Source organism: Dyadobacter jejuensis (assembly GCF_003149085.1).
Classification (GTDB): domain Bacteria; phylum Bacteroidota; class Bacteroidia; order Cytophagales; family Spirosomataceae; genus Dyadobacter; species Dyadobacter jejuensis.
Genome location: NZ_QGDT01000002.1, coordinates 230,686 through 441,298 on the forward strand (window position 1 = coordinate 230,686; position 210,613 = coordinate 441,298).

Consider the following 210,613-nt stretch of genomic DNA (forward strand, 5'->3'; position numbering starts at 1 on the left):
TGGAGCCCAGGACCAATCGGTATTAGAAATCCCTGAAAGCTGGCCTATTTCGGAGAATATAGGCGTTTTCATTTTGTTATTTCCCTCAGGTAGCAATCCGTCGTTGAGCTGAAGCATGTTCCGCATATACTGATGTCGGAAGCCAATTTTTACATTAAAATCGAAGAGCTCATAGTTATCGAGTCCCGAAAGTAATTTTTGCCTTTTATTATCCTCTGGCAACATGTCTAGGGTAAAAATATCTAATAAACCGTCGTTATTAATATCGGCTACCTCGTTGCCCATAGAGGAATGGGAAGTATGTCCCATGGCCGCATCGGTAACGTCGGTAAAGGTTCCGTTTTTGTTGTTGATATATAAAAAGTCGGGAACGGCATAGTCGTTGGAAATGTACATATCCTGCCACCCGTCTTGATTGATATCGGCAATACCGATCCCCAAGCCATAAGTAAGCGAAGAGCTGCTAATACCCGCTTGTTGAGTAACGTCTACAAACTTAGGACTACCATTTACAACTTCTTGACGCAGGAGGCGAATGCCCGCCGTAGGGTCTTGGTTCTTAAGGAAGTCGGCGGTACTGGCCTCATCCAATATAGGCAAAGACTTACGGTTATGATTTAGTAACAGAAGGTCCAAATCCCCATCCCGATCGTAATCGAAGAAAGCGGCTTGGGTGGTCGTAGACGGGCTATCGAGGCCATAGTCGGCCGCCATATCTACGAAAGTGGGAACCCCTTCAGGAGAATTCCCCTGGTTAATAAAGAGCTGATTTTTTAGACTTTCGGGTGCCACAGTACCAGAATAACACACGAAAATATCGAGTTTTCCATCGCCATTGACGTCGGCCATAGACACCCCCGTTTTCCAGGGCCGAGGCCTCCCCTCTGCCCCCGATGCTTGGGTGATATCCTCAAACTTTAAGTCGCCCTTATTCAAGTACAATTTGTTGGCGACCATATTGGCCGTAAAATATATATCGTCGAGCCCGTCGCCATTCAGATCCCCAATGGCTACCCCTCCTCCGTTATAAAAATACTCATACATGAGCACATTGGTGTTAATGCCTTCGGTAAGGGTATTTTCAAAGGTTATATTGGTTTCTTCGGGGCTCAGAAGGTGAAATACCGGGGGGCCACCTGGGCCAGAGGTAGCCTCATCCGACGACTCTTTCTGACAACTATAAAACCAAGGAATGCAAAGGAGGAGGAAAAAACGTAGGTATTGTGTTTTCATATCGAATCCATAAAAAAGAAAAAGGAACTATGCTTCCTAGCGAAAGCATAGTTCCTACAAACTTAATCAATATGCCATTAAGATTTATTGATCGTAGCCTGGGTTTTGTATCAAACTAGCATTCCTGTTAATTTCATCCCGGCTAAAGGGACGGTAATACATTTTATTGACCCAGGTGCGGTTTTCATGGGCATTATCCGTTACTGGTACATAAGTATAATCGTACACAGTGGTATCGTAATGATAAGGCTCTTTCATGGACATTCCAGCCTTAAATTTACCAGTTACCGAAATATAAGTCAGGCTTCGGCCCAAGGTAGTAGGGGCAATCAGCCACCGACGTGCATCATGGTAGCGCTGCTCTTCATAAGCCATTTCGATACGTTTTTCGTGACGATAAGCCTCCTTAAGCTCCTCTCCTGCTACATTCAGGGCAGGCATACCCGCTCTGAAACGTATCTTGTTAAGCCACTCAAGAGCCTCAGCTTCTTGTCCTAGTTCGATATAGGCCTCTATGGCGTTAAATACGACTTCGGTATAGCGAATAAATGGCCAAGGAATATTTTGACGATCCTTATTTTCAACAATATCTGGATTTGGATCGATAAACTTACGTTGGTAGTAGCCAGTCCGGCTTCCGTTCCAGTCCTCGATTGAGCTCTGACGAGTATCCAACCCTTTGCGGTTGATTAGCTTACCGTCTCCATCCAGGAGGTCATAGGCTCCAGTTTGAATTTGGTCGGCAGGATCGACATTTCCAGATATTTTATCTCTGGGTTTCCAGTCGGCTGCGTCGAACAAAATGGAGGCGTAGAAGCGAGGATCACGATTTACATAAGGCGAAGCGGCATGCACCGGGTTAGCCCAGTTGAATGGGGTACCATCCATCATTTCATAATCGTCGACCAACAAGCCAAGAGGCGTATTTCCAGCCCAGTTATGGTATCCATTGGGCCCGTTGTCCAAACCCTGGCGACGACCGTTGTCACTGGTGAGGTTGGGCGAGAAGAATTTACCGAAGATAATTTCACTCGCTGCAGAAGCATCTACCGACTTGTCGGCACTACCCCCTCCCATAGAGATGGCAATATAGTTTTGCTTACCTTCCTCCGCAGAGACCGGAGCCGTCAAATTCAATTTGTATCCTCCATTACCGGCTGACAATGCCGCTTTGGAGGCATCTAAAGCCGCTTGCCAACGGGCAGTACGATCTCCAGAAAGATACCCAAGGTATTCGGGGTTCCCAAAATCGGCAAACAATGGCACTTTTGACTTTGCAGTAGGGATATCATGAAGGTCACTAGCGGCATATAATAACACCCGAGATTTCAACGCCAAAGCGGCCACTTTGCTCGTACGTCCTTTTACAGAAGTTTTACCGTCTAAAAGCGTTGCGGCCTCATCTAAGTCCTTTACGATAAAATTAATACAATCCTCATAGCTATCGCGGGTTACCGAATAGTCTTCATTGAGTTCATATACCTTCGAGATCAGCGGAACACCACCGTAATAGCGTACCAGTTGCTGATAGTAATAGGCCCGAAGAAACAAGGCCTCTCCCATTAAACGATCTTTAAGGGTCTGATCCTCAAAGGTCGCCGTAGCTAAGTTGGTAATGGCAATATTTGCCGCACGAATGTACTGATACATTTGGCTCCATCCATAGGTGGCATCTACCCATCCTAGGTTTGAGGGGCTCAAGCTTCCTTCATTCACCGTGTTGATATTACGCCCTGTATGGGTAAATACGGCTTCGTCGGACAGGGACGCGAGCATCTGCTCACTAAAACCGCCCTGTTGGAGACCGGCATAGATACCCGTCACGAAACCTTCGGACAATGCCCCGTCACCCCATACGGCAGAACTTGGAATCTCGGTGGGCGGAGTCACTTCCAAAAAGTCGGTATTACAGGCTGTAATACCCACACTGGCCACCACCGCTGCAGCCAGCAATTTACTTATATTTTTATAGTTCAATTTCATATGCTAATTCGTTAAAATGCTATACGTACACCCGCATTGATCACCCTCGACTGAGGATAGAACACCCCATTATTGGTGGTGGATTCTGGATCCCAAACCTTGATTTTATCGAAGGTTAACAGATTCAACCCGTTGACATATATTCTAAAATTGCTCATCCCAATTTTGCTTCCAATGTCTGAAGGCAGGTTGTATCCCAGTTCAATATTTTTCAAACGAAGATAGTTGTTGCTCTTCAGCCAATAGCTGTTAATACCCGCTTGACCGGTGTTGGTATAGTAGGCGTTGCTACGGTTGGTAAGGCGTGGATCTACACTGCTTGGGTTATCGATGGTCCAACGGTTATCGTAGGCATATTTCAAATAGTTACCAATGTCGCCCGATTCCGTCAAACCGATAATTTGCAAGCCACCCGCAGCTCCTTGGAACAACATCGATAGATCGAAGTTTTTGTAAGACATATAAGCGTTGATCCCGTAGGTAAACCATGGGCGCTGTACCTTATCGGTACGAATCCGGTCGTCGGCAGTGATTTTACCGTCAGGACTATTATTTCCATTAGCATCCTTAGGGCCACCTACATCCTTGAATTTCATATCGCCAGGACGCAAAGTTTTCGTGATGCCACTGTAATCTAAAGTATTGGCGTCGATCTCTGCTTGATCTTTAAACACCCCGTCGTATTGGTAAACCAGGTAAGATTGGTACGGCATACCGGTGGTTCTTTGGTAAGATGGTGCACCAGGTGTTTCATCCCAGAATTTGATCTGGTTTTTGGCATAGCCTCCATTTACCCCAATAGAATAGGTAAAATCGTCGAAATTAGAGTCATAACTCAACTTAAATTCCCAACCTTTATTCTGCAATTTACCCAAGTTTTGAGGGGGTAATTTCCCATCGATACCCGCTGTAGAGGGAGTAGAACCCACTTTAGGAATAAGGATTTTGGAACGGTTATTGATGAAATAATCGAACTCAAAAGCCAATTTTTCTTTCAACAATGTACCTTCAATACCAAAGTTAACATTATTGGCGACCTCCCAAGTGAAGCTGTTATTGGCCACACGAGATTCCAATAACGTCTTAGCCACCTGATCGTTGATTACGTAAGACCCAAAGCCCATTGTAGACAGGTATTGGTATTCAGCCAAAGTTTCGGTACCCAGGAAATAGGGCTCCGCACCCATTTGGCCCCACGATCCTCTTAACTTGACATTCTTAACAACATCGATATTGTTTTTCCAGAAATCCTCTTCCGATATGCGCCATCCGGCCGACACCCCAGGGAAGAATCCGAAACGTCCTTCTTTAGGGAATACATAGGATCCATCGACCCTCCACAAGAATTCTGCCAGATATTTTTCCTTAAAGTTATAGCCAGCCCGTCCGAAGTAGCTCAAACGAGCCCGGTTATAAAGTAGGTTAGTTGTTCCATTGGTATTTCCAAGATTTTGCTCGGCATTACCACCGGCAAACAGTTGATCGACCACCGGCGAGATAAAGTACCTTCTATAAGCGAAGAATCCGTCGGCATCCACTTTTTCACGTTGAATACCCGCCATCACATTGAAGTTATGAGCTCCAACTGATTTTTCATAAGATACCTGTCCCGTTAGCTGAATAGACAGTTCTTGGGAAAAAGTTTCGGTAAGGCGTGGATCGCTAAAAGTAGAACGAACCGACCCTGTAAGTAATGGAGAAATCCCATCGGCTTCGTAGCTTTTCTTATCCCAGTAGTAGAGCGTCCAAGGTGTTTCCCAGTTTTTTTGCTTCCGCAACTGTTTGTCAATTGCCGCCATGGCATTTACTTTCAAACCAGGAACGCCAGGGATCAGGATCTCTAATCCACCGTTGGTTTGAATATAGTCTCTCTTATCATCATTAAAACCAGTCGAATTGGTCGTTGTTAGTACCGGATTTTGTCCATTCTCGATATCGGGTCCAGGACGTCCGTCGGGCCATTGGGCAATTTCGTTGGGTTTACCACGCATCAGCATCCTGAAGATACTCCCTGAGGTGTTTCCACCACTAGGGAAATACCGGTTCTCCTCCCTTAATACCAGACCAAGATTAGCTTTTACATACTTATTGATTTTGGTATCCAAGTTCAAACGCATATCGTACTGATTGTAGCCAGTAGCACTGTTCTTATAGATACCGTCCTGTTTGAGATACCCCAAGGAAGCTAAAAATTGGGTATTTTCGCTACCACCGGTCACTTGCACATTATGACGCTGTTGGGGAGCCCATTTGCGCAATACCGTATCGTACCAGTCGGTATTAGGATGAGTGAGTGGGCTACTGCCATCCTGGTATTTCTGCAAGTCATCCTGCTTATAGTTCGCTACCAATTCGGCATCCTTGTCGGTACGCTGGTACACCCCAGTCGTCTGAAAAGCATCATAAGCGCCCTGCCACTGATCGACCGGAAGGTTATCATAAATTTGCAGTTCGTTTCTGATGGTAGAGTATTCATAAGCATTGGCCATAGTAGGCGTCCTAGTAGGCTGGGATAGCCCAAAGTTCATATCATAGGAGATCTGTGGTTTTCCTGTCTTCCCTCTTTTGGTGGTGATCAGGATAACTCCATTACCCGCACGCGAACCATAAATGGCCGCAGCAGCATCTTTAAGGACGGATACACTTTCGATATCCGCTGGGTTGATGCGGTCCAAACCTCCAGAACGGTTAGGAACTCCATCGACCACGATAAGGGCATCGCTGTTTCCTAGGGAGTTGGTACCCCGGATACGGATGGCCGAGCCATCCTGCCCAGGCTCTCCACTGGCCTGCACGGCCGATACGCCAGGAAGGCGTCCTCCTAGGGAGTTGGAAAGGTTGGTGGCTGGTGCTTTGGCCAAATCTGCTCCTTTAACGGCCGTTACCGAACCGGTTAAAGTGGCCTTTTTAGCGGTACCATACCCCACCACCACTACTTCTTCCAAGGCCTTGGTGTCGTCCATCAGGACTACATCGATCTTGGATCTGCTTCCTACTTGAACTTCTTGTGAAAGATAGCCAATAAAAGAATAGATTAAGGTGTTACTCCCATCGGGAAGCGATACGGAATACTTCCCATCAATATCGGAAACAGTACCCGCCGTTGTTCCTTTGACTACCACACTCACTCCAGGGAGTGCCTGTCCTTTGTTATCCTGCACTACCCCTTCGACGGTTTTTTGGGCCATAGCGCCAAACGCCGTCATGAAGGCGAGTAACAGTGAAAATACGAATCGGGAATGATCCCGGCTCGCCCATCGAGTAGTAATTCTCATAGATTGTTGGTTAAAATATGATTAGAAATGGTAAAATTTTGGCAAAATCAACTCACCATCGGTAACCTCCATAGGCAGGCCCTTCAAACGATCTTGATGCTTAGAAAAGGTACCCATCAACCCCTTTAGAAGTACTTTATGATAGGTTAATTATGCGCATACAAATTAATAATTCGAATTAGAATTTCAAGTGTAATTTTAACACAAACTATTAATTGACTCCACAAAGTTATAAAGAATGTAATATTATAGAGAAGAATCTATTCCTTTATTTTTAATTAATATTAAATAACCGCCAAAAATTATTAAAAAGGAATTAAAATTACTTTGTAACTCAACTGATGTTTTTCTAATACATACGACTTCTATAAAACATTTATCCACTGTATTTTACAGAAAAATAAAATTGTATTTTTCAAACTCCAAACAGGGAGGTACCATATCTAATAGCAAGTAAATACCCTTAAATTTATATATCAAAATTGCCAAAATAATATCATAATAATCGCTTATCTTCACATCCTAATCACATGTGATAACCCGGATGAAAAATAAGTACATACCTTTCCTGTTAAGCCTGCTATTGTGGGGCTGTGATCAGGGCTCCTCCCCCGAGGAGTATAATGCGAAAGCCAGCAACCCACAGTATTTACACGAAACCGTTACGCATTTAACGGACGTCATTATACACGATATATTTAAACCGCCTGTAGCCAGCCGCATTTATGCCTATGCCAGCCTTGCGGCCTACGAAGCCTTAGAACCTGGAAGTGACGACTTTCAATCCTTAGGAGGGAAACTAATCGGTTATCAAAAACCGGCTCCTCCACAAGCTCAAGAAGAATACTGCTACCCCCTTGCCAGCATCCAGGCGTTGATGGTAGTAGGAAAAGCCCTTACATTTTCCGAAGATATGTGGGTAGATTATCAAAGAGACCTGTTAGATAAGTACAAAAGTATGGGGATACCTTCGGCTGTTTATAAGCGTTCGGTTGCTTATGGTGATTCCGTGGCCGCGCATGTGCTTGCCTATGCCAATAAAGATAATTATAAGGAGATACGCGGTTATCGTTATACGGTTACTAACGAGCCAGGAACCTGGGTCCCTACTCCCCCTTCATATGCCGATGCCTGCGAGCCCAAATGGAATACGGTAAGGACCTTTACACTCGACTCGGCTTCCTTGTACCGGTGCCCTCCCCCCATACCTTACGACTTAAATAAAAACAGTGCCTTTATGAAGCTATGCATGGAGGTATATGATATCAGCAAGGAATTAACGGAGGAGCAACGTGCCACCGCTTACTTTTGGGACGACAACGCCTTCGTGACCAATGTAGTTGGCCACGCCATGTTTGCCAACAAAAAAATGACCCCTCCGGGCCATTGGCTCGCCATAGCGCGCACGGTAGCTACCGACAAACAGCTTGATCTTATGCACGCCACCGAGACTTACACCTTGGCTTCTTTGGCCTTATACGATGGCTTTATCTCCTGTTGGGATGAAAAATACCGTTCCGTTCGCATCCGTCCAGAGACGGTCATCAATAATGGCTGGGACCCCGCATGGCGCCCTTACCTAGAGACGCCGGCTTTCCCGGAGTATGTGAGTGGCCATAGTGCCATTTCAGCGGCCTGCGGTGTGGTACTTACGGAGCTTCTAGGCGATAATATCGCCTTTACCGACACCACAGAAAGGCAATATGGGCATGGTGTAAAGTCCTTTAAATCCTTTAAAGACGCCTACTGGGACGCCTCTATCAGTCGTGTTTACGGGGGCATCCACTTCCGCGATGGCGTGGAAGAAGGCACTTACCTAGGCGAAAAAATAGGCCATCACGTGTTAAAAACGGCTAGGACTAGGAAGGGGGAATAGGGGTTAGGGGTTAGGGGTTAGGGGTTAAAAGTTAAAGGTTAAAGGCGGCCGCTTTTAACCGCGCGGCGGCCGCCTTCGACTTTTAACAAAACACTAAATCTTCAGGAAATAACACCTAATAACCTAACTCCTATCCCCTACATGATCGCTGTTAAAATGTAGGCCTATGTTTTCACGGCGGGCCATGGCCATTTTGAGCACTAGATAGGCTACGTTGATCATATTCCTAAGTTCACAAATCGGCACCGAAACTTTGGACTCCTTGTACAGTTCTTCATGTTCTTTATGAAGGAGTTCGAGGCGGTCGTAAGCCCTTTTCATCCTACGATTGGTACGGACGATTCCGACATAGTTGGACATGATACTGTTGAGCTCTCGGGTCATTTCGGTCACTAATACATGCTCTTCGGGGTGAGTGGTCCCCGAATCATCCCATTCGGGGATCCCGTCGGGAATGACAGCTCCTGCGAAGCCCGCCACGGCACTTTCGTAGGCCTTATGCCCAAAAACCGCCGCTTCAAGCAGGGAGTTGGAGGCCAGGCGATTCGCCCCATGTAGGCCCGTACAGGCACATTCGCCTACTGCATATAAGAAATTAATATTCGTCTTTCCATGGGCATCTACCCGAATTCCCCCACACATATAATGTTGGGCCGGTACGACGGGGATCATGTCTTTACGTATGTCTATACCAGTATCCAGGCAGTACTGGGTGATATTGGGGAAATGCTCTAAGAATTTGTCATAATCGCAATGACGAACATCCAAATAGACGTGATCGACCCCATTTTTCTTCATTTCAGAGTCGATGGCTCTGGCCACGATATCCCTGGGAGCCAGGGAAAGCCGCTCATCGTAATGCTCCATAAAGGTACTCCCGTCCTCATGTTTCAGGATGCCACCAAACCCCCTTACCGCTTCCGAGATAAGGAATGAAGGCTTTTTTCCTTGTTGATAGAGGCTAGTAGGGTGGAACTGTATAAATTCCATATTATCGCAGATCCCCTTGGACCGGTAGGCCATGGCGATGCCGTCGCCCGTGGCGATGGTGGGATTGGTGGTGCTCTGGTAGATATTGCCGATTCCACCCGTAGCCAACAGGGTGGTTTTGGCCAAAAATTTCTCTACCTGTCCCGTTTTCCTGTTCAAGACGTAGGCCCCAAAACACTTGATATCGTCGTGATACCTATAGATTGTCGCCCCTAATTGATGCTGTGTAATGAGCTCAACAGCATAATAATGGGTGAATATTTGAATGCTTTTATGGCGGCTCACCTCTGCTAGCAGCGCTCTTTCGATCTCTGCTCCTGTAATATCTTTAAAGTGCAGAATACGGTGATCGGAATGTCCCCCTTCTTTGGCCAGGTCATAAGCCCCACCATGCTCCTTATCGAACCGGGTGCCATAGTCAATCAACTCCATAATCCTTTCGGGAGCCTCCTTTACCACAATTTCAACAATTTCTCTATTATTGATACCATCCCCCGCATCCATCGTGTCGTGGATATGTTTTTCGAAGCTATCAGACTCCGCCCATACCACGGCAATACCCCCTTGAGCATATTTGGTATTGGTTTCATCGGCCTGTACCTTGGTAATGACGGCGATGGAAACATCTTGTTGGGTTTGCTCAAAATAGCGGGCTACTTTGGCAGCATAGCTAAGTCCGGCAATGCCCGAGCCTATCACAAGAAAATCGAATTGAGGCATGTAAAAAATAAAAATTACTTATAATTGAATGTATGGAAGGCTCCCCTTCCTCCCTATGCGAGAGGCCATGAGCCAGATGCTTTAAAACAGACTAGCACGCTAATACTTAAATTCCCTTACTGAGCTCCAGCATCCGTTCTAGGGAACCATAAGCCTTCAGGCGAATGTCTTCAGGAACATGTATTTCAGGCTGTTCGTAACGCAGGGCATTGTACACCTTTTCGAGGGTATTCATTTTCATATAGGGGCATTCGGAGCAGGCACAGGTATTATTATCGGAGCCAGGAGCTGGTATCAGCTTTTTGCCGGGAACCGATTCTTTCATTTTATGCAAGATTCCGGCTTCGGTAGCTACAATAAACTTTTGATGATTCGACGCCTTTACAAATTTGAGAAGGCCGGTAGTAGAGCTTACAAAATCGGATTGGAGCAGAATATCTTCCTTGCATTCTGGATGGGCGATCAGCAAGGCATCGGGATGCTCTACGCGCAATTGTGCCAATTTCTCCCTGGAGATGTCAATATGGACGATACAGGCTCCATCCCACAACACCATGTCGCGTCCTGTTTTCTGAGCCACATACCTACCTAAGTTGGCATCGGGTGCGAATATAATTTTCTGATCCTTTGGCAAACTCTCCACGATTTGCAAAGCATTGGAAGAGGTGCAAACGATATCGGTAAGGGCTTTTATTTCGGCCGAGCAATTGATATAGCTAATAACGATATGGTCGGGATGCTGGGCCTTGAATGCCGCAAACTTATCGGCTGGGGCAGAGTCAGCCAGTGAACAACCGGCATTCATATCGGGAATAACGACTTTCTTATTGGGGCTCAATATCTTGGCAGTCTCCCCCATGAAGTGTACACCACAGAATACGATCATTTCGGCTTCGGTAGCCGCTGCCTGTTGCGACAACCCAAGGCTATCACCAATATAGTCGGCAAGATCCTGAATGGCACCATCCACATAATAATGGGCTAATATGACCGCATTTTTTTCAATTTTCAATCTATTAATTTCCGCTATCAGATCAATATGCTCCGAAACTTTCTCTGTCACATAGCCATAGCGGCTTACCTGTTCTTGGATGGTTGTCATTCTAAAAGGAATAAATGGCTTTAAATTAAGAATTAAAAATCCGTTTCTAATTACGATAATAACAAGATTAAAAACAAAAATGGACGATCACCAGACCATAATTGGCTTAAATTCTCAACAAAAATACGGATAAAACCGCCTAAAGTCTCGTATTAGCCTAAAATAGAGTAACGGAGTGCCTTTATTCCAGTTTTAAAAAACAGCCTCTGCACGGCCCCATCAAAAAATAAGGTTAACAAACCATGCACCTAGGGCTGGTTTGTTAACCTTATATATATACTACTGTTATTTTTCTTACACTAAAGAACCCAGCGAAAGAATGCATATAAAGAGCCAGACAAAAACATGGTCACTGGCAAGGTAAGCACCCAAGCAATCACAATGTTCCGGATGGTCCCACCCTGAAGGTTTTTCACCCCCTTGCTGGCGACCATAGACCCAGCGATACCCGAAGACAAAACATGGGTGGTGCTCACTGGCAGACCCAGATAAGAGGATACCCCTATGGTACTCGCAGCCACCAGCTCAGCAGAAGCTCCTTGAGCATAGGTAAGATGCTGCTTCCCAATTTTTTCTCCAATGGTCACTACAATTCTCTTCCAACCCACCATAGTTCCTAAGCCTAGGGAAAGGGAAATCATCAGGATTACCCATCCTGGAGCGTAATCGGTAAAGCGGCGTACACCAGCCTCTCCAACGGCCTGATTCTTGAGGTAGGCTTTATCCGCAGCACTCAAATTTACGTTACTATCTTCGAGCAAGGTTTTAGACCCGCGGCTGATCAGCAATAGGGCGCGGCGCGCCTCCATACGGTCGCCCTCGGCCATCTGATGGTCCACCATCGGCTTCTCTATGAGTTGCTCAAGATTGACAAACTCCCCTTTCATGGTGCGTATCATTTGGCGGTTGGTCAAAGATAGCGCTGTGGTGTCGATACGTCCGATGACCTGCTCAATCTGCAAAATTTCATTTTTCATGGTAGCCGGATCCTTGCTACTATCGAGAGCAAACTGGGCCGGTACGATCCCTATCAATATCAGCATCACCAGACCTACCCCTTTTTGTCCGTCGTTGGAGCCATGGAAGAAACTCACCAAGGTACAGGTAACGATCAAAATCCCCCGAATCCATATCGGTGGGGGCTGGTTCTTTTTGGGCTCACTAAATATTACATCCCGAATGGTCTTGCTTAGCAATCGACGCAACATAAACATGAGGATAATGGCCAATGCAAATCCAAAAATAGGAGAAGTCAATAAGGACATAAACAATTCCTTGGCCTTGGACCAGTTAACACCTACCCCCTGGTTATTCTCTGGCATAAAAGTGAAGGCGAGTCCTACCCCTAAAATAGACCCGATCAGGGTATGGGAGCTAGAGCTGGGTAGTCCAAAATACCAGGTTCCCAAGTTCCAGATAATCGCACTAAAAAGGAGCGAGAAGATCATGGCTACGCTATGGTAGACATTTTGATCGATCAGCAATTCCACAGGCAAAAGATTGACAATCCCCATAGCCACGGCGATACCACCAAAAAATACGCCTAAAAAGTTCATAAAACCCGACCAAACGACGGCAATGTTCGGTTTTAGGGAATTCGTATAAATGACCGTGGCCACGGCATTGGCCGTATCATGAAAACCATTAACAAATTCGAAGGCACAAGCAGCGAGAATACTGAAGGCTAGAAGGAAAAAAATGTCGGTTTCCAGACCAAACATAAAATTGAGGATATAAAGTGGTAAATGAAGATATGAGTAATTTTATAAAGTCATTGCCCGTCCTAATGGCTAGACTTATTCAAGAGGTAATGGTATTATTTATTTTGATCACTTTTATAAAATGTAATAGGGACAAAATTACTTAGAGTTTGTCGAAAGAAGATTAAGAATTTGTTAAACCTCTTTCCAGTACGCTAAAAGTCCTCGTTTTGTGGTAAAAATTTTATCAGGCCGCCTTTTCTTTATTTGCCAATTGGCCACAGGCGGCGTCAATATCTTTGCCCCTACTTCTGCGCACATGAACAGAAACGCCACGTTTTTCTAAAAATGCTGCAAACTGATCCAGTTTATCGGCCTCCGTATTTTTAAAGTCAGCTTCGGCGATAGGGTTATATTCGATGATATTTACCCGTGCTGGGACCCGCTTGGTAAATTCCCAAAGTTCCTGCGCATCCTGAAGGGTATCGTTAAAATTATTGAAAACAATATATTCGAAGGTGATCCTGTTTCCTGTTTTTTTATAAAAATAGTTGAGCGCCTCGGCCAAATTGTCCAGGGAGTTCGACTCATTAATAGGCATAATCTGATTGCGCTTCACGTCGTTGGCGGCATGTAGCGACAGTGCTAGCCTGAAACGTACCTGATCATCTCCTAATTTAGTGATCATTTTGGCGATTCCAGCAGTAGAAACCGTGATCCTTTTAGGCGACATATTGAGGCCTTCAGGAGAAGTTATCATTTCGATGGACTTGAGTACATTGGTATAATTGAGCAAAGGCTCCCCCATTCCCATGTACACGATGTTGGTTAGTGGGTTGGCAAAGCTACCTTCCGCCTGTCGGGCTATAGCTACTACCTGGTCGTATATTTCGGCAGCATCTAGATTCCGCTTTCGATCCATATAACCTGTTGCACAGAACTTGCAGGTAAGCGAGCACCCCACCTGGCTACTCACACAGGCGGTCATGCGGTCGGTGGCTGGAATAAGGACTCCTTCTACCAAATGGCTATCATGCAAGCGAAACGCCGACTTGATGGTTCCGTCATTGCTCTGTTGGCTCTTAGCCGTAGAAATTCCGTTGATTACGAAATGATTTTGTAGTAAGGCCCTAGTAGCCAGGGACAAATTGGTCATCTCGTCGAAAGAAAGAGCAGATTTTTTCCATAACCACTCGTAGATTTGTTTCGCTCGAAACGCCTTCTCTCCATTTTCCACCATCCAACTCTTTAGCTGATCGAGTGTAAGCTTCCTAATATCCGTTTTCGCCTGGTCGCTGCTCATTATATTGTCTTTCCTATATACTTAAATTAAAGCACAAAGGTATCTAAAAAGGAGGTAAAAAATGCTACTTCAAGGCTCGGGGTTCTACAACTTCTCCTCCTGAGGCTCTACTTCTTCGAGGTATTCCGATTTCCACTCTTGTATGAGCTCCGTTCCTTTAGGCATCCATAGCATGGCCTTATTGATCAGCTTGGGGGCAATGGGCACTACCACTGGGTATAGGTAGGTGTCGTCGGTACGGTGAGCCGGTAGGTCGATGCCGATCAAATTGACCAACCAAAAAAATATACTAATTCCAAACACCCAGGTAACAATCCCTACCAATGCCCCGGCAAATCGATCGAACATGCCTAATATTGAATAGCGAATAGACTTGCGTATGGCATAGCCAAACTGATTCAACAAGAATATAGTAGGGAAGAAAATAAGGGAAAAGCCAATGTATGGCAATATTCGGCGGGCTATGGAGTCGCCCAAATAGGGAGAAAGGACCTCCATCCCCAAGCCTAAAAATTTAAACCCCAAGACCATCGCCACCACCAAACCGGCGATGCCAATGATCTCGATAAGCAATCCTTTGCGATACCCATGCATAGCACCCCAAAGTAATGGTAAAAGGATGATGACATCCACTAACTTCATGCCAGCAATCGCTTTACGGTCGCCGATACCACTCTTCCTTCGGCGACACCAGCCAATTCTTTGGTGGCCACGCCCATTACCTTACCCATGTCGCTGGGCGCACTAGCTCCCACTTGGGCGATAATCACCTTTAAGCGTTCCTCGATTTCGGCCTCTGTAAGCTGTTTGGGAAGGAACTGCTCAATAATGGCTAGCTCTGCTTCCTCTTTTTCCAACAAATCGGCCCGCCCTTGATCCTTGTATATCTCCGCAGATTCGCGTCTTTGCTTAGCCGCTTTGGTAAGCAACTTCAACTCCTCCTCGGCCGACAAGTCGCCTGTGGCAGCACCCTTCGTTTCTTCTAGTAAAATAAGGGATTTGATGGCACGCAGGGCCCTTAGTGTATCTTGGTTCTTGGCACGCATGGCATCCTTAATGCCTGCTTCTACCTGACTTTTTAAAGACATGATCTATAATTAATGTTAATAAATACGTAAATTTAGATTACCTGAATGCTAAATTTGTAAATAGAGCGACAAAGTTACACGAATCGTTTCAAAACCTGAGCTTTCCAAAGCTATTTGGCAGTCAAATACCAGATTAATATACTCCAATTATATTTCCATATGACCCGGCTTAGCGTCAATATTAACAAAATTGCCACCCTTCGAAACTCTCGCGGAGGCGACAATCCTAATGTAATAAAGGTGGCACTAGATTGCGAACGATTTGGTGCCCAAGGCATTACCGTACATCCTCGTCCCGATGAGCGCCACATTCGCTATCAAGACGTGTATGACCTTAAAGAGGTACTACGAACTGAATTCAATATAGAGGGCAACCCTTTGGAGAAAAAGTTTGTGGAATTGGTGCTAGCCAACAAGCCCGACCAGGTAACCTTGGTCCCCGACACCTTACAGGCTATCACGTCTAATTCTGGATGGGACACCATCCGTCACCGGGCACAACTCACAGACCTGATCGGTCAATTTAAGGCCGCCAAAATACGGGTATCTGTCTTTGTGGATGCCGACCCACATATGGTAGAAGGAGCAAAACTCTGTGGGGCCGATCGGGTGGAGCTCTATACGGAACCCTATGCGGCCGATTATTTCGAAAATCGTCAACGGGCCATTCTACCCTTTATTCAGGCTGCAGAAATCGCCAGAGAAGTTGGATTGGGCCTCAATGCCGGTCATGACCTCAGCTTAGACAACCTGAAATTCATATGTCAATCGATTCCTTGGCTCGACGAGGTATCTATAGGACACGCCCTGATAGCCGATGCGCTTTATTTTGGCTTGGAAAACACCATCCAAATGTACCTAAGAGAAACCGTACTATAACAATACGATGGCGCATAGAGTCCATTAGGCTCCATGCGCCATCGCGATTACTTTCCACCAAACTGCTGGGCTACCTGCATGGCCACCGCCATATCCCCGTCAATCTTCAGTTTCCCACTCATCAACGCCATCATTGGGTTCAGGTCCCCGTCCAATAATTTCAAAGCATTTTTTACAGAAACTTCCAAGGTACAATCCGCCGCTGCATTCTCGTTGGAGATGACATGAGGTTGTGCCTTTCCGTCTACGAAAACCATACCCTCATCCGTTTTAAATTTTAGCGTGGCATCCAAATCATCTCTTTCACCCAGAATACCCTTGATACGATCCGTTAATAGCTGTAGACTCATAAAGGTTTATTGTATAAATAAATTTTGTAGAAGTAATATATTCTTCCGCAAATGTAGGCGCCAGGTTAAGAATATTCAAATCGACTTGGTGTTTTCCATTAAATAGACAATTTTTGCGGCCTTTAAACCTTTAGACGAATGACTGAACCTAAAAAGAGGCCCTTATTTCTTACCGTACTCTGCTATATCACCTTTATGACCGCCGTTACAGGCCTATGGACGCAGTCCGAACGCCTTTGGAGTCCCGGGATCGTAGCGGATACTAACCGAGAAGTTTTCGAAACCGTTCGTGAAAAATTCGAATCCCAAGCCGAAGGGGAACAATTGACGATGATGGAAGCGATGTTCGACGCCGTGATTAGCCAGACTACGGCCAAAAATATTCAAACAGGAGCCATTATTCTGATTATTTTTGAATCGATATCCCTTTACGCGGCCTATCTGATGTGGAACTTTAAAAAGAAAGGATATTATTTGTACCTGGGTGGTATAGCGGTAGCCTTCTTGGGACCTATACTGCTTATAGGTAGCTGGATGGGTATCATTTCCGCTATTTCAGGTATTCTGATGAGCGTTTTAATGGCGGTCTTATATGCCTTTAATCTCAAACACTTAACCGATTAACAACACCCTATAACCTCAATCTTGTGGCAAAATCGATATACTCCTTGGATTCCACACAGAAAAGATTTTATTTTGCGGGTCTAATTTGAAAACAAGAAATGGCATTAATTAACAAAATTCGAGAAAAGTCCGGCGTTGCGGTAACCGTAATTGCCATCAGTTTAATACTTTTCATGGTTGGCGGGGACCTTATGGGGCCCAACTCTTTCCTGACAGGCGGCAATAACCAGTCTGTAGGAGAAATAGCCGGAAAAGAAATTGACATTAAGGATTTCCAAAATCGCGTCGATGGCTATCGTCAAAACTACGAAGCCCAGTCGGGTCGTAGCTTAGGGGAAAATGAGTTAGCCTCCCTGCGCGACCAAGCTTGGAACCAATTTATTGTCGATATCGCCTACAAAAAAGAATTTGATGACTTAGGGCTTACCGTTACCGATCAGGAGCTAGTCGATATGGTGCAGGGCAATCACTTGAGCCCATCCATACAGCAGGCTTTTTCAGATCCTACCACGGGCCAATTCGATAAGAGTGCCGTTATTAATTACCTCAAAAACCTTAAAACTTTGCCCATAGAACAGCAAAGATCATGGGCTAATTTTGAGAATAACCTAAAAGAAGAGCGAATCCGCGCCAAATATGAGAACCTTTTGAGGCTCTCGACCTATACCCCAAAAGCTCAAGCAGAACGGGAATATATGGCTCAAAACACCAAGGCTACCATCAACTATTTGTACGTACCTTACTTTTCGGTAGTCGATACCACCATTAAGGTTACAGACGCTCAGTTAGAAAGCTATTTGAGTGAACACCGGGATGAATATAAGGGCTCAGATACGCGTTCAATAGAATATGTAACTTTCCCTGTGCAGCCCGCTAAGGATGACAGCGCCTCTCTATACCAAGAAATTAAGGACTTGGCACGCGGCTTAGCTACTGCTGAAAACGATTCGGCATTCGCCACAATGAACTCCGATATCAACCTTCCCATCAACATGTCGATGGCCAATATGTCGGATCAACTGAAGGAAGCCGTTAAGACTTTCGTTCCTGGTGGTGTATATGGCCCCTACCGCGAGGACAATACCTATTACATCTATAAGTACGACGGTATCCGCAAAGACTCCGTTTCTACTGCCCGTGCAAGCCATATCCTGATCAGGGCTGAAAACCAATCGGACTCGGCCAAAGCCGCTGCTAAAACGAAGGCCGAAGGAATCTTGGCGCAAATCAGAGCGGGAGCCAATTTTGAAGCCCTAGCGGCTACCTCTAGTGCCGATCCTGGCTCAGCTCAAAGAGGTGGAGACCTTGGATACTTCCAAAACAACGGCGCCATGGTTAAGCCATTTGAAGAAGCCGTTTTCTCTATGTCATCTCCTGGGTTGGTCAACAAATTGGTAGAAAGCCAGTTTGGTTACCATATTATTAAGGTAACCGATCCTCGTTCCAATACCTTATATCGATTGGCGACGATCGGAAAAACCATCGCTCCTAGTCAAAGTACTCGTGACGAGGCATACAGTAAAGCCGATCAGTTCGTCAACTCAGTGAGTAATAAAGAAGAGTTTCTGGAGGCAGTGAACAAAAATAAGGAACTTGTATTGGCTACTGCCAACCGAATTCCTGAAACGGCTACCAATGTAAACGCCATTCAGAATGGCCGTGAAATTGTTCGCTGGGCATTCAACGACCGTACCAGCCTGAACTCGGTATCTCAGGTATTCGAAACTGAAGACGAATATATCGTGGCCGTATTAACAGGTAAGTCAGACGCCGATAAGGTGAAAATAGATGACTTCAGAGACGAGTTGACTACTAAGGTACGTAATCAGATCAAATCGGAACAGATTACCGCCAAACTAAAAGGAGCTACCGGCGATTTGGAAAGCATTGCCAAAAAATACGGTGCTGGAGCCTTGGTAGAGTCTGCTACGGATATCACTTTAGCAACAGGCTTCTTGACCAGCGCAGGGTTCGATCCTATCGCTTTGGGTAAGGCGTTTGGTCTGAAACCAGGTAGCAAATCGGATGTGTTCTCTGGCGAAAATGGCGTGTTTATCGTAGAATTGATCAACAAAACAGAAGCCCCTAAAATTGCGGACTTCACCCAATATAAAACGCAACTGACCCAATCTTTGGAAGGTAGAACATCTTACCTAGCCAATGAGGCCATTCGTGAAAAAGCAGAAATTAAAGATAAAAGAGCTAAGTTCTTTTAAGAAAAAAGCACTTTAAAAAAGAGGGATGATCCATTCATCCCTCTTTTTTTTGTTTTAACTCATTTTTTTCCTTGAAAAACATTCAAATTTCACAATTAATTTATAGTATTGCAGTATAAAATGTCAACGGTACACTTATTATAGTAAAATGGATCCAGATTCATTTATTGAATTCAAGTATTTTCGAGAATAAACTTTATTAAACGAACACAGAATGAGCATATTAATAGGAGATCAGGAGTATTTTAAAGGGATAGGCAAGGTGGCCTATGAAGGCCCAGAGTCCGACAACCCCTTAGCCTATCGTTGGTACGATGAGAATAGGATCATCGCAGGCAAGACCATGAAAGAACATCTTCGCTTTGCGGTAGCCTACTGGCATAGTTTCTGTGGCACCGGGGTAGATCCCTTCGGCGGCCCTACACTATTCTTCCCTTGGGACAAAAAAGCCGATGCAGTAGCACGCGCCAAAGATAAGGCAGATGCTGCATTTGAATTCATCACCAAGCTAGGCCTTCCTTATTATTGCTTTCACGACGTAGATGTGGTAGACTATACCAACGATGTAAATGCCAATGAAGGACGCTTACAAGAACTTACTGCCTACTTATCCGAAAAACAAAAGGCTTCTGGGACTAAGCTACTCTGGGGAACTGCCAACTTGTTTAGCCACCACCGCTATATGAATGGTGCAGCCACCAATCCCGACTTTAACGTGGTAGCGCATGCCGGTGCGCAAATCAAAATGGCCATGGATGCGACCATAGCCCTCGGAGGGGAGAATTATGTATTCTGGGGGGGTAGAGAAGGCTATATGTCCTTACTGAACACCAATATGAAGCGGGAGCAGGAGCATTTGGCTCAGATGCTTAAAATGGCCGTGTCCTATGGCCGCGCAAATGGTTTCAAAGGTAAATTCTTTATAGAACCCAAGCCTTGTGAGCCTACCAAACACCAATATGATTTTGACGCAGCCACCGTTTCTGGATTCCTCCGTCAGCACGATCTACTCGACGATTTCTCTTTGAACCTCGAAGTAAACCATGCCACGCTAGCCGGACATACCTTCGAGCATGAGCTACAAGTAGCAGCCGACGCCGGTATATTGGGATCTATCGATGCCAACCGAGGAGATTATCAAAATGGCTGGGATACCGACCAGTTCCCTATAGACCTGACCGAGTGGACCAAATCGATGCTCATAATTCTAGAGGCCGGTGGACTGCAAGGAGGAATTAATTTTGATGCGAAAGTGAGGAGAAACTCCACCGATACCGAAGACCTCTTCCATGCCCATATTGGTGGAGTGGATACCGTAGCACGTGCCCTTGTTATTGCCGATGCAATACGTACTCATGGAGAATACGATAAGATTCGCACCGACCGTTACGCCAGCTTTGACAGTGGCAAAGGTTCTGAATTTGAAAAAGGAGCCCTAAGCCTAGAGAATTTGTTTGAGCTAGCCGCTGCCAATGGGGAACCCGCCACTTTGTCGGGCCGTCAGGAATACCTCGAAAATATGATCAATCGCTTCATCTGAGCGAAATAGCATATAATTTTTTTTTACAAAAAAGGTCGTCTTTAATTGACGGCCTTTTTTGCTGTACGACCCTGTAGAAACGAGTAAGGAGCCCCTAACGGCTTCTCAATATTTTAAAATTTCTAAAAACCAAAACTCAAACTATTTTGATATTCTAATCGGAAATATTCATTTTTAGTATAGGCTACTTTACGATGAACAATAAACTTTAAACCGTTCACTAAGTTTCTAAATGTTTACTAATACCCCCCACCTATTCTTTCACTTCCTTTTTCTACTTTCATAGCAAGAAAGTCTTGGTGTTCTATAATAGGAAGGAAAAGAATTTGAATTAAAGAATCCTTTTATCAGCTACTATTTAGCACTCCTTTGCTTACTTTCTCCCCTCAACGTTTCTTCAATTAGACCGCCCTCTTAAGCGGGACCTATGGTTCCAAGGGTTATTGTTTTCGATACTCAACGTAAGGTAAATTATGAAGGTTATAAACCACCTTGACTTCATAGCAAGGAAAAATTCGCCCTTATGCACAAAGTTGTACCGAACATTGAGGAAAATGAAAAATTCGCCTCGTACAAGGCTCCTTCAGTACGGCCCTGTTTTCGTTTGCTATTCAAACGGCTATTACTCACACTAAGGCATAGGGAGCTAATCCCTATGCTGTTAGGCCCCCCAATTACGAACGGCAAAGGAGTCAATACGGTTATGCTCCTTACCGTTCGGAAAGGCCTCCTACCCGGAGTACCTTGAGCGCCCCTTTAAAGGAGAAAACTGCGTACCCTAATAATCATATCCAAACAATTAAGTCTTACTAAATTTTCCTAACCCATGAAAAGGAACCATTTCCCTTTCATCAGGATTCTTATGCTCCTGATGCTGGGCACAGCTACGTCCTATGCCCAAAAAATTATTTATCTGAACGACGCCGCTACCACCGACGATCGCTTTACAACGGCCATCGGCGACGATGCTGCGATGGGGGCCACCCCATCCACACCCGTTGCTACGTTGACCCGTGCCATGTCGCTGGCCAGCGCTGGCGATCGGATTATGGTAGATGCTGGTAGCTATATGGCCACATCGCTCAGTATAAAAGCAGGTGTGTCTTTGATAGGCCTCCCGGATGATAAAAGCATCCTTAACGCCCATACCGGGGCTATCATTTTGAATTCCAATACGCAACTGTGGAATCTCAAAATACAAAGGACCCTGCCCCCCAACCCGGGCCATCCCAGCATTTCAGTGGCCACGGCGAGTGGAAGCTCCAATATTTTGATCGAAAACTGTACCTTCTACAAGAATCGTACGGCCATATACCTTGAACCGGGCTCTACCGATATCACCGTCAAAAGGTGCCGTTTCGATGACAATAGAACCGGGGTAATATTCCCTGGATCTGCCTCGGCTACTACCCTATCCAAAATATACCTCATCGACAACGACTTGTCCAATAACAGGAGTTATGGACTCATACTGACCGACAATACCAATTCGCCAGTCGAGATGTACTTATCGGGAAATAATATCACCGGAAACCTAGCCAGCGGAATAGAAATCGATAATACCCATGCCAACACCAAGCTGATCATGCGCAATAATTGGCTGGGGAAAGACACCCCTGACCGCCTAGAGATCAACACCAATGGGGGCTTCAGTGTACCCGACCATGACACAGAGCCTGGAACGGCGGTCTTAACCAATTCCGGCACCATCCCAGGAGCTACTTACCCCAACGACCTCTCAGGATCGGCCACTTCTGCCATAGTCGCACTTACAGAGCTGTACGCCGCTTCAGCCAATCCGCGCCCTGCCACCAACCATTTTATACATTCCAATAATACCAACCTCGCTGGCCATGCCGATTTCGCTTTTTTCCCTTCGATTGCCGACGCCATCAGTGCTTCTAACACCGATGCCACCATTACGCTTCCCGATGGCCTGTACAGCGATAATGTCGTAATCAATAAAAAAGTAAACCTGGTAGGAACGAGCCAAAACAATACGATTGTCCGGGGCACCTACGATAAGGGTATCCAGGGGGCCGTCATGACCATATCGGCTGCCGGGGCTAAAGTGTCCCAGCTCACCGTGACCCGCGATTATGGACAGAGCGAAGCGACCTGGAAAGCCGATAAGATGGACAGTGGCATCAGTATAGGGGCCAACGACGTGATACTGGATGGACTTACCGTAAAAGACCAACGAAGTGGAATATATGTATATAATCGACAGAACTTTCAGATCATCAACAGTCTGATTGAACAGAATAGAACGGGCCTTTCCTTTGGTGTCAATATCAGTGGAGGGCAGGTTCTCAATAACCTCATACGCGACAATTTCACCCATGGACTCATTTTTAACCATGCCTTTGGGTCAGGAATTACGGCCAACAATTTCACCCTACGTCATAACCGATTTAGTGGCAACTGGCTTACGGATGTTTATGCCCATGGAACGGGCGCCACTAGTGAATATGCTACTGCCGATCTCTCCTGCAACGCTTTCACGACTAATTCTCCTCTTACCACCATATCGCCTGCAGGAGAGCCCGGGTATGACGCCCAAACAACGAGTCAGTTTGGAGGAAGCTCCCCAGGCTTCGTAGCGTCATTTGCTGGAGACAAAATCGGCAATATCAAAGTAGCCCCATGGCTAGTCAACGTAGCGGCTCCAGCTCCGTCGGCCACTTCTTTTGTGCTTTCTGGAGCTCCCCTAAATGTGGCTCCGGTCACTCCCCCCCTATCGGCCTCCAATAACGACTATCGTATATTGGCCAATGCCATAGGTTGTGTACTGGACAATCAGACGATCGACTTGGCAGGCACCTTCGACTGGACTACCACGGAAGCCCAGGAAGCTTGGGCAAAGGGTACCGATGCCATCCTTACCAATGGGAGTGCTGCTTTAAGCGGAACTGGCGATGACTACAGCATCACCCCTACAGCGGCAGTTAACGGAGTCACCTTAACCTCCAGTACTTCGGCTACCATCCAGGGCCCTGGCGACTTGACAACTACTTCCCTGGAAAGCTTTTTATTCCTTAATAGTAAGCCAGGGAGTAGCTATCAAAACTGGACGATTAGTAACTTGACCATTAAAGATTTTGATGTGGCTATATTAGCCGATCATAACGGTGGGCCCACTACCGTGCTCAATGATCTTAAAATACTCAACAATCAATTTTATATTCCTGCCGATCCTAATTCCATTGCTGCTCCCAACGACGGATACCAAAATATAGGGGTTCATTACACTTTTGGAAAAAATATTGAGATATCTGGAAACGAATTCGTAATGGACGGTACGGGTGAGAGTGCCGATAGCGAAAGCAAATATTCCACTTCCATAGGCCTTCAATCGACCACCAGTGGAGGGACCGTCTATGATGGTCTGCAGATCCGCAATAATACCTTTAGCGTGACGGGTCTACCGAGTGCCCAACCGGCCATTATTAGAGGGATATGGGAAAATGGAAGCAATGAAAACGCTGCAATGGATATTTCAGGCAATAAATTTACGAACGTAGAGGCAGGCAACACGGCCAACCTCAACCGCCAAACGGCCTTTTGGGTAACCTCCCGATCGGGTTCAGCCAAAAAATTGGTTTACCAAAACAACGAGGTAAGTGGCTTTATGGAAGGTATTGCCTGGATAGGGGGATCCTTTACAAGCTATAACCCGCCCGTTTATAATACAGGAGCGGAACCTGTATTGGTCACCAACAATAAGTTTAACGATGTACAGTCTGCCCTAGTGGTTCGTAAGAGCAACAGCAGTACCAATACAGGCTCACCAGCCGAAGTGCATCAAAACAGCTTTACAGGAAGTGTGCTCTTCGACATCGTCAATGAGGCCAGTGGTGAAACCAATGCCTCTTGTAATTGGTTTGGCGAGGCACCCAAGCTATCTAATACCGGTGGAGGGACGATCAACACCTCCCCAAAACTACTCTCTGGTACCGACGACGACCCCGGCCTAACGGGTTTCCAAACCGCTAGTGCCTGCGAGTACCCGGTAAAAAATCTCCGTACCCTACAGACCTTTGCAACGATACAAGCCGCTATAGACGATATAGACACCCAAGATGGTGACGAGTTATTGATCGCCAATGGTATATACACCGAAAGGGTTGCCCTCAACAAAAAGTTGAAACTTACCGGTGAGTCTGAAGCGGGTACCATCCTCGATGGAAGTACCTTGGCGGGAACAGGATCGGCTATTTACATTGGTGCTGACCAGACCGACGTAATGGTACAAAAGCTAACCATCCAGAACTACGCGGGTATCAATGGAAACCAGAGCGCTGGTATTTATGCCTTAAGAAACAATAATAACCTAACAATCAAAGAAGTAACGATAAAAAACAACAGTTCGGCTTCCGGAATTTATGCCAACGGGCCTATCGATGGAGTGTTGATCGATGATGCTACGCTACAAAATAATGGGGCTGGAGCCAGGGGAATAGTCCTATGGAATGGTTTAAAAACGAATATCACCGTCCAAAATTCCTTAGTAGAAAATAATGATTGCTGTGGTATTGAACTTCAGGACGGCTCCGCCTCGGGGGTGCTCATCAAAGGAAATACCATTGTGGGAAAAGACAACGCGATCGGTATGGTGGGCCTAACTTCCGGTGCTGGACCTAATATTATCGAGGACAATATTATCACTGTCAATGGTCGTTTTGGAATTGAGCTCAAAAACCCCAACGGTACGGGTAACGACAACGACACCGAAGATGGAGCCATCATCGTGCGGAATAACACCGTTACCTTTGGAGCCACTACCGACCTGCGCGACCTAGCCGGTATCGCCGTATACCGACGTGGCGTCGCCTCAGCATTTAATGTAGATATTCCAACGGGAGTAGTCGTAAAGAGTAACACCGTTACGGGTTTCGTTCAAGGAAATGCAGGCAGCAATAGCGAAGGATTCGGAATAGTGGTGGAGGGTACCAACCACAAGGTGCTCAATAATACCCTCTCCGGAAATACGGTGGACATTCAACGACAGGCCGGACATACCCCTTATACGGCTGGGACCACCACCGACGGTGACCAAGGTAACCTCTCGGATATGTACTTCGGACGTGGGAATGCACCCTATTCTTGTGATATCCTGGTAGATGGCAATACGGGCAACCCTGTGCGGGACGTAACCTACCAATCGGGGCCTGGCGTGGTAGTCAATACCAATACGGGCAAAACCTTCTGCTCTTTACAAAGGGCCATTAACGACGCCGCTACGGTCGACGGACATGAGTTAAAGGTAGCCGATGGTACCTTCACTGAAAACGTAACGGTTACCAAGTCCTTATCTATAGTGGGTAAAAATGGCGGCGCTTCCGTAGTCCAGTTACAGGCTCCTTCCAGTGGCACAGGCAATGGAATTACGGTCAGCGTTCCGAATGTTAGCCTCCGTTACCTAAAGGTCACCGATTACAACTACGGGGTCGTCCTAAATTCCAATGCCAACCATCTCCTTATAGAAGACGCTGACATTAGTAATAACAAAGCGGTAGGTATTCGTACGGGTACGTCCACCGCTAATATTTCGAACCTGACGGTACGCAACAGCCTTGTAAAGCATAACGGGCAAGGAATGACCATCTATGGATCTACCGCTACAGGAGCCAATGTTTTTGATGCTGTGAACATCATCAGTTCCGATTTTAGCGATAATGCTACAAAAGGAATTTACATCGAACGCGCCAGCAACCTTTTGATCGATGACGTTTTGGTCCATAACAGCGGTACCAGCCCCAGTAATAGTTCCAATAATGGGATCGATATCAACCTGAAGTACGGAGCCTTTGAAAATATCAGGATTCAAAACTCAACCATTACCAACAGCGGCCTAACGGGTACGGCTACCGACCCTGAGGCTCCAGCCGCAGTGACCATTAAGGCACGGCGCGATGGCTCTTATTCCGTATCTCCCGCCTCCCTTTCTGGAGTTGTATTGTACAAAAACACCATTGGAGGCCCACAAAATGGCGTACGGATTGGAGAGCCTGGAAAGATCGATGATGGTACGTCGGGTGTAAGCCTCGAGCAAAACGACCTTTCCTTATCCTATAGTGGGAAGGCCCTCATCAACCGGACGGCCAGCGACATAAGCCTGACCTGCAACTGGTTTGGCCTTACCGATCTAGTAGGCATTAACGCCAAAATCATGACTGCCAGCACGGGCCTCAATACGATCCTGAGTACCTCCGACGATGCCGCCTTTAGCAACTGTGTGGATCCAGTAGCCCCAACCGAATTCTGGGTCAATGACATATCGCTAGTAGGTGACGTACTGACGAGTGCCATTGGCGACGATGCCAATCCAGGAACGGCGGCCCTGCCCTTCCTCACCATCAATCACGCTATTTCAGTGGCGGCCTCTGGTAATACCATTCATATTGATGCGGGAACCTATGTTGAAGATGTAGTGATCGATAAGGCGCTTAAGTTATTTGGTGCTAATAAGGACATCAACCCTATTTCGGGGGTTAGGCTGGCTGAAACTATCTTAATGCCCGCTACCAACGACCCTGTAGACGGATCTATCCTGTCGATACAAGGAGCCCTGGATGGCGTACGCATAGAAGGTCTCACCCTCAATGGTGACAATACCGCTCTAGCCGGTGGGGAGTCTATCAATGGGATCGACGTCAATGTAGGACAGAGTATTACGGCCTATGATGGGGTCAGCAATACCCTCATCCGCCATAATAGGATCAAGAACCTTAATTACGCTGGTATATCTATCTACAATTACACGAATGCAGGAGCAGCTACTTCCGGTAATGTCATTGAACAAAACAGCTTCGACAATATAGTACCTAGCCAGTTTGGTATAGGGATTCTGCTCTATAATAATGCCTATTGCGATATTGTAGACAATAGCATGACCCGGGTACGGATTGGGGTGCAAACGGGTAATTTCTCAAAAGCCGACCCAGGGGATTCACATAGTATCACGGGTAACACCATCAGTAGTGTACGAAGGGGTATCTGGCATAACCTGGCCTATCAGAATGCGGCCAATTTTAGTATCACTGGAAATACCATCTCCGCAGTACCAGGCAGCAGCCGTCATGACGGTATCATGCTCAGTTCCCTTCAAAATACCGTAGGGGCCACGGTAGAAGACAACCTTATTACGGGAATCGCTGGAGTGAGTCATGGCTATATGCTTTGGAACAACCCATCTAACCTCGTCACCATCAAAGGAGGAACGGTTTCTGATGTTTATAGTGGTATTTATGCCAATAATTACGAAGGTTATCCCGACTCTGGTGGGTCTAACGCCAAGGCCAGCACCTATACCGTCGACCAAGTCCAAATCAGCGGTGCCCAGGTAGGGATCAAAGTAAACGACAACCCCGACAACAGCCTCGATGCTTCTGTAAAAGTGATTGTCAAGGGGACTACCAGCATACTGCTCCCACTCGGCAAAGGCATAGAAGTTTCTGGAAATAATGCACAAATAGAGCTGGAAGACGTACAGATTCAAATGAGCCCTAGCACTACTGAGGCTATCTCGCTCGCGTTAACGCCTGCTGCCACTCTACCCAACCTGACCCTGCACGCTGGTCTGACCGTGGACCGTAACGCCAATCTTACGGCTCCTATTCTAAAGACTAGTGCCGAATCGATCGTGGAGATGGGTAGTAACTGGACTATCCCCACTGGCGGCCCCTCCAACGCTTTTCAGATTCAGGGGCAGTTGAAGTTTACCAATGGAATTCTAAATGCTGAAAACACCCCAGTAACCTTTGGCCCCACCGCCACGGATGTCTTGGAAAAGTCGAGCAGTCATATCCTTGGTACGGCCATCATGGAACAAAGAGCTGTAGGTACGGCTGCTATCCAATTTCTTGGGGTCCATCTGCCTTCCGGGGCCGACCTGGGCCAGGTAGAGATTATTAGAACTACTTCTACCACCCCCATCACGCCTATCTTCGGAGCCGGAGCTGTGAAGACTCTTTGGACGATCAACCCTACCAATGCTGGAGTGGGGCGTGATGATGTTACCTTTAGCGTACTACAGGATTATATGAATAGCCAAAGCCCTAGTGAACTTTATGGCTACCGCTACAATGGCAGCATTTGGGAGAAAAAGAGTGGTGCCCTAACGACCGTCGTATCGGGTGACCAGTACACGACTAGTGCATTTGCAATTAGCGAATTTTCCCCTTGGACTTTGAGTAGTGCTCCTGACCCACTACCAGTGGTATTGGTGTCTTTCCAGGCGAGTCTGGTAGAGCATGCAACCGTCCTGAATTGGAGTACGGTGGCAGAAACGAACAGCTCCGAATTCGTCATAGAGCATAGCATGGATGGAAAGAACTGGCAATCGTTAGGCCTGGTGAAGGCTCAGGGAGAAAGCATGGGCCTACAGCCCTACCAGTTCACCCACGCCAATCCGTCGGTTGGGAATAACCTTTATAGACTCAAAATGGTGGACCTGGACGATAGCTTTGCTTATAGTAGACTAGTGAACGTAGAAATAAAAAATACCTTTAGCACCAACATCTATCCTAATCCAGCCGCCGAACAGCTGAACGTTAAGGTGGAAGATTGGACGAAGGTAAAACAGATAAGGATCATCGACATGCTTGGAAAGGTTCATTATCAGTCGGGTGATACCCCTACACCGTCCATTATGATCGACAAGATGGGTTCCGGCGTGTATCTGATAGAAATCACCAAGAATGATCAGTCCAGGATTACCTCTAAGGTTGTTATAGCCCGATAAAGGCAAATCACCTCTTTTTACTTTCCCCCGACAACTAGCACCGCTGTGTTGTCGGGGGATTTTTATTGCTAAATATTACGACTAAAATAATATATCAAATATTAATTAAATAGCGGCTGGACCATAGAATCATTTCTACCAATAGCAAACCATATGGTTACATTCTTTCCATAAGTATCCCCTTAATTTTGAGCCTTGAAACAATGGCACTTTGAGCCCGAGATGGCCTTGATCCAGCTTAACGCCAGGCAAGCCATCTAACTATTTTAGAACCCTCCAGCCTATATCCACTCAACAATTTTGTATCATTCAACCACAAAAAATGATGAAAAAACATTTTACTAATGTTCAACCCACCCGACGGAGTAAGGCACGGAAATGGGTGGTTCGATTTGGGGCTAATCCAATCCCTAACTTACTGGTGTCATTAGCTCTTTTTGCGAGTTTGCCATCCCAGGCCCAGTCACCTGGCGGAGTGTCTGGATCGACCGTGTGGCTGAAAGCCGACCAAGGGCTAACCTTATCGGGCAGCAACGCCACCGCCTGGACGAACCAGAGCGACGTGGCCAACGGTTTTTCGGCTACTGGAACCGTCACCATCAATGAAGGGGCAGTTAACTACAATCCTGGATTGATATTTGGCTCCTCGTTTTTTAAAAGCACAACGCCCGTCCCAGCCGTAAGCGGCTCTGACTATACCAAGTTTGTGGTATACCAGCCCAATGCCACTCCAGCGGCTTCGGTCAGAAACAATATCATCGGCAGTTCTAGTGACGCAGGGCATACCTTTTGGGGTAGTGGTACCACTACCAGACTAGCCTTATGGCATAATAAGGTAACACTTGTCCAGGCCAATGACGTGGTTTCGTCCGAAAGACCATACCTTGCCGTGGGTAAGTACCAGAATGGCGTCATCGACGGAACGGAAATTCGGGTCGATGGACAAACCAAAATTACGGGTACAAGCAGCCAGTCTTATACTTCAACAGCACTCCAAATAGGGGCCCATGGTTCAGGAAGTTATATGGATGGAAGAATCGCAGAAGTGATCCTGTTCCCATCGGGCCTTAACAAGCTAAACACCAGAAAAGTAGAGTCCTATCTCGCTTTAAAATATGGCCAAACCCTATCCAACGATGATAATAATAATAATATATTAGGGGAGAATATCGCTGGCTCCGTTAATGAAGGGGATTATGTCCTCTCCGATGGAACGGTGATATGGAACTATGCTAGCAACAGTACTTACCACCATCATATTGCCGGTATTGGCAAGGATAATGGTTCCGCACTTCATCAAAAACAGAGTAGCAGTATCGTGTCGTCGGACCCACAGGTAACCATGGCCCTAGGAGCACTAGCCCTCACCAACACGGACAACCTACAGTCAGTCGCTACGGACAAGCAATTTTTGGTTTGGGGGGATAATGGCAGCGATATGTCATCAAAACTTACCGTTACAGGCTCAGCCCAGGTAAATAACCGTTTGGCTCGTACCTGGAAGCTACAGAACAATAATAATTTTAACCAAACGGTATCGGTATATTTACCCACTCAAGGAGCGGCTACGCCATATTTGCTTTACAGCCCTAGCCTGGCAGGACTCAGTGACGGAACCGCTACTGAGGTAGTCGCCAGTGGTACCCTGGACATCGACGGAGTCACCAATGATGTCTTTGAATTGAACTTCCCCACAGGAGCAGACTTGTATTTTAGTTTTGGTTCTTATTGCCCTGCGGCAGAACTAACCGGACCTTCGTCCATTACAGGCGCTACAACCATCCAGCTGGCGAGCACCGACCCACCGGCCGCTACCAACCCATGGGTTACCTCTAATGCTTCGGTGGCCATAGTGAACTATAATGGTGTAGTAACAGGCAAGTCTCCCGGCTTTGCCAACATTACCTACACCAATGCCGACGGTTGTATCAAGCAGGTGAGCATCACCGTCATTGGCACGGCCGAAATATGTGGAAATGGTATTGACGACGATTTTGATGGATATATCGACCAAGCCGACTCCGACTGTAACGCTACACCGGCCTGTATCGCTCCAACTGCCGATATCAGCAGCTTCAACATCGATAAGAAGTGGTCGAGCTCTACAGGAAATGTCTTTGGTTGTGCCGCCTCTGCAGCCATAGCCGACCTGAATGGGGATGGGATCTCCGAAATTCTGGCCATCAGAGCTGGAGGAGCCGGTCTCACTTATTTTAGTGGAGATGGTTCGGATGCTGGCAAAACGACCACCGACTACGATATTCAATTGAATGTAGAAGTAGGCCAGTCCACCAATCAAACAGCCGTGGCCGATATAGACCTGGATGGCACACCGGAAGTAATCACCATAGATGAAGATGGCTATATATATGTTTTCAATCATATATCGGGTAATGCAACCACCTACGAATTCAAATCGGATATGCCCATCAATACCGTCTTTAAGGGTGGGTCTCCCCGGGTGGTAGATATCGATGAAAATGGAGTACCCGAAATTATTGTAGGTACCGACGTCTTTCAGTTCGATTTATCCAATGGCACCCTTTCCAAAATTGCCGCAGGCAATACCGCTCCTAGTGGGAGAGATAACCGTGGCTGGGGACAGGATATCGTCGTGGTCGACATTATGCCCGGTAATCCTGGAAAAGAAATCGTGGCAGGCTCCAAGGTATTTGGCGTCAATCTGACTACCGGCGACTTCACCACCCTTGCCGACCTCAGTACTATTGCTGGATCGGATATCCTGGCGAATGACGATGGCCCCACTGCCGTAGCCGACCTAGACCTCGATGGCAATTTGGACATCGCCTATACCAACGGAACTGCAATCGTGGTTTGGGATCCAGTAGCATCCGTTCTTAAAATGAAGACCACCTATCGCTTAGGTTCAAATATCTATAAGGCTATGCCAACCATCGCCAACGTCTACGATGACGTTACCTTGGATGGGAAAGCCAAGAATTTCCCCGAAATTATCTTTACCAACTCCGTTACTTTGTCGGCTTATAACCTAAACTATCCAAGCGGATCAATTTGGGACATTCCCGTGGTGGATGTATCCGGTCAAACCGGTGTTACGGCCTTTGACTTAAATGGAAATGGAAACCAAGAGCTTATCTATAACGACGAAAGATATATCCAAGTTATCAATGGTAACTCAGCAACTCCTACGGATCTATTTAAAATCGCATCAGGAACCGCTACCTGGATGGAGAACCCCGTCGTTGCCGATGTAGACAATGATGGGCAAGCCGAATTTGTCGTGGTGGCCGGCGGCAACACCGCCTTCATAGGCGCTCTCACGGTCTTTGGTGCTAAAGCGGGCACCTCTGCCTGGGCTCCAGCCAGAAAAGTATGGAACGGAAGGGGTTACCGCAGCACCAACATCAACGATGACTTGAGTATCCCACGCGTAGAGCAGGACATGCGAAAAGAGTATCCGATTGGCTCAGGACTTTATCCTTTCAATAACTTTAACGTGCAGAACTACCTGTCGGCCGTACCCAATGGTATGGTGGCGGCTCCAGATGCCGGGCTATCGGAACTAGCCGTCGGAACGGATTGCTCCTACCCCATGAATGCGGTGTCGGTAAGCTACAAAATCACCAACAGCGGGTCGGCAGTAGCTCCAGCGAAAACCCCCATCCGTTTTTACGTAGGAGATCCTACCAAGCCAGGATCGACCCGGTTGGCTACCACCGATTCCCTGTATGCTACCCTGGCCATGGGCGCCAGTACTACCCAAACCGCCTTGGTGGATCTATCGGGCTTTACGGCACCTTTGGACTTATATGTAGTGCTCAACGATGATGGTACGGCTAGCTTGCCTCTCTCATTCCCCGTTAGCACCAGTACCATTGGCGAATGTAGCTACGACAATAATATGGCCTATACCAGCATAGCGACCAGCATGCTGCAGCCTCTACCCCAACTCGTAGCCTCAAGTGCGTCCGAATTAGCACTTTTAAGACCTTGTACCGACGAAAATGGCTTCCTGACCTTTGTAGACGACATCGCCAATCCGACCATAAAGTACCTGGCCGTACACCCCAATGCGGTAACGGGCTATAACTTCAGTACGGCGGCCATTGCCCTAAACGACCAGAGCCTAACAGCCAGCGATATTGCCAATCAACGCAAAACCGACGCTACCAGCAACACCACCGCCCTATCCAATAGGATGTATACCGTTATCAACACCGGTAGCCTACTGTTAAATGGAAGTAGCTTTACGGTAAGGTTGTATTTCGACCCGGCCGATATACAAGCCGCCGAAGACAACCTCGACCCGGCAGTAGGGGGTACTGTGGAAGGAAAATGGTTTAAGATGGAAGGGATCTCGGCCAATGTTCTCACCGACCAAACCCCTACAGGCTTCAGCGGAGCCCATGCTTATGAGTTTTTGGAGAATTCCGTATATGGTACCGAAAATGGTATTAACTATGTAGAGTTTACAGGCATCACCAGCTTTAGCACTTTTGGATATATGGCCAACAAAACGACCAATCCCTTACCCGTAAAGTTAGTTTCATTCACGGCTACTGCTAGCGAAACCGGTGCAGCGCTCCTCAACTGGAAAACCACTTCCGAAGAACAAAGCAGCCATTATGAAGTCCAATACAGTAGCAATGGCAAGCAGTTCTATAGCATTGGAAGGGTAGAAAGCCAGAATTCCACCCATGGAGCCAGCTATAGCCTCGCTTACGACCAGGCACCTCAGGGGCTTAGCTATTTTAGACTTAAGTCGGTAGATGTTGATGGTAGCTTTAGCTATTCCACAATGGTGAGTTTAAAACTCGAAGGATCGGGAATCGTGCTCGCCCCTAACCCAGTAAGCACCACCGTTACGATCCAAGGACTCGTTGGTAACAACCAATTGACCATTTCCAATATACTAGGACAGTCCCTAATAACCGAAACCACGAAGGCCTCCAGCCATACCTTACACGTAGGCCTGCTTCCTAGCGGTATCTATCTCGTAAAAGTCCAGGATGGAAATGGCGTCATTTCCTATCATAAGTTCTTAAAGGACTAAGTTTCACCGTACACATACTCGTTGCAAAAACCAGCCCATGACGGGCTGGTTTTTTTGTTTAAAGTAAGACAATTTCCAAGTTATTTATAGAATTTATACTATCAATAAAAAACAATTTATTCGTAACCACATTGAATCCTCATCATCCTTTAATATTCAAATCTCCAATATCTATTTTCCTTCAAACTGCTACCCAATCGTTCTCCCTTTGAAAACAGTATTATCAAAACATTCTATTACAGAACCTTAAATAGAATCATTAAGATCTATCTAGCCTTGAATTATAATAAAGCCTTTGAAAAACGGGGCGACAACGATGTAGAAGTTATTTTTATCCATAAAAGTCATCCACTGCAATTCCGATTTCTATCACTACTATGCGCATTTCAGTTGTAGTATAACTGGACACATACAATCAAAATAATCATTATATTACAGCTAAAATCGTCTGGATTTATGTTAAAATTGATTCTATTACTATTTGACTAAATTAGAAATAAGACAATCATAGAAAGCCATATTAATACTATATACCGATCCCAAACCCTAGCACAACATATAAATCATATCCGTGACCATCACTTTAAACTTACCTAAACTGATAACATCATGCTTGCAATTAATTCTATTTATCGGCGTTCCAACGGCTTCTATTCAGGCCCAAGCTCCGCATCCTGCTGACTTAGAGTATCATATTCAGCATTATACCGATGAAAATGGTTTGCCTCAGAATAGCGTCAAAAAAATAGCCCAGGACGATGCGGGTTTTATATGGCTTGGCACCGACGCGGGCCTATCTAGGTTCGATGGACAGAACTTTAAAAATTTTGACGAGTTCAATTTTATCAGAGGAATTCATTCTTTTGAACCTGACCTCTCACCTTCCCCTAGCCATATCTATGCCGTGACAGACCGATATGATCGTGTCCGAATTAACGGCGGTAAAGCGGAGAGAATACGGGATGGTGAAGAATTGAATGAAGCACTGATTAAAAATTCCTTATTACCCAAGCCCAAAAATTATCTTACCCGAGGCCTCCCCGAACCCGTGGCGGGGAGCGTATACCCCGAACAGTTATTGATCCCTTTCTCAGGACCAAGAACCTATATTTGCTCTACCGACCAGGTACAATACATGGATGGTCATCAGGTGGTGGCCAGCTATAATTTCCAGAGTGATGATCTCTGGCATTTTTTTAGGATCAACGACAAATTATATCACATTTCAGATAGTGGTCAGTTGTCCATAATGGACCCTGAAAAAAGCAGATCCCTGGTCCAAAGCTCCCATATTGAAAACCTACCAAATTTCAAGACTGCCAATACCATTATCTATTGGTCCAATGCAACCAACCAGGCCTTTATTTGGGTAGATAAAACCTTATTTGGGTTAATACAAGATAATAATGGCAGCCTCAAGGCTAAAAAATTATTTACTGGTTTCGATTTCCGATCTCGACAAATTCAATCCATTTTTTACGATCAAAACCACCAAACTCTGTTCTTGGGAAGTCTGACTGAAGGTTTATTTGTAATTAAGAAGAAAGGCTTTACCACCCTTACAAATCCTAATTTACATGCCGATAATGTTTATTATGCCCAAGCGCTATTAAACCCAAGCACCATCATTACCCCCCAAGGGTACCTTTTCGATTTAAAGCCAGACCAAACATATCATATTCAGGAAAACAAGGAATTAGGTGATCATTATAACACAGACAAATACAGTATGGTCCGGGATTCACTTGGGAATTTCTGGGTAAAAAGCTTTACAAAACTTTACAAATATGACAGTACCGCCACCAAGATCATCGCACAAAGGAAGTTTGTAGATGGCATGACCTGGCTGTATCCTGGTAAAAACAATCGGCTGTGGATCGGATTTCGGTTGTCTGGACTTTACTATATGGACATCCACAGCCAGGACTTAAAGCCTAAAAAACTGATAGGTGCCCCCTTTACGAATATCACCTGGATACAGGAAACCGAGGGAGAGGCCCTGTGGGTTGGAACCGATAAAGGACTTTATAAGGTTGATTTGAGAAATAAAAATACGGTAAGAATAAAACAACTCAGTGCATTTTTTATCCGAAGCATTTACAGTCCCCAGCCCAATGAAATGTGGATTACCACCTATCAAAATGGAATCTACTTGATTAAGGATAATAAAATCACCAAACTTCCCATAGACCAAAACCGCTTCCTAGCCCGCTCGCATTGTATGGTGGAGGACAGCAGCGGCTTTATGTGGGTAAACACCAATAATGGCCTTTTTCAATTTAAAAAGCAGGCATTACTCGATTATGCAGCTAATAAAACCATCCCTTACTATCGACATTATAACAAATCGAACGGATTTAATATCAACGAGTTCAATGGGGGTTGCCAGCCCTGTGCTCTTCAATGGTCCAATGGCCAAATTTCCTTTCCTTCCATGAACGGTTTGGTAATCTTTAATCCCAACCAGTTCCAAAGTATACAGAAACCAACGCCTATAGTCATCGATGAACTGCTTGTGGGTAAACGAGTAGTAAAACCTACCGGGGACACCTTAACGCTCGACCATGACCATGAGCAAATTAAGTTGTATACCAGCAATGCCTATCTTGGGGACCCGAACAATTTTAAACTTTATTATTCCCTGCGGTCGGCTGGTACCACACCCGAATGGTATCGGCTAGAGTCTGCCGACTATTCCATTACACTATCTCAGTTAAATCCGGGCAATTACACCTTAATCATCAGGGCCATTGGAGGCTTCGATAAGGAAAGTGTGGTGACCAAACATTTAACAATTCAAATTAAAAAACCTTGGTTTCAATCTTGGTGGGCTATTGGTATGCTCCTACTCTCCACCCTAGGCCTCATAATACTATTTTTTAACCTAAGGCTTAGGTATGCGTTAAAGCAAAATGAACTGTTGGAGGGGAAAATCAGGGAAAGAACTCTGACCCTCCAAAAAACGGTTTTGGACCTCAAAGACTCCCAATCGGAATTACTGAAACAAAACAAGCTGCATACTTATATCATCGCTTCGATATCCCACGATTTTCGTTCTCCCCTAAAGTTCATACAAGCCTGGATGACCCAGATACCCAAAACGCTAGACAATGGGCAAACCGACTCCCTTCGTTCTTCAAGCCTTATCGCAGAAAAGACGTTGCGCAATATGATGCGCTTCACCGAGGACATGACGCATTACTTGAAAGCCATCACCTCTGAAGCCCACAGTGGTTGGAGCCCAGTACTGCTTAAACCATTGATTGAAAACAAGACGACCCTATTCAAAAGCATCACTTGGAGCAATAAGGGAACCATAGAAATAGATATAGATCCGACCATTCAAATCCAGACCAATGCTAATCTGCTGGGTATCGTAATTCATAACCTGATCGATAATGCCTTTAAGGCCAAGCCAAATGGCTTGGTACATATCTACGCGAACTGGTCAACAAAGTTTTCCAAGCCTATCCTTGAGCTCACCGTCCAAGACAATGGCCCTGGAATGCCAGAAGATCTCCTACTATGGCTCAATAGCCCGACCAAAGACAATATCTCGCCCCCAAAGAACTACCAAGGGCTTGGATTGGCCATGGTCAAAAGTGCCTGTGAGACCTTGGGAGTTTCATTACGATATCATAATCATCATGGTACGGAGGTTACTTTGACCTTCGATTAGGGTCTCAACCAAGTAATTAAACGGAATCGACTAAACCCTTAACTGAGTAATGGCCATGTTCTTAAACCTACCCTATCGTTATAAAAGTTTGGTTAGTAATATTTTCACCATATTAATATGGTTGGTATGTATTGGTTATCCTCCTATCCAAGCCCAACCCACTGTAATCGCTAACAAATCCTATCATATACAACACTATACAGACGAAAATGGACTTCCACAAAATAGCGTAAAAAAAATTGCTCAGGATGACGCAGGTTTTATTTGGCTGGGTACCGAAGCAGGACTGTCTAGATATGACGGTCAAAAATTTATAAATTATAGTGAATTTGAATATATCCGTGGAATCCACTCCTTCGAACCTGACCTATCCGCTCCCCCCCAATATATCTATGCCGTTACTGATCAATATGAACGACTAAGACTCCATCAAGGCAAATTTGAAAGAGTAATGGATCATTCACAATTAAGCAAATCGCTTATTAAAAATTCTTTTTCCAACAAACCGAAGCACTTCTTAACAAGAGGACTACCAGAAGACGCAGAAGGTTTATTCTTTCCTGAAAGCGTTCAAATCCCCTATTCAGATTATCGTCTCTTTAATTGTTCACACGATAAAATTGACTTCCTAAGAGGCCATACTTTAGTGGCACGATACCCCATAAAAAGCGATAATCTATGGCATTTCTTTAGACTAAATAACCGTTTATACCGTTTGGCGGACAAGGATAGCCTCATCGTTTTCGACCCAGAAGTCAGTACCTCTTCCTACCGCATAGCCAGGATTATCAACCTACCTAAAAGTAACAACCAGAAAAGCCAAATTTTTTGGAATAATGCAAACAATCAATCGTTCTTGTATGTCAACAAGAAACTTTATCGGTTAAATGAAGGAAAGAATGGGAATCTAATCGCAACAGAGTTGCTATCTAATTTCGATTTCACTTCAAGGCAGATTCGGTCGGTCTTTTTTGACATAGAAACACAAAAACTGTACTTAGGTAGTCTCATAGAGGGTTTATATATTATCAAAAGAAAACAATTTACCACAATCAACAATCCATTTTCGAATTCCGACGATGTATATTATGCCCAGGAACTTTTAAACAAACACAGCATCATTAGCCCTCAGGGAGATATTTTTAATTTCTCGGAGTATCCAAATATTAAATATGAATTTAATAATCTCTTATCCCAAAACCATAGATTTAAAGATAAATATGGCCTTATACACGACCTTAATGGAAACTTTTGGGCTAAAGGGTTCTCTTATTTATACAAATATGATCATCAAGCCAAAGGAATTTTATCCAAAAATAAATATTCTGATGAAATATCATGGATCTATCAAGGTAAGAACAATCGACTTTGGGTTGCGTTTAGACAATTGGGACTGTATTATCTGGACATCAACAGCCAGGACCTTAAGCCAAAAAAGTTTATTGGAGCTCCACTTAGAAGAATTACATGGATACACGAAGCCCTTGATAATGTCCTCTGGGTGGGAACCAGAGATGGTCTTTATCGAATCGAATTAAAAACCAAGAAAACCTCCAGAATTAATCAACTGAATGGACTCTTTATTCGAAGCATATACAACCCTCAACTCGATGAAATGTGGATCACGACCTATCAAAATGGAATTTTTCTGATCAAGGATAACAAAATAACTAAATTCCCTTTAGACAATAACCGATTCCTTGCACGATCGCACTGCATGGTAGAAGACAGCTCCGGTTTTATGTGGATTAATACCAATAATGGTCTTTTTCAGTTTAAAAAGCAGGCTTTATTGAATTATGCTACCAATAAAACAATCCCCTATTTTCGCTACTATAATAAATCGAATGGGTTTAATCACAATGAATTCAATGGAGGCTGCCAACCCTGCGCCTTAAAATTACCCAATGGACTTATTTCCTTCCCATCGATGGACGGTTTAGTGGTCTTTAATCCAAAGCAGATTAAGCATAAACAAAAATTAGCTCCCATAGTGATCGACCAAGTACTGGTGGGTAAGCAAGAGATGAAACCAATTGAAGATACGTTAGCTTTAGTTCATGACCAAGGGCAAATCAAGATTGCATTCAGCAATGCCTATCTGGGAGATCCCACCAATTTAAAGATATACTATTCATTAGTCCCGATTGGTACTACACCCGAATGGTACCCCATAGAACCAGGTGACCATTCCATTCCCCTACCACCATTAAAACCAGGCACCTATACCTTGGTCATCAAGGGAGTTGGGGGCTTCGACAAGGATAGTATTATTACTAAACGCTTGACCATACAGATCCTAAAACCATGGTACCTAACTTGGTGGGCAATCGGTTTTTTTATACTCGCCATCGTGGGTTTCATTTTATTGATTATAGACCTCCAGCTAAGACGCGCCTTAAAACAAAACGAATTATTGGAAGGTAAAATCAAAGAACGAACCCTCGCCTTACAACAAACTGTACTAGACCTAAAGAACTCTCAATCCGAATTACTTAAACAAAACAAGTTACATACTTATATCCTTGCTTCCATCACCCATGATTTCCGTTCTCCACTAAAATTTATGCACGCATGGCTCACCGAAGTACCCAAAGAAATCGCCAATGGAGAGGCGAGTGAAGTCTCCTCCTCTAGTCAACTTATCGAGAAAACCATGCGCCATATGATGCGCCTCACCGACGACATGACCCATTATTTAAGAGCCATTACTACGGAGTCACAAGGTAGCTGGAACCTGGTATCTCTCAAACCTTTGGTCGAAGACAAAACAACCTTATTTAAAAGTCTCTCCTGGATCAATAAGGGCACCATCAAAATAACCATAGACCCAGAGTTAAAAATCAAAACCAATGCCAACTTGCTAGGTATCGTAATTCATAACCTGATCGACAATGCCTTTAAGTCCAAGCCGAATGCGATGGTAGCAATCCATGCCAGCTGGTCCACGAAGTTTTCACAGTCGACCCTCGAACTCACCGTCCGAGACAATGGCCCAGGGATACCCGATGAACTGCTGTTATGGCTCAACAGTCCGCCAAAGGACCATATAGCCCCCCCCCAGAGCTACCACGGGCTAGGTCTGGCTATGATTAAAAGTACCTGCGAAACGCTTGGCGTGACCCTGTTTTATCAAAACCTAAATGGAACCGTGGTGACATTAACTTTCCCCCCGGAAGGAGTGCCTAAACTTTAATCCTTTCCGGTGCCACACGATGCCCGAACGAAGGGTGCTAAATTAGTGGCTAGTGACATCCAGCAGGTCACTTTGCTGATAAGGAATGGCCAGGTTCCAAGTCTTACCATTTAGGGATACTTCTATTCGAACCTGCTGCGCATCCACCGACAACACCCCTGTCTTAATCTCAGGAAGTGTGCTCTCATAGGGCAGCAGCAGCCAAACCAGGGTAGTAGATTCAGGAACTTCTGTTTCGTAAATACTGGCCACATTGGGTTCATATTGGTTGTATTCGGGACTGTACCAACCCTGAAGATCCGGTTTCTCCTGACCTTTGACAAGGCTAATGGCATAGGCAGGAGCACCCATAGGGATTACCGCCAAGTTTCCCTTGGGATGATTCGTTTTCACGAGGGGCCCCTCTGCCTCCACCACCGTACTGGGGTGCCAATGCCAAAGGGCCTCCACCTTACGGGGCCTGTCGGTCGTTACCCGATCCACCACCACCCAAAACTGGCCTCTTACATAAGTTACAGCCCTGGTATGCTCCAACTTCCCATTTAAGTCTTGAAAATCCGCCATGCTATTGGCGGCATAGTCGTAGTCTGGGGTGATTTTATAATGCCGCATATCTAGAGGTTTATCGGCCAACCGAGGGCCAGGACTCTGTCCCTTTCCATCGAATAACAGCACATTATGCCCAGCGCTTCCTTTGGCATAGGGGCGGAACTTATCGGCCACTTCTCCGGTATAAGCGAAACGTCCGGCATCTACCAGAAAGTCGCGCCCATAGGCGGCAACGGACAGATGCAGCATATCGTTATGTTGGTGTCCACTGCCCCAAGGCCCTATATCGAAAAACGACCAATGGGCCTGATGGTCATAGCCGCTGCGCGACACCAGCTGTCCTGCCCAGGGATGAACGTAAGAGGGCCCCTCCTTAGGGCGGGCTCCAGACTCCCCATTGCTCGCCAGATAGGCCCATTCGGGGCGCTGGTATTTTTGGGCAGCGGCCAATAGCAATTTTCTATCGCTTCCCCGGTCTCCATCGTTATTGAGCGCCCGAAACCCATCGGGACGGATATTTCTGGAGATATAGCCATACATATCCAAGATGGTCTGGTTATAGAAATCGGGCAGGGGCTTATTGGCCCGGTCACAGATATCTTTAAAGAGTTCAAAATTGGCTAAAGATACATTATGGTAATGGGAGGTCAGCTCCGTTTGTACCCCATCGGGATATACCTGCCCCTTCATACTCTCTACCATCGCCCCTATGGAATAATCGAGCCAGGCCGCCGACTCCTTGTATTCAGGAAAATTGGTAGCCACCGTAGCCAATGCCGATATCTCCATGGTCAACCAGTTGTTACCGGCATGGAAATGGCGGTTATAATGGGCATGATCGGGCAAGCTGCTGAGCATCAGCAAACGGGTGGCATCGCTCAAGTACTCGCTATGGAGTAACCCATAAAAAATCTTAGACCATACCTTGGCCCGGGCCGCTACTTCCAGCCCCCTCCATACCGAGGTACCACTTTTTTTTGCGGGATAGGGGGCGCTCTTTAGGATAAAATCCCGAAGGAAAAGGTCTATATATTGAGGATACACCGGGTTGCCAGTAGCAAAATAACTGTCTAACACCTGGCTGATCTGCGTATGGCGGTTCGACAACCAGGCCCATTCCCGGTCGTTATGAGGCCCCTTATAATACCAGTCCCTATGGCCATCGGCCCCATATGGGACCTGCCCCCGTACATTTTGAATTACAAAAACATTATTTAAAATGGTATCGGCCAAGGCTACCCGATTTCCCGAGACCTTCGGCAAGGTCCTCCTTAAATGAGCAGCATGAGTACCCTGGCGATAAAATTGCAATAACAGGCTACACGCCTGCTCCAGATCCCCATTTTTATAAGCCGACCGTACTCCCTCCAGACCAGGAGTGTCCAGGTTATACTGCTTTAGCATTTTATGCATCGTTTCTGGAGCCAGTTTACAGATATCCTCGACGGTGGTAGCCTGTTGCCAAGCTACTTGGGCCTGTAAATAAAAGGGAATAACGATAAAGGCCAATAGCAGCCCAACTCGGTGGATTAGATTCATGGGTTCGTATTTAAATTCTGGGTTTAGGGAGTAACAACCAGGCTCCACCCACCCAATTGTGCCAGCAGCGCCTATCCACTAAACCCCAAATTCCTAATTTTTTACTGTCCAAATTCAATATTCCTTGTTTTCCACCTCCAATATTTAGAAAAACTAATAACACCCTTAATTCTTTAAACCACTCATTTACAAGGAAGAATTCCTTTCAAAAACCAAAATAACATCGACAAATCATCATACAAAAGAGCCAATACAACCCACAATTAGATCTTTTTATTTGGTCACTCAAAACCCCTCCTATCATTCCAATAAACACCTAGAAATGTTTCTATAACACCAAGGCTATGCGGCTAAAACATACGAGTTTATGACAAATTAAATTTGATGCAGATTTAAAACAACATTCATACTATACACACAAAAACTTAATTATCCTTCATTTTTTTTTAAGCCCTTGGGGCCAATCACACACTTATTTCTTTACTAAAATTTTACCAATCCCTATTTTTTTTAAAACTATATCACAATCAAACTATGAAAATGAACAAAATCTTTACGACCGCATTGTTTTTCGCCTTCACCGCCAGCACCACACTTTTCGCTCAAGTAAAAATTGGGACCAATCCTACCTCGATAGATCCAACCAATAACCTTGAAGTTGAAGCTTCCACCCCCGACCGAGTGATAGCAATCGATAAAACTACTGGAAAGGTCACCATTAAAGATGGGACAGAGGGAGATGGAAAGATTTTGACAAGCGATATAAATGGTACTGCTAGCTGGAAGACGCCGTTAAGCCAAAATACCGAATTGTGGATTTATGCAAAGTCAACCGTTGACCAAGCGATTCCTACCGGATATACTAAAATTCTTTTTGATACAGAACTTGAAGATAGAGGAAATAATTTTTCTCCTGGAACGAGCCAAGTTATAGTTCCAAGTAGCGGTATTTATCAAGTAAATGCAGGCTTAAAAAAAGTAACTAATACTTCCTCAACCTTCAATATAGGATTAACCATATATGTTAATGGTACTAGTGCTTTTGCGGGTTACGACGACTCGTGGACAGAGAACGCAAAACCAAATGTAAATATTTCAAATTCAATATTTTTAAATGCAGGAGACGTAGTAGATGTACGGATTAAAAGCTCCTTTGCAAAATACTCTATAGCAGAAGGTCATTTCACAATGATAAAATTATCCAACTAACTATTTACATACTCCTGTCGCCTTATATTGGCGAATGGAAACAGGTAATAATATGCTTAATACTCTTTGTATTCATAAATAACTAGTAAATCGTTTAAATTGGTTTATAAATAACCGACTTAAAATCAAAAAAAATATGAAGGAATTAAATCAAAACTCCATACCCATTCCCTTTAAATGGAAAGGGGTACGAAGTTACAATATCGTCATAAGGATAGTCTTCATGGCATTTGTGATTGATGTACATGCACAAGAGGGTACCCAAGGCAACACCACCATTTTTAGTGGTGCGCAGATGACCTTCTTTGGCGATCATAACTTCACTACCGGTGGAGGGGGGACTATGCCTGGAATTATCAATACGGAAAGAACGGTACAGTACGGCGTACTTAACTACAGCTCTGCAAGCCTAACAGTTACGGGGGCAGATGACGCCAACCATGTAGATGGCTATGTGCGTAACTTAGGAGCTGGGTACTTCCTTTATCCTGTAGGAGATAATGGATCCTATCGTCCTTTCGGCGCCGATGGAGCGGGTACAACAGGTGCTTATTTTGGCGTAGATCCCAATTCGGCCGTAACCAGTAACCTCGGAGGGGGCAATTACCCAATACTTCCTACTTCAGGGCCCTTTCCAACGGCCGATAAACAAGCGGACATCCATGCCGTCAGCACGGCTGAATATTGGGACATAGATGGCAGTAATCCCTCTGCCATCACCTTGTCCTGGAATAGCGGCAGTGCAGTAGATGCACTTACTAATAATAAATTGGAACTACTCACGATCGTTGGCTGGAATCCGTCCACTTCCCAATGGGAAGAAATTCCCTCTTCAAAGGACGATGTAAGTGTTTTGGGAGGTAGCAGTGATCTTACGGCTGGGTCCATCAGCACCACAGCCAATATTACTCCCGATACCTATACCATATATACCCTGGCAGGAAAAGTGGACCCCCTCCCCGTAACCTTAGTAACCTTTGAGGCCACCAAAGAACACGAGGCGGCCCAGCTTACCTGGTCTACCACCTCGGAATCCAACAGCTCGCATTTCGATATAGAGCGCAGCCAAAACGGCATAGACTGGAGCCTAATAGGCCAAATGGATGCTTATGGAGAGAGCACAGCACTTCGTAACTATGCGTTTACAGATCCAAGTCCATTCTCTGGAGAGAATCTCTATAGACTAAAAATGGTAGACTTGGACGATACCTTCGCTTATAGCCGTATACGTAGTCTTTATTTTGAAGGGAGGACGAACGAACTGGCAGTATATCCGAACCCTGCTCAGGAGTACGTCACCCTTCAAAACCCAGAGCAGGTACTGTCCTATCGCTTAATAGGGCCGAATGGACAAGCCTTACTCTCCGACCCAAAAATGTTGGATACCCAGGGGAAACTACTGCTAGGTAAAATAACCCCCGGTATGTATGTACTAAAAATACAACGCAAGGGCGGGCTAACTGAGCACCACAAGCTAGTTATCGATAAATAGAATTGCACTTTTTATATTAAGTTAAGAGGCTGTCTCAAAAGGGCAGCCTCTTTTAATATATCCACGCTCTAAAAAGAAAAATCGACTCGATATTCCTATTTCGTATTCGTCTCCAATACCCCTAACGGCACTTCCCTCCGCGCGCTCTATGCCCTGTCTCAAGTTTAAAACTTCTTCCCTGCCGAGGATCCTTACCCAATTTCATCCCCAGATTTCCATATTAAAAGCGCTACCGCTACAGTATTCACAAAACTCTTACGACTATAAACAACAATAGAAACCAATCGAAAGATCGAAACATTACTAAAAACAGCAAATCATATGGTGATAATACGAGATCATATATCGAACTATCTTTGAGAGATCATTTATAAATACTAAGCTTGGACAAACACGCTTAATTCAATTTCACCCAGATCATTCTAGTTCACCCAGATCATTCTAGCTCACTGTAGTCTTATTATATCTACCTATTACACTTTTAATTATCAACTTATTTTTTATAACTATAACACAACTAAACTATGAAAATGAACGGATTATTTAAAATGGTCATAAACTTTTCCATCAACCCCAGACCCCTCACCCTTATATCGATCAACAATTGGGTTTCTAGCCCTTCAAACAGAGTTTATAAATCACCATTTGCATTGGAATAAGATGATTGAAGTAATAAAATAGAATCAACACGATACTTAAACCTAAATATTATGAGGCATTATAATTCTACAATTTGCTACTCGTTTCGAAGAACGATGCTGGCTCTGCTTTTAACCATTTCTTTTGTAATAGCAACCCTGGCCAGTACTTATGCTGCCACAGTTACCATTAAGGTATGGAACGATGACAATGGAAATGCTCAAAAAAGTTCGGAGTCTTTTATTAATGGAAGTACCACTCCTTTATGGATTAACCTGATCGATATCAGCACCAATCAGATCATCGGACAGGGTAGCGTAAATAGTAGTGGGGTGGCTACCATTACTGGTGCCACCAACGGCGCCGTCTATAAGTTGATCATTACGGCGACTCAACCCGCTTTAGGCTCGTTACTAACGAGTCCTTCATTACCCAATAATTATGTCAATACGGGCATCAATCTCACTTCTAACGCCAGCGGTACAGGCGATAATGCAAACCAAACAGGGATCATCGAAATCACCATGCCGGGGAGTGGAAACCTAACCAATATCAATTTTGGTATTGAGCAGCTTCCAGAGTCTCTATCCATAACGGCCGCCAGCCAACAGAACCCCAATGGTAATTATAAAGTATCCATTGTGGCCCCCAATGCCTTGGATACAGAGGATGGAAATATATGGACCACCGGAACCGGCACGGTGGTTATAGAGACCCTGCCTGCCGATGGCACCCTCTATTATAACGGCTCACCCGTTACCGCTGGCCAGTCCATAGCCAATTTTAACGATGCCCTGCTTTTGGTTGATCCCAACGATGGGGACCTTACCCTAAGTTTTGAGTATTCCATAATTGACCAAGCCGGACAAGCTAGTCCTAATCATGGTACCGTAACCATGCCATTTACGGCCCCAATTCCATTTAATTGTGACTCCTATTTGTATCAAGTTATCTCTACAAGCGCTTCAACTAATAGTACCTTATACCGTTACAATCCTTTTACAGGAAACAGGACGAGCGTGAAGGCGCTTAGTGCTACTTATAACGGCATTGGTTATAACGTAAAAGATAATATGATATGGGGTTCAGATAATCATTTCAACAGAATTGTCAGAATTGATTCGGAGGCGAATGAAACGTATTTTACTATACCCAACCTACCCAGTGATTCCTATAACGTAGGAGATGTCACTGAAGATGGATATTTGTATTTATATACAACCTTAGAAACTAAATTTTATATCATTGACTTAAATGCAGATAGCCCTAACTATTTGCAACTTGTAGACCCGGTTCAAGGTTACGTTCTCGATACCGCACCTTATGGCACAACGATAATTGGCTACGCGATTTATGATTTTTCCTACAACCCCAAAGACAAGAAATTTTATAGCATCATAAACCCTGGCCGAGCCAATGCTTTTAAAATCCTAATCATAGAACCTAGTGACCTATCCTTTTCAGTAGGCGCAGCCGCCGTATCAGGAGGGGGAATACAAGCCGAAACCACCGGCTTTGGTGCTACGTTCTTTGACCAAGAAGGTTTCTTGTATGGGTTCAGTAATAGTCTAGGGAAATATTATCGAATCAATGTGGAAACAAACTCTGCCACCCTACTCTCCACGCAATCACCGAATGGCTCTAACGATGGCGCCTCTTGTCCTTCGGCTCTCGCCTTTCAAACCGACTTGGGTGATGCACCAGACAGCTATATTACCTTATTAAACACTGGCGGTCCTTCTCATATTCTTAGCCAAGACCTACTCCTTGGTCAAAATGTGGATGCGGAAGATGATGGCCAACCTACCTCCACCGCCAACGGGGATGACACCACCGATTCCCCAGACGATGAGGACGGCTTAACGGCTATTCCTCCGCTAGGGACCAGCTATACTGCCTATAGCTTAAACGTAGCCGTGACCAATACCACCGGCGCCGATGCCACCTTATCTGGATGGGTCGATTTTAACAGGAATGGGGTATTTAACAGCGGAGAAAGAGCACAAGCAACCGTTCCCAACGGGGCTAACTCAGCCACCCTCAACTGGACTGGGTTAAGCGGACTTTCGGCCGGACAGACCTACATACGCTTAAGGTTAGCTTCTGATGCGGCGGAGGTCGCCAATCCTAGCGGTGACTCCGGGTCGGCAAGTAATGGGGAGGTAGAGGATTATCCCCTTACCATCTTCTTAGTACCACCGCCAACGGCAGTACCCGATGAATTCTCCACTTCTTGCTCGGCGGGAACCATGAATATCGTGGAAAATGATTTGGCAGGAGCTGCCCCCATTACCATGGCCGAAACCAGACTAATCGACCCTTCTAATAGCAGCAAAGTACTCTCCGTAACCATTCTCGATGAAGGTAGCTTTGTGTTAGATCCCAATACAGGTATCGTAACTTTTACTCCAGTATCTAGTTTCCAAGGCGCCTCTTCAGTAGGCTATGCCATTCAGGATGGAAATGGATTAGAATCCTTGTCGACCATCACAGTAAATGTAGATTGCCCCCTCCCCGTAACCTTAGTCTCCTTTGAGGCCACCAAAGAACACGCAGCGGCACAGCTTACCTGGTCTACCACCTCGGAGTCCAACAGCTCCCATTTCGAGATAGAGCGCAGCCAAAACGGAAAAGACTGGCGCCCATTGGGCCAAATGGATGCTTATGGAGAGAGCACAGCACTTCGTAACTATGCGTTTACGGATCCAAGTCCATTCTCTAGAGAGAACCTCTATAGACTAAAGATGGTAGATCTGGATGACACCTATACCTATAGCCGTATACGCAGCCTTCACTTTGAAGGAACTACGAACGAACTAGCAGTTTACCCCAACCCTGCTCAAGAGTACGTTACCCTCCAGAATCCAGAGCAGGTACTGTCCTATCGCTTAATAGGGGCGAATGGACAGACCTTACTTTCCGACCCAGGAATGCTCGATGCACAGGGTAAGCTTCAGTTAGGAAAGTTAAAGCCTGGTGTGTATGTACTAAAAATACAACGCAAGGGCAGCGTAACTGATACACATAAGCTTGTTATCTATAAATAAAACGCCAACATTTACATAAACCAAGAGGCCGTATTCGCTGGAATACGGCCTCTTGGTATTAAATAGGTATTGCAAATATAGGAAGCTCGGAGCCTCTTTAACCGGCCCTATTAATGCGCCAGTTCACTTTGCAGGAGTTCTACCTTTTTGGCTAGCTCAATGATATTATTAACCTTCAATTTTTCTAATATTCGAACTTTATGAGTGCTTACCGTAGAAATTTTTACGGAGAGCGAGGCCGCAATAGCCTTTACCGTATGTCCTTCCACAAGCAGTTGCATCATCTCCCTTTCCCGGGCGGTAAGGCTATGTAAAGGATTAAATTGAAACTCATTTTGATCAAGAATGGATTCAAAAATCAATTGTTTGATCTCTTTTCGAAGGTATATTCCCCCATTCAAAACGGTCTGAATCGCCAAAGCCACCTCACTTTCTTCCGCTACTTTGGCCACAAAACCATTGGCTCCCTGATTTACATAATATGGGGCATGGGACTTCTCCTCCCGGCCGCTAAAAATCAAAATAGGGACCTTCGCCTGAATTTTCCTTAAACTTCCTAACATTAGCACATCCTTCCCTCCAGGGATGCTTAAATCGAGGATTACTAAATCCATAGGTTTAGTCTTGAGGGCATTTTCGGCTTCCTCGAAACTTTTGGATTCCGTTATCAATGCATTCGAATCAATCCGTCCAAGTATTTTCTTTAGAATCAATCGAACCACCGGGTGATCATCGACTATCAATATATTCTTCATAATCATCATGCATGTTTAGTGTTATTAGTCAACAAATCTAGTATTATACCTAAACATTATCAATAGAAATGTTTCTATATACGACAGGCTATGGCACTAGTAGTCAAATTAAACTTCATCCTTATATTTGAAAAACTTCGGCTGAATAGGCGTAAAAACAGTTACTTTTCCTCGACAAAAAAATAGTAAATCCCTCATCTACAAAAAAAACCTTTCCGCTCTTAGGAAAGGTTTTTTTTGTGTTTCACTTTAATACGTTCTTAGTGTTCGACCCCATAAAGTTCTACTTTTTTCGATAGTTCCAGGATATTATCTACCTGCATTTTATCGAAAATTCTGGTCTTATGCGTACTGACTGTGGAGAATTTTATTCCGAGTATGTCCGAAATTTCCTTGGTCCATTTACCCGCTAACAAGAGGTCCAGTATTTCCCTTTCCCTTGGCGATAACGTTTCTATAGGGTTAGATGGGTAAGCTACCCCATCTACGAAGCGATCCAAAATATTGCGTTGTACCTCAGCACTTACATAACGCTTATCGGCAAGCACCATACGGACCGCCTCTTCAATTTGCTCGTTAGGTGCCGTCTTATTGACGAATCCATTGGCTCCTTTATGGATGTATACGGGTGCATTGGTGATCTCATCCCGCCCCGAACAGATTAATATCCGAACATCTTTCTGTATGCTCCTTAATTTTCCTATCATCTCAACACCCAAACCTCCCGGTAACGACAAATCTAACAAGATCAAGTCATAGGCACTTTGTTCACAATATTCCACTGCCTCGTCGAAAGTCGAAGCAAAGTTGAATTGGGCCTCCTTAATCACGTTTCCAACTATAGATTCCATCCCTAACCAGGTAATGGGCTGGTCATCAACAATAAGTACGTTTGTCATCATTTTTCAATAGGTTATATCGTATGAGCGTTTAGCTCTTCAAATTTAATACTATTTACTTAAATGCAACGATAGAATTGTTACTATAAGAAATACCCTTTTTTATTTAAAAACAAATAAGAAAAATGAAAAATCAAATTCTTTATCCATCTTTTTTATCAATATCGGCTCCAAATAGGGAAATTACGATTCATTCTAAAATATTAAATACTTCGACAAATGGTTTTGTGGAATATTTTCGATTGAGGCCAAGTGTAATAAGCTCCCTCCTCCACACTTTCCGATACTAAGGAGTTGGGTCGGAAAGCTAAAAACACAAATGCCGTAGCCCACTCCAGCAGGTGCTGAGAGGCTACGGCATATTTGGCTTTTATTGTTGATCGGTCTAGTAACCTACATTTTGATCCAATAGCTTATTATTGCGTATTTCGGAGGTAGGAATGGGGAACAACAACTCCCTTTCCTTCAGCACCGGCCCATAGGAGAACTGGTGACCCACATAATCTTCGAAAGTTTTGGAGGTCACGTTAAAGGCCTTCCTCCACCGAACCATATCGTACCAAGTCCGGTTTTCGAAACTTAATTCATAGATCCGCTCTTTCATGATGGCAGTACCTAAAGTCTCCTTGGTCAAGCCAGATAATGGTGCCAGTTCCGCCCGTTTCCGTACCAAGTTAACGGCCTCGTAAGCGGCATCATTCGGCCCTTGAGCTTGGTTAGACGCTTCGGCAAAAATCAGCAAAACATCGGCATAGCGGATTAGGCACCAATTGAGATCCGAACTCGTCGTAGTCAGGTGTGCAGCGGTATCGAAGTGCTTATAGATATAATAACCACCTAGGTCTACCGTCTTACTACGGTCGCTACTTAGGGTATAAGAGCGATAATAGAACTCCTTTTCATTGGCTCTTTTATCTCCTGGCTCATAGGACTCTACAAATTCCTTATTGGCGAATATGGCGCCCGTTTCATCGGAATAGGCCGATATCCCCTGGTTATAAGGAATAATGGACGATTGCCAGCCTGAGGGCTGTAGAAAAGCGGCAAACTGTACCATAAAGATATTCTCCTGAATATTCTTTTTGGAAGGGTCATGCAAGTCATTATAGCTCGTAAAGAGGCTAAACTGTTTCGAGTCGATCACTTCCTTCGCTTTGTCGGCGGCATTTTTATAGTATTCAGCTCCTTTTTGAAGGGGATACCCCGCCATGGTGAGGTATACATCCGCCAAGACGGACTTCACCGCCCCCATATTCACCCGACCCGTTTTGTCGGTCCAGGGCAGACCCGACGCCTCGGCCGCTTTCAGGTCGGCGACGATCTGGTCGTAAATGGCCGACACTTCTGCCGCTTCCGGGTACAGCTGCTCTGAGCCCAGTTCGATAGACGTGGTGATCAGTGGCACTTTACCAAAGATCCGCACCAGGTTGTAATAATACCAGGCGCGCAGAAAATGAGCCTGACCGAGATACTTGTTTTTAGCGGCCTCATCCATATTGATCCCTGGAATCTTTTCAATGGCCAGGTTGGCATTACCAATACCACGGTACGAGCTCTGCCAATACGTCACTCCATAGCCATTATCGGAGTTATTGACCAGGTTACGCACAAATATACTGTTTTGAGCCTGTCCGAGCTCGGTATTGGCTAGGCCGGTAGCAAATTCCAACATCATCCACGGCGCCCCACCGAAGCCCCCTCCAGTGGTGGATTTGAGGGCATCGTATATGGCATTCACCGCACTCTCCGCATGAGCGGGCTTGGTAAAGTAATTTTCCTTCGTAAAGTTCGATGGATCCGTTTCATCCAAGAAATCACTACATCCACTGCCCCAAAGCATCATGACGCTGCAAAGTGCGATACGGGCGGTTGTTTTTATATATTTCATCTTTAATAAAAGGCTAAAAGGTTACAGACCAATATTGATACCAAACATAAACACCCTTGGCTTAGGATAATCGTACAAGGCCACCCCCTGATCGAACGCACTACCCGAAGTGGATACCTCAGGATCGTAGCCTTCATATTTGGTAGAAACGAAGAAGTTCTGAACCGAAGCATACATTCTTAATCTGTTCAGCTTCAGACGTTCTACGATATCGGGAGAGAAAGTATAGGCCAACAGCAAGTTACGACCTCTTAAGAAGGATGCTTCACGCACCCGGTCGGTATCGTTATTGGTATTATACCCGGCCGACACTGGTCGTAGCTGCGCAATATTAGTATTCTGATTCTCGGGAGTCCAAGCATTTAACACCGACCTAAAACTATTGGCAATCCCCTGACGGTCTTCGGCGGAGTGCTTACTGCGGTACAGCACATCGTTGCCATACATAAATTGAAGATCGACGGTAAAATCAAAATTGCGATACTTAAAGGTGTTCAGGAAGGTTCCAAATCCGTCGGGAATCCCTTTGCCGATCACTACCCGGTCGTTATCATTAATAACCCCATCTTCGTTAACATCCTTGTATTTGATGTCCCCTGGCTTTTTCAGATACTGAGCCGCCACTGACTCCTCGTCGGTCCCCCAGGTACCCTCATGAACGAAGCCAAAAAACGAACCTACTGGCTCCCCTTCTCTTACGACCGTGGACCCTATAAAGATATCGGCTCCACCGGTTAGGGCTTTCACTTTGTTTTTGTTGATCGACAAATTGAAGGTAGTATTCCAAGCGAAGTCCCCTTGATTAATATTGACGGTATTCAGGCCAATTTCCACCCCTTTGTTTTCCATGCTACCGACATTCTGCGATACCTGGGTAAACCCGCTACTCATAGGCACGGGAGCACTCAAGAGCATATCGGTGGTCAACTTACGGTATACATCAAACTCAACAGACAGGCGGTTTTGGAATAGCCCCAGTTCGAAGCCCGCATCGATTTGGTGCGTTTTCTCCCAGCGCAAATCAGGGTTCGCCAGGCGGTCTATACCTATCCCAATGGCTCTGCTGCCGTTGAAGATCACCGAATAGTTGCCCATACCGGCCAAGGCTTGATAGGCCGTAATCTCCGAGTTTCCGGTCACCCCGTAGCTAGTACGTAGCTTTAGGTTAGAGATAGCCGGGATTTCTTTAATAAAATCCTCCTCCGAGAGCTTCCACGCCAATGCGGCAGAGGGGAAGAAGGCGAAGCGGTTGGCCGATCCAAACTTTGAGGAGCCGTCGGCCCTACCCGTAAAGGTGATGAGGTATTTGTCCTTCAAGCTATAATTGAACCTACCAAAATACGAGTTCAAACCATAAGCGCTGGCACCGGAAGTCGGGGCCACGGCGGTAGCTCCCGCTCCGAGGTTATTATAACCAAAGTAGTCGTCCTGAAAGTTCTGAGAGCGGGCCTGTGCATAAAACTGATCGACATGCTGCCAAGAAAACCCTAGTAAAGCATTAATCGAATGGTCGGTGCCGAGTTTTTTGTTATAGGTCAAATAATTCTCAAACTGCCAGCTGTTATACCGATCGTTGCGCACGTAAGCATCCCCTCCTTGGTTTCTCGAAATATAATTCAAGGTTCGCCCTCCGTAATAGTCGTTGCGTTGATTGATGATATTGGTCCCTACAGAAGTCCGAAGTTGCAAATCTTTTCCGAAAGAAATATTAGAGTAAATGTTCCCCAACAAGGTTTGGGTCTTTAGATAAAACAAACGCTCATTGACGATATTGACGGGATTACCCCCACCTTCCATGCCTGGATAATCCTCATTTCCACCCCAGCGTCCATCGGGATATTTGACGGGAATAATAGGCAATGCCTCCAGCACTTGGCGCATGGCTATAATACCTCCGCCTCCTAATGGGTCGATTTGGCTTTCATTCTGATCGTTATAGCCCATACTTCCCCCAACTTTCAACCATTTCTTGATCTGGCTGTCGAAGACAAACCGACCCGAATACCGCTTAAGCCAGGACTCCCGGATAATCCCATTTTCATTCCTATAACCCAGATATACCCCGTAGCTATCCTTTTCATTTCCTCCTGAAAACGACAGTTGATGATTTTGCGTAATGGCCTTTTGAGTGGCTTCTTTTTGCCAGTCGGTATCATAAAGGGGCTGACCGTTGGCATCGAACAGTAGTGGATTGGTACGTTTGGTTTTAGGATCCGTGTACTTACCACCGGCCCAGCCTACTGGGTCATATTTGGCGGCATTGGAATAGGCAATCTCCTCTACCTCCAAAAACTCCTTAGAATTCAGCAATTCCAATTTTTTTGCCAGAACTCCTACACTGACGTCCGCATCGTAGTTGATCTGCCCACCTCGGCTCGAGCCCCTCTTGGTGGTAACCAGTATTACCCCGTTGGCACCCCTTGCACCATAAATAGCCGTCGCCGACGCATCTTTTAGCACTTCAATAGAGGCGATGTCATTGGGGTTGATATAGTCGATAGGCGTACTCCCGTTGGACAGTCCGGTTGCGTTCAAAATCACCCCATCGATAACATACAAGGGGTTGTTAGCCACACTTACCGAGGTATTTCCCCGGATGCGGATATTGGCACGTCCCCCAGGCCTACCGGAGTTCACCGATACGTTGACGCCCGTCATTCTACCGGCTAGCGCTTGATTCAGAGAGGCAGCGGGGCGTTCCTGTAGGGTTTCGCCTTTCACGGTACTCACGGCCCCAGTCAGGTCCGATTTCCGCGCCGTTCCATACCCTACCACCACGATCTCATCCAATGCATTGGTGTCTTGTTCCAAATTAAGCTCAAGGCTCGTCCTGCTTCCTACCGTTACTTCCTTGGACTTATAGCCAACAAAACTAAGTACCAAAACCGCATTATTGCCAAGTGACTCCGGTATATCGAGTTGAAAGGAGCCATCGGCTCCAGTGGATGTTCCACGCTGGGTGCCTTTTATAACCACACTTACGCCGGGTAACCCCATACCACTCTCGTCCTTTACCAGGCCTTGAATACTCCGATCGACGATAAGGGGTACTGAACTGACAGGCTGCAATACCGATTGTGTAGAAGTGCTGGATCGTGGACGCTCGCCTTCCTGATTCTTTTTATCGGTAATCACGAAGGTATTGGCTCTGGTTTTCTTAAAAAACAAACCGTGTTTCTTCAGCAGCAAGTCTAGGTTTTTCTCGATGGTCCAGGTATAATTCAGCTGCTTGGAGGTAACGTCTACGGAACCTACCAGTCGGTCCTCAAATATGATTTCGACCCCATAATGCCGTTGTAAGTCCAACAGCACATTCTTCAGTTTCAAATCCTGTTCCTCCGACCGTATATGGGAGGTAACGCGGGAGGCAAATGCCATATCCTGAGCCGTAATAGGGGGTGCTTGTTGCATCAGAAGCACCATCCCAATCAGCGCAGATTGCCTTGCGGAAAGTTTTATGTTCATATTAAAAAGGTTAAGGTGATTTAAAAGTTAGAAATTTGAATGGTATCATCTTTTACAGGCTCCACCCGCAGGTTGAGCACTTCAGAAATAGTCTTTAAGAGTTCGTCAACATCTTTGGTTTTAAAATTGCCGGTAATTTTCCTATCGAGAATATCCTTACGCGCCACTACGGTAAGGCCATAATTATCACGGATCATTTGACTCACCTCTCTAACAGAGGTCGCGTTAAACACATAACGCTGCTCTTTCCAAGCCCCAAAGGCATCAGGGTCTGGCTGCTTGAGTATCTGAACACCACCGTGGGGATTGAGCTTAGCCAAGTCGCCGGGCTTCATGGTGACGCCTTTGTTTTTGGCCTTTTCGGTATAGGCAATACGTACACTGCCTGACTTCAATGCTACCTCGGTGGCTCTAGGCCTGGCCAGCACCGAAAACTCGGTTCCGAGGACCTGCACCTGGAAGGTATCGGAAGTTTGGACCACAAACTGTTGATGGTCTAGGGTATGACTTACCGCAAACTCGGCCTCCCCTTCTAAGAGAACCTTTCTAACCTTCCCATAAAAACCAATTCGAGGGACCTTTAAGCTAGAATTGGCATTCAGGGATACCCGGCTTCCATCTTCCAGATATATATTGGTGGTTTGCCCGTAGCCAGTTCTATAATCTTTATACCACAAACTATCGCCAAACCATACGCCTATGCCTAGCACTAATACCAAGGCCACGGCCACTCCCAAAAACGGATGATAGAGAAAGGGCCATTGCCAGAAATTACTGCTCTCCTCAGGCTCCTCTTCTTCCAATGGCACCGCGTCCATTTCATGCGTTACCCGATACTGTAGGCGTTCCAGAGCCTGCTGCTGGTCGGGAATAAACTGTGGATAACGGGTTTCCCACTCCATAAGCCAGCCATAATAGCATTCCAGGTTTTCGGAGTTCCGAATCCATTCCTCTACTAGTTTTCGCTCCAGAGGGTTGGAGCGTCCGGATAAATAATCGAAAAATATATATTTAGAGATTGTCGTTTTCATTATGCTGCGTTTGGCTAGGTGATGAAGGGCGGGGGGCGCGGGAGGATGCGGAAGGAATCTTATTAGATACCGCTATTGATAAAGAAAAGGGCCAAAATCAGCCATTCTCCACTTAAAGATGCACGTAGAAATTTTAAGGCTTTCGACACATGTACCTCCACCGTTTTAGGCGAAATATCGAGTTCCTTGGCGATTTCGTGGTATTTCTTATTCTCGAAACGACTCATCAGAAAAACCTTCTGGCATTGCTTGGGCAACTGATCGATTACTTCGTTGATTTTAATACTCAGATTATTGAAATGGATTTCGGCATCGGGCTCCGGCTGATTACTCGACAAATTAATATCACCCGATACGGCCAGGGAGTCGACCTTATATTTGCACTCCCTTTTCATATAACTATAGCATTCGTTGCGTACGGACCGGAAGAGGTAACTCGTATAGGAAGTGGTGATATTCTCGTAGGAGCGGGTCCTGTAAAATTGAAAGAACACCTCACTAACTAAGTCCTCGGCGATCTGCCTAGAATATACAAATCGAACGGCGTGGCTGCATAGGGGACCATAAAAGCGACGAAACAAGAGTTCGAGCCCCTTGCTGGGGCAAGAATCGAAGGTGGTTTGGATAAAAAAGTTGGTATCCATTTCGTGAGCGGCATCTTCCTTATGTGCTTGCTCGGTCACGAATGGTCGCTTACTAGGTCGTTCTTCCTTGGCATATAGTCCGTTCATACAATCCTACGTTTTGTAATAATTACAAGACTTTTTTGTACCCGAATTCCCTTACTAAACTAATAAAAAAACTTACTTTATTTTTATTTATAAAATTCATCAGGCCGAAACATGCTCATTTTAATCTAAAACAAGAAGCAAAAACTTAGCTATTAACACAAAAAAGGCTATCCATACAGCGGATAGCCTCTTAGGGGTTTTATTAAAATTACTTTTATTTGCTTAGAGATTTTTAGCTTTAATCTCCTTGATCGCATGGTCTACAGCCCTTGCCGAAAATGCCATATAGGTAAGCGAGGGATTTTGGGTGGAAGTAGACGTCATAGCGGCTCCATCCGTAACGAATACGTTTTTGACGGAATGAAGCTGATTCCATTTGTTGAGTAAGGAGGTCTTGGGATCCTTACCCATCCTAACCCCACCCATTTCGTGGATGTCGTTTCCAGGGACCCGGTGGTTGTCGTGGGTGCGGATATTGGTAAAGCCTGCCTTCGTATACATCTCCGTCATCTGCTCCATATAGTCCTTCACCATCTTCTCGTCGTTATCGTCATAGCCGATGTTGATACGCAACATAGGCATGCCAAAGGGATCTTTTTTGTTAGGATCGAGCGCCACATAACTACTTTCTTTGGGGATGGTTTCACCCATCATATGCGAACCTACGTGCCAACCCCCATATTTGGTTTTAGACAAACTCTCTTTAAGTTCCTCACCCATTCCATTCTTATCGTTATAAGTGCTTCTATTGGCACCAAATCCGGCGGCGTAGCCCCTCAAGAAATCGGTCTCCTGTTTGTAGACGTTTCTAAAACGGGGAATATACCCACTGTTGGGTCTGCGGCCATCGGTGGTAGAGTCTAAGAAGCCGTCGTAGTCGGCCGATACGGTGGCCCGATAATTATGAAAGGCCACATATTTTCCCATTAGGCCATTATCGTTGCCTAGGCCATTGGGGAAGCGGGAAGAGGTAGAGTTTAGTAAGATCAGATTGGTATTCAATGCCGAGGCATTAACAAAAATAATCTTGGCATAAAACTCGATCATTTCTTGCGTATTGCTATCCAACACCCGAACGCCCGTCGCTTTGCCTAGCTTTTCGTCGTAGATCAACGAATGCACCACCGAGTCGGGACGTAGGGTAAGATTGCCCGTTTTTAAGGCCCAAGGGATCGTCGATGCGTTGCTACTAAAATAGCCTCCAAAGGGACAGCCTCTTTCGCACATGGTACGATGCTGGCAGGTAGCGCGTCCTTGGTCGAGGTGTATTTGCTTGGCATCGGTGATATGAGCGGCCCGGCCGATGATGATATGCCTATCTTGATAGGTCTGAGCTACTTTTTCCTTAAAATATTTTTCTACACAATTCAAATCATGGGGCTTAAGGAACTCCCCGTCTGGAAGTGCATCAATCCCATCTTTATTTCCTGTGATACCGGCAAATTTCTCAACATGGCTATACCAAGGCGCCAAGTCCTGATAGCCAATGGGCCACTCTACCGCGAACTGGTCGCGGGCCGGGCCGTCAAAGTCAAACTGGCTCCACCGTTGCGTCTGTCGAGCCCATAGGAGCGACTTTCCTCCTACCTGGTAGCCGCGTATCCACTGAAAGGGCTGCTCCTGAATATATGGATGCTCGTCGTCCTTGGCAAAAAAATGCGCCGACGACTCTTTGAAGTTATAACAACTGGCCGCTATGGGATTGGCATCCACCACCGCCTTAGGCATACGTTCCCGATGGGCAAACTCCCACGGCATCATGTTGGTGGTAGGGTAATCCTTGATATGCTCTACGTTTCTTCCTCTTTCGAGAAGCAAGGTTTTCATCCCTTTTTCGGTCAATTCCTTGGCCGACCATCCACCACTGATCCCCGAACCAATCACGATTGCATCGTATGTCCGGGCATTTTTACTGTCAATATTAAAATTCGCCATATTCTGTTAGTAGTTATTAGGAACTACACTACTTTAATCGTTTTAGCTAAAGGGTAATTTTAAGTCCGTGATTAGCCCTTTACAGGAACACAACCGTGGTACCTTGCCGGAACCATCTCATAATGAGTCAGGTTGGTCATCACATATTCCGAATTCATATATCCTTGTATCGTCAGATTCTTTAATAGCCCAATAAAGGATTTCTGGTCCTTATCCGATCCCTTTTCAAAGGACTTTAAAACCTGCAACTTATCGCTCTGCTGTAGAGCTGAGAAGGATTTATTGAAGCGGCTCTTACTCGATGCCTCAATCTCGGCTAGGCCTTTACTAAAGTTATTTTGAACGGCAGTGTCATAACAATCCTTAACCATCAGCGCCACGAACGCTCCTACCCCTATTTCACCGGCACCCGGAGTGTCCGTTTCAGGAATGATGGCTTCAACGGCCACCTCCAAAACCTGGTAGAGCTCAGTGTTCAGAAAACTGGTGGTATGAAGGTCGGCCTTTTTCCAGCCTTTGGCCCAGGTGGGCAAACTCACTATCGTACCCGCTGCAAGGGCCATTTGGCGTATCGCCGTACGTCTTTCCATATTTTTTTAAAAAATTTATAATACGCTCTAGGTATACAACTCTGCAATTATATCATTATTTGACAGATATAATAAAAATTAACAGCTAATTAACAAAATTCAATACTATAATGCTTAAATCCTAATAAAACAGGACGAACATCCGGCCCTTTTTGGAGCCTAAACCTCTAGGAAATCCAAATCCCGGTCGTGGGTCTCGGGGATGGTGAGAATAGAATAAAACCCAATGGCAAAGCAAAGCATCCCTACCAATGCCCCCGACTCAATAATTGAAAACGATCCCTTGAAACCCCCATAAAGGGTGGTCATCGCAATGACCGTCCCCCGCACCATATTGGGGACTGTAGTGGCGGCCGTAGCACGTAAATTGGTACCAAACTGCTCGGCTCCTATGGTGACAAACATGGCCCAATAGCCAATCCCCAAGCCCAATATTGCGGCAATCGAATACAGATGTTTAGCCTGGTGGATGCCTCCATACAGGAAAACCACCGTCGCCATTAAGGTAAGTGACATCATGATAAAAACGGCTTTCTTGCGCGACTTCAACCAATGGCTGATAAATCCGCTAGCAAAGTCTCCTACCGACAGCCCAACATAGCACCACATAATCGTGAGTCCGGGCTTAATAGGTTCGGCTATGCCCAGTGCGAGCCCAAATTCGTTGCTAAAAGTGGCCAAAATTCCAATTACAAACCAGGTAGGAAGCCCCATACCAATACATTTCAGATAACGGGTCAATCGATCTTTATTGGTGAGCAGCATCAAAAAATTGCCCTTTTTAACGTGGGTTTGATGCTTCATATCTGCAAAAATCCCCGACTCAAAAACGCCTATTCGTAATAACAAAAGACTGATTCCCATGCCTCCACCAATAAAATAAGCCATGCGCCACTCGAAAAATTCTACGGTAAAGTATCCTACAATAGCTCCTAGGAGACCTACCCCAGCCACCAGCGAAGTGCCGATGGCCCGAAGGTGCTTGGGCAATATCTCTGAAACCAAAGTGATGCCCGCCCCGAGTTCTCCGGCCAAACCTACTCCAGCAATAAATCGAAGCACCTTGTACATCTGTGGATCCTGGACGAAGCCACAGGCAATATTGGCCAGGGAATAAGTGATAATGGAGCCGAACAAGACAGAAAGTCTCCCCTTTTTGTCTCCCAATACCCCCCATAATATGCCCCCTATGAGCAGACCACCCATTTGCCAGTTGAGTATGCTGGCGCCGACTTCAGAGATTTCCTTTTCGGAAAGTCCCAGTGATATCAAACTAGGAATACGAACGATTCCAAATAATAATAGGTCGTAGATATCGACAAAATAACCAAGGGCCGCCACAATGACCGGCGCACTAAATAAGTGGGAAAAATTGGAACGAGGCTGTACGGGGGTTTTCATTCAATAAATAGGGTTTTCGAAACGAAGCACAATATTATAGAAATAGCCGGATAAAATTCCGGCTATTTCCAGTAATTAATCAATAAAGTAGCAGGATTAGGGCGGAGGTGCCAAATATTTCACGCATCCTTCACCCTTTCACTTACTCTTTGGCGTATACCAAGCGCTGCTGTCCTTTTAGGAGTTTTTCTTCTAATTTGGCATAAGGCAGATCTTGAACGACCACTTGGTCGTCTATGGCCAATACGGCCGCTGCTGCTGCACTTTGCCCCAGAATCATAAATACCGGTTCCATACGGATAGATCCGAATGCAATATGTGAACTAGAAAGGCATACGGGCACCAAAAGGTTTTGACATTCGGCCCTTTTAGGAATGATAGACTGATACGAAATGCTGTAAGGTTGCTTGGGATGTACGCCAATATCTCCTTCATTCTGCACATACCCATCCTCCTTGATATAGCGTTGGGCATTATGTGAATCCAAAGAGTAGGAACCCATTCCAACAGAGTTTTCAACCGGAATGCTCCCTAGGGTATGGCCTTCGGTCATCACCTCTTCACCAATCATACGCCGCGCTTCGCGAACATATATCTGATGTGGCCAGCCACCGTTATCTTTAAACTCATCCTTAGGCAATCCCCATTTCTGCATCTCTTCGTGAACATCGGCGGGTACCCGCGAATCGTTAGCCAAAAAATACATCAAGCCTTTTTGATATTGCTCATGCTCCTGGATGATCTCCTTTCTGCGCTCATAACTTGCCTCGGGATAATCGTAATTTTGTCCGATAAAGTCGGTACTGAAAGGGCCGTGGTTGTTGGTATCGGTCTTTTTGTTGGGAATGGGATCGTATTTTTGGAAGGTCTCATCCCAACCAGCGGCATAGATTCTCGCCAATAGCTCATATTTTGTCGAGTCATAGCCTTCAGGTTTGGCAAAGAGTATACGGTTGTCGGGGTTAGCCGACAAACACATTCTAAAGCAGTAGGCCTGAATTTTGGCATCCCCAGCACCTTTCTCAGCGATTTTTTCGTCAGAGACATAGGCCAATAAACCACTGGCAGGATCGCCGGGTGTAACGTAAGGGCTTATATTTTTCTTGAAATGATGCCCATGTTGGAAAACCTCCGGCTGTACACCATTCCAGGTTTCACCGTACACGCTGTTGGCCTCCCTACCTACATGATAAGAGACCCCAGCTGCCGCCATCAAATCGCCCTCATAGGTGGCATCAATAAACATTTTACCTTCAAATTTCTTACCCGACAAGGTGGTGATAGAAACAATTTTACCATCTTTCATTTCAACGCCTTTCTCCCTATCGAGCCATTCGTCGCGTAGAACTTCAATTTTATTTTCTTGAATAAAATCTTCGAAAACTTTTTCGGCTACATGGGGCTCGAAAATCCACATGGTACGCTCCGTTCCATCCATAGCCGGAGTTCCCTGGCCTCTGTTGCCATAATCCTCGCGCTTCTGCCACTGCCAGGCACCTTCATCCTGATAGTGCATATATACCCGATGGTAAAATTCACGGGCAAGGCCTCCAATCACCGATTTGTTGCCGGTATCGGTGTAGCCAAGCCCACCCGACGACAGCCCGCCCAAATGAACGTCTGGTGAAACTACCAATACCGATTTCCCAGCTTGGGCCACCTCAACGGCGGCTGTCACCGCTGCGGAAGTACCTCCGTAAATGATTACATCGGCACTTTGGGTATCCTGACTCCCCTCATTTGAGGAGCAGGCCGAAACCGCAAGCACCCCCACGGTCAACAAAATACTTCTAAAGATTTGTCTCAAAACAGTAAAATTTAAAGGTTTATATTAATTAGGAATAAAAAGCATCGCATCGGCCGATACAACTCCGCCCGCATCGCCGCCTGGAGCCAATATCGTAACACTGAAATCAGCATCATCGGATAAGTTGTAGTCGCCCAGATGATACCACTCTCCTGAGGTTTGCCCTACTACCACCATATCTGCCTTACGGATTTTTAACTTCGAAATCTTCTTCCGCTGCTGAACCGACACGTTAATTTCCGGGGCCATTTGTTGCACGTGGGGAAGGTAAAGATAGGCGCTATAACGCCCCTTTTGGGCAATGGCCGGCGTATACCTGACCGAACCGGCAGCTTTGTCATTTGGGTCCTTCTCCAAAAAATCGGTTCCATATCCTCCACGGCTTCGCTTCACCCAGGCACCCTGTATTTCTACCCGTTGGTCATCGTTATTGTCTACCAATATCTCGGCTACGCTTCCGTTGGCAAGCGGGTTCTGTTTAAGTGATCGCTGCAATGCTTCCACGTCCACATCCTGCACGGCCGACTTACCGTCGATGACCATAGCGGCTGCCGTTGCCGCCGACTGAGCGAGCACCATAAATACTGGCTCCATGCGTATAGAACCAAAGGCAATATGGGTTGCAGAAAGGCATACGGGCACGAGCAGATTGTCGCACTCCGATCGTTTCGGAACCAATGACCGGTAAGATATAGGATAGGGCCCAAAGCCCCCTACCTCTACGTTGCCCTCGTTTTTAACCATGCCGTTTACAACAATACGCTGGGTATTATGAGAATCCATGGTATAAGCGGCCATTCCTACACCGTCAGGCACTACCGACTCCCCCACACAGTTGGCCTGGGTCATCACATAGGCTCCATGCATGCGGCGCGCCTCCCGGATATACAATTGTGGCGACCAGTTACCCGTATCGGTATACTCGTCCTTGGGATATCCCCATTGCCGCATTTCTGCCCGCAAGGATTCGGGTACCCTTTCGTCGTGGCCGAAGAAATATAGCAAACCTTTGGTATAATTTACATGGTCCTGGACGATCCGCTCACGCTCCTTCCAGTTGGCGTTGGGATAGTCATAATTCATCCCGATCATATCGGTAGAAAACCCATTTCGATTGTTGATATCCGTTTTCTGATTAGGCATTGCACTCCAGATAAAGTAATCGGTCAGCTTGGTTTTATGAGGTTGCTTGGCCATTAGCCTTACGAGTAACTCAAACTGCTGAGGATCGTAACCTTCGGGCCGGGTGATCTCCACCCTATTGTCTGGATTGTTGGTCAGGCATATTCTAAAATTATAAGCCTGTACCAGCTTGTCCCCGCTACCTTGGGCGGCCAGTGTACCCGGCTGAATCCCCCATATCAATCCCGAAGAAGGCTTGCCAGGCACCACATACGGATCTATACCGTCTGGCAGCTGGTGCCCGTCGAGCAGTTGCACGCCATTGATCGTTTCATTAAACTCGGCATTCGCTTCCCGACCCACCCGATAAGAAACATCAGCCAGGGCCATCAAGTCGCCCTCATAGGTACAATCGATAAATACCTTAGCGGCTACCTCTACCGTTTCAAAAGGACTTTTTCTTCCTTTCAACATCACCGAGGCTATAGTGGTATTGGGCTTGGTCACGCCCACCAGCTCCATGCCATACATCACCGACACATCGGCTTGGTCGAGATACTCCTGCAAATACTGTTTAGCGACTTTGGGCTCGAAGGTCCACTGCTCTAGCTTACCGTAGTGGCTGCCGATGCGCCGATAGAAATCCCTGGACAAACCCGTTATGGCATATTTATTACCAATATCGGTATAGCCCAAGCCTCCTGTTGTCAACCCTCCCAAATGCATCCCAGGATCCACCAACAGTACCGACTTCCCATGCATCTTGGCCGTATAGGCCGCTATTACTCCGGCCGAAGTGGCACCATACACGACGATATCGTACTGTTTCTGGACTGGTGGGGCGGCTAAGACGGGTCTCAGCACGATGGCAAGTAATAACAGGAGCATGGAGAGCGGCCCTGCCAAACGATTTTGATCCTTCATACTTTTATTTGTTTAATATCCTGGATTTTGATTTTCTGCATTAATGGCAGTGTTATAAAGCAGTTCTGAATTGGGGATGGGCCAGAGCATATGCTTTTCGGCAACATCAATGTCCTTAACCTCCTTGATTCGCTGCTTGGCAATTCCGAGTCGCTTCAGGTCGAGCCAGCGCTTCCCTTCGTACATCGTTTCATAGCCACGCTCCCGTACCACTAGATCAATAAATTCATCCAGATTATAATCGCTCATTTTAAAATCAACTGAAGAAGGTACCTGCGCAGGGAAGCCGTAGGCGCGACGATGCACTTTGTTAATACTTTCCAAAGCCTCAGCCGTAACGGCCCCGTTGGCACGAGCATCTGCCTCGGCATGGAACAGTAGCAAATCGGCATAGCGATACCACGGATAGTCATTGCCCGCCCCGGAGGTAGCATCGGGATCTCTGAATTTCCTAAACAGACAGGAATTAGGCCCTAGACCAATGTCCACATTATACAATATATGGGCTTTACGAAGGTCCATAGCATCCCATTCTTTTATAAAGGAATTCGAAACGGAATCGGTATATTGGGCATACACCCCACCCGGACCGTAATAATTGTATTCACTGGTCTTCCTATGCGCGTAGCTTACCAAGCCAAATCCCTGCTGCCGGTTATATTTGAAATAGAATATCTCTTCAGGGGTGTTCACCACCTCGGGACCAAATATTTTCTGCAGGTCTTCTGACACCGTTGTAGCTACCAAATCAAACTTTCCGGAAGCAATGACTTCTCCGGCCTTAGCACTCGCCTGCGCCCAGTCTTCTTGGTAAAGATATACCTCTGAGAGCAGGGTTTTAGCGGCCCATTTTGTGGGGCGACCTATGGCTGCGGGGGTATCGGGCAGCCCATTCTCAGCCTCTAGAGCATCGGCCACAATCTGCTGATAGACCTCAGCTACAGTGGCTCTGGGCAGATTTGCCTCAGACATATTGGCCTCTGTACGCAAAGGCACCCCATCCCAGTTACGTACGAGGGCAAAGTACAAAAGAGACCTCAAGAACTTGGCCTCAGCCACATATTTCAGCTTATTAGCTTCCGTAATATCGGTTCCTGTCGGAACATTCTGAATCACTAGGTTCGCATTCCGGATAGACTGGTAGAAGTTGTCCCAGATAACCCCCACCCTATTGGCATTGGTATTGTCCAGGCCTTGGTACAGACTTACCGGAGTTTGGCTACCGCGCGAATTACCATAATCGGCCATCCCCTCCAGCTGAGCGGGATAGTTGATTCCTAAACCATTATTGGTCCGCATAGGGCCATAAATGGCATTTACAGCGGCTTCGGCCTCGGCGTCGGTATTATAAAAATTTTCAGAAGCCAACGACTTGGGCTTTTCTATCAGCTGTTCACTGCAAGAAGCCCCCATCAGGCAGATAAGGATATATAAGCAATACTTTTTCATCATCAATAGCTATTTAAAAATGAATTATAAACCGACACGTATCCCGAATGTGGTGGTCTTGGCCACAGGATATACGTAATGATCAATTCCTTGTAGAATCGAGTTGGATCCTCCATAGGAATTTATTTCAGGATCATACCACGAATACTTGGTAAAAGTGATCAGGTTTTGAGCACTCACGTAAACCTGCGCATTACGCAGCCATTTAAGATTAAGGGACGACACGGGCAAGTTATAGCTCAACTGAATATTCTTGACACGGAGATAGGACCCATCCTCTATAAAACGATCGGATACCTGAGGCTGGGAGTTCGTTTTGATCACAGGGTATTTTGCATCGGTATTGGTAGGTGTCCAATGATCGTTAAATACATCGACAGGCATATTAAGGGCCTGACCATAGTCATTGGTTTGGTTCACCGCACTAAGGTTAAATATATCGTTGCCCTGGCTACCTTGTACAAATAGGGTAAGCTCAAAGTTTTTATACTCCATATTCGAGTTGATACCGTAGATATACTTAGGATTTGGGTTTCCTATTATTCTCTTATCCTCTGCATCGCGGGTTCCACTTTCGTTATAGTCCATATATTTCGGATAGCCGTTTTCATCATAGCCATCGGATACATAGCCATAAAACGCTCCTAATGCCTCCCCTTCCCGTAGGATATTGATATTATCGTTGACCACCGAAATATTGATGGCACTGCCTAGGATGTCGTTACCACCATACAACTTAACGACTTTGTTTTTGTTGAAGGAGATATTTCCAGACAGATCCCATTTGAAGGGACCTTCTAGCACTTTTCCAGAAGCTGAAAATTCGAAACCTTTATTCTGAATTTTACCGATATTCTGGATGGTATAGGTAAAGCCCAGCGACGAGGGTAAAGCCACATTATTCAGTAGGTCTCTGGTATTCTTCACGTAGTAGTCGGCTGTAAAACTAAACCGGTTGTTGAGAAAACTGATATCGATCCCGGCGTCGGTTTGAGCCGTCGTTTCCCAGCGAAGGGGTCCTGCCAGCCGTGTCCCTGGTGCGTAATAGGTCGTCAATGCATCGCCAAAAACGACTTGATCCGACGATAGCTGATTCAAAGTTTGATAGGGGCTGATGGCCGTGTTTCCTGTTTCTCCATATCCTACCCGTAACTTCATATCGGAAATAACCGGTATGTTCTTGATCCAGTCCTCCTCCGAAAGCCTCCAAGCCACTGCAGCCGAAGGGAAATAGCCATATTTCTGGCCTTCACTGTATCGGGAAGAACCATCGGCGCGTATGCTAGCCGTCACCAATACTCTGTTGTTAAAGGAATAGTTAGCCCGAGCTAAATACGACAACAGGCTCCATTTAGAATAATAGGAAGAGGGTACGCCCTGAGTGGCTGCCGCTCCTATGTCGTAAGACTCTTGGTTATTGCTAATAAAACCACTTCCTGAAGCGGACAGTCCCGTACTCGTATAGTCTTGGTAAGTAAACCCGGCCACAGCCGACAGGTTGTGCTTACCCATTTCCTTATTATAGCTAATTGTATTTTCGCTCAACAAACTGCTAATACGGGCAGAACTAATGCTTGCGCTCCCCTTAGAATTGACAAATTTGTTGGTGGTATAGACGTTCGTAACGTCATCGGTACTTTCTATACCAGCCATAGATTTTATGGTCAGCCCCGGCAAGGGGCTATAAGATAGGGCCATATTGGCCAATACCTTGTTGGACTTCAACCGGTCCGTCTGCTGATACAAGAAGTTCAATGGATTAACGATCGCATTAGACCCCCAAGCATAGGCTTCACCTAAATTCGAATAACTTCCGTCGGCATTGGTGGAGGGAATAGTAGGATAGCCCGACAGGAGGGCCGAAATTAAGGAGCTTCCGCGGTTACCCTTGCTGGAGTTCTTCCGATCGGTGTCAAACCGGCTTAATACCGAGTTGAGATCCAACTTAAAGTTCTTTCCTAGATCTGAGTTCAAATTGAATCTTAAAGAGTTTCTCTTATAATTACTCCCAATGATGATCCCATCTTGGCTAAAATTACTCCCTGCTACCGAAAAGCGGGTACGTTCGTTGCCCCCACTTACCGAAATAGAATGGTTTTGAATCGGAGCTTTTTGAAATACCAAATCCTGCCAGTCGGTCCCTTTCCCGAAGCCTGCAATTTGCTCTTGAGTAAAATGAGGACTCAGGCCATCATTAATGGCTTGCTCATTATAAAACTGGGCGTATTGAGTAGCATCCATCAAGTCTAGCTTCTTACGAATACTTTGAACGCCAAAATAACCCTCATAATCGACATTCACTCTTCCCGATTTACCTCTTTTGGTGGTAATCAGCACCACCCCATTGGCCCCACGTGATCCATAAATGGCCGTGGCAGAAGCATCTTTCAGGACCTCCATGGACTCTATATCGGCATTATTGAGCAAGGTAGGATTACCGGAATATGGGAATCCATCGACCACGTATAAGGGCTCATTACTTCCTTGAATCGAGTTGGTTCCTCTTACTCGTACGCTAATAGCCCCACCAGGGGCCCCATTATTTTGGGACACATACACCCCGGCAGCCCGGCCAGCCATAGATTGAACCAGGTTGGTGGCCGGATAAGCATTGATTTCCGCCGACTTGATGGAGGCTACCGATCCTGTCAAATCGCTTTTCTTTACTTGACCATATCCGATCACCACAATCTCTTGTAAGGATCGATCCTCCAGTTCCATATTGATACTTAGGTTGGTTTTCTCTCCCAAAACGACTTCCTGGGTCTTGTAGCCTACAAAACTAAATACAAGCACCGCCCTGTCTAATACAGCCTCCGCCATCGACAATTGAAAAGCCCCTGAAGCATCGGTTTGGGTACCCGTCTGGGTTCCTTTCAAAACCACACTGACCCCTGGTAGCCCTGTACCGCTTTCATCCAATACGACACCATTGAGCGTCCTATCTTGCGCCTTGGCGGGAGGTTCGGCATTGGAGCCCCCCGCTACCCTTTTGATGATAATTATCTTTCCTGAAACCTCATAGGACAAGTCTAGTGGGGTAAGTACCATATCCAAGACCTCGTATAATGGTTTGTTTACCGCCACCGCGTCCACTTTTCGCTTGGACTGTATGATGCGGGAGCTAAAAACAAACTTTACGTCGACCTGCTCCTCCAGCAGGTTGAGTACTTTCTTAATTTCAACCCCTTTTGCTTGAATAGTCAGTTTCTGACTAAGCACAGATTGTGCCCGCGTCGTATGGGCATGGGTGGTGCCCAGGAATACAAGGGCAAGTAGTAGCTGAGTGGCGGTTATTCGCATAGTCCAAAGTAATAGCCGATGGAAATGTACCGGTTTTTTCATAGATTTGAATGTTTTGTTAATTGAACAGTTTGGCAAAATGATCCCGTGCTCCTTTACAGGAGCTTTTGGCGACTACCAATTGGGGATCTGGTGTTAGAGCCGGCAATGCGGGAACATTGCCGGCTCATTTCTTTAATATGGTTTTCTTACAAATTGATATGTTTTAGGGTTTTATATGATGTAAATTATTATTGAACTAATGGCATCCTTTGCTATAAATCACGACTTGGCCATTGATAATTTCATATCGTGCCTCTACGGCTTTACAGACTATATTGAGCTTTTCATGAAGATTCAACGAACCCAAAGACGCTGTCAAAGGACATTCTTTAAGGAGCCCTTCGTCGTATTGAATCTCTATCCCATATGCCGCTGCTAGGTTTGCGAATACCACACTAGCCGGCGTCTCTTCGAACTCGAAGGAAACCGCCCTATTGGCAGGCAATACAAGGGTGGGTTCCGACACCAACGACTTTTCCATTTGTAAACTCGCTCGACTAAAGGTGATCTGTTGATTGGGCGTCAGCACTTCACCGCTAATGTTTAACTCCGAAAGCTTTTGCTCTAACAGTGGATCCGATTTTTCCAGGACCATTACCTTTCCCGTTTTGACGGAAATTCGTACACTTTGTGAACCTTCATTCGCTTCCACTGTAAAGCTCGTTCCCAATACCTTGGCCACCAATTCGGTGGTATGGACAATAAACGGTTTTAAGGTATCACGTTCTACCTCAAAAAACGCCGTACCGACCAGATAAACCTTACGTTGCTGGTCTTTACTAGCGAAGTCATAGCTCAGCTTCCCATCTGGCTCCAGACTTACCCGACTACCATCCGACAGGGTGTAGGACTCGGTATGTCCCGATTGATTATAAAACACCTCCAAACCCTCCTGAGTCGTCACCTGTGTAGAATCGCTAGTAGCCACCACCGACGGATCTTGCCACCACTGCCGACCTACCCACAATAAGGCCACAAACAGAAAAACGGCTGCCGCTAGTCGTCTCCATATTAGCCAGGAAGTACCTACTTCGGCAATCGGTTCTACTTCCTGAATATCTTGCACGCGAAGCTGCTCTAGCATATCTTCCACTTTACTGGCAATATGCTCTTCCGATAGCTCCGGTTCACTTATTTGCAAGGACATTACGATTTGCCGGGCTTGCTCCACATGCCCCTTACGATCGGGATGCAACTCGATCCATTTATTCCAAAATTTTTGATTTTCCGGAGATGGTTTTAATACCCATTCTCGGAACGAGCTATCCCACACAAAGTCTTCGGCTCGAAAATGATCATATCTTTTCATGAATTTGTCAAATACTATCCTTCGATAGCCTCATAAAGGAATTACATACCATACATTTTTAATATTTTTTTCTAAAAAAATACTATTAATCAGATAAGTCATTCATTTACAATAAAATATGCAAAATAGCCTGAAAATTTGTGAATAAACGAGGCTGAATGCCATACATTTGGCAGAGAAGAATAAAATAAGGCCTTATCTTTTCCGCTCGAAGAGGCCCTAAACTAAAAGAATCAGACTAGAAAATGCAGGAGAAACAAGGTAAGAAATTCAACCTTGATGTGTTTTTTAAGTTGCCCCAAAGCCATTTGAAGCAGGTTAGAGACCGTCTGAGGGGAGATCCCCATGACCTCCGATATTTGAGAACGATCCATGCTCTGGAAGTATTTAAGATAAATCACCTCCTTTTGTCGGGCGGGAAGGCCCTCTACCGATTGTCGGATTTGGAGAAGGCTATGCTGAGCAGACTCTTGTTCTATATAGCTTTGCTCCACCGAAAAGCTTAACTCAAATCCTGCATCCACCGACTCAATGGACGCCGGCATAAAACGATGTTGCGCCTTAGTTGCACGGTGCATCGACCTCCTCAAACAAGCCATCAAATAGGCTTTCGCCGGAATAGTTCCATTAATAGAGTTTCGCTTTTCCCAAATTCCCAGAAACAAATCCTGAATAGCGTCTTCGACAAAGTCGCCATCTTTTGAGAATTTAGACCCATAATAAAATAAATCCCTATAATACAGCGACATTATCTTGCCTAAGGCCTGCATGTCCCCCTCCAAAAATTGCTGCCAGAGTAGATCAATGTCCTGCATAAGTCTGAGCCACTACATGTAGATTCTACGAAAAACGAAAATTGAAATTGAATTAACACAAAAAATAAGGAGAATCAAAGGAAAGCCATAGAATTCGGCTATCATGGGCCCACATTCCCACCTAGAACCAGTGGTGACATTTTTCAACTTATCATGCAGCCTAGGGCACAGCTACTCGCAAAGACCGATTCTTCCCTCTATAATGCAAACCTAGCAAATAAATACCAGCTGGAAGGGGGCGGATCGGATCGATCAACAGCTCACCACCCACACCTCGCCACGAAGTAAATGGAATTTCAATGCCAGAAACGTTGCGCAACCTAAAATCCTGCCCCATGCCGCCATCGTACACCTGCAGGACGCCAGCCTTTACAGGATTGTCATAAACAAAAATAAGGTCTTCTGCAGGATCTAAGAACAGGGTACGCCTTAAAGTGGTTTCAATCACCCGACCCTGAATGTCCAAGGCCATAATTCTATAGAAAAACCGCCCTCCCACTCGGATGCTATCGATATATTGATAGCCAATGCTACCCTGGCCGGGCACAGTACCTATAGTGGTAAAATCATACCCATCGACGCTCCGCTGGACCAAATAAGTATCTGGCATATTTTCTTGTAAAGGGACCGTCCATTCCAACCTTACTTGCTCCTGAAACTGAGTCGCCTCGAAACTGGATATATATATCGGCAAAACGCCATCTATATCTCGAATCAAGAGGTAATCAATGCCGATCGTACCAAAGCCATCTCGATAACGTATTTCAAAATTGGATAAGCGTGTAGGAGAATAACTATTGGGAACTACCGACCCAGGAGGCGGATAAGCACTGGCCTCGTCGACCAATAATAGCCCATTGACCCAGAGGTCGTATCGATAAGGCATCACCTTGTAGTTGGCAACTGGGGCCGTTTCTGGGAACTTGTATACCTGGCCCCAGGCCGAATTATTGAGCACCCAGGTAAGGGTAAAACTCGTATTGGGCCCTATGGGAGCACTGTTCACATTGGTCTGAAGATCCCGAACCACCACACCGATCCCATCAAAGTTAAGGCTGATCCTAGAAAACAGCAGTAAGTTGCTGGGAATGGAATTGTTGTCGGGATTGAAATTCTCCCCCACATAAAAATATACCGCATTGGAAGTCACCGTGCTAATGTCGCGGGCAGAAAGGGTCATTTGGATATAAAGGGTCTCTGGATTGGGGGAAAAAGCCGTACTGCGCACCGCCCTCACCAGCCCCGAGGTATTTTGCGGTACCGGATTCTGCGCGCGGGTGAGCTCTAAAGCCCCATTGAACGCTGCGTAGCTAGAAGTGTTTGTCTGTACGAGCTTGTCAAATTGCCCTATGTTTGGAGGTGTATTGGCATAGGGCCCTGCCCCATCGAACCCCTGTTCGAAATAGGTGATTTGCCCCAAAGCCATGGTCACAGGCCCAAAGATGCAAATTATTATGAGCAATAGATATCCTCTCCCTTCCATAAGTCATTCGCTTAAACGCCGACTCCACACAATCCTTCTCTAAAGATAACCATATTTTGGTAAATATTAATGTGGTCGTATTTTATAGATAAAACATACATCACTCCGGCCCTACTCCGATGGCTAAGACCGAAAGTCCGCGTCCGGAGGACATCTCCTTTTTCCTTCCTGACGAAGGTCATTGGTAGTTTGGCCTAATTGAATACCTTGCCGACTGATTGCTCAAACCAATACTTGAAGTAAACCCATTGCCGAAATTGACCAGAATACGTCGGGGAAAAACGACCATAGAAACGGACAACTACATGTCATTTTGACACTTAAGGTTACATCATGCTAACATTTAATGACAAAATTTCCGAAATCTTCTAAAGGAATGAGTTTTTGGGAAACCAGTATTATTCAACGAACCCAACAGATCCAATGAATTTTAATCAATATACCATAAAGGCTCAGGAGGTGATTCAACACGCCGCCGAGATGGCCCAGTCCAACCAACAGCAGGTGATAGAGACGGGCCATGTACTGAAGTCCATACTAGAGGAGGACCCCAACACTTCGACCTATTTATTAAAAAAGCTTAACATTAGTGAATCGGTATTGAACGACCGACTGGGGCAAATTATAGCGCAATATCCCAAGGTATCTGGGGGCCAACCCTACCTTGGCAACGACTTAGCGGCGGCCACGGCTAACGCTCAAAAATCGCTCAAAGAATTCGGTGATGAATTCATCAGTATTGAGCTAATATTACTCGGTCTGGTAAAAGGCAAGGACAAAACGGCCAGCTTATTAAAAGAAGTTGGCTTTAAAGAAAAGGAATTAATAGAGGCTATTAAGGAACTTAGAGGTAAAAACAATCCCGTGAAAGATCAAAACGCAGAAGCAAAATATCAATCTTTAGAGAGATTCAGTAAGAATCTTAACGAACAGTCTAAAGCCGGCAAGATAGATCCGGTAATAGGGCGCGACGAGGAAATTAGGCGGGTATTGCAAATTCTGAGTCGGCGGACCAAAAACAACCCCATTCTGATAGGGGAACCCGGGGTCGGCAAAACGGCCATTGTAGAGGGACTAGCCCAACGAATTGTACAGGGTGATGTACCCGAAAACCTAAAATCAAAGATCATCGTATCCCTAGATATGGGCTTACTGATAGCAGGAGCCAAATACAAGGGAGAATTTGAAGAAAGACTGAAGGCTGTCATCAAGGAAGTTACCGATTCGGATGGGGAAATCATCCTCTTTATCGACGAGATACACACCCTGATAGGGGCTGGTGGAGGTGGTGAAGGCGCCATGGACGCCGCCAATCTCTTAAAGCCCGCTTTAGCCCGGGGAGAGCTGCATGCCATTGGCGCGACTACTTTAAAGGAATACCAAAAATATGTAGAAAAGGACAAGGCACTCGAGCGTCGCTTTCAGACGGTGGTGGTGGACGAACCCAATATTCTGGATGCCATCAGTATTCTGAGGGGTATTAAGGAGAAGTATGAGCTACACCATGGAGTAAGAATACAGGACGACGCCGTAATAGCGGCCGTAGAACTCTCGAATCGGTATATCAGCGATCGCTTCCTGCCCGACAAGGCCATAGACCTCATGGACGAGGCCGCTTCGAAGTTAAGGCTCGAAATGGACAGTGTCCCCGAAGAACTCGATGAGCTCAACAGGCGTATTATGCAGCTTGAGATCGAGAGAGAGGCCATAAGAAGGGAAAATAATACTGAAAAAGAGACGGTCCTTAAAAAGGAAATCGAGGAGTTGAGCTCAGTGAGGAACACCCTGAAAGCCCAGTGGGAGAATGAGAAAGGGAAAGTGAACGAGATAAGGGCCTTAAAGGAACAAACAGAACAGCTGCGCCTGGAAGCCGAACAAGCCGAGCGCTCCAGCGACCTAGCGAAGGTAGCCGAAATTCGATATGGCCGACTTCCAGAAGTACAGGCCAAACTGGCCGAACTGGAGGCTCAAGAAATAGAAGGAAGCCTGGTTCAGGAGGAGATTACCCCCGAAGACATTGCCGAAGTGGTAGCCAAATGGACCGGTATACCAGTTAGTAAGATGCTTCAAAGCGACCGGGAAAAGCTGTTACAGCTGGAAGCACATTTGCACCAACGGGTAGCCGGACAAGATGAGGCCATAGAAGTGGTGTCGGATGCCGTAAGACGCAGCCGGGCTGGCTTACAAGACGCCAAGAAACCCATAGGGAGCTTCCTGTTCCTGGGCCCCACTGGAGTAGGTAAGACCGAGCTCGCCAAGACCCTGGCAGAGTACTTGTTTAACGACGAAAATGCCATGGTACGCATCGATATGAGCGAATACCAGGAACGACACGCCGTAAGCCGCTTGGTAGGAGCGCCTCCGGGATATGTAGGCTACGACGAAGGGGGCCAACTTACCGAAGCCGTGCGTCGTAAGCCTTATAGCGTAATACTGCTCGATGAGATAGAAAAAGCGCACCCCGACGTGTGGAATATTCTGCTACAGGTGTTGGATGAAGGACGACTTACCGACAATAAAGGGCGGATAGCCAACTTCAAAAATACGATTATCATAATGACCTCCAATATGGGCAGTCATATAATACAAGAGAAGTTTGCAGAAGATGAAGGCTGGAACCATAGCCTCGTCATAGAGGAAACCAAAAAGGCCGTTCTCGACCTGTTAAAAGCTTCGGTTCGACCCGAATTCTTGAATAGAATCGATGAAATCGTTTTGTTCGAACCTTTGAGTATGAAAAACATCCGCAAGATTGTGGATATCCAGTTCAAGGGCATTCAGCAGTTGCTGTCCGAACAAGGGATCACGCTCGATGCCTCTGAAGAGGCCTTAACCAAACTTGGAGAAGAGGGTTTCGACCCCAACTTTGGCGCACGACCTCTCAAGAGAGTTCTTCAGAGGAAAATCCTCAACGAACTGTCCAAGGGCATCCTTCGAGGAACAGTAGCTAAGGATACGGTCATTATGATGGAACTGGACAATAATGGGGAATTGGCCTTCGAAAATGTAGAGATTTAGTTACAATTTGTCCCTGTAAAATTATAAAAACGACTAGGTATAAAAACCTAGTCGTTTTTATTTTACCCTTCCAATACGCCCAAAGCCCTAAAATTATCAAAGACTAAGATTTCATAGAAAGGATCGTATGATTTTTGAATGCGCATCAGCTACTTGAATAAGGTTCTCATTCAGATCAACGTACCTATGGAAAACACAACAAATTTATTTCATGTAGCCATTTTAGTGGCCGATGGCTTTGAGCAGCTAGAGCTTAGCTGTCCTCTGGATAGCCTGACTAAAGCGGGCGCTCAGGTAAAAGTAATATCACCTAATAAAGACTGGGTAAGAAGCTGGCACCAGGTCGACTGGGGTAAGGACCAGGCCGTGGATGTCCCTTTACCCATGGCACGTCCCGAATTTTACCAAGCCTTGCTGGTCCCTGGGGGGATGATGAGCATTGCTAGTCTAAGGACCAATGCCACGGCCATCGATTTTGTCCGACATTTCTTAACTGCTGGCAAACCCGTGGGGGTCATAGGCTGTGGAGCACAGCTGCTGATCAACGCCGGAGTAACCCCAGGCCGAAGACTTACCTCCTGTAAGGAAGTAAGGGTAGACTTAGAAAATGCGGGTGCACAGTGGATCGACCAATCCATAGTTACCGATAAGGGCCTTGTCTCCTGCGGAACGACCGACCACCTTTCCGGATTCATTAAAAAGATGATTCTGGAATTCAATTTAGCAGTACCCGTTGAAGTGAACTAATATGAGGTCTGAATGATAGTCCCTTAGCCTTTAGTTGTTAATCAAAAGGGGGCATAGCCCCCCAACTTCAATATAAAACATCCAAAAAACTATTTCAAATATACTCCGGCATTTTCAGGGTTGCTAAGTACTACTTTAACATGCTCACTAATGGTAGTGCTCAGGGAGTAGCCTACGTAGTCGGCATGCACCGGAAATAGGTGATGGCTCCGATCTACAATCACAGCCACCTGCACCTTTTTCATTCTTACCCTTAAGAAAGGCTCCAATGCAAAGGCGAGGGTGCGTCCTGTGTTAAGAACGTCGTCCACCAACACGGCCACCTTATCCTTGACGACGAAATCCTCTTCGTCGAATAAGATAGGACTTTGCTCATGGACCCTTTTGTCGAATAGGAGTTGGACCAACTTCACTTGAAGGGGCGATATATCCTGAAGCTCTTTTTGGAGCAGTTTGGCAAATTCATAGCCTTCGCCAGCAATACCAGCCAATACCACCTCTTGTTCCTGAAAATTTTGCTCGTATATCTCAAAAGCTATTCGTCTTATCTTTTGGCTCGTCTCCAGAGCAGTCAATATTTGTCGGTGCCCCACACCTTCTATCGCGGTCATAATCTATTTTGTCTATTGATCAGAAACCGAAATTTAAGGAATACCTACCATTTCTGGAAGTGAAATATCAACTAGCTCTTCAAACAAGGGTTCACCACGCCTAATGAGGGCCCTGGAGTATCCCCTAAAAAGACTAACGCTTTGCTTCCATAAAGTTTTTGACCCAGAGGGCAAAAAGGAGTTCGTCGGTATTCAGCTCCAAACTTTTCTGGCCATCTTCCACCCGTTGTGCCCCTATTCGCGCTACCCGATCGGCTAGTAACGCTTGGGTATAGGGTTTAGTAAATTCGGGGTGCCCTTGAATCCCTAATCCATGATCCTTGTATTGGAACATCGCATGCGGACATTGTTCCGACGCTGCCAGCAAATGAGCACCTGGTGGCAGCTGCAATATCTGGTCCTGGCACATCATCAGCAAGTTAAACTGTTTGGTAGCCTGTTCCATCCATGGTTGAGGGGCCAGTAGGTCAAAGGCATGCACTCCTACACACCAACCCACTTCCGACTTCTCCACCACCCCACCCAGGACCTCTCCTAAGAGCTGGTGACCGAAACAGACCCCCACAAACTTCCGCCCTTGGGCCATCACGGCTAGGGCGAAGATCTTGAGCCTATAGATCCACCCCTGCTCCTCATACACTGAGTAGCTAGACCCCGTGCATATATATGCATCGCATTCGTTGGGTTGATGTGGAAATTGGTCGTTGACCACATCGTAAAATACAAACTCCCAATCTGGAGCGACTTTCAAGAACAATTCGGGAAACATGGTAGAGTAGTCTCCCGATATATCTCTAAAATCCTCTCGTACATGGTCACATTCCAACAATCCAATTCTCATAGCTATTGCACGTTCTTCTTTAAATGATACGACTTCGGGCGGGTGAGCGACTCATACCCTAAGCTCGACAGCGTGCAGCCACGGCCCGAGTTTTTCACTCCCGTCCAGGCCAATGCCGGGTCCAGATAGTCGCAGCGGTTCATAAACCATGTACCGGTATCTACCCTGGCTCCTATGGTGAGGGCCGCCTCTAGGTCGGAGGTCCATATGGATGCCGTCAAGCCATATTCACTATCATTCATCAAGGCAATGGCTTGTTCGTCATCTTTCACCGACATAATCCCCACAACAGGGCCGAAAGTTTCCTCTTTCATAATAGCCATGGAATGGTCCACATCTACCAGAATTTGAGGGCCCATATAGGGAGTTCCTTCCTGATCGGCAGGGAAGGTTTCCGAATCGAACAGGGCCTGAGCTCCTTTACTTAGCGCATCGGCAATTTGCTGACGCACAAAGTCGGCTGCCGAAGTGCGTACCATGGGGCCTAAGGTCGTAGTGGACTCCAGTGGATTGCCCAGGCGATAGGTGCTGGTCAGTTCGGCGAATCCTCGAACAAAGGGCTCATATACCGACTCATGTACATAGATACGCTCCACGCCACAACAGGACTGACCCGAATTAAAGAAGGAGCCATCCACCAAGTTCTCAATGGCGTCTTCTAGGTTGGCATCGGCCCTCACATAAGCCGGGTCTTTCCCTCCAAGCTCCAGACCGGCTACCACAAAACGTTCGCCGATGGCCTTCTGCACCGCTTTGCCCCCGGCAACAGAGCCAGTAAAGGCGACATAGTCGATTCGGGAATCTTGAATGACCGAGGCCACCTGCTCATGGCTTAGGTGTAGATATTGGAATACGCCGGCCGGCAGACCAGCATATTCGAAAGCGGCGGCATAGCGTTCCGCACATAAGGGGGTCTGTTGTGCATGCTTTAGCACTACGGCATTCCCTGCCATGATAGCCGGAATCACCGTGTTTACAGAAGTGAGATAGGGGTAATTCCAAGGCGCTACCACAAAAACAGTCCCCAAAGGCACTCTTTTGATGTAACATTGAAAGCCAGGGACCTCTTCTACTTCTACATCGGCTAGAGACTCTTCGGCAATACCAATCATATACTCTGCCCTTTCCTTAAACCCTTTTAGGATTTCGTTAGCGGTATATCGGATAGGTCTGCCCATTTGCCAGGTCAACTCCTCCCCTATAGCCTCAGCGTGGTCCATAAAATAGCTCACGGCCTTCCTACATATCTCCGCCCGATGGGCCATACTGGTATTTTTCCAGGCTTGTTGTGCCTTGACGGCCTCTTCCAGAGTACCTGCAATGGCCTCCGAATCGGCCAATGTTCTTTCTACGTATACCGACCCATCGATCGGGCTGATTGATTTTTGAATTGCCATCCTGCTCTTTTATATCCATGTGGCCGCACCTTAACGGCGGGTGCCGGCCTTAGTTTTAGTATCTTTCCCAACAAGATAATCATTCGTTGGGCCGTTATCAAATGCTACCTCTCATATGGGCGTAACATAGGCAGAAGTAAGCCCCCCATCTACCAAGAAATCGGTTCCGGTAACGAAGGAGGCATCGTCAGAAGCTAAGAATAAGGCAGCTTTAGCCATTTCTTTGGCCTCACCAAATCGGCCCATTGGTACATGTACCAATCGTCGTTGTTTTTTCTCCTCCGTATCCAAAAACTTCATTAGCAACTCAGTGCGGAGCGGGCCAGGACACAGGGCATTAACCCGGATGTTTTCGCGAGCATGGATTACGGAGAGTTCGCGAGTGAGCGCTAAAACAGCTCCTTTACTAGCCGTATAGGCGATCTGAGGCGTTGCGGCTCCCATAATAGCCACAAAAGACGCCGTGTTAATAATAGATCCCCCTCCTGCTCTTTGCAAGGCGGGTATCCCATACTTACAGCCTAAGAATACCCCTTTGGCATTGATATTCATCGTCAGATCCCAGACCGACTCTTCGGTAGCCATCGCATTGTCGTCGTCGCTGTGCATAATTCCGGCATTATTGAACAGGATATCCAGCTTGCCAAATTTCTCTTCGGCAAAGAGAATCATCGCTTCGCAATCTGCCGCCTTAGAGACGTCGGCTCTGAAGAAAAAAGATTCACCTCCCTGGGCGACAATCTGGTCAACTATCTCCTGACCCAATTTCTCGTTAACATCTGTAACGACGATCTTCGCTCCTTCTTGGGCAAATAAAAGGGCTGATTCCCGGCCTATGCCACCACAGCCTCCTGTAATGAGGGCAACTTTATTCTTTAAACGCATTTTAAGATGGGGTTAACATTCAGATCTCTATTGTGGATACCATCACAAATGTAATAAGGGCTATTGTGATAGTAAGATATTTGCCCAAATCAATTTTATTAACTCATATACCTCGAACAAATCCAGAATCACCATTAATATTAAGGGTCATAGCGCCAATTTGCAAGAAAAAATTTTATCAAACCTCTATTTTTCAGAAAAAATGCAGCCTTTTTTCTATTCTAACCAGGAACTGGCCTTTTATGAGCCCCCAAAATTTACCAGCAAAAAGGGCGAAAAAGGGCTTTTTACACCGTAGATCTTTTAATTAATCATTAGGCCGTAAGGGAGTCGGCCGCCTCCCTTACGGAACTTATGTAAGACTCGACGCTGTTAGCTTTTTATACCGTTAACAGGTTGTATATGTATATATACTAAACTTTTTATGCCCATATTTATAAGATAATAACCAATCTAGTCGTATATTATTACATACCTTTCCCGTATTAAATGGAACGTTAGTCCATATTGAAGCACTATTTTACAACAAACTTATGAACATCAAATGGCCTTGTTTTATCCTACTGTTTTGGTGCGTCTGTAAAAATAATGCTTACTGCCAAAAGTTAGAACCGGGACTGACCGGCAGGGCTCCTTCGAAATGGATCACTTTCCGCCACACCATGTCCACTGGTACCCAATACCGGACAGTAGGCACTGCAGCCAAAAGTTTTACACGAGAAGAATGGTATATACGAGCATGGATCCCCATCGTGCATCGCCCCAATTTTTCGGTAGTACTAGGCCCCCACTTTCGAACGGAACAACTCGAGCTTAAGTCGACGGGAGAGAATCCTGTAGCACAGTTTTCGGATTGGAAGCTGCGCACCAAGGGATTGGACATGAAGTCCATTGCCCGACTGAGTGACGACAGCTGGATAATTACAGCGGGCAATATTAACAAAAGTGGAAACCTAAGTGAGTTACCAGCCAGCAGTGTCCCTTTCAACTACGCCTTTACGGGAGTATTTCTCAAAAAACTATCTGAAACCAAGGAGATCGGGGGAGGTATATTGATTAGCAAGAGCAACAACCTGAATATTCTACCAGTCTTTATATTCAACTATAACTTCAGTCCGGTGAGCGGTTTGGAGATTGCCCTTCCTCGAAAAATAGCCCTTAGGCAAAACCTTTCACCAAAGGATATCATCTATGTAAAATCGGAGGCGGTCACCCGTTCCTACTATACCTATGGCAATAACAAACAGGCAGGGATATTCCGCCGCATCGATGTGGACTTTAGTGTACTCTACAATCGACAATTCAATAAGCTAATCGGCATGGAACTGTCGGCCGGCTATCGCAAAAATATTAGCAACAAGGTCCCAATGGACATCATCCCCATTCGTTCCTCAGGTTTGGTAGGGACCTTAGAGTTTTTCATCAAGTCGCCCTTTGGCCCAAAAAAAGAAACCCACTCCGATACTGAGTAGGTTTCCGTTAAAAGTGAGTGCTAAAACGGCTTATTTTACTAGTTTATAAATTGCCCCCTTACCCTCGCCCAATAGGCGTACCAGCACATAGAGTTCGCCGGAAAGGTCTTCGCCAAAGCTGTAGACATGCCAATAGCCGGCATCCTGCGAAATGGCCATTTTTTCGTTGGTCCACTTTCCATCATCACCTTGAGACAGTTTCCAGATAGGCCCCGTCATATCGCCATAAATATAATTTCCGGTAAGCTCAGGTATTTCTTTCCCCCGATACACGTATCCACCGGTTATACTAATCCCATCGGAATGAGGATATTCGAATATGGGGTCAATAGGGTTTTGAGGCTTAGGATCCTTTTCATTAAAGGCATGAAAACCTTCCCTAACGCGCCAGCCATAATTACCCCCTTTCTCCACGACATCGATCTCCTCGTATTTATTTTGCCCTACATCCGCCACAAAAAGCACTTGGGTCTCCTTATCGAAGCTAATCCTCCAGGGATTCCTTAGGCCATAGGCATATATTTCGGGCCTGGCATTGGGCTGATTCACAAATGGATTGTCGGCAGGAATACCATAAGGTGGCTGATTCACATCAATCCGCAAAATTTTCCCCAGCAAATTCTCCAGGTTCTGGGCATTCCCATGCGCCCCATGTTTGTCGCCAGCACCACCACCATCACCCACAGCAATATAAAGAAGACCATCGGCACCAAACTTCAAGTCCCCACCATTATGGTTTCCTTCGGGCTGGTCGAAGACCAACACCTTACGCATCTGTCCTTTATTGGCCAATAAAGGGTTACCTTGTTGCACGGTATACTCTCTGATTTCACTTCGATTATTTACTCCAGAGGCGCCGTCATTCGCTGCCACACTGCAATAGAGGTAAAATTTTCCGTTGGTCCCATAGTCGGGGTGAAAGGCCAATCCCAAAAGGCCTCTTTCATCATACCCTTCCTTTTTGAGGACCTCATCGGTAATATCTAGAAAGGGCTCCTCCAGGAGCTGCCCATCCTTTAACACCCTAACACGCCCCTCTTGCTCGGTAACGAACATCAAATCGGGAGCGCCCTCTGTAACGGCAAAGGCTGTAGGTAGAGTAAGCGCATCGGAGATAAGCCTGATATCAACTTCTCCTTGAGGCACTTCCTTACGTTCCGTTTCGGAATGGCAGGAAGCACAAAGAAATAGCAGGAGTATAAAGGTAAAAGATCCTATTCTGGTCATCATAAAGCTATTGTTTTGGTTGTTTGTCAAGTCATGGCGCCTTAGCGTAGCGATCCACCGTCCTAATATTCCAAAAGATCGTTCCAACCCAAGGCATCGTAAATCTATAATGCAAGATACCCAATAAATGAATAGGAGTACTTATCAATAAAGAAGCACTCCTATTTCTATTTTCCAGGAAAGATATTCCTTAGGGATCGATATTAAATACGCTCAAAATATCTTTTCGTTTCCCAGTCCGTAACCGATTGGTTATAGTCCTGTTGTTCCTTCTTGAAAAAATGGGCATAATGCTCAACGACCTCTTCGCCAAATGCCTCTTTAGCAAAGGGACTGTTTTCGAATAATGGAATGGCTTCCGCTAGCGTATACGGCACTCTTGGTAAATGCGCCGCCGCATAGATATCCCCTTCAAAGATTGCTGGCGGCTCTACCTGCTCCCGAATACCGGCTAGTCCGGAGGCCAGGGATGCGGCAAAAGCCAGATAAGGGTTACAGTCGGCGCCAGGAATTCGGCATTCGATGCGTAGGCTAGGCCCATTGCCCACTACACGAAAGCCTGCCGTACGGTTGTCATAGCTCCAGGCCAGCCTGGTGGGCGCCCAGGAGCCATCTACAAAGCGCTTATAGGAGTTGATGGTAGGGGCATAAAACGGCATTACATCGGGGACATATTTGATCCAGCCGCCCAGAAACCACCGAAAAATATCGGATCCTTTCACGGGGCCAAACTCCTGATCGCCTATAAATGCATTTTTCCCTTCCTTCCAAAGGCTCATATGGATATGGCTGCTCGACCCCGCCTGATCGGTGGCAAACTTGGCCATAAAGGTTACCGAAATCCCCATGGCGTCGGCCACTTCTTTTAGGCATTGCTTGTATACGATATGGTTGTCGGCCATAGGCAGCACTTCGGCATAGCGCACATTGAGCTCGTGCTGGCCCAAGCCCCATTCGCCCTTGGAGGTTTCTACCGGCACCCCCGATTTTTTTAGATGCCTCCGCACCTTGGCCGTATAACCTTCGTTGCGCGTGCCCTGCATGATATGGTAATCTTCCAGATAATATCCGGCGGGTTTCAGCCCCTGATAGTTTTTTTCGAAGGCTTGGCGGTAATTATCTTCTAACAGATAGTATTCCAGTTCCGATGCGGCAAAGCAGGACAAATCGTCCTGCTTTAGCACTTCTAATTGTTTCTTTAGGATAGACCTCGGCGCCACTGCATCGAGGGTATGTTTTTTCTCATCGACTAGGTCACAGAGCACCATGGCAGTTTTGTCGAGCCAGTCGGCCAGCCGAAGCGTGCTCAGATCGGGCACCATATGAAAATCGCCGTAGCCCAGCTCCCAATTCGCATAGGTATAGCCAGGAACCGGGTTCATTTCCATATCGGAAGTTAATAGATAGTTACAGCCATGTGTACCGTCATGCACCACGCTATCCATAAAATAATCGGCATCCACACGTTTGCCCAGTAACCGTCCATAATGATCGGTAAAGGCCACCACAATGGTTTCAACACGTTCTTCTTTTACTAATACAGCGAGGTTTTCAAGGGTAATCATGAATAGTAAGGTTTTAGGATTATCTTAATTTATCTACTTGAGCATGCAAGGGGAACTTGAGTACTACCTTTCGACCCGAGGCCTTTTCCAACATAGGGATCAAAATTTTACGGGCGTTTTCCCGGGTCTGATCCAGAATCCCCATGTCTAAGGCCGAGGTTTGGATTTGCTTTTCGGCTTGTCTGTAGGCCCCATCGATCAGCTTGGACTCCTCCATAAAGGCATACTCCAAATTATATATTTTTGATTTGCTATGGTCAATTTTAAAGACACATAATTCTGGATCGGGCATATTCACCACCAATACCTCATCTTGGGAGCTGATATCGGCAATTTGTACCTGAGTAAGGTCAATACAGCCTATGGCTTCCCCTTGAACGATGAGGATGGCTTTGGCATTGGGTAGCCAAGTCTTTACGATTTGCTGTTCTACCACATCTTTAAAATTATACTTGACCAATTCCAGCTTTCCCATGGCCGTAATCTCTTGTAACAGCACATGATGAGCCGTTTCCTCCTTGTCCTCCCCAGCCCACCAGCTTGGTATTCCGCCCCCATGGCTCACCAGGTTATAGGCACTCTTGACCCCTAATATGAGGAAGGCAAACACGATCAATCTAACGATCCAATTTATAATACGCATAAGGTCCACTAGTCTAACTAAATATTAAGTCTATGCTTTTGGGCCATTCGTTGAGCCAAAGCACTCGCCATAATTAGCTGCAAAGCATGATAAATCATAATGGGAAGCAACATCAATCCAGCTTGCGGGCCAGCAAATAATACCTTGGCCATCACAGCCCCTTGAACCAACGATTTTTTCGACCCACAGAACAAGGTAGCAATTTTATCTTCCCTGTTAAAGCCCAATAGATTCGTAAGACCCAATAAAAGCAAATAAACGAACCAAAATAAGGACATCATTCCTAAGCCTAGCAGCAACAATTCGGCTAAGCCTAGACCACTAAATAATCGTTCCCCAAAGGAGGCACAAAAGGAAGTGTAGACAATGAGTAATATGGAGGACTGATCCAGCAATTTTATTCTGTCTCTATTTTTTTCGGCCCATCGCCCCCAACGGCGGTTCAATACCACCCCCAAGGCCACAGGTAAGAGTACTTGGAAAGCTAACTTTCCGACTACTGGCCATAAGTCAAAATGTGCGTTGGTGCTTCCCAGAACCAGACCCATCCAAATAGGAGTCAGAAATACCCCTAGCAAACTGGATATGCTCGCATTGAAAATAGCCGCGGGAATGTTCCCCTGGGCTATAGACACCATCACCACCGAAGAGGACACCGTGGAAGGCAGTACGGCGAGGAAAAACACCCCCGTCCACATGGTATCCTCCCCCAGCCTATGAAATAACGGATGCAGGGCGAGGGCTATTAATGGAAAAAGCACGAAAGTGGACAGATGGACCATCATATGTAACTTCCAATTGCCAATGCCGGTTCTCAGCTTCCCTGGATGCAGCTTGAGGCCGTAAAAAAAGAAAACCACCGAGACCCCATACATGGAGACAGTCGATAAATGGAGCGGACTTTGGGCCGTACCGGGATAGGGCCATAGGTAGGCCAAGCCAATGGCCGACAGTAAGGCCAACATAAAACCATCCAACCCCATATTGCGAATGGCACCTAGTATCGTAGAGATATTTTTTCGCTGTTGTAACATACGCACAAAGTAAGGTTTTATAGGCTAAATAGAATGCCCGAAGGCATAAAACTTCGGGGGGCACATATGGTTTAACGCTTCGTAAGACCATTTTGAGCGACCATCCGGGTCCAGATATTCGGGTGGTCGCCGTATTAATTGAACCCGTTTCCAAGTCAATCCAATTCCTAGGAACGCTTTCACCGAAAAAATCTGTAATTTTGCGGACTTAAATAGAAACGAGCCAACTACCAAATTTGTTTAAAGCCAGTCAGCAAGTGCTGCTAGCAAACGATAGATTATGAAATACAATGCCTATAAGAATCTGAGTTACTCACAAGTGGGTGATGAGGTGCTAAAGTTTTGGAAAGATCAGCGCATATTCGAAGCATCGGTAGACCTACGGGAAGGCGCCCCCGGATTTACATTTTTCGAAGGCCCTCCGTCTGCCAATGGCACGCCAGGGATTCACCATGTTATGGCCCGCACCATCAAAGATATTTTTTGCCGGTACAAGACCCTTCAAGGTTTTCAGGTAAAACGTAAAGGAGGCTGGGACACCCACGGTTTACCCGTTGAGCTGCAAGTTGAAAAAGAGCTGGGCATTACCAAAGAAGATATAGGCAAGACCATCTCCGTTGCGGAATATAACGATCGCTGCCGACAGACGGTCATGAAGTTCACCGACCAGTGGAATGACCTTACCGAAAAAATGGGCTATTGGGTAGACTTGGATGACCCCTATATCACCTACAAAAACGAGTATATCGAGAGCTTGTGGAGCCTATTAAAGCGACTTTACGACAAGGGACTGCTCTATAAGGGTTATACCATACAGCCCTATTCTCCTGCAGCTGGAACCGGACTTTCGTCTCACGAACTAAACATGCCCGGTACGTATCAAGACGTGAAGGACACCACCATCGTGGCCATGTTCAAGGTAGAAGACAGCGCCAGCCATGCTATTTTTGCTCCTTTTGCCTCGGAAGACATCCGTATCCTGGCTTGGACGACTACCCCATGGACGCTCCCCGCTAACTCCGCCCTTACCGTAGGTGCAGGGATCAGCTATGTGTTGGTACGGACCTTCAACCCCTACACTTTCGAACCCGTTGCCGTAGTATTGGCCAAGGATTTGGTAGGAAAGTATTTTTCGGAAAAAGGCCGGGATGGAGACTTTGAGGCCTATGCCGATAGCAACAAAAAAATCCTTCCCTGGACCATCCTTACCGAATTCAAAGGTATAGAATTGGAAGGAATCACTTATGAACAGCTGATGCCGCTGGTAAAACCCGAGAAAGGACCTACCGGAAAGTCGGCTTTCCAGGTAATATTGGGCGACTTCGTCACCACCGAAGATGGTACCGGGGTCGTACATACCTCTCCTACCTTCGGGGCCGATGACTTCCGGGTAGCACAGGCCAATGGCATACCGGCTATTATGGTCCGTGACGAGAATGGAAAAGAGGTACCCATCGTGGACCGCCAGGGTAAGTTCGTAAAGGAAATGGGCATATATGCGGGGAAATACGTAAAGCCGGAGTACTATTCGGCCGAGGTTCAGGCAGACCCGGACTTTAAGCCCACCGATGTGCTTATCGCCATTCAGCTCAAAGAAGAAGGCAAGGCTTTTAAAGTAGAAAAATACGAGCACCCGTACCCCCACTGTTGGCGTACCGACAAGCCCGTGTTGTACTATCCTTTGGACAGCTGGTTCATCAAAACTACCGCCATGAAAGATCGGCTGGTGGAGCTCAATAAAACCATTAACTGGAAGCCTGAAAGCACCGGAACGGGTCGTTTTGGCAACTGGCTGGAAAACCTGGTGGACTGGAACTTGTCTCGTTCACGGTATTGGGGTACTCCCCTGCCCATTTGGCGCAACGACCGTGGCGAGGAAATCTGTGTCGGCTCCATTGACGAGCTAAAACTACTCCTCGAACGATCCATAACCTCCGAACACCTTACCAGGGAGCAGGCCCTACATAATTCGGAGTATTTGCAGAAATTGCAGAGTGGAGATTTCGACCTTCACCGCCCCTATGTGGACACCATCTGCTTGGTATCCAAATCGGGCCATTTGCTCTTCCGGGAGCCCGACCTGATAGACGTTTGGTTCGACTCCGGTGCCATGCCTTATGCCCAATGGCACTACCCATTCGAGAACCAGGAGATATTCAACGAAAGCTATCCCGCCGACTTTATTTCGGAAGGGGTGGATCAGACCCGTGGGTGGTTCTTTACCCTCCATGCCATTGCCGGTATGCTTTTCGACTCGGTAGCCTTCAAAAATGTCGTTTCTACCGGATTGGTGCTAGACAAAAATGGCAACAAGATGTCCAAACGCCTCGGCAACGCCGTCGACCCTTTCGAAACCATCGGCAAATATGGCCCCGATGCCACCCGTTGGTATATGATCACCAATGCCGAACCTTGGGACAACCTTAAGTTCAACATAGATGGTATTGGAGAGGTACAACGAAAATTCTTCGGCACCCTTTTCAACACCTATAACTTCTTCGCCTTATACGCCAACCTGGACGGTTACGTATTCGATGAAAGCAAGTCTATCTCCATAGAAAAACGTACCGAGCTTGATCGCTGGATCCTATCCAAGCTGAACACGCTGATCGACCAGGTAACGACCCAATATGAAGATTATAACCCCACCAAAGCGGGTCGACTCATCCAGGACTTCGTCACCGACCAATTGTCTAACTGGTATATCCGGCTCAACCGGCGTCGGTTCTGGAACCCTTCGCAACAGCAGGGCACCCAGCTGACCGACGACAAAGTAGCGGCTTACGAAACCCTGCAACATTGCTTGGTGACGGTGGCGCAGCTGATGTCGCCCATCGCTCCTTTCTTCGGTGATTGGCTCTATAAAAACCTGACCGATGGATTGAGAGAATCGGCCAAGACGGCGAAAAGTCCTTTCCGTTTCGACTCGGTGCACCTCACCTTGTTCAGCGAAATAAAAAGGGATGAAATCGATCAGGATTTGGAAACCTCCATGCAGCTGGCACAGTCTATCAGCTCCTTGGTGCACTCCATCCGTAAAGGGAACAAACTGAAGGTACGCCAGCCCCTTTCAAAAATATTGATCCCGGTATTGAACCCTGAAATCGAAAGGCAAATCGAACAGGTAAAATCCATCATTCTGAATGAAGTAAATGTCAAAAACATCGAATTCGTACAGGATGACAGCGGGGTGATCAAAAAGAAAATCAAACCAAACTTCAAGACCTTAGGCCCTAAGTTTGGCCCTAAGATGAAAGAAGTAGCGGCCGCCATTAACGGTATGGGCGAAGCAGACATCAAGACCATAGAAACCCAAGGTCTTATTGCGCTAAGCTGTCCTTCGGGCCCCATAGAGGTGAGCATTGCCGATGTGGAGATCGTTGCCGAGGATGTACCAGGATGGTTGGTAGCCAGCGAAGACGGCCTTACCGTAGCTTTGGACATCAGCGTCTCCGACGACCTTCGCAAGGAGGGTATCGCCAGGGACTTTGTAAACCGGGTACAGAACTTACGTAAGGATTCGGGCTTCGATGTCGTAGACAAGATCAAGATCTATCTCCAGGATTCGGACAGCCTACTTTCGGAAGCCGTGTCGACCCATGCCAGCTACATCCAACAGGAGGTACAGGCCCAGGAGCTACATATCGTGACCGACCTTAACGGGGAGGCTACTTCTATTGAGATGGACGAGTTCGTTCTACTCCTAAAGCTGGAAGTGATTCGATAGAAAAACCTTATTTTACCTATTTAAACGTGCTGATTCGGTGAGTCAGCACGTTTTTTTGTGGCTTCAAAACGCCAATCACCACAGCTACTGCAACCCAACGGATCGACCCGTGGAGCTAATCGAAGCTTAGCTATAATTTTTACTACTACAATTTATTGAAAAATTCCTGTTTTTATCTATATTTAAAAAACCAGACTTAAACTGTTTCCCGCTATGCATCTTAGAAATTCGAATGTATTGATTACTGGAGGAGCCTCAGGATTGGGAGAGGCCACTGCCCGCCTGGCTTTACACCATGGAGCCAGGGTATGCATCGTCGACCTAGACGAACTTGGCAAAAAAACTATAGAACATAAGTACCATGACCGGTTCCTATCCATCATTGCGGACGTAACCAGCGAAACGGACATCAAGTTGGCCATGGAGGAAATGGTGGCCAAGTTTGGCTCTATCGATGTAGTGGTCAACTGTGCGGGCATAGCACCTGTAGGAAAGACCGTCGGCAAACAGGATGGAATATATGGCCCACACGATTTGGCGCTATTCGAAAAAACCGTAAAAATTAATCTATTCGGAAGTTTTAATGTAGCCCGCCTTACGGCCTTTGCCATGGAGCAAAACCCCACCAACGAATGCGGCGAACGGGGAGTCATCATTCATACCTCCTCCATTGCCGCTTATGACGGGCAAATGGGCCAGATAGCCTATGCTGCCAGCAAGGGGGCCATTGCGAGCATGACCCTGCCCATGGCCCGCGACCTTTCCCGAGCGGGCATTCGGGTGATGACCATCGCTCCCGGTCTTTTTGAGACCCCACTCCTAGCCAGCCTCCCCCGCGAGGCCCGCCAGTCGCTGGGGCAGCAAGTTCCTTTCCCTGCACGCCTCGGCAAACCCGCCGAATATGCCCTGCTCGTAAAGGCCATCGTGGAAAACCCCATGCTCAATGGAGAGGTGATACGCCTCGATGGAGCCCTTAGGATGGGGCCTCGGTAAGAAGAGCCGAATGGATTTTTCCCCGTATATATTTACCATTTTTAGCATCAATATTACCTTTACTTAAAGCACTGATTTCTATTACCTTGCATAGGTAATTAATCATTCCTAAAGTAATATGGCTAAAGGAGACCTTGGTCGATAGATGGTATGAATTTCGGATGTTAAATTGGCCAAACTATGAAAAAAAGACCCGAATAAGTAATTTTCGGCCCAAGTTTAAGCAGCAATCGGTGCAAACTGAACCATAATCAGTTTGCACCGATTGCTGCTTTATAGCCTATCCGAAAAAGAATACCTACACAAATAAACCTCTAGAACACGCCTTTCCCCCCCCGACAACCTGCCAAGTGACCCAAGCCAAGGGAAGCAGGCACCGTCTCCACCATGCCTGCTCCGTCCCTATAGGATTCCATAAAATCTCTAAAATAGACTACTCTGACGGACTCAGCACGATATTTTAAAAAAATACATACCAATAGTGCAACACTAGGAAGTTAAGGAGAGTATTATCTATTCAAACAGATCGTATTTGTTTGATAGAAGCTCCCCTAACATGACCAATATCGTTATACGTGTAACTGGCCTTCGGAAAGAATTCCTTGGATGAAGTGCCCAACCCCGTTTTAACGTCTAAACGCCTTTGATTTAAAAGCGGATCTCTTTTAAAACAAAGGCCGTAGCAGTCCATATACCTTATAAATTCATTACAAATGATATCTCGAAGAGATCATACCTGTCGCTCGCCATGAGCGTGACGAATCGTCGTGTCCAGTATAGACCATTCCGTTAGCCCTATTCGGCTAGGAATTGGGTTGAGACGGACTTAAACCATCGAAGAATATACCTGCAAGCCGTCTCTATTCAGCAATTTGTAAATAATAATAGCACAAACCTTATGAGAAAGTACTTCCTTCCACCCTTATTTTTATTTTTCTACCTGGCTCTATTTATTCCTTTTACAGTATTTGGAAACCCCGATTTCGGAAGAGCCACAAGTCCATTTACCCCTGCCCGGCCCAGCCTGATCGATGTAAGTGGTACAGTCCTTTCGGCTGAAGACCGAAGTCCCATTCCCGGTGTTTCGATCATGCTAAAGGGCTCCACAATCGGAACCACCACTGATGTGTCGGGCCACTTCAATATTCAAGTGCCAGGATCGGAAGCGGTGTTGATATTCTCGTCGGTAGGATTCGTAAACCAAGAGCTGGTCGTTGGCACGCGTACCCACTTGGAGATTACCCTGGAAACCGACCAGAAGGCCCTGTCGGAGGTAGTGGTTGTGGGCTATGGTACCCAGAAAAAGAGTCAACTGACGGGTGCGATATCATCCGTTGGGGCCAAGGAAATTGGCGAGTTACCAGTCACCAATGCACGCCAAGCCTTGCAAGGACGCGTTGCGGGGGTAGATGTGGTTCAAAACGGGAGTAACCCAGGAGCGGGGGTATCGGTTCGGATCCGTGGCCGACGCTCTATTAATGCTTCTAATGACCCCCTATATGTAGTGGATGGAATTCCGATGGCCGGTAGTATTGACGATATCAATCCCAATGATATCGCCTCCATGGAGGTACTTAAGGATGCATCGGCCACGGCCATTTACGGCTCAAGGGGGGCCAATGGGGTAGTTATCGTAACTACCAAACGGGGTACTACCGGCAAGATGAGCGTTACCTACGACGGGTATTACGGAGTATCGAAAGAGCTCAGCAGGATCGATGTCATGAATGGAGCGGAATTTGCCGAATACAAAAGGGAATCGCGCCGGGCAGTGGGAACCTATGACGACTCCGATCCTACGGCTGCCGATTTAAAACTGTTTTCCGCCGTAGAGCTCGAAGGTATTGCCGAGGGGCGCAGTACCGACTACCAGGACGAAATATTGCGTACTGGAAGCATTCAAAGCCACCAAATCGGTATTCAAGGCGGTTCAGAAAAAACACAATTCGCCGTATCCTCAAACTATTTCAAAGATGTGGGAATCATCAAAACGATGGACTTTACACGCTATTCTTTGCGAATAAACTTGGATCACCATATCAGCAAAAACATTAGAATTGGTATTTCTTCACTGGGCGTTTACAGTGTAAACCATGGGGCCAGCAGTTTCTTAACGTCAAGCAATGGTTTTACCCCTTTAGCGCTCACCTTGCGCGAAAACCCCCTGGGTAAGGCCTATAACGATGACGGCACACTCATTTTTCTTCCCACCGCCGATGGGCTACAGTCCAACCCGGCTTCGGAGGTAGTCAAGGGGAATAATATCGCAGAAACTGAAACGATCCGGCTATTTAACAGCATCTATGCCGAATGGAAGATCCTGCCTAACCTAAAATACCGATTCAACTTTGGGCCTGACTTTACCGTTCAAAGCTTTGGACGCTTTTGGGGCACCTATACCAATGACCGCAGAGGGGGCGATCCTCGTGCCTTATTGGATAAAGGACGAAGGTTCAATTATACCCTAGAAAACGTGCTAACCTATGCCAAAGTCTTCAATCAAAAACATGACCTTAATATTACCGCCCTGCATTCGGTGCAGCAGGACAATTACCAGACTTCGGGCATCAGTGTTACCGGCTTGCCCGTGGAGAGTATGTCCTACCACAATCTAGGTGCCGCCTCGTCCATTTCCAGCGTTTCGAGTGCACTCACAGAATGGGCCTTGCAATCGTTTATGGCCAGAGTCAATTATAGCTATCAAGACAAGTATCTGTTGACAGTAACCGGCCGATATGACGGGTCATCGCGATTTGGTGTCAACACCAAATATGGTTTTTTCCCCTCTGCAGCGGTCGGCTGGAATCTCAGCGACGAGGATTTCTTAAAAACTGCAAGGTGGATATCCCAGCTCAAGCTTAGGGCTAGCTGGGGAAAAACAGGGAATACGGCCATTGATCCTTATCAAACCCAAACCTTATTGAGCCGAAGTGCGTATGCCTATCTAGCTACGGCTGCCTATGGATATGCCCCTAGCACGATTGGAAATGCCGACTTACGATGGGAATCGACGGCTTCCACCAATTTCGGGATAGACTATGCCTTTTAAAACAACCGGTTTTCAGGATCTATTGAGTATTATATTTCTCAAACCAGCGACCTGTTATTACAGGACAACCTTCCCGGAACCTCGGGCTACAGTTATGTTTTCCGAAATGTGGGAAAAACTCAAAATAAGGGAATCGAGGTCTCAATTTCTATGATCAATATCGATAAAGGGGATTTTAGGTGGAGCACGGATATTCAATGGACCAAAAACAAGGAGAAGATTGTAGAACTTGCCAATGGCAAGGTAGACGATGTAGGCAATTCCCGCTTTATTGGTCAGCCGATTACGGCCATATATGATTACCAAAAAATAGGGATTTGGCAAGCCGATGAAGCCGACGAAGCCGCATCCTATTCCAGGAATGTAGGCGAGATAAAAGTGGCCGATCTGAATAATGACGGTAAAATTGACGCCGATAACGACCGAACGATTATTGGCTCCCAAATACCCGATTTTACGGCAGGGATTACCAATCGCTTTAACTACAAAAACTTCGACTTCTCTTTCTTTATTTTCACCCGCGTGGGTAGTACTATTATCAGTAGTTTTCATTCCGATTTCAATTCTCTAGCGGGTCGATACAATAACCTCGATATCGATTACTGGACGCCAACGAATCCGACTAACGAATTTCCACGCCCCAATGTTAATCAGGAATCACCCCTCAACTCCAGCACCTTACGGTACTTCAGCGGTACGTTTGTCAAAGTGAGGAATATCAACCTGGGATACAACGTTCCCGACGACCTGACCCAAAAAATGAAAATTAGCAGCCTACGACTTTACCTGGCCGCTCAGCAGCCTTTCAACTTTTCCAAATACCGGTCCAAATACAAAGGCATTGATAACGAGACCTTTGATTCTATAGGATCCGCTCAAAGCTATGCTACGCGTCAGTTTATAATAGGTGCCAACGTAAAATTTTAATTGATCAAACTTATGAAAGCGAAATTTAAGCTGTTTTTATACCTAACCCTTCTATGGGGTGTTGCCGGATGTAGTCAAATCCTAGACGAAGTCCCCGTATCACAAGTTGGTAGCCAATACTACAATTCACTGGCGGGCTTTGAGGGAGGCGTCAATGCTGTGTATACTTCCATGCGAAGTTATTATGGAGCGGAGGTCAGTACGAACCTATCCGTCTTTGGAACCGATACCTACACCAATGGATCCGACGGCAGTTACAAATATATGAATCAATACACGGCCTCGTTCGGGTCCAATGTATCTATCTTAACCAATTTATGGAATAGTTTGTATTCAGGAATCAATACCGCTAATATCCTGATTGACCTGGCCAATACCGATGGTGTAACGGGATTGAGTGAGGCAGCAAAAAACCAACGGATTGCAGAACTAAAGTTCCTAAGGGCCCATGCGTATTTTTTATTGACCCAAAACTGGGGAAATATAGCCATCAGCGTCAACGGAATAACGAATCCGACCAAGGACTTCACCAAAGCGACAGTAGCGGAGGTTTATGCCGTTATTTTGGCCGATTTGATAGCCGCACTTCCCTACCTGCCCACCACAGTAGGTAATGCAGATTATGGACGTGCTACCCAAGGCGCCTGTGAGCATATGCTAGCGAAAGTATACCTCACCAAAGCCACCTCGGAGGCAGCCGAAAGCACCGACTTCGAAAATGCCGCCACTTATTCCTCCCATGTGATTAACAACTATTCCTATGCCTTACAAAGCGACTATGCGCTGGTTCATGATCAGTCCAACCAGCAAAATAGTGAGATCATTTGGGCGGTACAGTATTCTAATGATGTACTCACCAATGGGTCAGGTAATATGACGCATTTATTTTTCTTAATGGAATATGACGTGCAGGCGGGGATGATACGCGATATCGCCAACGGTAGACCCTGGAAGCGATACCGGCCCACCGACTATTTGCTCAATGTAATCTTTAACCCCGCCGATCGCAGTAAGGATTCCAGGTTTAAGAAGTCCTTTAAAGATACCTGGCTGTCAAACAGTCCAGGGACCTTTACTTCAGGACTATTCGACAACACCAAGACCAGCGTAACGTTTGCATCAGGCGACACGGCCATTTATATCCCGGGAATAGAATGGACCGTAGAGCAGCGTGCAGCTAAAAAATTCCAGGTGTTGGTTCCGAGCCTCTACCAAGCTAACTTATATCCGACCCTGAGTAAGTATTTGGATCCACTAAGGCCTGAAATAGGTACCAGTGCAGGAAGTCGGGATGTATTTGTGGCCCGACTCGCAGATACCTATCTGATACTGGCCGAAGCAAATATTAAGCTCGGCAGAAGTCAACAGGCAGCAGATGCCATCAATATGATACGCCGCCGGGCGGCATGGAGCGGCATGGAAAGTGAGATGGAAATTACAGCATCCGATGCGACCATGGAATTTTTGATGCAGGAACGCGAACGTGAACTATCTGGTGAGCTTTCACGCTGGTACGATCTGAAACGTTGGGGCGTACTGGTTAGCCAAGTGCAGGCTTACAACCCCGACGGTGCGGCAGGCATCCAATCTTACCATAACCTTCGCCCCATTCCTCAAACTCAAATAGACCGTACCGAGGGCACATCTACCAATTTCCCTCAAAATCCTGGATACTAATCGATGCGTATCCCTAAGGGATATATCATTTGGCAATTAATACGGGACGCCGGCTAAACGTTTATTCGATTAAGTTTTCTTACTGGCTTGCACTTTTTAAGGCAAGCCAGTTTTGTTTTTTCGGTATCCTCGATTTGCCCTACTTTCCTCTTCTTAAAGCTATTTTTATCGTTTTATAGCGCATCTACCCCCTATTTTCTCTTGGTTTTATTCAAAAATAAACTATCATTGTATTATAACCGATCACCCCATTCACATTTATCCGATTTTTTTGACGCTTCCCTTGGCAAGCCCTTTAAACAGTATCGTCCCAAAATGAAACTCATTCTTGCTTTTTTGATCAGCCTTTCAATATTAACTTCCGGATATAGTCAATCCTTGCCTTTGCTGAAGGTTGGTAAGGACCAGCATTATATAGTCACAGAAAATGACCACCCGTTTTTTTGGTTAGGAGATACGGCATGGGAGCTTATACATCGGTCGAGTCGGGAAGAAGTGGACCTCTACCTGAGCGACAGAGCCAATAAAGGATTTACGGTCATACAAACCGTGATACTGGCGGAGTTCAATGGCTTAAAAACTCCTAATGCGTATGGGGATACCCCTTTGCTCAATAATGACCCTTCAAAGCTCAATGAAGCGTATTTTACACATGTGGATTATGTCATAGAAAAGGCCCATGAATTAGGTCTCTATATCGCCTTACTTCCCACTTGGGGAGATAAATTCAACAAAAAATGGGGAACAGGTCCGGAAATCTTTAGCCCTGAGAATGCCCATACTTACGGGCAACTGTTAGCCCAAAGATATCTTAAGCATCCTAACCTCGTGTGGGTACTGGGAGGTGACCGACCCCTTGAAAACGAAACACATCTTGCCATCGTAAGGGCTATGGCCCAGGGCATTGGTGAAGTAGATCGTCAACACCTGATGACCTTCCATCCTGTAGGCGAGAAGAAAGCTACCGACTACGTAGATGACCCTTGGCTGGATATAGATATGTTTCAAAGTGGGCATAGTAGCATGGCCCAAGAATATCGCTACGTGTGGGAGAGTAGAAAGTCCTCCAAGCCCCGACCGATTATTAACGGTGAAGCCCGATACGAGAACATACCCGACCGGTTTTGGTTGCATAAAGACTATGGTTGGCTTGACGATGCCGATGTAAGAGTTTCGGCCTATTGGAGCATGCTCGCCGGCAGTGCCGGATACACCTATGGGTGTAACGATATATGGCAAATGTATGATGGAGTCCGTGAGCCAGTCATTCAGGCGCGTACCGGATGGCAAACGGCCTTACAGCTACCTGGGGCATTACAAATGAGCTATATGAAGCGGATATTCGAGCGACTACCCTGGCAAAAAATGATTCCTGCTCAAGAAATGCTGTTAAATAAAGGAGTAGAGGATGCCTCCTATACCCTATGCTCTATGGGCTCCGACAGGCGCTTCGTACTGGCTTATACGCCTTTAGGGCTTCCCATCGACGTGGATTTAACAAAAATGGATTCGAAACGATTCAACGCCTATTGGTTCAATCCCCGCAATGGCCAAACCAGTCGCATCGGTCAGTTTGATTCCAGCTCATCCCATGCGTTTAAGCCTTGGGCGAGTGGAAGAGGAAGTGATTTCCTTTTAATTTTAACTGCAGAAAATCATCCGTTCGATCCTAGTAATGAGCGGAATTAAAACTAGCATTTACTCCTCGTTTCGATACTGCTTAAATTACGTACTTATTAGATAGTATACACCAGCGTAATGACTCTTTGAAGGTTTAGCCCGATTGATTTTCTTGAAAATTTAGATCTTATTGTGAGGAAACCTTCTAACTAATACGAAATCGACACAACTAGTGCCGTACATAACAGTAGAGGCTGTAATATTGACTGAACGGATGTGGTTTGAACAATTAACAGGATTCAAAGAAGAATCACCCGAAAATGTAAAGAAGAATATAGGGATTAATGGCAGTGAACTTGTTTCACTGATAATTTTCAAAGATTTTCATTCGGAAAGTTAGAAGTCCCCACTTTATCTGAACTAAAAAACAGAACAAAAATATTATAGGATATAATGGGGAAATTCAAGTAACCGAATTACCAATTTGATGCTGCAAATTACTTTATTTCAATTGTTAAGTTACCATCTTCTGCTGTATAAGGAGAATATTTGATTCGGGGTGTACCTCCATAAAAATCAATAAAAAAGGTCGTATCCGTTTGGCCAGTAAAGCCAGTAAGTATTGGGCTATATGGTATATTATTATCATCAACCAAATTTAAATTCGCAATACCCTTAAAGCTGGCCTGCACTTTTACTTTTAAAAATTGACCACCATCTCGATAATTTTCACTTATAAAGTAATATTCTTTTGATGCATCCTCAACGTAAAATTTTTCATAGCCCAAATATTTTTTATGGACGCTTAAATATATAACCAGCAATAGGAACAATTTACCGTAATTGGTTTTTATAAAGCCGAATGCTGTTTTTATCATATTCTGGGCAATATTGACCCCTCTGTAAATAGTTTCGGAAAGTAGACTCCAATGCTCTGACAATTTTACAGTTTTTTTCTTAGACTTTCGACACGCGTGGCCGCCACGCGGCGGAATCGCTTAGAAAAGGAATCCTCAAACAATAATAATTACTTTTTCATATCCTAGTATGATCCTTAAAAGTGGCACAGTTTGACCGAAATCACTGGTATGGTCACTCGGAAATAAGCATTACCGCGCGACTCAACTATCCGGAAAATCCGGATAGTTCAAAAAGATGGGAATCGTGAGGTAACTCGTGATGTGGAATTTTATAATCTTCATGCCATCATCGCAGTCGGTTAATGTCTGGAACTATGATTTGTAATGATTAAATGATGACAATGATTTTGGCTATTGGCGAAGTAAGTTGTGAGTTTTAATGATTATAAGACCACTATGACTAATAACACACACGATACAGATGAAGAAGGTTTAACATCAATACCAGAAAAGAAATCCATTATTCAGGATAAATATCCCCTTTCAGAACTTACGGGTAAGATTATTGGCTGTGCCATGGAAGTTCATCGCATTTTAGGGAATGGATTTCAAGAGGTCATTTATCAAAGAGCAATAGCGAAATAAATGGAGTACCAAGGACTTGAATATTCAAGGGAATATGAGATGTTAATATTTTATATAGGTGATCATATTGGAACGAGACGTGTGGATTTTTTCGTAGAAGAAAAGGTAATGGTTGAGTTAAAGGCCGTCGTCCAGTTGGAAGATATACCTATAGCACAGGCAATCAATTACTTAGAAGCCTACGGACTGGATATCGGTTTGCTCATCAATTTCGGAACCACCAGCCTGGAATTTAAAAGAGTAAGCAAACCAAAAACCATTAAATTGAAAAGCAGAAGACATTTTACGATAATCGCTATTAGTATCATACTAAAAATAATAGTTTAAGACAAAAGAAATCCTAATATAATAACACCATGCTCGAATCCAATGTGTTTTTTGCTTCATTAGTCCAATTTCAGCTAAAGGACCGTCTATATTCCACGGGTGATAGATTTGTCTTCGTTTTAAATAGTTGACTGAATGACTGTGAATGTGCAAAACCCAAGTCATAAGCAATTTGGCTTACCGATAAGTTGGTGATTGATAATTTTTCTTTGGCTTTCTCAATCAATTTTTCGTGAATATGCTGTTGGGTGCTTTGCCCTGTTATAGTCTTCAATAGATCACTCAAATAATTTGGGGTTACGTTGAGTTCATTGGCAACACTTTGAACTGTAGGTATCCCTTTTTCTATTAGAGATTCCTGACTAAAATAATCCTCTAATATTTCTTCCAATCGAGTTAATATTGAGTGATTGATGATCTTTCTGGTAATAAATTGACGGTGATAAAAGCGGCTTGCATAATTCAACAACACTTCCAATTGGGACACGATAAGTGGCTGACTAAACTTATCAATATTGGCCTTATATTCCTGCTGAATGCTTTGAAAAATATTTATGATCTGGGTTTCTTCTTTATCCGAAAGGTGTAAGGCTTCATTGGCCGAATAACTAAAAAAGTCGTATTGCTTGATGCTCTTTCTCAATGCGCTTTGACACAAAAAATCGGGATGAATGAGCAACATCCATCCCGTAAGTTTATACTCTCCTTCTGCTTCTACAGAAAAGACTTGCTTAGGAGCAATGAAAAACATAACACCTTCATCAAAATCGTATTCTTGCTGACCATATTTATATTTTATACCGGCACCAAGGTTTCTTTTTAGCGCAATTGAGTAAAAATCAAAAACCCAACTCGTTTGCTTATCCGTTATAAAATTATCTATCTCATCAAAATTAATAACGCTCATCAACGGATGTTCAGGTTTGGGTAAGCCTCGAAAGCGATGATATTCGCTAATGGTCTTGATATGATGGGGTGGTCTGTTATTCATCATTCTATTTCTATAGTTGTTGATATGCTTTGGCAAAATCTTCAGAAAAATCTTTTATTTTGACTTTACCCATCGTTTCAGGCTTCTGCAGTTTATAATGTTCATATAGTAACCCACTGTTTATAGACGCATACATTTCCGCCATACCCGCTGCAATAGCTGGTTGCATACCCGCAGATACCAAACCATCTTTCATTTGTTCATCCGTTATGGTTACCCATTTCAAGTCTGGCTTTCCTATCGCTTCACCTAAAATTGAGACCAATTCATTGTAAGTAAGTTCTTCACTAGCTACATAACGTACTTTGCGACCAGATGATGGTATTGTAATTTCTTCAGCAATAACGCTTGCAATATCCTTCGGCGAAACCCACGAATTAGTCACTTCAGCCTCAATATTTGACACTAAAAATCCATTAGCCTTAGCGGATTGGGTTTGAGGCAGCAAATTGTAGTAGAATTCGGTAGGACGAATGTGGGTTATGGCAACATCCGAAGGCAGTTCATTAAGGATGTGTTCTACATGATAGGTGCCTTGCAGTATACCATTGCCTTCCTTCATGTGAGCTCCGATGCTACTTAAATTGACCACTTTTTTGACCCCTGTTTGTAAAATGGCCTTTGCATAGTTATTTCCTGATGTTATGTAATAATCAAGTAAGTTAAGGTATTGATTAAAATAGTTTGCCGGTGGCACCATACAAAAAACTGCATCTGCACCAGAAAATGCCGAGGCGATAAAATCAGTATCTTTTATAGTACCAATAGCTGATCTAGCACCGATGGCTTCAATCTCCCTTTGTCTATCAGCATTACTGCTTATAACCGTTACGGTATGACCTTTACTTACTAACGCCTGCGCTAAGGGTTTTCCTATGTGGCCTAATGAGCCTGAAAGTGTAATTTTCATCTGTTTTGTTTTTACGTTCATTGCAAAATTGCTAAGCAAAACTCTGCAAAAACAGACTGGTACTTGTAAGCGAATATACCTTTGTTGTAGGCTGATATAAGGTCCGTAGTTTTTTTTCATGGTGATGCTCAAATGATGCCTTGAACGCATGTCCACAAGTTGGTCATAATGAAAGTAACGAATGCTGGGTGTTAAAAGCAACATGACTTTATGAAAGCAGCGATTTAATCCAAAGTAGGGTCTGGGAATTCGTGAAATGACAAGCAGGCCCTAGCGCCGAAACTCAGTACCGCCACGGGGTTAGATGGGTTAGGTCCAACTCCCAATTTTAGCTCAGTAAAACCTTTAGGGTCTTTTCTAGGTTGCTCCAATTTTCGAACCCTATATCTAAATATGGCATATTTGACCGATTGCTGTTCGCAAAAAAACCTTTGACTCCAAGACTACTATCCTTCCACTGGCCGTAAAGCTGCCGGTAGTAATTCTTGTTTTTTATTTGTATATCTTCAATGCGACAAAGCTCCGAAGAAAAGCGTTGGGTGGAAAGATGGGGATGGGTGGTTGCTTACTTTAAAACCATCGTTTCCAGTTCTTTGATACAATGCAATAGTCTATATTCGGGGCATTAATTTTTCTCATAAAAAACCACCCCTCTTCGATTGAGGTGTTCGATAAGCTCTTTGTTTTCTATTAGATGCAACAGAGCCAAATCTATTTTATACGGGAGCATGAGGTCATCCAGTTCCAGTTCAATTTTATATAATTGAGACAAGTCCAGTGCATCGCCCACAAGTACCAGGTCTATGTCTGAGCCATTGCGGTAACTTCCCTTGGCACGTGAACCGTACAAAAACACCTTTTCGATAAGTGGATGTTTGACGAACACACCTTGGATGGCGGCTATGGTTTTATCAGCTAGTCCGCACATTATTCCTCTTTGGCTATAATACCATCCATTGTTTCTTTAAATGTCACAAAAAGTGGATAGAATAAGGTGACTATATTTTTGTAAATTTCTTCGGAAATGGCCTCGTTATAAGTATGGATGGTCAGGTTTCTGTTCTTGATCATTTCCATCCAATTATCGCCATCAAAAATTAAGTCAGCGCTAAAAGCCTGTCGTGTTGCATCCCTTGAACCACGTAATTCCGTATTCCCTTGATAAACAAAAAAATCCTGCATGACCTTCCAGGCCAACTCATGGGTATATTCAAACGCCTGTATAATTCCCTGCCTTTCGAGTTCACTCAAAGATCTCTCCGCATCCAATTTTACAGCCTCACCTAGTTTCGCAAGTGCTTTCTTGTAATTACTAAAACGCTGTTGCCAGCGAATATCCTGCTCTTCCATATCCTTGGTTATTTATTTCATTCGCTTATATACTAGCTAGAAATCTCATTTTTAAACACTTCCAAACAGGAAACGCTCTGTCTCAGTATTACTCCATGCTCCCAGTATCAAATTTTAATTTTAGCGAGATTATCCGCAATCGCCCTATTCAACCGGATTTCTTCTTTGAGTTGCTCTTCCAATTCGGCTTTTAAAGCAGTAAAGCGTTCGACAAAATTAAAATCGTCGTCTTCGTCTGGCAAGCCTACATAACGCCTAGGCGTAAGTACATAGTCGAGCTCTGCCACCCTACTAATTGGCACAGCAGCACAAAAACTGGGAACATCTTCATACTCGCCTCCGATATTGCGCCAACTGTGGTAGATAGCTGCTAATTTGCCCATTTCATTATCAGCAGGATCAACGGAACCATTAGAAAGTTCTTTGGTTCTACGATTAATCAAATGACCCAAATTTCAAGTATCTATAAAAAGTATTTCCTTACTACGTTCCCTGAACTTGCGATGAGTTGGGGTAAGTGTACTAGGGAAAGAACCACCCCGGCCTTCGGCCACCCCTCCAAAGGAGGGAAAGAACCACCCCGGCCTTCGGCCACCCCTCCGAAGGAGGGGAAGGAACCCGAACGGTTACGACTCATAAACCAAAGAGCGGCTGGAATCTGAGTATTTAAGAAAAGGTTGGCTGGCAAGTTCACGATACAGTCAATTAAGCCCGCTTCTATCAATGCTTTTCTGATATCCCCTTCACCAGAAGTTTTGGAGGTGGATATTCTGGAGCATATTGGGTTCTTCGTCAATTTTTGGGGTAACAATATCAATAAAATACACATTATTTTGATAGGGTTACCCCACTTCCCTTTTTGAATACCAGCCCCATTCTGTCAATTAATTTATAGGACTGACTGGGTTTGTAATCCACCCCAAACTGTTCTTTTATTACCTTAAGAATGCCAGGGCCTGACCACCCTTAGGCATTAATCCCGTTAGCTCCCGGTGAGTTTTCCAAGACTATTCTTCTGACTTTATCCATCTGCTCATCCGGAAGGTAGGACTTCCTTCCTCTGCCTGAACGGCTTTCTAGTTCATCTACGGTTTTGAGGACTCTCGAAGGAATCAGGATTTCTCCCACAACATTGACTTCCGGCATCATTGGTGTAGACGACTGGGCCTATAAAAAAGGGTGGAATTTGAATTTTTGAGAAAAAAAGTATTGTCCAATTCTAGCTTAATCCTTCACCAAAATTGACGAAGAGCCCATCATAGAACAGAATATGCACTCAGGTTAAATGTATTCTAATTGAGGATTTGTATAGTCAATAGGAGAATGAAAGCAATAAGATTTAGATAAGTTCTAGATTTTGCGCATTCCAGCTTACAGATGGTCTATGGTGCTTATCCCGAAGGATATGCCCTTCACACTTTAATAGGTTTAGAACCCCTTTAAAAAATCCACAATTACCGATAACAATTCAATCAATTTCGTTCTCTATATTGAATTTACAAATTGCGATTTGCCTTTTAACAGCTTTTAATTCTTTCATTTTCTCTTCTATTTGCAACAATTTTTTATTTAAAACATCAATTTTTGCTGTTTTACTCAATTGCTTCTTATACCAAGCATCAACCACCTCCTTTATTTCAGCTAGAGTAAATCCAACTGCTTTCGCCATTTGGATAAATCTAAGTTTTTCAACGGTTTCTTCATCATTCACCGCCCTCCTTATGATCCATTTCATTCATAAAACAACCGAACATCATGAAGTATTTTACAGCTCTGGCCATGACCTTCATCATATGGACCACACAGGCTCAATCTTTTAGAGGCAGCACTTCTTATGGGGATTCGACTTTACCCTATCAAATTAAGATTGTCAAGGCCGAAGACGCAATAAGCACCTACTTTTCGAGTGTCCCGATGAATGCCTTTGAAATACCCTGTCAGAACCTTACACGGACAGATGATACTCTGAAGTTTTATGTGATGAGCCATTATTATACCTATGAATATAAGTACTTACAGGACAGTATGAATTATAAAGGATGGCTAAAGGTATATTCTAATGAAACGGAACAATTGTTAAATACCTTCGAAACCTCCTTGACTCGAGAAACAGAAGTCGCATCGGATGGCATGGAACGACGAGAAATCACCTTTACATCAAACAACCTGCAGCTCCATGGGACCCTATGGCAACCCATAAACCCTATCCAAAAAGGGTTATTTTTTGTCACTTCCTCTCAGGGACATGATCGGAGTGCGACCAATGCCGAAGCCTATTACTTTGCCAGATTAGGCTATACCGTCTTCAATTACGACAAACGCGGAACAGGAAAGTCGGAAGGAGACTGGCAGTCGGCCACCATAGAACAATTATGTTCCGACGACATGAATGCCTTGGAGATATTCTCCAAAATTTCCTCGTTGCCAATGGGGGCTATAGGTATCAAAGGTAGCAGCCAAGGAGGCATTAAGATACCTTATATTCTATCCAAAATGCCTGATTTGGGTTTCGGGATATCGGTAAGCTGTCCGGGAGGAACCCTGCTGGAGAGTGATTTGAACCATTGGAAAAACATCCATTACGAGCAGATCGGCAAGGACCAAATAGACCAGGCCCTTAAAGTCCAAAAAGCCGGCTACGGGTATTTGGCAGGGAGCATTTCCTTTGACTCCCTCATGAAGATAAAAAACAGCTATGGCCACCAAAAATGGCTCGAATATGTATGGATTCCTGAGCAGGATGTTAACAAGGATTATAAGTTAAACTTTAGTGGACTCCCCTATTTCGAGAAAATAACCCAACCTATTTTGGTTCTACAAGGGTTATCGGACCGAGTGATCCCCGAAAACAGCCACCTCAAGATCCAGAAAGCCCTTAAATTGGCTCCTACCACCCAGTATGACATAGTACTTTTGAAAAACACCTCCCATTCCATGATGTCTCGAAATGACGAAATCCCCTATTTTCAATTATTAGCGAACGACTATTTACCACAAATGACGCATTGGATTAAGAAAATCACCTTTAAATAATGGGGGTGCTTTAGTAGAGCGCCAAGAGGACTTAAGCCATGATGCCAGACGGTTGCCCCCCGGCTTGCTCCTCTCGAGGTGGCTTCGGAGTCAAGGAATAGACTGACTCAATCACAGAAGGACAGAAAACCTATTTATCTTAAAAAGTACTTATGCGATTAATGGGCGTTTGGGTGGTGGCTTGCAACTCCACAAAAACGGAGGTATGAAATAAGCGAGCCAACCAGCCGAATTAGAAAGCCTGGAAGCCATTGGGCGGATATAGCCTTCTACCGATCAACAGAAAAGGTACGATGCTCCCTACCCGAGCCGTGAAGGCCAACAGAAACCCCAGCATTACGGAGCCTGAAATGGAGGCCGAGTATAGCAAGCTGTTGGGAGTAAAAGTAGCCGCTCAGATTCTCCAATCCGTTTTCCCGAAAAGAAAAATAGTCCTCATTGACACATTGGCCGTAAACTTAGGGAAGGGGAGAACCGGCCTCAGCGTGTAACATGTCTTACGCTCCACCGTCCAAGATACTCACCAAAACGTTGTAGTTTTGTATTCTGTTGACAGTACTAAACTAAAACTCCGATATTACATCATTTTGCTACATACCCGTTTCTTTTGACCATACCTATGAAAAAAACCATCGCCATCGACATGGACAACGTCCTGGTCGACATTGAAATAAACTGGATTGATAAATATGAAGAGGCCTATGGTATCCGCATCAGCAAGGAAGCCATGCGAGGAATACCGGAAGATGCCGCCTTTCCCGACCCAGTTGCGGCTAGGGAGCTGGTTTACCAACCTGGCTTTTTCCTTAACGCTCCCATAATGGATGGTGCCTACGAGGCACTGATCGCCCTGCAAGAGCGCTACGACATTTATATCGTTTCGGCCGCCATGGAATTCCCCAACTCTCTAAAAGAGAAACACGACTGGCTCGCCAAACATTTGCCCTTTATTTCCTGGAGAAATATTGTATTATGTGGCGACAAAAGTATCATTGGCACCGACCTGCTGATCGACGACCATGTCAAGAATCTAGATCCCTTTAAAGGAGAAAGCATTCTTTTCACAGCGGGACATAATATTCATATCGACCGGCACACCCGGGTAAACAATTGGGCGGAAGTACTGGACCTATTGCTTCCGGAATCGGTAATAAAATAAGAGCCGCCCCAAAATGGAATGGCCCTAAGGATCTATTTTTCTGCTATGCGCTCCTTCAATTGGATGAGCTCGTCACGAAGACGGGCCGCCTCTAAGAAATCCAGATCTTTGGCTGCCAGTTCCATTTTGCGTTGGGTTTCGGCCAGTAGTTTTTTGAGCTCCTCCTTACCCATAAATTGCACTACGGGGTCGGCCACTACTTTTACTTCCTGAGGCTCTACATAAATCTTCCGCACCTTGGAGTCGGCCACCGAAGTCTGTTCCATAATGGCCTCTTTAGATTTTAAAATCGTTTTGGGGGTAATTCCATTGGCGTCGTTATAGGCCATTTGGGCACTCCGTCTCCGGTTGGTTTCGTCGATAGCCTGGCGCATAGAACCCGTCATAACGTCGGCATACATCAGCACCTTACCATTTTGGTTCCGAGCCGCACGGCCAATCGTTTGGATCATGGACCGGACATCCCTCAAAAAACCCTCCTTGTCTGCATCCATAATGGCCACAAGGGATACCTCTGGTAAATCGAGACCTTCTCTCAGCAGGTTGACCCCCACGAGTACATCAAATACCCCGAGGCGCAGTTCCCGAAGGATTTCTACCCGATCCAAAGTCTTTACTTCCGAATGGATATACCGGCATTTAATGCCTACTTTGTCGAGGTATTTGCTGAGCTCCTCCGCCATACGCTTGGTAAGCGTGGTGATGAGCACACGCTCATTTTGCTGGATCCTTTCCGAAATCTCTTCCAACAAATCGTCGATCTGGTTCAGGCTGGGCCTGACCTCTATGATCGGATCGAGCAGGCCAGTAGGCCGTATGATCTGCTCTACGACTACGCCTTCGGAACGACGCAATTCATAATCGGCCGGAGTGGCACTCACAAATATACTTTGGGAGGTAAGCTCTTCAAACTCTTGGAAGGTAAGGGGCCTGTTGTCCATAGCCGAGGGGAGCCTAAAGCCATAATCGACCAAGGACTCCTTACGCGAACGGTCCCCACCCCACATGGCCTTGATCTGCGGCATGGTGACGTGGCTTTCATCTACCACCATCAGGAAATCATCTGGAAAATAGTCCATCAGGCAAAATGGACGCTGGCCAGGATCCCTTCTGTCGAAATACCTTGAGTAATTTTCAATTCCCGAACAATAACCCAACTCTCGCATCATTTCGATATCGAATTCGGTACGTTCCTTAATCCGTTCGGCTTCGGCAAGTCGCCCCTGAGAGGTAAAGAAGGCGATCTGTTGGACCAAATCGTCTTGTATTTCTTTTATCGACTGTTGCAGCACGTCTCGTCCCGTCACAAAGAGATTGGCAGGGAAAATAGCCACAGCCTTTTCCGAAGAAATCCGCTTCCCTGACTCGGGCTCTATGCGTTGTATTTCTTCAATTTCGTCTCCAAAAAATATGACTCTATAAGCGAAATCGGCATATCCCGGGTAAATATCAACGGTATCTCCTTTTACCCTAAAAGTCCCCCTCGAAAACTCAAGCTCGGTACGGCTATAAAGGATTTCGACGAGGCGAAATAGAAACTGATTCCGGCTGACGATGTCGCCAAGCTTCACACTCACAATACTCTTTTTGTATTCGTGTGGGTTCCCTGCTCCATAAATACACGATACCGACGCCACGACCAGCACATCCCTACGTCCACTCATCAATGACGAAACAGAAGCCAGCCTTAGCTTATCGATCTCTTCGTTGATCATCAAGTCCTTTTCTATATAAGTATTGGAGCTTGCAATAAACGCCTCAGGTTGATAGTAGTCGTAATAACTGATAAAATACTCAACGGCATTATGAGGAAAAAACTGCTTAAACTCGCCATAAAGCTGGGCGGCCAGGGTTTTGTTATGGCTCAGCACCAGGGTGGGGCGATTTACCTGGGCCACCACGTTGGCCACCGTAAAAGTCTTCCCTGACCCAGTAACCCCTAACAAAGTTTGAGCCGGCTCCCCGGCTCTTAATCCATGTACCAATTGCTTGATGGCTTCCGGTTGATCGCCAGTTGGCACATATTCCGAAACGAGTTCAAAATCCATAGATCGTATTTTTATTAAACAAAAAAGGGGGTGCATCTGGACTTCAGGTGCACCCCCTTGGATTACCCAAAAGTAGAATTAACCAACCAAGGTCGATTTGGCATTTTCAATGGCTTTACGTTCTTTCCAATGCTGCCATTTGATTCCTAACAAGGAAGTCATCCCTCTGTCCACAAAAGTATGACGAACCAGGTTCATCCCCCCTTGAAGGGCCGTAAATACGGAGTTGTTGGCCCGAAGTGCCAGGCTAAATCCACCGTCTACGTATTTGATATGGTGCCACCAAAGTGATGGAATAAAGATCGTCTCTCCATGACCCAGTATCGTCTCATGTCCCACGGCCTCTTTGAGGGCAGGGAATCGATCGTAATCAGGATTCAAAGGATCCACCTTACTCATCACCGTAAACGGATGGTGGTATAACTTTTTGCTTTCCTCTGGCGAGAACAATACGATATGCTTACGGGTTTGAAACTGCGTTAGGAATACATTGGAGCAGTCCATATCGTAATGAAGACTGGTAATAGAACCTTCCCCACCGAAGAATACGAACTTATACGATTTCAGGAAACCATCCATGATGGTTGGAAAACGTATATCATTGGCCAGTTCGGGGGCTTTTTTAAAAATATCGAATAAGAAGATTCTTAGATCGGTAGGACCCTTTTCGATAAGAGAAAGGTATTCACCAAATTTCATTGTTTTGGCTATCTGAAAATACTTATCGGCATCGTGCATATGGTTATCGACCAAAGGCACATCCAAATTCCCATGCGTATCCCTTAACCAATCGAACGTCCATTTTTGCACCGCAGGCCAATCCTTTGCCAAATCGGTAAACACAACCGGCTTACTGGGTTTAAGATAATTCTCAATAAACTCCTCACGAGTAAGGCCACTCCGTTTTTCTATTTGTAATAACTCCATAAAAGAATCCAAAAAATTTAATACGATATTTTCCGCGTCAGAATCTCTGTGCTCCAGCCAAATGCTGGCTCTTCATTAAATAAACTCCAACAGAGCCGTCTGCTACAACAATATTTTAAAGCTAATAAGTTCTAACAGAATCGGTAAATTCCCCTTTATCCTGTAAAAGTATTAAAGAGATTTCAAAACTGATAAACTAATGACTGATATTACGAATAGTTACCCCCTCCACTACGGAGGTATCAGCTTGTCGTTTAGGAAAGTAGCGCTGGAAGCCGCATCTGCTAGCCGGGGTAACCCTCAACACGAAAAACAAACTTAAATATCTGACATTCTGATCATTAACAACCAAGTGAATCAACAAACAGCAAAATTATAATTCTCCTACCTGTTTTTGCTACCCGTTCCTAGGTCCAGGCAATAGGCCATTTCTGATGCCTAAAGATTTCTCCAAAACTGATTAAAATCATAGAGACACCCAGGATCATTTTCTTGGTATTTCCATCTTGGTATTTTATTAAATCTGAATTTTCAATCCCAAAATAATCATTAACTTTCCTTCAATTTCAAATAGACCAAGCATGTCCACTGACGAATACGACCAGGATGCCGATGAGCTCCGAAATGCGCAAACCATCCAAATGCAAAAATTGCATGATTTAGTCCTCCTCTCTATCAAAGAACAGGACTCTATCTTTAACAATCTGGCGCATCCCCCCATCGAAACCCTCTCTCCGGGCCAACGCGTTTCCGACAAGGTAGCTCAGTTTGGTGGTAGCTGGGTCTTTATCATTTTATTTTTGTCCCTATTAATCGCTTGGATCCTTTTCAACGAACTCGTGCCTAATGGCGAGCGATTCGACCCTTACCCTTTTATCCTGATGAATCTGGTTTTGTCCTGTGTTGCGGCTCTGCAAGCCCCCATTATTATGATGAGCCAAAATCGCCAAGCCGAGAAAGACCGTGCCCGTGCTGAAAATGACTATATGGTCAATCTTAAGGCGGAACTTGAGGTCCGTAGCTTAAACCAAAAAATAGACCTGCTGCAAGAAGAGCAGCTGAAAACAATATTTAGCGTGCAGGCCCGACAAATGGAAATCTTAAAAAGAATGGAGAATAATATTCAAGTATTAATGGCCAAGAATAAATGATCAACTATCACAACAAAAGGTTTTATCCCTTAAGCAATTCCACCAATGGGGAGGTAGACCTCGACATGGTGTTCGTCTACCAACAGCAGGGCAACGTGGTAAGCTGCCAATATGCGGGTAAAAACATAAAATTTGGCCAGCTAATGGCATTGGTCTTACCCGATGGCTCTCTGGACATGCGCTATCAGCAGATCAACCTGCAAGGGGAAATAAGAACGGGCATATGCCATTCTACCCCCGAAGTCCTTGCCGACGGCCGAATACGACTCTATGAAAGCTGGCAATGGACCAGCGGAGACCGCTCTTCCGGGAGATCCATATTGGAAGAGCGGTAGACCTAGCGCCCTAGTTATTGTTCGAGGATATCCTTTAAGTTATTAAGCCCTTGGTCAAAATCCTTTCCGATGGCATTTTGAATGTCCATAAAGGGCATGATTACATTCATAGGAATGGGCATGGAACCATTGAAGCCCCAAACAACCTTGGTGTGTGTGGAATCGATCCCCTCTGTCAGCAGGTAGGCTTGGGAAGTGGACTCGAAGGGTCTATGAAAGCGCAGCTCAAAGTCGATGCGTTCCCCTTCTTGTACTTTTTTTATTTCCTGCTCCCCAGCTCCAACCTCTTTTTCCTTACTATCCCAATGATAGGTGGAGCCTACGGTGCCAGGCATGCCCACATATCCTTTCTCCATTTTGGGGTCCATTTTGGACCATACACTCCATTGTTCTTGATTTTCTAAGGTTCGCAAATAATCAAAGACCTGACTTTTAGGCCGATTGACAATTACGCTCCGCTCCACAGAATAGTCTTTTGGCATTATAATAGCAGCGATCACCACTGCTCCAATCAATCCAAAAATGATAAAAAGAAACGTTTTCATAGTCCATATTGATTTAGGTTGATACATGTATTTCAAACGTAATTCATCTGGATATTCATAGGCTTCTATTTGCTGCATTCCTACTTTCTGCAGCACCCGTATCGAAGCCAGGTTTTCACTATTTACGAAGGCGATCACGGGTCTTCCCTTGGTTTTCTTCCTAGCATATTCAAGGAGGGTATGGGCCAGTTTTGTAGCCAAACCTCTACCCCAAAACTGCTGCTGGAGTCTATAGCCGATTTCTGTGGCCCCATCAAATTCCTCTAGCTTGGCGCTGCCTATCAATTCGCCAGTCTCTTTTAGCATTACAAAATAACGACCAAAAGGAGGAGGCATCGCGTTTTCCTCCATAAAGCTTTGAAACATCGCCTCCGACTCTTGACGATTCAAAGCTTTGCCCGTCACATACCTCATCACGTCCTCATCGGTGCAAAGAGAATGATATAAGTCGCCATCCTGAGGCCGCATTTTGGATAGGACAAAGTCAGTAGACTCAAATGTATCATTTTGAGTTGAGTCAAATTCAATCATATTTCTAGTCAGGTTGTTAAAGCGGCAAAGCTGAACGGCTATAGAAAGTTAAAAAAATATACGACAGTAGCATATTAGAACCAATAAAATATTGTTAACACTCATTAACAACCCATGAAATTTGGCATTCTACGGCTTATTATTATATTTGTTAGTACGCCCGAGAGTATTGCTATTCCAATATAATAGTATCGTTTGATCTTGATATGATTATATAAATATGAATTTTTTAATGCCTTGGCTATTCCTAACCTCATGACAAAAAGATCCTTTATACTATTTGTATCTCTGATTTCTTTTATGATCTCAGTGACCTTTTCCCTTAGCTTACAAGGGATAGGGGCAGATAATAAAGGATTACATTCCAAGCAATCGGCCATAGCCTCGTCCCAATTCGGGACGAGCTATGACGATCAAGAGGCCATTTTACAAGCCGATGAATCGGAATGGAGGGAAAACCTGAACGATCTACTCAGGCACCGCGGGCCATCTTATCGATTCTCTGGTATTGACGAATTCTCCATTACGATCTTCTGTTTTGGTCTTATCAGTGCAGGGAATTATCGCCCTACTCTTTCTTGGGTATTCTGCCTAAGAGAACTAGTGCTGCCCGATTATTATTACTTTCTCCACAGGCTTTGCCCTTTCTGAGTGAACCTCGTTCACTAGGCCCTGTCGGTTTTGTCGGGTTCTAACTTTTTACAAATTACCATAGTCCAAATAAGGTACCCCCAACGGGAAAGGCCTTCCTGTGTACCTCAGGGAGACTTTCAAGGAAGGAGTACATTGCACCCATTTTTTTATCCAACCTCTAGTATGAACAAATTTCTTTGGCCGACATTTTTAATGGCGTTTACCGCCCTTTTCTCGGCCTGTACCACCCAAAGTGAAAATGTTTCGGAAAGCCAAGACACGGTGCTCACCATCCCAGTTGCCCGTCTTTATCCTCAACAAACCCAACTCCATAGAGAGTATGTAGGCTCCATCCATGCCCAAAAAAATGTAGAAATTTACGCCCGGGTAAAGGGGTATTTGGAAGAAGTGTATGTGGATGAAGGTAAACCTGTGCGCAAGGGCCAGGTACTATTCCGAATCAATAACGAGGAATATTCCGCCGAGCTAGCCAAGGCCAAAGCCAACCAACAAAGTGCCATGGCCCAGGCCAAAGCAGCCGAATTGGAGGTCAATCGGGTGAAAGTTTTGGTTGAAAAGGACATTATCTCCAAAACGGAGCTAGAGGTTGCTCAAGCTAATTTTTCGGCTGTGAAAGCGAAAATTGAAGAAGCGAACTCAGCCGTGACCAATGCGAGCATACAGCTGGCACATACCCAAGTACGCGCCCCTTTCAATGGGATCGTCAACCGAATTCCGTTAAAAATTGGTAGTTTGATCAACGAAGGGACCTTGCTAACTTCCATTTCCGACAACAATAATGTATTTGTATATTTCAATGTTTCTGAAAATGAATATTTGGAATATGTAAAAGCCAGAAGGGAATCGGATACCAACGAAAACTTGGTAGACTTAGAACTAGCCGATGGAACGTATTTTCCTGAAAAAGGTAAAATTGAAACCATGGAAGGACAGTTCGATGCCAGCACCGGATCCATTGCCTTCAGGGCACGCTTTGCCAACCCACAAGGAATCTTGAAACATGGCTCTACGGGCACCATCCGCCTTACCAACTCGGCCGATGAAGTGTTATTAGTTCCTCAGAAGGCTGTATTCGATATTCAGGATAAGAGCTTTGTTTTTCTGGTTGACAAAGACAATCGGGTGAAGACCAAGATCTTCGTTCCCAAGTTAAGAATTGGCGATTATTATATCGTAAAATCAGGATTGGAAACCGGCGACCGTATCGTTTATGAAGGCATACAGGTTTTGAAAGAGGGGATGTCGATCAAACCCAAATTGGTATCTCTAGACGGAGATCAGATCAAGCAAAACCAACAAAAAGCTGTAAGCGCTCTATAAAGCGTCCCAATCGATCCTAATACTTACCGAATCACAACCATGTTTCAAAAATTTATAGAGCGACCAGTGCTCTCCCTGGTCATCTCCATCTTTATAACCTTACTGGGTATCTTGGCCTTTTTGGGGCTTCCAGTATCCCAATTTCCCGATATCGTTCCACCGTCGGTAGTAGTAACGGCCACCTATACGGGTGCCAATGCCGAGGTATGTGTCGATGCCGTGGCCGTACCACTCGAGCGAGCCATTAACGGAGTACCGGGAATGACCTATATGTCCACCGTGTCGGGTAACGATGGGGTGACGACCATCACGGTCTCATTCAACGTAGGAATAGATCCCGACTTAGCCGCCGTTAACGTACAAAATAGGGTTCAAACCGTTATTGATGAACTTCCTGAAGAAGTAATCAAGGCGGGGGTAACCACCGAAAAAGAAGTAAATAGTATGCTGATGTATCTGGACATTATGAGTTCGGATACGGCAGTGGCCGAAGATTTTGTTTACAACTTTGCGGATATTAATATTCTTAAAGAACTGAAGCGTATCGACGGAGTAGGCCGGGCGGTCATTATGGGGAGTCGCGATTACTCCATGCGTATTTGGCTCAAGCCCGACCGTATGAGTAGCTATAATGTGTCGGCCGACGATGTCGTGCAGGCCATTCGGACCCAAAGTGTAGTTGCCGCTCCAGGTAAAACCGGTATTAGCTCTGGTAAGCAGGTACAAATGCTACAATATGTGCTTAAATACACGGGTAAACTTTTTGAACCGGAGCAATATGAAAACATTGTACTAAGAGCCAACCCCGATGGGTCCATGCTCAAGCTCAAGGACGTGGCCGAGGTAGAATTCGGCTCCTTGGAGTACGACATGACGTCCTTATCTAACGGCAAGCCTTCCGCTTCCATCATGCTCAAACAGCGTCCTGGCTCCAATGCCCAGGAAGTAATTGCCAATGTAAAAAAGCGTGTGGCCGAATTGAAAGAAACCACCTTCCCTGCCGGAATGGACTATTCGGTATCTTATGACGTTTCCCGCTTCCTCGATGCCTCCATCCATGAAGTAGTACGTACCCTAATAGAAGCCTTTATACTGGTTATCATCATTGTATTTTTGTTCTTACAAGATTTCCGGTCGACCCTTATCCCCGCATTAGCGGTTCCAGTGGCACTGATAGGGACCTTTGCCTTTATGCAACTTTTTGGGTTCTCCATCAACTTGCTCACCCTCTTTGCCTTGGTACTGGCTATAGGTATCGTCGTCGACAACGCCATTGTGGTGGTGGAGGCCGTGCATGCGAAGATGGCCGAAAAACATTTGGATGCCCGAGAGGCGACCATAGAGTCAATGAAGGAAATGAGTGGAGCCATTATCGCCATTACCTTGGTAATGTCCGCGGTATTCGTACCGGTGGCCTTTATGTCGGGACCCGTCGGTATTTTCTACCGTCAGTTTTCCATTACCTTGGCCATTTCCATTGTGATATCGGGTATCAACGCCCTCACCCTTACACCGGCCCTCTGTGCGCTAATGTTGAAAAACACCCATGGGCAACCTTCCAAAAACACCCCATTGGATCGATTCTTTAAGGGCTTCAATAATGGCTATGAGGCCATATCGGGCAAGTATAGGAAGCTACTTTCGATGATAATTAACCGACGTGTCATTACTGTAGGCCTATTAGTAGCCTTCTGTATTGGCACCTATGGCGTCAATTCTATTCTTCCTACGGGCTTTATCCCTACAGAAGACCAAGGGGTGCTCAACGTAAACGTAACGACTCCTCCTGGAGCCACGGTAGAAAGGACCGAGAAGGTCTTGGTTGAAATCCAAAAAGTAGCCGAGACCTTGGGTGCTGTAGAATCGGTATCCACCCTTTCGGGATATAGCCTCATGACCGAGTCGGCGGGGGCCTCTTATGGTATGGCCATGATCAACCTGAAGCCATGGCACGAACGTACCGAATCGGTTAAGGACATTATATCGGAAATGGAACGTAGAACCCGCCATATTACCGATGCCGAAATACAGTACTTCCCTCCCCCAACCGTACCGGGCTTCGGTAACTCCAGTGGTTTCGAGCTCAGGGTACAAGATAGAACTGGTAGTGATGACCTTCAAAAGACGGCCGAAATCACCAACCAATTCGTCAAAGAACTGGCTCAAGCTCCCGAAATTTCCACCGCTTTTAGTAGTTTCGATGCCAGCTTCCCGCAATACCTCATCCATGTGGATCCGGATATTGCCGCTAAAAAAGGGGTGTCTGTCGACGATGCCATGAGCACCCTGCAAACGCTGGTGGGTAGTCTTTATGCTAGTAACTTTATCCGCTTCGGGCAGATGTACAAAGTGATGGTACAGGCAGACCCTGAGTATCGTAAAAACCCAGAGGATATTTTGAAGCTCTACGTGAAGAATAACCGCGGTGATATGGTTCCCTTCTCTACCTTCATCACCATGGAGCGGGTGTATGGTCCCGAACTCCTTACCCGTTATAATATGTACACCTCCGCGATGATCAACGGAGATGCCGCCCCCGGATATAGTAGTGGAGATGCCATTAAGGCGGTAGAACGTATTGCGGCTACCAGCTTGCCAAAAGGCTTTACCTACGATTGGTCGGGAATGACCCGTGAGGAGATCCTGTCGGGCAACCAGGCGATATTTATATTCGCCATCTGTTTGCTCTTCGTATACCTGCTATTAGCGGCACAATATGAAAGCTTCTTACTCCCTCTTCCGGTGATCCTTTCGTTACCAACGGGTATTTTTGGTGCATTCCTTTCCCTGAAATTACTAGGGCTCGAAAACAACATTTACGCCCAGGTATCGCTAGTCATGCTCATAGGGCTCCTTGGTAAGAATGCCATTTTGATTGTAGAATACGCCATTATAAGACAGAGCGAAGGCCGATCGGTTATTGAGGCAGCCTTGGAAGGAGCCACCGAAAGGCTCCGACCTATCCTGATGACCTCCTTCGCTTTCATAGCCGGACTCATTCCGCTGGTAATGGCCTCAGGTGCCGGTGCCATAGGTAACAGATCCATTGGTACGGCCGCCGCGGGTGGTATGCTCATTGGTACGCTCTTCGGGGTCGTTATCATTCCCGGACTTTATGTGCTATTTGCCAGCTTTGGCACCAAGGAAAAGCCGCAACCCGTGGTAGCAGAAGAGGTGCTTGCCGACCAACAAGAAAACTAAGCTATTGTAAGTCTACTGGCAGTTGCCCTGCAGCTGCCGGTAGACCAAATCTGTCTGATTCAATAAAATGACTATAAAACATAAAATCGCCCCATATCTGCTTACTGTAGGTTTGCTGGGAGGACTTTCAGGCTGTAAACTCACGCAGCCCATTCAACAAAAGCAGGCCATAGAAACGCCCGAGGCATTCCAGGGCTTTTCGGACTCCACCGGTATTGCCGAACTAAAATGGGACAAAGTATTCAAGGACAAAAAACTCCTTGCCCTTATCGATACCGCCTTAGCCAATAATCTGGATCTAAAAATGGCCATGCAACGCATCGAGATGGCCCGTACGAGCGTTAGAATGCGCAAAGCGGCTATCCTTCCCTCGGTACAGGCCGAGGTGTCGGGAGGTGCTCGTAAATTTGGTGACTATACCATGGACGGAGTGGGTAACTACGACACCAATTTTTCTACTAACCTCGATGACGACCGTTTGCTGCCAGCTCCTATCTTACCCGACTATTTCGTTGGACTTAAGAGCAGCTGGGAAGTGGATATCTGGGGTAAATTAAAAAATCGCCGGAAAGGGGCCTTATACCGTCTATTAGCCACTGAAAAAGCACGCCAAGCCATCACCACCGGTTTGGTCGCCGAAGTGGCTCAGCTTTATTATGACTTGGTATTCCTGGACACCGAATTGGACATTATCCGTAAGAATATCATCTTGCAAGAAACGGCGGTAGAAACCATTACGATCCAAAAAGAAGGGGGCCGTGCAAATGAGCTGGGAGTGCGCCAATTTGCCGCCCAATTATTGAATACCAAGAGTTTGGAAGTTCAGTTTTTACAAAAAATTAACGATACTGAAAATAGGCTTAATGTACTTCTGGGAAGATTTCCCGAAAAAATAGACCGTAGCACGAGTCTGGAACAAACTATCGCTTTAAATGCCGAGGCCGGAATCCCTGCCAGCATGCTTAGCCGTAGGCCCGATGTACAACAATCCCTGTTTATGTTATCGTCCTACTATGCCGACCAGCAGGCGGCACAGCTGGCTTTACTCCCTTCTCTAAACATTACCGCCCTTTTAGGTTTTAATGCCTTCAAAAGCAATCTATTATTTTCGCCCGGATCATTGGCCTATAATGCCTTAGGAGGACTTACGGCCCCGGTCATTAACCGAATAGCTCTTAAGTCGGAGCTAAAACGTGCTGAAGCCCAAAGCCAAGAGGCGTTGTTGGCCTATAACAAAGTGGTATTAACCAGCTTTCAGGAGGTGAGTACGAGTCTCAAAAGGATTCAATACACCAAGCGTATTAGTGATTTTAAAAAGCAGGAGGTACAAGTTTTGCAACAGGCTGTAGCCACTTCGCAAGACTTATTTTTGGGAGGATATGCCACTTATTTGGAGATTATCATGGCTCAAAAAAGCGTGATAGAGGCAGAGCTAACCCTTGCTGAAGTTCAGAAAGAACAATATTTTGCATTAATCGAACTTTATCGTTCATTAGGTGGAGGTTGGGAATAACCAACACCTGCGCCCTAGCCATAAAAAGGCCCCATATCCTAGCGGAATATGGGGCCTTTTTTGAGTACTAGCGATTACTTCTTTTTCTTCGTAACTGCGTAGCTGAATTCTTTATCCAACTGAATATAATCTACCAACATTCTTCCAGTTTCTGTCAAGTAGATATCCTTTTTCTTTTTGGTCTCCTTGGCCTTCTCTGGCGCATCTTCCGAGAACTCGTCTTCGTCCTCTCCTTCACCAATTTGCTTCATAGCTAAGCGCTTTTTCTCCGCTTCTTCCCGTTCTACCTTACGCTTTGATTCCATGAGCGACACGACCTTTTCTTCACGTGCCTTCTTAAATTCCGCTAAGGTCTTCACCAAGGTCTTTAGTTCGGGGTCGGTCGTCAAGCGCGATTCATACTTGGCCCGTATCTTAGCCAATAGCTGATCGTTTACCATATTCACGGCTTTGTAGTCGGAAGAAGCGATGCGATCCCATGGAAGGGCGCTGGTTTGAGAACCTTCGCCAAACTCATGCAACTTAAAGGCTGACGGAAGCTCCAAGTCAGGAGTAACGCCTTTGAGCTGGGTACTGCTGCCATTCACCCTATAAAATTTGGCGACGGTAAGCTTTAGGTCACCCAACTGGTCCGATTCCTTTGGAACCCATTGATTAAGTCCTATCAAGGTTTGTACGGTTCCTTTACCATAGGTTTGTTCTCCTACGATAAGGCCTCTTTTGTAATCTTGAATGGCTCCCGCAAAAATCTCGGAGGCCGACGCACTAAACCTATTTACCATCACGGCTAAAGGTCCGTCGTAGGCAATACCTGCGTCGTTATCGGACTGCACTTCTACTTCACCTTGACTCTCTTTGACCTGAACCACGGGACCTTTATCGATAAAAAGACCAGTGAGAGAAACAGCCTCTGTCAAAGAGCCTCCTCCATTATTACGTAAATCGATCACGATTCCATCCACAGATTCTTTTTTCAGTTCTGCAATCAACTTCTGCACATCGCGTGTGGTACTTGAGAACTCCTTTTCTTTGTGCTGAGCTCCTTCAAAATCCCTGTAAAACAAAGGAATATCAATCACCCCTATTTTATAATCCTTACCAGCCGACTGCAGGGAAACGATCTCTTTAGAGGCTCTTTGCTCTTCCAGCTTGATTTTTTCGCGAACGATGCGGTATTCCTTGGGAGGAGTACCCGGCAGGGCATCTGCCGACTCTACTTGCAAGCGCACTACAGTCCCCTTAGGACCTTTAATAAGCTTAACGGCATCGTCAACAAACCAGCCCACGATGTCGACTATTTTACCGTCATCGCCTTGGGCAACGCCTATGATCTTGTCCTCCTTTTTGAGTTGCTTGCCTTTGAAGGCAGGCCCTCCAGGGATTACATCCACAATTTTTATGTAATTGTCTTCTTCCCGTAATATGGCCCCTATCCCTTCCAGAGATTGGCTCATATCCTGCTTAAACCGATCGGCCGAAGTAGGTGCTAAATAATTAGTATGGGGGTCTAAAGACTCGGCATAGGCGTTCATAAACATCTGGAACACTTGTTCCGTACGGATGCGCGCCAAAGCACGGTCCCGGTTCTTATACCGATCGCTTAAGGTAGCAATATAGGCAGTATCGGCTTTCCCCGACAACTTCAAATCCAGGGCTTCACTCTTCAAATATTTACGCCAGGTATCGTCTAGCTCCTTGGTATTTTTGGCCCATTGCGCCTTTTCCCGATCCGTATCGATCGATTCATTCTCGTTAAAATCGAAGGGATTCTTTGACTCTAGCAGCGTATGAATATAGTCGCTCCGCTCTTGATAGCGCTTCCTGAATACATTATATATTTTAAAAGGAACGGCTAGTTCCCTCCTCTGCAGATAATCGTCGAAGGAATTACGATATTGCTCAAAAGCAGCTAGGTCAGATGCCTGATAATATAATTTGTTGGGGTCAATCCCCTCTATAAATCGGTCGAACATGGCCGACGACAGGGAGTCGTTCAGTTGAATTTTCCGATAATGATAGTTTGCTAAAATCCTGGTGGTAAGCTCCTCGGCCTTAAACTGCGCCTCTATAGGCTTGATATCCTCCGAAAGGGACGTTTCGGTAGGGAGTACCAGTCCGTGGTCTTCTTCTGGCCCGCGCTGCACCCCTAGCATCACGACAGGAATCAGTGTAATAAGATATTTTTTCATTATATAACTTAAAAAAATGATAACAGAAGTAAGCTTCTGTCAATAAATTAGAGGGCCCACCCACTCGGCAAACCGACATGCTTTCCACCAGGCTTCTTTACCCTTTCACGGCGTCAATATAAAAATAACAAACTTTTGTCATAAAATATCCCTGTCATGCGCAAAAGGGTTTCAATTCAACTTATTTAACTTCTTTTAACGTTTCTTTTTCGGCTGGTTTTTCCTGCTCAATGATGCTTAAAAGCTCCACGTCAAAAACCAAAGCGGAATAAGCAGGGATTTGAGGACCCGCTTGTCTTTCGCCATAAGCGAGGTCATAGGGAATGTAAAGTTGCCACTTTGAGCCTACTGGCATCAATTGCAAGGCTTCGGTCCACCCTTTAATCACCCCACTCACCGGTATTTCTATAGGTTCTCCTCTTTCAACAGAGCTATCAAAAACCGTTCCATCGATCAAAGTACCATGATAATGCGCCTTCACTTTGTCGGTGACCACAGGCTTAGGGCCGGTCCCAGCTTTCAACACTTTATATTGTAAGCCGCTTTCAGTAGTATGCACACTATCTTTTTTAGCATTCTGGGCAAGGAATTCCTCCCCAGCAATTTTTACGGCCGCCCCTTTCTTTTCCATTAGATTTTGAAAATATTGGCCAATAAATGCATTAGCGGACTCGGAGGTAAAGATAGTAGAGTCGCCTTTAAGCGACTTTCTGATCTCTTGTACGAGTACGTCTACATTCAGATCGTCGATCCCTTGGGAGGAAACGGAGTTAGAAAAGCTAACTCCAATGGCTGCCGACAAGGAATCCGTAGTATTTTTTAGTACATTCGTTGCAACTGGGGCTTTGGTAGCGTGTGTACTTTTGCTGGCTGCCGAAGGAGCCGCCTTCTTAGTTCCTTGTGCAAAGGAAGGAGTGACTGCCAAGGCACTAAAAAGTGCAGCGGCCAAGAGCGATTTTTCTAATTTGTACATTCGGATTTTAAAAGTTCTGATAAGTAGTTTTGTAATCTGCTAAAGTACTAAACGAACGGCACTCCAGCAAAACACATATGGTAACAAAAATAGTTTTAAAAAAATAATAATGATTTTGTAAAACGCCCAATTGGTAAAATAATTATTTAAAAAGCCCACAACCTTGGAAAAGTATAATTTTATATCCAATGTTTTGGCTCAATACTGATTATAATATAAAATAAAATCCTACCTTTGCGGCTGATTTCAAAATCTTACTACTATACTCTAAATTAGTCAATTATACTATGGTATCTGTTAGACCGGACGAAGTGTCGGCAATCCTGCGCGAACAACTTGCAGGCGCTAAATCGGAAGCCGAACTTGAAGAAGTAGGAACAGTTCTTCAGATCGGTGATGGCGTAGCGCGTATTTACGGCCTTTCACAAGTACAAGCGGGTGAGCTTCTTGTATTCGAAAATGGCCTGAAAGCACTTGCCCTTAACCTCGAAGAAGACAATGTTGGAGCCGTATTGCTAGGTGATGCCAGCGATATAAAAGAAGGTGCAACGGTGAAGCGTACGAAGGAAATTGCTTCTGTAAAGGTAGGTGAAGGCATCGTAGGCCGCGTAGTGAATACACTCGCCGAGCCCATCGACGGCCATGGCCCTATCGTAGGAGAGCTTTTCGAGATGCCCTTGGAACGTAAAGCCCCGGGTGTTATCTATCGTCAGCCCGTTACAGAGCCCCTTCAAACGGGAATCAAGGCCATTGATGCCATGATCCCCATTGGACGTGGACAACGTGAATTGATTATTGGTGACCGCCAGACGGGTAAGACTGCTGTGGCCATCGATACCATCATAAATCAAAGAGAATACTTTGAAAAGGGCGAGCCTGTTTTCTGTATTTACGTAGCATGTGGTCAAAAAGCCTCTACTATTAAAGGAATAGAAGCGACGCTACGTCGTTATGGAGCGATGGACTACACCGTAATCGTAGCTGCTGGAGCATCCGATCCTTCTCCTATGCAATTTTATGCGCCATTTACGGGTGCAGCCATCGGTGAGTACTTCCGTGATACAGGCCGTCCTGCTTTGGTTGTTTATGATGACCTTTCTAAGCAAGCCGTTTCTTATCGTGAAGTATCCTTGCTTTTGCGTCGTCCTCCAGGCCGCGAAGCCTATCCAGGAGACGTGTTCTACCTTCACAGCCGCCTATTGGAACGTGCTGCAAAGGTAATTGCCGATGACGATATCGCTGCAACCATGAACGACCTCCCTCCTTCCCTAATAGGAAAAGTGAAAGGTGGCGGTTCATTGACGGCACTTCCTATCATCGAAACCCAAGCAGGGGACGTTTCTGCTTATATCCCTACCAACGTAATTTCGATTACTGATGGTCAGATATTCCTAGAATCTAACTTGTTCAACGCCGGTATTCGTCCTGCCATCAACGTGGGTATCTCGGTATCGCGTGTGGGGGGTAATGCCCAGATCAAGTCTATGAAGAAGGTTTCTGGTACTCTCAAACTGGACCAGGCTCAGTTCCGTGAATTGGAAGCTTTTGCCAAGTTCGGTTCTGACCTCGATGCCGCAACCAAATTGGCCATCGACAGGGGACGCCGCAACCAAGAGGTTCTTAAACAACCTCAATATGCTCCAGTACCTGTGGCTCAGCAAGTCGCTACGGTATACGCCTCTACTAAAGGCCTACTGGATAAGGTAGACGAAAACAGAGTGAAGGAGTTCGAAGCAGATTTCCTTAACGTACTGAGCACCCAATACAGTGATACGCTCGCAGCACTTGGAGCTGGAAAACTGGACAATAGCGTGACCGACGTGGTAGAAAAAGTCGCCAAAGAAGTCGCCAATAAATACAAAGCAATCTAATAGCATTATGAGCAGTCACGTGCCTACCCCTGTGGTAGGCATTGGTGACTGCCTATAATTTTTAACTTACCTAAAATGGCAAGCTTAAAAGAAGTACGTAACCGCATCGTCTCGGTCAACTCGACCCAACAGATCACAAAAGCCATGAAAATGGTGGCGGCAGCGAAGCTGAGAAGGGCTCAGGACAACATCATACAGATGCGCCCCTACGCTCAAAAACTCAACGAAATGTTGCTGACGGTATCTGCAGGTTCCGAAAGCTCGGTCGATAGCCCATTGAAAGCGGTACGCCCTGTAGAACGTGTGTTGATCGTAGTGGTAACCTCCGATAGAGGACTTTGCGGCGCCTTCAACACCAATATCATTAAGGCTACTCTTCAACTGATCGAAAATAAATATGCAGCCCAAGCCAAAAAAGGGCAGGTAGAGATATTTACGATTGGTAAAAAAGGGGCAGAATCCTTTGCCCGCCGTGGCTTTAAGGTTCATGGCCAGTTTACCGACACCTATAGCCGGTTGAGCTTTGTTACCGTAAAGGAAGCGGCTGAGGAAATCATGAAAGGATATACCAATGGGACTTTTGACGCCGTTGAACTCGTTTTTAACGAATTCAAAAACGTAGCGACGCAAATTATCCATACAGATCCTTATTTGCCTATCGTAGCGGAGGATACCGCTAGCTCGGCTAAAAAGCCCGAAGTTAACTACTCCTTCGAACCTACTGAAGAAGAAATATTGACGGAGCTTATTCCGAAGTCATTGAAAATACAATTGTACAGGGCCGTATTGGAATCCAACGCATCGGAACAAGGTGCAAGGATGACGGCCATGGACAAGGCAACGGAAAATGCCCAAGAATTACTAAAAGAACTGAAGTTAATTTACAACAGAACACGCCAAGCTGCCATTACTACAGAAATCCTCGAGATTGTGGGTGGTGCAGAGGCATTGAAGAATTAAGTTTCGGACACCAATTTTTAAAGGCGAATCGATATCGATTCGCCTTTTTTTATGCCTGCCTATGGAGCCAGTATGGCTCCAGAAGTTATCATAGCCCAGCAGGTTCCATGCCAAATTCTTCTTTTAAGACGTTCTGAGCGACTTCCTCCTCCCGCCAATAAAGCTCCTCCTTCAACAAGGCACCATGACCCGACCCTAGCTCACTAGCCCAGCCGTGTGTTACCCAAGGGTCGAAATCCAAATGCTTAGGATAATACCCCCGACTCAACATATCTCTAAACCACTCTACTGACAATTCGAAGTTGTACAATCCGAATGGTGTGGAGGGCCCCTTGGGCCATACCAAAGGCTTGGCCATCTTGAGGTTGATTAGCGTCATAAACTCATTTAACCGACACTCTGGAAGCGGCCAGGCCGGGCCTTCGGGCTTACAAAATGCCTGATGTACTAGAATCCGCTCTTCCATAGGAGGAGTATTACGGAACAACTCGTCACGCTCTGCTATAGTGGGGCGATAGCTCAAATACTTCTCCCCCGAGCATACTCCCGCCTTAAGTCCAGAGCAGTTCCAACACTGCCCCACTTTGCCTATGCCAATATGCCCGCCAATTTCTTCTAAATATTGCCCGACAATATCGCCTTTGACATATACATCGTTGTGCATAATCAAAATGTAGTCCTTATCACTCTTCTCCCAACCATACTGATAACGAATGGAATGCCTGAACATGGGTAAGCGAAATAGCTGACGCCACTCCATCTGGTTGCGTACATACCACCAAAACTTCGGCTTGAAATATACCAACCTATCCCCAAGCATCTCTTTAATAAAGTCAAAATTGGCTCCGTGAGGCTGCTTTTTCTCCTCAATAAAATAAATCTTGTCTATCCATTGCCCCGAATGCTTCAGTAAGGAAAGAATCGAAACCGCAGTTTGATACGGTTTTCCGTACACGTTCATAACGACGTCTACCTTTGTAATGCCTTGCATATACCCATTTAATGATGATGTAAGATCCCATACGCTTCCCTGAACCCTGTACTAGCAAGGCTCTGAAATCGGTCGCAGGCCCTAAATAAAACCCTATCAAACAAATATCAAAAAGATACTTGATAGTTACAAGCTTGCCATTTTTTTCCTATCCATCCAGCCGGTCTCTCCTGGGCTTTTCATGCTAATTCTATTTTTTTTCGAACAGTTGGAACAAAACGTAATTTTTATTTGTATATACATTAAATGTGATAACACTTAAAACAAAAATAATCATGTCTGCAACCAACACCTGGGTGATCGACCCTACTCATTCAGAAATTCAGTTTAAAGTAAAACACCTCGTCATTTCGACTGTAACGGGATCCTTCAAGGATTTTGAAGGTAGTATTCAGAGTGAAGATGGGGAATTTAACGGAGCAACGGTCCAATTCAGTGCGGAGACCGCCAGTATAGACACCAATCAAGCGCAACGGGACGAGCATTTAAAATCGGCCGATTTTTTCGATTCAGAAACCCACCCGAAGTTGGTCTTTTCAGATGGCAAGCTCATAAAAAAGGATGGAGATGATTATACTTTAGAAGGTCTACTGACCATTAAAGGGCAGAGCAACCCAGTAAAGCTAGACGTTGAATTTGGTGGCAACATGACCGACTTTTATGGCAACGCCAAATCGGGTTTTGAATTATCAGGAAAGATTAACAGAAAAGACTTCGGACTCACCTGGGGAGCCGTAACAGAGGCTGGTGGCGTGGTAGTTGGGGATGAGGTAAAGCTTGTAGCCAATATTCAGGTGGTAAAGCAGTAGGTTACCTATCCTATATGAGCCTTCTACGGTCCATTCCTTGATGGGCGTCCGATGGTTTAGACTTTCTATTTTCTTCAAAAACTGTGGTCCAATAGTCCTTCGGCCGCAGTTTTTTTTACGATTAACCCCATAGATAATCCGACAAACCCGCTTTATTATTACATTTGGAAAACAAAAAGCTGGCACATTGATAATTGAAACACGCGCCTATGCCCGGGCGGGACTATTGGGCAATCCCTCAGACGGATTTTTTGGTAAAACGATATCCATTTCGGTACGCAATTTTGGCGCCTCCATTTCCTTGTATGAATCGCCTGAGCTCCAGATCATCCCCGAGCCGCAGGACGGAAGCACCTTTAAAAGCGTCTTTCACCTGAGGGACTCGGTCAGTATGCTCGGCTATAACGGCGGCTTACCGCTGATTAAGGCGGGGATCAAAAAATTTGGCGACTATTGTGAAAACAACGGCATCCGGCTACCCAATCGAAATTTTACGGTACGTTATCGATCTTCTATTCCCCGCCAAGTGGGGATGTCGGGATCGAGTGCCATATTAGTCGCCTTGTTCAGGGCACTCATGCAATTCTATAAGGTAGAGATTCCTTTGCCTATACTCCCGCAACTGGTCATGGAGAGTGAGACCGAGGAACTGGGCATAGCGGCAGGCCTTCAGGACCGGGTGATCCAGTGTTACGAAGGCTGCGTGTATATGGACTTTGACAAGGATATGATCGCCAGCAAAGGACATGGCCGTTACGAGCGCATAGAACCTACCTCCCTCCCCAAACTATTTGTGGCCTACAACACCAACCTCAGCAAAGTCTCTGGCAAGGTGCACAGCGACGTACGGGCACGTTTCGATCGGGGTGAGCCGGAGGTCATTAAGGTACTCGGGCAAATCGCCGACAAGGCACGTCAAGGCTTTGAAGCCCTCCAGGAGGGACGTGCCCAAGACTTGCACGCACTGATGAACGAGAACTTCGATCTTCGCTGCCAGATCTACAATGTCCCGGAATCCAATAAAAAGCTCATTAATGCAGCCCGTAGTTGTGGAGCCTCCGCCAAATTTGCCGGCTCGGGCGGGACGATCATAGGCATCTATGAGAACGATGATATGTTGAATCAGTTATTTATCAAGCTCAAACAATTTAATGCAAGGGTGATTCGTCCCTTCGTCGTCTAATAAGATAAAAACCAGACAGAACGATTCAGAAAATATTCTTAATAATCTGACCAACAGGCAGCAATCCAAGCTAACTGAAATGGTCTCATGCAAACAACCTTTATGATACGCAAAGCCGTCATTCCCGCAGCGGGACTAGGGACTCGATTTTTACCCGCAACCAAGTCTATGCCCAAGGAAATGTTACCAATTATAGACATTCCTACTATTCAATATGTAGTACAAGAGGCCGTAGACTCCGGCATAGAGGACATCCTGATCATCTCTGGCAAGGGGAAAAGAGCCATAGAAGATCATTTTGATAGAAATGTAGAGTTAGAGTCTCGCTTGGAAGAGAAAGAGGATCTGATCTGGTTCAATGAAATGCGCCGACTGGCCGATATGGCCAATGTACATTTTGTAAGGCAAAAGGAAGCCAATGGACTTGGAGATGCCATTAATTATGCACGCCACCATGTGGGTAACGAACCCTTTGCTGTTCTTTTGGGCGACACGATTATGGATTCGGTAATCCCCGTTACCCAACAACTTATGGATACTTACGAGCAATATGGTGGCTCGGTAATAGCCGTTGAGCAGGTACCTGCCAACAAAGTAGACCGGTACGGAATAGTAGGTGGTAATGCCCTAAGTGATACGATCATGGAGCTTACCACCCTCATTGAGAAGCCAGCAGTGGAATTAGCCCCATCCAATTTGGCCATTGCGGGCCGCTACATCCTCAGCCCGGAGATATTCAAAGCCATAGACCAGACCCCAAAAGGAAAGAACAACGAGATCCAATTGACCGATTCATTATTATTATTATTGAAACGGGAGAATATCTATGCGCACCATATTGAAGGGCAGCGTCATGATATTGGCAATAAGCTCGACTACCTTAAAACGACCGTAGAGTTTGCTCTTAAGCGTAAAGAATTTGCCGAGCCCTTCCGTAAGTTCTTAGAGGAGATTTTGGCAAAATAAACACTGGTATCCCTCTTTTTGGATAGCGTACAATTAACTTAGGGGTTTCCAGCGCATGGGAGCCCCTTCCCCTCCCCTCCAGCATGAAGTCATAAAGAAGGACAGCACTTGTTTTAACAAGAACTCATTTCCGCTCTTAAGCCCACTGAATTGGTTACCGAACCCCATCGTTTAGTTATGCCTATAAAACCGACCCTATTCTGTTTATTCTTATTGCTTTGGATAGGACGCCCAAGCTTTGCACAAGACGCAGCCCCTCCGCTTCAAATCATTTTAATAGTAGCCGACGATTTGGGTTGGAAGGACGTGGGATATATGGGCTCACGCTATTATAAAACACCCCATTTAGACGCCCTAGCGGGTCGGTCAACCGTTTTCAGACAGGCCTATGCCAATGCTTCCAACTGTGCCCCCAGCAGAGCCTGCCTGCTGACTGGTAGCCTTACTCCACGACATGGGGTATATACAGTGGGTAGTTCGGAAAGAGGCAAAAGCGAAACACGTAAAATCATTCCTACGCCCAACCGGGACGACCTGGATACGGCCACGGTAACTTTTGGAGAAATATTTCAAAAAAATGGCTTCAAAACCGCAGTATTTGGCAAATGGCATTTGGGGGATCATCCTTCCCAGCATGGGTTCGACGTGCACAAGGGAGGCGGACCTGCAGGCCACCCAAAAACCTATTTTAGTCCTTATCACTTAAAATACCTTGCAGATGGCCCCAAGGGGGAAGAGCTCACCGATCGGCTCACGACGGAGGCTATGGATTTTATGAATCAAAATAAGGCCAACCCCTTTATGTTGTATCTGCCTTACTTTGCAATCCATACCCCCCTGGAGGGCAAGCCCAGCTTGATGGAGGCGTATCGAAATAAAAAACCTACTGACGGACAAGGAGAGAATCCGGCATATGCAGCACTGATAGAGAATCTAGACCACAATATAGGTCGCATAGTATCTCAGATCGAAAAACTAGGTTTGGAAAACGTGATGATTATTTTCTCGTCTGATAATGGAGGAATCGCCAAGCTTTCGAGACAGTGGCCGCTAAGGGCTGGAAAGGGCTCCTATTATGAGGGAGGGACCAGGGTTCCGCTCCTTATTTTCGACAGTCGGAAGGAGTTGGCAGGCCAACCAGCTATCGAAGCGCCAGTTCAGTTGGTCGACCTGCTGCCGACCATGGCTGAGCGGGCCGGTATTGCCCTCCCCCTCGGCGCTCCTTTCGATGGCCAGAGCCTTATGCCCTTCATGAACGGAGTGGTATCTCCACTCTGGGAAAGTCGCCCATTATTCTGGCATTTCCCCGTGTACCTAGAAGCGTACCAAAAAGGCGGGGACGACAGCCAAGATGCCCTCTTCCGCACCCGTCCGGGAAGTTCAATACGCGTTGGCCAATGGAAGCTGATTCAGTATTTCGAAAATAACGAACTCGAATTATACGATCTTCAAAATGACCCGGGTGAGCGAATTAATCTGGCAAAAATCAGGGTCGACGACACCGATCGGATGCTGGCCATCCTACAGCAAAAACAAAAAGAACTAAATGCCCCAATTCCTAGCCAGGCAAACCCCAAATACCTTCCAGAAGCCAAGCTCGATTAGTGGGCCCATGTTCCCTTATATTCTAAAACCAATAAGACTCCTAACCCAACTATGATGATTCGATTTATAATTTTAAGCTGTACCATCCTTACCTTAACCAGCCTCAGTGTGATGGGGCAAAAAAATAAAAAAGGCAAAGCCGCACTACCCAATATCATCTATATATACGCCGACGACCTGGGGTATGAAGAATTGGGAAGTTATGGTCAAAAGAAAATAAAAACCCCTCATCTGGATCAGATGGCTCGGGAAGGAATTCGGTTTACCGACCATTATACGGGTACGCCAGTATGCGCCCCTGCCCGTGCCATGCTCATGCTAGGCCTCCATGGGGGACATTCGCCGATTCGGGGCAATTTCGAACTGGGTGGCTTTAAAGACGAAGAGGAACGTGGCCAGAAACCACTCCCCGACGAATCTTTTACCGTGGCGGAGCTACTGAAGCAAAAGGGCTATGCCACCGCACTGACCGGCAAGTGGGGCATGGGCATGGGCGACACCGAAGGCACGCCGACCAACCAAGGGTTCGATTATTACTACGGATACCTCGACCAGAAGCAAGCGCATAACCTTTATCCGTCGCATCTTTGGGAAAATAATGTATGGGATACACTGAGTCAGCCCTGGTTCAATGTACATGTAAAACTGGATCCTAAAACCGCTACCAAAGCCGACTTCGACGCCTTTAAAGGGAAGGATTATGCCCCACAAAAAATGACTGAAAAGGCGCTTGAGTTTATCGACAAGAGCAAAGACGGTCCATTTTTCTTGTATATGCCTTATTCACTCCCCCATGTCTCCCTACAGGCTCCCGAAGCCTATATTGAGCAATATAAAGGACAGTTCGAAGAAAAACCCTACTATGGGCAGCAAGGCTACGCCCCTACCCAATACCCGTTTTCTACCTACGCAGCCATGATTACCTTTCTAGACGCCCAGGTAGGAATGGTCATGGAGAAAATCAAGAGCTTGGGACTAGACGACAATACCATCATCATGTTTTCGAGCGATAATGGGACCACTTTTAACGGTGGAGTGGACGCCAAATATTTTAATAGTGTCGGTGCGCTACGAGGCCTTAAAATGGATGTGTATGAAGGTGGAATTCGGGAACCTTTTATAGCCCGATGGCCAGGAAAAATAAAACCAAATCGGGTGACCGAACACCTCTCTGCCCAATATGACCTGATGGCCACATTGGCAGAAATAACAGGACAGCAAGCGCCGCCAACCGATGGCATATCCTTTTTGCCCGAATTGCTAGGGAAGAAAAATCAGCAAAAAAAACACGAATACCTCTATTTTGAGTATCCAGAAAAAGGCGGCCAATTGGCCATACGCTTAGGAAAATGGAAAGGGGTAAAAGTGAACCTGAAAAATAATCCTGGCAATCCCTGGCAATTATTTGATTTGGAAACCGACCGAAACGAAACCAATGATCTAGCTGTTAAGCATCCAGATATTCTCAAAAAAATGGATGCGATTGTCAAAAAAGAACATACGGAAACTCCTGTTAAGAAATGGCAGTTTGTCAGCGAGGTCATTGCCGCCAACGAGCCGTAGACTTTCCTGGGGTTATAATATTTCAATTAAAAAAGGGGTTTCCGATGGATTCGGAAGCCCCTTTTTTAGGCAGTATATCCTGCTCGAAAGGGCGGTCAAACGTCTTTATCGTGCACCCTTTTATCGTCCATAGGCCCTCTCAGGTGTATCACGAGTCCATTTAAGAAATTACGCAACAGCTGGTCCCCGCAAGGCTTGTAATGTTCATGCCCTTCCTTACGGAACAAGGCGCCGAGCTCACTGGCACTCACCTTAAAATCGACGAGGCTCAAAATATGAATAATGTCGTCGTTTCTTAAATGAAGGGCGACTCTTAGCTTCTTCAGTATATCGTTATTGGTCATAGTTTCTTTTTTTATGCAAGCTGCCAATAACTTCATAAATATCCAATTTTTTGTCCCGATCAACCCTGAATAATCCCTAAAACAAGACAGACCAGAACAACTTGAGTGTTCTGGCCTGAATGATATTTACTACTAATTTTTATTTTCTAGACTTTAACACGAATGATTTTACATGACTTATACAGACGACAATCGCTAAAAAAAAGGTTGTGACTGCAGAAAGAATGCAAAACAATAATTGCGATAGAGTCTATTGTAGCCACCAAGTTTTTTCGTTAATCAAGTCCTTTCCTTCTCCAAACTGACTTTTGATAGCCTCCGAAACATTTTCACGGTTGTTATTGTACTCCGCTTGGGGGTAGATCCACCGATAAGGCAAAGATACCCCGCTAGGCCGGCGGTAGTCCGGATAGCCGGTTCTGAGGGTGTTAAAGTAAGAATCCCATCCCGACTGAAAGAACGAGCGCAGGTACTTCTGCATGGCAATTCTTTCTATTTTGGCTTCGGTAGTGGTGGCCAAGGCCAAGTCGTTTAGTGGCTTGGTAAGATACTCCGTTGCCTTATCCTCAGACACATAAGCGGGCATAGATCCTTTGGTGTACGTCTCGTAGAATTTGAAAGAAGCCTTTACACCCTTATTATAATAGGCTGCGGCATCTCCGGTAATCCAACCACGCACTACTCCTTCGGCCAATATAAATTGCAATTCGGAGTACCCTAGTATTACCCGAGGCTCTGTAGTAGGGTCTTTATGATAGCGATCATTCACTTTGGAGGTTTTTCCCGCTGTAGCCTTAATGTTGACCTGAGCGTATGGAACAGCCGGATCTCCACCTTCATAAGCCGTAAAGTCAGTAAGGTCCTTACCCGCTTCGCTGGCCAGTTTGGTTTGGGTACAGTAGATAAACAACCTAGGGTCTTCACGATCTTGTAAGCGGCGGATAAAGGTAGAATCGATGTACATACCAGAACCAAAGCTACTGGAGTTGAACTCTGGATAACGATTGCCTTGTTGATCCAAGAACACCAACTGTCCGTCGTCAGCAGCGCTTGCAAGAAGCGGCTCGTTTTGGGCGATCTGAGCGAAAGCAGATTTAATATTCAAATCGGCGTCGGCTTCTTTTTTAGACAAGGACATCAGCACCTTCAACCTGAAACTATTGACCAGCTTCCTCCATTTGGTTACGTCGCCTTGATAGATGATATCACCGGCAATAATATTATTTTCATTTTTCAGCAAGGTATTCGCTTCTTCCAGTTCCTTAAGCACCCCTACAAACACCGCCTTTTGGTTATCGTATTGAGCTGGGGAATACTCGGCTTGCGTTTCCCCTTGTAAGGCCTGGCTATAGGGAATATCACCAAAGGTGACCGCCAAGTTATAGAAGTAGTAGGCACGGAAGAACTTGCCCAGCGCTACATAAGAATTATCGTTGATACGCACGGCTTCCTCCATCATTTTGGTAACATCCCGCAGGGAGGAATAAGGGCCAAAACTCCCTCTATCCCATTTATAATACTGCGCAGTATTTTCGCCATCGGTTTGTACCAACATTTTCTGGGCATAAAGAGGTCCCGTACCTCCAAACTGTTGGAAAGCCGTCCATTCTATGCTGGTCAGCAATAGCTGAGGGTGAGTTTCCGTAGGACGATTCGGGTCTATATTCATTTCGGTAAAATCTTTACAAGCCGAAAGTGTCAAGACCAAAGCAACAAGGTATATACTAATTTTTTTCATTGTCATATTTTTTAATTGGGTGAATAAGCTTACCCCTAGGGGTATTTCACTTACAATTTCAGATTAAGAGAAAAGCCAAGGAAACGAGAGGAAGGATCCTGCAAGTTGTCGTCGTCACCATAATCTGGATCCAGGATCGGCATTTTCTTAAGCATCATTAGATTATACCCAAAAATAGATGCTTCTAATCCTTTAACAGTAGGGCCGAAGTTGATCAACTTCGCCAAGTCATAGCTTACCGACACGCGTCTAAGTTTCACATAAGAGCGATCAAAGATATTGGCAAACTTCTTGTTCTCCGATTCCGTAACCGCCGCACGGTAAGGATACTGCTGGCTCCAAGTCTGCCAGTCTACCGCCGTGGTATTGGGTTCATAGGTACGGCTATCGTTAATGACATTACCGTCTACATCCCTGCTAAACTCACCACCAGTCACCACCACACCAGTGGGTACATACACGGGCTTTCCAGCGGCATATTCCTGATCTCTAAATTCCACTGAGTTGGGATGCTTACCACCCCACCACATTTTCTCGATGGTCAATGAACGGATAATTCCACCATATACCCCGTCGAAATCGACGCCAATATTAAAGTCATGAACTTTGAATTTGTTCTGGAAACCCATTCTAAAATTAGGCTCTTTATGTCCTACATTGACCGGATAAGGATCTCTGGTGGGAAGCCCACGCGCATCTAGAATTAGCTGGCCGTCGGCACTCTTCTGCCATACGGTAGCATAATGACTATCGGCCCTATCGCCTACCCTTAGGTTACCAAACTTAGACTGGTCGCCATAGATCTCGGTGATCTTACGTACGTACCTACTCCAGTTCACACCCATATCCCAATTAAAGTTACCTTGGCGAATCATTTTGAAATTACCCATAATTTCAAAACCATTGGTTTTATAAACGTTACCATTTACTTTACGAGAGCTAAATCCAGAAGACTCGGATACTCCCAAATCGATGATTTGGTTTTCATCCGTTACATTATAGTAGGTAAAGTCTAAGCTCACCCGATTTTTGAATAAGGCTGTAGAGATACCCAACTCAATTGAAGTCGTTTCTTCGGGCTTAATATTAGGGTTGATTATACCTGAAGGATAGTATACCGAAGGAGTGCTACCATATGTTACCCCTTTTGAGTAGGCCGAATAGATACTATATGGGGACAAATCGCTTGATACTTGTGCCCAAGACCCAAATACTTTCAGGAAATCCATGGCTTTTGGCATCTTAATATACTCGGACACCACAGTACTTAGGGAAGCCGAAGGATAGAAATACGAATTATTAGATGCTGGCAAGGTCGACGACCAGTCGTTCCGTGCGGTCAAGTTCAAGAATACGGCGTCATAAAAATCGAAGTTGGCAGATCCATACACGCTTCGAATCGCCTTTTCTTGAAAATAGTTGGTAGCCTGAACAGGCCCAGCGGTGTTGTTAAGGCTAAATACCGAGGGTACAATCAGTCCATCCGTTGACTGGTACTCCTGCTGATAGGTACGGTACAAGCTAGAGGCACCGGCATTCACACTCATTTGGATATTCGATGTGATTGGCTGGGTGTAGGAAGCCAATATATCGGTATCTACGTTGCGCTGCGACGTGTTCCAAATCTTATAATCTCCATTACGAGAGTCACCATAGTTCAGGTAAGTCTTAGGGCTCTGCATATCTTCGAAATAGCGTTTATCCCGCACATTGGCACGACCTTGCACGCTCAGATTCGGAAGGATTTGCCAGTTCAACTTTACTTGTCCATCTATTACGTTTCTTTGGTGTTTCTGATTGAGCTGATAAGCAGCAAAATATGGGTTATTATACCAGGCATAGTTGTAGTTGGCCTGGCGATAGCCTTCCTGGCCAGGAATCCACTGATGATTTTTGAGATCCTCCCCATTTACGTCGTCACTCATCCATACCAGGATCGTGTACATATGGTTTTTAGGACCATATCCATAACGTGGATAGTTAGGCGAAGTAACGGCCGTATAGGACATCGAAGCGTCTAAGGTCAAAGTCTTGGTAAGATCGAAAGAAGAATTAAAATTCATAGATCCCGTAGACAAAGCCGAATTAGGTACTTGCCCTTTCTGACGTGCGTACTTTCCAGAGGCATAAAAACGCGAACGATCTCCTTTATAGGCTATCGACAAATTGTTGGTAGTAACATATCCAGTGCTCAAGAAATTCCTAAGGTTATCATGTTGTACCCAGTCGATGGGGACACGCTCATACTTGGACCGATCGTCGTAAACGGTACCTTTCACATCACCCCACCAGTCGATTTGCTCACCGGTTTCCTTGTTTCGGATAGGGCTGTTCCATTGGGCTATTTTGACCCCTGGCTCAAACTTAGGGCCCCAGGTCATATCCCCATCGGAGATCCCTCCATCGGCACCATCCCAGAACTCATATTTTCCGTTAGATCCACTTCCATATTCCGTTTGCGTCTTTGGAAAAACGGTATATCCAGCAGTCATCATGTTATTGGTAGACAGGTTTATTTCAAGACCTTCTTTTTTGGCCAGCTTGCTGGTAATTAAGATAGCTCCATTTTTACCCCTAGAACCATATAATGCCGAAGCTGCGGTACCTTTAAGGACATTGATATTTTCGATATCTTCCGAAGCGATATCATAAAAATCTGTCTCTACAGGAATACCATCTAGGACAATTAAGGGGGTTTTACCACGTAGGGTAAAGGAAGGGGTTTGGAAAATCCCCGTAGGATTGGTAACGGTCAAGCCAGCAACCTGACCTGCCAAGGCGCTCCCCACATTCATGGTTTTGGCTTGTTCGAGCACCTGACCATTCACCTCTTGGGTGGTATAGCCCAGTTTTTTCTTTTGTTGCTTAATACCAATGGCGGTAACGACCACTTCATCCAAATTTTGAAGGTCCTCCTTCATGGTAATATTCAGTTCGGAACGACCCTCTATCTTAACCTCCTGGGCCGAGTAACCAATAAAAGAGAACACCAGTACCCCATCTGCTGGAGCTTGTAGGGAATAGTTCCCCTCGGCATCGGTAATGGTCCCCGTATTAGTAGTCTTTAACAGAATATTGACACCTGGCAATCCCATCCCCTTGGCATCCTTTACCTGTCCATTCACAGCGTTTTGGGCATAACTAAGCCCCGGCAACATCAATAAAATGCCCCATAAAAGAGTAGTGATTCTTTTCATAAATTGTTAGAGATAAGTGAGTAATATAATTGTTTTTGGAAGCGGCTTAGGACGTAACCACTAGTAACACGTCCCTATCTATACGGCGTAGAGCAAACCATTCTTATAGCAATTTGGCTTTCTTAAAAACGGCAATCTGGTGGAGGGTATTCTTGCGAGAGGCCCGAAGCGCCTCTTCAAAAGTATCACTGGGTTCGGTATACAATACTGCTAGGGCTACCCGAAGCACGTATTCATACTCGGCGATCAGGTCGGGCTTAGTGGAAGCATTTTTGATCTCCTTTTTATAATGCTTTCCGATGGACTTCACTGCTTTATATATATCTGGCTTTAACATGACCATTCTGACCGTTGGATCACCCGGTACAGCTTGCTCCTTCTCGTTATACCGATCGTCCACTAAGGCTCTTAAGCAAGCTATTTTTTCGCCAAAAACCTGATCGACCAATCCAGCACATACGGGAGAGTCCTGGTATGCTTCGGCTCCTTCATGGAATTCCCACAAAAAATCGGGTTGTCCACCAGGCCTGGTTTGATCCGCCATACCTTGAGCTAACATCTTAGACGAGCCAGCCCCCTTGATATCTTGCGCTTGACAAATAGGATTGAGAAAAAATAAGAGAACAACCAGAAACTTTAAAGTTTGATGGTACATCATTTTAGAGGTGATTGGTTTTATTGTGCAAAAGTAAAAAAATTGCCATCCTCATAATAGAGGTAAACGTACGGACCTTCCTTACTTCACTGAGCATAAGCAATTTACAAAATGTGATTTACAATTTCTTAATCTAAAGCAGATTTTGTTAAATTTCGCTTAACATTCCCGTATTATTGAAGACCTATTTGGGATGAGTACCAAAACAGGAATATCCCATAGCTTGATATTTTAAATTAAAAGACGGCGAAAAGTAGAGTAAAAACCCATACATTTGAGATTATAGGCTTATTTTTACAAAAAGTAATATTTAGACCATAAGCCAACCAATGCGAAAGAAACCGACCGTATACAGACTCCTACTCGGAACGTCTATCATGGGAATCATTGCCCTTTCCTGTGCTAAAAACAGTCCCGCTAATAAGGAGAAATTACCCTCTGACGCCGTAGTAATATATGAGGATGGGAACACTGCCAAAAGAAAAGCACAAGAAATAAGGGAAAATACGGTGATCAAACTCGCCGATGGACTGAAGCTAGACCTCTGGGCAACCGACTCCCTAGCTCCCGACCCCGTGGCGATTGACGTGGATGTTTACGGTAGAGTTTTCCTGAACCGAACCAACCGACAAAAAAATTCTGAATTCGATATACGTGGTCATAGAAACTGGATGACTGCATCCATAGCCCTACAGTCGGTGGAGGAGCGGCGCAAATTCCTTAGAGAGACTTTTGCGCCAGAAAAGAGTGATGAAAACAACTGGCTAAAAGATTTGAATGGGGATGGAAGCCACGATTGGAAGGACCTGGCCGTAGAAAAAGACGAAGTATGGCGACTCGAAGATACCAATCATGACGGCATGGCCGATGTATCGGTAAGGGTGATCAACGACTTTTTCGAAGAAGTGAGCGATGTAGCAGGGGGAATTTTGGTAAGAGCCAAAGACGCCTTCGTCACCATAGCCCCCGATGTGTGGCGATTTACCGATACCAACCGAGACGGTATTTACGACAAAAAAACATCCATTGCACATGGCTATGGCGTTCATATCGGATTTGGTGGGCATGGCATGTCCAACCCCATCGAGGGGCCCGATGGCAAAATATACTGGAACATAGGCGATATAGGGTCGCAGGTTACCACAGCCGACGGCACCCTGCACAACCGCTCCAACGAAGGCACCATAGCACGTTGTAACCCCGACGGCTCCGACTTTGAGGTATTTGCAGGCGGATTGCGCAACACGCATGAATTCGTTTTTGACGCTTATGGAAACCTCATCAGTTCGGATAACGACGGCGACCACCCTGGCGAAAGTGAGCGCTTGGTACATATCGTAGAGGGCTCCGATGCCGGCTGGCGTTCCAACTGGCAATATGGCAAATATACCGACCCTCGCAACAACGATTATAAAGTTTGGATGGACGAAAAGCTGTATGTCCCCCATTGGGAAGGTCAGGCGGCCTACATCATCCCCCCTATTCAAAATTTCCATAATGGCCCCACAGGCATGCAGTTCAATCCGGGTACGGCCCTGGGATCGGCCTGGACCAATAAATTCTTTTTAGTGGAGTTCGTCGGTAACCCGGCCCGTTCGCCTATCTGGGCCTTTGGACTTAAACCCAAAGGAGCCTCCTTCGTACTGGACGGTGAGCAAAATATTTTGAATGGTATTTTACCCACTGGTATCCGCTTCGGACCCGACGGCGCCCTCTATGTGGCCGACTGGATCAACGGATGGGATACCAAAAACTATGGTAGGGTATGGCGCCTAGACGTAACCGATGAGAAAAACGATCTCAAGGCCGTTCGTCAGGAAACCAACAGGCTGATGAAGCTAAACTATGAAAAGCAAAAGGAAGCAACTCTATTGGGCCTACTAGCCAATCAAGACATGCGCATCCGTCAAAAAGCGCAATTCGAATTGGCAAACCGAGGAGAAAAGGGCGCCATGGAGTTTAATAAGGCACTTCAATCCAGCAATCAATTTGCCCGGATTCATGCCATTTGGGGGTTAGGACAGCTTACACGTAGCAACAAGGCCTTTGCCAATAGACTATTGCCATTACTCAAAGACGCTGACCCTGAAATTATCGCTCAGGCTGCCAAGGTTCTCGGAGATGCGCGCATCGCTGAGGCCGGCCCTTTATTGATCCCCTTACTTAAAGATGCCAATCCCAGAGTTCAGTTTTTTAGCGCTCAAGCTTTAGGACGCATCAAAGACCAGTCGGCAGTGCCCCCTCTTTTGGAGCTCATAAAAACCAATCAGGATAAGGACTTGTACCTACGCCACGCCGCCGTATTAGCCCTTTCACGAATTGGCAAGGTGGAGCCTATGGTCGCCTTAGCCAAAAGCCCCGACCGATCGTTGCGCATTGCTGCGGTGTTGGTATTACGACGACTCTCTAACGAAAACATCCGTTTGTTCCTTCGGGATAACGACGAGTACATTGTCACTGAAGCGGCCCGTGCCATCAACGACGACCTATCTATAACGGCGGCCCTTCCCGCCTTGGCTGCCACCTTAAAGGAGTCGAGGTTCACCAGTGAGCCGTTGTTACGCCGGTCTATTAATGCGGCGCTTCGCATTGGCGGTGCCGAACAACTCAATGACTTAGTAGCGTTTGCCCAGAGAAAAAATGTTTCGGACGAGCTAAAAGCCGAGGCGCTAGCGACCTTAGGCACTTGGGCTAACCCCTCCGTGCTGGACCGCGTGGATGGTCGCTACCGCGGCCCCATCCGTCGTGACGCCCAGGTGGTACGTGATAGAGTACTGCCTCTAGCCAGTAACCTACTGGATAGTGGCAAACCGGCCATTCTGATCGCCACGTCCAAAATGCTCGCTGAGCTCGACATAACGGCCTATAACGCCACGTTGGCTCGACTGATGAATCAGCAAAACCCACCAGAAGTGCGGGTAGCCATACTGGAATCGCTCAAAGATTTGCAGTACCAGGACATGGAGTTACTCATGAAAAAAGGGATGGAAGACCCTAATGCCGACGTTCGCACTGCGGCCTTAGCGATGGTCAACAGCCTAGACTTGTCCGAATCGGCCTTGCAGTCTATGGCACAGTCGGTACTAAAAATAGGTTCCGTCAAAGAACAGCAACAATTGCTGAAAGTATTGGGAACACTCCCTTTAACGAAGAGCAAGCCTATCTTAGCAGACCTGATTGCTCAGTCGAAAGCAGGAAAGCTCCCCAAAAGTTTGGCTTTGGACCTGAACGAGGCGGTTGAAGCCACCAAATCCAGCGATCTTATGGCCCAACTTCCTCCACTTAAAAAAGTGGGTGACAGCGTAGCCGACTACCAAGATGTTCTTTTTGGCGGTAATGCTCAGGCAGGCCGACAATACTTTTTAAAAAGCTCCGAGGCAGAATGCGCCCGTTGCCATTCCATAGGAGGACAAGGAGGGGAAGTCGGCCCCAATCTTTCCAAGATTGGGAGTATCCTCAGCCGCGAGCAGATACTAGAGGCCCTTGTAGAACCCAGTGCCCGACTTTCCCCAGGCTTTGGGATGGTGATGCTGACGCTGAAAGACGGTAGCACGGCGGCAGGAATATTGATGGAAGAACATGCCGATGAGCTCGTGCTGAAAACTTCCGAAGCCGAGCCGCTAAAAATTCCTGTGGCGCGTATTGCCAAAAGAGACAACCTCCCTTCCAGTATGCCTCCTATGGGTCATATCATGTCTAAAAGAGATATTCGGGATGTAGTCGAATTCTTGAGTAGACTTAAATAACAGGACCTTCTTAAAACATACGTCCTAGCTATAAAACAAAAAGCGCGTCAGATCTTGTATCTGGTCCGCTTTTTGTTTTATATAGGTATCCAAATACAATGGAAAAATGCATATTCTTACCGAATGGAGTAAATTTTGACTATTTTTCCTAAAGCACGTACTTTTGAATGATCCCATGATACGATATTACGATGAAAGTTCAGAAAGAAGAAGATGAAACCATCCGAAAGGCCATCAAGCATTGGGAGGATCAGCAGCTTATCACGAAAGACCAATCGGCCCGACTTACCGAATCCTATGAAGTGGAGCCGGGTAACCTAGATGCAGTAGCCAAATATGCCTTAATAGCCGCCATTTCCTGTGGTCTTTTGGCCTTTGGTTCTTTAATAGTGGACGAGAAATGGATAGAACAGCTGCGAAAATCCTGGGGATATTCGGAATGGGCGGTAGGATTGCTATTTAGCATAGTCAGCGTAGCACTGATATATTGGGTAAAAGCCCGGCAAGCCAACCGTCCCGAGGATAGGGCCAGTATTGAAATTATTAATATTGGCATCGGACTGTCAGTCGCCATATCGATTGCCTACTGGATGCGCCATTTCGATAGCTTATCCTCACAGTACCAACTCCCGCTTTTGCTGGCTACCCTATGTTATTTTATCATTGCCGCCATGCTTCAGTCAAAAACCCTGTGGACGGTGATGATTCTGGCAGCTACGGGCTGGTGGGCGTCCCAAACGCACCAATGGGCCGACGGCGATTTTCGCTTCGCAGGGATGAACTACCCCTTACGGATGACCTTGTTTGGCCTCTTGATCTGGATCAGCTCTTTTGTGCTGGACCGTTTTCCCCGTCTCATATCCTTTAAGGCAACTACCTATACCGCGGGCTTAATACTCTTCCTTACGGCGGCATGGACCTTATCGATATTTGGCAACTACGACGACCTGGAGCGGTGGACGAGCATCAAGCAACAGGACTTTTGGTACTGGGCACTGGGATTTACCCTACTTTTGGCGCTACTATTAACCTTGGCCATTAAGACCGAACAAGCCATTCTGAGAGACATCACCCTGATATTTTTCCTATTAAATCTATACACTCGTTATTTCGAATATTTTTGGGAACGTACCAACAAAGGTATTTTCTTTGCGGTGCTGGCGCTGTCGTTTTGGTTTGTAGCAAAAAAAGCCGGTGAGTGGCGTAGCCGACGAAGGATCGACGAGCCTTCCAGTAGATAACCTTACGATACCAATATTACTGAATAATGAATTCTCCACGAAATATTAAGCCCGAAGAAATCGCTTTACTACATCTGTTGTTGGACAAATTGGCTATTGGCATCGAAAACCATCCACTTCCACAGCAAGTAGACCCTTATGAAGGGGACAAGATGGGGAGCATTGGCCTACAATTGGCACCCCAGGAATATGCAGGGGACCTGATCCAGGTGGAGTATATAGACAGCGATCAAACGCCCGTCGTCATTACCCTTACCCAGGACGTCCACGGGCAACTGTTGGATCTCGATTTCTGGAAAACCGATATGTCGAAACTATTGCAATACCCCCGTCCCGATCAAATTATATTCCGATAGCACGACAATAGGTCAGAATAAGAAAGACCTATTAATTTAAGCCGTTTCCATTTGTGCGTTCGATTTATAAGAAAAAGGACTGGAAATCAGTCAACCGTCTACTAGATACTCCAAGAAACCATTAATCTTACAAAAGAGGGCCGTAATTATGTAGAAACAGTCCAGTGATAGCCACTTACCTTTGTAACAAAGCTGATTATCATGGAAACAACACATCAACATCAAAAAATAACAGTACCCGTTTCGGGGTTGAGCTGTGCTGCCTGTGCGGTGAGCGTCGAGTCGATGCTGAACCAGACTGCCGGAGTAACCACAGCCTCGGTCAATTATGCCAACCAGTCGGTTCTAATCGATTTTGATCCGGATACGACCACTCTAGCCGCTCTCGATGAAGTATTGCAGGGCATTGGCTATGGGCTCATCATAGAAGAGGATGAAGAAGCCGGACTAGCAGAACAAGAGGCACTTCAAAAAAAGCAATACCAAGCCTTAAAAAACAAGACAATATGGGCGGGAATCTTATCGGTCCCTGTAGTGCTTATCGGCATGGTGTTTATGGATCTGCCCTTCGGCAATTATATCATGATGGGACTCTCGCTGCTGGTACTGTCGGTTTTTGGGCGTAGCTTTTTTATTCATGCCGCCCAACAAGCCCGTCATAGGAAGGCCAATATGGATACTTTGGTCGCCATCAGCACGGGCATTGCCTTTTTGTTTAGCACATTCAACACTTTTTTTCCAGAATTCTGGTATGCCAAAGGACTGGAGCCCCATGTATATTTTGAAGCCGCTGCCGTAATCATCTTCTTTATTCTATTAGGCAAACTCTTGGAAGAAAGTGCTAAGTCCAATACTTCCCAAGCTCTAAAAAAACTAATAGGACTACAACCTAAGACGGTCCGTGTCATAAAGGAGGGCGTCGAATCGGAGATTCCGATCAAAGAGATTCAAAAACACGATGAGGTAATCATCAAAGCCGGTGAACGTATCCCTGTCGATGGCATCGTTCTATCGGGCTCGTCATTTGTAGACGAAAGTCTGATGACCGGCGAACCCCTGCCAGCGGAAAAGAAGTCGGGTGACCGGGTATTTGCGGGAACCATCAACCAAAAGGGGAGCTTTAACTTTCAGGCGGAAAAAATCGGAAAACATACCGTTCTGGCCCAAATCATAAAGACCGTACAGGCTGCTCAAGGCAGCAAGGCGCCTGTGCAGCGGCTGGTCGATAAAATCGCGGGCATTTTCGTCCCCGTCGTGATGGGCATCGCCGTTCTCACTTTCGTCGCCTGGCTTATCCTTGGCGGAGAAAATGCCCTTACCCACGCCTTGCTGGCTTCCGTGTCGGTGTTGGTGATAGCCTGCCCCTGTGCCCTAGGCTTGGCCACCCCCACGGCCATCATGGTGGGTGTAGGCAAGGGAGCCGAGCACAATATCCTTATCAGGGATGCAGACAGCCTCGAAAACACCTATAAGGTAAACAGTATCGTTCTGGACAAGACCGGCACCCTTACAGAGGGCAAGCCTGTGGTTACCGACTGGATTTGGGAGGATAACGTTTCGGAAGCCGACCAATACCTTCGGGCCATCAAAGCCTTAGAAGCCCGATCGGAACACCCATTGGCCCAAGCCATTGTAGACCATATCCCCCAAACAACTCCTGTCGGGGTAGCCTCTTTCGAATCGATTACGGGGAGTGGCATACGCGGCCAGATCGACGGGGCAATCTACACCATAGGCACGGCGGCTCTGTTGGAAAAAGAAGGAATAACAATTTCCGAAAAGCTCCAACAACAAGGCCTGCTCCTTCAACAGGAGACCAAAACGGTGATCGCCATCGGCTATCAAAAACGGGCCATCGCCTTGGTGGCCATAGCAGACCAGCTAAAGGCTACTTCGACCCAGGCCGTAGCCGAGCTCAAAAAATTGGGCTTGGAGGTATATATGCTCACTGGCGACAACCCACAAACGGCCGCCGCCGTAGCACAGCAAGTAGGGATTTCACACTTTGAAGCCGAAGTGAAGCCCGACGATAAAATGCAGTTTGTAAAGAAACTTCAGAGTCAAGGGAAAATCGTAGCCATGGTGGGCGACGGCATCAACGACTCCCAGGCTCTAGCCCAGGCCGATGTTAGCATTGCCATGGGACGTGGATCGGACATTGCCATGGATGTAGCCAAACTCACGCTGATCACCTCCGACCTGATGGTCGTCCCGAAGGCTATCCAGTTGAGCAAACAAACGGTACGTACCATCCGGCAAAATCTTTTCTGGGCCTTCATTTATAACCTTATCGGCATTCCTATTGCTGCCGGGGTACTTTATCCTATCAACGGTTTCTTACTGGACCCGATGATAGCCGGTGCCGCTATGGCCCTTAGCTCCGTATCGGTCGTTACCAATAGTCTACGGCTTAAAGGCATGAAAATTTAGCTTACACCAAAAAATTACAAGCTTTAAAGAAAATTCTGTAAGTATCCTGCTGAAATAATCTCAATATTTGCATCATTAAAAATGAATACGATGGAAACCTTAAAATTCAAAACCAATATAAAATGTGGCGGCTGCATAGCTGCCGTAAAGCCAGTGCTCGACCAAGACCAGAAAATAGCCTCTTGGGAGGTGGATTTGGCCTCTCCAGAGAAAATATTGACGGTACTTACCGACCATAATGCCCTAGAAGTAAGCGATATGCTTAAAACTGCTGGGTATAACGCCGAGAAAATTCCAGCCTAATATAGTACCTTTGTACCGTCGACTATGGTAGTCGGTGGTACAAAGGATGGTTTTTGCCCCTATGAAAGATATAATATACCGATACTTCACCCTTATCATGGCCCTGCTGGTACTCATCAGCAGTACTGGCTTTGGCTTTACGGAGCATCATTGTACGATGCAGGGCAAATCGGTACGTTATTTTTCTCAGGAAAAGTCGGTAGCGACATCCAAACAAACCACGGCAAGCTGTTGCGCCAAAAGCAAGGTCATTGATTCGGACTGTAGGGAATTCCTTAAAAAGGCGGACTGTTGTAAGGTGCAACAAAAGTTTCAAAAAAATGAGTTAGCAACGCCGCAAGCCCCACCAAAGGCCTTAAAGGGTGCCGTGCAAATGCTCCCATACGCTGTTGCTACCATTCACTTCTTAAGTGCCCTAGGACATGACCCTACCCAGGTCCCCCTACGAAATCGACATGCTGAAATCCCCTACCCCTATGGGAAAAGTATGCGTATTCACGTCCAGTCATTCCTGATATGATCCACCGATAACCCACTGAATAACAATCAACTAGATAGAAAGTTGGTTGATTTTAATTTTGGTTTATCTTGTGAATCTATTTTTCATGAAAAATTATTTTATTGGCGCTTTTATTACCCTTCTTACGCACCAAGTAGTAGCCCAGGGCATTCAAGGAACGGTATATGAGCGCATCGCCGATCCATCTGAACTGGGGGTATTAACGGGCGTAAACGTCTACTGGGCGGGAACCTCTATGGCTACCACCACCGACAGCACGGGCCGCTTTGGCATCCCTCGCCGTGCCAAGTCCAATTTGCTAGTATTTAGCTTTGTAGGTTACCGGAGCGATACCATCGAAATAGGAAGCCAGGCCGAGCTGCAGGTCATACTCGACAGCGAACTCGCCCTCAGTGAGGTTACCGTAAGGGCCGACGCCTCCTTAGACAGGCAGTCATCCCAACAAACACAGATTATCAACGGAAAGGAATTGGCCAAAGCAGCCTGCTGCAACCTGTCGGAAAGCTTCGAGAACAATGCCTCCATATCGGTAAGCTACTCCGATGCGGTAACGGGTGCCAAGCAAATCCAGATGCTGGGGCTCAATGGCGTGTACATTCAAACCAACATCAATAATATTCCTTCTCTACGAGGCCTTGAAAGCACTTTTGGGATGAACTATATACCAGGCACCTGGATACATTCTATCGATATTGGGAAGGGTACAGGCTCCATTGTCAATGGCTACGAATCGATGACGGGGCAGATGAATGTTGAACTTAAAAATCCCGATACCCATGAAAAGCTCCTTTTCAATACCTATGTCAATAGTTTTGGAAGAGGAGAAATAAACCTAAACCTCTCCCACCAGCTCAACAAAAAATGGAGTACCGGACTCCTTACCCATAGCAGTATGCTTCGGAATAGGGTCGATAAAAATCATGATGGGTTTCTAGACTTACCCCTATTCAGCCAGTTCAACGGCATCAATCGATGGAAGTATCAGGGGGATAAAATGACGGCTCAGTTTGGCATCAAGGCCCTACACGAAGACCGGCTCGGTGGACAGACAGACTTTCATAAGTCCGACAAGGGAAGCGATGAGGTTTATGGCTTCGGAGCGAAAATAAATCGGTACGAGTTTTTCTCAAAAATAGGCCGGATATTCCCCAACCAACCCTATAAGGGCCTCGGCCTGATCCTCAACGCCAGCTTACATGACTCGAAAAGCTACTTCGGCACTACCTCCTACGATGGGCGCCAAAACAGCCTTTACGGAAACCTGATATTTCAGTCCATCATTGGCAGCACCAACCACAGCTATAAGGCCGGAGTAAGTTATCTGCTCGACGACTATCAGCAACAGTATGGCACTATTGCACTCAACAGACGAGAGTCGGTACCAGGGGCTTTTGTAGAGTATACCTTTCATTATCTAGACAAATTTATGATGGTGGCAGGAGGCCGTGTAGACCAGCATAATCTATTTGGAACCCAGTGGACCCCCCGCCTGCACCTGAAATATGACCTTAACGCCCAAACGATCCTTCGGGCCTCGGCCGGTAAGGGTTTCAGAGTAGCCAATCCCTTTGCCGAATATTATGGAAACTTAGTGAGTGCTCGCCATGTTGAAGTGTTGGAGCAGATAAGACCCGAAGTGACATGGAATTATGGAGCCAGCCTCACCCACGAGTGGTACATAGGAGCCGTTAAAGGCAATATCATCTTAGACTACTACCGTACCAATTTCGATAACCAGCTCGTAGCCGACATGGAAGACCCTGAATATTTGCGCTTTTATAATCTTAAAGGAAGCTCCTTTGCGAATAGTTTTCAGGCCGAAATAAATATTACTCCTATTCAGCGACTAGACTTTAAGATGGCCTATAGGCTTTTCGACGTTCAACAGACGTTGATAGATCAGCAGGGCAACCAACAACTGACCCCTCGGATGATGATCAGTCGAAATCGCCTGCTATTCAATGCGGGGTACGCCCTCCCCTATGACAAATGGAAATTTGACGCCACTTTGCAGTGGAATGGCAAAAAGCGCATCCCACAACTCGAAGTAGCGCACCATCAGGATGCTCATGGCTCTACCTGGGCACCGTCTTTTGCTAATATAAATGCCCAGATCACCCGTACCTTTCCTAACTGGGATATCTATGCTGGAGGAGAAAATTTGGGGAATTTTAGACAAAAAAGTCCTATTATTGGTGCTGATAAGCCTTTTGATCAGGGTTTTGATGCCGGTATGGCTTGGGGCCCTATTACAGGACGGATGCTGTACCTGGGGGTGCGTTACAAAATGATTCGTTAAATATTCGATAACAATAGGCTCAACGCCTCTATTTTAGGAGAAAACGAATTTTACTGAACAGAGAAATGAAATTATATATCAAAAATATGGTCTGCGACCGCTGTAAGAGGGTGGTGTCCGAAGAGTTGTCCAAAATAGGCATTACGACCTTGGACCTACAGTTGGGGGAGATCGAGGTGGATCAGGACCTATCAGCAGAACGACTCGAGATGGTGCGCCAGGCACTCAAATCGAACGGGTTCGAACTACTGGAAGAGAAACGAAAAACATTGGTAGAGCGCATAAAAACCTTGCTCATAGAAGAAATCCAATATCTAAAAGCTAAGAAGCCAGAATCTGAAAATTTCTCAGATTTCCTAGCCCGCGAAACGGGGCATGACTATACCTATTTGAGCCATTTGTTTTCGTCGGAAACGGGCCAGACGGTAGAACATTATATCATTGCCCAAAAAATAGAAAAAGCCAAGGAATGGCTTTCCTATAATGAACTGACCCTTTCGGAAATTGCCTGGAAATTGCAGTACAGCAGCCCAGCGCATCTGAGCAACCAGTTCAAAAAACTAACGGGCCTGACACCTAGCCAGTTCAAAAAAAGTAATATCCAAAATAGAAAGACCTTAGACCGAATCGGTTAATCACCATTTACCAACAACTAATCTATGAAACATCTTTTGATGATTGCCTGCTTGACCTTTCTCGCTGCCTGCTCGGGTTCCGAACAAAAAACGGATGAAGCCAGTATCGAAACCCATGAACATGAAGTCGCCAGTAAAACATATGCCTGCCCGATGAGCTGTGAAGGCGAAAAAACCTACACGGAAGCAGGAACCTGTCCCGTTTGTAAAATGGACCTCAGCGAAGTGGCCGTTGTCGACGCTGACTCTACCAATACTTTATAACTATACATTTTAAACTTCAATTGATATGAAAAAGAACATTCTCGGTATCATAGCATGCCTTTTCCTATTGTCGGGTGCGGTTATGGCCCAGTCCGAAAAAGAGGTAAAGATCAAAACTTCTGCCGTATGTAAGATGTGCAAAGAGCGTATAGAACGTAACTTAGGACTCTCCAAGGGTATCAAAGAGTCTGATTTGAACCTGAAGGACATGGTCGTAACGGTACGTTATAACCCCAAGAAAACCAACGAAGAGGCGATCAGAAACACCATCGTCAACACGGGATATGATGCAGATGAACTTCCTGCCAACGAAAAATCGCACGATAAGCTACCTGACTGTTGCCAAAGGACCGTAAAGCCTCATTAATGGCGGGCCAGCCTCCGCTGGGTATGATTATTATTACTTGTTTTTAGCCGCATCGCCTTTGGGCCTTGCGGCTATTGATTTAAGGCCCCTCCCATTTTTTCAGCTACCTTTGTAAAAATACCATTAACACTTTAAAACTTGAACCCTTGGCTTGGTACCATACCTATTTTAACGGACTTCCTCAACGCGCCTGGAAGCTCCATCAAGATGAAGATTTCGATTTGCTAGAGGCCGACTTCCTATGGGACGTCCTGGAGCTGGAAGCGGGCAATCGGGTGCTAGACGTACTTTCTGGCTATGGACGCCATGCTTTACCCCTAGCCAAAGATGGCTGCGAACTCACCTGTATCGACATATCGAAGGAATACTGTGATGAGCTGGAAAAGGCTCGTCTGACCAAAAACCTCCCTATAGAGGTGATCTGTGGGGACGTTTTAGACTGCACCCTGCCAGTCGACACCTTCGATGCTGCCTACTGCTTTGGCAATAGCTTTAGCTTTTTCCCTCGACAAGATCTTAAAAAAATGATTGGCCTCGTCAGTCGCTCTCTAAAATCGGGAGGTTGTTTTTCAATTCATACCCAAAATTTGGCCGAAAGCGTCTTTACTGACTTTCAAACCCGCAACTGGATGCCGGTGGGCAATGGCATCACGTATCTGACTGAAAACGAATACAATGCCCAGGAGGGGTGTATAGAAGCGGAACAAACGTTTTTATCTGGCGACGAGAAGGTTACCCACCGGGTACGCCAATATATATTCACCTTGGCCGAATTATGCGCCTTGTTCGAAGATAGTGGCTTTAAGATATTAGGCGCTTACTCGAGCATAGAAGCTGACCAATACCTGCTTGGCGACGAAGCGCTGTATCTCGTAGCCCGAAAGCTGTAACCTTCGTGCAGCCAGCCTCAGCTGGCTGCACGAAGGCTTATTATACCTTGGTAAGCTTCCATTTCCCTAATCGAAACCACCAAATTCCTAAGGTAGCCAAAAAGGCTTCCGATATGGGAACAGCGGCAAAAACACCCAACGGTCCTAGCTCCCAAAGTAGGGACAGGCTATAGGCCAAAGGAATCTGTATGGCCCAAAAACATATCAGGTTCAAAATGGTAGGCGTACGGGTATCTCCCGCCCCATTGAGCGACTGGCTTATCACCATCCCATAGGCATAGAATCCATAGCCTAGACATAACACCTGCAGGGCCTGCTGACCAGTAGCTATGGCCTCCACATTGGAGGTAAACCAACCAACAATAGGCTCCGCTGCCAAGAACAGAACGAGTCCTAAGCCTAACAAAAAATACAGGTTATAGCGTGCACATTGCCAGACCGACTGGACGGCACGCTGCGGCTTGCCCGCTCCGAGGTTCTGCCCTACGAGGGTTGCGGCGGCATTGGCTAGGCCCCAGGCGGGCAATATCGTAAACATAATGACCCTGATGGCGATGGTATACCCTCCAACGACGTCGCTCCCAAACTCTGCCAGGATGCGGGTGAGGAATATCCAACTGGCCGAAGCCACCAGAAACTGTCCCGTGCCACCCGCTGCAATACGGACTAGGTTGCGTAGCATGGCCCAATAAGGGATAAGGTCTTTGACCCGAAAGGCCATTTTCGAATGCCGTAAGGCATAGAGCTGGTACGCCACCCCCACCGACCGGCCTATGACCGTTGCCATAGCGGCACCCGTTACCCCCATGGCGGGTATGGGCCCAAGTCCAAATATAAGGATGGGGTCTAGCATCATATTGAGCCCATTGGCGATCACCAACGACCGCATGGCGGTAGAGGCCTGACCGGCACCCCGCAGTGCTCCACTCAACGCATACAGCAGAATAATCACCGGGCTGCTCAAATACTGGATCCTAGCGAAGGTGGTCCCTTCGCGAATGACCGTTTCATCCGCTCCCATCATGCGCAATATATCGCCAGCAAAATACCCCCCTACCAGGGCTAATAGCGTAGATATTACCAGTGAGAACAGAATCACCTGACCTACTGCTCTTTGGGCTGAGGCGATTTTCCCCTCCCCTACTCTTCGTGCAATGGTGGCGGTAGCAGCCGTACTGAGCCCTATGGCCACAGAATACACCAAGGTGATCACCGACTCGGTAAGGCCGACAGTAGCTACGGCCTCGATGCTAATTTTGGAGACAAAAAAGATATCTACAACGGCGAAGAGCGACTCCATAATCATCTCCATAATCATGGGCACAGCCAATAAAAAAATCGCCTTATTGATACTTCCACTCGTAAAAACGGCCTCAGAGCCAGCTAAAGCCTGACGAAATAGTGTTAACCACTTTTTCATGGTAAAAATGATCTAAAAATTAAGGTAAAATAAGCCTTCCAATGAACTGGAAGTGATGATTGTGATGGGCTGAAGGTTCAGCAACCGCATGGAGGGAGTCCAATGGACCCTAATGTACTAGCGACATAGGCGAAAGGAATTTCGACAAAGGTAAAGCGATAATCCTCTTAAATTCAAGAAAAAAATCCAAAAAAGTAAAACCAAACTATTAACTTCACAGCCCGAGCCTAGGCAACGGCCAGGGACTGAACTTTTGGAAGTAAAGGTTCGTTGTTGATTTACCGTAAAATAATTCGAGACTTAGACCCGCCGGGTCTTTCCTATTACGAACATGATTTAAGATCGATTGCTACACTTTTAGGTTCCTTATCATTGGGGGCCCAATTTTTTTAAGCTCTACCTATCCAGCTTGGCTACTCCAAGCCCAAGGAGCATATTTACCTACTGACATCCATATTGAATGATAGAAAAAAAACAATTATATAGCACGGCCGTTGAACGCGAAAAGGCTGTTTTAGTGGCCGTAAGCACGCAAAAACAAGGCGCAGAAAAGACCAAAGAATACCTTCAAGAACTCGCCTTTCTAGCCTCCACGCTGGGAATCGATACCGTACAGACGTTTACCCAAAATCTGGAACGTACCGATATTAAGACCTATACGGGTAAGGGCAAGTTGGAGGAGATTGTCGCTTTTATTAAGGCGGAACCGGTAGACATGGTCATCTATGACGACGATCTCTCTCCCGCTCAGGTGCGTAACCTAGAAAGGGTATTCGAAGACATCAAAGTGATAGACCGTAGCCTGCTCATCCTGGACATCTTTGCGATGCGGGCCCAAACGGCTCAGTCGAAGCTACAGGTGGAGCTGGCCCAATATCAGTATATGTACCCTCGACTTACTAGGCTGTGGACCCACCTTAGCCGCCAGTCGGGTGCTGGGGTAGGGATGCGTGGACCCGGTGAAAAGGAACTCGAGACGGATAGACGTATCGTGAAAGACCGTATATCTTTCCTAAAAGAGAAATTGGAGAAGGTAGACAAACAGAGTGTCACCCGCCGTAAGGAAAGAGACCGCTTGGTACGTGTAGCCATAGTAGGCTATACCAACGTGGGCAAGTCCACCTTGATGCGCAGCCTATCGAAGGCCGATGTGTTTGCAGAAAATAAACTTTTCGCTACCGTGGACTCCACCGTTAGGAAGGTGAATATGGAAAACATCCCCTTCCTGCTTACCGACACCGTAGGGTTTATCCGTAAACTACCTACCACATTGATCGAGTCCTTTAAATCGACACTCGACGAGGTTCGCGAAGCCGATATACTGGTGCATGTGGTGGATATATCCCATCCCGCTTTCGAAGAACATCTGGACGTTGTCAACAAAACTTTGGTAGAAATAGGCGCCGCCGACAAAGCCACCGTTTTGGTGTTCAACAAAATAGACCTCTACAAGCCCGACTTCAACAAAGACGAGGACAACCTCCCTTTCGAAGACGAGGAGGATCAAGAGGAAGAACCTGTATTGGAACAGCTTAAGAAGAGCTATATCGCCAAAAAAGCCGAACATGTAGTCTTTATTTCTGCCGAAAAAAAGGAGAATATGGAAGAACTTAGAAGCACCCTTTTTGGCATGGTGAAAGAAAAGCATTTCTCGATCTACCCCAACTGGCTCGACCTCGGCTATACGCCCGTCACTTCCGAGGAATAAAGTCTTGCTATTGTAAGAGATTTTAAGCAATTTTGCACCCTGAAAAGATATCCCCCAGCGGGATATCTTTTTTAGACTGCGTAGTTCAACGGATAGAATAGGAGTTGTCGGACGCGACCCCGGCTAAACTCTAGATATGGCAGAGGACGCTAGCGACATTAATACACTAATATTTTGAAAGAATAGATTTAATACATAATAACTGACTGCGTAGTTCAACGGATAGAATAGGAGTTGTCGGACGCGACCCCGGCTAAACTCTAGATATGGCAGAGGACGCTGGTGACATGAATTCACTAATATTTTGAAAGAATAGATTTAATACATAATAACTGACTGCGTAGTTCAACGGATAGAATAGGAGTTGTCGGACGCGACCCCGGCTAAACTCTAGATATGGCAGAGGACGCTGGTGACATGAATACACTAATATTTTGAAAGAATAGATTTAATACATAATAACTGACTGCGTAGTTCAACGGATAGAATAGGAGTTTCCTAAACTCTAGATATGGGTTCGATTCCCGTCGCGGTCACCAAGAGAGGTTGTCTTATCAAGGCAGCCTCTTTTTTTGAAACAATTTATCAATGGCAGTTCTCCGCTAAACTCTAGATATGGCCGGGGGCGCGGGCGACTTCGATTTCCGTCGGAGGCACTAATGCCAGGCTTAGGTCTGGCTTTTTTTGTGGATAGGAGGTAATTTCATTAAAAAAATATGTCACCCCTTCGGGGTTTGGAAATCATCTACCTCATGACCTTTCTATAAATATTTCACCCTTTCAGGGTTGCAATTTCTTGTTTTGAAGCCAATAAGTCGAATGCCAGCACGTCACCCTTTTGGATTTGAAGAACTTACAATATTTCTAAAGCAATCAATATTTCACCCTTTCAGGGTTATATATTTTTAGTTTAGCTACTAACTGGTGCAAGGGTCAAGCAGCTAATAATTAATCAAATCGCCGGCCTAAAGGTTCTAGTAAAACCATGTCAATCAAAAAAACCTAGTCTCCTTTTCGTTTTACCTTTCAAAATTTCCGAATCTCTAATCCTATTTCTTAAGGTTTCCAAATCAGCAGTCGATAGTTGTCCAATAATAATCTTAGGGTTATTTTTAACATGAAGTTCCAATTCTGAAGATATCAATTCCTTTAACTGCGAACAATCCACAAAACAATCCTTAGTAAGATAATCCCTTCCCTCTTTACTTAGAGGAATATGATGACTCTTTAATAAAATATTGAAATTGACTTTTAAGTTGATTTTGGAATTAATGTAAACAGAGGCTAAGGTAACTCTATCACTAGACTGTGATACAAGAACAAACCTCTTAATTTTTGGAGGATTCGTATCCTTCACTTTCATTCTAAATACTTGACCAACCTTAACTAAGGACATCTTAAGAAAGATATTATTCAAATTCCGCAAATCGGAACGACAAAAGATCTTCTATATAATCTAACATTTCTTTTGATGCCCCCCCAGCTTCAGCGATCAAGACTGGATCTATCGATCGGCCCAACTTTGCTCCTTTCCACGCTATGTCATGAGACTTTTCAGTCAACTTGCCAAAATCCATACTTTTATTTTCGTCAATAGATTCATCTAGGCAGATAACCTCTGTTTCTGATAGCCATTCCATGTCTGGCTTCACTTTATTTACAACATAATAAACAGACTCAACATCAAAATAACCTTGGTAGGTATTCTTACCGCTCCTTAAACTCTTCATAATATCATACGCCAAGGATGGGACCGGTCCATTATCCATTTTTATAAATACATCTTCCGAAATCGACGCACCATACCGCACAAGGTGTTTTTGCTCGGCAAAATATAATATTTTAAACAGTTTATGGAAATCACATTGATTATCTAAACTCTCTAAAACATAGAGCATAGAATTGATTACACCGTCAACCTTTTCGTCATTTGTGTCCATGCTAACGTGCTCTATAATTTAAAGATGGCTATTATTTATCAACAATTGGCGCTAAAAACAGCACCCAAAGGATTAAATTCAACCTTTTTAGAATTCCAATCTCGCCAACCGATTTTAGTCAGATTATTCACTTACCTTAATAGACCTTCGATGGTAAGATTTTATGTACAAAGGTACAAAAAATACATATTAGAAAAAATATGGTCTTGCATGTATCTGTAAACAACAAAAAACTTAACTAATTGACATTCATAGACATTACCTATCCACGTAGAGGTCAAAAAAATGAGACTATAAATATTTCACCCTTTCAGGGTTTTAATTTCTTGATTTGAAGCCAATAAGTCGAAAGCCAGCACGTCACCCTTTTGGATTTGAAGAACATTCAACTTCTCTATAGCAATCAATATTTCACCCTTTCAGGGTTCATGTTGTCTAAAACGGACGCGATTTATTATGGATTGGTGGGTTTAAGCATTTACAGTTTGGTAATCAATAGTATGTCGCAACATTGGGTACGAATGCATTATTTTAAGACTTATACGGCTTTGGTTCGACTGCACGGCAGTCGCAGATTCCACGGTTTATGGTTATCCTATAAACGTAAGATCCCGATGGGATCTTTTCGGCAGTGTTTTTCAACCTTATAAAGTATCAATCAAAATCCAATGCAACATTATCCCAGTGGGATAAAACGTCTATAGAAACACCCTCAATAATGCATCCTTGACGATGCCGTAGGTATCGAACAGATAAACAGCAAATCAATCAAAATGATCTCAGCCTTTCAGGGTTTATATCATTAACGGAAGCGATTTGAAATGATGAGTTATGAGGAAATCGATGAGGTGATAAATACGAGGCTATTGGAGGAATAATAAATTATGGTAAGTGACCGAATATTTAAACTTGGTAGCTCCCCATGTTTTTTTGGTGTTTTACCGACTCACAACTATTATAATATTACCGAATAATCAAAACTCCGTGCATTATCATACTCCGTTATTGATAATCATAGTATTTATGATTAGAATATGACTTTTTAACACTCTCCCTTAATCCTTTAAATATGAATCGAGTTGTAATAATTGGCAATGGTTTTGATGTAGCTCATAGGCTTCAAACTAAATATGTGGATTTTGTAAATTACCTGAAACAAGAATTCATTAATTACTTAAATGACTCAGACTTTAATCACAGGTGCTTAAATCATCCACTTTTTCAATTTGGTACTAAAGAAGCAGTTGTAGTAAACAAAAATTCCGATCCAAAGTATTTTTTAACAGAAGAACGGAGCATCGAAACCTGGCAAGATTTAACTAAAATTATACGTTATAGGTATGATACTGATATGTCTACAGGAGTCGTGGTATCGAACAAGAACTTCTTACTAAATTATTCATTTGGTCATTATGAAAAAAATTCATGGGGTGGATTCGAAAATGACTATAAAGATCTTCTTTTGAAACTAAAGGACAACGAATATCTTTTTGGCATATTCGAGTTGCCCATTGAATATACAGTAGAAAAACTGAACGAGGAAATAGGAGAAATTATGAAATTGCTCTATGATTATCTTATTGAAATGGAAAAAAAGAAAGCTGAATTTAGTTCAGAAATATTTGCCAATCTATTTACACCACCTTTGTTTTATTGGGGTTCTAATAATATTGAAAAGCAAAGACATGGTTTGTTCAACACTAACTCCATATACTTGCCCCATCATAAGGAGTACTTTAATTCCGCAAAAGAAAATAATAAACTCAATACGGTTCTCTTTCTAAATTTCAATTATACTTCCACCATAGAACAATATTTACTTACACCAGAGAATAAATTCTATCGTGAACCTTTGCTTAGCCCTGATATTAGAGATACAGTTAAAACATTGATTAGATATATTCACGGAAGTTTAAAAGATAAAGATTTAAGCACTATAATTTTTGGCTACGGGGATGAATTAGGCGAATACCAATCACAACTAGAGAATTCCTCAAATGAATTTTTGAAACATGTAAAATCTGTCCTTTACACCCGAAAGCCCTATTATAGGGAAATGATCGATTTTATAAATTCTGAACCATTTGATATAGTTATTTATGGTCATTCATGCTCTAATACCGACAGGACTTTGTTAAATACATTATTTGAACATGAAAATTGTATTTCAATTCAACCGTATATTCATGATAAAGAGGATCTGTCAATTTACACTAATATATATCGATGCTTTAAAGACAAAACTTTAATGCGATCCAGGGTTGTTGATGCAACAAATACAATATCTATTAAAAATTGATATTATAATTATAGCTCTCTCAATTATTAAATTTAAATAACTCCAATTCAGGCACTTAGACATTCCCTTCGCGGTCACAAGAGCCAGGCTTCGGTTTGACTTTTCTTGTAAATAGGGAGCTATTTCTTTAAAAATTATGTCACCCCTTCGGGGTTTGAAAATCATCTACCTCATGACCTTTCTATAAATATTTCACCCTTTCAGGGTTGCAATTTCTTGATTTGAAGCCAATAAGTCGAAAGCCAGCACGTCACCCTTTCGCAGATTTAGCGGTTTATGGTTATCCTATAAACGTAAGATGCATCTTTTCGGCAGTGTTTTCAACCTTATAAAGTATCTATCAAAATCCATTGCTACATTATCCCAGCGGGATAAAACGTCCATAGAAATACCCTCAATGATGCATCCTTAACGATGCCGTAGGTATCGAACAGATAAACAGCAGACCAACCAATTAGACCGTTGTAAGTATTTAGTCTCCTTTTTGGGACATAGTGTAAGTTGTTGGCCGAAAGCCATTTTTAACTTAGCGGGTCGCCTCGGCTTATAATTATCCCCAAAATTCTTAATTTTAAGAAATCACAAGGTTTCAGCAACTAATCTCTACCTTATCATGAGCCAACTCAGCAAAAACGACATCAAGCAAGAGGTTTTCGACCTATACGACGACTATGCCCACGACCGCATCGATAGGCGACAGTTTATGGATAAGCTTTCTTTGTATGCCGTGGGAGGAATAACGGTGGCTTCGCTGATGGGTTTTATTATGCCCAACTATAAGGAATCGGTGCTGGTGGCGGCCGACGATCCTCGCTTAACCTCCGAGTTTATCCACTACGACTCTCCTAAAGGTGGGAAAAGGATCAAGGCCTTGTTGTCGAAGCCAGCAGGAAATACGGCCAAGCTACCTGGGGTAGTGGTGGTACACGAAAACCGAGGGCTCAATCCATACATTGAGGATGTGGGCCGCAGGGCGGCGTTGGAGGGATTTGTCAGCATCGCTCCGGATGCCCTTACTCCTTTGGGAGGCTATCCGGGCAACGACGATGAGGGGCGCACCCTCCAAAGTAAAAGAGATCGGTACGAGATGCTAGAAGAATTTATGGCTGCCTTTCAGTATCTCAAAAACCATAATGACTGTAACGGTAAGGTGGGGGTGGTAGGCTTCTGCTTCGGCGGGTGGATCGCCAATATGATGGCCGTTAACTTACCTGAACTGTCGGCGGCCGTCCCTTTCTATGGCGGACAGCCCTCTGCCGAAGAAACGGCACAGATCCAAGCCCCGCTGATGCTGCAATATGCCGGCCTAGACAAACGGGTGAATGAAGGCTGGCCTGCCTATGAAGCCGCCTTAAAAGCCAATGGCATCGAACATACGGCTTATTTTTACGACAACGTGAACCATGGCTTCCATAATAATACGACACCTCGCTACGACGAAGCTGCCGCTACCTTGGCTTGGCAGCGGAGCATAGACTTCTTTAAAGAGAAGCTGAAAGGCTGATGTCGGCGACGGGGTATTGGGCGCATGGTATCCATGCGCCCAGAGCGTCATGTGATGAAATAACGGAACCTAGGTTTACTACTAAAAGTTAAATAAAGAAAAAGCTGTAAATTGCGTAGAAAACCAAACCGTCGATTTTTACCTCATACATGCAACCCGGATTAAATTTTACTGCCATCGATTTTGAAACTGCCACAGCGGCGCGTACCAGTGCCTGTTCATTAGGCCTCGTCGTCGTAAGAAATGGACAGATCGTAGAAACTAAAAGTTGGCTGATAAAACCCGAACCATTTGAGATGAACTTCTTTAATGAGCGTATCCACGGGATCAGTCTGGCGATGCTCAAAGACCAACAGAATTTCGGGACGCTTTGGCCTGAAATGGAGCCTTATCTGACCAACCAGACCTTGGTAGCACATAACGCCTCCTTCGATATTGACGTGCTGCACAAGATTACCAAACAGTTCCGGATCAACTTCCGAACCAAGGACCAGTTTTGTACCTATACCTCCTGCAGCTGGTGCTGGCCCGAGCTCGACCGCTTTAAACTCGATCATGTTTCTCGATTCCTAAATATAGACCTTAAACACCACGATGCCTTATCTGACGCCATCGCCTCGGCCCGCATAGCCATAGCCATGGCCCTTAAGATAGAAGCCAAGGACATCCGCACGCTAAAAAAAGCATTCCCCTCCAAACTGCCCAGAGTTTCCAATAGACCTCCAGGTAGCGGATCGAAAAAAACTTTTTGGCAAGCAACCAGCGCTCCTGCCGATTTGTCGGAGCTTCAGTATTCTGGAGCGGGCCTACAGCAGTTGCAATGGAAGGGGAAACGATTTTGCGTAACCGGGACTTTCAAGCAGTTTCCTGACCGTGACCACCTGGTGGAGCGACTGGTAAGCCGCGGGGCTATTCGTCAAAGTTATATTTCCCCTAAAACGCAGATCGTCTTATTGGGCGAAAATGCGGGTCCGGCCAAAGTCCGAAAAATTGTGGAGTTCCAAAAGAGTGGGATCCCTATTTTAGTCTTCCCGGAATCCCACTGCCAGGACTTATGATTTTTGCTCGCCTACTAATCAGACCTAAATCAAGGGAAGTTAGCTAGTTTATCTCGTAATTTTTTAAGTCCCTCCGATCAGGAGCAGTATCGACATTCCGAATACAAAATTCGCCTGATGACAATCAGCAAAAAGAAGCCGGAATGATCAGAGTAGGATAAGTTCTATATCGATTTCAGTATGTTTTCACCCTATTGTTTTCGCTCTGAGAGGTATCCAAAAATCCACTTTGGTGTTTGCATTTTTTAGTCGAAATGCATAGCTTTCCTGAGCGATAACCTCAATGATATGAATCTAAACCGATATTACTTATCCTTTCTACTGACGGTACTGGCATCGAGCCTTATGGCCCATCCAAAGGTCGACTCTACAACCGCTCAGAGGGTAAAACAAATCTATACTGAACTAAAAGACATATACGCTCCCGACGGACGAACGGCTTGGTTCCGACTGGAAGAAATCGGTGAGGATACTTATACTTTAGAGACTACGGAGGTCCTGGGAGGCCAAAAGATGGCCGAAAGAATTCGCACAGAGTCGCCTGGCATTAAGCTCTCGGTAAAGCCCCTCCCCGAGGCAAGCCTAGGAGATAAAACCCTGGCACTCGTCAATCTTTCGGTGGCCAACCTACGGTCTACGCCGAAGCATTCGGCGGAACTGGCCACTCAAGCCTTGATGGGCACGCCATTGGACGTACTTAAAAAGTCGGGAGGGTATTATCTGGTACGCACTCCGGAGGGTTACCTGGCCTGGCTCGATGCCGCAGGCATGACCCTAAAAACTAAGCAGGAGGCGCAAACCTGGCAAAAACAAGACAAGCTGATCATTACAGCCGATTATACCCATGGGTTTACGATGCCAGATAAGCAGTCTCAAAGAGTGTCCGACTTAGTGATGGGCGATATCCTAGTTCGAAACGGAGAGCAAGATGCGTTTTTCAGAGTCACCTATCCCGATGGACGCCAGGGATATGTGGCCAAAGAAATGGTGAAGGACTATAAAGGCTGGTTACAAGGCAACGCCCCCACCCCCGACCATATCATTGCCATTGCCAAAACCATGTTGGGGGTTCCCTATCTGTGGGGAGGCACTTCCGTAAAAGGGGTAGATTGCAGTGGATTTACCAAAACTGCCTTCTTTATGAACGGGGTGGTCATCCCCAGAGATGCTTCTCAACAGGTGTTGGTAGGCGAAGCCATTCCTATTTTAAAAGATGACGCATTGGACGAACAATTGGCTTTAAAAAACCTTAAAAGCGGAGACTTATTATTCTTTGCCGGAGGTAAGGCCCAATCGTCCAATGCGCGGGTAACGCATGTAGCCTTATATTTGGGTGAGGGACAGTTTATCCATGCAGCTGGCACCGTTCGCATTAACAGCATCATAGAGGGTTCTCCAAATTATGACGACTTCCAATCCCGAACCATTGTTGCCGCCCGACGCTATTATGGACTAATTGGCCAACCTGGCATCGGTGCCATGCGTGAGAATCCGGCTTATCAGTAAAAGTAATCCCATAAGCGCTTTTAAAGTTACCAAATGGCACCCCCAGTCTTGAAAATCTACTTGGGAATGCCGTGTTTCCTAAACCTTAAAAATTGCTCATGAAAACCACAATATGCTGGCTGTTATTTTTACTGCCCTGCCTACCCGTTTTTTCGCAAAATTATGACGAATCCCAAGTCGGCACTTTAGCCCTTCCTAAGGTCCTTAAAACCCAAGATGGCCGAGAAGTGACGACTATAAAAGATTGGGAGTCCACTCGTAGACCCGAAATTATTTCACTATTCGAAACGCATGTATATGGCCAAGTACCAAAGACATGGGATAGGGTCATCTTTAAGCTCACGAAAGAAGATAAAAAGGCCATGAAGGGGAAGGCTACCCTGAAGGAGGTAACGATCAGCACCTTCCGAAACCAAGAACAGGTGGACATCCATTTGGTACTGTTTATCCCCAAAAAGGCCAAGAAACCTTCTCCTGCCTTTTTACTCATCAACAATCGGGACCCCAGTAATACCGACCCAACGAGAAAAACCTTGAGCGGATTTTGGCCGGCAGAGCAGATCATAGAAAAGGGGTATGCCATAGCAGCGATACACGTAAGTGATGCCGCACCCGACAATAAGACCGATTATCGCAATGGGGTCTTACGGCTCTATCCGGAACAGCTAACCAAAGACGATGGCATGGCGGCGATAGGAGCCTGGGGCTGGGCCGCAAGCCGGGTAATGGATTACTTCGAAACGGATCCAGACGTAAACGCCCAACAGGTAGGGCTGGTAGGCCATTCGAGGGGAGGGAAAGCCTCTTTATGGGCTTGTGCGCAGGATGAGCGATTTGCCATCTGCTATTCTAATAATTCAGGAAACACCGGAGCGGCGCTTTCTAAAAGAAATTTTGGAGAAACCGTCTTAAAGATCAACACGAGCTTTCCGTATTGGTTTAACACCAACTATAAAAAATACAATGACCGCGAGCAGGACTTGCCTGTGGACCAACATTTGTTAATCGCCACCATAGCGCCAAGGCCTGCCTATATTACGAATGCCTCGGAGGACTTATGGGCCGATCCGAAGGGAAGTTTTATGGCTACCCAACTGGCTGAGGCATCCTATGAGCTCTATGGGTTGAAATCGTCGCTTCCCAATGAGTTGCCAGCCGTTAACACCCCCTTTACTACCCCACCTTTGGGCTATCATATTCGCGAAGGAGCTCATAACCTGACCCCCTATGACTGGGAGCAGTTTATCGCGTTTGCCGATCAACATTATGCTTCTAAAAAGCAAAAATAGATCCCATCGAGTCCTGACCTAATGGGATAATAGCAGGAATGGCCTGTGCATGTTTTCATTACATACACAGGCCATCACCACTAATGAAGCAGGACTATTATTCCAGGCTACGAATGGGTAGCCATAACGGGCGCTTCCACTTTCTTAGGAAACTTTGCTCTCCATTTATCCCCAATACGATCGACGGTGTAATATACCATAGGCACCACAAAGACGGTGAGACAGAGACTAGTAACAAGTCCCCCCACAATTACCCAAGCAAGGCCATTTTTCCACTCACTTCCAGCGGCGGTACTCATGGCGATAGGTAACATCCCTATGGCCATGGCTAGGGTCGTCATCAGAATCGGTCTTAACCGGGTGGTACCCGAGGCGATCAGGGCCGTCCAGGTGCTGTCGCCGGCTTCTTTCCGCTGATTGGCAAAATCCACGATCAGAATCGCATTTTTGGCTACCAGTCCTAGGAGCATAATCATCCCCAAAATGGTAAAGATACTCATCGACGACTTCGTTAGAGCCAAGGCCAGAAATACGCCTAAGAACGCTACCGGAATGGCGAATAGAACCACGAAGGGATAGATAAAGTTATTATAGAGCGCTACCATCACGAGGTACATTAGGATAATAGCTGCCAAAATAGCCATACCCATAGCCCCAAAGGTATCTGCCTGCCGCTCGGCATCGCCACTCCAGCGCAAATCGATACCATCGGGAAGGGGGTGATCTACCAACGACTGCTTGATACCTTCCACCAGCACTCCGGAGGTGATGCCCAAAACGCCGCTTTTGATGGTCACTGAAGTACGGCGGTCCTTACGTTCCAACACACTAGGTCCACTACCTTGTGCTACTGTAGCGAATTGTGAAAGTTTGATAGCCTTACCCTTGTCATTGATAAAGGTGATGTTTTTAACATCATCAACATCTTGTTTGTTAAAGTCATCGAATTTCACTCGGATATCGTACTCGTTATTCCCTACTCTATATTTAGCATCATCGTTGCCAGCATAGGCGTTTTGCATGGTGGCACCGACATTAAAAATGTTCAGCCCTAGTTGACCCATTTTTTCACGGTCCAGATTGACCTCTACCTCCGGATTACCGGCTTCCACACTTAAGCTTGCATTGATCGCCCCAGGCATAGCGGCTATACGGTGTTTTAACTCATCGGCGGCCTTCATCAGCAGCTCCGAATCTTCGGCGTTCAATACGATCTGGATGGGTTCACCAGCATTTACCATACTAACCAAACTAGGGCTCACTTTCACTCCTGCATATTCTTTTGAAATCTGCTGGGCCTTTTCAAGCATTAACTTTTCAGTCGACAGGGCCCTTTCGGTCTTATCGATCAGCGTAACGGTGAGCTCCGACTTATAATCGGAGCCTACTCCTGCTACCAACGAAGAGGTACTACTACCGGCTACATTGCTAAAAACGGTAATGACATCGGGTTGTTTTCGCAAATAATTCTCGATCTCTAAACTGCGCAGGTTATTTTGCTTGACGGTGGTATTTTTATCGAACTCCAATGCCAATCTAAATTGACCTTTATCACTCTGGGTAACGAACTCACTACCAATGATACCCATTTTCATGACCATTCCCACCAATACGAAGAGTGAGAGTGTAAATCCTCCCATAATTAGTTTATGCTGCAGAGTCCACTTTAAGGCGCCTTCGTACCATTTGGTCAGGCCTAGAATTAACTTTTCAAACCAAATCAGCGGTAGGTGTAAAATATTGTTTTCACGTAAAATGGTAACCTTTCCGAACCGAGAGGATAGCCAGGGGGTGAGGGTATAACAAACGAACAGACTCATCAGGGTGGCTACTACGATGGTCAGCGAGAATTGGCGAAGAATCGCCCCTACCACGTTTTGCAATAAACAGAGGGGGCCAAAAACCACTACATCGACCATAGTGATGGCCATGGCTGAAAAGCCAATTTCATTTCGACCATCGAGGGCCGCTGTCCGCTTGTCTTTGCCCATATGCAGGTGTCGGTGTATGTTTTCCAATACCACGATACTATCGTCGACCAAGATCCCAATCACCAAAGAGAGCGCCAAAAGGGTCATCAGGTTGAGCGTAAAGCCAAACAGATACATGGCGATAAACGTGGAAATAAGGGAGGTAGGAATGGCTACCAAGACGATCATGGAGTCTCTAAAGCTATGTAAAAACAGCAACATGATAGCCGAAACTAGTATGATGGCAATAAATAGGTCGTGCCCTACTCCATTGGCAGCTTCCAGTGTGTAATCGGCCGAGTCGTCGGCAATAATAAATTGCACTCCTTCACCGGCATATTTCTCCTGTATTTTACCAATTTTGTCTTTGACTTGGGCGCTGATCTCAACGGCATTCGCACTGCCTTGTTTTTTGACCAATAGACCAATGGCATTCACTCCATTGTATCGGAAGATAGATGCAGGGTCTTTGACGATATCCGCTACCGTGGCTACCTCACTCAACTTGATGGGACTCCCAGCACTCGGCAAGGCTATGGTCAAATCATTGAGCTGGTCGACCGAGGTAAACTTCCCCGACAATCGAACGGTCATCTGCCCATTGGTTTCGGACTTCACTTTCCCCGCTGGGAACTCTATATTGGCATTATTGATGGCTTGGGTAATGTTGAGGATGGATAAGCCATAATAATCCAGTTTATCCTTTTTTACATTGACTTGTATTTCCCTCTCTTCGCCTCCAATGAGGGTAATCTCACCCACTCCACCGATTTGTTGAAGCTGGGGAAGGATTTCATTCTCCATCATATCGTAGAAGTTGGGGCCACTTAGGTTGGAAGTAACGGCCAACTGCATGATGGGGGCATCGCTAGGGGTTACCTTGGAGATATTGGGGGTCTTAACATCACTAGGCAGGTCGCTCATGATGTTATTGAGCTTTCGCTGCACTTCTTGTTCCTTTTCGTTAATAACCGTCCCGCTTTGAAACTCGGCGGTAATAATGGAATTACCTTCCATAGATTGGGCGGTAATGGTCTTAATACCATCGACACCACTGAGCACATCTTCAATTTTTTTGGTAACGGTCTGCTCCACATTGACGGGAGCCGCTCCAGGGTATTGGGTAATAACGACCAGGGTCGGCTGGCTCATTTCGGGCAACAGCTCATAGCTCAGCAAGCTGTAGCAAAAGAGCCCCCCTCCAAGTAGTATCGTAAAAATCACGATAATCAAAGAGGGCCGTTTGATTGATATTTCAGTTAATGACATCCTATTCTTGTTTTATCAATTATAATAATTCTTCCAGACCTTCAGCCTATCCTTATTTTACTACCATTACTCGAACACCTTCTGATAGATTGACCAACCCACCCGAAACGACCACATCGCCCTCTTGTAACCCTTTAAGAACCTGGATGCGTGTCTCATTGCCTGTCCCTAGCTCTATGTCCCGTAATCTGGCCACACCTTGGTCTATTACATATACTTGTGGCTTCAAAGTAGTACCAAACAAGGCGGCCCGAGGGATGGTCAGGGCCTGGTTCGCCACGGCGTTATTCAAAGAAATGGTACCATACATCCCGGCTTTCAGTGCATACTTTGGGTTAGGTACAAGGATTTTTACCGTAAAATTATGCGCATTGTCCGCCTTCGAGGCTATTAAATCCACCTTGCCCTGGAAAACTTCTCCTGGAAAAACATCGGTTGTAACATTTATTCTCTGACCGTTTTTGAATTGAGATAGACTGTTCTCTGGAACGTTGACTACCAATTTCAAAGCGCTGTTGTCGGTAAGGGTGGCCATGGCCATGCCTGGAGAAACGATGGCCCCCAAATCGAAATTCCGTGTCGTAACGATCCCTCCAAAAGGAGCCGTGATTCGGTACTGGCTGATCTGCTTCTTGAGGAGATCGATTTGGCCCTTGCTGGTCAAAATATCCGTTTTAGCCCTGTCGAGCTGAAGTTGCGTAATACCCGAAACGGCTTGCTCATACCGGTTAAGGGTATTGACGGCAATATCGTAGTTGGCTTGAGCCGATCTTAATTGTACCTGTAGCAGTTCGTTGTCGAGCTGAGCGATGAGTCCCCCAGCACCAATACGACTCCCTTCTTCTACATTGACTTTGATCACCTTTCCAGCAGTTTCCGAACCTATGGCCACCTCTCTGTTGGGTTCAAATGACCCTGTAAATGCGGTAGTCTGATCGAAAAGGGCAGGAGACACCGTATCGGCCTGGACGGTCACCGCAGCATTTACCTCCGGATGATAGACCTTGGCTTCCACCTCTTCTTTATTCTTGGTCAACGTAAAGGCCACCATCGTTACCAATGCTCCAGCTACTAATAGGGCTAGAATGATTTTCGTCGCTTTATTCATTATTTTGTAAATTTAATATCCTTGGTTTATAATAGTTTCAAAGAAGATGGATCAAGGTAATAAGGTACCCTGTGCCTTTTTAAGACTCATTTCTGCCTGCTTGAAATTGATGAGAGCGGTAACAAAATTGGTCTGTGCGTTTTGGAGCTCGGCAGTGGTATTGATCACATCACTTACCCGCACGATCCCACTTTGGTATTGTTGGTTGATATCGGCCATCACTTTCTGAGCCAATGCCAGGTTGCGTTTCTGACTTTGATAGGTAATCAGATTGCTCCTCAAATCGGCATGGGCGTTGGCAACTTCCTGCTCGTTATTCTGCAAGATCTGCTTGGCCTGAACATCGATCTTCTGAAGCTCTATTTGCTTTTGCTTCGCTTGGTATTTGATATTGAAACCATCGAAAATAGGTACACTAAATTTCAACCCTATTGAAGAAGCCGGGTAAAATTTGCCATTTATATTCTTAAATGGATTGGCATCGCTCTGAAATCCAGAATAGCCGTAATTGGCATATAATGATACGATGGGCTTGTACCCTGCTTTAATATTTTGATACTCTAGGGTCATCAACTTCTTATTCTGTAACAGCTGCAAATAATTGGTCTTCTCTAGCGCATCAAATCCATTTTCTGGCATAGCTCCGACTTCGTCTTCCTGAAAGGGAACCACTCGAACGGTCTCCTCTAAAGGCATATTCATCAATACTTTGAGGAGGTTGTAGTATTTCTCCTTACTGTTCTGCAGATTCTCCAAATTGGCCTTGGTGTTGTCGCGTGTCACGGTAAGCCGATCCACATCGGTCTGAGTCGCTAGCCCAGCCTGTAATTGTTGGGTGGTTGTGGCCAATAATGCCTCCGTGTTCTCCAAGCGCTGTAGGGTTAGTTCCTCCTGCTTGTCCAATGACTGTATATTATAATAGGTAGCCCCCACATTATAAACCAGGTCTTCCTGACTGCTGCGTACCTGAAGCTGATTGCCCGCAACGAGCACTTTGGCTGCCTTTAACCCAATAACCGCCGAGGCATTGTAAATATTTTGAGTAAGACTAACCGTGGCCGTCTTCACCTGCGACACACCCAAACGCGCCGGAATATAAGTCCCTGAGGGCCCTCCAAAGGTTTCTGAAGGGATGACCGAGGTCTGAACCTGCGGGGAATATTGATAAGAGCCGCTGGCATTAAGATTGGGCAATAAGGCGCTATAGGCCTGCTGAACAGAGGCATTGGTTTTTTCCAGGTCTAAGGCATCTGCCTGAAGCTGTAGGCTCTGCTGGAGGGCCAAATTGGTGCATTCTTCCAGGCTATAGCTTCTCTGGGCGTGGAGGGTACCAAAGCCTCCGAATAGGAATCCAAAAGCCACTAAGAACGGGTATTTTTTCATTATCTTTCTGTACTTTTTTGTTAAATGTTAATGTCTGACAATTTTGTCGAAATAAGGGCAAAAAAATAGTTATGCTTTAAATGCGGTTTCTAAGAAGCTCAAAATAAAGGCTTCTCTCTGGCGTAAAAGATCCATATAGGCCTCATCGGAAAACTTGAGCATCTTCTTGATCATGGCCATACCCGTGAATGGAAACATACACACCGATAATAAGGTAATAAATATTTGATGTGGGTCTCCTTTAAGTTCTCCTTTACGCACAGCCTCCTCAATGGGGACTATAAAATGCTCATGCATATTGACCGGAATGGTTTTCAAAAGTACCTCCGCAATAAAATCAGGGTTGTTATTGAACTCATTCAGCATAAACAAATCGAACTCTGGATTTCTTAAGGCACTTTTCATATAGCTAGAGGCAAAATTTCTCATACGCTCCACTATAGGCACTTCGCAAGGGTCAAATTGTGTCACCCGTCTTTCGGTTTCCGAAAAGAAATCTTTCATGACCGTAGAAAAGAGCTTTTCCTTGCTTCTAAAATAATAGTGCAAAGCAGTTCTACCAATTCCCGATTCATCGGCAATTTCCTGTAAACGGGCCCCATCATAACCCTTTCGGAAGAACACTTTTTTAGCGGCCTCGATGATAAGTGCTTCAGTATCTGTACTTTCTTGATCCAACATAACTGTTTGACATTTTTGTCGAACACAAATATCAAACTTCTTTTTGGAAAAAGAAAGTAAAATAGGGTAATCAGGGATTATTTTTTGAGAAAGGATTGGTGTAGATTGGTGGATTCGTGGCTAGTAACCTTTCCAGCCACGAATCCCACGAATCTCACGAATGCTTCCACCCGACCCCTATCCTCATTTCGTGGCCAGAATATCATTCCTACTCTAGCGTAAATATTCACTATTTTCACAATAGAATCGACGCTGAATTAGCTTTAGGTAAAAACGACCAGCACAGTGACCAATCGCTATGATAAAAAAAACACTATTACTCTTACTATTATTATGGGCAGGGGTCATTCAGGCCCAAAAGCGCCATACGACCGTATCCATTCGCAGCGAAAACTTCTACATCAACGGTAAAATAACCCTTCAGGGAAAGTCCTACCAAGGAATGAATTTGGAAGGCTTACTACCCAACTCCAGGATGGTGCAGGGTATATTTGACGACACCAACCCCGAGACCAAGCACCAGTGGAAATATGCGGACACTGGCGAATGGGATCCCGACAGAAACACCCGGGAGTTTGTTGAAGCCATGGAGATATGGAAGAAAAAAGGACTGTTAGCCTTTACCGTCAACCTTCAGGGGGGAAGTCCTTACGGTTATTCCAAGAGCCAGCCCTGGCACAATTCGGCCATTCGGCCCGACGGGACCCTGGACGATGCTTATATGAAAAGGCTAGAGAAGATCCTCACCCGGGCCGACCAACTCGGAATGGTAGTCATATTGGGTTATTATTATTTCGGGCAAGACGGGCGTATCGTCGATGATCGAGCCATAGAGGAGGGGGTCAAAAACACAACCAATTGGGTACTAGACAAAAAATACGAAAATGTAATCGTAGAGATTGCCAACGAATGCAACATCAACTACAAGACCCATCCCATTTTACAGCCTCAGCAAACCGTTACGCTCATTGATTTAGTCAAGTCCATCCAACGAAAAGGGCGGCGGCTACTGGTATCGACCAGTTTCTCGGGCAATTTCATCCCTACCGACGAAGTATTAGCCGCCAGTGATTTCGTGCTCGTCCATGGCAATGGCGTAAAGCAACCTGAAAGAATCGAGGAGATGGTGAAGATCATTAGGGACAAGAAGACCTACAAAGGCCAGCCGATCGTATTCAACGAAGACGATCATTTCGATTTTGACAAGCCCTATAACAACTTCATTGCCGCCACCAAGGCGCATGCTTCGTGGGGGTATTTCGATTATCGCATGAAAGACGAGGCCTATCAGGACGGGTATCAAAGTGTACCCGTTGACTGGGGAATAGACAGTCCGCGAAAAAAGGCATTTTTTGATCTTTTACAAAAAATGACCCAAGGTTCTAAGCATTAAGGATACGACTCCTAGTCACCCAACTTATCTAAACCCCTATGCGTTTTCTTACCATCACTTTTCTGATCCTATTAGGCATGTCTTTGCGTACCTATGCGGAACAAAAGCGAGATCTCCTTCAAAATAAAGCCAGTTTACAGGCCGTAAAAGCGGCCTTGGTAGCCAACCAAGACTGGGTACCCTACCCAGCCTATGCCGACCGAGCGGGATGGGAACAACTATCTGGCAGCTATCGGGAGCATCAAATTCAGAATGGTGAGAAATATCTTAGTTATGAGTGGAGGGTTATCAAGGCCACCGACTATTTGGAATTCGAGAAAAGCGGCTCTCGTACCATTATGGAAAGCCCTATGTTTTCGAACAGCAATGTACTAAGCAGCCTAGTACTGGCCGAATTATGTGAAGGCAAAGGTCGGTTTATAGACCAGATCGTCAATGGAACCTGGTACTTCATGGAGTTGACCTCCTGGGCTTCCTCGGCACATTTAGTCTCGGCGCAGCGGAATAGACGTGCCCTACCCGATTTTCGCGAACATATTATTGACCTTGGAGCCGGTGACATGGGATCTTTGTTATCCTGGATACATTATTATTTCAAAGAGTCCTTCGACCGGGTCGACCCCAGTATTTCGGCTCGGCTTGAGCAGTCCATAAGAGAGAGAATATTAGATCCATATATGAACCGGGATGATTTTTGGTGGCAAGCCATTCATTTAAGGCCAGGAGGCAACGTCAACAATTGGAATCCGTGGTGTAATTTCAATGTGTTAATGAGCTTTATGCTTATAGAGAACGACCCTCAAAAACGAGCCGAAGGCGTATACCGCACCATGGTCTCTGTCGATCAGTTCATCAACCACAACCACGACGACGGCGCTTGTGAAGAAGGCCCGTCCTATTGGGGGCATGCTGCGGGCAAAATGTATGACTACTTACAGGCACTCAGCTATGCCACTGCGGGCAAAATTTCCATTTTCGACCAACCATTAATCAAGAATATGGGAGAATACATCGCCAACACCTATGTAGGCGACGGGTGGGTGGTCAATTTTGCCGATGCCTCTGCACAGGGAGGGGGCGATGCCAGCCTCATTTATCGATATGGAAAAGCCGTGGACAGCAAGGCCATGATGCATTTTGGCGCCTATTTGGATGCCAAAAACGAGGAGAAGTTCCTCACTGCGGGAAGGGATCTATTTAGACCAATGGAAGAGATGAAATACAAAAATGCCTTGATGACGACTACCCCAGCACTACCCTCCTACGAGGCGGTGTGGTATCCTGAGACCGAGTTTTTGTATATGAAAAATGAGTCCGGATTATTCTTCGCATCAAAAGGTGGTTTCAATGCTGAAAGCCACAACCATAACGACATGGGTACCTTTTCTTTATATCTTGACCATCAGCCGGTGTTCATCGACGCTGGAGTAGGGACCTATACCCGGCAGACATTCAGTAACGAGCGCTATACCATATGGACCATGCAGAGCGACTATCATAATGTACCGAAGATCAACGGAGTATCGCAGCAAGATGGGGCGCAATATCGATCCAAAAATGTCCAGTTCGATGCGCAGAAAGGGATTTTTAGTCTCGACCTAGCTGGCGCATATCCCGCCACTGCCGCCGCACAATTTTGGAACAGGACCTACCAATTAGCAAAAAAGGGAGGGCTCACCATCACCGATCAGTTCAGCCTCACGGAGGCCAAAGCACCCAATGAAATCAACTTTTTGGTATGGCAAAAGCCAGATCTATCGCAGCAGGGGAAAATAACACTCCAGGTAGGCAGTAAAACCGTTGAGATGGGCTATAACCCCAAGCACTTTACCAGCAAGACTGAAACCATTGAGCTACCCGACCCCCGACTATCGAGAGTATGGGGGGAGAGAATTTATAGAGTAAGTCTTATAGCCAATAAAGTAGCAAAAAAGGGGAGTTACAACTTCGATATTCAAATACAAGAGTAAGTAGTCAATTAGGGGGATAAGCATCTAAAAACAGATACTTATCCCCTATATTTCAGTTCAAAATCAGGGGCATATTGCTTTTCCCGCCCATGATCACGATTTTAGCATTAGGCGACTTAGCCAACTCCTTCTGAGCGTTAATCATCTCATATTGCAGCTGACGGTCGGTAAGGCTTTGGGCGATGATCGTCTGGTAGTCGGCAATCCCTTGTGCCTCTACCCGCATTCTTTCGGCCTCCTGCTTTTCCTTTTGCAGGACAAACTCCATTTTTTGGGCATCTTGCTCGGCATTAATCTTTGACTCAATGCTCTTCTTTACCGACTCTGGCAGATTAATATTTCGTATCAAAAGCTGCTCCAAGATCAGCCCTCGATCTTTAAAGTCCTTGTCTATAGACTTATAAATGCGATCTTGGAACTCGTCCCTACGTTTGGAGTACAAGGACACGGCGTCGTAATAAACGGCATTATCTCTTATTCTTGTTCTAGTGACAGGGCGGACAATCTTATCTTTATAGTCGGTACCGATATCCTTAAAAATTGACGGGGCGCTAGATGGGAGAACTTTATAGAGGACCGTCAAGTCTATAACCACCTCAAGTCCATCGGCCGAAAGCACCCTTATGGCGTCATCGCCACTTAGTTCTCCTTCATTGGTGATGGCCGCCATGGTGTAGTTCTGTGTTTTAGTATCGAAAACGGCTACCGTTACCAGTGGATTTACTAGGTTAAGTCCATTTTCGAGCACCCGGTCACTTACTTTGCCAAACAAGGACTGTACCCCAATGGTCCCTGCGTCGATCTGGCGGATACTGGCGGTAAGGCCACCGACGAGCACCAGAGCCACGCCTACTATTTTCATATAGCGGGTATATTGGGCGATATTTCGGTCAGAAGATTGTAATACATAGCCGGTGATGAGGATCAACAGGCCGATAGTTAGGAAAAACATAGGGAGTCAGTTGGTTGATTACTCCCTAATTTACGTAATATAAAGGTAAAAGACAGGCAGCAGGCCCCATTGTTTATATTAAATTAATTTTTTGTATAAAAAATTAAGGACTAAAACGAGTGGGCTGCCAGAGGCTAAGCGGGGAAGACACCTCCCCTATAGGGTCAAACAGAAGCCCTACCAATCTACCAGAATAGTGGTGAAGGGTGGGCAGGAGAAGCCCCCTGCCCTTTCGGCTATTTTTTTTCTATCCCCGCCAGTATCCGGCCAATATCATTGGCCTTGGTCATATAGTCCAAGCTTATTTCGGTTTCCCCTTGGTCGATAGCGGTTTTAAACTTTTTCAACAAGGCGATATAATCACCTAGTGCCTTAGAAACGTTCTTCTGATTTTGGGCAAAAATAGGTGCCCACATCTGAGGCGAACTTTTTGCTAACCTAACCGTCGAAGAGAAACCAGTGCTCGCCATATCAAAAATCGCTTTTTCGTCCCGCTCCTTATCCAACACCGTCAGGCCTAGAGCAAAAGAGCTAATATGACTCAAATGCGATACATAGGCCAGGTGATGGTCGTGCTCTTGGGGGTTCATATAATGGATTTTCATTCCTATATCCCTCAAGAAAGCCTCTACCAGCATTAAGCAATCCCTATCCGTTTTATCACGTCCACAGATAATTACATTTTTGTCGGTCAGCAGTTCGGCAAAAGCAGCTCCTGGCCCCGAATTTTCGGTACCGGCCATAGGATGCACCGCTACAAATTGTTTCCGATTGGGGTGGCCATCAACTATCTCGCAGACCAGTTCTTTGGTCGAGCCTAAGTCCATGATGGTACGTCCTTCTGGAATTTGATCCAGAAGGGTGGGCAATAGTTTACCGATGGTATCTACGGGGGTTGCCAGCACATTGAGCTCGGCCATTTGCAAGGCATCTTCTAAGCTGACGATTTCATCGACAATGCCCTTGGCCAGTGCTATCTTCTGGTTAACGATGGAAGTATCCACGCCAACAAATTTCACCAGCGGGTATTTTTTCTTGAGACTCAGGGCAAAAGACCCGCCTAAGAGCCCTACGCCTATTATACTGATAATCATGCGATTATTATTTTCAAATAAATCCAATAATTTTATAAATCTCTGTCTAGCTTTTCAGACGATCAACAGCCTCCCATATGCGTTCTTTGGGCATACATAAGGAGAGTCGGATGTAGCGCTGGCCTTTGGGGCCGAAAATAAAGCCAGGAGCAATAAACACATGCTTCTCTACGAGCAGTCGGTTAACCAACTCCTCTGCCGATGACACCGACTCGGGCAACTTCCCCCAGAGGAACATCCCTTCCTGGCTCTTGTCCCAGCTACAACCCAAGGAAGTCAAGAAAGCTTCCGCCGCTTCAAGTCGACCTTGGTATACTGCATTGCGTGCCTGATGCCACTCGGCATCGTTCTGAAGTGCCACAATAGCAGCTTCTTGCATGGCCCAAAACATACCAGAATCCACATTGCTTTTTATTTTGAGCACAGCATCGATATAGGATTTGTCGGCTGCCAGCCAACCCATTCTCCAACCCGCCATATTATGCGACTTACTCATAGAGTTGAGTTCGATCGCCACTTCTTTGGCCCCTTCTATAGCAAGAAGGCTAATAGGAGCCTTTTTGTTCAACACCAGGCTGTACGGATTATCATGGCAAAGTAAGATGCGGTGTTTTTTTGCAAAAGCTACTGCCCTTTCAAACAATGGTACTGTGGCCGGGGCTCCAGTAGGCATATGGGGATAGTTCATCCATATAATTTTCGTCTTGGGACTCACCAAACTTTCCATCCGTTCCCAGTCGGGCTGCCATCCTTCATGCTCCAGCAAAGGATATTCCTTCACTACCGCTCCCACCATCTGGCTTACAGCACGGTAGGCAGGGTAGCCCAGCTCGGGTACTAACACCTCGTCGCCAGGGTCCAGAAACGTCAACGACACATGGGTTATTCCCTCTTTAGAGCCGATTAGAGGCAATAGCTCAGCGGCAGGGTTCAGCGTTACTCCATAAGTACGACCATAATAAGATGCAATGGCCTCCCGATAGGAAGGAGTTCCGATATAAGATTGATAACCATGTGCCTGTGGTTTCAAGGCGGCATCGGCCAAAGCCTGGATGGTCTCTTCGGATGGCATCATGTCGGGATTCCCTATTCCTAGGTTAATCACGTCATGCCCATTTGCAATCAAATTGCGCACCTCGGCCAGCTTTACTGAAAAGTAATATTCAGTAGTCTGGCGGGTTCGTAACGCTGTTTCAATAATCATTGATTAAAATAAATTTATGGTATTTTCAACCTTCAAAAATGGGGCGCAATTTACGACTTTTATAGCCAACACATTACTACCCATCCTATTTTGAACATAAGAAAGGTCAATTAAAGCTTTGGTGTCATTTTTAAAGGCGAAAAAAGGGCCTTCAACCCAAATTCAAGTAACTTAGCAGGATGAAAATAAAGCTACTATTTCTGACCGTACTCAGCGTCATGGCTGCCTGCAGCAAGCCATCGGAGGAGCTGATGATAGCCACGGCCGCCAATGTGCAGTATGTAATGAATGATATTAAAGCCGAATTCGAGAAAGAGTCGGGCAAGAAAGTTCAGATCATCGTAGGCTCCTCCGGAAAGCTTACCGCTCAAATACGAGAAGGGGCCCCTTTCGATGTTTTCGTATCGGCCGACACCAAATACCCTGAAGAGATCTATAAACAGGGAGGCTCCGATCGGGCACCACAAGTCTATGCACGTGGAGCACTCGTGCTGTGGAGTAAGAACCTCCCTACCGAAGGCTTGGATTGGAACAGGCTGAAAGAGGATAACATCCACAAAATAGCCATTCCCAACCCCCAAACCGCCCCCTATGGTGAAGCCGCCCTACAGGCTTTAGAAAAAACGGGACTGATGCCGGCCATTAAAACCAAATTAGTATATGGAGAGAGTATCGCCCAAACGGCACAATACATCACCTCCGGATCGGTAGACGTCGGCTTCAATGCCCTCTCCATCGTCTTATCTTCCAATATGAAAGACCAGGGCCACTTCACTCCTATCGACACCGCCCTCTATGCCCCCATCCAGCAAGCGGCAATCCTACTCAGGCATAGTGAAAACTCCCTTAAAAAAGCCAGCAGCGAGGCCTTTTATGAATTCTTGTATTCGGAGCGAGCACAGCAAATTTTCAGAAAATATGGATATAGGTAAATATAAAAATACAACCATTCGTTCTTGACATCAATTTAAGCCCATTGATTATGATGGATTGGCAACCCCTCTGGCTTACCTTTAAGCTGGCTAGTATCACTTCTATAATGCTCCTTTTTCTAGCTACTCCCCTGGCCTATTGGCTGGCCTTTGGCCGATTTAAAGCCCGGGGCTTGGTAGAAGCACTTATTGGAATGCCCTTGGTACTACCTCCTTCGGTTATCGGATTCTATCTGCTACTTGCTTTTAGCCCCTCTCACTGGTTCGGTGCTTGGATAGAAAGTGTCTTCGGTATCCGATTGGTTTTTTCATTCCCTGGCTTGATAGTAGCCTCGGTCATCTATAGCCTCCCCTTCATGGTATATCCCATACGAGCCGGATTGCAGGCCGTACCACAGTCCTTAGTCGACTCTTCCTACATCTTAGGTAAGGGACCTATTGAAACATTTTTTCGGATCTTGCTACCTAATAGCAAACCTGCCCTTTTAACCGCCTTCGTGCTCACCTTTGCCCATACGGTAGGTGAGTTTGGCGTCGTACTCATGATAGGAGGAAACATCCCTGGCGTCACCAAAGTGGCTTCGGTCGCGATTTATAATGAAGTAGAGGCCTTAAATTATTCTATGGCCAACCAGTATGCCATGGTACTATTCTTCATTTCATTTATCATTCTTCTTTTTGTTTATTCCGTCAACAACCGACTACTCCGTGTGCGCAAATAAGCTTGAAATAGACCTACAACACAGCCTACAAACCTCTGTGGGCACCATGTCCATGGCCATTGCCCTTTCCATTCCTAAGGGCGAGCGACTGGCCATTACGGGTCCATCTGGAGCTGGAAAAACCACCCTGCTCCGACAAATAGCGGGGCTTTCACATCCTCAGCGAGGCACCATCATTCAGAATAGCCAGGTATGGCTCGACAGTTCCCAGGGCATCTTTATGCCCCCTCAAAAAAGAAATATTGGTTTCGTTTTTCAGGACTATGCTCTTTTTCCACATCTTACGGTAATTCAAAACCTCTCCTATGGACTTCCAAAAGGGAAACCTACCCCTATCGTCGATAGATTCCTGCGCCGTATGGAGCTGTCTGCCCTGGCTCACCGCCGCCCCAGCCAGCTCTCGGGTGGTCAGCAGCAGCGGGTGGCTCTGGCAAGGGCGCTGGTGCGAGAGCCTGAGTTACTCTTACTCGACGAACCCTTGTCGGCCTTGGATTCCGACATGCGCCATAGCCTTCAAAACTTATTATTGGAGCTACAGCATGAGCAGGGTTTCACCATGATTCTAGTAACGCATCATCTAGGTGAAATCTTTAAAATGGCCCAAAGCGTCGTACAATTAAACCATGGTCAAATTACCGCCTCAGGTAGCCCAGTGGAGGTATATCCAAAACGAGCCCTGCCTGCCGATAGTCTTACCCTTTACGGTGAAGTATTAATTATCGAAATACAGGATGATCACCTGAGGCTATTGGCATGGATCGACCATCAAGTTCGTGAACTCAAACTCCCCTTGGAGTATCGGGCTCAGCTTCAGTTAGGACAGGCTTTCACCCTGACCTACCAGCATCAGCAAGCGGTGCTCGCACCTTTATAGTCCCTGTTATGAGCTACAGGACAACATGCTACACCCTACCTTTTGCCGTGCCCATTCGGGGCGTTTGGCAAACCATCGCTCCTGATCAGGCTGTTCTGAATAAGGCGCTTGTAGCAGCTGGTACAGATCCTCAACTACCGTAAAATCCCCTCCCTCGGCGGCATCTATAGCCAGTTGTGCCATATAATTGCGGAGGACATATTTAGGGTTAACGGCATTCATAGCCAACATTCTTTCCGTGTCGGTCAGGGTTTCGTGCTTCAAGCGATCCTGATATTGAACAAACCAACTTCGCCAATCCGATCGAAGCGCCTCATCCAATTCCTGTGGCTTATAGAAAGCCTGGGCTACAGGCTCCAAAAAAGCATCTCCATCCTCTAGGACATTGTCCTTTTTCACTTTAGACAATCCCCTAAAAAACAGAGTCATGTCAGTCTCCGTTCTTTGAAGTAGCCCCTCCAGACTTTCTAACAAGTCAATATCCTCGGTCCGATCCATTTGTAAGCCTACCTTAGCCAGCATCATGGCATGGTATTGCGTGGCATAGTCCACACGATACTCCTCCAAAATAGCCTCCATGGCGGGTATATCTTCTATCAGTGGGTATATGGCATTGGCTAGTTGATATAGGTTCCATAAACCTATGTCGGCCTGTTGTCCAAAGCGATAGCGCCTGTGCTGACGATCGGTGGTATTGGGCGTCCAATGATGGTCATAGCCTTCTAGCCAACCATAGGGTCCGTAGTCGATCGTTAGCCCAAGAATCGACATATTGTCGGTATTCATGACGCCATGCACGAACCCTACCCTTTCCCAATGCACGATCATCTCCACCGTCCTTTGGCAAACAGCCTTAAAAAAAGACAAATATCCTGCCTTTCCTTCCGGCGTAATTGAGGGAAAAAACTGTTTGATAGAATAGTCGGTAAGTTTTTTTAAATTTGGAATGTCCTGTCGGGAGGCAAAAATCTCGAAATTCCCGAATCGGATAAAGGAAGGCGACACCCTACATACCACCGCACCGGGTTCATAAGCCGCATTGCCATCATACAGCATATCTCTTAAGACCCGATCGCCGGTAAGCATTACCGATAGGGAACGTGTGGTAGGGACGCCTAAAGCAGCCATGGCTTCGCTACATAGGTGTTCCCGAATAGACGACCGTAGCACCGCCAGGCCATCTGCCGAACGCGAATAGGGCGTGGCTCCCGAGCCCTTTAGCTGTACGGCCCATTGACGCTCGTGGTGGTGGACTTCGAACAGATTAATGGCTCTACCGTCCCCCAACTGCCCCGCCCAGTTTCCAAACTGGTGGCCTCCATAACACATGGCATAAGGATGAGTACCTGGCAAGACTTTGGAACCAGAAAACACCTGTAAAAAGTCTTCTGAGCCCATATCCTCTCCCGTTATTCCTAACAACTGAGCCACTTCAGCGGAGGCATGTACCAGTTGCGGTGCAGTCGGCATCCTCGGTGACACATAAGAAAAAGCCGCCATATTCACTTGTCGCCTACTGTTATTCGTATTGGTATCGGCAGGAAGCTGCCGATTATAGGTATCATTAATTTCCAGTTTCATCCTTGTATGCCCTTGTCAGGTCTTGTTTTCGGTTCACCACCGACCCATACCTGTTTGGGGGGCATGGGCTTATAAATAAATTACTTACTCCTAATAAAACCAATTCAAGCATCTTAGTTCCCTATCAGGATCGGATGTTCCTTCCGCAGCTGTCCGTAGATTTGAAAAGGTAATAATCCAAAATTAGTCCTATCCATTAGGTAATTTTCACCCCAAATAGCCTTTTATTATAAACATTCAACTTTTCAATTATTCAAATCATGTATCGAATTCTTAGGATCCTAGTGGTGGCTATCCCATTGCTAGCCATGAAACAAGACAAACCCCTTAGGGTCATCTTCTTTGGCGACTCCATCACACAAGCGGGTGTAAAACCCCAGGGTTATATTACCAAAGCAGGTGAGATGTTAGGCTCAAAAGGGTTAGGTGCACAGTATGAGTTGATGGGAGCCGGTATAGGCGGCAATAAAGTATATGACCTTTACCTCCGAATGGACGAGGATGTGTTGGATAAAAAGCCCGATGTCGTATTTATCTACGTTGGTATCAATGATGTATGGCATAAGGCTTCGTCTGGTACCGGCACCGACCCCGACAAGTACGTTAAGTTTTACGAAGCCATTATCAAAAAACTGAAGGCGCAAAACATCCGAATCATCCTTTGTACGCCTTCCGTGATTGGTGAGAGAAACGACAATTCTAACCAGCAAGACGGGGACCTCAATCAATATAGCAAGCTCATACGTGACCTTGCCGATCGGAACAACCTTCAGCTATTAGACCTGCGTAAGGAATTCCAGGATTATTTATCCGCGAACAATCCCGAAAACAAGGAAAAAGGTATTCTCACCTCCGACAGGGTGCATCTTACCGAGGCTGGAAATACTTTTGTAGCCGAAAAAATGGTAGAAGCACTTCTCAAGAAGTAGGCAAACAAACCCGGGGCCTGAAACTATAGTTTCAGGCCCCGGGTGTACTTTAATATTAGGTACTAGCTATTCCCAAAGGTTATCAGGATATTTATGGTCCGCATGAAGGGCCGATAACGCTGCCTGCACCTTAGGTTTATCCTCCGGATACGTTACTCCAAACCAATCGGAAGTAGAACGAAAGACGCGACAATCGCCCAAACCTTTCTGTATCATATGAGTCATCACAGTAGGAATATAAAACTCCGCCTTGGGTGAATCCATATTCTCTTTGGCATAAGTTTTAAACAAATCCTCTGTGATTGGGAACATAGAAGGCTTAAAGCCCCAGAAGTTCATAGAAACGGGTGTTTCTGGAGCCAATTCTGTTAACACTTCATTTTCTTCAAAGTATATTTTTCCATCTTTTGGAAAAATTTTGGTGCGTTCTGTTACAACTTCCAGATTTTGATCCTCCCGCTCCACACATATACCTCTAGAAACCGTTCCATTTTCAGATAGTGTCCGTTTTAGCTCATAGCCAATCATGGCGTGTTGCTTATCATTAGTATCGGTTGACAAAAACTCCGCCATGGTTTTAAATGCGTCATAACCATAAAAATCGTCAGCATTGATCACCGCGAATGGGGTGTCGGTCTGCTCCCAGGCGCATAATGTGGCATGACCTGTCCCCCAAGGTTTTACACGCTCTACCTTACCTAGTTCGGTAGGCATATACGACTGTACCCCTTGAATGGCGAAATCAAAATCAATTTTACCCTTCAACTTCGAAGCAAATAATTCAGCGGCTTGATCCTTGATTTCTTGTCGTACAATGAATACAACCTTTCCAAAGCCACTGCGAATAGCATCATACAAGGAATAATCGATGATTGTTTCTCCATTGGGGCCAAACTGATCCAATTGTTTGATACCACCGTAACGGCTTCCCATGCCTGCGGCAAGAATTAATAGTGTTGGTTTCATGAAATGAGAATGCTTTGATACTACCACCCCCTTGGATGGCTAAACATGGTCGAGAGACAACTAAACATTTAGTTCTACTCATGATCACGGGACAAATTAATAATTTTCTGCCCTTTAATAGAAACGCACCGTGGTCCCCACGGTGCGTTTCTATTAAATAAATATTTTTAATAAATTATACTGCGAAACTTTCTCCACATCCACAAGTCCTGGTGGCATTGGGGTTCACAAATTGAAACCCCTTACCATTAAGGCCATCCGAAAATTCCAGGTTGGTACCCGCCAGATAAAGTATACTCTTTTTATCCACTATAATCTTGATTCCTTTATCTTCAAATACCATATCTGTAGGCAATGAATCTGAGTTAAACTCCAAATTATAAGTCAACCCTGAACAGCCACCACCCAAGACGCCAACCCGTATCTGGTAATCGTCGGCGTGACCGTCGGCCTTACGTAATTCGATAATTTTATTTTTTGCGTCTTCGCTAACCGTTATCATTTCCTTGCTGTTTTAATTGCTAAAGTTTTAACGTCCATCTTAATTAAGAAAGTTCATCAATTAAGGTTTTTCCCAAAAATTCGATCTTTTTATGCCTGCTCTAATATGGTGGCTCCGGTTTTATTTATGGCCGAAACATGGCTATGGGCATCTATACCTACTTGTTTGAAACCTTCAGCCATCACCTTAGCGACCTTTTGGGCAGTATCAGCGCCTCTGCTCAGAGCAAACATGGAGGGGCCCGATCCAGAAATACTGCATCCCAAGGCTCCAGCCTCTATAGCCGCTTGTTTTACCATACCAAATTGAGGGATCAATATGGATCGTACCGGTTCGATGATAACATCGACCATCGACCGACTTATCAATTCATAATCGGACTGCATCAAACCGCTAATCATCCCGGCAACATTGCCCATTTGCGTAATAGTATCCTTTAAGCTTACCTCGTCACGTAAAATATATCGTGCATCTTTGGTATTGATCTCTATATCGGGATGTACCAAGGTAGCATACAAATCGCCAGGAAAGGGAATGGTAAAAACATCTAAAGGATCATAGCTTCTGATCACGACAAACCCTCCCAACAAGGCAGGGCCTACATTATCGGCATGCGCCGATCCTGAAGCTATTCTTTCGCCCTCCATAGCAAATCGTAATAATTCGTTTCGGGAAAGGGGCTCATCGAGTAGGGCATTTAAAGCAACAATCCCCGCTACCGAGCTAGCCGCACTAGAGCCCATGCCACTACCAAGAGGCATATTCTTATGTAATACCACCTCTGCGCCAAAGTCGGCCAGGCCCAGATGCTCCACCAGGTGTAACATCACACCAGTGACAGCATTTTTACTGGCCTCCCGAGGTAAGCGCCCCCCATCTCCAAAAATGTCCTTGATAACGATTCCAGGACGCTCCGTCCGGGTAATTTCTACAATATCCCCGGGCTCTTCGATGGCAAAACCGAAAATATCGAATCCACAAGCTACATTGGCTACAGTTGCCGGTGCATAGGCTTTTATATAGTTCACTGCAATATTCTTTGTCTAATGTTCTTCCTTTTTAGGCTGGGGTACTTCGCCTATATTACCCCAAATAACTGCTAATGCTCATAATATCGGCAAAAACACCCGATGCAGTAACTTCCGCCCCGGCCCCCGGGCCTTTAATTACCAAAGGACGATCTTTGTACCTTTCCGTTGTAAAGGATACGATATTGTCACTTCCCGATAGGTTATAAAATGGGTGATTGGCGTCCACAGCCTTCAATTCTACATGGGCTCTTCCATGATCCAGAGAGGCGATATATCGTAATTTTTTCCCCTCAGAGGCTGCCGACTCCGCTAGCTCGGCGAAATAAGCGTCCGATTTTTCCATTTCGTCGAAGAAATCGTCGACTGTCTTCGCTGCTAGGCAATTTTCGGGTAATATTTTAGCTATAGTAATATCTTCAGGTTCCAAGGGCACGCCTACTTCCCTAGCTAAGATTAGGATTTTACGGGCTACATCGGCACCGCTAAGGTCCTCACGAGGATCGGGCTCGGTAAAGCCTTTCTCCTTAGCCTCTCTTACCACATCGGCAAATCGCACCCCTTGCCCAAAACTATTGAAAAGGTAAGAAAGCGTTCCTGAAAGAATGGCTTCGATTTTCAGGAACTTGTCCCCACTCGCCATCAATCCTTGCATGGTGTTGATAATCGGCAAGCCTGCACCTACATTGGTTTCGTATAAAAACTTGACGCCCCTTTTCAGCGCAGTACGCTGTAAGGACAAATACTCCGCATAAGACCCTGAGTTAGCCACCTTATTGGGAGTAACTACGGAGATACTCGCATCGAGCAACATATGGTAATATTGTACAATATCCTTGTCGGAGGTACAATCCACAAAAACACTATTGGGAAGGTTGAGCTCTATCATACGTTGCACGAAGGCGGGAAGGCTCGTTTTTACCCCTTCCTCGTCGATACGTGCTTTCCACTCTTCAGGTTTTATACCATCGGCATCCAAGAGCATCTTCTTGGTATTGGTGAGTCCTGCCAAATTCAAGTTCAACAGTTTCTCCTCCCGCAAATATTGGGTTTGGTTTTTTATCTGTTCCAATAAAGTACCACCTATCAAGCCAACTCCTACCAAAAACAGGTTTAACGACCTGGTTTCGGATTGGAAAAACACCCCATGTATGGCATTTAAGGCCTTCGATAGATCTCCTTTTGAGATTACAACCGATATATTGAGTTCCGATGACCCTTGTGCCGTCGCCACTACATTGATTCCGTTTTTCCCTAAAACCGAAAACAACTTTCCCGACACCCCGGAACTTTGTTTCATTCCTTCGCCGACGATAGCTATGATAGACAGGTTCTTCTCTACCCCTACGCTGTCGATATGGCCAAGCTCTATTTCCGAAGAAAATTCATTTTCCAGTACCTCTATGGCCCGTGCGGCATTTTTGGGGTCTACCGAAAAACAAATAGAATGCTCTGAGGAAGCCTGTGAAATGAGTATGACGCTGATGTCATGAAAGGATAAGGCCGTAAATACACGCCCCGATATACCGGCCACTCCAATCATCCCGCTCCCTTGAATATTGACGAGGGCTATCTCATCGATAGACGAAATACCGGTAATGGCATAGTCCTTACCATTGGCCGTTTTTTGCACATACGTACCTTCAAAATCTACATTAAAGGTATTTAAAACCTTCAAAGTGATATTCTTGGCAAATGCTGGCTGTAAGCTAGGAGGGTATATGACCTTGGCGCCAAAATGCGAAAGCTCCATGGCTTCTGCATACGAAATAGACGGAATAGTAAAGGCGTTGGCGACCTTTCTAGGATCGGCCGTCATCATACCATCTACGTCGGTCCATATTTCAATACACTCGGCTTCGAGGGCCGCTGCTAGGATGGATGCCGTATAGTCCGATCCACCACGCCCCAAAGTAGTGGTAACGCCATCCGTTGTAGAGGCGATAAATCCCGTTACACATTGTAAGGCGGTGGATTTGGCAAAATGTTCTAATATCTGATGATCGGTAACGGCAAAATCTACTTCGGCCATCCCAAACTGATCGCTGGTATGGATGATATGGCGGGCATCGCAAAATTCGCTATTAACCCCCTTACCCATTAATATTTCGGAGATTACCAAGGTCGACAACCTTTCGCCAAAACTCATGATCAAATCTAAGGTCCGATCCGACAATTCCCGAATCCACGAAACTCCTTTCAGAATATCGCCTAATTCGTTAAACAGTCCTCGAACCGCCGCAAAGGTGCTACTCTGATGCTTTACCGGAATCAAAGCGCGCACCACGGCAAAATGCCTTTCTTCTACTACTTGTAAGAAAGAAACATATTCCTTGTTGCCTGAGGCCGCCATCTTACCGATCTCAATGAGCCGATTCGTGACTCCGCCCATCGCCGAAAATACGACAGCGATGCGCTCCTCTTTTGCAAGATTGTTTTCAATGATACCAATTACCGCTTTGATGCTATCGACAGAGCCCACAGACGTGCCGCCAAATTTGAGAACCTTCATTAAAATATTGAATTCGAATTACGGGTACAGAATAATAGAATACAAATATAGCAATTCGTTGTCCGCTTATGTTATAATTTGGCTAAAAGCATCGATTCAGAATACTTCTTCTGACTCCCTATACCAGAACATTACCCTCTTGCTCACATCCTCTCCCCGAGCTGTCTTTCTGGAATCATTACTATTAATTGATCCCTATTCTGAAAATTCCTCAAGCCTCCAGGTCTAAAATACATAAAACTGTTATTTTGCAATAATACAATATTTTATACTGTAATTACAAATTAGAACAATTCTTTCTTTTCTCTTTTTATACTTTACATATGTTTAATATAATCTTATCCTTCTTATTTGGATTTAACAACATTTTAAATCTTAATTTACATCAAAAAATAGATTATTATTTGGCGGCTAGTGACATTAGAAAAATTTTATTTCCTTGTTGATTGATTTACGAAAACTAATTAAAAGCATAGGTTATCCATTTTTAAAATAATGAACTACCAATTATCCTTTCTAAAACTTAAAACATTACTAAATCGAACTTAAGAAGAATTCCATCTATAATCCTATTTTATCCATAACAAACCTAATTAAATTTCAACGTAAATGAAAAGAAAGTCTACATTGAGTTACATTGTACTAATCATGTTTCTCAGCCTGAGTACCCTCGCTCAGGAGATCAGCATCAAGGGTAAGGTAAGCTCGAGCGCCGACGGTTCGGCGCTCCCAGGAGCGAGTGTCTTGCTTAAAGGCAGCAACAAAGGTAGCACCACCGATGCTGAAGGCCTCTTTACCATTCAAGCCCCTTCTGGTGCTAAACTTATCGTTTCCTTTATCGGGTTTAAATCTAAGGAGGTAAGCTTAGGCGCTTCCACCATGTTAGAAATTAGCTTGGAAGAGGATGCTACGCAGTTTTCCGAAATCGTAGTGACGGCCCTGGGAATTGCCCGGGAGAAAAAAGCCCTAGGCTATTCCGTTCAAGAAGTAAGTGGCAAGCAGCTTACCGAAGCCAGAGAAACCAACTTGGTCAACTCCCTATCGGGCCGACTGGCTGGCGTACAGGTAACCGGTTCTAATGGCGCCCCAGGGTCTTCATCTCGCATGGTGATTCGTGGTGCCAGCTCCATCGGCAGCAACAACCAACCCCTATTTGTGGTGGATGGGGTGCCCGTCGACAATAGCAATTATGGCTCTGGTACCGGAGTGGATTATGGTAATGCGGCAGCATCGATCAACCCCGACGACATTGCCAGTGTCAACGTATTGAAGGGACCTAGCGCAGCAGCACTTTATGGCTCAAGAGGAGCAAACGGCGTGGTATTGATCACCACTAAAACCGGGAAAGGAACTAAAGGAATAGGCGTTTCTGTAAACAGCAATACCACTTTCGATACTCCTTTCCGCCAGCCCGAATGGCAAAATGAATATGGCCAAGGAGCCAAAGGCCTATTCTCCTTCGTTGACGGTGCCGGTGGCGGTGTCAACGATGGAGTGGATGAAAGCTGGGGACCAAAACTAGATGGCCGGCTAATTCCTCAATTCGACTCCCCACTGGATGCCGACGGAAATCGCACAGCCACACCATGGGTAGCACAACCTGACAACGTTAACCAATTTTACCGTACCGGAAAAACTTACTCCAACAACGTATCTGTTACCGGTGCCAACGAAAACGGTGATTTCCGTCTTTCTGTAACCAACTTAAAGCAAAACGGAATCTTGCCCAATACCGACTATTCTAGAAAGACGTTTTCTTTGAATGCAGGGTATAACCTTACTAAAAAACTAAGCATCAGAGCCACTGCCAACTACATCAACGATGGGAGTGATAACCGCTCCAACTGGGGGCTTTACTTCATATGGTTTGGACGCCAGGTCAATATGGACAACTTACTACCCTACCAAGCTCCAGGGAGTATCTACCAAAACAACTGGAATAACAACTATTGGACCAACCCCTACTACGTGTTAAACCTAAGCACCAAAGCCAATAACCGTGACCGACTTTATGGTAATTTTTCGGCTACTTACAAATTTGCCGACTGGCTATCACTAACGGCTCGCACCGGAACTGACTTTTATAACGACCGCCGACAAACCCGTACTGCAGCTCGCAAGGACAACTTAAATGGCAATAAGCTCTACGACAGCTACAACGAAGAGCAAATTTTTGTAAGAGAATCCAACTCAGACTTTCTGTTAAATGCAACAAAAACATTTGGAGAATTCGATATTTCAGCAAATATCGGAGGCAACCACCGTTCTAATTTTGCCCAAAGGAACTATATGGGGGCAACTGAACTAGCCATTCCTAGGGTTTGGAACCTAGGAAACTCTCGTCAGAGACCCGTTACGCAAAACTCCATCATTGAAAAGACTGTAAATAGTTTGTATGCTTCCGCTAATCTTGGTTTTAGAAACTATTTATTCCTAGATCTTACTGCACGTAATGACTGGTCCAGTACCTTGCCGGCCAACAACCGCTCTTACTTCTACCCTTCTGCGGCGGTGAGTGCCATTATTACCGATATCTTCAATGTGAGCTCTAATGTCCTTTCCTTTGCCAAATTACGCGCCGGTATCGCCCAGGTAGGTAACGACACCGACCCATACATGCTAAGCAGCACCTACAATTATGAAAATCCATGGGGAAGTACTCCAAGCCTGTCAGAAAACAATGCGTTGTTGAATTCGAACCTAAAACCAGAAATCACCTCCTCTTATGAAATAGGTGCCGATATCCGTTTCTGGAGAAACCGTGTAGGTTTGGACATGACTTATTACTCTAAGGTTTCTTCCAATCAAATCTTAGGTGTAAACATCTCCAATGCCACCGGATACGCCTCTAAACTATTGAATGCAGGAAAAATCGAAAACAAGGGCGTCGAAATTCAGTTGACAGCCACACCAGTAAAAACCGACAATTTTTCTTGGGATATTGGCTTAAACTGGGCTAAAAACAAAAACAAGGTGGTTGAACTCGCCAACGGACTGACAACCTATCAACTCAATACCAGTTATAATGCCTTGACCCAAACCTATAGTACCAGCAGCTTTAGAGGACTGTCGGTAGAGGCTCGTGTAGGCCAGCCATTTGGAACATTCTTTGGTAAAGGCTTCCTACGCGACCCCGACAACAACATCATTTATGATAGCCAAGGCTACCCGCAAATAGATCCTGTTGGCCGTGTACTGGGAACATTTACCCCCAAGTGGATCGGTGGTTTGTCCAACACCTTTACCTACAAAAAAATATCTCTGAGCACCTTAGTCGATGCCAAGTATGGCGGTAATATCTTCTCGCAGTCCATCAACATCGGACGGTACACCGGGGTATTAAAGGAAACAACCGTCGGACGTGAAGAAGGCATCGTAGGCGAAGGCGTCGTGAATATTGGTACTGCTGACAATCCAGAATATGTACCCAACGAAAAACGCATTACTTCCGAAGAATACCACCACAAATATTACCTGCTCACCAATAACGAAAACACCATATTTGACGCCTCTTATGTCAAATTAAGAGAGGTAAAACTTACCTACTCACTATCGGGTGTGGTATTCAAGAAGCTCCCCTTCCGCGACATTACCTTCTCGGTAGTAGGACGTAACTTGGCCTTATTGTATAGCAATCTCCCCCATATCGATCCCGAAACAAGCTACTATAACGATGGCAACCTACAAGGAATAGAAAACGGACAAATCCCCACTACTCGCTCTGTAGGATTTAATATCAGCTTCAAACTTTAATAGCTTTAATGATTTTCAACATGAAAAAGATACTTCACTCCATAAACACATTCGCACTGGCCACTGGCCTTTTATGTGCGTCCGTTTCCTGTACCGACGATTTTAACGACCTTAATACCAACCCCAATAGCGCTTCTTCGGGCACCGCCGACTTGTTCCTTCCTCATGGTATCCAAAGTGCCGTAGACACCTACTGGGGAGGTACGCTAGGCCAGGATATTGGCAACCTTTATGCCCAGCATTGGGCCCGTATCCAATACACCGACATTGACCAATACACCGTATCGGCCGATGTGTACAACCTCGCCTGGCAAAACTTCTTTATTGAGGCACTTGCCGATTATCAACGGGTTTACACCATCAGTACCGAAACGGGCAACCCGAACTACCAGGCCGTATCCCTTATTATGAAAGCCTGGGTATTCTCCTTACTTACAGATATTTATGGAGACATCCCCTATGACCAGGCGCTGCAAGGGCTCGATGACACACTTCTACCTACTTATACGAGCCAAAAAGATGTGTATGCGGGCCTGATTGGAGACCTAAAAACGGCTAACGATTTGATCACCCTGACCGGCAACAGCATCTCAGGAGATATCCTCTTGAATGGAAACATGCTGAAATGGAAGAAATTCGCCAATTCATTGAGCTTGCGTATCCTCAACCGTATGCTTGATAAATCTGACGCTTCTCTGGATGTAAAAACAGAAATCGGTAGAATCTTGAGTAACCCCACGCAGTATCCCATCATTGCCAGTAATGCCGACAACATCCAGTTGAATTATTTGGATGCTACCAACAACAACAACCCCGTCAACCAGAACCGTAAAACACGTGACGACCATCGGGTGAGTGCCACCTTGGTAAACCGCTTACTAGAACTTGATGACGACCGCCTGACCGTTTATGCAAACCTTCCTGCCGACGGCGGACCATACAAAGGGGTTCCCAATGGACTAGCAGCCTCAGATGCCAACGCATTAGGCCTGTCAAAAACATCTACAGTAGGGAGCTACTTCGTGGCGGCAACCGCTCCAGGTGTGATTATCACCTATGCAGAAGTCCTATTCTTAAAGAGTGAAATGGCTTATAAGGGCATTACCTCGGCTGGCGACATGGAAGAAAATTATAAAGCAGGGATCACCGCCTCCTTCGCGCAATACAAACTAACCGTTGCACCAGCTTATCTGGAAGCCAATGCCTTAAAGTCTGGAGAGCAAGGCTACTACCAGTTGATAGAGCAAAAATGGATATCGCTCTTTGGACAAGGTATAGAAGCATGGACCGAATTTCGTAGAACAGGAATTCCTACCCTTTCGCCTCCACTACTTAACACCAATGGCAACGTAATCCCTACTCGCCTTCCATACCCCACTTCTGAGGAATCGTTAAACTATGAAAATTTCTCGAGTGCACTCTCGAATCAAGGTGGACAGAACGACATGAAGCTAAAACTATGGTTCGCTAAATAAAAAATAACCCTCCTTTACAAACAAAAATCGTGGATCCTACTAGGGTTCACGATTTTTGCTTTTACGATCAGTTAAAGTCTTTCAACATCCTAACAAAATCGTCCTCATAGTCTTTCAATGCCTTCAGCAACACCTGAAGCTCTTCATATTCTAAAGTACCTTTTTTAGCTTCAAAAATGGCATCAGCCCGCTCTGAAGCTTTTTCATATTCTCCTTCTGTGCTGATTTTCATGGGTTCCAAATAATTTTTATTTGCAAAATAAAGTAAAAAAACCGGCCAAACGGCCGGTTTTCTATATTAAGTAAACAGATTATTAGTATCCTGTATTCTGCACTAGCGTAGGCTGACCATCTCTTTGACTGTTCAAAATCTCGTCCTGAGGCAGTGGGAAGTAGTTGTTCTTAGCAGTAAAAGTCTTGCCACCCATATAGCCACGTTTATTGAAGGTACGACCAGAAGGTTCTTTACCAGCCGCCGCTTCCTCTACAGCATATTTGTTTAGCACTTTCTCAGCAATTCCCCAACGAACCAGGTCGAAGAAACGATGACCTTCCATAGCAAATTCCAATCGCTGCTCCATGCGAACAGCGTTGATGGCATACGCGGCACCATTGGCTACAAATGTGCCGGTAGGATATGGTTCTATTTGATAATTGACAGTAGGATCTTGTACGGAACCTGTTTTAGCACGGATCCGTAGCTGGTTGACATACCCTTCGGCCTTGGCAAGATTACCTAATTCTGCCTCACATTCGGCCAGCCAGAGTATAACATGTGACAACTTCAGAAGACGATAGTTATTGTTGGTGTTTCTTTTACTGGTAGAGTGCGTGGTACTGTTTTCTTCGGATACGTAATACATCCATTTTTTCCCTGTAAAAGGCCCTGCATAGGCTTGATCACGAATCCAGATAGCACCGGGCATAGGACCCCAATCCAAGAAATTCACACCACGGCGACCTACAGTCCAATCCAAACGAGGATCTACTGGAATCGTTTTATCTAAAACAAAGGTAGCGGACGCTGCAATACCTTGATCATTTGGCAAGTCTACCTGGTTATAAGTATCCAAAGTACCATCAGCGGCGGCACCAATCATGGGAACGCCATCTTTGGTTTTAAATGCATTCACTAGGTTATGAGATGGCTGGTAAAATCCACAACACCCCCGACCAGGAGCCGTTGCGGAATAGGGCCAATTCAAGTTATCACCCGCATTACCATTATTACCAGTCGTTCCATCATTGACAGAAAATTGTACTTCGAAAATCGATTCCGTGTTGTTATTTCCGGTTGTACGATAGTTGTCATGATAATTCGCTACCAATTTTTTACCAGAATTCTGAATCACCTCTTCCAATAAAGTCTTGGCGAGTTCCCACTTTTTCTGAAAGATCATCGCTTTGGCCAAGTATGACTTAGCTGCCCATCTGGTAGCACGACCCTTCTGAGCTTGAGTCGCCGGAAGATTCTCGGCAGCAAAGGCGAAATCGGCCTCAATATTGCTCCAAATATCCTCGCTGTTAGGAATCTTCGTAGAATTAGGGTTAGCCCGGTCATATATTTTTTCGTCAATAAACGGAACCTTGCCCCACATCTTCTTTGCTTCAAAATGGTAATGTCCCCTTAGAAAACGAGCTTCGGCTACTACCTGTATTTTCTCTGCATCCGTCATGTCTTTTACCTCTGGACTATTAACGATCTGAATGACCTCGTTACATCGTGCAACCCCATCATAGGAATGCCACCATTTTCCAAGAAAATAGGTATTATCAGCCAACCAGTTATACTGTTCTATAAAAGACTGCTCCGGTTGGTCTCCAGCATCGGTACCTTTTACGGCATCGTCGCTACTAATACCTCCGAAAACATAATTAGAAATCGTGGACTGACGGCCAGTATTTCCGGCTCCTACACCATCCACCAACGAATAAGCCCCAATTAGAAGTGCATTCACCCCGTTTTTGGTACTAAGCTGCTCCAGAGAAGCCCGCCCTTGCGGCTTTAGGTCGAAGAAATCGTCCGAACACGAAAAGCTTAATCCGACCAAAATGATCAATACTGCAATTTTTTTCATAATATATATAGAATATAAGATCAATTTTTTGATTAGAACCCGAAACGTACCCCTACTAGATATGATTTGGCTACCGGATAGGCACCTTCATCTACACCCATATGAGTATCTTGGTTGTTATTTCCTGAAGCACGCAGGTTGATGTCAGGATCCAAACCGGTATATTTGGTGAGTGTGAAAAGATTCTGCCCCTGAATATACACCTGTGCCGAATTGATTTTTATCTTGTTAAGGAGAGTATTAGGTACGGTATAAGTAAGCTGAATATTCTTCAATCTCAAATAAGAACCATCTTCCAAGAAATAGGATGATACCTGCTGGCTGGTCGCATCGCCTGAGTTAAGACGTGGCAATTTGGCATCGTCGCCCGGCTGCTTCCATGAATTATAAAGCATGTCTTTCGAACGGTTTCCTTGAAATACGTTGAAGTCTGTCCAGTAGCGCGTGTAGTTAAAAATCTGGTTACCATATACGCCCTGACCGAATAATGACAAGTCGAAACTCTTATAGGCCACGTTCAAATTAATACCATAATTAAAATCGGGATGAGGATTCCCAATGATAGTACGGTCGGCGGCAGTAATTATTCCGTCGCCATTTATATCCCTGAACTTGAAGGTACCTTCACGGGTATATGAGCCAAATTTAGGAGCGGCATCGGCCTCTGCCTGATCTTTTATAACGCCATCCACATAATAACCATAGTAACTCGCTATAGGTGAGCCTGCACGGGTCGCCGACATGGCTGGAAGCCGTGTACTGAAACCAAAAATGGTAGCAGAAGGATTGTCATTCAGTTTGACTACGTTATTCTTATACTTACCAAAGTTCAGACCTACACTAAAGCTAAAGTCTCCTAATTTCTCACGGTAGTTCAACCCTATGTCGAAACCTTTGTTGTTGATTTCACCGATGTTGGTGTATGGCACCGAACCACTACCTGCAGTACGAGGGATGGCAATTTGAGTCAACATGTCTGTGGTGGTTCTATCGTACAAGTCCAAAACAAATTCAATACGGTTGTTTAACAAAGCTGCATCTAAACCAATATTGGTGGATGTATTGGTCTCCCATTTACCTAACGAATTACCGAATTGTACCAGATCGAATCCACCAACGATAGAAGAACCTGTACCGTTGATATCATATCCGTTATTGGAAGGATCGGCAGCATAAAGTGTATAGGAATTGTATACGTTAGGAATCTGCTGGTTACCAGTTTTACCCCATCCAGCCCGAACTTTCAGGTCGTCGAGAAACCCTGCTTTTTTAAAGAACTCTAACTCCGATAAACGTACACCGACAGAAAAGGCTGGGAAAACCCCATAACGATTCGCTTCAGAGAAACGAGATGAGCCATCGCGACGTAAAGTAAAGTCGGCCAAAAGCAAATCTTTATAACCATAATTCACCTTACCAAACTGCGAGAATAAAGCACTTTCTACTGCACCCGCACCTGAATTACTGAGTCCTGAGGCCGATCCTGCATCCAAGTACCGATAGTCTAGATCGTCGAATGCGAATGCACTTCTACTCGCTCTAAATCCAAATCCATATGTTTTTACCGATTCTGTACCTAGCAAAACATTGAAAGTATGTACGCCCAACTTTTTGGAGTAGTTTAAAGTATTAAACCAAGTGAGCGACCGATCTAAATCGTTGATCACATTTAGACTGTTGGCATTTCTGGCCTCTGCTGCCTCAATATCACGGTGAAAATATTCAGAACGATTGTACTGATTATATTCCAGTCCTAAACTTGTTTTGGCAGTAAGACCTTCCAATATTTCCACACTAGCAAACACATTACCAAAGATGTGTGAACCCTTGGTGATATTGTCTTTTTCACGGTAAAGACGAGCCAAAGGATTGGGCGCATTACCAAGGTTGCTACCACGGCTACCTGCAAATCCATTATAAGGCGAGGTATTGGTACCACCTAGAGCCACAGGCCCGCCTGTAATATCAAAAACAGGGATAATAGGGTGAACCCGAATCGCAAACATAATAGGATTACTCTCATCATTATTGGTAATTCCTTGGCGTTCATCGTAGGAGAAAGTCAGGTTTTCTCCAATTGTCACCCTACCTTTTGTAAATTCTGTATTGGCCCTAACAGAGTATCGCTTGTAGTTGGTATAACGAAGGATACCATTTTGCTTGAAATAATTGGCGGAAATTGCATACTTAGCCGATTGAGATCCGCCTGAAGCGCCAATTTGATAATTCGAAATAGACGCTGGGTCGAAAATCACGTCCTGCCAGTCGGTACCGGCTTTATTAGCCTTGGTAATGTTAAAAGCCGTTTTCCCTAAATTAGGATCCGCTATGTCGTTGGTATAGGTAAAATTGGCAGGCAATTCCCCATATATATTAGGATAGATATAATCCGCCATCGTTTGATTCCCCTGCTCGTCAAATTTATACTGAGCAGATGGGGAAGTAATCCAAGGGCTTTTCCCAGCGCCAATGTCCGACTGAAACAAATAATCGCCCAATTCCTTGGCGTTCAATAGATCCAACATTTTACCTGGACGCTGTGTACCCGTGTAAAAGTCGAAGGTGATGCTCGGTGCTCCCGACTTACCCTTTTTGGTCGTGATAATCACAACCCCGTTGGCAGCCCTCGCTCCATAGATAGACGCAGCCGATGCGTCCTTTAACACCTGCATCGATTCGATATCATTGGGATTGATTTGATTGAGCGTGCCCTGCGTAGGCACTCCATCGATAACATACAAGGGGCTGTTATTATTAATGGAGCCAAACCCACGGATACGAACCATAGTTCCTCCGCCTGGCGAATTATCGTTTCCGACAGTTACCCCGGAAGCCCGTCCTTGCAGCATTTGTGTAACACTTGCCGAGGGTACTGCGGTAAGTTCCTTGGCGTCTATCACCGCTACCGCACCTGTTATGTCGGCCTTACGCTGCACGGTATACCCAGTTACCACTACTTCTGTTAGGCTTTTGATATCTTCATTAAGCGTTACATCGATTAAAGTCCGATTGCCTATTGTGATTTCTTGTTTTAAAAAACCAATGGATGAAAATACTAATATGGCATTATCCGATTTTACTTCAAGGGAATAGTTTCCTTCAGCATCGGTTACACTACCAATGTTGCTCCCTTTCACTTGAACATTCACACCCGGTATTTCTGTCTTATCGGTATTTGAAGTTACCTTCCCACTTACTTTCCGATCTTGAGCAAGGCTTTCCTGAGCTCCTAAAGCTACCAAAAGGAGCAATCCGATCAGAAATGTCATAGCTTGTAGCTGTTTTTTCATACGCTTCTAAATTTTGCTGGTTAAATAAATGATTTGTTATGGTAATTTGTAAATCAAATGTACTCACAGTACAGACAAATTATAGGAAAATTTCAAAATTATTTTTCATTTATTATAGATAAACACTTGTTTACTTATAAAGCTTACCATTTATAACTAATCTCCCATACAAAACACTAATCGCGTCAACTACTCTCTTATATATATCTTAATCCATTTTGAACATAAAAAAAAAACCCGTTCTAATAAGGAAGAACGGGTCATATAAGTCTAAACATCGGCTATATCAAGGCGCTAAAGCCTTCTGAATGGCGGCATTCAAAGCGGCATTGTCCGGAAATTCTTGAGGAATCCAACGGTTCAATATTTTCCCCTGGCCATTGGCCACCAAAAACGGATACCGAATATCTATCGCCAAAGCGTCTTCCATTTTACCTATCTGGTCGTCAGTCGCCCATAAATGGATGGCGGTAGGCCTATCCTTAACATACGTTTTCCAGGTGTCGGCACCCAAGCCGCGGATTACAGAAACATAAGCGAACTGTACCTTACCGCTAAATTGTTCTTCCATTTTTTTCAGATCGGGCTCATGCTGACCGATGCTATAGGCGAATACCAAGACCAGGGGTAGGCCTTTCCACCGATCGATCTCCACAATGGACCCGTCGGTCTTCTGTAAAGCCAATGCGGGCAAACTGGAACCCGGAACCAGTTTTTCTCGAGTAGCCACCTGATTTTTCAGATAGGGAATATAAGGGGAATGAGGTAAGGTGGATTCATAATCGGCCATCAAAGATTTCCCTGGCTCTATAGATGCCACGGCCGTATTGGCATAATTGAGCCAATAAGTTAACAGATACTCCTGTTGCTTAGGATAAGGGGCAAGTTTGGCCTTACTAAACAAATATAAATCGTGTATAGCCTCGGGACTTATTTCGAAACGAGTAGCCTTATCTACCGGATATTTTCGCAGGGTCGGAATGAGCACCCAGTTGCGAAGCTCATCTCTATAGGCCTTGCTGAGCAAAGCTTCGTCAGGTAATATTTCAAAATTCGCCAGACTATAATCATCCAATAACTTCTGTTGCTCGGCATCGAGGGTCTTCACTCTGTTCTTACGCATGATGCGTTCCTGAATTAAACGACTCATCACCATAGGTTCGGCCAGGGTAACCCCACGCACATAACCTTCAAAGGCTTTACTTACCGTGGTATTGGCCTTAAAGTCCTTAAAAGCACGCTCTCTAAGCATCTTTAAGCTATCACTCTGCACCACAACCATCTGGTTGTCCACTTGGGTGGGTTTAAAACCGAACACGGGCAAATATTGGTATTGGTTTTCTAGAAAATAAGTCTTCAAAAATTCTTGGTAGCTGGCACGGGTGCCCTCAAAGTAGATATCATGATTGGCCTCTACCCTGGCCATGAGTTCATCTCCCGGCTCAACGTATAGGATCCAAGTCTTATTAACGCCTTCTCCAGCATATTGCAGCCTGAAAATAGTAGGTGTGGTTAAGGCCACGTCAAGGCTATCTATCGTTCGCTTAGCCATAGGGACCGAGGCGACGGCAGCTAACTTGGAGTCGGCAAGGCCTACACCCAGATTGGGGTGAAAGCCTACATCTTCCTGCACCAGTGTGATAACACCAGTAAGACCCTGGGCGCCCGAAATGACGAGCTTACTCGTTGATTGGGCCAAAATAAAACGACTACCTAGGAGTACTAATAGTAGTGAGAGGCTGTATTTGTAAATGCGAGGCATGTGGAATGGTTAGAATATAAGTATGTTGTCAACGTTATAGGTCATAAAAACAATACCAAATGCCGGCAAAAATATCAAATGTTTCATTTCACCCACCATTTCTGATCCGATTCATTATATTCGCCCATATAATGAATCAACAGCTCTAACCACGCCGACATCCCTAATTCTTCATCTTTCCCATGAATCGCTTAGACCGTTTAAATTTCAATAGCTTACAAAAAAACTTTCAAGGAGCGCTATATTACGACGATTCCACCTTGCATCGGGCACAAAAGGCCATCTATGCTACCGATGCCTCCGTATATCAGGAGGACCCCTTGGCGGTGGCTATTCCCCGCAATTCAGAAGACCTAAAATTGCTAATACGCTTCGCCAAGCAAAATAAGACGACCCTTATTCCAAGGGCTGCAGGAACCTCTCTGGCGGGTCAGGTGGTCGGAAAAGGAATTGTGGTGGACATTTCCAAGCATTTTGGGAAGATTATTGAAGTAAACCCAGCCGAAAAATGGGTACGTGTTCAGCCTGGCGTCATCCGCGACGACCTTAACAAACACCTGGCCGAATATGGGTTATTGTTTGGCCCCGAAACGTCTACAGCCAGTAGAGCGATGATTGGAGGGATGATCGGCAACAATTCCTGTGGGCTGCATTCCATCACCTGGGGCAATACCCGTGACCATTTATTGGAAGTACACACCATTCTTTCCGATGGCACTGAAGCCATTTTTAACAACCAGACCATTAGCGAATACCAAGAAAAAACTTTCCGGGACACGAGTCTGAGTAAGCGCGAGAAGGCCATCCATGCCGGCATGTGGGGAATACTGTCGAACCCAGTAGACCAAGAGCTGATTCAAAAACAGTTTCCTAAGAAAACAGTTTCCCGCCGAAACTCGGGATATGCCCTCGATGCGCTGGTCGACAACCTTCAACACGACCAAATAAACCTCTGCCAATTGATAGCGGGATCGGAAGGAACCCTCTGTTTCGTCACCGAAGCCAAACTCTCCCTAGTCGACCTCCCCCCTAAGGCCGTCGGAGTCGTGTGTATTCATACCGAAACCCTGGCCGAGGCCCTCATTGCCAACCGAACCGCCATGCGATTTAAGCCCAAGGCCTCGGAACTGGTAGACAAGTACATTATGGACTTCACCAAAGGACACCACGTATATGGGCAAAATCGCTTTTTTATGGTGGGCGACCCGGAGGCCTTACTGATGGTGGAATTTTGGGGTAAAACTACCGAGGAGGTCCAAAGACAAGTGGAACCATTAATCGCTCAACTTCAGGAGCAAAAATTAGGTTACGCCTACCCTTTGCTATTCGGCGCTGAAGCCGACAAAGCCTGGGACATCCGCAAAGCCGGCCTAGGCCTCATCCGAAACCTTCCAGGAGACCTTCAACCCGTCAATTTGATAGAAGACTGCGCAGTAGATGTAGACGACCTACCCGAATATATAGCCGACCTGGCCGAGCTACTCCAGCGACACCAGCTTCATGCCTCCTACTATGCACATGCTGGCGCTGGAGAGCTGCATGTAGAGCCGCTGATCAACCTAAAGACCCAAGAGGGAAAACAACAGTTCAGACAGGTATTGGCAGAAACAGCCGTACTGGTAAAAAAATTTCGAGGAGCCCTCTCTGGAGAACACGGTGATGGTCGATTAAGAGGCGAATTTATTCCCTTTATGATGGGTGAAGAAGTTTATGAGCTCTTCAAACAAGTGAAAAAACTCTGGGATCCCGATGGCCTTTTTAACGCCAATAAGATCACCGATACGCCACCTATGAACGAGTTTCTGAGATACGAGCAGGATCAGCCTCATACGCCACTGCCTACCACCTTCGATTTTTCGAAGCAAGAGAGCATGCTAAAAATGGCAGAAAAATGCAGTGGCTCCGGAGATTGCCGCAAGACAGAACTCACCGGAGGCACCATGTGTCCTAGTTTTATGGCTACCCGCCAAGAAAGAGATAGCACCAGAGCCCGGGCCAATATATTGCGGCAATACCTTACGGGTCAAGAGCACCCCAAATCGCAGTCCACCAGCCAAACCGCTGTGGATCAGGAAATGGTCAAAGAGGTATTGGACCTCTGCCTGTCTTGTAAGGGTTGCCAAGCGGAGTGTCCATCGAGTGTAGATGTCGGCAAGATGAAGGCGGAGTTTACCCAACAATACTACCAAACCCATTCCGTCCCCCTACGCACTAAGCTTATCGCAGGGTTTTCGACCCAGATGAAGCGTGCTTCAATAGCCCCCTGGGTTTACAATGCGGTATTTTCAAACACGGTTTTGCGGAGAATGGCCAATAAAGTCGTGGGGTTCCATCCCGACCGTACCATGCCAGCACTCAACAAGCAAACTTTAAAACACTGGCTCGACCACCGTCCCGCCTCCAACAAACCTAAAGACAGCAGAATGGTGTATCTTTTCTGTGATGAATTTACAAATTATAATGACCTGGAAGTAGGCATGAAGACCGTCGAGCTGCTGGAGGCTTTAGGCTATGAGGTAATCGTTCCCGAACATGTAGAATCGGGCCGATCGTACTTGTCTAAAGGCCTCGTAAAGCAAGCGCAACAGCTAGCTATTGCCAACATCCAAAATCTAAAAGGCCTCATTACCGAAAACACCCCTTTGATAGGCATGGAGCCGTCGGCTATTCTCTCCTTCCGCGACGAGTATGTGGATCTCGTTCCACAAGACCTCAAACGGTCAGCTCAACGAATAGCCAGCAATAGCCTCTTGGTAGAGGAGTTCTTAGCACGTGAAATTGACGCCAAAAGAATAAGCGCTGAGAAATTTACCGACCAGCCTCGTCTGATCAAATTGCATGGTCATTGTCACCAAAAGGCCCTTTCCTCACTTTCTGCACCCAAAAAGGCCCTTTCATTACCCGTCAACTATAAGGTGCAGTTGATCCCCTCCGGATGCTGTGGCATGGCGGGCTCATTTGGTTATGAGGTAGAACATTATGATGTTTCCATGCAAATAGGCGAACTGGTATTATTCCCTACCATTCGAAGCCAATCCGACGAGGTTCTGATTGCGGCTTCAGGAACTAGTTGCCGGCACCAAATCAAGGATGGTACCGGCCGAAAGGCCCTTCACCCCGTCGAAATTCTTTGGGAGGCCTTACGCAAAAACTAGAAACCAACACAGGGGGGGCAGGATAATTACTCGGTCCCCCTTATATTATCCATAATGGTATCGGCATCAGTATGTTTCTCCACTTCTCCAGTATAGCTGGAGTCGGCGGCGACGCCCGTATTATTTTCTGATTCTTTAAAATTGCCTTCATGGTTAAAGTACCCACCAAAAAATGCAATAAGCATTAATACCACACCCACCCCTAAAATATATTTCCATACATTTTTTGTGTTTTTTGTGGCTCTTGCTTCTTTATCTGTTTCATTCCTGTTCATGACATATCTCAATTTGTTATGATTACCTTTGTAACAAATCCGTTCCAGGCCTTTGGGAGGGGAAAAACCCACCTTGTATTGGTCATTTTGTTGAATTTATTTCACTTAACAAACATAGATATATCAATCTTCTACTAAAATCGTTATAGGACCTGTTCGTATTGCAACTTTATTAGCATACAGCGTCTCAACAAAACACTATAGCCATGAAATCGACCCTAACATTTTGTTTAATATTATGCTTATTCTCTCTCACCGCTACAGCACAAAACACCCGTAGCTTTCTATCTATTAGCGGAGGTTATAGCCTACCCGTGGGGGAAATGGCCCAGGAGAAACTCAATGACCCCCTATCGGGCTTGGCCGGATCGGGATATTACGGACAAGCCAACTACGACTTTCGGGTTTTTAGATGGCTGGGACTCCGTGCCTCGGGGAGTAAAAACATCAATACCACCAACTCTGGCCCCATTATCAGTAAGGCCGACAGCTATGCCACCCTGCTGGGAGACTCCTATACCTGGGATACGCAGGTATCCAAATGGAAACTAAACGCCCTACTGATAGGTCCGGCGCTCTACCTCAATTTCAACCGCGTTCAGTTTGAAGCCCACTTGCAGGCAGGGAAAATATGGGCTAATTCTCCCTCCGTCAACCTCATCGGCAGGTCGGCTCAAGATAGCGAACCCGTGAATGTCGACTTGCTTTCGGCCTCTACTTCGGCCATGGGCTATGGTGCTGGTGCTAGCCTGCGCTTTCCCCTGATCAAAAACTTGTTTCTACATTTTACAGGCGACATCATTGGTGCTGAAGCTGAGCTGAAGGACGTGGCCATTACCGCTACCAAAGGGAGCTACCAGTTGGTAGATAAAATTAGCGACAAGCGCTTTATAGGTGTAGTGAACGTGGGCGCTGGGTTTGGGATTGCTTTTTAAAAACCTTATAAAGGGTAGAAAATTTCCGTTTAGAACTTATGGACCTATGAAAATAAGTACCAAAATCCATCTAGCCGCCAAGGGACGTGCCGCTAGTAGTATCTTTTTCCTATTGGCCCTTCTGTTAGGAAGCCTCAGCAAGCCTGCACACGGGCAGGACAGCCTTAAGGTCGTTTACAAACAAATCGATAGCCTGTCACTTAACCTTCGGATCTACTACCCACCCAATACCAAAAAGAAAAACGCGGCGATGATCTTCTTCTTTGGTGGAGGATGGAACGGTGGGAGCTATACCCAGTTCCTTAATCAAGCCAAATACTTCGCTTCCCGCGGACTCATTACCATACTAGCCGACTATAGAGTGGCAAGCCGTAATAAAACCAGTCCCTTTGAAGCCGTCATGGACGCTAAGTCGGCGATACGCTACCTACGAGAAAACAAAAAAGAACTGCATATTGACGGCAAAAAAATCATAGCCGCCGGAGGATCGGCTGGGGGCCATTTGGCCGCGGCAGCAGACCTTACACAACTCGACGAGCCCGGCGAAGACCTCAAAGTAAGCTCGCGCCCCAATGCTTTGGTGCTATTCAATCCGGTTTATAATAATGGCCCTGGCCAGTATGGTTATGACCGTATTGGCGACCGCTATATGGAAATATCACCCTATCATAACATTAGAAAAGGAGCCGCACCCACCATCGTATTCCTGGGTACTCAAGACAAACTCATCCCTGTGGCTGTCGGTGAAATGTACCGCGACAAACTAAAGTCGGTCGGCAGTCGTAGTGAACTATACCTATTCGAAGGGATGGGTCATGGATTTTTTAATAAGGGGGAGCCGTACACAGAAACCGTCCGCCAGGCCGACCGATTCCTAGAATCACTAGGCTATATTAAGGGGCCGCCAACGATTAAATAGTACGGCATAACCGAGCTGGTTAACTCTCAAGCGTGACTACCAGCCCCTCTACCAAGTCGCAACGGGCTATAAACCGCTCGGTTAGCGTTGTCCGTACTTCTAGGGTCATAGTGCACTCCATCTGAAAATCCTGTGAAAGCACGGGCAGATTCATTTCTTTCACGATGCGCATGGCGTCGTTCATTTGGACATAGGCAAAGGTAAGCCGGTAATGGTTGACCATATATTGGGTAACGAACTCGGCCTCTGCCAACGCCTCCTCAGTCGCAGTCTTATAGGCATTTATCAAGCCAGGAACGCCCAATAAAGTACCCCCAAAATACCGAACTACCACCACCAAAAGGTTCGTAATATCTTTGGAGTATAGGGTATTCAAAATAGGTCTTCCTGCCGTTCCCGAGGGTTCCCCGTCATCGCTCATGCGGTAGCTCATACGGTCCTGTCCTAGCCTATAGGCATAGCAATGATGGACGGCTTTGGGGTGTAGTTCTTTAAGGGCAGCCAGTAGGTCCTTTGCCTCCGCCTCGGTACCGATTGGGTAGGCATAAGCATAAAACTTGCTTCCTTTATCTTTAAAAAATCCTTCGACAGGTTCTGCTATGGTTTGATAACTATCTTCGAATAACACGGGTGGCTAACTTTTTTTATGATAAATCCAGACCGTATATAAAAGGCCTAAGGAGGCAATGCCCCCCATGGCCAAGAATACCGCTGGCAATTGATTGATATTATTGTCGAATATTTCGGCCGAAAGCACGGCTCCAAGTCCAATACCCGCCTCCAGGGCTATGTACATGGTAGCAATGGCCCGGCCCCTATTCTGATCCCCGGCCAGGTCGATGGTCCAGGCCGACAGCACTGGCGACAACACCCCCATGGCCATGCCAAAAAGAGCGGCTCCAGCACAGAAGAGATGAATAGAGGTAGCAAAACCGGTAACGCACATGGCCAGTATAAGCAATAAACAGCCTATGATCGCCACTGGCTCTCGTCCCTTCCTATCGGACGTCTTGCCGGCTACAAGGCGTACCAATAATGAAAACAAGGTAAAGACCATGAAGTATAACCCCCTATTACCCAGTCCCAAATGATCGCTAAAGTCGGGAGTGACGGTAAGGACAGCGCCAAAACTAAAATACACCAATAAGATAATGAGAGCTGGTTTAAAAACGTCAGGCTCAAAAATATCACGACGACTCAAGCGAAAAGTGTTCCATGAGATCTCCTCTTTCTGCTGAAGCGTTTCTTTCATATTTACCAAAATTATAATGGACAAAAAAGCCAAGAGTGAGGAGGTATAAAAGAGAATATTCAAGGAAAATTCGTTGCTTATAAGGCTCCCTATCGCAGGACCAAAGGCCGCCCCTACCCCCATACAAATCCCATGGATCCCCATGGCTTCGCCCCTGCGCGAGGCGGGGACTATATCTGCCACATAGGCCGAAGTCCCCGTGGGCTTAAAACCTGTAGAAAATCCATGCGCCAACCGCAACAACAAAAAGGGAATAACGGTGGTAAAAACAGGATATAAGAAGCCACATACTACACATACCAAGGACCCGACGACCATCACCGGAACCCTCCCTAGCTTATCGGTAAGTCGGCCACTCAGTGGTCGGGACAGCCCCGCCGTAAGCGTAAACAGCCCGATAATAAACCCCTTATATTCGGCTCCCCCCATGGCCGTCAAATAACCGGGCAACTCGGGAATAAGCATATTGAAGCTGGAGGAGAAAAGGAAAGAACTAAGCCCCAGAAGCCAGAACTGACTCGTAAAAATACGGGGTGGATGTGCTGTAATCATCCGACAAAACTACAAAGATTATCGAGCTACAGCAATCCCGATCGACGGCATTTCTTGCCAAACTCCGTTATATTCCTAAACTGGACTAGTCCCAGAGCTACCCAAGTCTAATCATAACCAGGAAGCTTGAGGCACTGAATGGTTATTTCGGAAAAACCGTACCTTGGATTTTGGCTTAATAGTGTGCTTTGAATAATCTAATTGAAACCCAAAAAGTAGTACTGATTTTTGAATACCCAGTTGGGAAATAGAAAGTAAATCTTTATTTATCCTCAGAAACCATCATTTTTTAGGAGTAGGTGAGTTCTGTAATTAAGTCGATATGTGCAGGGAATTCCCTACCCAATAATTTCCGATCCGCCATTTCAAAATCTTCGAAATCGAAACCCGGCGCAACTGTGCAGCCTACCAAACTATAAGCAGAGTTGGACATCGGTCGAGAAGCGAACCAGGCTCCGGCTGGAACAACGGCTTGAAAAACCTCACCATTTTCAGGATTGTTCCCCAGCTTGATGGTATATTTAGTTTTGTACCTAGGGTCCAGAACATAGATTTCTAATGATTCGCCTGCATAAAAATGCCACAGTTCGTCGGAAAGTATACGATGAAATGCAGAAATTTGACCTTGCTCCAAAAGGAAATATATGCCAGTACAATATGCTCTATCGCCTTTGAAGTGTGTAGGTAAAGCGTTTTGGTCTATCATTCCGGTGGATCGATACATTTCGGCATAATGTCCGCCCTCGGGATGCGGTTGAAGTTGGTATTGTTGGATCCAGAAGTCGGCAGGTTTCATAGTGATAGGGTATAGTAAGGTACTAACCTGATAAATAACTGGACACAAAATTAAGTTTATTATATTTAATTTAATATCCTATAGGCAAATATCACAAGAATTATGTTGTAAATGTAATGGCCATTATCAGAAAGAAACGTGCTTCCCCATAAGACGAATCCTTGGAGATAATTTTCTGCCATACCACTTTTAATGTAGTGTCGCACAAGGGCTTGGTCCATTCATAGGTCGGATATAACGGCAAGTCAAAATCATTTTTATCGAATAAAACATGGCTAATTGGACTTAAGTTTAAAATAATCACCATTAGCCCCTTGAAATAAATTAAATGAAGCAGTCTTTAACTCCGGCAAATTCCTTTCCTTGATTTATTACCTGACCTTAGTTAATGGATACAATTCCCAGAAATCTCTATTTTGACTTACTAATCATACCCCGGAAGCTTCAGGCACTGAACAAAGAAATTATCGCAGATATAGAGTAAATTGGTTTCAGGGTTAATCACGAAGCTATACAAACCAAAACTCGCTCTGCTGTCTTTACAATTATTTGGGGCCTTGGCCTTCCATTTGAGCAAACCGGTGCGGCTG

Annotated in this window: 142 protein-coding genes, 1 tRNA gene and 3 pseudogenes (1 of these 146 cut by a window edge); 68 read left to right on the forward strand and 78 right to left on the reverse strand. The window is 45.6% G+C overall.

Annotated elements, in window-relative coordinates:
- The 3 genes from CLV98_RS05180 to CLV98_RS05190 all read right to left on the reverse strand — a co-directional run.
- On the reverse strand, positions 1-1,233 hold the beginning of the coding sequence (locus CLV98_RS05180) for a VCBS repeat-containing protein (RefSeq protein WP_109673251.1). It extends 2,151 nt beyond the left edge of the window; only the first 1,233 of its 3,384 coding nucleotides appear in the window; its start codon is at positions 1,231-1,233; the stop codon falls past the left edge of the window.
- Positions 1,234-1,317: 84 nt separating this feature from the next.
- Positions 1,318-3,216, reverse strand: coding sequence for a RagB/SusD family nutrient uptake outer membrane protein (locus tag CLV98_RS05185; protein WP_109673252.1), 1,899 nt, complete (start codon positions 3,214-3,216; stop codon positions 1,318-1,320).
- 11 nt (positions 3,217-3,227) lie between these two features.
- A complete protein-coding gene (locus CLV98_RS05190; RefSeq protein WP_310588700.1) occupies positions 3,228-6,491 on the reverse strand; it encodes a SusC/RagA family TonB-linked outer membrane protein in 3,264 nt (1,087 codons plus the stop codon).
- 544 nt (positions 6,492-7,035) lie between these two features.
- On the opposite strand from CLV98_RS05190, the gene CLV98_RS05195 reads away from it, so the two are divergent.
- A complete protein-coding gene (locus CLV98_RS05195; RefSeq protein WP_109673254.1) occupies positions 7,036-8,367 on the forward strand; it encodes a vanadium-dependent haloperoxidase in 1,332 nt (443 codons plus the stop codon).
- Positions 8,368-8,490: 123 nt separating this feature from the next.
- On the opposite strand, the gene nadB is transcribed toward CLV98_RS05195, so the two are convergent.
- From nadB to CLV98_RS05225, 6 genes are all read right to left on the reverse strand, one after another.
- The gene (gene nadB / locus CLV98_RS05200; protein WP_109673255.1) at positions 8,491-10,077 is read right to left on the reverse strand and encodes an L-aspartate oxidase; all 1,587 of its coding nucleotides are present in this window, start codon (positions 10,075-10,077) and stop codon (positions 8,491-8,493) included.
- A 106-nt stretch (positions 10,078-10,183) separates the two neighbouring features.
- Complete coding sequence (gene nadA, locus CLV98_RS05205) at positions 10,184-11,179, reverse strand: quinolinate synthase NadA (RefSeq protein WP_109673256.1); 996 nt, start codon at positions 11,177-11,179, stop codon at positions 10,184-10,186.
- Positions 11,180-11,478: 299 nt separating this feature from the next.
- Positions 11,479-12,900: an inorganic phosphate transporter gene (locus CLV98_RS05210; protein ID WP_109673257.1), complete on the reverse strand. Its 1,422-nt coding sequence runs from the start codon at positions 12,898-12,900 to the stop codon at positions 11,479-11,481.
- A gap of 226 nt (positions 12,901-13,126) precedes the next feature.
- Entirely contained in the window at positions 13,127-14,182 is a 1,056-nt protein-coding gene (gene rlmN, locus CLV98_RS05215) for a dual-specificity RNA methyltransferase RlmN (protein WP_109673258.1), read from the reverse strand.
- 84 nt (positions 14,183-14,266) lie between these two features.
- Positions 14,267-14,824, reverse strand: coding sequence for a CvpA family protein (locus CLV98_RS05220; protein WP_109673259.1), 558 nt, complete (start codon positions 14,822-14,824; stop codon positions 14,267-14,269).
- Positions 14,821-15,270: a GatB/YqeY domain-containing protein gene (locus CLV98_RS05225; protein WP_109673260.1), complete on the reverse strand. Its 450-nt coding sequence runs from the start codon at positions 15,268-15,270 to the stop codon at positions 14,821-14,823. The genes CLV98_RS05220 and CLV98_RS05225 overlap by 4 nt, the downstream gene beginning before the upstream one ends.
- A 159-nt stretch (positions 15,271-15,429) precedes the next feature.
- Between CLV98_RS05225 and CLV98_RS05230 the strand changes: the two genes are divergently transcribed.
- Entirely contained in the window at positions 15,430-16,149 is a 720-nt protein-coding gene (locus CLV98_RS05230) for a pyridoxine 5'-phosphate synthase (RefSeq protein WP_109673261.1), read from the forward strand.
- 47 nt (positions 16,150-16,196) lie between these two features.
- Here the strand turns inward: CLV98_RS05230 and CLV98_RS05235 are convergent, their stop codons facing one another.
- Positions 16,197-16,499 (reverse strand): SCP2 sterol-binding domain-containing protein, encoded by a 303-nt coding sequence (locus CLV98_RS05235; protein ID WP_109673262.1) that lies wholly within the window; start codon positions 16,497-16,499, stop codon positions 16,197-16,199.
- A gap of 138 nt (positions 16,500-16,637) precedes the next feature.
- Between CLV98_RS05235 and CLV98_RS05240 the strand changes: the two genes are divergently transcribed.
- From CLV98_RS05240 to CLV98_RS05270, 7 genes are all read left to right on the forward strand, one after another.
- Complete coding sequence (locus CLV98_RS05240; protein ID WP_229203223.1) at positions 16,638-17,123, forward strand: hypothetical protein; 486 nt, start codon at positions 16,638-16,640, stop codon at positions 17,121-17,123.
- A gap of 98 nt (positions 17,124-17,221) precedes the next feature.
- Positions 17,222-19,339, forward strand: coding sequence for a peptidylprolyl isomerase (locus CLV98_RS05245; protein WP_109673263.1), 2,118 nt, complete (start codon positions 17,222-17,224; stop codon positions 19,337-19,339).
- Between the two features lie 214 nt (positions 19,340-19,553).
- Positions 19,554-20,879 (forward strand): xylose isomerase, encoded by a 1,326-nt coding sequence (gene xylA, locus CLV98_RS05250; RefSeq protein WP_109673264.1) that lies wholly within the window; start codon positions 19,554-19,556, stop codon positions 20,877-20,879.
- A gap of 826 nt (positions 20,880-21,705) precedes the next feature.
- On the forward strand, positions 21,706-29,625 hold the full coding sequence (locus tag CLV98_RS05255; RefSeq protein WP_109673265.1) for a right-handed parallel beta-helix repeat-containing protein: 7,920 nt from the start codon (positions 21,706-21,708) through the stop codon (positions 29,623-29,625).
- A 322-nt stretch (positions 29,626-29,947) separates the two neighbouring features.
- Positions 29,948-34,660 carry a DUF8202 domain-containing protein gene (locus CLV98_RS05260; RefSeq protein ID WP_109673266.1) on the forward strand — a complete coding sequence of 1,571 codons (4,713 nt, stop codon included), beginning with the start codon at positions 29,948-29,950 and terminating at the stop codon, positions 34,658-34,660.
- 613 nt (positions 34,661-35,273) lie between these two features.
- Entirely contained in the window at positions 35,274-38,339 is a 3,066-nt protein-coding gene (locus CLV98_RS05265; protein ID WP_146202229.1) for a two-component regulator propeller domain-containing protein, read from the forward strand.
- A 55-nt stretch (positions 38,340-38,394) separates the two neighbouring features.
- The gene (locus CLV98_RS05270; RefSeq protein ID WP_229203224.1) at positions 38,395-41,535 is read left to right on the forward strand and encodes an ATP-binding protein; all 3,141 of its coding nucleotides are present in this window, start codon (positions 38,395-38,397) and stop codon (positions 41,533-41,535) included.
- Between the two features lie 42 nt (positions 41,536-41,577).
- Here CLV98_RS05270 and CLV98_RS05275 read toward each other — a convergent pair whose 3' ends face one another.
- Entirely contained in the window at positions 41,578-43,623 is a 2,046-nt protein-coding gene (locus tag CLV98_RS05275; RefSeq protein ID WP_109673269.1) for an alginate lyase family protein, read from the reverse strand.
- Between the two features lie 534 nt (positions 43,624-44,157).
- Here CLV98_RS05275 and CLV98_RS05280 point away from each other — a divergent pair.
- The 3 genes from CLV98_RS05280 (at position 44,158) to CLV98_RS05290 (ending at position 50,010) form a co-directional block, all read left to right on the forward strand.
- Entirely contained in the window at positions 44,158-44,832 is a 675-nt protein-coding gene (locus CLV98_RS05280) for a hypothetical protein (RefSeq protein ID WP_109673270.1), read from the forward strand.
- 136 nt (positions 44,833-44,968) lie between these two features.
- Positions 44,969-46,324 (forward strand): T9SS type A sorting domain-containing protein, encoded by a 1,356-nt coding sequence (locus CLV98_RS05285; RefSeq protein ID WP_109673271.1) that lies wholly within the window; start codon positions 44,969-44,971, stop codon positions 46,322-46,324.
- A 710-nt stretch (positions 46,325-47,034) separates the two neighbouring features.
- Positions 47,035-50,010, forward strand: a complete 2,976-nt coding sequence (locus CLV98_RS05290; protein WP_109673272.1) for a GEVED domain-containing protein — start codon at positions 47,035-47,037, stop codon at positions 50,008-50,010.
- A 110-nt stretch (positions 50,011-50,120) separates the two neighbouring features.
- Here the strand turns inward: CLV98_RS05290 and CLV98_RS05295 are convergent, their stop codons facing one another.
- From CLV98_RS05295 to CLV98_RS05370, 16 genes are all read right to left on the reverse strand, one after another.
- Entirely contained in the window at positions 50,121-50,765 is a 645-nt protein-coding gene (locus CLV98_RS05295) for a response regulator transcription factor (RefSeq protein ID WP_158281199.1), read from the reverse strand.
- Between the two features lie 260 nt (positions 50,766-51,025).
- The gene (locus CLV98_RS05300; protein ID WP_109673274.1) at positions 51,026-51,667 is read right to left on the reverse strand and encodes a response regulator; all 642 of its coding nucleotides are present in this window, start codon (positions 51,665-51,667) and stop codon (positions 51,026-51,028) included.
- A 382-nt stretch (positions 51,668-52,049) separates the two neighbouring features.
- Positions 52,050-53,552, reverse strand: a complete 1,503-nt coding sequence (locus CLV98_RS05305) for a RagB/SusD family nutrient uptake outer membrane protein (protein ID WP_109673275.1) — start codon at positions 53,550-53,552, stop codon at positions 52,050-52,052.
- A gap of 21 nt (positions 53,553-53,573) precedes the next feature.
- Positions 53,574-57,017 (reverse strand): SusC/RagA family TonB-linked outer membrane protein, encoded by a 3,444-nt coding sequence (locus CLV98_RS05310; RefSeq protein WP_109673276.1) that lies wholly within the window; start codon positions 57,015-57,017, stop codon positions 53,574-53,576.
- Between the two features lie 20 nt (positions 57,018-57,037).
- The gene (locus CLV98_RS05315) at positions 57,038-58,048 is read right to left on the reverse strand and encodes a FecR family protein (protein WP_109673277.1); all 1,011 of its coding nucleotides are present in this window, start codon (positions 58,046-58,048) and stop codon (positions 57,038-57,040) included.
- Between the two features lie 62 nt (positions 58,049-58,110).
- Positions 58,111-58,779: an RNA polymerase sigma-70 factor gene (locus tag CLV98_RS05320; protein ID WP_109673278.1), complete on the reverse strand. Its 669-nt coding sequence runs from the start codon at positions 58,777-58,779 to the stop codon at positions 58,111-58,113.
- A gap of 222 nt (positions 58,780-59,001) precedes the next feature.
- Complete coding sequence (locus tag CLV98_RS05325) at positions 59,002-60,714, reverse strand: GMC oxidoreductase (RefSeq protein WP_109673279.1); 1,713 nt, start codon at positions 60,712-60,714, stop codon at positions 59,002-59,004.
- Between the two features lie 71 nt (positions 60,715-60,785).
- A complete protein-coding gene (locus CLV98_RS05330; RefSeq protein ID WP_229203225.1) occupies positions 60,786-61,304 on the reverse strand; it encodes a gluconate 2-dehydrogenase subunit 3 family protein in 519 nt (172 codons plus the stop codon).
- A gap of 159 nt (positions 61,305-61,463) precedes the next feature.
- A complete protein-coding gene (locus CLV98_RS05335) occupies positions 61,464-62,705 on the reverse strand; it encodes an MFS transporter (RefSeq protein WP_109673280.1) in 1,242 nt (413 codons plus the stop codon).
- Between the two features lie 142 nt (positions 62,706-62,847).
- Positions 62,848-64,473, reverse strand: coding sequence for an FAD-dependent oxidoreductase (locus tag CLV98_RS05340; protein WP_374755176.1), 1,626 nt, complete (start codon positions 64,471-64,473; stop codon positions 62,848-62,850).
- 63 nt (positions 64,474-64,536) lie between these two features.
- Positions 64,537-66,558: an FAD-dependent oxidoreductase gene (locus CLV98_RS05345; RefSeq protein WP_211319977.1), complete on the reverse strand. Its 2,022-nt coding sequence runs from the start codon at positions 66,556-66,558 to the stop codon at positions 64,537-64,539.
- Between the two features lie 12 nt (positions 66,559-66,570).
- On the reverse strand, positions 66,571-68,010 hold the full coding sequence (locus CLV98_RS05350) for a RagB/SusD family nutrient uptake outer membrane protein (protein WP_229203226.1): 1,440 nt from the start codon (positions 68,008-68,010) through the stop codon (positions 66,571-66,573).
- A 21-nt stretch (positions 68,011-68,031) separates the two neighbouring features.
- Complete coding sequence (locus CLV98_RS05355) at positions 68,032-71,352, reverse strand: TonB-dependent receptor (protein WP_229203227.1); 3,321 nt, start codon at positions 71,350-71,352, stop codon at positions 68,032-68,034.
- A gap of 196 nt (positions 71,353-71,548) precedes the next feature.
- Positions 71,549-72,661 carry a FecR family protein gene (locus CLV98_RS05360; RefSeq protein WP_109673283.1) on the reverse strand — a complete coding sequence of 371 codons (1,113 nt, stop codon included), beginning with the start codon at positions 72,659-72,661 and terminating at the stop codon, positions 71,549-71,551.
- A 233-nt stretch (positions 72,662-72,894) separates the two neighbouring features.
- On the reverse strand, positions 72,895-73,476 hold the full coding sequence (locus CLV98_RS05365; RefSeq protein WP_109673284.1) for an RNA polymerase sigma factor: 582 nt from the start codon (positions 73,474-73,476) through the stop codon (positions 72,895-72,897).
- A gap of 160 nt (positions 73,477-73,636) precedes the next feature.
- A complete protein-coding gene (locus CLV98_RS05370; RefSeq protein ID WP_146202230.1) occupies positions 73,637-74,959 on the reverse strand; it encodes a hypothetical protein in 1,323 nt (440 codons plus the stop codon).
- A gap of 423 nt (positions 74,960-75,382) precedes the next feature.
- Here CLV98_RS05370 and clpB point away from each other — a divergent pair, with 423 nt between their 5' ends.
- Both clpB and CLV98_RS05380 read left to right on the forward strand, forming a co-directional pair.
- Positions 75,383-77,977, forward strand: a complete 2,595-nt coding sequence (gene clpB, locus CLV98_RS05375; RefSeq protein WP_109673286.1) for an ATP-dependent chaperone ClpB — start codon at positions 75,383-75,385, stop codon at positions 77,975-77,977.
- A 186-nt stretch (positions 77,978-78,163) separates the two neighbouring features.
- On the forward strand, positions 78,164-78,724 hold the full coding sequence (locus CLV98_RS05380; protein ID WP_109673557.1) for a DJ-1/PfpI family protein: 561 nt from the start codon (positions 78,164-78,166) through the stop codon (positions 78,722-78,724).
- A gap of 89 nt (positions 78,725-78,813) precedes the next feature.
- On the opposite strand, the gene CLV98_RS05385 is transcribed toward CLV98_RS05380, so the two are convergent.
- The 4 genes from CLV98_RS05385 to CLV98_RS05400 form a co-directional block, all read right to left on the reverse strand.
- Positions 78,814-79,335, reverse strand: coding sequence for a phosphoribosyltransferase family protein (locus CLV98_RS05385; RefSeq protein ID WP_109673287.1), 522 nt, complete (start codon positions 79,333-79,335; stop codon positions 78,814-78,816).
- A gap of 133 nt (positions 79,336-79,468) precedes the next feature.
- Positions 79,469-80,176, reverse strand: coding sequence for a glutamine amidotransferase-related protein (locus CLV98_RS05390; protein WP_109673288.1), 708 nt, complete (start codon positions 80,174-80,176; stop codon positions 79,469-79,471).
- A 2-nt stretch (positions 80,177-80,178) separates the two neighbouring features.
- Positions 80,179-81,573 (reverse strand): aldehyde dehydrogenase family protein, encoded by a 1,395-nt coding sequence (locus CLV98_RS05395; RefSeq protein ID WP_109673289.1) that lies wholly within the window; start codon positions 81,571-81,573, stop codon positions 80,179-80,181.
- A gap of 111 nt (positions 81,574-81,684) precedes the next feature.
- Positions 81,685-82,458, reverse strand: a complete 774-nt coding sequence (locus CLV98_RS05400; RefSeq protein ID WP_109673290.1) for a glucose 1-dehydrogenase — start codon at positions 82,456-82,458, stop codon at positions 81,685-81,687.
- 533 nt (positions 82,459-82,991) lie between these two features.
- On the opposite strand from CLV98_RS05400, the gene CLV98_RS05405 reads away from it, so the two are divergent.
- On the forward strand, positions 82,992-83,930 hold the full coding sequence (locus tag CLV98_RS05405; RefSeq protein ID WP_229203228.1) for a hypothetical protein: 939 nt from the start codon (positions 82,992-82,994) through the stop codon (positions 83,928-83,930).
- Between the two features lie 30 nt (positions 83,931-83,960).
- Here the strand turns inward: CLV98_RS05405 and CLV98_RS05410 are convergent, their stop codons facing one another.
- From CLV98_RS05410 to CLV98_RS05425, 4 genes are all read right to left on the reverse strand, one after another.
- A complete protein-coding gene (locus CLV98_RS05410; protein ID WP_109673291.1) occupies positions 83,961-85,160 on the reverse strand; it encodes a PQQ-dependent sugar dehydrogenase in 1,200 nt (399 codons plus the stop codon).
- A gap of 200 nt (positions 85,161-85,360) precedes the next feature.
- A complete protein-coding gene (locus tag CLV98_RS05415) occupies positions 85,361-86,722 on the reverse strand; it encodes a glutamine synthetase family protein (protein WP_109673292.1) in 1,362 nt (453 codons plus the stop codon).
- A 19-nt stretch (positions 86,723-86,741) separates the two neighbouring features.
- The gene (locus CLV98_RS05420) at positions 86,742-87,365 is read right to left on the reverse strand and encodes a DUF4230 domain-containing protein (RefSeq protein ID WP_109673293.1); all 624 of its coding nucleotides are present in this window, start codon (positions 87,363-87,365) and stop codon (positions 86,742-86,744) included.
- A 17-nt stretch (positions 87,366-87,382) separates the two neighbouring features.
- A complete protein-coding gene (locus CLV98_RS05425) occupies positions 87,383-88,399 on the reverse strand; it encodes a bile acid:sodium symporter family protein (protein WP_229203229.1) in 1,017 nt (338 codons plus the stop codon).
- Positions 88,400-88,679: 280 nt separating this feature from the next.
- On the opposite strand from CLV98_RS05425, the gene ileS reads away from it, so the two are divergent.
- The 6 genes from ileS (at position 88,680) to CLV98_RS05450 (ending at position 100,461) form a co-directional block, all read left to right on the forward strand.
- Entirely contained in the window at positions 88,680-92,126 is a 3,447-nt protein-coding gene (ileS, locus tag CLV98_RS05430) for an isoleucine--tRNA ligase (protein ID WP_109673294.1), read from the forward strand.
- 213 nt (positions 92,127-92,339) lie between these two features.
- Positions 92,340-93,119, forward strand: a complete 780-nt coding sequence (locus CLV98_RS05435) for an SDR family NAD(P)-dependent oxidoreductase (protein WP_109673295.1) — start codon at positions 92,340-92,342, stop codon at positions 93,117-93,119.
- 898 nt (positions 93,120-94,017) lie between these two features.
- The gene (locus CLV98_RS05440; RefSeq protein ID WP_229203230.1) at positions 94,018-96,168 is read left to right on the forward strand and encodes a SusC/RagA family TonB-linked outer membrane protein; all 2,151 of its coding nucleotides are present in this window, start codon (positions 94,018-94,020) and stop codon (positions 96,166-96,168) included.
- A 150-nt stretch (positions 96,169-96,318) separates the two neighbouring features.
- Positions 96,319-97,095 carry a SusC/RagA family TonB-linked outer membrane protein gene (locus CLV98_RS23840; RefSeq protein ID WP_229203231.1) on the forward strand — a complete coding sequence of 259 codons (777 nt, stop codon included), beginning with the start codon at positions 96,319-96,321 and terminating at the stop codon, positions 97,093-97,095.
- A 12-nt stretch (positions 97,096-97,107) separates the two neighbouring features.
- On the forward strand, positions 97,108-98,772 hold the full coding sequence (locus CLV98_RS05445) for a RagB/SusD family nutrient uptake outer membrane protein (protein WP_109673296.1): 1,665 nt from the start codon (positions 97,108-97,110) through the stop codon (positions 98,770-98,772).
- Between the two features lie 315 nt (positions 98,773-99,087).
- Complete coding sequence (locus CLV98_RS05450) at positions 99,088-100,461, forward strand: glycoside hydrolase family 140 protein (RefSeq protein WP_109673297.1); 1,374 nt, start codon at positions 99,088-99,090, stop codon at positions 100,459-100,461.
- A 428-nt stretch (positions 100,462-100,889) separates the two neighbouring features.
- Here the strand turns inward: CLV98_RS05450 and CLV98_RS05455 are convergent, their stop codons facing one another.
- Positions 100,890-101,270, reverse strand: coding sequence for a hypothetical protein (locus tag CLV98_RS05455; protein ID WP_109673298.1), 381 nt, complete (start codon positions 101,268-101,270; stop codon positions 100,890-100,892).
- A 438-nt stretch (positions 101,271-101,708) separates the two neighbouring features.
- On the opposite strand from CLV98_RS05455, the pseudogene CLV98_RS05465 reads away from it, so the two are divergent.
- Positions 101,709-102,224, forward strand: a pseudogene (locus CLV98_RS05465) (GxxExxY protein).
- A 70-nt stretch (positions 102,225-102,294) separates the two neighbouring features.
- Here the strand turns inward: CLV98_RS05465 and CLV98_RS05470 are convergent.
- From CLV98_RS05470 to CLV98_RS05510, 9 genes and pseudogenes are all read right to left on the reverse strand, one after another.
- Positions 102,295-103,215, reverse strand: coding sequence for a helix-turn-helix domain-containing protein (locus CLV98_RS05470; RefSeq protein WP_211319986.1), 921 nt, complete (start codon positions 103,213-103,215; stop codon positions 102,295-102,297).
- A gap of 10 nt (positions 103,216-103,225) precedes the next feature.
- Positions 103,226-104,245 (reverse strand): NmrA family NAD(P)-binding protein, encoded by a 1,020-nt coding sequence (locus tag CLV98_RS05475; RefSeq protein WP_229203232.1) that lies wholly within the window; start codon positions 104,243-104,245, stop codon positions 103,226-103,228.
- 104 nt (positions 104,246-104,349) lie between these two features.
- A pseudogene (locus CLV98_RS24295) lies at positions 104,350-104,550 on the reverse strand (hypothetical protein); the annotation flags it as partial.
- A gap of 200 nt (positions 104,551-104,750) precedes the next feature.
- Entirely contained in the window at positions 104,751-105,053 is a 303-nt protein-coding gene (locus CLV98_RS05480) for a nucleotidyltransferase domain-containing protein (protein WP_109673300.1), read from the reverse strand.
- Complete coding sequence (locus tag CLV98_RS05485) at positions 105,053-105,475, reverse strand: nucleotidyltransferase substrate binding protein (protein WP_109673301.1); 423 nt, start codon at positions 105,473-105,475, stop codon at positions 105,053-105,055. The genes CLV98_RS05480 and CLV98_RS05485 overlap by 1 nt, the downstream gene beginning before the upstream one ends.
- A 107-nt stretch (positions 105,476-105,582) precedes the next feature.
- Positions 105,583-105,918 (reverse strand): N-6 DNA methylase, encoded by a 336-nt coding sequence (locus CLV98_RS05490; RefSeq protein WP_211319978.1) that lies wholly within the window; start codon positions 105,916-105,918, stop codon positions 105,583-105,585.
- 20 nt (positions 105,919-105,938) lie between these two features.
- Complete coding sequence (locus CLV98_RS23845) at positions 105,939-106,271, reverse strand: N-6 DNA methylase (protein WP_229203233.1); 333 nt, start codon at positions 106,269-106,271, stop codon at positions 105,939-105,941.
- 32 nt (positions 106,272-106,303) lie between these two features.
- Positions 106,304-106,426, reverse strand: a pseudogene (locus CLV98_RS24135) (winged helix-turn-helix domain-containing protein); the annotation flags it as partial.
- Between the two features lie 517 nt (positions 106,427-106,943).
- Positions 106,944-107,210, reverse strand: coding sequence for a MerR family DNA-binding protein (locus tag CLV98_RS05510; protein ID WP_109673304.1), 267 nt, complete (start codon positions 107,208-107,210; stop codon positions 106,944-106,946).
- 20 nt (positions 107,211-107,230) lie between these two features.
- Between CLV98_RS05510 and CLV98_RS05515 the strand changes: the two genes are divergently transcribed.
- The 3 genes from CLV98_RS05515 (at position 107,231) to CLV98_RS05525 (ending at position 109,667) form a co-directional block, all read left to right on the forward strand.
- Positions 107,231-108,508 (forward strand): alpha/beta hydrolase family protein, encoded by a 1,278-nt coding sequence (locus tag CLV98_RS05515; protein WP_109673305.1) that lies wholly within the window; start codon positions 107,231-107,233, stop codon positions 108,506-108,508.
- A gap of 293 nt (positions 108,509-108,801) precedes the next feature.
- On the forward strand, positions 108,802-108,999 hold the full coding sequence (locus CLV98_RS05520) for a hypothetical protein (RefSeq protein ID WP_109673306.1): 198 nt from the start codon (positions 108,802-108,804) through the stop codon (positions 108,997-108,999).
- Positions 109,000-109,127: 128 nt separating this feature from the next.
- On the forward strand, positions 109,128-109,667 hold the full coding sequence (locus CLV98_RS05525) for a 5' nucleotidase, NT5C type (RefSeq protein ID WP_109673307.1): 540 nt from the start codon (positions 109,128-109,130) through the stop codon (positions 109,665-109,667).
- 32 nt (positions 109,668-109,699) lie between these two features.
- On the opposite strand, the gene uvrB is transcribed toward CLV98_RS05525, so the two are convergent.
- The gene (gene uvrB, locus CLV98_RS05530; RefSeq protein WP_109673308.1) at positions 109,700-111,715 is read right to left on the reverse strand and encodes an excinuclease ABC subunit UvrB; all 2,016 of its coding nucleotides are present in this window, start codon (positions 111,713-111,715) and stop codon (positions 109,700-109,702) included.
- A gap of 78 nt (positions 111,716-111,793) precedes the next feature.
- The gene (locus tag CLV98_RS05535) at positions 111,794-112,642 is read right to left on the reverse strand and encodes a cupin-like domain-containing protein (protein ID WP_109673309.1); all 849 of its coding nucleotides are present in this window, start codon (positions 112,640-112,642) and stop codon (positions 111,794-111,796) included.
- Between the two features lie 199 nt (positions 112,643-112,841).
- Here CLV98_RS05535 and CLV98_RS23980 point away from each other — a divergent pair, with 199 nt between their 5' ends.
- The 3 genes from CLV98_RS23980 to CLV98_RS05545 all read left to right on the forward strand — a co-directional run bounded on the left by CLV98_RS23980 (position 112,842) and on the right by CLV98_RS05545 (position 114,128).
- The gene (locus CLV98_RS23980; RefSeq protein WP_262512129.1) at positions 112,842-112,964 is read left to right on the forward strand and encodes a hypothetical protein; all 123 of its coding nucleotides are present in this window, start codon (positions 112,842-112,844) and stop codon (positions 112,962-112,964) included.
- 259 nt (positions 112,965-113,223) lie between these two features.
- The gene (locus CLV98_RS05540; protein ID WP_109673310.1) at positions 113,224-113,793 is read left to right on the forward strand and encodes a DUF1003 domain-containing protein; all 570 of its coding nucleotides are present in this window, start codon (positions 113,224-113,226) and stop codon (positions 113,791-113,793) included.
- Positions 113,790-114,128: an avidin-fold protein gene (locus tag CLV98_RS05545; RefSeq protein ID WP_109673311.1), complete on the forward strand. Its 339-nt coding sequence runs from the start codon at positions 113,790-113,792 to the stop codon at positions 114,126-114,128. The genes CLV98_RS05540 and CLV98_RS05545 overlap by 4 nt, the downstream gene beginning before the upstream one ends.
- A 14-nt stretch (positions 114,129-114,142) precedes the next feature.
- Here CLV98_RS05545 and CLV98_RS05550 read toward each other — a convergent pair whose 3' ends face one another.
- Complete coding sequence (locus CLV98_RS05550; protein ID WP_211319979.1) at positions 114,143-115,204, reverse strand: GNAT family N-acetyltransferase; 1,062 nt, start codon at positions 115,202-115,204, stop codon at positions 114,143-114,145.
- Between the two features lie 255 nt (positions 115,205-115,459).
- On the opposite strand from CLV98_RS05550, the gene CLV98_RS05555 reads away from it, so the two are divergent.
- From CLV98_RS05555 to CLV98_RS05570, 4 genes are all read left to right on the forward strand, one after another.
- Positions 115,460-115,855 carry a hypothetical protein gene (locus CLV98_RS05555; protein ID WP_146202231.1) on the forward strand — a complete coding sequence of 132 codons (396 nt, stop codon included), beginning with the start codon at positions 115,460-115,462 and terminating at the stop codon, positions 115,853-115,855.
- Between the two features lie 165 nt (positions 115,856-116,020).
- A complete protein-coding gene (locus tag CLV98_RS05560) occupies positions 116,021-117,178 on the forward strand; it encodes an efflux RND transporter periplasmic adaptor subunit (RefSeq protein WP_170120666.1) in 1,158 nt (385 codons plus the stop codon).
- 39 nt (positions 117,179-117,217) lie between these two features.
- Positions 117,218-120,379: an efflux RND transporter permease subunit gene (locus CLV98_RS05565; RefSeq protein WP_109673313.1), complete on the forward strand. Its 3,162-nt coding sequence runs from the start codon at positions 117,218-117,220 to the stop codon at positions 120,377-120,379.
- Between the two features lie 67 nt (positions 120,380-120,446).
- The gene (locus CLV98_RS05570) at positions 120,447-121,892 is read left to right on the forward strand and encodes a TolC family protein (protein WP_109673314.1); all 1,446 of its coding nucleotides are present in this window, start codon (positions 120,447-120,449) and stop codon (positions 121,890-121,892) included.
- Between the two features lie 74 nt (positions 121,893-121,966).
- Here the strand turns inward: CLV98_RS05570 and CLV98_RS05575 are convergent, their stop codons facing one another.
- Positions 121,967-124,081 (reverse strand): carboxy terminal-processing peptidase, encoded by a 2,115-nt coding sequence (locus CLV98_RS05575; protein WP_109673315.1) that lies wholly within the window; start codon positions 124,079-124,081, stop codon positions 121,967-121,969.
- Between the two features lie 181 nt (positions 124,082-124,262).
- Positions 124,263-125,054, reverse strand: coding sequence for a BamJ family beta-barrel-assembly machinery protein (gene bamJ, locus CLV98_RS05580; protein ID WP_109673316.1), 792 nt, complete (start codon positions 125,052-125,054; stop codon positions 124,263-124,265).
- A gap of 287 nt (positions 125,055-125,341) precedes the next feature.
- Here bamJ and atpA point away from each other — a divergent pair, with 287 nt between their 5' ends.
- Together atpA and atpG are read left to right on the forward strand one after the other, a co-directional pair.
- Positions 125,342-126,925, forward strand: a complete 1,584-nt coding sequence (atpA, locus tag CLV98_RS05585; protein WP_109673317.1) for a F0F1 ATP synthase subunit alpha — start codon at positions 125,342-125,344, stop codon at positions 126,923-126,925.
- Between the two features lie 75 nt (positions 126,926-127,000).
- Complete coding sequence (gene atpG, locus CLV98_RS05590) at positions 127,001-127,885, forward strand: ATP synthase F1 subunit gamma (RefSeq protein ID WP_109673318.1); 885 nt, start codon at positions 127,001-127,003, stop codon at positions 127,883-127,885.
- A gap of 88 nt (positions 127,886-127,973) precedes the next feature.
- On the opposite strand, the gene CLV98_RS05595 is transcribed toward atpG, so the two are convergent.
- On the reverse strand, positions 127,974-128,876 hold the full coding sequence (locus tag CLV98_RS05595) for a hypothetical protein (protein WP_109673319.1): 903 nt from the start codon (positions 128,874-128,876) through the stop codon (positions 127,974-127,976).
- Positions 128,877-129,151: 275 nt separating this feature from the next.
- Here CLV98_RS05595 and CLV98_RS05600 point away from each other — a divergent pair, with 275 nt between their 5' ends.
- The 5 genes from CLV98_RS05600 to CLV98_RS05620 all read left to right on the forward strand — a co-directional run bounded on the left by CLV98_RS05600 (position 129,152) and on the right by CLV98_RS05620 (position 135,002).
- Positions 129,152-129,685: a YceI family protein gene (locus tag CLV98_RS05600; RefSeq protein WP_109673320.1), complete on the forward strand. Its 534-nt coding sequence runs from the start codon at positions 129,152-129,154 to the stop codon at positions 129,683-129,685.
- Positions 129,686-129,872: 187 nt separating this feature from the next.
- Positions 129,873-130,868, forward strand: coding sequence for a mevalonate kinase family protein (locus tag CLV98_RS05605; protein ID WP_109673321.1), 996 nt, complete (start codon positions 129,873-129,875; stop codon positions 130,866-130,868).
- 102 nt (positions 130,869-130,970) lie between these two features.
- Positions 130,971-131,834 carry a UTP--glucose-1-phosphate uridylyltransferase GalU gene (gene galU / locus CLV98_RS05610; protein ID WP_109673322.1) on the forward strand — a complete coding sequence of 288 codons (864 nt, stop codon included), beginning with the start codon at positions 130,971-130,973 and terminating at the stop codon, positions 131,832-131,834.
- A gap of 177 nt (positions 131,835-132,011) precedes the next feature.
- Complete coding sequence (locus CLV98_RS05615) at positions 132,012-133,439, forward strand: sulfatase (protein WP_109673323.1); 1,428 nt, start codon at positions 132,012-132,014, stop codon at positions 133,437-133,439.
- Positions 133,440-133,550: 111 nt separating this feature from the next.
- Positions 133,551-135,002 carry an arylsulfatase gene (locus CLV98_RS05620; protein WP_374755177.1) on the forward strand — a complete coding sequence of 484 codons (1,452 nt, stop codon included), beginning with the start codon at positions 133,551-133,553 and terminating at the stop codon, positions 135,000-135,002.
- A gap of 95 nt (positions 135,003-135,097) precedes the next feature.
- On the opposite strand, the gene CLV98_RS05625 is transcribed toward CLV98_RS05620, so the two are convergent.
- The 4 genes from CLV98_RS05625 to CLV98_RS05640 all read right to left on the reverse strand — a co-directional run bounded on the left by CLV98_RS05625 (position 135,098) and on the right by CLV98_RS05640 (position 140,939).
- Positions 135,098-135,346: a DUF1456 family protein gene (locus CLV98_RS05625; protein ID WP_109673565.1), complete on the reverse strand. Its 249-nt coding sequence runs from the start codon at positions 135,344-135,346 to the stop codon at positions 135,098-135,100.
- A gap of 250 nt (positions 135,347-135,596) precedes the next feature.
- Complete coding sequence (locus CLV98_RS05630; protein WP_109673324.1) at positions 135,597-137,084, reverse strand: SusD/RagB family nutrient-binding outer membrane lipoprotein; 1,488 nt, start codon at positions 137,082-137,084, stop codon at positions 135,597-135,599.
- A gap of 50 nt (positions 137,085-137,134) precedes the next feature.
- On the reverse strand, positions 137,135-140,281 hold the full coding sequence (locus CLV98_RS05635) for a SusC/RagA family TonB-linked outer membrane protein (protein WP_109673325.1): 3,147 nt from the start codon (positions 140,279-140,281) through the stop codon (positions 137,135-137,137).
- Between the two features lie 103 nt (positions 140,282-140,384).
- A complete protein-coding gene (locus CLV98_RS05640) occupies positions 140,385-140,939 on the reverse strand; it encodes a hypothetical protein (protein WP_146202232.1) in 555 nt (184 codons plus the stop codon).
- Positions 140,940-141,265: 326 nt separating this feature from the next.
- On the opposite strand from CLV98_RS05640, the gene CLV98_RS05645 reads away from it, so the two are divergent.
- The 11 genes from CLV98_RS05645 (at position 141,266) to CLV98_RS05695 (ending at position 153,987) form a co-directional block, all read left to right on the forward strand.
- Positions 141,266-144,682, forward strand: coding sequence for a DUF7133 domain-containing protein (locus tag CLV98_RS05645; protein WP_229203235.1), 3,417 nt, complete (start codon positions 141,266-141,268; stop codon positions 144,680-144,682).
- 191 nt (positions 144,683-144,873) lie between these two features.
- Complete coding sequence (locus CLV98_RS05650; RefSeq protein ID WP_109673328.1) at positions 144,874-145,923, forward strand: hypothetical protein; 1,050 nt, start codon at positions 144,874-144,876, stop codon at positions 145,921-145,923.
- Positions 145,924-145,949: 26 nt separating this feature from the next.
- Entirely contained in the window at positions 145,950-146,279 is a 330-nt protein-coding gene (locus CLV98_RS05655; RefSeq protein ID WP_109673329.1) for a DUF6984 family protein, read from the forward strand.
- A gap of 201 nt (positions 146,280-146,480) precedes the next feature.
- A complete protein-coding gene (locus tag CLV98_RS05660) occupies positions 146,481-148,709 on the forward strand; it encodes a heavy metal translocating P-type ATPase (protein WP_109673330.1) in 2,229 nt (742 codons plus the stop codon).
- A 90-nt stretch (positions 148,710-148,799) separates the two neighbouring features.
- A complete protein-coding gene (locus CLV98_RS05665; protein ID WP_109673566.1) occupies positions 148,800-149,012 on the forward strand; it encodes a heavy-metal-associated domain-containing protein in 213 nt (70 codons plus the stop codon).
- Positions 149,013-149,073: 61 nt separating this feature from the next.
- Positions 149,074-149,532: an HYC_CC_PP family protein gene (locus CLV98_RS05670; RefSeq protein ID WP_146202233.1), complete on the forward strand. Its 459-nt coding sequence runs from the start codon at positions 149,074-149,076 to the stop codon at positions 149,530-149,532.
- An 85-nt stretch (positions 149,533-149,617) separates the two neighbouring features.
- A complete protein-coding gene (locus CLV98_RS05675; protein WP_109673332.1) occupies positions 149,618-151,831 on the forward strand; it encodes a TonB-dependent receptor in 2,214 nt (737 codons plus the stop codon).
- A gap of 65 nt (positions 151,832-151,896) precedes the next feature.
- Positions 151,897-152,466 carry an AraC family transcriptional regulator gene (locus tag CLV98_RS05680; RefSeq protein ID WP_109673333.1) on the forward strand — a complete coding sequence of 190 codons (570 nt, stop codon included), beginning with the start codon at positions 151,897-151,899 and terminating at the stop codon, positions 152,464-152,466.
- Positions 152,467-152,490: 24 nt separating this feature from the next.
- Positions 152,491-152,730: a heavy metal-binding domain-containing protein gene (locus CLV98_RS05685; RefSeq protein WP_109673334.1), complete on the forward strand. Its 240-nt coding sequence runs from the start codon at positions 152,491-152,493 to the stop codon at positions 152,728-152,730.
- Between the two features lie 25 nt (positions 152,731-152,755).
- Positions 152,756-153,097, forward strand: a complete 342-nt coding sequence (locus CLV98_RS05690) for a heavy-metal-associated domain-containing protein (protein WP_109673335.1) — start codon at positions 152,756-152,758, stop codon at positions 153,095-153,097.
- A gap of 146 nt (positions 153,098-153,243) precedes the next feature.
- On the forward strand, positions 153,244-153,987 hold the full coding sequence (locus CLV98_RS05695; RefSeq protein ID WP_109673336.1) for a class I SAM-dependent methyltransferase: 744 nt from the start codon (positions 153,244-153,246) through the stop codon (positions 153,985-153,987).
- Positions 153,988-154,027: 40 nt separating this feature from the next.
- On the opposite strand, the gene CLV98_RS05700 is transcribed toward CLV98_RS05695, so the two are convergent.
- A complete protein-coding gene (locus tag CLV98_RS05700; RefSeq protein WP_109673337.1) occupies positions 154,028-155,407 on the reverse strand; it encodes an MATE family efflux transporter in 1,380 nt (459 codons plus the stop codon).
- 460 nt (positions 155,408-155,867) lie between these two features.
- Here CLV98_RS05700 and hflX point away from each other — a divergent pair, with 460 nt between their 5' ends.
- A complete protein-coding gene (gene hflX, locus CLV98_RS05705; protein ID WP_109673338.1) occupies positions 155,868-157,115 on the forward strand; it encodes a GTPase HflX in 1,248 nt (415 codons plus the stop codon).
- A 464-nt stretch (positions 157,116-157,579) separates the two neighbouring features.
- Positions 157,580-157,654, forward strand: a tRNA-Arg gene (locus CLV98_RS05710).
- Between the two features lie 449 nt (positions 157,655-158,103).
- Here CLV98_RS05710 and CLV98_RS05715 read toward each other — a convergent pair.
- Both CLV98_RS05715 and CLV98_RS05720 read right to left on the reverse strand, forming a co-directional pair.
- Entirely contained in the window at positions 158,104-158,511 is a 408-nt protein-coding gene (locus CLV98_RS05715; protein WP_229203236.1) for a hypothetical protein, read from the reverse strand.
- Positions 158,512-158,524: 13 nt separating this feature from the next.
- Positions 158,525-159,055 carry a Panacea domain-containing protein gene (locus CLV98_RS05720; protein WP_109673339.1) on the reverse strand — a complete coding sequence of 177 codons (531 nt, stop codon included), beginning with the start codon at positions 159,053-159,055 and terminating at the stop codon, positions 158,525-158,527.
- A gap of 1,069 nt (positions 159,056-160,124) precedes the next feature.
- Between CLV98_RS05720 and CLV98_RS05725 the strand changes: the two genes are divergently transcribed.
- From CLV98_RS05725 to CLV98_RS05745, 5 genes are all read left to right on the forward strand, one after another.
- On the forward strand, positions 160,125-161,354 hold the full coding sequence (locus CLV98_RS05725) for an AbiH family protein (protein WP_109673340.1): 1,230 nt from the start codon (positions 160,125-160,127) through the stop codon (positions 161,352-161,354).
- A 613-nt stretch (positions 161,355-161,967) separates the two neighbouring features.
- On the forward strand, positions 161,968-162,858 hold the full coding sequence (locus CLV98_RS05730; RefSeq protein ID WP_109673341.1) for a dienelactone hydrolase family protein: 891 nt from the start codon (positions 161,968-161,970) through the stop codon (positions 162,856-162,858).
- 149 nt (positions 162,859-163,007) lie between these two features.
- Positions 163,008-163,916, forward strand: a complete 909-nt coding sequence (locus tag CLV98_RS05735) for an exonuclease domain-containing protein (RefSeq protein WP_109673342.1) — start codon at positions 163,008-163,010, stop codon at positions 163,914-163,916.
- A gap of 288 nt (positions 163,917-164,204) precedes the next feature.
- Positions 164,205-165,422 carry a C40 family peptidase gene (locus CLV98_RS05740; protein ID WP_109673343.1) on the forward strand — a complete coding sequence of 406 codons (1,218 nt, stop codon included), beginning with the start codon at positions 164,205-164,207 and terminating at the stop codon, positions 165,420-165,422.
- A gap of 98 nt (positions 165,423-165,520) precedes the next feature.
- A complete protein-coding gene (locus CLV98_RS05745; protein ID WP_109673344.1) occupies positions 165,521-166,711 on the forward strand; it encodes an alpha/beta hydrolase family protein in 1,191 nt (396 codons plus the stop codon).
- Between the two features lie 107 nt (positions 166,712-166,818).
- On the opposite strand, the gene CLV98_RS05750 is transcribed toward CLV98_RS05745, so the two are convergent.
- The 4 genes from CLV98_RS05750 to CLV98_RS05765 all read right to left on the reverse strand — a co-directional run bounded on the left by CLV98_RS05750 (position 166,819) and on the right by CLV98_RS05765 (position 173,122).
- Complete coding sequence (locus tag CLV98_RS05750) at positions 166,819-169,950, reverse strand: efflux RND transporter permease subunit (RefSeq protein ID WP_109673345.1); 3,132 nt, start codon at positions 169,948-169,950, stop codon at positions 166,819-166,821.
- Between the two features lie 52 nt (positions 169,951-170,002).
- Complete coding sequence (locus CLV98_RS05755) at positions 170,003-171,058, reverse strand: efflux RND transporter periplasmic adaptor subunit (RefSeq protein ID WP_109673346.1); 1,056 nt, start codon at positions 171,056-171,058, stop codon at positions 170,003-170,005.
- A gap of 51 nt (positions 171,059-171,109) precedes the next feature.
- Positions 171,110-172,441, reverse strand: coding sequence for a TolC family protein (locus CLV98_RS05760; RefSeq protein ID WP_109673347.1), 1,332 nt, complete (start codon positions 172,439-172,441; stop codon positions 171,110-171,112).
- A 69-nt stretch (positions 172,442-172,510) separates the two neighbouring features.
- A complete protein-coding gene (locus CLV98_RS05765; protein WP_109673348.1) occupies positions 172,511-173,122 on the reverse strand; it encodes a TetR/AcrR family transcriptional regulator in 612 nt (203 codons plus the stop codon).
- A gap of 298 nt (positions 173,123-173,420) precedes the next feature.
- Between CLV98_RS05765 and CLV98_RS05770 the strand changes: the two genes are divergently transcribed.
- On the forward strand, positions 173,421-174,515 hold the full coding sequence (locus CLV98_RS05770; protein ID WP_109673349.1) for a glycoside hydrolase family protein: 1,095 nt from the start codon (positions 173,421-173,423) through the stop codon (positions 174,513-174,515).
- Positions 174,516-174,553: 38 nt separating this feature from the next.
- Positions 174,554-176,485, forward strand: coding sequence for a heparinase II/III domain-containing protein (locus CLV98_RS05775; RefSeq protein WP_109673350.1), 1,932 nt, complete (start codon positions 174,554-174,556; stop codon positions 176,483-176,485).
- Positions 176,486-176,537: 52 nt separating this feature from the next.
- Here CLV98_RS05775 and CLV98_RS05780 read toward each other — a convergent pair whose 3' ends face one another.
- The 3 genes from CLV98_RS05780 to CLV98_RS05790 form a co-directional block, all read right to left on the reverse strand.
- Positions 176,538-177,437, reverse strand: a complete 900-nt coding sequence (locus CLV98_RS05780) for a prohibitin family protein (protein ID WP_109673351.1) — start codon at positions 177,435-177,437, stop codon at positions 176,538-176,540.
- Between the two features lie 236 nt (positions 177,438-177,673).
- Positions 177,674-178,531, reverse strand: coding sequence for a prephenate dehydrogenase (locus tag CLV98_RS05785; RefSeq protein WP_109673352.1), 858 nt, complete (start codon positions 178,529-178,531; stop codon positions 177,674-177,676).
- A 46-nt stretch (positions 178,532-178,577) separates the two neighbouring features.
- Positions 178,578-179,735, reverse strand: a complete 1,158-nt coding sequence (locus CLV98_RS05790; protein ID WP_109673353.1) for a pyridoxal phosphate-dependent aminotransferase — start codon at positions 179,733-179,735, stop codon at positions 178,578-178,580.
- 179 nt (positions 179,736-179,914) lie between these two features.
- On the opposite strand from CLV98_RS05790, the gene modA reads away from it, so the two are divergent.
- Genes modA through CLV98_RS05805 form a run of 3 tightly spaced genes read left to right on the forward strand, consistent with a single transcriptional unit; the run spans position 179,915 to position 182,263 of the window.
- Entirely contained in the window at positions 179,915-180,667 is a 753-nt protein-coding gene (gene modA, locus CLV98_RS05795; protein WP_109673354.1) for a molybdate ABC transporter substrate-binding protein, read from the forward strand.
- 53 nt (positions 180,668-180,720) lie between these two features.
- Positions 180,721-181,389, forward strand: coding sequence for a molybdate ABC transporter permease subunit (gene modB / locus CLV98_RS05800; RefSeq protein WP_109673568.1), 669 nt, complete (start codon positions 180,721-180,723; stop codon positions 181,387-181,389).
- Positions 181,376-182,263, forward strand: a complete 888-nt coding sequence (locus tag CLV98_RS05805) for an ABC transporter ATP-binding protein (RefSeq protein ID WP_229203237.1) — start codon at positions 181,376-181,378, stop codon at positions 182,261-182,263. The genes modB and CLV98_RS05805 overlap by 14 nt, the downstream gene beginning before the upstream one ends.
- A 6-nt stretch (positions 182,264-182,269) precedes the next feature.
- Here the strand turns inward: CLV98_RS05805 and CLV98_RS05810 are convergent, their stop codons facing one another.
- Entirely contained in the window at positions 182,270-183,844 is a 1,575-nt protein-coding gene (locus CLV98_RS05810) for a protein adenylyltransferase SelO (RefSeq protein WP_109673355.1), read from the reverse strand.
- 260 nt (positions 183,845-184,104) lie between these two features.
- On the opposite strand from CLV98_RS05810, the gene CLV98_RS05815 reads away from it, so the two are divergent.
- Positions 184,105-184,773 carry an SGNH/GDSL hydrolase family protein gene (locus CLV98_RS05815; RefSeq protein ID WP_109673356.1) on the forward strand — a complete coding sequence of 223 codons (669 nt, stop codon included), beginning with the start codon at positions 184,105-184,107 and terminating at the stop codon, positions 184,771-184,773.
- Positions 184,774-184,839: 66 nt separating this feature from the next.
- Here the strand turns inward: CLV98_RS05815 and CLV98_RS05820 are convergent, their stop codons facing one another.
- The 4 genes from CLV98_RS05820 to thrA form a co-directional block, all read right to left on the reverse strand.
- Positions 184,840-185,739: a nucleotidyltransferase family protein gene (locus CLV98_RS05820; RefSeq protein WP_109673357.1), complete on the reverse strand. Its 900-nt coding sequence runs from the start codon at positions 185,737-185,739 to the stop codon at positions 184,840-184,842.
- A gap of 175 nt (positions 185,740-185,914) precedes the next feature.
- Positions 185,915-186,241, reverse strand: coding sequence for a HesB/IscA family protein (locus CLV98_RS05825; protein WP_109673358.1), 327 nt, complete (start codon positions 186,239-186,241; stop codon positions 185,915-185,917).
- Between the two features lie 89 nt (positions 186,242-186,330).
- Positions 186,331-187,269, reverse strand: coding sequence for a homoserine kinase (locus CLV98_RS05830; RefSeq protein WP_109673359.1), 939 nt, complete (start codon positions 187,267-187,269; stop codon positions 186,331-186,333).
- A gap of 55 nt (positions 187,270-187,324) precedes the next feature.
- Positions 187,325-189,781 carry a bifunctional aspartate kinase/homoserine dehydrogenase I gene (gene thrA / locus CLV98_RS05835; protein ID WP_109673360.1) on the reverse strand — a complete coding sequence of 819 codons (2,457 nt, stop codon included), beginning with the start codon at positions 189,779-189,781 and terminating at the stop codon, positions 187,325-187,327.
- A gap of 609 nt (positions 189,782-190,390) precedes the next feature.
- Between thrA and CLV98_RS05840 the strand changes: the two genes are divergently transcribed.
- Positions 190,391-193,534 carry a SusC/RagA family TonB-linked outer membrane protein gene (locus CLV98_RS05840; RefSeq protein ID WP_109673361.1) on the forward strand — a complete coding sequence of 1,048 codons (3,144 nt, stop codon included), beginning with the start codon at positions 190,391-190,393 and terminating at the stop codon, positions 193,532-193,534.
- 20 nt (positions 193,535-193,554) lie between these two features.
- The gene (locus CLV98_RS05845; protein ID WP_109673570.1) at positions 193,555-195,009 is read left to right on the forward strand and encodes a SusD/RagB family nutrient-binding outer membrane lipoprotein; all 1,455 of its coding nucleotides are present in this window, start codon (positions 193,555-193,557) and stop codon (positions 195,007-195,009) included.
- Between the two features lie 67 nt (positions 195,010-195,076).
- On the opposite strand, the gene CLV98_RS23665 is transcribed toward CLV98_RS05845, so the two are convergent.
- From CLV98_RS23665 to CLV98_RS05860, 4 genes are all read right to left on the reverse strand, one after another.
- Positions 195,077-195,241: a hypothetical protein gene (locus CLV98_RS23665; RefSeq protein ID WP_170120667.1), complete on the reverse strand. Its 165-nt coding sequence runs from the start codon at positions 195,239-195,241 to the stop codon at positions 195,077-195,079.
- Positions 195,242-195,323: 82 nt separating this feature from the next.
- A complete protein-coding gene (locus tag CLV98_RS05850; RefSeq protein WP_109673362.1) occupies positions 195,324-197,087 on the reverse strand; it encodes a RagB/SusD family nutrient uptake outer membrane protein in 1,764 nt (587 codons plus the stop codon).
- 32 nt (positions 197,088-197,119) lie between these two features.
- Positions 197,120-200,377: a SusC/RagA family TonB-linked outer membrane protein gene (locus CLV98_RS05855; RefSeq protein WP_109673363.1), complete on the reverse strand. Its 3,258-nt coding sequence runs from the start codon at positions 200,375-200,377 to the stop codon at positions 197,120-197,122.
- 286 nt (positions 200,378-200,663) lie between these two features.
- Positions 200,664-202,139: a peroxiredoxin family protein gene (locus CLV98_RS05860; RefSeq protein ID WP_109673364.1), complete on the reverse strand. Its 1,476-nt coding sequence runs from the start codon at positions 202,137-202,139 to the stop codon at positions 200,664-200,666.
- A gap of 182 nt (positions 202,140-202,321) precedes the next feature.
- Between CLV98_RS05860 and CLV98_RS05865 the strand changes: the two genes are divergently transcribed.
- On the forward strand, positions 202,322-205,294 hold the full coding sequence (locus CLV98_RS05865; RefSeq protein WP_109673365.1) for an FAD-binding and (Fe-S)-binding domain-containing protein: 2,973 nt from the start codon (positions 202,322-202,324) through the stop codon (positions 205,292-205,294).
- Positions 205,295-205,320: 26 nt separating this feature from the next.
- Here the strand turns inward: CLV98_RS05865 and CLV98_RS05870 are convergent, their stop codons facing one another.
- Positions 205,321-205,569, reverse strand: coding sequence for a hypothetical protein (locus CLV98_RS05870; protein ID WP_146202234.1), 249 nt, complete (start codon positions 205,567-205,569; stop codon positions 205,321-205,323).
- A 206-nt stretch (positions 205,570-205,775) separates the two neighbouring features.
- On the opposite strand from CLV98_RS05870, the gene CLV98_RS05875 reads away from it, so the two are divergent.
- Both CLV98_RS05875 and CLV98_RS05880 read left to right on the forward strand, forming a co-directional pair.
- Positions 205,776-206,504: a hypothetical protein gene (locus CLV98_RS05875; RefSeq protein ID WP_146202235.1), complete on the forward strand. Its 729-nt coding sequence runs from the start codon at positions 205,776-205,778 to the stop codon at positions 206,502-206,504.
- Positions 206,505-206,550: 46 nt separating this feature from the next.
- Positions 206,551-207,423 carry an alpha/beta hydrolase gene (locus tag CLV98_RS05880; RefSeq protein ID WP_109673571.1) on the forward strand — a complete coding sequence of 291 codons (873 nt, stop codon included), beginning with the start codon at positions 206,551-206,553 and terminating at the stop codon, positions 207,421-207,423.
- Positions 207,424-207,442: 19 nt separating this feature from the next.
- Here CLV98_RS05880 and CLV98_RS05885 read toward each other — a convergent pair whose 3' ends face one another.
- The 3 genes from CLV98_RS05885 to CLV98_RS05895 form a co-directional block, all read right to left on the reverse strand.
- Positions 207,443-208,051: an IMPACT family protein gene (locus CLV98_RS05885; RefSeq protein ID WP_109673368.1), complete on the reverse strand. Its 609-nt coding sequence runs from the start codon at positions 208,049-208,051 to the stop codon at positions 207,443-207,445.
- A gap of 6 nt (positions 208,052-208,057) precedes the next feature.
- Positions 208,058-209,227 (reverse strand): MFS transporter, encoded by a 1,170-nt coding sequence (locus CLV98_RS05890; RefSeq protein WP_109673369.1) that lies wholly within the window; start codon positions 209,225-209,227, stop codon positions 208,058-208,060.
- Between the two features lie 289 nt (positions 209,228-209,516).
- On the reverse strand, positions 209,517-210,023 hold the full coding sequence (locus CLV98_RS05895; RefSeq protein ID WP_109673370.1) for a cupin domain-containing protein: 507 nt from the start codon (positions 210,021-210,023) through the stop codon (positions 209,517-209,519).
- Between the last annotated feature and the right edge of the window lie 590 nt (positions 210,024-210,613).

Excerpts from the sequence above, each read along its gene's own strand:
- CLV98_RS05185 (WP_109673252.1), bottom strand. The coding sequence starts at position 3,216 with ATGAAATTGAACTATAAAAATATAAGTAAATTGCTGGCTGCAGCGGTG.
- CLV98_RS05190 (WP_310588700.1), bottom strand. The coding sequence starts at position 6,491 with ATGAGAATTACTACTCGATGGGCGAGCCGGGATCATTCCCGATTCGTA.
- CLV98_RS05195 (WP_109673254.1), top strand. The coding sequence starts at position 7,036 with ATGAAAAATAAGTACATACCTTTCCTGTTAAGCCTGCTATTGTGGGGC.
- nadB (WP_109673255.1), bottom strand. The coding sequence starts at position 10,077 with ATGCCTCAATTCGATTTTCTTGTGATAGGCTCGGGCATTGCCGGACTT.
- nadA (WP_109673256.1), bottom strand. The coding sequence starts at position 11,179 with ATGACAACCATCCAAGAACAGGTAAGCCGCTATGGCTATGTGACAGAG.
- CLV98_RS05210 (WP_109673257.1), bottom strand. The coding sequence starts at position 12,900 with ATGTTTGGTCTGGAAACCGACATTTTTTTCCTTCTAGCCTTCAGTATT.
- rlmN (WP_109673258.1), bottom strand. The coding sequence starts at position 14,182 with ATGAGCAGCGACCAGGCGAAAACGGATATTAGGAAGCTTACACTCGAT.
- CLV98_RS05220 (WP_109673259.1), bottom strand. The coding sequence starts at position 14,824 with ATGAAGTTAGTGGATGTCATCATCCTTTTACCATTACTTTGGGGTGCT.
- CLV98_RS05225 (WP_109673260.1), bottom strand. The coding sequence starts at position 15,270 with ATGTCTTTAAAAAGTCAGGTAGAAGCAGGCATTAAGGATGCCATGCGT.
- CLV98_RS05230 (WP_109673261.1), top strand. The coding sequence starts at position 15,430 with ATGACCCGGCTTAGCGTCAATATTAACAAAATTGCCACCCTTCGAAAC.
- CLV98_RS05235 (WP_109673262.1), bottom strand. The coding sequence starts at position 16,499 with ATGAGTCTACAGCTATTAACGGATCGTATCAAGGGTATTCTGGGTGAA.
- CLV98_RS05240 (WP_229203223.1), top strand. The coding sequence starts at position 16,638 with ATGACTGAACCTAAAAAGAGGCCCTTATTTCTTACCGTACTCTGCTAT.
- CLV98_RS05245 (WP_109673263.1), top strand. The coding sequence starts at position 17,222 with ATGGCATTAATTAACAAAATTCGAGAAAAGTCCGGCGTTGCGGTAACC.
- xylA (WP_109673264.1), top strand. The coding sequence starts at position 19,554 with ATGAGCATATTAATAGGAGATCAGGAGTATTTTAAAGGGATAGGCAAG.
- CLV98_RS05255 (WP_109673265.1), top strand. The coding sequence starts at position 21,706 with ATGAAAAGGAACCATTTCCCTTTCATCAGGATTCTTATGCTCCTGATG.
- CLV98_RS05260 (WP_109673266.1), top strand. The coding sequence starts at position 29,948 with ATGATGAAAAAACATTTTACTAATGTTCAACCCACCCGACGGAGTAAG.
- CLV98_RS05270 (WP_229203224.1), top strand. The coding sequence starts at position 38,395 with ATGTTCTTAAACCTACCCTATCGTTATAAAAGTTTGGTTAGTAATATT.
- CLV98_RS05275 (WP_109673269.1), bottom strand. The coding sequence starts at position 43,623 with ATGAATCTAATCCACCGAGTTGGGCTGCTATTGGCCTTTATCGTTATT.
- CLV98_RS05280 (WP_109673270.1), top strand. The coding sequence starts at position 44,158 with ATGAAAATGAACAAAATCTTTACGACCGCATTGTTTTTCGCCTTCACC.
- CLV98_RS05285 (WP_109673271.1), top strand. The coding sequence starts at position 44,969 with ATGAAGGAATTAAATCAAAACTCCATACCCATTCCCTTTAAATGGAAA.
- CLV98_RS05290 (WP_109673272.1), top strand. The coding sequence starts at position 47,035 with ATGAGGCATTATAATTCTACAATTTGCTACTCGTTTCGAAGAACGATG.
- CLV98_RS05295 (WP_158281199.1), bottom strand. The coding sequence starts at position 50,765 with ATGAAGAATATATTGATAGTCGATGATCACCCGGTGGTTCGATTGATT.
- CLV98_RS05300 (WP_109673274.1), bottom strand. The coding sequence starts at position 51,667 with ATGATGACAAACGTACTTATTGTTGATGACCAGCCCATTACCTGGTTA.
- CLV98_RS05305 (WP_109673275.1), bottom strand. The coding sequence starts at position 53,552 with ATGAAATATATAAAAACAACCGCCCGTATCGCACTTTGCAGCGTCATG.
- CLV98_RS05310 (WP_109673276.1), bottom strand. The coding sequence starts at position 57,017 with ATGAACATAAAACTTTCCGCAAGGCAATCTGCGCTGATTGGGATGGTG.
- CLV98_RS05315 (WP_109673277.1), bottom strand. The coding sequence starts at position 58,048 with ATGAAAACGACAATCTCTAAATATATATTTTTCGATTATTTATCCGGA.
- CLV98_RS05320 (WP_109673278.1), bottom strand. The coding sequence starts at position 58,779 with ATGAACGGACTATATGCCAAGGAAGAACGACCTAGTAAGCGACCATTC.
- CLV98_RS05325 (WP_109673279.1), bottom strand. The coding sequence starts at position 60,714 with ATGGCGAATTTTAATATTGACAGTAAAAATGCCCGGACATACGATGCA.
- CLV98_RS05330 (WP_229203225.1), bottom strand. The coding sequence starts at position 61,304 with ATGGAAAGACGTACGGCGATACGCCAAATGGCCCTTGCAGCGGGTACG.
- CLV98_RS05335 (WP_109673280.1), bottom strand. The coding sequence starts at position 62,705 with ATGAAAACCCCCGTACAGCCTCGTTCCAATTTTTCCCACTTATTTAGT.
- CLV98_RS05345 (WP_211319977.1), bottom strand. The coding sequence starts at position 66,558 with ATGAAGGATCAAAATCGTTTGGCAGGGCCGCTCTCCATGCTCCTGTTA.
- CLV98_RS05350 (WP_229203226.1), bottom strand. The coding sequence starts at position 68,010 with ATGATGAAAAAGTATTGCTTATATATCCTTATCTGCCTGATGGGGGCT.
- CLV98_RS05355 (WP_229203227.1), bottom strand. The coding sequence starts at position 71,352 with ATGAAAAAACCGGTACATTTCCATCGGCTATTACTTTGGACTATGCGA.
- CLV98_RS05360 (WP_109673283.1), bottom strand. The coding sequence starts at position 72,661 with ATGAAAAGATATGATCATTTTCGAGCCGAAGACTTTGTGTGGGATAGC.
- CLV98_RS05365 (WP_109673284.1), bottom strand. The coding sequence starts at position 73,476 with ATGCAGGACATTGATCTACTCTGGCAGCAATTTTTGGAGGGGGACATG.
- CLV98_RS05370 (WP_146202230.1), bottom strand. The coding sequence starts at position 74,959 with ATGGAAGGGAGAGGATATCTATTGCTCATAATAATTTGCATCTTTGGG.
- clpB (WP_109673286.1), top strand. The coding sequence starts at position 75,383 with ATGAATTTTAATCAATATACCATAAAGGCTCAGGAGGTGATTCAACAC.
- CLV98_RS05380 (WP_109673557.1), top strand. The coding sequence starts at position 78,164 with ATGGAAAACACAACAAATTTATTTCATGTAGCCATTTTAGTGGCCGAT.
- CLV98_RS05385 (WP_109673287.1), bottom strand. The coding sequence starts at position 79,335 with ATGACCGCGATAGAAGGTGTGGGGCACCGACAAATATTGACTGCTCTG.
- CLV98_RS05390 (WP_109673288.1), bottom strand. The coding sequence starts at position 80,176 with ATGAGAATTGGATTGTTGGAATGTGACCATGTACGAGAGGATTTTAGA.
- CLV98_RS05395 (WP_109673289.1), bottom strand. The coding sequence starts at position 81,573 with ATGGCAATTCAAAAATCAATCAGCCCGATCGATGGGTCGGTATACGTA.
- CLV98_RS05400 (WP_109673290.1), bottom strand. The coding sequence starts at position 82,458 with ATGCGTTTAAAGAATAAAGTTGCCCTCATTACAGGAGGCTGTGGTGGC.
- CLV98_RS05405 (WP_229203228.1), top strand. The coding sequence starts at position 82,992 with ATGAACATCAAATGGCCTTGTTTTATCCTACTGTTTTGGTGCGTCTGT.
- CLV98_RS05410 (WP_109673291.1), bottom strand. The coding sequence starts at position 85,160 with ATGATGACCAGAATAGGATCTTTTACCTTTATACTCCTGCTATTTCTT.
- CLV98_RS05415 (WP_109673292.1), bottom strand. The coding sequence starts at position 86,722 with ATGATTACCCTTGAAAACCTCGCTGTATTAGTAAAAGAAGAACGTGTT.
- CLV98_RS05420 (WP_109673293.1), bottom strand. The coding sequence starts at position 87,365 with ATGCGTATTATAAATTGGATCGTTAGATTGATCGTGTTTGCCTTCCTC.
- CLV98_RS05425 (WP_229203229.1), bottom strand. The coding sequence starts at position 88,399 with ATGTTACAACAGCGAAAAAATATCTCTACGATACTAGGTGCCATTCGC.
- ileS (WP_109673294.1), top strand. The coding sequence starts at position 88,680 with ATGAAATACAATGCCTATAAGAATCTGAGTTACTCACAAGTGGGTGAT.
- CLV98_RS05435 (WP_109673295.1), top strand. The coding sequence starts at position 92,340 with ATGCATCTTAGAAATTCGAATGTATTGATTACTGGAGGAGCCTCAGGA.
- CLV98_RS05440 (WP_229203230.1), top strand. The coding sequence starts at position 94,018 with ATGAGAAAGTACTTCCTTCCACCCTTATTTTTATTTTTCTACCTGGCT.
- CLV98_RS23840 (WP_229203231.1), top strand. The coding sequence starts at position 96,319 with ATGATCAATATCGATAAAGGGGATTTTAGGTGGAGCACGGATATTCAA.
- CLV98_RS05445 (WP_109673296.1), top strand. The coding sequence starts at position 97,108 with ATGAAAGCGAAATTTAAGCTGTTTTTATACCTAACCCTTCTATGGGGT.
- CLV98_RS05450 (WP_109673297.1), top strand. The coding sequence starts at position 99,088 with ATGAAACTCATTCTTGCTTTTTTGATCAGCCTTTCAATATTAACTTCC.
- CLV98_RS05455 (WP_109673298.1), bottom strand. The coding sequence starts at position 101,270 with ATGATAAAAACAGCATTCGGCTTTATAAAAACCAATTACGGTAAATTG.
- CLV98_RS05470 (WP_211319986.1), bottom strand. The coding sequence starts at position 103,215 with ATGAATAACAGACCACCCCATCATATCAAGACCATTAGCGAATATCAT.
- CLV98_RS05475 (WP_229203232.1), bottom strand. The coding sequence starts at position 104,245 with ATGAAAAAAAACTACGGACCTTATATCAGCCTACAACAAAGGTATATT.
- CLV98_RS05480 (WP_109673300.1), bottom strand. The coding sequence starts at position 105,053 with ATGTGCGGACTAGCTGATAAAACCATAGCCGCCATCCAAGGTGTGTTC.
- CLV98_RS05485 (WP_109673301.1), bottom strand. The coding sequence starts at position 105,475 with ATGGAAGAGCAGGATATTCGCTGGCAACAGCGTTTTAGTAATTACAAG.
- CLV98_RS05510 (WP_109673304.1), bottom strand. The coding sequence starts at position 107,210 with ATGAAATGGATCATAAGGAGGGCGGTGAATGATGAAGAAACCGTTGAA.
- CLV98_RS05515 (WP_109673305.1), top strand. The coding sequence starts at position 107,231 with ATGAAGTATTTTACAGCTCTGGCCATGACCTTCATCATATGGACCACA.
- CLV98_RS05520 (WP_109673306.1), top strand. The coding sequence starts at position 108,802 with ATGCTCCCTACCCGAGCCGTGAAGGCCAACAGAAACCCCAGCATTACG.
- CLV98_RS05525 (WP_109673307.1), top strand. The coding sequence starts at position 109,128 with ATGAAAAAAACCATCGCCATCGACATGGACAACGTCCTGGTCGACATT.
- uvrB (WP_109673308.1), bottom strand. The coding sequence starts at position 111,715 with ATGGATTTTGAACTCGTTTCGGAATATGTGCCAACTGGCGATCAACCG.
- CLV98_RS05535 (WP_109673309.1), bottom strand. The coding sequence starts at position 112,642 with ATGGAGTTATTACAAATAGAAAAACGGAGTGGCCTTACTCGTGAGGAG.
- CLV98_RS23980 (WP_262512129.1), top strand. The coding sequence starts at position 112,842 with ATGACTGATATTACGAATAGTTACCCCCTCCACTACGGAGGTATCAGC.
- CLV98_RS05540 (WP_109673310.1), top strand. The coding sequence starts at position 113,224 with ATGTCCACTGACGAATACGACCAGGATGCCGATGAGCTCCGAAATGCG.
- CLV98_RS05545 (WP_109673311.1), top strand. The coding sequence starts at position 113,790 with ATGATCAACTATCACAACAAAAGGTTTTATCCCTTAAGCAATTCCACC.
- CLV98_RS05550 (WP_211319979.1), bottom strand. The coding sequence starts at position 115,204 with ATGATTGAATTTGACTCAACTCAAAATGATACATTTGAGTCTACTGAC.
- CLV98_RS05555 (WP_146202231.1), top strand. The coding sequence starts at position 115,460 with ATGACAAAAAGATCCTTTATACTATTTGTATCTCTGATTTCTTTTATG.
- CLV98_RS05560 (WP_170120666.1), top strand. The coding sequence starts at position 116,021 with ATGAACAAATTTCTTTGGCCGACATTTTTAATGGCGTTTACCGCCCTT.
- CLV98_RS05565 (WP_109673313.1), top strand. The coding sequence starts at position 117,218 with ATGTTTCAAAAATTTATAGAGCGACCAGTGCTCTCCCTGGTCATCTCC.
- CLV98_RS05570 (WP_109673314.1), top strand. The coding sequence starts at position 120,447 with ATGACTATAAAACATAAAATCGCCCCATATCTGCTTACTGTAGGTTTG.
- CLV98_RS05575 (WP_109673315.1), bottom strand. The coding sequence starts at position 124,081 with ATGAAAAAATATCTTATTACACTGATTCCTGTCGTGATGCTAGGGGTG.
- bamJ (WP_109673316.1), bottom strand. The coding sequence starts at position 125,054 with ATGTACAAATTAGAAAAATCGCTCTTGGCCGCTGCACTTTTTAGTGCC.
- atpA (WP_109673317.1), top strand. The coding sequence starts at position 125,342 with ATGGTATCTGTTAGACCGGACGAAGTGTCGGCAATCCTGCGCGAACAA.
- atpG (WP_109673318.1), top strand. The coding sequence starts at position 127,001 with ATGGCAAGCTTAAAAGAAGTACGTAACCGCATCGTCTCGGTCAACTCG.
- CLV98_RS05595 (WP_109673319.1), bottom strand. The coding sequence starts at position 128,876 with ATGCAAGGCATTACAAAGGTAGACGTCGTTATGAACGTGTACGGAAAA.
- CLV98_RS05600 (WP_109673320.1), top strand. The coding sequence starts at position 129,152 with ATGTCTGCAACCAACACCTGGGTGATCGACCCTACTCATTCAGAAATT.
- galU (WP_109673322.1), top strand. The coding sequence starts at position 130,971 with ATGATACGCAAAGCCGTCATTCCCGCAGCGGGACTAGGGACTCGATTT.
- CLV98_RS05615 (WP_109673323.1), top strand. The coding sequence starts at position 132,012 with ATGCCTATAAAACCGACCCTATTCTGTTTATTCTTATTGCTTTGGATA.
- CLV98_RS05620 (WP_374755177.1), top strand. The coding sequence starts at position 133,551 with ATGGGGCAAAAAAATAAAAAAGGCAAAGCCGCACTACCCAATATCATC.
- CLV98_RS05625 (WP_109673565.1), bottom strand. The coding sequence starts at position 135,346 with ATGACCAATAACGATATACTGAAGAAGCTAAGAGTCGCCCTTCATTTA.
- CLV98_RS05630 (WP_109673324.1), bottom strand. The coding sequence starts at position 137,084 with ATGAAAAAAATTAGTATATACCTTGTTGCTTTGGTCTTGACACTTTCG.
- CLV98_RS05635 (WP_109673325.1), bottom strand. The coding sequence starts at position 140,281 with ATGAAAAGAATCACTACTCTTTTATGGGGCATTTTATTGATGTTGCCG.
- CLV98_RS05640 (WP_146202232.1), bottom strand. The coding sequence starts at position 140,939 with ATGATGTACCATCAAACTTTAAAGTTTCTGGTTGTTCTCTTATTTTTT.
- CLV98_RS05645 (WP_229203235.1), top strand. The coding sequence starts at position 141,266 with ATGCGAAAGAAACCGACCGTATACAGACTCCTACTCGGAACGTCTATC.
- CLV98_RS05650 (WP_109673328.1), top strand. The coding sequence starts at position 144,874 with ATGAAAGTTCAGAAAGAAGAAGATGAAACCATCCGAAAGGCCATCAAG.
- CLV98_RS05655 (WP_109673329.1), top strand. The coding sequence starts at position 145,950 with ATGAATTCTCCACGAAATATTAAGCCCGAAGAAATCGCTTTACTACAT.
- CLV98_RS05660 (WP_109673330.1), top strand. The coding sequence starts at position 146,481 with ATGGAAACAACACATCAACATCAAAAAATAACAGTACCCGTTTCGGGG.
- CLV98_RS05665 (WP_109673566.1), top strand. The coding sequence starts at position 148,800 with ATGGAAACCTTAAAATTCAAAACCAATATAAAATGTGGCGGCTGCATA.
- CLV98_RS05670 (WP_146202233.1), top strand. The coding sequence starts at position 149,074 with ATGAAAGATATAATATACCGATACTTCACCCTTATCATGGCCCTGCTG.
- CLV98_RS05675 (WP_109673332.1), top strand. The coding sequence starts at position 149,618 with ATGAAAAATTATTTTATTGGCGCTTTTATTACCCTTCTTACGCACCAA.
- CLV98_RS05680 (WP_109673333.1), top strand. The coding sequence starts at position 151,897 with ATGAAATTATATATCAAAAATATGGTCTGCGACCGCTGTAAGAGGGTG.
- CLV98_RS05685 (WP_109673334.1), top strand. The coding sequence starts at position 152,491 with ATGAAACATCTTTTGATGATTGCCTGCTTGACCTTTCTCGCTGCCTGC.
- CLV98_RS05690 (WP_109673335.1), top strand. The coding sequence starts at position 152,756 with ATGAAAAAGAACATTCTCGGTATCATAGCATGCCTTTTCCTATTGTCG.
- CLV98_RS05700 (WP_109673337.1), bottom strand. The coding sequence starts at position 155,407 with ATGAAAAAGTGGTTAACACTATTTCGTCAGGCTTTAGCTGGCTCTGAG.
- hflX (WP_109673338.1), top strand. The coding sequence starts at position 155,868 with ATGATAGAAAAAAAACAATTATATAGCACGGCCGTTGAACGCGAAAAG.
- CLV98_RS05715 (WP_229203236.1), bottom strand. The coding sequence starts at position 158,511 with ATGTCCTTAGTTAAGGTTGGTCAAGTATTTAGAATGAAAGTGAAGGAT.
- CLV98_RS05720 (WP_109673339.1), bottom strand. The coding sequence starts at position 159,055 with ATGGACACAAATGACGAAAAGGTTGACGGTGTAATCAATTCTATGCTC.
- CLV98_RS05725 (WP_109673340.1), top strand. The coding sequence starts at position 160,125 with ATGAATCGAGTTGTAATAATTGGCAATGGTTTTGATGTAGCTCATAGG.
- CLV98_RS05730 (WP_109673341.1), top strand. The coding sequence starts at position 161,968 with ATGAGCCAACTCAGCAAAAACGACATCAAGCAAGAGGTTTTCGACCTA.
- CLV98_RS05735 (WP_109673342.1), top strand. The coding sequence starts at position 163,008 with ATGCAACCCGGATTAAATTTTACTGCCATCGATTTTGAAACTGCCACA.
- CLV98_RS05740 (WP_109673343.1), top strand. The coding sequence starts at position 164,205 with ATGAATCTAAACCGATATTACTTATCCTTTCTACTGACGGTACTGGCA.
- CLV98_RS05745 (WP_109673344.1), top strand. The coding sequence starts at position 165,521 with ATGAAAACCACAATATGCTGGCTGTTATTTTTACTGCCCTGCCTACCC.
- CLV98_RS05750 (WP_109673345.1), bottom strand. The coding sequence starts at position 169,950 with ATGTCATTAACTGAAATATCAATCAAACGGCCCTCTTTGATTATCGTG.
- CLV98_RS05755 (WP_109673346.1), bottom strand. The coding sequence starts at position 171,058 with ATGAATAAAGCGACGAAAATCATTCTAGCCCTATTAGTAGCTGGAGCA.
- CLV98_RS05760 (WP_109673347.1), bottom strand. The coding sequence starts at position 172,441 with ATGAAAAAATACCCGTTCTTAGTGGCTTTTGGATTCCTATTCGGAGGC.
- CLV98_RS05765 (WP_109673348.1), bottom strand. The coding sequence starts at position 173,122 with ATGTTGGATCAAGAAAGTACAGATACTGAAGCACTTATCATCGAGGCC.
- CLV98_RS05770 (WP_109673349.1), top strand. The coding sequence starts at position 173,421 with ATGATAAAAAAAACACTATTACTCTTACTATTATTATGGGCAGGGGTC.
- CLV98_RS05775 (WP_109673350.1), top strand. The coding sequence starts at position 174,554 with ATGCGTTTTCTTACCATCACTTTTCTGATCCTATTAGGCATGTCTTTG.
- CLV98_RS05780 (WP_109673351.1), bottom strand. The coding sequence starts at position 177,437 with ATGTTTTTCCTAACTATCGGCCTGTTGATCCTCATCACCGGCTATGTA.
- CLV98_RS05785 (WP_109673352.1), bottom strand. The coding sequence starts at position 178,531 with ATGATTATCAGTATAATAGGCGTAGGGCTCTTAGGCGGGTCTTTTGCC.
- CLV98_RS05790 (WP_109673353.1), bottom strand. The coding sequence starts at position 179,735 with ATGATTATTGAAACAGCGTTACGAACCCGCCAGACTACTGAATATTAC.
- modA (WP_109673354.1), top strand. The coding sequence starts at position 179,915 with ATGAAAATAAAGCTACTATTTCTGACCGTACTCAGCGTCATGGCTGCC.
- modB (WP_109673568.1), top strand. The coding sequence starts at position 180,721 with ATGGATTGGCAACCCCTCTGGCTTACCTTTAAGCTGGCTAGTATCACT.
- CLV98_RS05810 (WP_109673355.1), bottom strand. The coding sequence starts at position 183,844 with ATGAAACTGGAAATTAATGATACCTATAATCGGCAGCTTCCTGCCGAT.
- CLV98_RS05815 (WP_109673356.1), top strand. The coding sequence starts at position 184,105 with ATGTATCGAATTCTTAGGATCCTAGTGGTGGCTATCCCATTGCTAGCC.
- CLV98_RS05820 (WP_109673357.1), bottom strand. The coding sequence starts at position 185,739 with ATGAAACCAACACTATTAATTCTTGCCGCAGGCATGGGAAGCCGTTAC.
- CLV98_RS05825 (WP_109673358.1), bottom strand. The coding sequence starts at position 186,241 with ATGATAACGGTTAGCGAAGACGCAAAAAATAAAATTATCGAATTACGT.
- thrA (WP_109673360.1), bottom strand. The coding sequence starts at position 189,781 with ATGAAGGTTCTCAAATTTGGCGGCACGTCTGTGGGCTCTGTCGATAGC.
- CLV98_RS05840 (WP_109673361.1), top strand. The coding sequence starts at position 190,391 with ATGAAAAGAAAGTCTACATTGAGTTACATTGTACTAATCATGTTTCTC.
- CLV98_RS05845 (WP_109673570.1), top strand. The coding sequence starts at position 193,555 with ATGAAAAAGATACTTCACTCCATAAACACATTCGCACTGGCCACTGGC.
- CLV98_RS23665 (WP_170120667.1), bottom strand. The coding sequence starts at position 195,241 with ATGAAAATCAGCACAGAAGGAGAATATGAAAAAGCTTCAGAGCGGGCT.
- CLV98_RS05850 (WP_109673362.1), bottom strand. The coding sequence starts at position 197,087 with ATGAAAAAAATTGCAGTATTGATCATTTTGGTCGGATTAAGCTTTTCG.
- CLV98_RS05855 (WP_109673363.1), bottom strand. The coding sequence starts at position 200,377 with ATGAAAAAACAGCTACAAGCTATGACATTTCTGATCGGATTGCTCCTT.
- CLV98_RS05860 (WP_109673364.1), bottom strand. The coding sequence starts at position 202,139 with ATGCCTCGCATTTACAAATACAGCCTCTCACTACTATTAGTACTCCTA.
- CLV98_RS05865 (WP_109673365.1), top strand. The coding sequence starts at position 202,322 with ATGAATCGCTTAGACCGTTTAAATTTCAATAGCTTACAAAAAAACTTT.
- CLV98_RS05870 (WP_146202234.1), bottom strand. The coding sequence starts at position 205,569 with ATGAACAGGAATGAAACAGATAAAGAAGCAAGAGCCACAAAAAACACA.
- CLV98_RS05875 (WP_146202235.1), top strand. The coding sequence starts at position 205,776 with ATGAAATCGACCCTAACATTTTGTTTAATATTATGCTTATTCTCTCTC.
- CLV98_RS05880 (WP_109673571.1), top strand. The coding sequence starts at position 206,551 with ATGAAAATAAGTACCAAAATCCATCTAGCCGCCAAGGGACGTGCCGCT.
- CLV98_RS05890 (WP_109673369.1), bottom strand. The coding sequence starts at position 209,227 with ATGATTACAGCACATCCACCCCGTATTTTTACGAGTCAGTTCTGGCTT.
- CLV98_RS05895 (WP_109673370.1), bottom strand. The coding sequence starts at position 210,023 with ATGAAACCTGCCGACTTCTGGATCCAACAATACCAACTTCAACCGCAT.